At 47.8% G+C, this 230686-nt stretch carries 191 protein-coding genes, 4 pseudogenes and 2 CRISPR repeat arrays (1 of these 197 only partly in view); of the genes and pseudogenes, 133 read left to right on the forward strand and 62 right to left on the reverse strand.

Annotated elements, in window-relative coordinates; genetic code table 11:
• From mutL to KJS69_RS08885, 7 genes are all read left to right on the forward strand, one after another.
• A protein-coding gene (gene mutL / locus KJS69_RS08855; protein ID WP_213583362.1) for a DNA mismatch repair endonuclease MutL crosses the window boundary here: on the forward strand, positions 1-598 show its 3' portion. The gene continues 1613 nt to the left of window position 1, outside the view; 598 of the gene's 2211 nt are visible here — the last part of the coding sequence; its start codon lies off the left edge, out of view; the stop codon is at positions 596-598.
• A gap of 105 nt (positions 599-703) precedes the next feature.
• A complete protein-coding gene (locus KJS69_RS08860; RefSeq protein WP_213583363.1) occupies positions 704-1474 on the forward strand; it encodes a class I SAM-dependent methyltransferase in 771 nt (256 codons plus the stop codon).
• Entirely contained in the window at positions 1468-2442 is a 975-nt protein-coding gene (gene miaA, locus KJS69_RS08865; protein WP_213583364.1) for a tRNA (adenosine(37)-N6)-dimethylallyltransferase MiaA, read from the forward strand. Before KJS69_RS08860 ends, miaA begins: the two co-directional genes overlap by 7 nt.
• 77 nt (positions 2443-2519) lie before the next feature.
• Positions 2520-2762, forward strand: coding sequence for an RNA chaperone Hfq (hfq, locus tag KJS69_RS08870; RefSeq protein WP_213583365.1), 243 nt, complete (start codon positions 2520-2522; stop codon positions 2760-2762).
• A gap of 603 nt (positions 2763-3365) precedes the next feature.
• The gene (locus tag KJS69_RS08875) at positions 3366-5912 is read left to right on the forward strand and encodes a transglycosylase domain-containing protein (RefSeq protein WP_213583366.1); all 2547 of its coding nucleotides are present in this window, start codon (positions 3366-3368) and stop codon (positions 5910-5912) included.
• Positions 5913-6102: 190 nt separating this feature from the next.
• Entirely contained in the window at positions 6103-6753 is a 651-nt protein-coding gene (locus KJS69_RS08880; protein WP_213583629.1) for a peptidylprolyl isomerase, read from the forward strand.
• A 34-nt stretch (positions 6754-6787) separates the two neighbouring features.
• Complete coding sequence (locus tag KJS69_RS08885) at positions 6788-7411, forward strand: YdcF family protein (protein WP_213583367.1); 624 nt, start codon at positions 6788-6790, stop codon at positions 7409-7411.
• An 85-nt stretch (positions 7412-7496) separates the two neighbouring features.
• On the opposite strand, the gene KJS69_RS08890 is transcribed toward KJS69_RS08885, so the two are convergent.
• The gene (locus KJS69_RS08890) at positions 7497-8264 is read right to left on the reverse strand and encodes a GNAT family N-acetyltransferase (protein ID WP_213583368.1); all 768 of its coding nucleotides are present in this window, start codon (positions 8262-8264) and stop codon (positions 7497-7499) included.
• Between the two features lie 640 nt (positions 8265-8904).
• Here KJS69_RS08890 and KJS69_RS08895 point away from each other — a divergent pair.
• Together KJS69_RS08895 and KJS69_RS08900 are read left to right on the forward strand one after the other, a co-directional pair.
• Positions 8905-9468 (forward strand): annotated as a pseudogene (locus KJS69_RS08895) (AAA family ATPase); the annotation flags it as partial.
• Positions 9469-9702: 234 nt separating this feature from the next.
• Positions 9703-10038, forward strand: a complete 336-nt coding sequence (locus KJS69_RS08900) for a recombinase zinc ribbon domain-containing protein (RefSeq protein WP_213583370.1) — start codon at positions 9703-9705, stop codon at positions 10036-10038.
• A gap of 176 nt (positions 10039-10214) precedes the next feature.
• On the opposite strand, the gene KJS69_RS08905 is transcribed toward KJS69_RS08900, so the two are convergent.
• The 27 genes and pseudogenes from KJS69_RS08905 to KJS69_RS09035 form a co-directional block, all read right to left on the reverse strand.
• Positions 10215-10421 carry a cold-shock protein gene (locus tag KJS69_RS08905; protein ID WP_213583371.1) on the reverse strand — a complete coding sequence of 69 codons (207 nt, stop codon included), beginning with the start codon at positions 10419-10421 and terminating at the stop codon, positions 10215-10217.
• A gap of 86 nt (positions 10422-10507) precedes the next feature.
• Positions 10508-11464, reverse strand: a complete 957-nt coding sequence (locus KJS69_RS08910) for an AAA family ATPase (RefSeq protein ID WP_213583372.1) — start codon at positions 11462-11464, stop codon at positions 10508-10510.
• Between the two features lie 198 nt (positions 11465-11662).
• Positions 11663-13450, reverse strand: coding sequence for a DNRLRE domain-containing protein (locus KJS69_RS08915; RefSeq protein ID WP_213583373.1), 1788 nt, complete (start codon positions 13448-13450; stop codon positions 11663-11665).
• Positions 13451-13481: 31 nt separating this feature from the next.
• On the reverse strand, positions 13482-14882 hold the full coding sequence (locus KJS69_RS08920; protein WP_213583374.1) for a hypothetical protein: 1401 nt from the start codon (positions 14880-14882) through the stop codon (positions 13482-13484).
• A 26-nt stretch (positions 14883-14908) separates the two neighbouring features.
• On the reverse strand, positions 14909-16150 hold the full coding sequence (locus KJS69_RS08925) for an SPRY domain-containing protein (RefSeq protein WP_213583375.1): 1242 nt from the start codon (positions 16148-16150) through the stop codon (positions 14909-14911).
• A 53-nt stretch (positions 16151-16203) separates the two neighbouring features.
• Positions 16204-16896 carry a discoidin domain-containing protein gene (locus KJS69_RS08930; RefSeq protein ID WP_213583376.1) on the reverse strand — a complete coding sequence of 231 codons (693 nt, stop codon included), beginning with the start codon at positions 16894-16896 and terminating at the stop codon, positions 16204-16206.
• Between the two features lie 52 nt (positions 16897-16948).
• Entirely contained in the window at positions 16949-17845 is an 897-nt protein-coding gene (locus tag KJS69_RS08935; protein WP_213583377.1) for a hypothetical protein, read from the reverse strand.
• Between the two features lie 2 nt (positions 17846-17847).
• The gene (locus tag KJS69_RS08940; protein WP_213583378.1) at positions 17848-18531 is read right to left on the reverse strand and encodes a hypothetical protein; all 684 of its coding nucleotides are present in this window, start codon (positions 18529-18531) and stop codon (positions 17848-17850) included.
• Positions 18532-18540: 9 nt separating this feature from the next.
• Positions 18541-19557, reverse strand: coding sequence for a discoidin domain-containing protein (locus KJS69_RS08945; protein WP_213583379.1), 1017 nt, complete (start codon positions 19555-19557; stop codon positions 18541-18543).
• Position 19558: 1 nt separating this feature from the next.
• Positions 19559-20155, reverse strand: a complete 597-nt coding sequence (locus tag KJS69_RS08950) for a hypothetical protein (RefSeq protein ID WP_213583380.1) — start codon at positions 20153-20155, stop codon at positions 19559-19561.
• Positions 20156-20282: 127 nt separating this feature from the next.
• Positions 20283-21158, reverse strand: a pseudogene (locus KJS69_RS08955) (IS3 family transposase); the annotation flags it as partial.
• A 14-nt stretch (positions 21159-21172) separates the two neighbouring features.
• Entirely contained in the window at positions 21173-21856 is a 684-nt protein-coding gene (locus KJS69_RS08960; protein ID WP_213583382.1) for a helix-turn-helix domain-containing protein, read from the reverse strand.
• 111 nt (positions 21857-21967) lie between these two features.
• Positions 21968-22432: a hypothetical protein gene (locus KJS69_RS08965; RefSeq protein ID WP_213583383.1), complete on the reverse strand. Its 465-nt coding sequence runs from the start codon at positions 22430-22432 to the stop codon at positions 21968-21970.
• A 12-nt stretch (positions 22433-22444) separates the two neighbouring features.
• Complete coding sequence (locus tag KJS69_RS08970; protein WP_213583384.1) at positions 22445-23626, reverse strand: hypothetical protein; 1182 nt, start codon at positions 23624-23626, stop codon at positions 22445-22447.
• A 28-nt stretch (positions 23627-23654) separates the two neighbouring features.
• The gene (locus tag KJS69_RS08975; protein ID WP_213583385.1) at positions 23655-24143 is read right to left on the reverse strand and encodes a hypothetical protein; all 489 of its coding nucleotides are present in this window, start codon (positions 24141-24143) and stop codon (positions 23655-23657) included.
• 99 nt (positions 24144-24242) lie between these two features.
• Positions 24243-24956 carry a stalk domain-containing protein gene (locus KJS69_RS08980; protein WP_213583386.1) on the reverse strand — a complete coding sequence of 238 codons (714 nt, stop codon included), beginning with the start codon at positions 24954-24956 and terminating at the stop codon, positions 24243-24245.
• Positions 24957-25035: 79 nt separating this feature from the next.
• Complete coding sequence (locus tag KJS69_RS08985) at positions 25036-29310, reverse strand: phage tail spike protein (RefSeq protein ID WP_213583387.1); 4275 nt, start codon at positions 29308-29310, stop codon at positions 25036-25038.
• 16 nt (positions 29311-29326) lie between these two features.
• Positions 29327-29971: a phage tail family protein gene (locus KJS69_RS08990; RefSeq protein ID WP_213583388.1), complete on the reverse strand. Its 645-nt coding sequence runs from the start codon at positions 29969-29971 to the stop codon at positions 29327-29329.
• Between the two features lie 11 nt (positions 29972-29982).
• Positions 29983-30618, reverse strand: coding sequence for a hypothetical protein (locus KJS69_RS08995; protein ID WP_213583389.1), 636 nt, complete (start codon positions 30616-30618; stop codon positions 29983-29985).
• 92 nt (positions 30619-30710) lie between these two features.
• The gene (locus KJS69_RS09000; RefSeq protein ID WP_249730438.1) at positions 30711-31178 is read right to left on the reverse strand and encodes a phage tail family protein; all 468 of its coding nucleotides are present in this window, start codon (positions 31176-31178) and stop codon (positions 30711-30713) included.
• Between the two features lie 117 nt (positions 31179-31295).
• Entirely contained in the window at positions 31296-37001 is a 5706-nt protein-coding gene (locus tag KJS69_RS09005) for a phage tail tape measure protein (RefSeq protein ID WP_213583390.1), read from the reverse strand.
• Between the two features lie 89 nt (positions 37002-37090).
• Entirely contained in the window at positions 37091-37285 is a 195-nt protein-coding gene (locus KJS69_RS09010; RefSeq protein ID WP_213583391.1) for a hypothetical protein, read from the reverse strand.
• 91 nt (positions 37286-37376) lie between these two features.
• Positions 37377-37883: a hypothetical protein gene (locus KJS69_RS09015; RefSeq protein ID WP_213583392.1), complete on the reverse strand. Its 507-nt coding sequence runs from the start codon at positions 37881-37883 to the stop codon at positions 37377-37379.
• Between the two features lie 78 nt (positions 37884-37961).
• Entirely contained in the window at positions 37962-38717 is a 756-nt protein-coding gene (locus KJS69_RS09020; RefSeq protein ID WP_213583393.1) for a hypothetical protein, read from the reverse strand.
• A gap of 41 nt (positions 38718-38758) precedes the next feature.
• A complete protein-coding gene (locus KJS69_RS09025; RefSeq protein WP_213583394.1) occupies positions 38759-39484 on the reverse strand; it encodes a hypothetical protein in 726 nt (241 codons plus the stop codon).
• A gap of 206 nt (positions 39485-39690) precedes the next feature.
• The gene (locus tag KJS69_RS09030) at positions 39691-40566 is read right to left on the reverse strand and encodes a hypothetical protein (protein ID WP_213583395.1); all 876 of its coding nucleotides are present in this window, start codon (positions 40564-40566) and stop codon (positions 39691-39693) included.
• Between the two features lie 78 nt (positions 40567-40644).
• Positions 40645-41049 (reverse strand): hypothetical protein, encoded by a 405-nt coding sequence (locus KJS69_RS09035; RefSeq protein ID WP_213583396.1) that lies wholly within the window; start codon positions 41047-41049, stop codon positions 40645-40647.
• 324 nt (positions 41050-41373) lie between these two features.
• Here KJS69_RS09035 and KJS69_RS09040 point away from each other — a divergent pair, with 324 nt between their 5' ends.
• Both KJS69_RS09040 and KJS69_RS09045 read left to right on the forward strand, forming a co-directional pair.
• Positions 41374-42351, forward strand: coding sequence for a site-specific integrase (locus tag KJS69_RS09040; RefSeq protein ID WP_213583397.1), 978 nt, complete (start codon positions 41374-41376; stop codon positions 42349-42351).
• 190 nt (positions 42352-42541) lie between these two features.
• Positions 42542-42922: a hypothetical protein gene (locus tag KJS69_RS09045; protein WP_213583398.1), complete on the forward strand. Its 381-nt coding sequence runs from the start codon at positions 42542-42544 to the stop codon at positions 42920-42922.
• Positions 42923-42991: 69 nt separating this feature from the next.
• Here the strand turns inward: KJS69_RS09045 and KJS69_RS09050 are convergent, their stop codons facing one another.
• The 6 genes from KJS69_RS09050 to KJS69_RS09075 all read right to left on the reverse strand — a co-directional run bounded on the left by KJS69_RS09050 (position 42992) and on the right by KJS69_RS09075 (position 49553).
• Positions 42992-44107, reverse strand: a complete 1116-nt coding sequence (locus KJS69_RS09050; protein WP_213583399.1) for a GerAB/ArcD/ProY family transporter — start codon at positions 44105-44107, stop codon at positions 42992-42994.
• Between the two features lie 14 nt (positions 44108-44121).
• The gene (locus KJS69_RS09055) at positions 44122-44358 is read right to left on the reverse strand and encodes a hypothetical protein (protein WP_213583400.1); all 237 of its coding nucleotides are present in this window, start codon (positions 44356-44358) and stop codon (positions 44122-44124) included.
• 6 nt (positions 44359-44364) lie between these two features.
• Positions 44365-45567: a Ger(x)C family spore germination protein gene (locus KJS69_RS09060; protein ID WP_213583401.1), complete on the reverse strand. Its 1203-nt coding sequence runs from the start codon at positions 45565-45567 to the stop codon at positions 44365-44367.
• A gap of 53 nt (positions 45568-45620) precedes the next feature.
• Positions 45621-46370 carry a YqjF family protein gene (locus KJS69_RS09065; RefSeq protein WP_213583402.1) on the reverse strand — a complete coding sequence of 250 codons (750 nt, stop codon included), beginning with the start codon at positions 46368-46370 and terminating at the stop codon, positions 45621-45623.
• Positions 46371-46389: 19 nt separating this feature from the next.
• Positions 46390-47922 carry an FMN-binding glutamate synthase family protein gene (locus KJS69_RS09070; RefSeq protein ID WP_213583403.1) on the reverse strand — a complete coding sequence of 511 codons (1533 nt, stop codon included), beginning with the start codon at positions 47920-47922 and terminating at the stop codon, positions 46390-46392.
• 68 nt (positions 47923-47990) lie between these two features.
• Positions 47991-49553 (reverse strand): spore germination protein, encoded by a 1563-nt coding sequence (locus KJS69_RS09075; RefSeq protein WP_249730439.1) that lies wholly within the window; start codon positions 49551-49553, stop codon positions 47991-47993.
• A 205-nt stretch (positions 49554-49758) separates the two neighbouring features.
• Here KJS69_RS09075 and KJS69_RS09080 point away from each other — a divergent pair, with 205 nt between their 5' ends.
• The 10 genes and pseudogenes from KJS69_RS09080 (at position 49759) to KJS69_RS09125 (ending at position 59098) form a co-directional block, all read left to right on the forward strand.
• Complete coding sequence (locus tag KJS69_RS09080) at positions 49759-49992, forward strand: hypothetical protein (protein ID WP_213583405.1); 234 nt, start codon at positions 49759-49761, stop codon at positions 49990-49992.
• Between the two features lie 20 nt (positions 49993-50012).
• Positions 50013-51146, forward strand: a complete 1134-nt coding sequence (locus tag KJS69_RS09085; RefSeq protein WP_213583406.1) for a GerAB/ArcD/ProY family transporter — start codon at positions 50013-50015, stop codon at positions 51144-51146.
• A 103-nt stretch (positions 51147-51249) separates the two neighbouring features.
• On the forward strand, positions 51250-51405 hold the full coding sequence (locus KJS69_RS09090; protein ID WP_213583407.1) for a hypothetical protein: 156 nt from the start codon (positions 51250-51252) through the stop codon (positions 51403-51405).
• A 33-nt stretch (positions 51406-51438) separates the two neighbouring features.
• The gene (locus KJS69_RS09095) at positions 51439-53070 is read left to right on the forward strand and encodes a recombinase family protein (protein ID WP_213583408.1); all 1632 of its coding nucleotides are present in this window, start codon (positions 51439-51441) and stop codon (positions 53068-53070) included.
• Positions 53060-53485 (forward strand): annotated as a pseudogene (locus KJS69_RS09100) (AAA family ATPase); the annotation flags it as partial. The gene KJS69_RS09095 and the pseudogene KJS69_RS09100, both read left to right, overlap by 11 nt.
• Before the next feature lie 12 nt (positions 53486-53497).
• The gene (gene hflX, locus KJS69_RS09105) at positions 53498-54781 is read left to right on the forward strand and encodes a GTPase HflX (RefSeq protein WP_213583410.1); all 1284 of its coding nucleotides are present in this window, start codon (positions 53498-53500) and stop codon (positions 54779-54781) included.
• A gap of 720 nt (positions 54782-55501) precedes the next feature.
• Entirely contained in the window at positions 55502-56758 is a 1257-nt protein-coding gene (locus tag KJS69_RS09110) for a methionine gamma-lyase family protein (protein WP_213583411.1), read from the forward strand.
• A gap of 162 nt (positions 56759-56920) precedes the next feature.
• Positions 56921-57331: a MerR family transcriptional regulator gene (locus KJS69_RS09115; protein ID WP_213583412.1), complete on the forward strand. Its 411-nt coding sequence runs from the start codon at positions 56921-56923 to the stop codon at positions 57329-57331.
• A 36-nt stretch (positions 57332-57367) separates the two neighbouring features.
• Positions 57368-58696, forward strand: a complete 1329-nt coding sequence (gene glnA / locus KJS69_RS09120) for a type I glutamate--ammonia ligase (RefSeq protein WP_213583413.1) — start codon at positions 57368-57370, stop codon at positions 58694-58696.
• Positions 58697-58894: 198 nt separating this feature from the next.
• Complete coding sequence (locus tag KJS69_RS09125) at positions 58895-59098, forward strand: hypothetical protein (protein WP_213583414.1); 204 nt, start codon at positions 58895-58897, stop codon at positions 59096-59098.
• Positions 59099-59727: 629 nt separating this feature from the next.
• Here KJS69_RS09125 and lexA read toward each other — a convergent pair.
• Positions 59728-60348 carry a transcriptional repressor LexA gene (lexA, locus tag KJS69_RS09130; protein ID WP_213583415.1) on the reverse strand — a complete coding sequence of 207 codons (621 nt, stop codon included), beginning with the start codon at positions 60346-60348 and terminating at the stop codon, positions 59728-59730.
• A 164-nt stretch (positions 60349-60512) separates the two neighbouring features.
• Here lexA and KJS69_RS09135 point away from each other — a divergent pair, with 164 nt between their 5' ends.
• From KJS69_RS09135 to KJS69_RS09150, 4 genes are all read left to right on the forward strand, one after another.
• Entirely contained in the window at positions 60513-60836 is a 324-nt protein-coding gene (locus tag KJS69_RS09135; RefSeq protein WP_213583416.1) for a LysM peptidoglycan-binding domain-containing protein, read from the forward strand.
• 212 nt (positions 60837-61048) lie between these two features.
• Positions 61049-61231, forward strand: coding sequence for a DUF896 domain-containing protein (locus KJS69_RS09140; RefSeq protein ID WP_213583417.1), 183 nt, complete (start codon positions 61049-61051; stop codon positions 61229-61231).
• A gap of 24 nt (positions 61232-61255) precedes the next feature.
• Positions 61256-61789, forward strand: coding sequence for a hypothetical protein (locus KJS69_RS09145; RefSeq protein ID WP_213583418.1), 534 nt, complete (start codon positions 61256-61258; stop codon positions 61787-61789).
• A 71-nt stretch (positions 61790-61860) separates the two neighbouring features.
• A complete protein-coding gene (locus KJS69_RS09150) occupies positions 61861-62658 on the forward strand; it encodes an HAD family hydrolase (protein ID WP_213583419.1) in 798 nt (265 codons plus the stop codon).
• Positions 62659-62857: 199 nt separating this feature from the next.
• Here the strand turns inward: KJS69_RS09150 and KJS69_RS09155 are convergent, their stop codons facing one another.
• Positions 62858-63397: a 1,2-dihydroxy-3-keto-5-methylthiopentene dioxygenase gene (locus KJS69_RS09155; RefSeq protein WP_213583420.1), complete on the reverse strand. Its 540-nt coding sequence runs from the start codon at positions 63395-63397 to the stop codon at positions 62858-62860.
• A gap of 330 nt (positions 63398-63727) precedes the next feature.
• Between KJS69_RS09155 and metH the strand changes: the two genes are divergently transcribed.
• Positions 63728-67171, forward strand: coding sequence for a methionine synthase (gene metH, locus KJS69_RS09160; RefSeq protein ID WP_213583421.1), 3444 nt, complete (start codon positions 63728-63730; stop codon positions 67169-67171).
• A gap of 245 nt (positions 67172-67416) precedes the next feature.
• The gene (gene rnz, locus KJS69_RS09165; RefSeq protein WP_213583422.1) at positions 67417-68358 is read left to right on the forward strand and encodes a ribonuclease Z; all 942 of its coding nucleotides are present in this window, start codon (positions 67417-67419) and stop codon (positions 68356-68358) included.
• 125 nt (positions 68359-68483) lie between these two features.
• On the opposite strand, the gene tlp is transcribed toward rnz, so the two are convergent.
• Positions 68484-68711, reverse strand: coding sequence for a small acid-soluble spore protein Tlp (gene tlp, locus KJS69_RS09170; RefSeq protein ID WP_374706619.1), 228 nt, complete (start codon positions 68709-68711; stop codon positions 68484-68486).
• Between the two features lie 257 nt (positions 68712-68968).
• Here tlp and murA point away from each other — a divergent pair, with 257 nt between their 5' ends.
• The gene (gene murA, locus KJS69_RS09175) at positions 68969-70279 is read left to right on the forward strand and encodes a UDP-N-acetylglucosamine 1-carboxyvinyltransferase (RefSeq protein WP_213583423.1); all 1311 of its coding nucleotides are present in this window, start codon (positions 68969-68971) and stop codon (positions 70277-70279) included.
• A 198-nt stretch (positions 70280-70477) separates the two neighbouring features.
• On the opposite strand, the gene KJS69_RS09180 is transcribed toward murA, so the two are convergent.
• A complete protein-coding gene (locus KJS69_RS09180; protein ID WP_249730440.1) occupies positions 70478-71077 on the reverse strand; it encodes a nitroreductase family protein in 600 nt (199 codons plus the stop codon).
• 110 nt (positions 71078-71187) lie between these two features.
• Complete coding sequence (locus KJS69_RS09185) at positions 71188-72762, reverse strand: type 2 periplasmic-binding domain-containing protein (RefSeq protein WP_213583424.1); 1575 nt, start codon at positions 72760-72762, stop codon at positions 71188-71190.
• A gap of 277 nt (positions 72763-73039) precedes the next feature.
• Here KJS69_RS09185 and KJS69_RS09190 point away from each other — a divergent pair, with 277 nt between their 5' ends.
• From KJS69_RS09190 to KJS69_RS09215, 6 genes are all read left to right on the forward strand, one after another.
• Positions 73040-75301 carry a helix-turn-helix domain-containing protein gene (locus tag KJS69_RS09190; RefSeq protein WP_213583425.1) on the forward strand — a complete coding sequence of 754 codons (2262 nt, stop codon included), beginning with the start codon at positions 73040-73042 and terminating at the stop codon, positions 75299-75301.
• A gap of 328 nt (positions 75302-75629) precedes the next feature.
• A complete protein-coding gene (locus KJS69_RS09195) occupies positions 75630-77111 on the forward strand; it encodes an extracellular solute-binding protein (RefSeq protein WP_249730441.1) in 1482 nt (493 codons plus the stop codon).
• 25 nt (positions 77112-77136) lie between these two features.
• Positions 77137-78084, forward strand: a complete 948-nt coding sequence (locus tag KJS69_RS09200) for a carbohydrate ABC transporter permease (RefSeq protein ID WP_249730442.1) — start codon at positions 77137-77139, stop codon at positions 78082-78084.
• 26 nt (positions 78085-78110) lie between these two features.
• Positions 78111-78947: a carbohydrate ABC transporter permease gene (locus KJS69_RS09205; protein WP_213583426.1), complete on the forward strand. Its 837-nt coding sequence runs from the start codon at positions 78111-78113 to the stop codon at positions 78945-78947.
• 481 nt (positions 78948-79428) lie between these two features.
• Positions 79429-79626 (forward strand): hypothetical protein, encoded by a 198-nt coding sequence (locus tag KJS69_RS09210; RefSeq protein ID WP_213583427.1) that lies wholly within the window; start codon positions 79429-79431, stop codon positions 79624-79626.
• A gap of 390 nt (positions 79627-80016) precedes the next feature.
• Positions 80017-80859: a phospholipase D family nuclease gene (locus tag KJS69_RS09215; RefSeq protein WP_213583428.1), complete on the forward strand. Its 843-nt coding sequence runs from the start codon at positions 80017-80019 to the stop codon at positions 80857-80859.
• A 452-nt stretch (positions 80860-81311) separates the two neighbouring features.
• Here KJS69_RS09215 and KJS69_RS09220 read toward each other — a convergent pair whose 3' ends face one another.
• Entirely contained in the window at positions 81312-83120 is a 1809-nt protein-coding gene (locus tag KJS69_RS09220; RefSeq protein WP_213583429.1) for an ABC transporter ATP-binding protein, read from the reverse strand.
• 17 nt (positions 83121-83137) lie between these two features.
• Positions 83138-84928 carry an ABC transporter ATP-binding protein gene (locus tag KJS69_RS09225; RefSeq protein WP_213583430.1) on the reverse strand — a complete coding sequence of 597 codons (1791 nt, stop codon included), beginning with the start codon at positions 84926-84928 and terminating at the stop codon, positions 83138-83140.
• 586 nt (positions 84929-85514) lie between these two features.
• Here KJS69_RS09225 and KJS69_RS09230 point away from each other — a divergent pair.
• From KJS69_RS09230 to KJS69_RS09400, 35 genes are all read left to right on the forward strand, one after another.
• A complete protein-coding gene (locus tag KJS69_RS09230; RefSeq protein WP_213583431.1) occupies positions 85515-87800 on the forward strand; it encodes a DEAD/DEAH box helicase in 2286 nt (761 codons plus the stop codon).
• The gene (locus KJS69_RS09235) at positions 87797-89197 is read left to right on the forward strand and encodes a ribonuclease H-like domain-containing protein (RefSeq protein ID WP_213583432.1); all 1401 of its coding nucleotides are present in this window, start codon (positions 87797-87799) and stop codon (positions 89195-89197) included. The genes KJS69_RS09230 and KJS69_RS09235 overlap by 4 nt, the downstream gene beginning before the upstream one ends.
• Before the next feature lie 125 nt (positions 89198-89322).
• Entirely contained in the window at positions 89323-90132 is an 810-nt protein-coding gene (locus KJS69_RS09240) for an Fpg/Nei family DNA glycosylase (RefSeq protein WP_213583433.1), read from the forward strand.
• Between the two features lie 155 nt (positions 90133-90287).
• Positions 90288-91127, forward strand: a complete 840-nt coding sequence (locus KJS69_RS09245) for a deoxyribonuclease IV (protein WP_213583434.1) — start codon at positions 90288-90290, stop codon at positions 91125-91127.
• A 104-nt stretch (positions 91128-91231) separates the two neighbouring features.
• Positions 91232-92026: an ABC transporter ATP-binding protein gene (locus KJS69_RS09250; protein WP_213583435.1), complete on the forward strand. Its 795-nt coding sequence runs from the start codon at positions 91232-91234 to the stop codon at positions 92024-92026.
• A gap of 228 nt (positions 92027-92254) precedes the next feature.
• A complete protein-coding gene (locus tag KJS69_RS09255; RefSeq protein WP_213583436.1) occupies positions 92255-92647 on the forward strand; it encodes a VOC family protein in 393 nt (130 codons plus the stop codon).
• 912 nt (positions 92648-93559) lie between these two features.
• On the forward strand, positions 93560-93937 hold the full coding sequence (locus KJS69_RS09260) for a GntR family transcriptional regulator (RefSeq protein WP_213583437.1): 378 nt from the start codon (positions 93560-93562) through the stop codon (positions 93935-93937).
• Between the two features lie 56 nt (positions 93938-93993).
• Positions 93994-94773: a hypothetical protein gene (locus KJS69_RS09265; RefSeq protein WP_213583438.1), complete on the forward strand. Its 780-nt coding sequence runs from the start codon at positions 93994-93996 to the stop codon at positions 94771-94773.
• A gap of 17 nt (positions 94774-94790) precedes the next feature.
• Positions 94791-96188: a hypothetical protein gene (locus tag KJS69_RS09270; protein WP_213583439.1), complete on the forward strand. Its 1398-nt coding sequence runs from the start codon at positions 94791-94793 to the stop codon at positions 96186-96188.
• Between the two features lie 144 nt (positions 96189-96332).
• Positions 96333-97049: an ATP-binding cassette domain-containing protein gene (locus tag KJS69_RS09275; RefSeq protein ID WP_213583440.1), complete on the forward strand. Its 717-nt coding sequence runs from the start codon at positions 96333-96335 to the stop codon at positions 97047-97049.
• Positions 97050-97571: 522 nt separating this feature from the next.
• Positions 97572-99299 (forward strand): cache domain-containing sensor histidine kinase, encoded by a 1728-nt coding sequence (locus tag KJS69_RS09280; RefSeq protein WP_213583441.1) that lies wholly within the window; start codon positions 97572-97574, stop codon positions 99297-99299.
• Position 99300: 1 nt separating this feature from the next.
• Positions 99301-100863 carry a response regulator transcription factor gene (locus tag KJS69_RS09285; RefSeq protein ID WP_213583442.1) on the forward strand — a complete coding sequence of 521 codons (1563 nt, stop codon included), beginning with the start codon at positions 99301-99303 and terminating at the stop codon, positions 100861-100863.
• A gap of 172 nt (positions 100864-101035) precedes the next feature.
• Positions 101036-104149, forward strand: a complete 3114-nt coding sequence (locus tag KJS69_RS09290) for a glycoside hydrolase domain-containing protein (protein WP_213583443.1) — start codon at positions 101036-101038, stop codon at positions 104147-104149.
• Positions 104150-104418: 269 nt separating this feature from the next.
• Positions 104419-105768 carry an ABC transporter substrate-binding protein gene (locus tag KJS69_RS09295; protein WP_213583444.1) on the forward strand — a complete coding sequence of 450 codons (1350 nt, stop codon included), beginning with the start codon at positions 104419-104421 and terminating at the stop codon, positions 105766-105768.
• A gap of 89 nt (positions 105769-105857) precedes the next feature.
• Positions 105858-106781 carry a carbohydrate ABC transporter permease gene (locus tag KJS69_RS09300; protein WP_374706623.1) on the forward strand — a complete coding sequence of 308 codons (924 nt, stop codon included), beginning with the start codon at positions 105858-105860 and terminating at the stop codon, positions 106779-106781.
• A 4-nt stretch (positions 106782-106785) separates the two neighbouring features.
• The gene (locus tag KJS69_RS09305; protein WP_213583446.1) at positions 106786-107631 is read left to right on the forward strand and encodes a carbohydrate ABC transporter permease; all 846 of its coding nucleotides are present in this window, start codon (positions 106786-106788) and stop codon (positions 107629-107631) included.
• Positions 107632-107652: 21 nt separating this feature from the next.
• A complete protein-coding gene (locus tag KJS69_RS09310; RefSeq protein WP_213583447.1) occupies positions 107653-108906 on the forward strand; it encodes a Gfo/Idh/MocA family protein in 1254 nt (417 codons plus the stop codon).
• Between the two features lie 84 nt (positions 108907-108990).
• Positions 108991-109728 (forward strand): hypothetical protein, encoded by a 738-nt coding sequence (locus tag KJS69_RS09315; RefSeq protein ID WP_213583448.1) that lies wholly within the window; start codon positions 108991-108993, stop codon positions 109726-109728.
• A gap of 17 nt (positions 109729-109745) precedes the next feature.
• The gene (locus tag KJS69_RS09320; protein ID WP_213583449.1) at positions 109746-110318 is read left to right on the forward strand and encodes an alpha/beta hydrolase family protein; all 573 of its coding nucleotides are present in this window, start codon (positions 109746-109748) and stop codon (positions 110316-110318) included.
• Positions 110319-110338: 20 nt separating this feature from the next.
• Positions 110339-110788, forward strand: coding sequence for an alpha/beta hydrolase family protein (locus KJS69_RS09325; protein ID WP_213583450.1), 450 nt, complete (start codon positions 110339-110341; stop codon positions 110786-110788).
• An 858-nt stretch (positions 110789-111646) separates the two neighbouring features.
• Positions 111647-111988, forward strand: coding sequence for a hypothetical protein (locus KJS69_RS09330; protein WP_213583451.1), 342 nt, complete (start codon positions 111647-111649; stop codon positions 111986-111988).
• A 543-nt stretch (positions 111989-112531) separates the two neighbouring features.
• Complete coding sequence (locus tag KJS69_RS09335; protein ID WP_213583452.1) at positions 112532-113101, forward strand: hypothetical protein; 570 nt, start codon at positions 112532-112534, stop codon at positions 113099-113101.
• A gap of 337 nt (positions 113102-113438) precedes the next feature.
• Complete coding sequence (locus KJS69_RS09340; protein WP_213583453.1) at positions 113439-115079, forward strand: serine/threonine protein kinase; 1641 nt, start codon at positions 113439-113441, stop codon at positions 115077-115079.
• A gap of 259 nt (positions 115080-115338) precedes the next feature.
• Positions 115339-116433 (forward strand): AAA family ATPase, encoded by a 1095-nt coding sequence (locus KJS69_RS09345; protein WP_213583454.1) that lies wholly within the window; start codon positions 115339-115341, stop codon positions 116431-116433.
• A complete protein-coding gene (locus KJS69_RS09350; RefSeq protein WP_374706624.1) occupies positions 116433-117677 on the forward strand; it encodes a TadA family conjugal transfer-associated ATPase in 1245 nt (414 codons plus the stop codon). Before KJS69_RS09345 ends, KJS69_RS09350 begins: the two co-directional genes overlap by 1 nt.
• Before the next feature lie 290 nt (positions 117678-117967).
• Positions 117968-118540, forward strand: coding sequence for a type II secretion system F family protein (locus tag KJS69_RS09355; protein ID WP_249730443.1), 573 nt, complete (start codon positions 117968-117970; stop codon positions 118538-118540).
• A gap of 4 nt (positions 118541-118544) precedes the next feature.
• On the forward strand, positions 118545-119336 hold the full coding sequence (locus tag KJS69_RS09360; protein ID WP_213583455.1) for a type II secretion system F family protein: 792 nt from the start codon (positions 118545-118547) through the stop codon (positions 119334-119336).
• Positions 119337-119384: 48 nt separating this feature from the next.
• Positions 119385-119600, forward strand: coding sequence for a Flp1 family type IVb pilin (locus KJS69_RS09365; protein ID WP_213583456.1), 216 nt, complete (start codon positions 119385-119387; stop codon positions 119598-119600).
• Positions 119601-119605: 5 nt separating this feature from the next.
• A complete protein-coding gene (locus KJS69_RS09370) occupies positions 119606-120619 on the forward strand; it encodes a TadE/TadG family type IV pilus assembly protein (protein WP_213583457.1) in 1014 nt (337 codons plus the stop codon).
• A 15-nt stretch (positions 120620-120634) separates the two neighbouring features.
• A complete protein-coding gene (locus KJS69_RS09375; protein WP_213583458.1) occupies positions 120635-122938 on the forward strand; it encodes a coiled-coil domain-containing protein in 2304 nt (767 codons plus the stop codon).
• Between the two features lie 4 nt (positions 122939-122942).
• Positions 122943-123608, forward strand: coding sequence for a TadE/TadG family type IV pilus assembly protein (locus tag KJS69_RS09380; RefSeq protein WP_213583459.1), 666 nt, complete (start codon positions 122943-122945; stop codon positions 123606-123608).
• Positions 123609-123714: 106 nt separating this feature from the next.
• Entirely contained in the window at positions 123715-124221 is a 507-nt protein-coding gene (locus KJS69_RS29945; protein ID WP_213583460.1) for an A24 family peptidase, read from the forward strand.
• 120 nt (positions 124222-124341) lie between these two features.
• Positions 124342-125940 (forward strand): DUF6382 domain-containing protein, encoded by a 1599-nt coding sequence (locus tag KJS69_RS09390; RefSeq protein WP_213583461.1) that lies wholly within the window; start codon positions 124342-124344, stop codon positions 125938-125940.
• Between the two features lie 95 nt (positions 125941-126035).
• The gene (locus KJS69_RS09395) at positions 126036-127595 is read left to right on the forward strand and encodes an ABC-F family ATP-binding cassette domain-containing protein (protein WP_213583462.1); all 1560 of its coding nucleotides are present in this window, start codon (positions 126036-126038) and stop codon (positions 127593-127595) included.
• A gap of 200 nt (positions 127596-127795) precedes the next feature.
• Positions 127796-128083, forward strand: coding sequence for a Dabb family protein (locus tag KJS69_RS09400; RefSeq protein WP_213583463.1), 288 nt, complete (start codon positions 127796-127798; stop codon positions 128081-128083).
• 179 nt (positions 128084-128262) lie between these two features.
• On the opposite strand, the gene KJS69_RS09405 is transcribed toward KJS69_RS09400, so the two are convergent.
• Both KJS69_RS09405 and KJS69_RS09410 read right to left on the reverse strand, forming a co-directional pair.
• Positions 128263-128694, reverse strand: coding sequence for a hypothetical protein (locus KJS69_RS09405; RefSeq protein ID WP_213583464.1), 432 nt, complete (start codon positions 128692-128694; stop codon positions 128263-128265).
• Positions 128695-128828: 134 nt separating this feature from the next.
• Positions 128829-129161, reverse strand: coding sequence for an ASCH domain-containing protein (locus KJS69_RS09410; protein WP_213583465.1), 333 nt, complete (start codon positions 129159-129161; stop codon positions 128829-128831).
• A 132-nt stretch (positions 129162-129293) separates the two neighbouring features.
• Between KJS69_RS09410 and KJS69_RS09415 the strand changes: the two genes are divergently transcribed.
• From KJS69_RS09415 to KJS69_RS09425, 3 genes are all read left to right on the forward strand, one after another.
• Positions 129294-130340, forward strand: coding sequence for a M42 family metallopeptidase (locus tag KJS69_RS09415; protein WP_213583466.1), 1047 nt, complete (start codon positions 129294-129296; stop codon positions 130338-130340).
• Between the two features lie 4 nt (positions 130341-130344).
• Positions 130345-132282, forward strand: coding sequence for an ABC-F family ATP-binding cassette domain-containing protein (locus KJS69_RS09420; RefSeq protein WP_213583467.1), 1938 nt, complete (start codon positions 130345-130347; stop codon positions 132280-132282).
• A gap of 110 nt (positions 132283-132392) precedes the next feature.
• Entirely contained in the window at positions 132393-134009 is a 1617-nt protein-coding gene (locus KJS69_RS09425; protein WP_213583468.1) for an ABC-F family ATP-binding cassette domain-containing protein, read from the forward strand.
• A 1048-nt stretch (positions 134010-135057) separates the two neighbouring features.
• Here KJS69_RS09425 and KJS69_RS09430 read toward each other — a convergent pair.
• Positions 135058-135291 carry a hypothetical protein gene (locus tag KJS69_RS09430; RefSeq protein ID WP_213583469.1) on the reverse strand — a complete coding sequence of 78 codons (234 nt, stop codon included), beginning with the start codon at positions 135289-135291 and terminating at the stop codon, positions 135058-135060.
• A gap of 441 nt (positions 135292-135732) precedes the next feature.
• Positions 135733-136039: a CRISPR direct-repeat array (repeat unit 32 nt; unit sequence GTCGCATCCTACGTGGATGCGTGGATTGAAAT).
• A gap of 589 nt (positions 136040-136628) precedes the next feature.
• On the opposite strand from KJS69_RS09430, the gene KJS69_RS09435 reads away from it, so the two are divergent.
• The 5 genes from KJS69_RS09435 (at position 136629) to kapB (ending at position 139210) form a co-directional block, all read left to right on the forward strand.
• Positions 136629-137108 carry a glutathione peroxidase gene (locus tag KJS69_RS09435; protein WP_213583470.1) on the forward strand — a complete coding sequence of 160 codons (480 nt, stop codon included), beginning with the start codon at positions 136629-136631 and terminating at the stop codon, positions 137106-137108.
• A gap of 14 nt (positions 137109-137122) precedes the next feature.
• Entirely contained in the window at positions 137123-137638 is a 516-nt protein-coding gene (locus KJS69_RS09440; RefSeq protein ID WP_213583471.1) for a hypothetical protein, read from the forward strand.
• A 90-nt stretch (positions 137639-137728) separates the two neighbouring features.
• Positions 137729-138472, forward strand: a complete 744-nt coding sequence (locus KJS69_RS09445; RefSeq protein WP_213583472.1) for a DUF6483 family protein — start codon at positions 137729-137731, stop codon at positions 138470-138472.
• On the forward strand, positions 138465-138788 hold the full coding sequence (locus tag KJS69_RS09450) for a thioredoxin family protein (RefSeq protein WP_213583473.1): 324 nt from the start codon (positions 138465-138467) through the stop codon (positions 138786-138788). The genes KJS69_RS09445 and KJS69_RS09450 overlap by 8 nt, the downstream gene beginning before the upstream one ends.
• A gap of 26 nt (positions 138789-138814) precedes the next feature.
• A complete protein-coding gene (kapB, locus tag KJS69_RS09455; RefSeq protein ID WP_213583474.1) occupies positions 138815-139210 on the forward strand; it encodes a kinase-associated lipoprotein B in 396 nt (131 codons plus the stop codon).
• A gap of 94 nt (positions 139211-139304) precedes the next feature.
• On the opposite strand, the gene KJS69_RS29650 is transcribed toward kapB, so the two are convergent.
• Entirely contained in the window at positions 139305-140207 is a 903-nt protein-coding gene (locus KJS69_RS29650) for a stalk domain-containing protein (RefSeq protein WP_249730444.1), read from the reverse strand.
• 110 nt (positions 140208-140317) lie between these two features.
• Positions 140318-140932, reverse strand: a complete 615-nt coding sequence (yqeK, locus tag KJS69_RS09465) for a bis(5'-nucleosyl)-tetraphosphatase (symmetrical) YqeK (protein ID WP_213583475.1) — start codon at positions 140930-140932, stop codon at positions 140318-140320.
• 524 nt (positions 140933-141456) lie between these two features.
• Here yqeK and KJS69_RS09470 point away from each other — a divergent pair.
• Together KJS69_RS09470 and KJS69_RS09475 are read left to right on the forward strand one after the other, a co-directional pair.
• The gene (locus KJS69_RS09470; protein ID WP_213583476.1) at positions 141457-143187 is read left to right on the forward strand and encodes a hypothetical protein; all 1731 of its coding nucleotides are present in this window, start codon (positions 141457-141459) and stop codon (positions 143185-143187) included.
• 191 nt (positions 143188-143378) lie between these two features.
• Positions 143379-143684 carry a hypothetical protein gene (locus KJS69_RS09475; protein WP_213583477.1) on the forward strand — a complete coding sequence of 102 codons (306 nt, stop codon included), beginning with the start codon at positions 143379-143381 and terminating at the stop codon, positions 143682-143684.
• Between the two features lie 138 nt (positions 143685-143822).
• Here KJS69_RS09475 and KJS69_RS09480 read toward each other — a convergent pair whose 3' ends face one another.
• Positions 143823-144578 carry a (S)-benzoin forming benzil reductase gene (locus KJS69_RS09480; protein ID WP_213583478.1) on the reverse strand — a complete coding sequence of 252 codons (756 nt, stop codon included), beginning with the start codon at positions 144576-144578 and terminating at the stop codon, positions 143823-143825.
• A 574-nt stretch (positions 144579-145152) separates the two neighbouring features.
• The gene (locus KJS69_RS09485) at positions 145153-145737 is read right to left on the reverse strand and encodes a hypothetical protein (protein WP_213583479.1); all 585 of its coding nucleotides are present in this window, start codon (positions 145735-145737) and stop codon (positions 145153-145155) included.
• A gap of 265 nt (positions 145738-146002) precedes the next feature.
• On the opposite strand from KJS69_RS09485, the gene KJS69_RS09490 reads away from it, so the two are divergent.
• The 5 genes from KJS69_RS09490 to shc all read left to right on the forward strand — a co-directional run bounded on the left by KJS69_RS09490 (position 146003) and on the right by shc (position 150560).
• The gene (locus tag KJS69_RS09490) at positions 146003-146263 is read left to right on the forward strand and encodes a hypothetical protein (RefSeq protein ID WP_213583480.1); all 261 of its coding nucleotides are present in this window, start codon (positions 146003-146005) and stop codon (positions 146261-146263) included.
• A gap of 653 nt (positions 146264-146916) precedes the next feature.
• Positions 146917-147504 (forward strand): GNAT family N-acetyltransferase, encoded by a 588-nt coding sequence (locus KJS69_RS09495; protein ID WP_213583481.1) that lies wholly within the window; start codon positions 146917-146919, stop codon positions 147502-147504.
• Positions 147505-147565: 61 nt separating this feature from the next.
• A complete protein-coding gene (locus KJS69_RS29950) occupies positions 147566-147685 on the forward strand; it encodes a type II toxin-antitoxin system YoeB family toxin (protein WP_283777450.1) in 120 nt (39 codons plus the stop codon).
• Positions 147663-147767: a type II toxin-antitoxin system YoeB family toxin gene (locus KJS69_RS29955; protein ID WP_283777451.1), complete on the forward strand. Its 105-nt coding sequence runs from the start codon at positions 147663-147665 to the stop codon at positions 147765-147767. The genes KJS69_RS29950 and KJS69_RS29955 overlap by 23 nt, the downstream gene beginning before the upstream one ends.
• Positions 147768-148679: 912 nt before the next feature.
• Positions 148680-150560 (forward strand): squalene--hopene cyclase, encoded by a 1881-nt coding sequence (shc, locus tag KJS69_RS09505; RefSeq protein ID WP_374706625.1) that lies wholly within the window; start codon positions 148680-148682, stop codon positions 150558-150560.
• A 247-nt stretch (positions 150561-150807) separates the two neighbouring features.
• Here the strand turns inward: shc and KJS69_RS09510 are convergent, their stop codons facing one another.
• Positions 150808-151533, reverse strand: a complete 726-nt coding sequence (locus tag KJS69_RS09510; RefSeq protein WP_249730445.1) for an SMI1/KNR4 family protein — start codon at positions 151531-151533, stop codon at positions 150808-150810.
• A 544-nt stretch (positions 151534-152077) separates the two neighbouring features.
• Between KJS69_RS09510 and cas3 the strand changes: the two genes are divergently transcribed.
• The 6 genes and pseudogenes from cas3 (at position 152078) to KJS69_RS09540 (ending at position 160885) form a co-directional block, all read left to right on the forward strand.
• Entirely contained in the window at positions 152078-154366 is a 2289-nt protein-coding gene (gene cas3, locus KJS69_RS09515) for a CRISPR-associated helicase Cas3' (RefSeq protein ID WP_306434405.1), read from the forward strand.
• A 131-nt stretch (positions 154367-154497) separates the two neighbouring features.
• Complete coding sequence (cas5c, locus tag KJS69_RS09520; RefSeq protein WP_213583483.1) at positions 154498-155217, forward strand: type I-C CRISPR-associated protein Cas5c; 720 nt, start codon at positions 154498-154500, stop codon at positions 155215-155217.
• Between the two features lie 4 nt (positions 155218-155221).
• Positions 155222-156313: a type I-C CRISPR-associated protein Cas8c/Csd1 gene (locus KJS69_RS09525; RefSeq protein ID WP_213583484.1), complete on the forward strand. Its 1092-nt coding sequence runs from the start codon at positions 155222-155224 to the stop codon at positions 156311-156313.
• Positions 156289-157177: pseudogene (cas1c, locus tag KJS69_RS09530) on the forward strand (type I-C CRISPR-associated endonuclease Cas1c); the annotation flags it as partial. The gene KJS69_RS09525 and the pseudogene cas1c, both read left to right, overlap by 25 nt.
• A 37-nt stretch (positions 157178-157214) precedes the next feature.
• On the forward strand, positions 157215-157505 hold the full coding sequence (gene cas2, locus KJS69_RS09535) for a CRISPR-associated endonuclease Cas2 (RefSeq protein WP_213583486.1): 291 nt from the start codon (positions 157215-157217) through the stop codon (positions 157503-157505).
• 1151 nt (positions 157506-158656) lie between these two features.
• Positions 158657-159095: direct repeats of the CRISPR family, unit length 32 nt; unit sequence GTCGCATCCTACATGGATGCGTGGATTGAAAT.
• Between the two features lie 413 nt (positions 159096-159508).
• The gene (locus KJS69_RS09540; protein ID WP_213583487.1) at positions 159509-160885 is read left to right on the forward strand and encodes a UTP--glucose-1-phosphate uridylyltransferase; all 1377 of its coding nucleotides are present in this window, start codon (positions 159509-159511) and stop codon (positions 160883-160885) included.
• 171 nt (positions 160886-161056) lie between these two features.
• Here KJS69_RS09540 and KJS69_RS09545 read toward each other — a convergent pair whose 3' ends face one another.
• Complete coding sequence (locus tag KJS69_RS09545) at positions 161057-162808, reverse strand: proline--tRNA ligase (RefSeq protein ID WP_213583488.1); 1752 nt, start codon at positions 162806-162808, stop codon at positions 161057-161059.
• Positions 162809-163208: 400 nt separating this feature from the next.
• Here KJS69_RS09545 and KJS69_RS09550 point away from each other — a divergent pair, with 400 nt between their 5' ends.
• Positions 163209-164171, forward strand: a complete 963-nt coding sequence (locus KJS69_RS09550; RefSeq protein ID WP_213583489.1) for a P1 family peptidase — start codon at positions 163209-163211, stop codon at positions 164169-164171.
• A 134-nt stretch (positions 164172-164305) separates the two neighbouring features.
• Here KJS69_RS09550 and KJS69_RS09555 read toward each other — a convergent pair whose 3' ends face one another.
• The 5 genes from KJS69_RS09555 to KJS69_RS09575 form a co-directional block, all read right to left on the reverse strand.
• Positions 164306-165271: an ABC transporter ATP-binding protein gene (locus tag KJS69_RS09555; protein WP_213583490.1), complete on the reverse strand. Its 966-nt coding sequence runs from the start codon at positions 165269-165271 to the stop codon at positions 164306-164308.
• Positions 165264-166250 (reverse strand): ABC transporter ATP-binding protein, encoded by a 987-nt coding sequence (locus tag KJS69_RS09560; protein ID WP_213583491.1) that lies wholly within the window; start codon positions 166248-166250, stop codon positions 165264-165266. Before KJS69_RS09560 ends, KJS69_RS09555 begins: the two co-directional genes overlap by 8 nt.
• An 11-nt stretch (positions 166251-166261) precedes the next feature.
• Entirely contained in the window at positions 166262-167182 is a 921-nt protein-coding gene (gene opp4C, locus KJS69_RS09565) for an oligopeptide ABC transporter permease (RefSeq protein WP_213583492.1), read from the reverse strand.
• A gap of 13 nt (positions 167183-167195) precedes the next feature.
• A complete protein-coding gene (locus KJS69_RS09570) occupies positions 167196-168158 on the reverse strand; it encodes an ABC transporter permease (RefSeq protein ID WP_213583493.1) in 963 nt (320 codons plus the stop codon).
• Between the two features lie 107 nt (positions 168159-168265).
• Entirely contained in the window at positions 168266-170026 is a 1761-nt protein-coding gene (locus tag KJS69_RS09575) for an ABC transporter substrate-binding protein (protein ID WP_213583494.1), read from the reverse strand.
• 418 nt (positions 170027-170444) lie between these two features.
• Between KJS69_RS09575 and KJS69_RS09580 the strand changes: the two genes are divergently transcribed.
• From KJS69_RS09580 to KJS69_RS09625, 10 genes are all read left to right on the forward strand, one after another.
• Entirely contained in the window at positions 170445-171338 is an 894-nt protein-coding gene (locus tag KJS69_RS09580; RefSeq protein ID WP_213583495.1) for a TIGR01777 family oxidoreductase, read from the forward strand.
• A 256-nt stretch (positions 171339-171594) separates the two neighbouring features.
• Positions 171595-172614 carry an NAD-dependent epimerase/dehydratase family protein gene (locus KJS69_RS09585; protein WP_213583496.1) on the forward strand — a complete coding sequence of 340 codons (1020 nt, stop codon included), beginning with the start codon at positions 171595-171597 and terminating at the stop codon, positions 172612-172614.
• Between the two features lie 2 nt (positions 172615-172616).
• Positions 172617-173687 carry a dihydrodipicolinate synthase family protein gene (locus tag KJS69_RS09590; RefSeq protein ID WP_213583497.1) on the forward strand — a complete coding sequence of 357 codons (1071 nt, stop codon included), beginning with the start codon at positions 172617-172619 and terminating at the stop codon, positions 173685-173687.
• Between the two features lie 32 nt (positions 173688-173719).
• Positions 173720-174394, forward strand: a complete 675-nt coding sequence (gene sdaAB / locus KJS69_RS09595) for an L-serine ammonia-lyase, iron-sulfur-dependent subunit beta (RefSeq protein WP_213583498.1) — start codon at positions 173720-173722, stop codon at positions 174392-174394.
• Between the two features lie 2 nt (positions 174395-174396).
• The gene (gene sdaAA, locus KJS69_RS09600; RefSeq protein WP_213583499.1) at positions 174397-175287 is read left to right on the forward strand and encodes an L-serine ammonia-lyase, iron-sulfur-dependent, subunit alpha; all 891 of its coding nucleotides are present in this window, start codon (positions 174397-174399) and stop codon (positions 175285-175287) included.
• On the forward strand, positions 175284-176486 hold the full coding sequence (locus KJS69_RS09605) for a M20 metallopeptidase family protein (RefSeq protein WP_306434401.1): 1203 nt from the start codon (positions 175284-175286) through the stop codon (positions 176484-176486). The genes sdaAA and KJS69_RS09605 overlap by 4 nt, the downstream gene beginning before the upstream one ends.
• Positions 176487-176525: 39 nt before the next feature.
• Positions 176526-177884, forward strand: coding sequence for a helix-turn-helix domain-containing protein (locus KJS69_RS09610; RefSeq protein WP_213583500.1), 1359 nt, complete (start codon positions 176526-176528; stop codon positions 177882-177884).
• A 171-nt stretch (positions 177885-178055) separates the two neighbouring features.
• A complete protein-coding gene (locus tag KJS69_RS09615; RefSeq protein WP_213583501.1) occupies positions 178056-179105 on the forward strand; it encodes an SIS domain-containing protein in 1050 nt (349 codons plus the stop codon).
• A gap of 57 nt (positions 179106-179162) precedes the next feature.
• The gene (locus KJS69_RS09620) at positions 179163-179975 is read left to right on the forward strand and encodes a DeoR/GlpR family DNA-binding transcription regulator (protein ID WP_213583640.1); all 813 of its coding nucleotides are present in this window, start codon (positions 179163-179165) and stop codon (positions 179973-179975) included.
• Entirely contained in the window at positions 179972-180931 is a 960-nt protein-coding gene (locus KJS69_RS09625) for an ROK family protein (protein ID WP_213583502.1), read from the forward strand. Before KJS69_RS09620 ends, KJS69_RS09625 begins: the two co-directional genes overlap by 4 nt.
• 1119 nt (positions 180932-182050) lie before the next feature.
• Here the strand turns inward: KJS69_RS09625 and nagA are convergent.
• Positions 182051-183232, reverse strand: a complete 1182-nt coding sequence (gene nagA / locus KJS69_RS09630) for an N-acetylglucosamine-6-phosphate deacetylase (protein ID WP_213583503.1) — start codon at positions 183230-183232, stop codon at positions 182051-182053.
• Positions 183232-183957 carry a glucosamine-6-phosphate deaminase gene (gene nagB, locus KJS69_RS09635; protein WP_213583504.1) on the reverse strand — a complete coding sequence of 242 codons (726 nt, stop codon included), beginning with the start codon at positions 183955-183957 and terminating at the stop codon, positions 183232-183234. The genes nagA and nagB overlap by 1 nt, the downstream gene beginning before the upstream one ends.
• A 533-nt stretch (positions 183958-184490) precedes the next feature.
• On the opposite strand from nagB, the gene KJS69_RS09640 reads away from it, so the two are divergent.
• Positions 184491-185366, forward strand: a complete 876-nt coding sequence (locus KJS69_RS09640; RefSeq protein WP_213583505.1) for a sugar phosphate isomerase/epimerase family protein — start codon at positions 184491-184493, stop codon at positions 185364-185366.
• 107 nt (positions 185367-185473) lie between these two features.
• Entirely contained in the window at positions 185474-186883 is a 1410-nt protein-coding gene (locus KJS69_RS09645) for an MFS transporter (protein ID WP_213583506.1), read from the forward strand.
• A gap of 18 nt (positions 186884-186901) precedes the next feature.
• Here KJS69_RS09645 and KJS69_RS09650 read toward each other — a convergent pair whose 3' ends face one another.
• A complete protein-coding gene (locus KJS69_RS09650; protein WP_249730446.1) occupies positions 186902-187753 on the reverse strand; it encodes an EcsC family protein in 852 nt (283 codons plus the stop codon).
• Positions 187743-188054, reverse strand: coding sequence for a hypothetical protein (locus tag KJS69_RS09655; RefSeq protein ID WP_213583507.1), 312 nt, complete (start codon positions 188052-188054; stop codon positions 187743-187745). The genes KJS69_RS09650 and KJS69_RS09655 overlap by 11 nt, the downstream gene beginning before the upstream one ends.
• Before the next feature lie 226 nt (positions 188055-188280).
• Between KJS69_RS09655 and KJS69_RS09660 the strand changes: the two genes are divergently transcribed.
• The 5 genes from KJS69_RS09660 (at position 188281) to KJS69_RS09680 (ending at position 194872) form a co-directional block, all read left to right on the forward strand.
• On the forward strand, positions 188281-189237 hold the full coding sequence (locus tag KJS69_RS09660) for an aldo/keto reductase family protein (RefSeq protein ID WP_213583508.1): 957 nt from the start codon (positions 188281-188283) through the stop codon (positions 189235-189237).
• A gap of 323 nt (positions 189238-189560) precedes the next feature.
• Positions 189561-192143: a PAS domain S-box protein gene (locus tag KJS69_RS09665; RefSeq protein ID WP_213583509.1), complete on the forward strand. Its 2583-nt coding sequence runs from the start codon at positions 189561-189563 to the stop codon at positions 192141-192143.
• Positions 192144-192161: 18 nt separating this feature from the next.
• Positions 192162-193022, forward strand: a complete 861-nt coding sequence (locus KJS69_RS09670; protein WP_213583642.1) for a MurR/RpiR family transcriptional regulator — start codon at positions 192162-192164, stop codon at positions 193020-193022.
• Positions 193023-193164: 142 nt separating this feature from the next.
• Entirely contained in the window at positions 193165-193866 is a 702-nt protein-coding gene (locus tag KJS69_RS09675) for an N-acetylmannosamine-6-phosphate 2-epimerase (protein WP_213583510.1), read from the forward strand.
• 52 nt (positions 193867-193918) lie between these two features.
• On the forward strand, positions 193919-194872 hold the full coding sequence (locus tag KJS69_RS09680; RefSeq protein WP_213583511.1) for an ROK family protein: 954 nt from the start codon (positions 193919-193921) through the stop codon (positions 194870-194872).
• Between the two features lie 104 nt (positions 194873-194976).
• Here KJS69_RS09680 and KJS69_RS09685 read toward each other — a convergent pair whose 3' ends face one another.
• Positions 194977-195156 carry a hypothetical protein gene (locus tag KJS69_RS09685; protein ID WP_213583512.1) on the reverse strand — a complete coding sequence of 60 codons (180 nt, stop codon included), beginning with the start codon at positions 195154-195156 and terminating at the stop codon, positions 194977-194979.
• A 612-nt stretch (positions 195157-195768) separates the two neighbouring features.
• Between KJS69_RS09685 and KJS69_RS09690 the strand changes: the two genes are divergently transcribed.
• The 4 genes from KJS69_RS09690 (at position 195769) to KJS69_RS09705 (ending at position 201738) form a co-directional block, all read left to right on the forward strand.
• The gene (locus tag KJS69_RS09690) at positions 195769-198045 is read left to right on the forward strand and encodes a helix-turn-helix domain-containing protein (protein WP_213583513.1); all 2277 of its coding nucleotides are present in this window, start codon (positions 195769-195771) and stop codon (positions 198043-198045) included.
• A gap of 216 nt (positions 198046-198261) precedes the next feature.
• A complete protein-coding gene (locus tag KJS69_RS09695; protein WP_213583514.1) occupies positions 198262-199833 on the forward strand; it encodes an extracellular solute-binding protein in 1572 nt (523 codons plus the stop codon).
• A gap of 123 nt (positions 199834-199956) precedes the next feature.
• Positions 199957-200853 carry an ABC transporter permease gene (locus tag KJS69_RS09700; protein ID WP_213583515.1) on the forward strand — a complete coding sequence of 299 codons (897 nt, stop codon included), beginning with the start codon at positions 199957-199959 and terminating at the stop codon, positions 200851-200853.
• A 12-nt stretch (positions 200854-200865) separates the two neighbouring features.
• On the forward strand, positions 200866-201738 hold the full coding sequence (locus tag KJS69_RS09705; RefSeq protein WP_213583516.1) for a carbohydrate ABC transporter permease: 873 nt from the start codon (positions 200866-200868) through the stop codon (positions 201736-201738).
• A gap of 92 nt (positions 201739-201830) precedes the next feature.
• Here KJS69_RS09705 and trhO read toward each other — a convergent pair whose 3' ends face one another.
• Entirely contained in the window at positions 201831-202733 is a 903-nt protein-coding gene (trhO, locus tag KJS69_RS09710) for an oxygen-dependent tRNA uridine(34) hydroxylase TrhO (protein ID WP_213583517.1), read from the reverse strand.
• A gap of 562 nt (positions 202734-203295) precedes the next feature.
• On the opposite strand from trhO, the gene KJS69_RS09715 reads away from it, so the two are divergent.
• The 20 genes from KJS69_RS09715 to KJS69_RS09805 all read left to right on the forward strand — a co-directional run bounded on the left by KJS69_RS09715 (position 203296) and on the right by KJS69_RS09805 (position 227415).
• Positions 203296-204942, forward strand: coding sequence for a PAS domain-containing sensor histidine kinase (locus tag KJS69_RS09715; protein WP_213583518.1), 1647 nt, complete (start codon positions 203296-203298; stop codon positions 204940-204942).
• Positions 204943-205137: 195 nt separating this feature from the next.
• Positions 205138-205905: an electron transfer flavoprotein subunit beta/FixA family protein gene (locus KJS69_RS09720; protein WP_213583519.1), complete on the forward strand. Its 768-nt coding sequence runs from the start codon at positions 205138-205140 to the stop codon at positions 205903-205905.
• Positions 205906-205948: 43 nt separating this feature from the next.
• A complete protein-coding gene (locus tag KJS69_RS09725) occupies positions 205949-206923 on the forward strand; it encodes an electron transfer flavoprotein subunit alpha/FixB family protein (RefSeq protein WP_213583520.1) in 975 nt (324 codons plus the stop codon).
• Between the two features lie 29 nt (positions 206924-206952).
• A complete protein-coding gene (locus KJS69_RS09730; protein ID WP_213583521.1) occupies positions 206953-208632 on the forward strand; it encodes a long-chain-fatty-acid--CoA ligase in 1680 nt (559 codons plus the stop codon).
• Positions 208633-208701: 69 nt separating this feature from the next.
• Complete coding sequence (locus KJS69_RS09735) at positions 208702-211050, forward strand: 3-hydroxyacyl-CoA dehydrogenase/enoyl-CoA hydratase family protein (RefSeq protein WP_213583522.1); 2349 nt, start codon at positions 208702-208704, stop codon at positions 211048-211050.
• A 42-nt stretch (positions 211051-211092) separates the two neighbouring features.
• On the forward strand, positions 211093-212274 hold the full coding sequence (locus KJS69_RS09740; RefSeq protein WP_213583523.1) for an acetyl-CoA C-acyltransferase: 1182 nt from the start codon (positions 211093-211095) through the stop codon (positions 212272-212274).
• Between the two features lie 509 nt (positions 212275-212783).
• A complete protein-coding gene (locus tag KJS69_RS09745) occupies positions 212784-214568 on the forward strand; it encodes an acyl-CoA dehydrogenase family protein (RefSeq protein ID WP_249730447.1) in 1785 nt (594 codons plus the stop codon).
• Between the two features lie 32 nt (positions 214569-214600).
• Entirely contained in the window at positions 214601-215218 is a 618-nt protein-coding gene (locus KJS69_RS09750; RefSeq protein WP_213583524.1) for a TetR/AcrR family transcriptional regulator, read from the forward strand.
• Positions 215215-215628 (forward strand): PaaI family thioesterase, encoded by a 414-nt coding sequence (locus tag KJS69_RS09755; RefSeq protein ID WP_213583525.1) that lies wholly within the window; start codon positions 215215-215217, stop codon positions 215626-215628. The genes KJS69_RS09750 and KJS69_RS09755 overlap by 4 nt, the downstream gene beginning before the upstream one ends.
• Positions 215629-215647: 19 nt before the next feature.
• Positions 215648-217789 carry a (Fe-S)-binding protein gene (locus tag KJS69_RS09760; RefSeq protein ID WP_213583644.1) on the forward strand — a complete coding sequence of 714 codons (2142 nt, stop codon included), beginning with the start codon at positions 215648-215650 and terminating at the stop codon, positions 217787-217789.
• A gap of 1195 nt (positions 217790-218984) precedes the next feature.
• Positions 218985-219716, forward strand: coding sequence for a phosphonate ABC transporter ATP-binding protein (locus KJS69_RS09765; protein WP_213583526.1), 732 nt, complete (start codon positions 218985-218987; stop codon positions 219714-219716).
• Between the two features lie 415 nt (positions 219717-220131).
• Positions 220132-221340: an acyltransferase gene (locus KJS69_RS09770; RefSeq protein ID WP_213583527.1), complete on the forward strand. Its 1209-nt coding sequence runs from the start codon at positions 220132-220134 to the stop codon at positions 221338-221340.
• A 35-nt stretch (positions 221341-221375) separates the two neighbouring features.
• Positions 221376-222059 (forward strand): metal-dependent hydrolase, encoded by a 684-nt coding sequence (locus KJS69_RS09775; RefSeq protein WP_213583528.1) that lies wholly within the window; start codon positions 221376-221378, stop codon positions 222057-222059.
• Between the two features lie 263 nt (positions 222060-222322).
• Positions 222323-222721, forward strand: coding sequence for a VOC family protein (locus KJS69_RS30225; protein ID WP_374706620.1), 399 nt, complete (start codon positions 222323-222325; stop codon positions 222719-222721).
• Positions 222722-222796: 75 nt separating this feature from the next.
• Positions 222797-223099 (forward strand): hypothetical protein, encoded by a 303-nt coding sequence (locus KJS69_RS09780; protein WP_213583529.1) that lies wholly within the window; start codon positions 222797-222799, stop codon positions 223097-223099.
• Between the two features lie 74 nt (positions 223100-223173).
• Positions 223174-223809, forward strand: a complete 636-nt coding sequence (locus KJS69_RS09785) for a hypothetical protein (protein WP_213583530.1) — start codon at positions 223174-223176, stop codon at positions 223807-223809.
• A gap of 8 nt (positions 223810-223817) precedes the next feature.
• Positions 223818-224270 (forward strand): hypothetical protein, encoded by a 453-nt coding sequence (locus KJS69_RS09790; protein ID WP_213583531.1) that lies wholly within the window; start codon positions 223818-223820, stop codon positions 224268-224270.
• Positions 224271-224501: 231 nt separating this feature from the next.
• Positions 224502-225065, forward strand: coding sequence for a serine hydrolase domain-containing protein (locus KJS69_RS09795; RefSeq protein ID WP_249730448.1), 564 nt, complete (start codon positions 224502-224504; stop codon positions 225063-225065).
• A 263-nt stretch (positions 225066-225328) separates the two neighbouring features.
• A complete protein-coding gene (locus KJS69_RS09800) occupies positions 225329-225682 on the forward strand; it encodes a hypothetical protein (protein WP_213583533.1) in 354 nt (117 codons plus the stop codon).
• Between the two features lie 14 nt (positions 225683-225696).
• Positions 225697-227415: an ABC transporter ATP-binding protein gene (locus KJS69_RS09805; RefSeq protein WP_213583645.1), complete on the forward strand. Its 1719-nt coding sequence runs from the start codon at positions 225697-225699 to the stop codon at positions 227413-227415.
• 33 nt (positions 227416-227448) lie between these two features.
• Here KJS69_RS09805 and KJS69_RS09810 read toward each other — a convergent pair whose 3' ends face one another.
• Positions 227449-227625, reverse strand: a complete 177-nt coding sequence (locus KJS69_RS09810; protein ID WP_213583534.1) for a hypothetical protein — start codon at positions 227623-227625, stop codon at positions 227449-227451.
• 259 nt (positions 227626-227884) lie between these two features.
• On the opposite strand from KJS69_RS09810, the gene KJS69_RS09815 reads away from it, so the two are divergent.
• Positions 227885-230476: a winged helix-turn-helix domain-containing protein gene (locus KJS69_RS09815; RefSeq protein ID WP_213583535.1), complete on the forward strand. Its 2592-nt coding sequence runs from the start codon at positions 227885-227887 to the stop codon at positions 230474-230476.
• Positions 230477-230686 lie beyond the last annotated feature (210 nt).

Below are 230686 nucleotides of genomic sequence, written 5' to 3' on the forward strand. Positions count from 1 at the left end.
CGGGGGCATGCCCGCGTTTCCGCGGCTGACGCCGATCGGGCAGCTGCATGGAACCTACATACTGGCGCAGAATGAAGACGGCCTGTATATGATCGATCAGCATGCCGCTCATGAGCGGATCAATTACGAATATTATTATGAGAAATTCGGTCAGCCCCAGGAGGCGAGCCAGGAGCTGCTTGTGCCGCTTACGCTTGAATTTACTTCGGTGGAGGCCGAGCTGCTTAAGGAGCGGCTCGATTATTTTGAACAGGTCGGCGTTTATTTGGAAAGCTTCGGAGGCAACAGCTTCATCGTTCGTGCCTATCCTCACTGGTTTCCGGAAGGAGAAGAGAAGGAAATTATTGAAGAGATGGCGGAGTGGATATTGGCAGAGAAGAAACAGATCGACGTCGCCAAGCTGAGGGAAGCTTCTTCTACGATGTGTTCCTGCAAAGCTTCCATTAAAGCGAACCAGTCGCTGAGCCGGCCGGAGATCGAAGGATTATTGGAACGGCTGGCCTCCTGCCGGATTCCGTATACATGCCCGCACGGGCGGCCGATCGTCGTCAGCTTCTCCAAATACGAGCTTGAAAAAATGTTTAAAAGGGTCATGTAGCCCTTTTCCATTCCGGCTTCCTGCAAATAGGGAGCCGGATTATACTTTTTGGACAAGATAGAGTATACTTTTGGGGCAAGGAACGAAAATAACTTAGGTGATGGAATGATTGTAACCACTTCATATAACCCTACGGAGGGCGCTGTCGCCCGATCCCGAAGGTTTGCCGAAGAGAACGGCTGGACCTGGGTTCCCCGGGAACGTCATTCTTTACGGCAGCTGGCGCTTAAATATGGGGATGAGCGGATCTGGTCGGTCTCGGATAAGGATTTAAACTATTACGACCATTCGGACACGCCGTTGTTTTTTCATCCCAGCATGGCGCTGGTTCGAATCAAAAGATTGCTGCAAGGCGAAACCGACTCTCTGCTGCTTGCCTCTGGAGTCCGGCAGGGAGACACGGTGCTGGACTGTACGGCGGGTCTGGCTTCGGATTCCATCGTCTTCTCCTACGCGGTGGGAAGCGAAGGGGGTGTGACCGCTTTGGAGAGTGAACAGGCGCTGGCGGTTCTGCTTCAGGAAGGCTTGCAGACATACCGTTCCGGAATTCCGCAGTTGGATGAAGCGATGCGCCGCATTCATGTCATGCATCAGGATCATGCAGCTTATTTAAAAGAACTGCCGGATAACAGCTTTGATCTCGTCTATTTCGATCCGATGTTCCGGATGCCGGTGCAGGAGAGCAGTCATCTGTCTCCTCTGCGGGAGGTGGCTAATACCGCTCCGCTGCAGAATTCTACCATATTAGAGGCCACCAGGGTAGCCCGCAAAGCGGTTGTCCTGAAGGAGCTTCGGGGAAGTCGGGAATTCGAACGGCTGGGGTTTAACGAAAAACGTTCCAGCTCGAAAATCTCTTATGGAGTGATCTCATGGTGACACACGAATCTGCCAAACGGAAGCTGCTCGTTCTCGTAGGCCCGACAGCCGTAGGCAAAACAAGGCTGAGCCTGGAGATCGCCGAATCGTTCGGCTGCGAAATCATTTCCGGCGATTCCATGCAGGTTTACCGGGGGATGGATATTGGCACAGCCAAAGCGACGAAGGACGAACGGAGCCGAATTCTTCATCATATGATCGATATTCATGATCCGGATTATCCGTTTTCCGTTGCGGAATTTCAGGACAGGTCCCGGACGCTGATCGAGCAGATCTCCGAACGGGGAAGGCTTCCTTTTATCGTTGGAGGAACCGGATTGTATATCGAATCGTTATGCTATGGCTTTCAGTTCAGCGATGCGGGCTCGGACGAGGCCTTCCGCGAGGAACAACTGGCTTACCTTAAGAGCAAGGGAGAGCAAGCTTTGCATGATAAGCTTCGTCAGATCGATCCGCCGACTGCGGAGAGGCTGCATCCTAACGATCATCGGAGAGTCATCCGGGCACTCGAAGTCGCCCATTTGACGGGCATCCCGATGTCGCAGCATCTGGCCGGACAGCGTAAAGAATCACCATATGATCTTTGCTTAATAGGCTTGACAATGGACAGGCAGTTACTATATAAACGTATTGAAGACAGAATCGATCAGATGGTCGAGGAGGGCCTCGTTGAAGAAGTGAAGGGGCTTCGCCTTCTCGGATACGGTGATGATCTCGTCTCCATGCAGGGACTCGGCTATAAGGAAATCACCGCTTATCTGCGCGGAGAACTGTCTTGGGAAGATGCAATAGTGCTGCTTAAGCGCAATACGAGACGCTTTGCCAAGCGTCAGCTTTCCTGGTTCAGACATATGAAGGACATCCGTTGGGTCGATGTTTCGGAGACGTCAAATTTTTCTAAACATTTGCTGACAATTAATGATATAATAGCAGGAAAGTTGATTTCCCCTACGGAATATACTTCCTGATACAGAATAATGAACACCTAATGAACAAGATCGTTTAAGTGGCTGTCTGTTCCAACTATTTGAAGGAGGACCAATGGATGAACAAAACAATTAATATTCAGGACAATTTTCTCAACTCGTTGCGTAAAGAAAGCGTGCCCGTCACTGTTTACTTGACCAACGGCTTTCAAATTCGCGGACTGATTAAAGCATTCGATAATTTTACAATTATTATCGATAGCGAAGGCAGACAGCAAATGGTATACAAGCATGCGATTTCGACGTTTACTCCGATGAGATCGGTATCCTTTGCACCCGAAGCGGATTCGGATAGACAGTAGTCTTTCGATTATGATAAGTTTGAGCATACCCTTACACCTGTCCCAGGTTAAGGGTTGTTCTTTTTCTAGCGGAATTTTTCGTCCCGCTTTTGATATACCCTTCCATATAGAGCCGGTGTAACCATTCCCACGCCCTGAATAAGCAAGATAGGCGCAGTCTATTTTAACTATATAAATTGAACTAATGAAGGAATAGCTCATGAAGTGGAGAAAGAAAGATGCTTCCAGGGCGAGTTTTGGCTTTGTATTCCTACCATCCGAAGGCCCATCTATATAGAAGGAATACAAAACAAGATGTTTGAAGCTTCGGAGGCACTTTCCTTCGGAACGGAATGAGAGCTATTCTTTAGTTCAACATATATAGCTTCTTTGCGGAAGTGCTTGGAAAAATTTAGTAATTGATTCAGGAAAGTCGGGAAAGGGTTAATGGATACGGGAGGATTGGCGACCGTCCATATAGGTATGTTAGGCTATTATCTAGGGCGGATGAAACTTTTACCGGTTCATTTTCGTTAATATATTTGAGAAGGTAAGTGAAGGTGGTTAACTAGTACAAAAATAGAGAGAAGTCGAACTTCAGTAAAGAATCAGGGGGAGAGAATCGTGACATCGAAGAAAAAAGCAAAAACTAAACCGAAGAAACGCGTCTTTACCTGGAAGAAAATGACTGCTGTTAGTTTAGTCACCGCCGCTTTAGCGATAGTTGTGGCCTTAGCCGGATATTTAATTATTATTTATATGGGGAAAAATATATTGGATGAGCAGGCCAATAAATTGCAGCTTACCGAAGGATCCGTAGTTCTGGATGCCGATGGTAACGAGGTGGCCAAGCTGTATAATCGAGAAAACCGGGAACTGGTTTCCAAAGATGACATTCCGAAGCTCGTGACCGGTGCTTTTATCGCGACCGAGGACAGAAGGTTTACAGAGCATACCGGAATCGATCTGTGGGCTATTGGCCGGGCCTTGGTGAAGGACGTCATCGCCCGCAAGGCGGTGGAGGGCGGCAGCACGATTACTCAGCAGTTGGCCAAAAATATGTTCCTCAGCGCGGACAAGACGGTGTTCCGGAAAGCTACCGAGGTGTCTATTGCGATAGCTTTGGAGGAGCGCTTCACTAAAGATCAGATAATGGAAATGTACCTCAATCGGATTTATTTTGGCAGCGGAGCGTGGGGGATCAAGCTGGCCTCATACCGCTATTTCGGGATATCGGATTTGAACGACCTGGAGCTATGGCAGATCGCCACTTTGGCTGCCCTGCCGAAAGCGCCGACCACCTATTCTCCCATCAATAATCCGGAGAAGTCCAAGGAGCGGCGGGGAGTCGTCCTGACTCTGATGAACCAGCAGGGACTGATTACAACGGAGCAAATGAATGAGGCCAAGGAGGTTGATTACGACCCGTCCATGGCTAAGGAAATTCAGACGGACAACAAGTTTCCAACGTATATTGATTATGTGCTGCTGGAAGCTAACAAGCTTTATGGGATAGACGAAGAGGAGTTGCTGCTGGGCGGCTATCGGATCCAGACTACGCTGAACGCTAACGCGCAATCGATTATGGAAGAAACGTTCAAGAACGATAATCTGTTCCAGCCCAAAACTGATAAACAAACTCAGGCCATGCAGGGGAGTATGGTTATTCTGGATAATGAGACCGGCGGGATCGTGGCGATGATCGGTGGTCGGGATTATGAGCGCAAAGGATGGAACCGGGCGGTCATCAAGCAGCAGCCGGGCTCTGCGTTCAAGCCGATTATCAGCTTTGCTCCAGCTATCGAGTCCGGCAAGTTCACCCCGTATTCGATGCTGAAGGATGAGAAGATGTCGTTCAACGGCTATTCTCCCAACAACCTGAGCGGTAAATACCGGGGAGAAGTAACGATGTTTGACGCAATCAAGTATTCCTGGAATATGCCAGCCGTTTGGCTGTTGAATGAAGTGGGATTAAAGAATGCGATGAATTTTGCCAGCGGTCTGGGCATCACCTTCGATGAGAAGGACAGGAACCTGGCGATTGCGCTCGGCGGAATGACGTATGGAGTTTCCCCACTGGAGCTGGCGCATGCGTACAGTGCTTTCGCCAATGACGGAATTCAGCACGAGGCACATGCTATTGTCAGCATCAAGGACCGGGCAGGCAAAGAGATAGCCGCCTTCAAAGGGGAGAAAGGCAAACGGGTCATGAAGGAATCGACGGCCCGCGCGATGACGAGTTTGATGCAAAAAGTAGTGGAGCCGGGAGGAACGGGAGCGAAGGCGGCGATGAACCGCCCAGTAGCGGGTAAAACAGGATCCACTCAGCATCCATTCGTCGATAAGCGTGACAAGGATATATGGTTTGCAGGCTACACGCCGGAATGGACGGCTGCGGTCTGGATGGGCTTTGATAAAGCGGACAAAGATCACTATGTGACCATCTCAAGCGGGCAGCCTGCTGCCATATTCAAGGAGGTTATGTCCAAAGCGCTGGACAAGTCGAAATATCCGATCAAACCTTTTCCCAATTCAAAGGTAGAGGAAGAACCGCCGGTTGAGGAGGAAAAGCCGGATGCAGTAACGGATTTTAACGCCCAATATGATGACAAGAGCCGGACGGTCCGGATGTCCTGGCAGCCGCTTGACGGTAATGTAGACTATAAAATTTACCGGAAAGGCTCGAAGGAGGCTGACTTCAGCTTCCTGTTGCAGGTCAAGTCTGCGGAAGCGAACGATATTTCGGCTTTCCCGGGGGAAAGCTATCAATATTATGTGGAAGCTTATAATCCGGAAAAGGATACGGCGGGAGATAAATCGAACGTAGTGGAAGTTCATATCCCGGATGAGAACGGGGAGCAGAGTCCATCCCCAAGCCCGACCCCGGATCCTTCCGAATCACCGGACCCTGGCGATGATAAACATCCAAGCCCAAGTCCAAGTTCCAAACCAAATCCAAGTCCGGGCCATACTCCCGACCCGGGTCACAGTCCGAATCCCAGTGTAACTCCGAGTCCATCACCGACACCCGATCCGGATCAAGGGGCGAATGAGCCCGCCCCTGATCCGTCTTCCCCGGCTTCGACGAAGAAGCCGGAGGAGACCCCGGTGGATGATCCGATTCCGGAGGGGCCAGAGACGGAGGAAGACGGAGAGAACGCGGATAACTAACGCCAAGGGAACATCATCAAGACATACATACTAATGACGAATTACTTTTTGATGCTATTGCATAGAAGTGATTTTTCTAATACTCATTTCAAACACTAATTCCAGCTACTAAATATCAATTCAGAGGTGTACGTAAGTGAACATAATTGGCACAGGTACTAAAATTATTGTGGCCTGCGGGTTGGCAGCAATGCTTCTTGCAGGCTGTGGCAGCAAGCAAGCAGGGGAGACAACGGGCGGAACTCCGCAGACACCGCCGCCGGCCGCTTCCCCTGCCCCGACGGAGTCCAACAATCAAGGCAAGAAATGGTCGCAGCCGCCGGCCATGACCATCGATCCCGATAAAAAGTATCAAGCGGAATTTGACACGAGTAAAGGCTCGTTTACTATTGAATTATTTGCCAAGGAAGCGCCCAATACGGTAAATAACTTCGTGTTTTTGGCTAATGAAGGTTTTTATGAAGGGGTGACTTTTCATAGGATTATTGAGACCTTCATGATCCAGACCGGAGATCCGACCGGAACCGGTACAGGGACTCCTGGTTACTATATCAAGGACGAGCTGGAATCGGGCTACTCCTATGAGCCGGGAATCGTGGCGATGGCCAAGTCGGGAAAAGACCGGAACGGCAGTCAGTTCTTTATTTGCACCGGTGAAGACAGTAAAAGCTTGAATTTGGACCCTGTTTATTCGATATTCGGCAAAGTCATTGATGGGATAGAAACGGTGGAGGACATTGCGGCTACCCCGGTCAAGATGAATCCGGGGGGCATCGACCGGAACCCAAGTCTTCCTACAGAGACCGTGACGATCAACAAAATTGTGATCCACGAAAGCTAAAGTGAAAGCTGATTTTTCGCGCGAGGGGGAAAACATGAGAATGACAAAAAAGCGCCTTTGGCTAACCGCAGCCGGGGCGCTTATCGGACTGCTTGTCCTGTGGACCCTTTACGTGCAGTGGATGATTTTCTCGGCCCAGCATAACCAAAGCGCGGAAAGAGCTGATGCCGCCATCGTCCTCGGGGCCGCTCTGTGGAATGATGCCCCCAGCCCGGGACTTAGGGAAAGACTGGAGGGAGCCATCCAACTGTACGAGCAAGGAACGGTCGGAGCGATCCTAGTGTCCGGAGGACTCGGGGACAATGGATCGACGCTGACGGAGGCGGAAGGGATGAAACGCTATTTATTAGAGCGGGGCATCCCCGAGACAGATATTTGGACGGAGACTGAAGCCAGGAATACGCTGCAAAATTTACAGTACAGCTTGCTAATTATGGAATCGAATGGCTGGAAGCACGCGATTATTGTTACCCATCATTACCACGGTGCGCGGGCGCTGGATATGGCCGGATTTCTCGATTTTGATAAACCGCGGGTATACACCGTCGATTCGAAAGTGATGAATATCCCTTGGCACAAAGCCAGGGAAACGTTGGCGTACGGGAAATGGACGCTGCAAAAATGGCTGATGAAGCTCGGACTGTCCGCTGCTTCATAAACTCGTGTTCTTTTGGAAATTACGTGAGTTTAGTCTTACCGCTGTTATCTAACCTTTTTCTATACAATCCTTATCTAAAGCTTTCTTAGCTGCGGAGAATACGGTAATGGTATTGATATAACGGCTGGTAGCCCGCTTGAGCATAGAGGGCGAGGGCAGGCTTGTTGTTTGCGGCGACCTGCAAGTATAAACGGGAGGCGCCGTTCTGTTCGCTCCATTTGGTGAGACAGCGGATTAGACAGCGGCCCGCCCCTTGCCTGCGGTAGGCGGGGGAGATCACTACGTTCGTGAAACCGGCCCAGCCTCTTTCGACGACGGCCGTTCCAACTCCGATCGTCTTGTTGTCCTTATTTTTGACCGATACAAAACGATGCCGGGGTCTGATTCCGGTAAAGATTTTTTCGTATACCGGTTTTCTGGTTTCAGAGAATTGCTCGAAAGCAATGAAATCATCGATCCATTCCGCAGTCGGAGCGGAATAACCAACCGTCAGTTCGTTTACCGAATCGTTCAGACTGGTCTTCACTTCCTCCGTCGTCGCGATCATGACGGTAGTGACCATTTCTTTGTCATATTGTTTGCTCTCGAGAAGGTAGTCCAGCTCCGCAGGAGAAGCCGGGCTAATATGGTAGCATACCGGAAGACCGCGTTGGCGATAGAAGGATTCAATATCGTCAACCCAGCTTCTCTGAACAGGCATTTCCCCGCAAGTCCAGACGCTGTTTGCTCTGCGGGTCACTCCTTCGGCTGCTCTTAATATCCATGGTCCGTATGATTGCTGAACTATCGGAGGCCATGTATTGGCCGCCAACTCCTCAATGAAAGCAATAAGAGAGCGATCTTGTTCCTGCATTCTTTTCAACTCCCGTCCACCAGATACGTGCTTTACACCAAGCGTTTGAATGATAATACAATAAAATGAATATTTATACAATAGGTAGATTGTGATTTATGAATATTTTGGCTACGATCGTTTAGGTATGCTGGCTTAAAATAGAATTATCTCACGACATGCTAAATGGAATTTCTGTAGTTAGTTTTTGCCTTGTCCGCTATATTGCTTTCGCTAACTGGATAACCTACAGTTAAAAATCAAGGTATGGATGAATTGGCCAGATTTTGCCTGAACTAGCTGGAGTTTTTCCATTTATTTTACAAAATTGTTCTGATTAGATGGAATTACCTGTATAAAATCCAGTTAGTAGTTGACGTATGCGAGTAGGAGGTCAAGCGCTGATCTTGATACTTGAGCCGTTATGGATTCTACAGGCGCTCTCCCGTTGCGCGTTGCGGCGCTAGCATGGGATGGTCAGACCCATGGCGGTTATTTTTTGTTGTTCTATTATAAAGTGGAGCTGCACCAATCTTATAGAAATATCTCTTGCGCTTCTATGAGAAGCTGCAATAGGGCTGCGAGGAATCCGGCTTGTCCCGGCACCCTTTACTGGGCTCCTGCGTATACTGCTTACACCAAATACGCGAGGTGATCCGATATGAGCGGTCGATATACGGCAACCATCCACCGGCGTCCCGCCGACCATTCGCGGCAAATCAGCATTGTGTTAAACCCACCCGAACCGGCTTCCTCCGCAAACGCCGCCCCTTTATCCAAAATCGATAAAGCGCCCACCCGGCAATTCTCAGCCATTCTGACCCAATTGGATAAAATGATTGGGCTCGACAACGTTAAAGAGCTGATTTATGAGATCTACGCGCTGCTGCTGATCAAGCAGTACCGGGCAGAGGCTGGGCTGCATTACGATGCCCACGTCTATCACATGGTGTTCAAAGGCAACCCCGGAACGGGCAAAACAACGGTAGCCCGCATTGTCGCCAAGTTGCTCCATGAGCTGGGAGTGTTGTCCAAAGGTCATCTGATCGAGGTCGATCGGGCGGAATTGGTGGGGGAATACATCGGCCACACAGCACAGAAGACTAAGGAACTGGTCAAAAAATCGTTGGGCGGAGCTCTATTTATTGATGAGGCCTACAGCTTGGCTCGTGGCGGGGACAAAGATTTCGGCAAAGAGGCGATCGACACGCTGGTTAAGGCGATGGTTTAGATTTTCAGGTATGGGGATAGGAGAGTGTTTACAGGGATAAAGCTAGCAGTTCTAATAAAGCAGATAACATGGAGAAAGTATAAAATGGAAAAATGAGGTTAGGGGTTGTCAGCGGGGTGGATAAACATTGACATTCCGCACAATCATTGAAACAATAAAAAACGGATAATAATTAAGGTGCGACCAGATAGTTCTGGAATATTTATACAGAAGCAGCGAGGGAAAGCCGTGAATCATTTTAAAGGATTAATCAAATGCTTAAACTGTGGTAAAAATTATAAATTTAAACAGGAAAGAAAAAAGCCGACTTATCTATGCTCGGGCTTTGCAAATTATGGGAAAGAATTTTGTGCCCGTTTTTCCATCGCGGAGGAAGAGCTTTTTCATACGATAGAAAATCATTGGGCGAGATACGGGAGGGCCATCGAGACGAAGGAAGAGGCGGTATCTACCGTAAAGCTAATTGAAGTCAAAAATCGGGGATACGTCATTACTTATCAGGACGGGACCGAATCGATCATTAATAGCTCGGATAGCGAGTATGGAATCAAAGTAAAATACTGAATACATAAAAAAAAAAGTCCTCCCTCCGGGGAAAAATTGCTCTAGGACGACATTAGGTCCGATCTGCATTCATTGTTGCAGGCGAGAGGGAGGAGGTTAAAGCATGGAGATTGCCGCTTTTTACAGGAATCGTTAGGACGACATCAAGTTAGCTGAAAAGTGGCTTTTTTAATATGTTAAGAACGGACCATTTTATTGCTTAAATTCTCCACAACCGGGAGCATTCGGGCTTCTTTTTCCATCGTGTTCTGGCATAAAGGACAAGCTGGAATGTCCGTAAAGGAAAAATCTTGTCTCATCCAACCATTACATTCCGGGCTGGTGCAGGACCAGACTTCTGTTTCTTTTTGCTCAATTTCCTCAAAAGTTTTGCGTGAATACAAAACAAGCCCTCCTTCAATCCTATAGAACAATATTTTCCATCCACTCTGGTCTTAATATGTGTAGGTTTTACTGGAATTATTCGGTGTCAAAAGCGATCCTGGTTCACGATATCTTCGGCTCGGATGGTTCTAAGCTCCTGCTTGGATAGCCGGTTAAGCTGCGGAGAATAAAACTGCATTAATCGGACAGCCTGGTTTCTAATCGATTTTTCGATGACATTACGGACGAAACGCGCATTGGAGAAATTCATGAGATTTTGTTCTTTTTCCTGAATGAGCTCCGTTATTAATTTATGCTCGGAAGCCTCGGACAGCTCGTATTCTCGTTCCTTGACCATCTGGTGTGCGATGCGGATTAATTCTTCAACGGTATAGTCGGCAAAATCAAGATGTACGGGAAAGCGAGAAGGCAAGCCCGGATTCATGGATAGGAACGTCTCCATCTCCAACGGATATCCGGCCAAAATCAAAATAAAATCGTTACGGTTGTCCTCCATCATTTTGACGAGCGTATCAATCGCTTCTTTGCCAAAATCCTTTTCTCCGCCGCGCGCCAAGGAGTAGGCTTCGTCGATGAACAATACTCCTCCGAGCGACTTTTTGACCAATTCGCGAGTTTTTTGGGCGGTGTGCCCGATATATTCCCCTACGAGATCGCCTCGGTCCGCTTCCACCAAATGTCCTTTGGACAAGACCTCCAGTTTCTGGAATAGCCTAGCCAGAATTCGAGCTACTGTTGTTTTCCCGGTTCCGGGATTGCCGTTGAAAATCATATGATACACCTGCGGGTTCGTCTTCAAGCCGGCTTTTACGCGAAGCTGATTGATTTTAATAAAGGCGAAAATTTCATACACCAATTTCTTGACCTTCTCCAGACCGATCATCTGATGGAGCTCATCCAAAATCTCTTTGTACGGATCGACTTCACTGACACTGCGCTCTTGAAGCTCCTCGGGCTGTCTTTTGTTGAGGACAATGCTGATTTGCCCAGGATTTTTCTTTCTCTTTACCTCCTGAGTGACCACGTCTGCACTTTCCGCCATTGAACTTACCACCTCGCTTATACATTATATTAGCGAAGCGGCCAGAATATTTTTAAATGGTGGAAGTCTCCGACGGCGGCTGGATGAATGTCCTTATTTGTGGGGGGGACGGCCTTAGGAAAAAGGCAAAGGAGTTCCGTGATGGCAACTCCTTTGGATGAAATATTTTTTTAAAATCAATCTGTATATTTTCATTTTCTATAAAATATACACGTATCCACCAGGAACATTATCTCCGCCAACAGTTAGCGTACAGCTCATCTCATCTATCCATTTGACCCTAATCTTGATTCGACCTAATGTATCGTGTGTTTCATATTTGGGGATAGTTATGCTAGATTTCAAGTATCCAGATAGTATTTGAATGCTGGAGGGAATAATACTTGTATGTATGATGTCAATGTTTCCGTTAATGTTAGCTCTCTCAGGAACAGTCAAGATTGAGGGAATTTCATCAATTCTTTTAACCATCAAATTTCCGTTTATAAAACTACTGGAAACAACCTTTATAATTCCATGGATGAATGGCTTGTTAATAAACATACCTGAGTCGATAGAGTCTGATTCGCTTCTAGACACATTGATACCAGAAACTAGTTCACCATGATTTGACTGTTTAATCCGTAAAGATCCATGAATTAATGGTTTTGAAATTCTTACTTTTACAGATAGATGACTCTCTTCATAATCTCTAACCGTAACACTTCCAACAATTCTTGAAATATTCGGAATAGTGATCGTTGCTACCCTGTATTTAGCGTTAACATTTATAATTGATATCAGTGAATCAGTTTTCGCCTGTCTAACTGAAAGATTGGAATCAATAGACGATTTATAAGGAATATTGATTTGTCCTAATCTATTACGAGCATTAACTGATAAATTGGATTTAATCTCGTCAATTCTGCTTATCCGAATTTTGAGGTTTGATAGCATATCCTCTCTTTCGGTCCTTCTAATTGTTAAAGAAGAGTTAGTAAATGTCCTGTTAACTCTAATACAGGATTCCATAAATATAGGATTATATATATGGATATTGGACGATATTGTTGCGCTATCATCAAATTCACGAATATTAATTGTCCCTTTAACGTCTTTATTGCCTACAGCATGAACAAATAGAGTGGATTCAATTTCTGATCGTCCAAAGCTGTATATGGTGTCGTCATAATAGATGATTTCCAAAAAGGGCTTGTTTTCTGGGTTCTCCCTCGTATTAAATTGTTCGAACTGTGCAATATCTTCATTAAGAGCCTTTATGATAAATCCATAATTTTTCTCTTCACCGCTATAAAATAGTTGTATTGTTTCAGTAACATCTACTTCATAATATCCTACAGCATCTCCAATGTCAGATAAGGCCACTAAACTTGAAACATCAGGCTGATTTTCCCATGTTACGCCATATTCTTCCCAATAAGCTTTTGATGTGTAAACTCCAAGTTGTCGCTTGACTCCAAATGGAGAGGTATTATATAACTTTAACGTTGCTCTTTCGATGATTGTATTCTTGGGCAAATCGTCTAGATTAAACTCTAGCAAGGATCGATATTTTTCTTCTAACTTATCATTGTACCCAACAAGCATGGTCTGCTCTTTGCCATAATTTAATGTTCGGACCCCTTCTCGAATGAAGGCATCTTTTACAGGTGCAATTTCGAGCGTTTTTCTTGGGGGCTGAATAATATCAATTATTCCACTCATTTTGTTTTTAGGTGGAATCCTAATATTACCTTGAACTTCTTTACGATAAAAAATTGATATACTGGAGCGTTTTTGATACCCGAATCGTGGTGGATAGGCAATATCTTCGATGACATAGTCACTATAAACATCGACATGACCAGAAACTTCTTGAAATCTCTTAACTGTTAAAGAACCGGTCAGATCTTTTTCACCAACGGCAATTACATTTACCTTACCTGACATTCTGTTTCGTGGAGGAATCCACACATTTCCCGTCATTTCATCGAAATATATTGACAAATATTATCACTTCCATTCCATTGTATTGGAATTAATTTGGATCAGCAGAAACACGAATATCAAAGCTTCCTCCATTTTGAGCAGTTCTGTCCACTGTGAGTCGCACGTAAAATTCCAATATTTCATCAAAATTCAAGCGCTGGTCATAAACCAAGCGCTTTTCAGAGATAAAGGGGTTATTAGTTTTGGATAATTGAATCTCTAGGCCGTCAACATCATGCTCTGCCCATAACTGAATATTTTCAACGTTAAAAGGGTAGGTATTGGTTAGCAATATTTTTATGTCCAGAGAAGTTTGTCCTGCGATCATGGTTCCCATATCAAGGTACTTGAGAATTTCTCCCACAGAAGTGGTATAATATTGTTGATTTGTATCCATAAACATCAGCCCGGAATATTTTTTATCCAACTCGTCATAAATGATTGACAGGGAATGTACTACTGGTGTTTCGATAGTTGCTGTATTAATTGTTGAAAGAGAATTTATTTGAACAACGTCTTCGAAACTATTTTGTTCAAGATAGTAAGCTAAACGTATAGTTCCATTAGGTGATAGCTCATAAAGTTGCTCAACTGTTAAACTATTAATCTCAGTTGGCGACATTCCCTCTCGTTTTATATTTGATAAATCGGTAATGTCTATAGTTTTCCAATTGCCGTTTCTAATAACCTTCCAATTCTTCCCCTGATCATTACTGACAATTAGTTTTACACTGCCTTGCATTGGAGACTCTGGTACGTTGAATGATAATATAATCTTTTTTAGATCTCCTGAAATATCCAAATCTCGCAAGGGGAACACCATTTTAGGATTGGGGAGGGCTGTCAATCGCAACTCTTTCCTATTGCTAACTATTTCGTTTGTCCAAGTAACTAACTCGAAATCACCATCAATCTCATCAAGAGGACTATAATTTGCCGTAATCTCCAATTCGGCGTTAGTCTTAGCAGGGTCGTCAGTGTAATATACAGTATCGAAGCTATCTCCGACCTCATCATAGAATGTAAAGGGTTCCGTCTCTATTGTGATAATAGATTCATCCTGTTCAGGGTTATCAGTGTATTCAATAATCTTAATAGTTTGTTTTTCAAACTCATCAGCTAGAGTAAATGGCTCTGTTTCGACATTAAATTGGACTTCTGTTTTATTAGGATCATCAGTGTACAAACAAATTTCAACGTCTCCACTTAGTTGTCTCCATGCTGATTCGGGTATTGAAGAAACTTCTTCAAGCGTATTTCCTCTAAGATACTCTTCCTCAGTTGGTAATGATGTTGTGATGGTTTCCCAATTAGAATCATAATATCTCATAAATTTATTATTATTTCTTATCAAAGTTCTATATTCAAAATTATATTCGTACATTTTAACACTAGGAGTTGTATTTTTAGTCATATTTGGAATGATATTATCTGTATATTTTATTGTCAACTTACTTCACCCCTTTCCTCAAAATACTAATTAATTTTTACACTTTTAATTGATTTTTTTGATGTATCAGTCATTTTTTTAAATACTTTTCCTTCACCTAATGCAGTTCCAATTTGCTCTATATATACTTTGCATTTAAATTGTGTGGATAAATCCAATTGTATTGATCTATCCATCCCGTGATTAATAAAATTTTGCTCAGTTGCCATTGGAATATATCTATAGGTATAAGGAAAATATTCAGACATTTCTAATTCGCCAATAGACAAATAATTATGCCCATTATTTTTACTCACATTTATTCTATATAATAAATACTCCTTATCATTAAAAAATGTATATTTTCTGCGCTCTTTACTTTGAAAAATTTGGCTATGCTGAGAATCCAACACAATCCAATCAGTGCCATCATTTGATGCCTCAAATGTCCAAGTGTTAGGGGTGAGAGTATTTGCTAAACTTGTAGCATGGGTAATTGTATAACTTGTGATTATTTTCTTAATAGAAAATTTATATCCCAAATATCCTGTAGAGGAGCTGGTTGCCCATCTATCGCTTTGAGCAGTGCTCTTGTCAAAAGCTTTCCATGGATAGTATGTGTCATAATAAGAGCTATATATAACTTCACCCTCTGGAGAAGTATTTGAAGTCATCACTGGAATTGCATTTTCAATTTTTGATTCATCGTATTTGATAGTAATTGTTTCATTATTACTTGTTTGTATTAAAAATCTATCATAACTACTATATTGACTTCCATCATAAGAAAAATACCCCTCTGGCATTTCATAGGTAAAAGGAGTTGAACCAAAATTAGCCGTTACGGTTGAACTAGTATTTTGCCTTACGGTTGCAGCCGCGTATATTTCTTCAAGTCTATTTGCATCTAAATATGCATTTCCTTGAGATACTCCATTCTTCCAAAATTCAATTATTCCTTCATCCAAATCTAGTAATACTGAAATTATGTCATTTCCACCAAACGAACTACCGTAAGGAACTTCGCTGTATCCACTAGATTTCATTCCATTAGTACCATAATACATCGCATTAGAACTACGATACGAATTTCCGGAACCAACAGTGGTTTTGACAATACCTATTTTAATGTACCCTTGTGCCTTTAACTCCCAGTACCATTTTCCAGATTCTTTTGACACTGTTGCTAAAGCTGTACTATTAACGTTACTAATCGTAGCTGTAAGGTTTTCGTTAGATAGATTAACAGATGTCCCTTTATTTATAGAGTCCCACGTAACTAATGTCAATTTTTTTCACCTTCCTATCTAAATAAAACGTTTCATTTATTTTCGATCTGCTCCTAATGAAATGTAATAATATTAACCTTATTTTTATTCAAGTCAATTGTATGCTCATATATTTTTCCGTTTCCTAGCATAAGAGGTTTTTTTTCAATCTTTCTAATTTCATCAATACTAGATATTTTTAAGTTTGACTCATCCATTCCGTATTTAACTATTGAATCATAAATATTCGAATTTATAACTGACATGGTTTGATTCTCATTAACAATAAACTCCAATTCATTAACAATCCATGCCGAATCTGTAGAGGTTGGAGTATTGCTATTTGCTAAAATCCTAAAAAATCGATATTCTTCATGAGCGTTAATAACTATCTCTTCCATTATTCTTTCTCTCAAAAATAAGTTCTGTATATCTCTCCAAGTTACCCCATCATTAGAACCTTGTAGTTTTACATCAGGAAGGTAATAAATACTATTAGAACTTTCACTGCCACCTTGATAAATTTTTATTTTTTCAACCGTGGTCTTTTTTGATAGTTCTACCCCAATCCAAGATACACCTGCATGACCAGATAATTCTTTTGAAGCCCAGAAAGTATCAATGTTTCCATCAAAAGCGAACTCAGCATTCCTACCCTCTGAAAGAAAAGAGTTTGATAAATGTTGCTTGATAATTGTCTCAGATAACGCATAATATTTAGAGTTAGTGTGAATTAAAAATTTGTTTGTAGAGGTAATTTCGGTCATTTTATCACCTTCCTGTCGGTTAAATAACTTATAAAGAAATAGAATATCATACCTACTTCACACTAAGACTAGTTATTTCAATATATTTCTTTAAATCAACCTTTGCTTTAAACAGCTTTCCCTCTTCACCCAATCCGCTACTGTCATTCATATCAAGAACAAATGTAGTTTCTCTTCTATCCAGAACAGATAAATCATCCATTCCCTCATTTATAAAAATGTCTTCCGATGGAAGTGTTGTAGAAATCGTTTCCCATAATGTGTCGTTCCATTTTTTATACTCACCATTAAACAAAATTAAAGATTTATTTATATTGGCGTCCAATAACAGAACTGGTCTAAAGCCTTTTGGAGTGGATACAGTGGTAACATTAGATGGATTATGACCATGCTCAGAAACGCCAGTTATATATCCTCTAACAACTCTATTCGCGGGTGTCCCAGATATTGTTGTTGATGTCCACGTGTTTACACCAACATTCCAGTTCCATACGTCGTTATCTCCAGCTACGATAGTATTGTTTAGAGTAGAATTGACAATATATTTATCCCATTCATTATCTTTATCAGCAGAAGATATACCACCAGTAAGAAGGCGCAACGTGGCACCTTGTGTTAGATTTTCTATCAGGACCCCACTGCCACTTGCAACTCCTCCACTATTCAGTGCATCCCATGAAATACTATGCTGAATATTTCTATCTGCTATTAACTTCCATCTTCCCAAATGATCTTTATCCACGCATATAAAATAGAAATCTCCATCTGGTGTTGCTGAACTTACGGGAGGAAGAAAATCTTTAGTCATTCCACCTAATCCACTTAATGTGCCTATTTGATTAGCTGAAGCTTGGTAGTTACAGCGAATACGTTTTCCAATTTCTAAATCAAGAATATCAGTCACTTCATCTGGATGTAAAATTCGACTACTTTGTCCAATTTCAGTCATAATTACACCTCACTGTACTCAAATACTGGTCTAAATCCAGTATTGGCGTAGCTACTGCTAACAATTATAAAACCGAGAGTCTTAAGATCATTAGAATTCTCCTGTATGCCTCTCCATGTTCTGTGTAGATTTGAAGCCTTCAAGTTAACATTGGGGTGTGACAAATTAATTTTTGGCGTTTCCTGACAGAAAGTTACACCAATGACATTAAACACATCAGCAGATATCTTGCCAGATAGAATTAAATCCTCTGGAAAATTAACAATATATTTGTCCCATTCATTATTTAAAGGCCATCCACCCAAGTCTTGAGTTGTGTCAGAGCCACTTCCATTCTCATCAGCATAGGCCACTCCACCCGTCAATGATCGGATAACACCAGACACATTATCCAAAATGGTTGACTCTCCCTGGATGGCTTTGTTAGAATTTAAGTATTCCCATGTTACAGTATGAATCCAGACTCTATCAGAAATTAATAAGCCTTTTGCCACTTTAACCATGTACCAGAATCCATTACGATGACTCCAATTTCTGTTGTCAAAAGCTAGTCCAGTTGTAGGTAATTCCGGTTTTCCTCCATCTCCGAGATAATAACCATCATTGTCATGCATTTTAATATAATCACCAATTTGCATATCTTGAATCCTGCTTCTTAATGCCCCTGTAGTTGCTGGAATTGGCATAATATCACCTCAATATATTCTGATTTTATCTATTTTCCTAAAATCGGTTTTTCCAATACTCTTCCGAAATATCTCTCCTTTATATTGCCAACTCAAATCTTGATGCATATTATTAACGTAATCCGTTCTCAATCTCAAACTTCCATCAAAAATTAATTGCTCATCCTGTTCAAATTGGCTTGTTTCTGACTCAGTGAATTCATTTTGTACAATTTGTGACTCACTTTGCTTTCCTATAAGCTCAAGTTTTACCTTGATATATCTGCCTTGCGGAGATGTGATCAGTCCCTCCGAATCTACTAAAGAAAACTCTGAAAAATTAATATTATCATTTGATGTAGAAGTGTAAACTTTAACATTTGATCCTTCAGGTAAATTTTTAATACTGGATATGGATTTAATTTCTCTGTAGAATTGTCCGAGATCGATTTTGGGGAATTCCATGGTTCCACTAGACCTATACAAACTTGAGATATTGTCTACCAACAAGTCGAACTCTCCAATACCTGTATAGTTTGAACCATCTCTTACAGTAAGTCTATGGTAACGGAAAGCAGTCTGATTTACTATTTCATAGCTTCGAGTTTCATAATTTGACCATGTTGGCGTACTAATCTTCTCATCTAAAATTGTCCACTCATCAGCATCATTGCTACCTTCCAAAATCCATGATTTTGGAGTGACACTAGAAGTTGGGTTTGCCATAATTTCATATTTTGTGATTATTTGCTCATTGCCAGGTCCAAAGTCATAATATATCCAACCTGAACTTCCTGAAACTCTCCATCCAGTCCCGGCGTTTTTATCAAATGCTTTAAAAGCGTGATGAACATCGTATCTTCCTGATGCGACAGCACGATAAGGAGATGGGACATTATCGGAAGTCATCTGTACAATAACACTTTTATATCCAATTTTTCCATTCCCCACAACTTCCAACTGCAGCTTCCCGTCCACTATTTCTACATTTTTTTTTATTCCATTATTAAAATCCAACTCTTTTTCGCTTCTGATTACCACTGCCATATTAATTTCCCACCGTCCAGTCGATCATTCCTCCAACTCCGGGCTCGAGAGGGGCTTCAATTTCTGCCACAGTAGTACCATTTTTTCTTATCTCCAATATCCCATTAAGTTCCTGATCCGCTACTAACCAAATGCTCAAATATACCTTACCACCGTAAGGAATTTTACATATCGGCTTAAAAATAAAATTAATCCCATCTATAGTCAACTGCTGCTTATATCCAAAACTATATTCTATGATATTAGTTTCGCTGTTTTTACCAGATGTAACGTCCAGTATAGACTCTGCTCTCTTATATTGGATGATATCGTTATACATAATCAAAGGGTGCCCTGTGAGGTAGTAATCTCTTCCATTCAATTTATAAATAACTTCGATCATCTTCCCAGCGATTTTGAAAGTTCCTCCAAGAACTTCATAATACATTCTCATTCCATATCCGCTAATGCCAAATCTAATCAGTTTATTTTTGTCAATAGAATAAAAGTTATTTGACTGTTTCGTAACATAATCATATTCCATGAAAACAGTATCATCATAATATTCAGCAACCCATATAAAATCTTGAAAAGGTACTGGGCTTTGAGTTAGATCCATAATAAACAACCCCCATTGTATTGGAAATAGAAAAAGTCCACCCAGAATGATCTGCTCCCTGTCAAGTAGACAGTGGAAAAACAAAAAAACTTCCGACACCAATCATTGCTTATGGTTGGTGTCTTTTTTACACTGCTAAACCTTTAAGATACTGCCTGTATTCTAAGGGGGCCATGCTGTTCAATCTCTTCTGGTATCGCTTGTTATTGTAATAATTTATGTATTCTTTTACGGCAGCTTCTAATTCCTCGTACGTATGGAATCTATTTAGGTAATACATTTCAGATTTCATCATTCCCCAAAAGGATTCCATCGGCCCGTTGTCGATGCACCTAGACACTCTAGACATACTTTGTGTCATGCCCGCATCATCTAGTTTCTTCTTAAATATTTTGCTCGTGTATTGAAAGCCACGGTCACTATGAAAGGTAGGTTTCGCATTGGGATAGGTCTGATGTGCGATATCAAAGGTTCTAAAAACAAGTTCATTGTTGTTGAATTGCCCAAGTACAAAAGAAACAATACCTTTATCAGATAAATCAAGGATGGCACTAAGATAAGCTTTACTTTGTTGCCCATACTTCATTTCGGTTACGTCAGTAAGCCACTTCTCGCCGAATACATTGGATTCAAATTCTCTATTCAAGATATTCTCAGCTGTAATTTCAGGCGTTGATTTGATGTAGTTTTTGCGCTTCTTACGGCATACCGATTTTAGATTGAGGATGTCCATGAGTCTGTAGATTCGTTTAAGATTCACGTTCAAATCGTGTTCTCGATTTAGTTTAAGAGTCATCTGACGATATCCGAGAATCCCGTTCCTTTCTTCAAAGGCATCTTTAATCAGAGGAAGCAGAGTCTTATTGAATTTCTCATTATCGCTTTCTTTTCGGTTCAGCCATTTATAATATGAAGAGCGCTGAATACCAGCGATTTTACAAAGTTCTATGACGGGATATGAGTTCGTGTCACTCAACTCACGAATCGTAAGATAGATCGTCTCGTATCTTACTTGACTTAGAACCGCCTCCTTTCGATTTCGCCCAGCTTTTTTAAAAAATCAATCTCCATTTGTTTTCTTCGATTCTCAGCTTCAAGTAGCTTATTCTGCGCCCTCAGTTTCTCCAATTCAGACATCTCACCATCGGATTTTCTTTTCCCACGCTTATCCTGAAGCGCATCAACACCATGCTTAGAGTATTTATTCACCCATGAATACACCTGTTGATAAGATACCTGAAACTTCTGTGCAGTTTTGGCAAAATTGTTTTGATGCTCAATGCAGTATTTAACGATTTCAACTCTTTCATCATAAGTCGTGGATCTCCCTTTGGTCATGACTGGCACTCCTCCCGAACCAGAAGTTTTCAGGTTCTCATGACCATTATACTTTACAACCCAGTTCTGCAATTGTGTTTTTGATTTTAAGCCATACTTTTTGCAAATATCCCTGTAAGAACCGCTGCCCGAAAGGTAATCTTCGACTGCCGCTACCTTTAATGATGCAGGGTAGGAGGTGTTCTTTGATAAATTAAGTAATCCAGCAGGCCCTAAAGACTGATAATTATGGAGCCATTGCACTAAAGAGCTTTTGTTGACATTAAGCTGGGATGCTATATGTTTCAGAGAATCTTCCCCACGTAGATATTTTTCAACGGCTGCTATCTTCTCAGCTGTAGATAATTTCGATTTACGGGACATAAAAAAGCTCCTCCTTGTGGTAGACAGTTTTATTATTTCCACTGTCTACCACAAGGGGAGCATATCAGAAAGGGTGGACTAATCATGATATTTTTGTGTTTGGTCTAAATTTTAGGTATAGGTATAAGAAACACGCAGTAGAAAGTTAACATTTCCCGCCGTAGCTGTAACATGCGGTTGAGCATGAAGTGTCACTTGACAAAAGTTGTTTAAAGCATTTGTCTTAGTACCATCGTTTTTTGTCCCCTTGATCGTTCCCGCTGGTGCAGTTCCCCCTGCCTTAATTGTCTTTGTTACTTCGCCACCAACAGGGGTAAAACTATTTTCGTTCATTGAATCTACCCGAACCCTTATCCACTTATTTGAAATAATTTCGCCTTCATTCCCTCCAGACTCATCTTTCGTGGTTATAGTGCAATCCGTCATATCGGCAATGTCTTCTGTGCCTCCACGGTTATTCCAAATCAAAAAAGTTGTATCATCTGAAGTATTTCCTGCATCTACAGTGCCGATTTGCCAGTTTGTAATTTGTGATGTGTTTGAAACGTTATACCAACTTACTTGCGGTTGACCCATATATAATTCCTCCTATATTTCATTTTTTATTTTAATATCAATTTGAACTGTAACTCCCTTGATGTTATTATCTAACTGAATAGCATTGAGTCTAAAATAATCTCCTTTCTTTACTTTTTTTATTTTGAATAATGGTTCACTACCTAGACGTTCGTTTGGGTAGATAAATATATTCCTTGAAAAAATCCCTTCCCATATGTTATTCAAAGTAAATTCCTCTTTGGAGATTTTTTCAACTTGTAGTTCCAATGGTCTGATAAAACCTGGTTTATTGCAAAATGCATAGGCTTTAATTATTTCACCATCAAAAGGAAATTGAATTAAAAAATTTTGCACCCCAGATTCTGGCATAAAGGGGACAACAAATATAACACTTCGGACAACAAAATTAACGTAATCATCTCTTTTTAATAGGCCACTGCTTGTTTCAGAAGCAAAAGGAATGGAATTTCCAGTGTAGTTATCAATCAATCTCCATATATTCCCTTGGATACCATCATACCTGTAAATCTCACCTGTATCTTCGATCATTACTCTCCATCCATTATCTGGATTGGGGTAAAATCTAGTTAAGTCGTCATAGGTCGGAACAGGTTCTTTATAAATCATAATAGTGGAAGCCGCAGCTTCAGCCGCTTCCTGTGTGGCTATTTTAGCATCCTGTGTTGCTTTAGTTGCATTATCCGTGGCCTGATTAGCGTTAATTGTTGCATTCATTGCTTCCTCAATAACTTGAAGTAGATGACTAACCGAATTTTCTGAATCCTTCAACCTTTTGGAAGCCTCTTCAATAATTTCTTGAAGGTTTTTTACGACTTCTGGATTGTTTTGAATCATGGCATATATTCGAGAAGCAGGATACATAATCAGGCCTCTACCTTTGTAGTTGCACAGGAAGGTCTTTCCCTCTTGAGAGGGATGAAATTGAATATTGCCTATTTGATAATTCACCAGAAATTCATGCGGTAAGAGTTCTCTTTTTCTCTCAAAAACCTCTTGGCTTACCTCTGTTAGACCTGAGATGCAAACTTTGTAATGGGATGATGGAATTTCTAGTAGAGTAATCTGGTTATTAATGACGGGTAGAGAATCTACTCGATCTACATAGGGATCGCCTTCTGTTCCGCGCCGAAAATCGATAAATAAAGGATCGTTGTATTGCAAATGAGATGTAATATTATTTATAGAATTCACCCCCTTTCAGATTGTTTTCTTTATTGTTTTATCCAATAAAGACATTGGTGCTACCACCCATAATTTGAGAAATAGTAGCCAGGTGTGTAGTTACCATTGAACCATTAATTGCTACTAGGCTTCCATTAGCAAAAACTTTAGAAGAGTTTCCAAAGGTTACTGAGCCAACTCCGCTCCCAGAGGTACCTGGAGACACACTAACTACTTCTGACTTTAATGGCGTACTAACCCATTTTTCGGAAGTGTTGCTTGAAGTTGTAACAACTAAACTTCCATTTACATATACACCATTTGAGGATGCAATAACACTCCCATTTACGATTGCATCTGCAGAGTCGTTAAAATACCTCCATCCGCCAACCCAATAGCAATCTTCACCTATGGGGTTCCCTTCTTCATCGTAAATCGTGTCACATACTTCTCTAAACCTGTCGTCCCAAACGCGATAAGTGTAGGAAATATATCCAGACGCTATTGATTGTTGAATATTTAAACCATCGTAAGCTATCCCAGACACTCTTAAACACTTCCTTTAAAATACTTCTTTTAATCGAAAAAGAGCCGCAATATGCGACTCTGATTATTATAAAGTACTTCATTAATTTCTTAGTGGTTATTACTCATCATACATTCTCAAACTTCTGAACGTTGAAGATGTTTTATCAGCATAATCTATAGGCATCTTTCCATCAGAATCTTTAATCTTAGTTTTTACTTCAAAGTAGTTAGTTAACTCTCCATAAAAAAAATCATTATTCTCAATGACTGCTATATGAAGCGGCGTCTTTCCTTCTCTATTCGCAAGCTCTGGATCAACACCTCTATATTTCAAAACTTCATATACTGGGAAGTTGTTTTCTTTTATGGCTAATATAAATAAAGAGTCTCCTGTTTCTTCATCTTGGCTATTAACATCAAGAATTCCGTTTTCAATTGCAGTTTTGATCTTTTCGGCATTTAACTTTCCATCTTCCGAATATTTTGTTGCTAAATCCTTTATATATTTCCCCTCAACCACACTCTTTTCCTCCATTAGTTCACCTTTGCCACTATCATCATTTGTCAAATATTTTTTTCCATCATTGGATAGTGAAATAGTACGTGAAACATTTTCATACTGAACTTCATACCCGAGCATCTCACTAATCTCTCTCACTTTCAAATAAGTACTCCCATCTACAACTAACGGTTCCTGCTCAAGAGAAACTTTGTTCCCATTTACCAATACATTAAAATCAGCAAACATACCAGTTATTTGGCTGGCTGCATAGACACTTGTTCCAGTAGCTACCAAAGCACCTACAATTACACCTGCAATAAATTTCTTCAATTAAATAACCTCCCGATTTTACAATAGATATAGGTAAATATACCCATATCTATTGTATCGGATACTTTTATTTTTTTCATTAATTTAAATGTATTTCTGAACCATTGATGTTTACTCTTCCACTTGCTGTAAAATTAATATCTCCATTGATATTAGCCTTTAAGCCTTTGCTGTTCATTTCAAACAAAGAACCATTTGACATTTTCATAACAATTGATCCGTTTTCGGCATAGACTTCATAATCCTTGCCGCTTATTAATACCTCTCCATCTTCAGAATAAATATCAATCCTAGAATCTCTGAATTCTAAACTTCTTTTTTTGGCATAGTTGCTTGAATAGTATGCTTGATTGTAATACCCATTTCCTTTTTCAATATATACCTTTGCTGAATCGTGCTTCCCATCTGTTGAATTATTAACTCCACCATCCCCAGCACCAATGATATCCCTGGGAGTGGCCTGAGCTCCTGAACCCATAAAGCTAATTTCCCGTTTTATTTCCTTGTTATTAATACTATATTCATACATAGGGTAAGCAGTTGCTTGTGTAGTTGCATATTTTTGTTTTGCATCCGTCCAGTACAACAATCTACCATTATAATCTTTTGCCTGAGTTCTTCCATTTATTGCAGCAGTAATCCATCTGATATAGTTGTCCTGTGCCTCAACATAATCGATTTTCCCACCAACGTTTAAGTTTTTTGGCAATGTTTTTAGTCGATTAACCGTCAGATCATTAATTATTGCCTCCCCACTTATTAAATTATTCACAATAATATTTTGGGCATCTAATCTTCCAACTCCTTCAACATCAAAATTATTTAGATATAATTTTCGCTGAGAGGCATCAATGAGCAGAGTATCTTCTGTTGAACCTCCCATAGGATCTGCTGTTATCTTCAGTCGTTTTGCCACGAGGTCAATTGCATGTAAAACTCCATTAGTGTCTGCCCAAAATACATCTTGATTATTTCTTTGAATAAATATGCCTCTTGTTGCATTAAGTCCAGTTTTTACTACTCCATCAGAACGAGTCACTATTATTCCGTTAATGGGATCAATATTTATCCCATTGGTGAGTTTACCATTTAACATATCTACATTTGTGTCAAATATTCGAAGCCCTCTGGCTTCAATCACTCCATCAGTTCCTACTTTGAATTGGTCGATCCATGAGCCACCGTTATTTTTTTGTAATAAAATACCATGAGTAGCATTAAATATTGCCTTGAATTTATTGTCAGACCTTTCAACTAGTAGTCCATTTTGAGCATCCATTGTTACTTTATTATAGGGAACTCCCAACTGCCAAGAGTTGTATTTTAAAACATTTGTAATTTCGTTAATAATCCGTTTAGCCTGATCGTAGTAGCCTTGGAACTTCGCTTTAAATTCATTTCTATCAACAGGAGTGGTAACATTCATATCTGCAAGTAATGGCTCTACGTAATTCCCCAGTTCTTGAAAAGCAGTAACAAAAGGGGGGATATGAATGTGGCTGATGGTGCGCTTATCTCGATCTGAGTATTCATATTGCTCGGCTTGATACTTTAGTTTTTGGTATTCGGTTTGGATCGTTTCCCATTCCTGCTTTAATGTGAGCTTCTCAATAGGGGTCAGTTTCCCGTCTGTAATAATGTGTTCGAATCTTCCGATGTTCAGGTAATGAATGTTCGAATCAAGCATCAAGTCATCCAAATCGTTAACGATTCGAAGGCGTTTGGCAATCAAGTCATGACTATAAAATTGACCATTAAGATCGGCAAAGAACTTTTTGTCCCATCGGTTGTTTTCAAAGCGTTCGATACTAATTCCCTCTGTGGCATTTACTTTAGTTCTTACCGCATTGTCCGATCGAGTAATCATTAAACCGTCTATATTGTCTAGTGTAATTCCGTTATTAAGTGTTCCGGAAGCATAGTCGATTTTTACCCCTTTAAGGTTCATAAACCCATTTGCATCCAGCCACGCTACAGGCTCCAGATCAGCCCCGTTTTTCCGTAATACCTTCATTCCGTCATGGGCATCCATCAGAATGCGGTTTGTAATAGAAGTATTATTACAGTTGTCCTGTTCATACCGATGGATAGAGATTCCAAATTTATCCGGATTCTGCTCATACAAACCAATCTTCATAGCTTCCCGTTCACAACGGTCTGTAATCGTAGTCAACGGGCCATCAGTTAGCCATATCCCATCATCGTCGCCAATTATGACTCTAGTTCCCAGAATAATTTTTCCCATCAGCCTTTCGGCTATAATTCCATCCGGGGTTATCGCTGTTTCGTACTTAAGCCCGCCGCTGCGAGTCAGACCTAGAGCGCCATGCGTGGCTCTGAGAAACCGGTTCGGATCGTTCGGGTCAATAATAGTAATTCCTTTATGATCGATAGTTACAAACTCGTTGTTGGCCATATTAATTTCACGAGTAACTTCGTTCCAGAAATTGTCGAGGATTCGACCTACAACTCCCAAGTCTACCTTGTTCTGATCCCACTTGAATTTCTCCATATCAACTTTCGTGGAAGTATTCAGACCTTTCTCAATATACTTGGCCAGTTTCTTTGATTCGTCGTCGATATTCGTAACATTGGCGATCGTTAGATTAATGTTCATTTCTTCATAGTCAAAGGAGATTTCAATAATTTTAGCGGTTACTTTAACCCCTATTTTTTCATATTCGATAATAACCTCGTCGCCAAGTCTAAGCTTATCCCAATTATGCTGTTCTTCAACAATTTCAAGGAAATTAACGATGTCGATATTTACAGAAGTTTGGGGCTGGCGCAGCTCGTCGAATCTTTCTTTGGCATCCTTGTATAAATCTTTGTCGTGGATGTAGTTTTCATCCGAAAACTCACGTTCAATAACATACGTATTTAATTCCCGGATTAGCTCAAAGGTGAAGTTATTCTCCACAGCCAATGTATGAGTTAAATTCTGGATGTCCTTATCCACTACATCCATTTGACTTTGCAGAAGATCGATTTCCTGCTGCTTAGCAGTAATCTGCATTTGTTTATTGTCCAGGCTATACTTCTCGATGAGTGCTTCTTCATTAGAGCTCTGGGAATATTCGTCGTCTGATATTTTAGCAATTTGTATAAATACTTCTGTATCCTTAGCGGAGCCACTGATCTCATAAGTAGTCAGGTTGGTCAATTGGAGCTTATTCAGCGCCACCCATTGGTTAGCTACAATATTTTTCTTAATCCCGTCCAATCTCACTTCGAGATTATTCTTATTTGCTACTTTACAGAAGACGGCATAACAATAACTGGGATTTAACTGTGTGGTTTCGATGACTCTTTCACCGTCATAAGAGAATTTGCTAAACCACATGGTATTGTCGTATTGCTGCAAAAGGACCGTCTTACTAATAAGTGATTCTTGAATTCGTAATCCGTCCATCTGGCTCTCGAATTCGGATAATTGTTCCTGCATTTTTTCTTTGTCGGACAAGAAGCGTTCAAATTCGCCTTGTTTGCTAGTAATCAAATCATTATAATCCAACAAAGCATGGCATAAAGAATCACTCATATAATGACTTGAAGAGAGGACACGTCCATGATCTCGTTCAAATGGATACATGAAGTAGCTAAAGTCCTCCAAATAGTTTTGTCCTGTTGGATTCACTCTCTCGATGCTTAACCCGTCTTTACCAAATACTTTTAACCGGGTCACCATTTCGTCGGCGTCGGATTCTTTTCCTAATGATTTTAAATAGTGTCCATAAGAAAATTTCAGCCCTTTATTGATTCCCGTATATTCAGGCTTGATAAGCCTTAGAGTCCGCATTATCGTATTCCATTGGATGATGGCATTAAAGGTTTCGGCAATTTTAAATACAGCGTCAAGGACGGTTGTATTGGTAAAATCAAAATCCCTGTAGGTTTTTTCAAAATCAGGGTCCAGATGATCGATCGCCCATAACGTTTCAGACAGCACCTCATTTAGTGATTGCCTCGCATTTTTAGATTCCAGTTTTAACGCTCTGACCAGCTTGTCCTTTAATTCATAACCAAGCGAAAAGGCGCTTACGGACATATGATCCTTTTCTTCATCCATGTTGTCATTAATTTTGTTGATTAAATATAGTTCTTTTTGTGATCCCAGCCAAACTTCTAAGAGGTACCTTTCCTTCAATAGATCGACATTCGGATTTCGCTCTTCCTTATGATAGATATTAACGTAGTAGGGAAGATCGAAGGAGATTTCGTTCAGTGAAGTCAGCTTAATATTTTGTTTAATATTAAAGGCTTCGCTAAGCTTGCTGATGATAGTTCCATCTGGCTTCGATACAAAGATTCGTGGCTTTACCGGTTTCTTGTACGGATCGATATCGCCTAACATAGATTCACCTCTATTCCTAGCCTTGCAGTAATTTGAATTGGTGTCTGAATTGCAGCTTGGCGTTTCCGATGATTCGTAACACATTGATTCCAGAAGGGAATTCCAAGTATTGGTCGTTAAAATTCGAGTATCGATACGTAGCAGCCAAGCTCGTTTCGATCTGCTCCTTCTCGGAATTGACATAGACGGTTTCTCCGTCAATCAAATCAGTAAACTTGAACTGCTCGTTTCCATTGGATGTGTTAATCATCGTAAAATCACCATTGTCCATTTTAGTAATCCATAATTCAGGCTTTAAAGGGACATCTCCTTTGTTGTTAAATTCTAAGACGGGTTCCAAATAAAAAGAGACACTGGATAGTGTGGGAGTCAAACTCTTATCCGTTGTCTCTGCGGTAAACCGATATTTAAGAACAGCATTTTTAAGTGGAGTACCGGATTGGATTTGCGGAACCGGGCCTCCATTGACAGCCTTCATCCAACCGTCCCAATCTCTACCGTCATTGAAGGAAACATTCGTTTCCATCGTTACTGAGGTGCCATGAGGAGTCATCGCATCCCAGGAAATAATGGAAATAGCCCCGTCGCCATCCAAGCGGATGGGAAAATTCGGAGAGGTACGATATCCTTTATATTTTGCTAAATAGGACCATGTTGCCATTGACTCTCACCTCAATCTATTTTTCCAAAAGGTCTGAATGATGCAGCAGGACCTGCTTCTTTCCAAGTTGCGATCCGGTATCCCGTCCATACCACCATTCCGTCATCGACGGTTCCTCCATCCAGGGTAGACCAGGTTGGCTCGGATACCCCAGATATTCCAGCTACTGTACATACGTAAAACCGATTGTTTTCGAGTGAAGGGAGGACCACATGATATAGCTCATACTTTTTGGAAGGTTGCCATGTAGTAGCCCTGTCTATATCTTTAATTGTACTTCCCGCTGATACGGGAAACCGAGGCTCAGTTACTCCGCTTCTCCCTGACTGGGTACATTCATAAACATGTCCATTGTTGCTGGCTGTAACGACCTTGTCACCAACAGTGTAGGATTTCAAGGGGTTCCATTGGGGAGCAGCGCTTCCTTCTCTTAAATTAATCCATCCAATATACCCCTCTGCAGTTGCATTTTTCTTATATATTTTGGCATCTCTTTTCCAGGTTCCGGTAGCAGGTGGAGCTTCCAAGTATAGATCGGAAGCATCGTCAAGAATTTGGAAATTTTTACCCAAGTCTATAATCGTTTGCTGAATTTCGTCAGATAGCGCCGGTTTAATTAATTTCAATTTATCTGTAATTGTTGACATGCTAACCCTCCATTCTAATAGCTATAAGGCAGTGTAGTGAGAGACAGGTCACCCTAAATATGGTCCCTCGCATTGCCGCTGAAATTAACCTCCTACATACTACTCCAGGTTTTGCTTGGAGAAATGTTAATCCATTTTGTTTTATTGGCATCCAGTTGTAAATGCCCTTCGTTATTCATAATTAATTGATCTAAAGAGCCTTGGGAGAAATGATTGTCATTCATTGTAAGGGGGGACTCTCTCCATTCGTATATCCGCGATACCGAGACAGGTGAATAGGAATAAGGATCGCTGCAGCGCATTTGGAGCTGGATATATCCTTGCCTTAGCCCGTTGTGTAAAAGCTGGGAATCGGAGTAAAGCATACAGTAAAAAATTCTTTCCGGATTAGAGGCAGTATAAAACGGGCAATAGTGATCCTTATCCAGCCATCTGGCAACGTCTCTTATTTTGGATTCGTCATAACTATCTTTGAAAGCAAAGGTTAATGAAAAAACAAGAGGGGAACGCTTTATCCCTTGAAAATAAGGGCGGTCGTTCCCCCGAATCGATACTTCCATGACTTCTTTCTCCGCAACGAATGGTTCCGCAAAAAGTCCGGAATCGAGCTGAACATTGATCAGCCCCATATCTACAGAGTAGATTCCGTCGTAATAAAAATCGGTTGCCTCTTTCAGTTAAATCACTCCCTTGGCAGACAAAGTTTTGATAATGATGGAAGATACTTCTTCCGCACCTTTGCGATCTCCCATTACTTTATCAATCTGGATCTGGATATGGTTGGCGGGCTTTTGCATGTCATTCACTCTCATCACAGGCGGAATGAGCTTGGAGAGGCTGAATGAATTTAGGCCGCTGCTGATTTTGCTAGCCAAGTCTGTAATGGGATTGCTCTTGACCACCAGTTCACCGTTTTTCAAGATGGAGAGCCTCTCGTCAGAGCCCAGGTTGAACAGCATATGAAGGCTCTCGACGATAGAAGAACCTTTGCCACCGACAATACCGCCGTCATGAAACAGCGGGAGCCCATTCTTATACCAAGTGCCTTCGGGGGCATTGTAGGTTGCGCCAATCTGCGAACCTATCTTCTGGTTGTCTTGTTGGTATTTCTCTCTATTAATAGGATCCTGGTGCCAGAGCTCGCTATTTTTTTTCATTTCATTAATCCTACTCTGTTCATCAGTTGATGATGGGGAATAGTACCCCGTTGTTTCTTGAGTAGGAGAAGGAGTAATTCTGTTATCGAAATTCATCTTTCCAATGGTTGTAAATTTAGCAATAATATCCTCCAGCTTTTTTATAAGTGTATTGTCTAGATCGCGCGCGATATTAGAAAATTCAGAGTTTAGGTTGTTGGAGGCCAGTGAAAGGTTTTGAGATAGTTTGTTCATAGTATTTAGCATGTTCTCAGAAATGCTGTTGCCAATTTCCTGGCTGTTAGATAGAATGAAGCCCCGAAACTCTCCGAATTTTTCCATAACACTACTGATATTGCCTTTCATAATCTCTTCTCGGAGAAGGGCAAATTTTCGTTCATCGTTCAGTAAGTCTTCATAGTGCTTCTCTGTCTTATCTTTCAGCTGATCCAGACGTTCTTTTTCTTTTTGCAAGGCGGATTCGGCTATTTCTTTTTCTTTATCTGTGCTTTTTTTCTTTTCCTCCAGCTGCCTTTGCAGATGCTTTTTTAGCTCCTCTCGGGAACGTTGCTGCTGAAACTCTTCAATTTGTTCATTTTTTTCATTCAATTGTTTTTGTAATTCTGCAAGCTCGGCCTGTGCTTCCCTGGAGTCATTTAATTTCTTAGTTTCAATTTTGGAATGAAGCTCATTCCGTTCTTTCAATAGTTTATTTAACTCTTTGTTGTAATCTTCCTCGCTTGCTTGATCATCCATAGCCCTTGTCATAGCATTAACTTTTTCCTCGTATTTCTTTGTTTCTTCATCGATCATTTTGATCTTATCGCTATGGGCTCTTTCTAACACTTTTATTTCTTCTTCAATGGCCTTAATAGCCATTTCTTTTTGTTTACGGTACATCTCTTTGTAAAGATGGATGACATCCTCCGCAAGCTTCTCTAATTGACTTTTAATAGTCTTGTTAGTGTCCTTCATAGCTGTAGCAATTTCCATTTGAGCCATAACCGATTGCTTGAGCTGCCCGTTCAGTTCGTTCCAATTATCCTCGGTAAGATGGACATCTTTCATCTGCTCTCTAATGACTTTTTCATGAGCTTCCTCTGCGGCCAGTTTGTCCTTAAGGATGTCTAGTTGTTTGGATAGTTCGTCCGTGTATGACTGGGTTCCTTCCTCAAGGTGCTTCAACCGTTCATTAGAAATTTTTAAAGCTTCGTCGTATTTCCTGACATGATTCGCAGACTCTTCTATTAAGGAATTAATTTTTTTGAAATGGGTGTTTTCTATTGTTTTATTGAAATCCCACCAGGAAGAGGACAATTCTTCAATTCGATCATTTAGCAATTTCTTTTGCTCTATAGTTAATAACTCATCTTGCAATAAAGCCCGAAGCTCTTCCGCTTCCAAATGAACAGCTGCTTGTTTTTGCTTGAGCAAGTCAATTTGCTTCGAAAGCTCATCCCTGTACGTTGCGGAAATGGAAGGGTACTTCTCCATCGTTCGTAAGGATTCATCGAATCCTTTTTTCATCACCTCCAAAGTGCTGCTTGTCGTATCTCTTATATTATTAAGCGTATTAGTAAAAACATTATTGCGGCTGCTTAATCCGTCCTTATGATCGCTTTTCCATTTGTTGGAGAGATCGTCCGCAGCGTTGTTGACTTGCTCTATCATATCTATGTAGTAGTTAAACAGGTCTCTTTCCTGCTTGAGACCCTTCAGCTCCAGTTCCTCTCGGAACTTCTGAATCTCTACCTGAGAAATTTCCGTGAAGCTCCGTCCCTGTCTAAAATCGCTAAATTTCTGATCCAATTCCGGGATGATTTCATTGTCTCTCATAGTGCGCAGCGACTCAGCGACTCCGTGATACTTCTTTTTTCTTTCCTCCAATAAAACGTTCAATTCTTTTTCAAGTGAAATTTTTTCATGCAAGTCCCCATTCAGATCAGCATTCTCCATTAGATACTTCGTTTCGAGGATTTTCCCATCAATGGTCTCTAGTTGTTTTAAAGTATCCTCCATTTGCTGTTTAAATGTGGGCAAGGGCTCTGCTTCCTTCTCTTGGCTTGTAGATGTTTTATTTTGACTGGAGGAACGATGATTAGCTGGAGTACCAAAATTCGGATCAGAAACAACCCGTTCCAATTGTTCTATTTGGTTTTCAATTTCGATGTAGTCTTTTAATTGGCTGCTAATATTTTGCAAGCCCTTTTTGTGAGCATCCAGAATCGGCTCCGGGATCCCGTATTTTTCTGGAAGAGAGGGGTCGTCTAACTCGGCTATTTTACTCTCAATGGCTTCCAGGTTGTCTAGCGCATCTTTTTTTCCTTGCAGTGCTTTAAGCTCTAGTCCATATGCTTTTATTCTCGACATAGAGCTGACAACTGTAGCTAGAGTCATTTTTCTCTCAGAATCTAAATCATCTATCGCTTTTTGGACTTTAGCTTTTCTCAGGTTTTCCAGAGCTTCTTTTTCAATGGTCCAGCCATCTGTTACTTTCTCTATATGGCCCGCCAATTCCGGATATTGAATAATTAAATCGGCTACGGCTTCGCCTGAAAGAGACTGGCCTTCAGATAAATCTCCCATGACTTGATTTAACTTTTTAATTTCGGAGGAGACCTCTTGAAATTTGTCTTGTAATTTCTCTGTTTGATCTGCCGTCTGTTCAAGGCCTCGGTTAAAAGCGTCTGTCTCGTCAGTCATTTGGTTAAAGCTTGTTTGTAAAAGAATATTTTGGAGCGATTCCAGCTCCTCGCCGGTCAGCTTAATGCCCTCTGGCAGATTATTAAATAGGCGATCAACATCATCGATATTTTGAATATCCGCCGTCTGAAAAAGGGTAAACAGCCTTTCCAACTGGAGAGTGTCTAATTTAAGATTGCTTTTGGCGGACACGGAAGCTATTGCGTCAAAGAGTATTCGGGTGCTTTGATTAATCTTCACACCATTTGCTTCCATTCCATCCACATAGTTTTGAAACTCTGCCTTGAGCGCTTTTTCTTTGACTCTAACGGATTCATTGAGCTTGTTGCTTTGTTCTTCCCATTTCTTCTGGGCTTCCGCCAGCTCTTTGGCCAGCTGCTGCCCCATGACTTTCATTGAGGTGGCATGATTTTTATCGTTGGGATCGAGACCGATCACGGAGGTGAGCTTCGTTGTAAAATATCCGCCTTCATTGCTCATGGCCATGTTGTTATCCCGGTTTTCAAGAAATTCGCTATATTTAGCCCTTAGTTCGTCCAGAGATTGCTTGGCTTCTTCAGTTTTGCTCAACTGTTTCTCAATCTGGCTATCCATGGAGGCTTCCTTGCTGCGATAGGCTAAAGAGGCTTTTTCACGTTCCAGATTTATTTCTTCCTGGAGAAAGGTTAGATGCTGTTTAATGGCCGTACTATTCCGCTTGTAAGCGTCCGATTGTTCATCTAATGAGTGGAGTGCTATACCAAATTGAGATTGCAGTTCATTCTCTACATGGGATAATTTAATTTTTTCTTCAGCGGTTTTAGTCGTTTTCTGCGCCAACTCATCGTATTGTTGGGATAATTCTTTTAATCGACTTGCAGAAGCCGTCTGTTCGTTTAAACGGTCTAGTGAAGTTGAAGTTTGCTCCAATTCATCCTGGGTTGCTGCCAGTTTACCTACTAACCATTCGAGCCCCGCACCAATAGCGACTGCAATTAAGCCAATGCCGGTAGAAGCCAAGAAGCCTTTCCACGTAATATTCAGTGTTCTAATGGTAGCAATCAGTCCTCTGAGGCTGGTTGATGCAATCGCTGTGGCCGGTACGATACCTAGAATACTTCGAACTACATTCGCGTTAGCTATGAGGAATAGTTTGAACACGTTCTTCAAGGCGATCGTTGAAATAGCGGCAGCACCAAACACTACAGGAAGAACCCCCACCTTATCCACCAGCCAGGCCAATTGATTGGCTAATGTGGTCGCCACCTGGATCAGGCTGATTAGGGAGTCGGTGACCAAGGCATGGCCAAATGCGATGGAGAGCTCCTGCCAGGCCGTTTGCATGCGCTGGATGCGTGCCTCCAGGGAGTTCATGTACTCGCTGTTATCCCGCATGGCGGAGCCTTGAGAATTCAACGCGGTTTCGGTGGCCCGAAGGCCCGTCTGATAGTTGTTCATGAGCGTCATAAAACGCGAGTATTGATCCTGTCCGGCCAACTGAATAGCCAGATTGCGCTGAGTCTGGTCGGATAACGTGTTCCATTTGCCGGCCAATTCGTCCAGCAGGGCTGTGGCGGACTTCATTTCTCCGTTGGCTGCCGCAATGGAGAGGCCGACGGTGCGTAAGGCATCGGCGGAACCGCTTCTGGTGGTGAGACGGGAATAAATCTCCTTCAAGCTCTCCCCGACGATGCTCCCGCTTTCGCGGGTAACGGATCCTATTGCTGTAATGTGGCCGAGCATTTCTTCCATTGATACGCCCATCGTGCGGGCTGCGCTTCCACTGGCCGTCATCGCCAGGGCCAGATTTTTGGCATCGATCGCGAACTGGTTGTCGACTGCGTTGAGGGCGTCGACGACTTGAATGGATTTGGCCGCCACCATATTAAAATGCGTCATCGCCGACGTTAGCGAGGCGATCGCTTCCTCGCCTGACAATTCGCTCAGATTGGTCATCAGAGTGGCCGCCTTCGTTAAGTCCAGCACCTGATCCTCTTTGTAGCCCTGTCTGGCGAAGCCGGTCATCGTTTCGTTAATCTGGGCTACGCTGCGTCCTAGCTGTGAGGACAGGTCTATACTGCGGCGAAGCATCTGATCGAAATTCGTGTCTTTATCCATGACACGCTTTAATCCGTTCATTTGCTTATCTACTTCAATCAAGGTGCTGACCATGGTTTGAAGCGCGCGCAGCGGGAGATGGACAGCCCAATTCTGAAGCTTCTTCTTGTAGGCGTCCAGAAAGGGGGAAGAGGCGGTTTTCTTCATGGCCTCCTCCTGTTTACTGACGCTTCCGGTCGTGGCGTCGACCGCCTTTTGGAAAGCACGGGTTTCTTTGGTGCTTTCACTAAGTACGGAAGTCCACTGGCTTATACTTATTTGCTCCATAGCTTGCGTGAAGCTGCGAATAGATTGCAGCAAGCTTTGATCTATATTAAATTTTAATTTAATTTTCTGTAAGGAGGATTGCTCTTGAATTGTTTTGATCGCTTTGTTAATATTCCGAATCGACTTCTGAATATCCAATTCAGCCGTCAATATATATTTGAGGTCTTTATTTGCTGCCATTACCGGCCCACTCCTTTCTTTTCCATTAACAAAGAAGCGGCCGATAGGGACGCTCCATTAATCTTTTGCCAACATTATATAATCATTTCTTAAACATTCGTTGTTTTTTCGTTCTGTTCACTGTTATTTTCCATATCGTCTTTATCGTCTGGAAGGGGATGGTTTAGAAGCTGCAGAATTTCGTTATAGGCGGGAACTTCTTTTCCCTTCAGCGGAACCTCTTGAAGGAATAACAACAGGTTCGTTAAAACTTGTTCAGTAAAGATGTACTTGTATTTAGGCATATTATATAACTCCCTTTCTCACAAAATTTATAATTGCTCCAAACAACATGAAGATAGACAGGTTGAAACGGATACGCCTGCTGCTGCCCGGTTACAACTGCGGGTTGGCGGGCTCCTGGTTTGCCGCTTTATCCTGTTCCTGCAGGCTGGCCGCAATGGCCGCTTCTCCGATTTGCTTGCCGAATTCCGCAGAAATCTTGTTTATTTCTTCTTCTAATCTAGCCAATTGATCACTGGGGAAGGCGTCCCAGATTTCCTTGAGAATTCCGGTATCGAGCAATTGGGCGGATACTTTGATCAAGTCGTCGATCCTGGATAGGTCGGGGATCGGCGCGTCGGAAAATTCCTTGACCGCCAGCGTGCTGATCAAGGCTACCGATCTCATAATGGTGCGGTCCGTTATGTTTTTGCGCGATTTCAGCTCCGTAATGATTTTTAAGTAATCCATCGCGACATCCTGGATTTTGCTTAATTTGAAGTAGGTATCGATTTGGACTTCGTATTGTCCCAGCACGGTTATTTTTTTACGTTGATTCAGCTGCGAATCGATTTTATGGAGTACGGTTTTCGTCAGTTTTTTTGATGGTTTTGCCGCCATGCCTGCAGCTCCTCTCAGTTCCTTTAAGGGATGATTTATGTATATAAAAAGGGGCGATGTCTCGCCCCCGCTTCTGGATTAGTCTTCCAGAACGTCGATAATGACCATTGCGGTAGATGCGCTGTCCTTCAGCACTTCGGTTTCAAAGCTGAACGGTTGAGCGTCGCCGCTCGCCGCCATGCCAATGGTGAAATTCGGCTTTACTTTCAATTTCGGAATCGTGAACAAGGCGGGAACGTCTTTCCCGGCTTCATTCCTCCACAGCGTTTCTCCCTCCAGCAGGTAAGTGCCGGGGAATTTGGAGCTGTCGATTACGATCGATTCCGCTTTGGCCGGGGCCTCCACGTAGTAATCGGCAATAACTTGATCTCCGGCCTGAGGCAGGGAATCGCCGCTCAGCTTCACTTGGTTTCCTTCCACCGTTCCGGTTAGCTTGGCGTCCATCGAGGTTCCGTCAGAAGTGGCATAGAAGAAGGAAGGGTAACCGGCCGCGGCTGTTGGCGCCTTAGACAAGGTAATAATCGTCTCGCCGCCGTCTTCTGTAACAGACAGCACTTCTTTCTTATGTACCGGCTTGGCCGTTGCTTTAAATTCATTGCCGACAAGAACGCTTAAAGAAGCTTTGGAGATCAGCGCATCCTCCATGTTCATCACGATTTCCTTATCCGAATCCCAACCGATGAGCTTCGGATTGCCGCGTCCGCCGCGCGCGTAAACGGTCTCTCCGCTCGTCTCCAGACTGGAGGTAGTCAAGCTCTCCAAATAGACAACCGGTTCCTTGGTAGTTACATCCTTAAGAACAACATTACAAATTTCGCGTACACCATATCTCATATATTTTTCCTCCTGTATAGTCTAAATAGTAAAGGGGGGACCTATCCCATTTTAGACATCCAATGTTTTAATTGAATTTGTTTAGAATCTGCGCCGTGAAGCAGCGCCTGTATATTGACCTCATATTCATCCAGCATTTTCATCCGGTTGAATTGATTGTTAAATTGAAACATATTTAGCTCGAAAACATTGTGAATATGAATTCCATTGGCATGGGCACAAACAATCGAGATCAAATCCGAGAAAGTGAGACTTTCTGCTGCATCTCCGGAGCTTTTTTTCAGCTCTTGTATCTTCCTTTTATTGTCGAGCATCTTTTGTTTGATTTTTTGGGCCCGTTCATTAATAGGATTGAAGTCATCATCCTCGGGAGTGAGAAGGCAGTTCTGGATTTTGATGACTTGAATGAGCTGTTCCAGTTCGGCAGGGCTAATCCGTATATCGTTAACGAACAGTCCGTTGTCGTAAACGACCTGATCGGTTTGGAGAAAGAACTTTAATCCGTCAAAGAAAGCGTGTGAGATTTCACGGTCTGGATGAGACGCTATAATCTCTAGGACCCCGATATGGTCGGGAAGCTGATGGACGTAATCGGGATGAATCAAATGTTCTTTGTGCAGCGTTAGAGCCGATAGATACAGATTATATCGGGTATATCCATGCTGGATAATCTCATGCAAGGATAGAGGGGTGATACGAATTCCGGCAATCGCCGTTGGTAAATTAGCCAGTGTTTTTAATTTGATTTCTTCATGATTGATCTTCATATCGGATCAATGGACACTCCCTGCTGATTTTGGCTTTGTCGGCCTGTTTTTTTGATCCCACCTTCCGTGTATGATGGCCTCGTGTCATGGAGCCTTTGTGCTTAACGTCGTGTAATCATAAGGAATGGCTCTGGAGAGCTGGGTAGTCGGCAAGTCACACTCACCTCCTTTCGATAAATAATTATATATTTACTTTTAAAGGGTGATTAAAAATGGCGCTGCTGTATCCATTTCATATCAATAGGTTCTATGTTTTCATCGAAAAAATGATAGTCATTTCCAGTGTAATAGCAGAGAATGGAATCCATCTTGGAGCGGTTGCCCAAAGTTAGCTTGTAGCCTGCGAGCCGGGATGTATTCAACGTGAAGTGGCGACCGTTAAATTGAAAGCCGCCTTCCGTATCGACTATACACCATTCGGCTTTGTATGTTTGTCCCAGCTTGACGATTCCCTGGATGCCTCCGATTTGACAGGGGACGGCGTCGAGAATAGGATGGCCAAAAATATTGGTGGTCGAATAGTCGACGGAAGGAAAGCCGTTAATGGTGATCGGTACTCCTTGCACCTTCTCAATCCGGTAAGTGTTGGTTACAGGTGTCGAGTACAGCTTCGTTATTCGCCAGGCTCTGGTTTGGCAGTATTGGCTTATTTGATTGGCTTTCACCTTGTTCTGCCTGCCAAGCTCATAATCGGTGACTGAATCGAGCCCGTCCATCCATGGGGAGTGGGAAGAGCCGCCTGCTTCATAGTAGGTGCCGCCTGCTTCATCAGAGCCTCGGCCGGCAAACAATAAATCTTCATAATATTTATTGCTGACGGAAGAAAGCGGAAGCTCCCGTTTGGCGATATTTTTGCTTTTGCGGTTAGTTAAGGTAGTCTTGTTATTCGTATCTTTGATCAAATAGTTGGCGCAATCGCTCAGAAAGCGTTGAGCCAGATAAGTATGTTTATTGGCTATGAACCATTCTTCGTAAACATTATATATTTCGTTTTTAAACAGGTTCATTCGATCGCTGTCCGTCATCTCTTTCGTTGTATTCAATAGTTTAACACCATCGGGAGTTCGAAATTTGAATCTCATCGCTTGGCCTCCTCATCGTTATATACTGCACAGACTATCGTTTTTACTGCAATTTTTTGTCCCCGCGGCTAAATGCCGCTATCTGCAAGCTTTGCATATCGATTTAAATCTGCTCGCTTTGGAGGAGTCAGGACTAAAGAATTCGGGATGCATCGGCTTCATCGTCCCGCATCGGGAACACTTCTTGTACTCCCATTGGACCGTAAGATAATTCAGGTAGAGGTAGTCGTACTTCCATTCCTGATCATTTTGTTTTTTTATTTTCTTGCAAATGGTCTCCAGCACCCGATATATTTGCGAGACGTCTTTGTTCCATTTTTGCGCAATCGTTTCTTCGGGCCGGCCGTCCTGCAAAAGGTTAAGAATGTCTTCCTGCAGCTCGTTAAATTTACAGCGGCGAATGAGATGGTCCAGATCAACGTACAGACACAGAATTTCCTGGTTAACATGCTTTATATTTCCGGCTGAATCTGCGTTCATCATGTCAGAAGCTTCTCTGTGGAGGTCCAGCTCATGGCGCAGCTTGATCAACGCTTTAATACATTCGGTATTGCTTAGAGTAACGGCATGAAATCCGAATTCCGATGGGTGTGCGGCTCCGATCGCTCGTATGCTCTTTCTCTCCCTTCAATAAATATTTGCTGGCAAATTCGTCAAAAATGCGGGGATAATTATATTTTTACTTTTAAAAATAAAAACTATGAAATAAAAACAAGAACGACGATGGAAATTTTTGTAGTAGACTTACTTTATCACAATTGTTTTTAAGTGTAAATATATAATATAATGAGGATGAGAGAACGGGGGATGATGATGTCCAACCTTATTTATGAGCAAGGATATTTCAACAAGCAGCATAAGCTCCGGTATTTATCGGGGTTTGCGGCCAGAAGCCAGTCCACTTATGGCCGTGTCTTTCTCAAATCGAGAATGTATGAAGAGCTGTATGCCAAAGATTTATATGATTTCAATGAGGATGAAATCAAGCAGGTTATGTCCTGTCTTAATCCATTAAATCTGCATGCCAGCAGGCAATCGGGCGGGGTTATTCATAATTACATTCAGTGGGCTATGAAGGAAGGGCTGCGGTGTGCGCCGACTAATCCTTTGGACGGAGTGGGCAAGAGCTGGTACGGGCAGTTTATTGACACGTCTAAGGAAATCGTCTTCTCGGAAGCTCAAATCCGGGATATCGTCAGCTCCTTAAACAATTATCAGGATGCTTGTATTATACAGATGCTGTACGAAGGAGTTATGGGGGAGGGCTACAGTGAGCTGTTGAATCTCCGCAAGGTGGATATTGATCAGGATAACAACCTTCTACACCTGAGGAATGATAATGGAAGGGAGAGAAAGCTTAACGTTAGCGATCTGTGCATCAAGCTTGTCTCAGCCGCTCTCGACGAGACGAAATATTTGAAAAATAATGGAGATGTCAAGCCGGGGACCAAATCTCCCTATACTCACTTGGTGGATAACGATTATGTTCTCAAAATATCAGCGACCCGCAATAAAGGCAACGGACGCGGGGACAAGCATCTCGTCCTGAGAAGAATGAAGATGGTATCCACTTATTTTAATCTGGATTATTTAACGGGCACGAATGTAAGGTTTTCCGGGATGCTGTCCATGGCCAGAGATGTCTACGCAGCAGGAAAGAAGCTGGAGCTGGATGAATTGACCGCCATGGTCGATCGATTCGATATCAGTTCCTTAAATAATTTTTATATATATAAGACCAACTTTCTAAATGAAGCAACGATTAAAAAAGTATACGGGTTGTAATAAAGATAGCGTAAGAAGGATCGCCATAATAGGGGGCGGTCCATCTTTGTAACTAAAAAAATACCAATTTGACAACAATATATTGCCAAATTGGATATAAATGCTATATAATGTCATTATATCAAATAACGAACATTTGTTCTATAGTTTTGTCTATTAGATTAATTTTCTTAAGGAGAAGTGAGAGCAGATGATTAATCATTTCTCACAGCGAATTTTTGCGGAGTGGGGGTTGCAAGGGACCTTGCGCTCGATGGTGGAGCTGTTGATCCATACGGAGGAAGATTTCCATTTTTTTATTAACCGAAGCAAAGGGAATTCAGGCCGTTTTTTCTTTACTTTGCATGAAATCCGCAGGAGGAAATTGCGGGGCATGAGCCTGACTTTCGAGGAATTTGAGCGGGTATGCCGGAATAATAAGCGGCAAGCTCTTGAGCGGTTATTTTTGCAGAAAATAACAGACGATGATTTGGATAGGCTAGGCGAACGGACCAGCCAAGAGATCTTTGAGCTTCACAGCCGGCTTCCGCTAGGAACGACCTTCTCGATCTTTGCTCTGTATCTGGATTAGTACCGGCCCGATTACCGATAGCAGGAGGTGTTGAGGGATGCTAGTTTATTGGAGCCGGAATCCGCTTTTTCAAGGACGCCGCAGGCGTTTATCCTTGTTTCTTTTGTTGCGAAGGGCGGATAGGAGCAGCAGCATCAAGGGAAGCACCAGCCCGTAAGTGGATACATACGGAAACCACGTTTCTTTATCGTAGGTATCTGAATGGACGTAATCCGGATGAACAATTAACGATAAGACGACCAGCATCATTCCTAACGGCAAAGTGAGAGAACGATATTCTTTAAAATTCAATATTTGGGCCAGGCCCGTTACAGAAACATAGAAATAAACGGACATTTTATAGTAGATCGTAATAAACCACATAATAGCCATGATCACTTCGATACGCTGTAAAAATTTCCCTACATTGATCAATTTGGCTAATGAATAGCTGGGATAGGCTTGTCTGGCGGTCGTTTCCGCACCAAGAACGATAACGGCCCAAGCAATCATTACCGTCAATACCGTGCCTCCGATGGCGGTTCCAACAATTAAAGCGCGGTTAGCTTTTTTGGGATCGTTAACGGCAGATGGAAAGAACATTAAAAAAAGGATAGAAGGTAGAAAAAAAACACTTGTATAAAAGAGAGAAGCCTGAAAAACGGGCTTAACCCCGTTGTCTAGAACAGGTAATAGATTTTGCAGCTCCATTTGTGGAGAAATGAAAACGATCAGACCGACAAAAAGAACAACAAAAAATGGAAATAAAATTTCGGCCGAGCGGACTAGCGTAACCAGGCCGAAACGGACGGTATAAACGACGAGCAGAACATACGTGATATGTATCGCCTCAATAGGGGTCTCGGGTAGAATTTGGGCTGTTATAAAATCCCCCATAAAATAGACCAACTCGGACGCGGTGACGAACGCAAAGAAAACAAGCGTAAGGGAAAAAGCTTTTCCCAGCCAGGGGCCAAACGCTTCGTTAATCATTTCTATCAAGGTTAGATGGGGATAGCGATTCCCTATAACCGTATATAGCCAGGCCAAGACGACCCCGAATATCGTGCCTAGTATAGCGGCGATCCAAGCGTCTTGCTTGGCCGTTTCCGCCATAATAGCGGGAACGATTAAGATAGTGGTACCGATAGTGAACAATATCAGCAGGATAGCAAGTTGTCGAACGGTTATTTTGTCGCTGTTCAATGGTTAGAACACCTCTAATCGGCCAGCCAAGGATGAAGGGCATCGCTGATGGGCTTGTAAAGCATGATGATCCAATCAAGCGGATTCGGAAGAGGGAGCTTCATCCCCAGTGCCACTCCTAATCCTGTTCCTGCAATAAGCAGAATCCAGAAGACGGCTGCTTCCTTCTTTAAACGATTTTTTTTAAGGTAGGGAATTTCCCGGATGGCAATGGCCAGCCCAACCAGGATAACTCCAACACTGATCAACATTCGGACCTACCCCTTGCTTTTTTTCATGATGGGATTGCCGATGGTGCCGGAATGACGAACCTTGACTTCCACCTTTAACTGAACCGGCATTTTAGCAAATATTTGATTCCAATTATTTTTTACCGTTGCCCAATATTCGGGCTCGGATCGATGGAATTCTTCCCCGAAGCCAAAAACATCCGATTTCATTTTTTGAGCTTGGCGAACGGATGAACGAATCATTTTCTCCAAATGATGTTCCATAAGTCGTTCCAGCTTAGTTAATGTAGAGCGTTGAGTAAGATCAATGGAGCAGGAGACTTCGCTAATATTCGCTTCCACTTTAAGTTCAACATGGATTTGCGGAGCACCGTCCTTAAGCTCTGGTTTAATTTTGGCGTTCGAGCGAGCCACCTCTATATTGATCTCTCCCTCTTTATCCAGACAGGGAAGGACACCGATTGTGTTTTTGACTTTATTGCGGAGGTAAGTGACCCCTTTGCTGTTTTCCTCGTCAAACCAGCCGATCAGTTTATCCTGCTTAAATATGGCCAGCCCTACGTAATGCAAAATGGCCTCTGGCGCAATTTCCTTAACATTCTGTTCGGTTTTCCCCACCTCCAGGTCGCCTTTTAATTCCAAGGCCGTCAATACCGGCTGTCTTCCATCGCTTACGATGTCGTTGATTAATTCATGCAGAGAAATTCCAAGCACGGGAGCCCAATATTTTTCCGATGTTTCCAACGAATTCAGCAACCGGTTCGCCGGTATCTTTTCCAGTGGGGTAATAATTTTTAGAATATTTTCTGCTTTTGTATTTTTCGCTACGACAACGTAGAAATCTGTTCGGAACTCATGGTCCCGGGAGAATAGATCCATCACTTTATTAAGTCCTTCCCGGGCGACCTCCTCGCTGAGGACGATCATTCGCAGATGGGCTCCATAGATGCGGCGCGGGGACGTGGTAGTCATTTTCCGGTAGGTTTCGATCAAGGATCGGCCCGTGGCCGAATAAGTGGTGACGGGAGAACGCGCCCCGCTTGAGTCCTTCTTCGCGACTTCCCCCGGTTCGACAACCTGTGCGGTCAGGTGAAATAAATCATCCGACTTATCAATCCCTACAGCGACCTGAATGGCTAAATCATTTAACTCCCGGCGGCTCCAGCAGCCTGTAAGAAGAAGAGAAAGGAGGATAAATCCAAGCAGGAATCTCCACTGAAGCTTCATCATATCGATCCTTTCCAAGTAGTTGTTAGGAACATTATGCGCTGCGCGAACAGCATTCAATCGAGAGATGAAAGCGGGCTAATAGTCGAGAGACGGGCCTCCACCCCCCTGGAATAATGCATGAATTCCGGAGATTCAGGCAGGGCCATTCCGAGCGGCCCGGTCATCGTATTCTTGGACAGCTCGACCTCGGCTTGACAGAGCATCCAGGGAGGGTGGCACACTTCCCCGCAATACATGGTTTGCTTGAGCTTATGAAAGCAATAAAACAGATAACGTTCCGTCAACCAGTGCTCTATCGTACCTGGTGTTGCCAGATAAGGTCGTGACAAGGGACGGTATTTAGCTGAGAACAAGGCGGGAGAGCCGGATGATGCCCCTGGCCTGTGACTGGATAGCACGATGTGCTCTTCCCGCTGGCGAAATCGCATGTCTGCCTTATGATACGGGAGGCTGTACCACCATTTGGCCATATTCAGCACGAGCCGGTCGGACGCGTCCAAGCTGATGAAATACACTCCCGGCCCCCGAGGATGGGTGACATAGGTGCGAACGTTAATTTCCGGGAAGGCGAACGGATAAGGGATCGGGCAGCCCTTCAGGCGAATTCTGTTCATCCGAAAGGCAACAATTCCGATCCAGGCCTGGCCGGCGAACGTATCGACAGTTAAGGGCTCGGGGATCAGCTTTCTCAAGGACGAAGCAGCAACCGGCCAATGGAGGAACAGCAGCTGTTCCCAGCTCTGTTTCATTATCCAGAGGGGTGGGCTGCCGTCTGCTCCCGGCCGAACAGTATGAATGCGCATAGCATGACACCTACATTTGCTATTTTTTCTTCAAATATTCAAACCAGTTTTTGCCTTTCGGAGCAGGGGCGTCTCTCACAGGGAACTGCGCCGAAGTAGATGCGGTGTCACTGGGACCCGCTCCGTCCGGGTCCCATACAGGTCCGGGATCATAAGGCTCGGAAGCGAGAGGGACGCCGGTCACTTGGCTCGTCCACTTATCGAGCGAGGCCAAGTCGTTCGTATCGACGGCTTGCAGATTATCCTTGCCCATGGCCCGAATCGCCAGCTTGATTTCCTCGACGAAGGAAGTAAAGAAATTTTGCAAATGCTGTGCCGCTTTATTTTCATCAAATTGATCCACCAGGCTGCCTGGATAAAAGGTTAGCTGCGTAGGCGGTTCCCAGGGAATGGCTTTCGTGACTTGGTCGTGTGTCATCGCCCACAGCAGGGAGGTGCCCATATACACCCCGTCCGCTCCCAGAGCAAGGGCTTTTAAACATTCTCCCGGATTGGAGAAGCCTCCCCCGATCAATAGGCTGATCTGCTCCTTGACCCCGCGTTTCTTCAAATAACGGACGGCGCGGGATAAGGCAAAGAGGGTGGGAAGACCGAAGTCGTCCTCCAGAATGGGTGGACCGCCTTTAGTTCCTGCCTGGCTTCCGTCTATGCTTATAAAATCGACGCGGGCTTGAATGGCTACCTCCAGATCCGCTTCCATTCTGGCGCTGGCACAAATTTTTACTCCGATCGGGACTCCCCCTGTAGTGCCGCGCAGCTGTTCTACCAGGGGAGCCAAATCCTGCGGATGGTTAATTTCCTTGTGCCGAGAAGGAATGACTACGAGCTCGCCCGGCTTCACCTTCATAATATCCCGCGCTTTTCCCTGCATAAACTCGGGGGGGATTATGCTCGCAGCACCAACGGTGGCTCCCTGGCCGATATGAATCTCGATTGCATCCGCCTGACGGAGAATGGAAGGCTCCTTGGACCAATGCCCGGAACTGTACTGGATAATAAGGAATTTGGCATGATGGCGATCCTCGGGCAAAAAGCCTCCTTCTCCGGTATTCGTTGCTGTACCGACGGCTGCGGTCCCTTTGGCGAGGGCAATTTTGACCTTCTCGCTTACCCCGATCCCATAGCCGATAGCCCCTGCCAAAATAGGAATATCCAGGGTCAGCGGCTTCTTCGCTTTCGGTCCGATCGTCACTCGCAGCTCCACATCCTCTTCTTCATGAGCAGGCAATACCGCCAGCTGGGCCGGCACAAAGGTAAGCCCGTCAAAGTTCAAAAATTTGCGGGGGCTGCCGAACGGGCGTTCAATAATCGCTCCGGAGGCGGCGCGCAGACTGTTCTCGATCACTTTAATCGGACTGGTTCGCGTCAGGGCAGTAACCATTTCCCATATATTTGCGGGGTAACGCTCAGACATCAATCGTTTCATGAAGAGAGCTAATAGGGATTGAGTGATTGGCTTGAACAGGATGATAATCATCCCTGCAATGAACAGGAAGGCGAGCAGAGCCCCTGCAAAAGAGAGGAGGAATACCCCTGTCAACGATGTCTGCATAAGGAATCTCCTTTATTGGTTTCATCCGGACGGATACAGATCGTAAAGAGAACGATAGGCGGCAGGACTCACTTCATATCGCCATTCGGATTTCCAGCCTGATGGTTCCCGTTCGTACCGGAATCTCCGTTTTGCTGAGGCTCCCCGCCTATCCTCGTTTTGTTGTGACGGACCAACACATCGGGACGGGTATACATTTTCCACCAAGGCACGCGAATTACATTATCCTTCTGGTCGGACTTGCTGAATGGCGCAAAGGGAGACATATACGGAACCCCGAACGATTGGAGGTGGCACAAGTGAAGCACCAATGCAATCATTCCCAGAAACATGCCGTAAAAGCCAAATGAGGCGGCAAGTCCCATAAACCCAAAGCGCAATACCCGGGCCGATATTCCGATATCAAAGCTTGGAAAAATAAACCCGGCTATGGCGGTTATAGAGACGACAATGACCATGGCCGGGGATACCAGACCGGCTTCCACTGCCGATTGTCCCAAGACGAGGGCTCCGACAATGGAGATGGCCGTGCCTATCGCTCTCGGCATCCGAATACTCGCTTCACGCAGCAGCTCGAACGTCACTTCCATAATTAAGGCTTCAATAAAAGCCGGAAAAGGAATACCCTCTCTTTGAGAAGCCAGGCTGATCAATAAGGCCGTCGGCAGCATCTCTTGATGGAAGGTCGTAACGGCAATATAGGTGGAAGGACCGAATAAGGAAATGAGAAAAGCAAGATAGCGAAGCAAGCGCAATAAACCGAAATCAGAACGATGGTAGTAATCTTCGGCGGATTGCAGGAACTGGGTAAAAAGGGCCGGCACCAGCAGCACAAACGGGGTGCCGTCGATCAGAATCGCGACTCTTCCCTCCAATAAAGAAGCAGCGACTACATCGGGCCGTTCCGAATTGTTGATCGTCGGAAATACGGTGAAGGTCTTGTCCTGAATGAACTCCTCGATGTAATTGCTCTCCAATATTCCATCTATGTCAATTCTTTGGAGGCGTGAACGAACTTCCTGCAAGGTCGATTCTTTAACCAGACCATTCATATACATGATCGCGACCTTGGTCTTTGTAATCCTCCCAATAGGATTTACTTCCATCCACAGGTTCGGATCCTTAATTTTTCTACGGATAAGAGCTACGTTCGTCTGCAAAGTTTCCGTGAAGCCTTCCTGCGGACCCCGTACCACGGTTTGCGAGATCGGTTCGGTTACGTTGCGATGTTCAAAGCCGACCGTATCGACGGAAATCGCTTGGTTCTCCCGATCGGTGAAGATGACCGTTTCACCGGAAAGAATCGATTCCTGAATCGCTTCAAAATCGGTCTGCGTCCGGATATCCCCGATCGTAATGCGCGACAGGCTGAGAACATCGGTGGACGTGGTCCAACCTTCCTGAACAGCTTGATTGGAGATCGATTCTATCAGACGGTACACAGAAGTTCGGTCGGCCATCCCGTCAAGGTATACGAAGGCCATATGAACTTCGGGCGTATCGCCGAAGGTCAATTCCCGGACTATCAAATCGCCGCTGTTACCAAAAATGTGCTGAAGTTGATCGATGTTGTCTTGAAGTGCAAGATTTAATCTCATGGCGCTGACCTCGGTTACCGATTTTGCTTTCATTATTGACATAACGCCGGTTGCATAAACCTGAGGTCATAAGAGGTCATTTTTTCATTCCGGGAGATCTTTCGAGGAGATCCTTCAAGGGAAGGAAAAGCGGGACGAAGACAAGGGGGCGGAGCATAGCTGTCTGGCGATTCGTGATTAACGCCCCCCAATTATGTCAATAATGGACAAATCAAGATGCGACGAGGAGGAGAACGGAGTGCTGGCTGTTATTATCGTAGTGTTAGCAGGGGTAGTCGGCGCATGGATAGACCTCCCGGCCTTATGGCAAAGCAAGCAAGTCAAAGAGCTTGTCTGGTTTATGGCGACTCTCATAATGGGAGTCGCTATCGGGATCATTAAAGGATTGCAGCTTCCGTTCCCCAACCTGATCGACGCAGTGATGGCGGTCTTGAAACCAATCACCGATGGGCTTATGCAGCGGCTTGATTGAACGGCGGAGGAAATGAGGATATGAACGATTCGAAAATAACGTCGCGACAGTTCTTTGTGCTGGTGTTTCTATTTACGGTCGGAAGCTCTATTCTGTTCGTGCCCTCTCAGGTGGCCGATGCGGCCAAGCATGATACCTGGCTGGCGATATTGATCGGGTTCGTCATCAACTTGCTTGTAGTCGGTCTATACCTGCTTCTGTCCCGTTGCTATCCTGATACAACGCTTTATGAATTAATGGAAAAGCTGCTCGGAAAATGGATCGGTTACCTCGCCACAGCCCTCACCTTTTTATTTGCGTTTATCGTTTGTCTATCCAGCTTGTTTTATTATGTCGGCTATTTTCTGAACACTCAAATCTTTCCTGATACCCCGGTGGTTGTCTTGAACGGATTATTTGCCATCATTGCCATTCTGGGGGTGCGATTAGGAAGGGCTACCTTTTCACGCGCCAGCGAGGTTCTTGTCGGGCTCTTTCTTTTTTTGTATGTGTTTCTGATCTTCACGGTTGCTCCGGAAATAGAGATGGAGAATCTGAAGCCGGCGCTGACTACACCCGTTACCTCCTTGCTGGACGGAGCTTTAGGGTATGTCAGCTTCTCCACGTTTCCGTTAATCTTCTTCTTGACCCTCTATCCGGCTCATGTGCTTAATCCTCGTCAGGCGGCCAAAAACTTCATGTGGGGAACTTTAACGGGCGGAGCAGTCCTGTGGATCATTTCCGTTGTCAGCATTGCCGTGTTCGGCCCAGAGGTCACAAAGGCATATACTTTTCCGAGCTATGTGCTGGCGCAGCGCATTAATATCGGAACCTTTCTAACCCGTGTGGAAGTGATCATGCCTACGATATGGTTGATCTCCTTGTTTTTTAAATGCTTGATTTATTTTTATGCATCCGTGGAAGGATTGGCCCGATTAACCCGGGTCCGATCGTCTCAATTGTATACGATTCCGATTGGGTTAGCCGCGTGGGCGCTATCCGTCGATCTGTATACCGACTCCGCTCATTTGTATGTATGGAGCAAAAAGACGCTGCCGGTCATCACCTTTATATTTGGAGTCCTTCTGCCCTTGATCCTTCTCGGTCTGGCTTTACTGAAGCGAGGACGCGAGAGCAGCAGGGGAAGGACGGCGGCTCCTATGGAGGAGAAGTAGTTTCCCGCTCTGAATCGGTTATCACAAAAATAATACGAATCGGACAAATTCGTTATCGAATAACGTATACAAAGAGCAGAAAGGAGGGGTAGCCGGCAGGAGGATGAACAAGGAGCTGTCGATTGTTTTGACGTTCAAAAAAGATGGCGATAGCGGATACAAATCTGAGGAACGGGTTACAAACGAATTGGCCGGCTGGGTGGCCGTAATCTTAAGCAAACCTGCAAAGAAGGAGGTTCAACAAGCTCATTCCGGCTGAAAGGCCGGTTCAGACAGCAAGGTGGTGCCCATCATGATTGTCAGAGAAGCTCACCTGTTCCGCAGGGAGCAGCTGAATGCCTTGGTCGGACAGATCAAGGCTCTTGTTTATGCCCGGGTGTCTACAGACGATCAGGCCAGACACGGCTTCTCGCTGGAATCGCAAATCGAACGCTGTGTCAATTTCTCCAGATCGAAATACAACTATGCAGAGAATCAACTGCTGGTTCTGGTGGAAGCCGGTGAACACGGCGACAATCCGGATCGCCCGATGCTGAAATATTTAATGTTTTTGGTTGAACAAGGCATTGGCTCCAAAGTGTTTTTTCTCCATCCGGACCGAATGAGCCGCTATTTGCAGCTGCAAATCGAGCTGTCCTCCCGCTTGTGGGATTTGGGCTGCGATATTGAATTTGTCGAATTCGACCTGGATAAGGACAGTCCCGAATCGATGCTGATGTTTAATGTGCAGGGCAGCATTGCCCAGTACAACAAAGCTAAAATATTGGCGAATACGAAACGGGGAAGAAGGACGAAGGCATTAAAAGGAGAGGTCGTCGGCCTCCGCAGAATTTACGGCTATTCCTTCGATAAAGAAAACGACCGGCTTGTGGAGAACGACGAAGAGAAGCGAGTTTACTTGATGTTGGTCGATATGCTGCTGAATAAAGGCTATTCCTGCTCGCGTATGGCCAGAGAGCTTTCTGCCCGGGGGATTCAAGCGCCGAGCGGAACGGTATGGTACCAGGCGACGATCAGTCGAATTCTGAAAAACGAGTCCTACACAGGCACTTATTATTATGGAAAAACAGAGGTCGTCCAGAGCAAAGGAAAAGGCCGCACGATCCGCAAACCCCGGGAGGAGTGGATTCCGATCCCGATTCCGGCGTACATCGACAGAGCTACTTATAACAAGATGCAGGCGCAGCTGGCTAAGCTGGCCAAAACGAGCAGCGGAAGGCCATCGGAGCCCTGCCTGCTCAAAGGATTGGCGAGATGCGGCCGATGCGGGGCGGCGGTGACCGCAGGCGTTACAAGCCGTACGGCCAACGGTCTGATTAAATATTATGCGTGTACAGGAAAAACGAAAAAAGGATACAGGGTTGGAACTGACGAACCTTCCCATTCTTTATGCCGGGGGAGAAACTGGAGAGCCGATCAGGTGGATCGTATAGTATGGACGGAGCTGGCGGCAGTTCTGAAGTCCCCCGAGGAGTATATTAAGAGGTATGTGAAAAAGCTGGACGATACAGAAACGATCTTGAAGCTGCAGGCGAAAAGAGAGGAACTGCTCTGTGCGGTGGCGGATAAAACTAAAGCCAGAGATAAGTATGTCGATTTATACGCATCGGGATGGATTGAAACGAAGGCGGCTCTGGAATCTAAATTACGGACTCTGGATCGTCAGCTGGCGGTACTCCGGGATGACCTGATCCAAGCAGAAGATTCGCTCCGCTTGGCAGAGACAAATGTTAATTATTCGTGCCTTGTGTTAAAATATGTGCGACAACTGAAAGGGTTGGTTGCCGCGGATCGCTTGTCCGCTGCAGATCAACGCGACTTGGTCGCGCTATTGGTGGATCAGGCGGTGCTGCATGAAGAGGGGCGGATTGAGCTGGTTCTTTGTTGCAGCGAGCACGTGTACCGAAACCTAATCCATGGTTAAGGCGATGGAAGATTATAAATATCAGTTCGTTCTCATTCTGGCCGGCTATCCGGACGAAATGGACGATTTTATGCGGACCAATCCGGGATTGCCTTCGCGCTTTCCGATTCAGGTGGATTTCCCGGATTATACGGTCCAGCAGTTGATGCAAATCGCTCATCTGATGATTAAGGAGCGGGAATATTCGTTTCACCCTCAGACAGAAGTGAAGCTGAAGCAGCATCTGGTGCGGGAGCTTGAGGCCAGCTTCGGAACGTTCAGCAACGCCCGTCTCGTGCGCAATCTGATCGAGAAGGCGATGAGGCATCAAGCGGTCCGCCTGCTGCAGCAGCATAGGCAGCATCCGTCCAAACAGGAGCTGATGACGCTGCGTCCCGAGGATTTGCGGCTCGATCGGCCCAAAACTATACCGTAAAGGAGATGTTGTATGAAGCCAACGACTCATGATGTGATTGGCGAGGCAGGGGATCGCGCAATTCTGGTCAGCCTGCTTACCCACGAGAAGAAAAGGCAGGAGGATTTAGCCGCTTTTTCTCTGGAGGAATTGGTCCGTCTGGCCGAGACGGCCGGAGTAGCGGTGCTGGATACGATCGTTCAAAGCCGGGAAGCGGCGGATTCCAAATGGTTCATCGGCAAGGGAAAGGTGGAAGAGCTGAAGGAGAGGGTGATGGAGCTCGCGGCCAACACCGCCATCTTCGACCAGGAGCTGTCCGGGGCCCAGGTAAGGAACCTGGAGGAATCGCTGGATGTCAAAATAATCGATCGGACGCAGCTCATCCTCGATATTTTTGCCCAGCGGGCTCGTACCCGGGAAGGGATTCTTCAGGTGGAGCTTGCGCAGCTGACCTATTTGCTTCCCCGCTTGTCCGGGCACGGCAAGAATCTGTCCCGGCTGGGGGGAGGAATCGGGACGAGAGGGCCCGGCGAGAGCAAGCTCGAAACCGACCGCCGGCACATCCGCCGCCGGATCAGCGATTTGAAGCGGCAGCTTGCCGAAGTTACGCGGCACCGCTCCCTGTATCGGGCCCGGCGCAAGAAAATCGGCGTCTATCAAGCCGCGTTGGTCGGATACACGAACGCCGGCAAATCGACGCTGCTGAAGCAGCTGACCGATGCGGATGTTTACGTGGAGAATCAACTGTTCGCCACGCTGGATCCGACCTCGCGGAATTTGCGGCTGCCGAGCGGCAAGGAAATCGTCCTGACCGATACGGTCGGTTTCATACAGCAGCTGCCTCACGATCTGGTCGCCGCCTTCCGGGCGACGCTGGAGGAGGTGCTGGAGGCCGATCTTATTCTGCACGTCGTCGATAGCTCCTCCCCGATGAGGGATGGGCAGATTCAGGTCGTAAATCAGGTGCTGGAGGAGTTGGGAGCCCATGGCAAAGACCAGTTGACGCTGTTCAACAAAGTCGATCTGTGCTCCCCTGCCGACCGGGAGTGGCTGACAGCGCCCGGGGACTATATGCGGCTCTCCGCTTATGAACCGAAAGATTTGGACAGGCTCAAGGAGCGGATCCAAGACCGATTGAGCGGAATCCGCATCGAATACCGGATTCCCGCGAGCCGCGGCGATCTGCTGGCGAAGATTTACCGGCTGGGAGAAGTGATGTCCTCGGAGGTGGACGGTGAAGAGCTGGCGCTGATCGTTCAGGCGGGCCGCTCGGAGTACGAGGTTCGTGGCCATCTGCTGAAGGAGTACGAGGTTTGAGGATTATTTTAAAGTTGTTTGAGGGCTGTGGCGTGTTACTGGAACGCAATTGTGGGGAGGGCAGGTTAATAAGTGCCTTTATCCACAAATGCATGATAGAGCATAAGCGAATGAAGGCGTTTTGTACGAAAAATCGTACAAATGGGTGCGCTAGTTCCGTGAAAGGGTCGTCTTTGTACGAAATATCGTACAAGTATCGATAGATCTGATTGCGAATGAGCCCGGTTTGTACGAAAAATCGGACAATCAGCCGTGTGTATGCCGCGAAGGTCCCGTTTTTGTATGAACAATCGTATAAATGGGCGCACTAGTTCCGTGAAAGGATCGTCTTTGCACGAAATATCGTACAAGGACGCATTAGTTCCGAGTGCAATGAAATAAATGTAAAAAAATAGAGTACATTGCTTAATGTTACTATATAAATTGAACTAATGAAGGAATAGCTCATGAAGTGGAGAAAGAAAGATGCTTCCAGGGCGAGTTTTGGCTTTGTATTCCTACCATCCAAAGGCCCATCCCATAGAAGGAATACAAAACAAGATGTTTGAAGCTTCGGAGGCACTTTCCTTCGGAACGGAATGAGAGCTATTCTTTAGTTCAACATATATAGTTCCCGCCAATTGGACTTTTTCGGGAGCTATTTCGTTGAGTGCTCTTTATAGTTTTGAGCCGAATATACAATATAAATTTGTCGTGAATGAGATAAGGGAGAGAAGAAACATGCAAGTGAACGACGCCATACGTCCGTATATAGAGAGAACGGAACAGGAGATTCAAGCCCGGCTGCAAGAGGTGGACCGCTTGGTCGACCATAATCAATGGAAGGTGATTCAGGCCTTTCAGAAGCATCAGGTGAGCGATTACCATTTTGCTTCTTCCACCGGTTACGGCTATAACGACAGAGGGCGGGAAGTGTTGGATCTGGTCTATGCCGATGTGTTTGGAGCGGAGGCGGCGCTGGTTCGCCCGCATTTTGTCTCGGGAACCCATACGATTTCCACCGCCTTGTTTGGCGTGCTGCGCCCTGGAGACGATCTGCTGTACATTACGGGCCGCCCGTATGATACCCTTCATAAAGTGATTGGCACCCCTGGGGATGGCAAGGGCTCTCTTCAGGACTGGGGCATCGGCTATGACCATGTCGATTTGCACGAGGACGGAGCCCCCGATTGGGAAGCCATTCGCACGAAGCTGACACCGTGTACGAAAGTGATCGGCATTCAACGGTCCCGCGGGTATGATTGGAGGCGGGCCTTTACGATAGAGCAAATCCGCGAAATGGTCAGACGGGTGAAGGAGCTTAGGCCGGACGTCATTATTTTTGTAGACAATTGCTATGGCGAATTTACTGAAGAAATAGAGCCGACCGAGGCAGGGGTCGATTTGATGGCCGGCTCGCTGATCAAAAATCCGGGAGGCGGCATAGCCGCTACGGGAGGCTACATCGCCGGAAAGCGGCGCTATGTCGAGCAGGCGGCTTATCGTCTGACCGCTCCGGGAATCGGCGGCGAAGTCGGAGCGATGCTGGAGACGACGAGAAGCATCTATCAAGGGCTGTTTCTCGCGCCGCATTTGGTCGGACAAGCGGTGAAAGGGAGCATCTTTGCCGCTTCCTTGTTCGATCAGTTGGGCTTTGAGACGAGCCCGCGCTGGAATGAGAAGAGAACCGATCTGATCCAAGCGATCCGTTTCACCGGCCCGGATCATCTGATCACCTTCGTGCAAGGAATCCAAAAAGCGGCGGCCGTTGATGCCTATGTCGTTCCGGAGCCGTCGGAAATGCCCGGCTATGAGCATCCGGTCATTATGGCTGCGGGAACGTTCATCCAAGGGGGGAGTCTGGAGCTTTCGGCAGATGCTCCCATTCGCGAGCCTTACATAGCCTACCTGCAAGGCGGACTTACCTATTCCCATGCCAAGCTGGGGGCTATTATCGCTTTGGAGCATTTATGGCGGCAAGGCTTGCTGGATCAATAGCGGAAAGAGTATTTTTTTGTTAGGCCGGGTCATTAAAAAAGAGTGTGCTTGTGCAGCTTGTTTGGCGGTCATTACCAGCTTTCGGAACGGTAATTTTCTTGACGGGATTATAGCCAGAAAGTTACAATCAGGAGAGATTACCACTCATAGGAGTGACTGCCGATGAGCGACGCTATTCGCAGAAATATGGCTCTGTTTCCGATTCGAATCGTCATGAAGCTGACGGAGTTGTCCGCACGGCAAATCCGTTATTATGAGCAGCATGAATTGGTGAAGCCCGCCCGCACAGATGGCAATCAAAGGCTTTTTTCGTTCAATGATGTAGAGCGTTTGCTGGAAATTAAGAAATATATTGAAAAAGGCGCCAATATGGCGGGGATCAAGCAAATGCTTCAGCCTAAGACGACAGGTGAGGAAGAAGCGACCTTGATCAACGAGCTCTCCCGGGTCAAGCGCAAGGAGTTGACCGATTCACAGCTGCGCAGGTTGTTGAAGCAGCAACTGATCGGAGGCCGTCGGCCGGATCAGGTCTCCTTAATTCAAGGGGACATTTCCAAGTTTTTTAATCCATAGTCAATCCCTGTCTCGAATCGGTTAGGAGGACGTAGTATGAGCTACACGAAGGAAGACATCTTGAAGATTGCCAAGGAAGAGAACGTTCGATTTATCCGGCTGCAATTTACAGATTTGCTCGGCACAATCAAGAACGTGGAGATCCCGCTCAGCCAACTGCCTAAAGCATTAGACAATAAAATGATGTTCGACGGATCCTCCATCGAAGGGTATGTGCGAATCGAAGAGTCGGATATGTATCTGTATCCGGATTTGAATACATGGGTTATTTTTCCGTGGGTAGCGGAAGATCGTGTGGCTCGCTTGATTTGTGACATCTATTTGCCCAATGGACAGCCCTTTCCCGGAGACCCGCGCGGAATCTTGAAACGGGCCCTTAAGGAAGCCGATAACATGGGGTACAGCTCAATGAACGTCGGACCTGAACCGGAATTTTTCTTGTTCCGCACGGATGACAAAGGGAATCCGACCCTGGAGTTGAACGACCAGGGCGGTTATTTCGACCTGGCGCCAACCGATCTCGGCGAGAACTGCCGTCGGCAAATTGTGTTAACGCTGGAGGAGATGGGCTTCGAGATTGAAGCTTCGCATCATGAAGTAGCGCCTGGTCAACACGAAATCGATTTTAAATACGCCGATGCGGTGAAGGCGGCGGACCAAATACAGACGTTCAAGGTGGTGGTCAAGACTATCGCCAGACAACATGGACTGCATGCGACCTTCATGCCCAAGCCTCTGTTCGGGGTGAACGGGTCCGGGATGCACTGTCATCAATCGTTGTTTACCGGAAGCACCAACGCCTTCTATGACGAAGCGGACAGGCTGTGCCTCAGCCAGGCGGCCAGGCAGTATATGGCCGGAATTATGCGGCATGCCCGGGCGATGGCGGCCATTACTAATCCGACCGTCAATTCATACAAGCGGCTTGTTCCGGGCTACGAAGCCCCGTGCTATGTGGCCTGGTCGGCCAGCAACCGCAGTCCGATGATCAGAATACCGGCTTCCCGCGGCCTGAGCACGAGAGTCGAAGTGCGAAACCCGGATCCTGCGGCGAATCCGTATCTTGCCCTAGCGGTCATGTTAAGAGCCGGGCTGGATGGTATCCAAAAGAAGCTGCAGCTTCCGCCTCCAACGGACCGTAACATCTATGTCATGTCAGATGAAGAAAGACTGATTGAGGGCATTCCCAGTCTGCCGGCTGACTTGCATGAAGCGCTATTGGAAATGGTCGGCAGCGACCTCATCCGAGACGCGCTAGGGGAGCATGCCTTAACCCATTTCTATGAGCTGAAGGAAATCGAATGGAACATGTATCGAACCCAAGTTCATGCCTGGGAACGAGACCAATATTTGACCTTGTATTGATTTATTAGTCTGGCCTTTCTGAGCGATTGGGCTTCACATCTATCGATCTACTGCAATAATAGTCGTAAACTGACGGAACGAGAGAATGGACGAGTCCCATGCGGCCCCTGTGAACAAGCAGGGGCTTTTTTCCTGTTGCATACAGAACATTCGTTTGCATATAATACAAACAAATGTTCTTGCTGGAGGCGAGGGAGGATGGAAGTAAGCAGATATATAGGGCGAACAGTGGAGATCATTTACCTTGATCGGCATAATCGGTTCAGTCAGCGCACGGTGGTCATCAAATCTGCCGAAGGGCAGCGGGTCCATGCCTACTGCTTGGAGCAAAGGGGGCCGCGTACATTTATTATCGGGAATATTATGGCGGTCTGTCCGATACGAGTGGGGGAAGTGGTTTGAGACACCCCGCTTCACAACTGAGGCATCGGAGTGAGGTAAGCCAGATAATGGGATAATGGGGGGGGAAAACTACTGATCTGATCTTCTTTCCTGCTTTTATGATGATTTCTTGGATCCAATCGAGTAGCCTGCATGCAGGACGATAGCCCGGTTGAGTGTGCCGACTTGATCATGCAGCAAATAGAACAATCTGCCACGTGGCGTCCCGACAGGGGCATAATAGTGGTATAGATGGCTAATTGGATTTCATACAGCTAGTTTGCTTCTCAAGGGCGAAAAACGAAAGCTAAGTGGAAAAACTGCAGCTACTTTCTGCTAAAAAGGCGATAACAGTCAAAAGTCTCGATACTGACTGCAGTTTTTCCATCTAGTTTAGTTGCTTGCTGCCATTCGCTAGAATTTACCTACACAAACTACAGTTAGGCCCCCATTCCGCTGACGCGGCAACAGCGTAGCCAGTCGCATCGAACCTTGAAGCGGATTCCGCTCTGCGAAAGTTGAGCTAAGAAGATGAAGACGCAGCTACAGTATTCGATGTGCCACAGCACTATAGAATACAACTAACCTCCTGCCGAACGATCCGTGGCGCAGGAGGTTAGTTGATGTGGCGTATAAAGATTGGCAGCCGATTAATGAATATCGCGAAAAATTCCGATCACTCGCCCAAGAATGGTGACATTATTCAACCGGATCGGCTCCAGGCTGGAGTTCTCCGGCTGGAGTCGGATGTGATCCTTCTCCTTGTAGAATGTTTTAACCGTCGCTTCATCGTCTTCCGTCATAGCTACTACAATATCTCCGTTATCAGCGGTCGGCTGTTGTCTTACAATGACATAATCGCCGTTGTGAATGCCGGCCTCGATCATGCTATCTCCCATAACGCTTAGCATGAATACATTATGATCACCGACGTAATGGCTCGGAAGCGGGAAGTAGTCTTCAATATTCTCTGTCGCGGTGATCGGCATTCCGGCCGTTACTTTACCGATCAACGGGACTCTTGCAATGGACGATGGCAGCAAGCTGACGGATTCGTCGCCATCAAGAATCTCGATCGCTCTTGGCTTGGTCGGGTCTCTGCGGATCAAGCCTTTCTTCTCGAGCCGTTCGAGATGTCCGTGTACGGTGGAACTGGAGGCAAGTCCCACAGCTTCGCCTATTTCACGAACGGAGGGGGGATAGCCCTTGTCGCGAACTTCGTTCTTGATAAACTCCAAGATCGCCTGCTGACGGTTGGACAATTTGGTCAATGTGATCACTCCAATTGGAAATAATTAAATAAAGTATATCACAGAACCGGAGTTCGTACAAACATGGGTTCGAATAATCTATTAAATAATGATGCAGAGACATTGACACAAACATTTGTTCGTGATATTCTACTAACAGAACAAGTGTTTGGGGGTATTCATTTATGAAAGCATCCATCGTGCTTGAACGCCGGCCTATTCTCTCAAGTAAGATCATTATTCGTATTTTGCTATTATCTGTCCTTGTTTTTGGCTTCATTTCTGCATCTTATCAATTTATTTTTCCTGCTTATGCCGTTGACGAAAGGACAGAAGCCATGGCCATCAGGAAAGAAATAGATGTGGCCCCGGGCGATACCCTGTGGTCTATCGCGAATAAACATGCGCCGGAAGGTGAAGATGTGCGTGCTTATTTATCCAAGATTAAGAAGATGAATCAATTAAAGAGCGTCGTCTTGCACGAAGGACAGCTTCTATATTTGCCTTAATAGATGTACTCATAGATCTTTAATACACTCCTATCTTTTAAGATAGGTCAGCCTGATTTCCTGATGCTCAGCTTGAGCGAACAACTCTATGATGACCAGCTCCGCAATGGGGCTGGTCAACTTGACATTTTACAGGCAGAATGGCAAAGTAGAAACAGCGTGGAGTCTGCTTTTCATGGAGGAACAGACGGCTGAGACAGGAGGTTGAAACTATGTCCATGGAGGAAACGATTAAACGGATTAATGAGCTGGCCCGAAAGGCTAAAGCGGAAGGTTTGACCGATGAAGAATTGGAAGAACGAAATGAACTCCGCAAGGAATATATCCATGCTTTCAAAAGGTCATTAAAATCTCAACTGGACAACATTAAATATGTAGAGGACGAACCAAAGTAGACTTCGCTTCAAGGGGGAACGGTCATGTCCCGTAAATGGGAAAGAATGGTGGAAAAAAACCGGAAACAAACGGATAAGATCAGGAAAAAGCAGGGCAAGCCTGCCGTTTCATATGCTCAATCGGAGCCATATAAGAGATTTCTCGGAAGAAACTGGATGCTTCCGTTTTTTTTAGTTGCTTTTTCTAGCGTCTTCACACTTCTATTCTATGATATTTATCAGAATGACGCTTCTTATTGGTTTATAGCTATCAGTTATTTTGTTCTTGGACTGATCATTTTCTTCCTGCGGCGTCCGATGCTGGGAGTGGGGAAGACCGAGCTGACATCGCGTCGATTCGGCGGGGACAAAACGGTCCCGGCGGAAGATATTGAAGAGATTACCTTTATGCCTGGCTATGTGGTCATCCAATTTAAGACGAAGAGAATGAGATGGGTTTACTCTAGATTTATGCACCGCATGGATATAGCGGCCATTAAAGAAGAGCTGAAGCCATTCGCCGAGAAGAATAAAGTAAAGTGGGCGGATTCTTCTGTTCCTGGTGAACAGCAAGCTTAAGGTTTTGAGAAGTGATTTTTATTGCCTGCCTACATTAATTAATCGCAACGGATAAAGAGGGGAAGAGGGTTATGGCGATCAAAGCCGTTTTATTTGATTTGGATGATACGCTGCTGTGGGATGATCGCAGTGTTCAGGAAGCGTTCAAGGCGACCTGCCGCAGAGCCGGAGAAGTCTATCCCCGGCTGGATGTCCAGAAGCTGGAGCCGTGTGTGCGGGCAGCCGCTCGTTCCTTATATGAATCATATGAAACGTATCCATTTACCAAGGAGATAGGAATCAATCCTTTTGAAGGGCTATGGGGACGGTTTGAAGAGGGGCATCAACTGGAAGGGTTTAGAAAGCTGAATACGCTAGCTCCTAAGTATCGCAAAGATGCCTGGACCGCGGGACTGAAGGCGGCCGGTATCGATGACGAGGGGCTGGGGGCGGAACTGGCAGAGCGCTTCCCTGCGGAGCGCCGGGCAAGGGCCTATGTATATGAAGAGACCTTCGAAGTACTCGCCAAGCTGAAGGCAAGCTATTCTTTGCTGCTGCTTACGAACGGCTCTCCGGATTTGCAGCAGGAGAAGCTGGATGGAGTTCCACAGCTGCCAACTTATTTTGATCATATTGTCATTTCGGGATCCTTTGGCAAAGGCAAGCCGGACGCGTCCATTTTTCAGCATGCAATGAAGCTATTGGGGATCGGGCCTTCCGAAGGCTTGATGGTCGGGGACAAGCTGACGACCGATATATTGGGGGCTAACTCAGTGGGAATGAAGTCAGTCTGGATTAATCGTCATGAGCTGACAAGAACGGACGATATTGTTCCCGGCTATGAAATTAGCAGCTTAACCGAAATTCAGGGCATCCTTGATTCTCTCTAATACTTCATGGGCCAAGCAAGTCAGAATAATGAGATAAACTCCTGTCGGAGTATTTTGACGATGAGCGGCCGCGTTTTAGTTGATGTTTTTATCGCCAAATAGAATTTGATGTTATTCAGGAAGCAGAGACCTATAGATTCTATTGTATAAAATAACCACACCCTCGATCATTAGAAGGTGTGGTTATTTGCAAGCCGATTTACTTGACGAATGCTGGGTCCTCGAACGGATGAGCGATCCATCCTTCTGTTTCTATAAACAAGCGGACGGCAACAATTTGACGGTCATCCATTAGGGTGAAGAAATGAGGCTTCTCCTCCGGTACAGAGATCACATCGCCGGCTGTAAGCTCTACGTCGAAATAGCCCACATCATCACTTCCTTTAATAATAAAGATTCCGTTCCCCGCAGTAATGGCACGCACTTCATCCTCGGTATGAGTGTGCACCTGTTCAAATTTTTTAAGCAATTCATCCAGATTGGGAGTCGCATCGGATAGGGCAATGATATCCCAGGTTAAATATCCGCGTCTGGAGGCGAGGTCACGAATTTCCGAATCGAAGGTGCTAAGAATCTCTGCCTTCTCTTCATCGCTCAGTATAAATTTATTACGCAGCGACTCCGGAAGCTTATTCGCATCCCAATGCTCATAGAGCACTCCCTGCTTATCGAGAAACTCCTTGACCTTCTCTTCTCCGCTTATTCGTTCATCGGTATTTCTTATTCTAATTTGCGCCATAGGGCTCCCTCCACTAAACAGTATAATAACGGGTTGTTGAGAAAGCTTGGAGTAATCGCGCGAATTACAAGCTCGTGCAAGCGTGTATAAACCCCTTATAGGCCACGAAGAAGTTACGTGGAGCACTCTCTCAACAGTCTCATACTAAAGATTATAAATCAAGGATTCGCTGATGTCGATGCTTTACCTGAAATTTTCCAAAGTTATCTGATGAAAATAGTATGAATTAATCTCTTTGCTAAATCCGAAAATTTTGGTACACTTAAAGATAAATCATTCGTACTATAGGATCACTGGAATCTGGACTGACATTGGGGAGGAAGAGATCGATTGCAAAAACCTACTATTCAAGAACAAATGGCTAAAAAAATTCTTATTCTTGACGGCGCCATGGGCACGATGATTCAACAAGAGCCGTTAACTGCAGACGATTTCGGCGGCGAAGAATTGGACGGATGCAATGAAATGCTGGTATTAACCCGCCCGGATGTCATTTCCCGCATTCATGAAGATTATTTGGCAGCGGGCGCTGATATTATAGAGACTAATACTTTCGGAGCGACGAGTGTCGTTCTGGCAGAATACGACCTTCAGGACCGCTCTGTAGAAATTAATAAAGCGGCGGCCAAGCTCGCCGTAGATGCCGTCCGTAAATTTTCCACACCCGAATGGCCACGTTATGTGGCGGGAGCGTTGGGGCCGACTACCAAAACCTTATCGGTCACGGGTGGAGTGACCTTCGATGAGCTGACGGACAGCTATTATGAGCAGGCCCGCGCTTTGATCGATGCCGAGGTCGATACGCTACTGCTGGAGACCTCCCAGGATACGCTGAATGTTAAAGCCGCGAGCATAGGAATCCGCCGGGCGTTCGAAGATCTTGGCGTCAAGCTTCCGATTATGATTTCCGGTACGATTGAGCCGATGGGAACGACGCTGGCCGGACAATCGATTGAAGCGTTCTACGTCTCGCTGGAGCATTTGGAGCCGATTTCCGTAGGATTGAACTGCGCGACAGGACCGGAGTTCATGAGAGATCATATCCGCTCCTTGTCCGATGTGGCCAAGACAGCCATCAGCTGCTATCCGAATGCGGGGCTTCCGGATGAGAACGGACACTATCATGAGTCCCCGGAATCATTGGCACGCAAAATGGCCGGCTTTGCCGAGCAAGGCTGGCTTAATATTGCCGGCGGCTGTTGTGGAACGACACCGGAGCATATTCGCGCGCTGGTGGACGCGCTTAAAGATTACGCACCGCGCGCAGCCACAGGAATGCATCCTGCCGCCGTCTCTGGAATAGAGACCGTATATATTGAAGACAGCAATCGCCCGATCATGGTCGGAGAGAGAACTAACGTGATTGGTTCGCGTAAATTCAAGCGGCTTATTTTTGAAAAGAAATATGAGGAAGCTTCGGAAATCGCCCGCCAACAGGTTAAGAACGGGGCGCATGTCATTGACATCAACCTCCAGGATACGGAATTAAATGAGCCGGAAGTGATGGCTTCCTTCATGCAGCATGTCGTGAAGAAGATTAAAGCGCCGATCATGCTCGATTCAACCGACCATAATGTCATCGAAGTCGGCTTGAAGCACTGTCAGGGCAAGGCGATTATTAACTCCATCAATCTGGAAGACGGCTTGGAGCGGTTTAATAATGTAGTTCCGCTCATTCATCGATACGGGGCGGCTGTCGTTACCGGCCTGATCGACGAGAAGGGAATGGCCGTCTGGGCTGAGGATAAATTGCGAGTAGCCAAGCGGTCGTACGATTTGCTGGTTAACGACTATCATGTCCGGCCTGAGGATATTATTTTTGACCCGAACGTGTTTCCAGTCGGTTCTGGAGATCCACAGTATATCGGCTCTGCCAAGGCAACCATCGACGGAATCCGGCTGATTAAAGAGGCGCTTCCGGAGTGTAAGACGGTTCTTGGAATAAGCAACGTCAGCTTTGGGCTGCCGCCGGCCGGACGCGAAGTATTGAACTCCGTCTATTTGTATCACTGCACGAAAGCGGGTCTCGATTACGCGATTGTGAATACCGAGAAGCTGGAACGATACGCTTCCATTTCTGAGGAAGAGCGGAGATTGGCTGAGAATTTGATCTTCGATACCAGTGATGAGACGCTGGCGGAGTTTGTCGCATTTTTCCGGGTGAAGAAGGTAGATAAGAAGGAGAAGGTTTCCAATCTGACTCTGGAAGAACGCTTAGCCTCGTATGTCGTCGAGGGGACGAAGGAAGGGCTGATTCCAGACCTGCAGGAAGCCCTCAAGAAATATGCTCCTCTGGATATTATTAACGGCCCGCTGATGGCGGGGATGGAGGAAGTAGGCCGGCTGTTTAACAATAACGAGTTGATCGTGGCTGAGGTGCTCCAGAGCGCCGAAGTGATGAAGGCGTCGGTCGCTTTTCTGGAAACGTTCATGGAAAAGAAGGAATCGGCGGTCAAAGGGAAAATATTGCTCGCCACCGTTAAAGGCGACGTTCATGATATTGGAAAAAACCTGGTGGAAATCATTCTGTCCAACAACGGCTACCAAATCATCAACCTTGGCATCAAGGTTCCGCCGGAGCAGTTAATTGAAGCGTTCCGTAAGGAGAAGCCGGATGCGATAGGATTATCGGGGCTGCTGGTCAAGTCGGCACAGCAAATGGTCATCACGGCTCAAGATCTGAAAACCGCCGGTATCGATGTCCCGATTCTTGTCGGGGGGGCCGCTTTAACGAGGAAATTTACCAAGACCAGAATTGCTCCTGAATATGATGGAATGGTCCTATATGCGAAGGATGCCATGGATGGGCTTGATATTGCCAATAAATTAAGCGATCCCGAGCAGAAGAAGCTGTTAATTGAGCAATTAAGAGAAGCTAAAGAATCCGTCGTTCAGGAAGCGGGCAAGAAGGAAAAAGAGCTCCCCGCTCCATCCAGAGCACGAAGCTCCAAAATCAATCCGGATGCCCCCGTCTACATTCCTCCGGACCTGGATAGACATATTATGAGAAATTACCCTATCAACCATCTGATTCCTTATGTGAATTTTGAGATGCTGATGGGCAAGCATCTTGGGTTGCGGGGCGGGGTAGATAAGCTCCTGCAGAATAAAGACCCCAAGGCACTTCAATTGAAAGAAGTTGTCGATGGTATTTTCGAGGAAGTCAACCGTAACGGAATATTGCAGGCTCATGGAATGTATCGGTTCTTTCCCGCTCAATCGGATGGCAACGATATTATCATCTATGACCCGAACGATCACTCCAAAGTGTTGAAAACCTTCAGCTTTCCGCGTCAGGCGGTAGAACCGCATTTATGTCTCGCAGATTTCTTGAATTCCGTAGACAGCGGAACGATGGATTATGTCGGATTCCTGGTCGTTACCGCAGGACATGGCGTCCGGGAATTATCGAGCCGTTGGAAGGACCAGGGCGATTATTTGCGCTCTCACGCTCTGCAGTCCACCGCACTAGAGGTGGCCGAGGCGTTCGCCGAGCGGATTCATCACATTATGCGAGATGTGTGGGGCTTCCCCGATTCGCCGGAAATGACGATGAAACAGCGGCTAGGGGCGAGATATCAGGGCATCCGGGTGTCGTTCGGTTACCCCGCCTGTCCCAATCTGGAGGATCAGGAACCGCTATTTGAATTGATGCAGCCGGAGGATATCGGGGTGAATTTGACCGAGGGCTGCATGATGGACCCGGAGGCCTCTGTGTCCGCGATGGTTTTTGCGCATCCGCAGGCCCAATATTTCAACGTGGACAAAGTATAGGCCGATTCTTGAACCGGGTTCCTCCTGCATCAGGAAGAGGTCTCGCTAGTCCGTAAAAAGATAGAAGCAAAGAAATTAGGCTTTGTTCAGGAAAAATTTAATAAAATAGAGTGCGGATGACTGAATCGTTCGCACTCTATTCTTTATATACATAGTATAATAATTGATTATGACGGCAGCGTTTAGCCTAGACTATATATTAGATAATGATCGTATTCTTTGTCGCAGATGGGAGGGGCCGGTATATGAGGGTCGTCTTTCTAGGAACGGGAGCAGGGATGCCGTCCAGGCGCCGTAATGTAAGCTCCGTCGCGTTAGACTTAACCGAGGAGAATGAAGGCATATGGTTGTTTGATTGCGGGGAAGGGACACAACACCAATTATTGAAATCTCCCCTAAAAACGGGTAAAATAAATAGGCTGTTTGTTACACATTTACATGGCGACCATATTTATGGAATTCCCGGATTGTTAACGAGCCGGGGATATGTCGGAGGCACCACTCCCCTTGTCGTCTATGGCCCCAAAGGCATTAAACCGTTTATTACTTCGGTTCTGGATATAAGTGATGCTCGACTTGCGTATGACTGTGAAATTATTGAAATAGAAGAAGGTATGCTTTTTTCGGAAGGCGATTACACAGTCTCTGTTAAAAAGCTGGAGCACCGAATTGATTCTTACGGCTTTCGCATTGAGGAAAAAGATCGGATCGGAAGTCTCGACGCCGATAAGCTCCGGCAACTAGGAGTCCCGCCAGGCCCTCTGTATGGACGATTAAAGCTGGGACACCCTGTTGAGCTTCCGGACGGGACGGTCCTGCACGGACGGGACTTCATTGGACCGGGCTGTCAAGGAAGGAATCTGGCTATTCTGGGCGATACCCGTTATTGTAGGGCAGCCATAGAATTGGCCGAAGGAGTCGATTTATTGGTACATGAGGCAACGTTTTCCGGAGAATTGGCTGATCTGGCCTACCAGTATTACCATGCGACTTCCAGGCAAGCGGCCCAAATAGCGAAGGAAGCGGGTGTGCGTACACTCGTCTTAACTCATATCAGCCAAAGATATCAAGATGATGCGGAACAACTGCAGACGGAAGCCAGGGAAATCTTTAGACGTACCTATTTGGCGGAGGATTTGTGGAGTATAGAAATTCCATGGTCGGCTAAAGCAGAGACGGAGGAGTAAGTAATAAGACGAGGATAATCTGCTTAATTAAGCAGGCAAGCCGGCTTTGAAGGAGCCGGCCTCCGGATTAACAACAACCGGAAGCCAGACCGGCCGGCTTGCTTGTCCCCTTGGATTCGACAGGGTCAGGATTCTTCTTGAAATTCCGCTTCGTCTTCGATTTCTTCACGTAATCCGGAAATGCTTTCCCGGCGATTTTCATTTTTTTGCTTAATTTGTTGGAGCTCCTGGGATGATATTTCGCCAGCAAACTCGTTCACGTATTCTTCCGCTTCGTTCAAGTTTTCTATTGTATTTTTCACATTGTTCTGCAGCTTTTTGAGATTGTCGGAACGGTCGTCCGGTTTGGCCATAATTATTACCTCCAAAAATATTTTTGGGGAAATCTCCCTCAAAATTAAAGTTCCTTACGAAGGTTATAATTATACGTGCATTAATTTTGTCACAATTCCATTGATTTGCTCTCCTCTAAAGAGGTTAAACTATAGATATTGTCGGTCATCAACCATAAGGAAAAATTTGGCTGTCCGAAACGGGTAAGAATAGAGAGAGTTTAAATCGACACTTGCTTTATAAAGACGAACCAGAATGTTGGAAGGGGGATTCCGAATTGAGATGGATTGAGGTGGAACCTTCGGGACCGTTATCCGGAAGTGTGAAAATTCCCGGATCAAAGAACAGTTCTTTGGCATTGCTGGCTGCTGCCTGTATGGCGGAGGAGCCCGTTACTCTGCAAGGGATTCCAAATATATTAGACATCCGCGTCATTGAAGGCATTGCCAAGGAAATCGGTATTTCTATTCAACGGACCGAAGCGGGGGAAATTGTTGTCGATTCCAGTCGACTGCAGTCCACCGATCTGAGCTTGGAGAAGACGTCCGCTTTCCGTTCCTCTTATTATTTTGTGGGAGCTTTATTGGCGCGTACCGGTAAAGTGAAGATAGGCTATCCGGGAGGGGATGATTTCGTATCCCGACCTATTGATCAGCATCATAAAGTTATGACCGCATTAGGGGCAAAAGTTCACTTGCACGAAAGCTATTATGTCGTCGAAGCGAACAAACTGACCGGCAATACGATCTTTTTTGATACGATCACATGTGGAGCGACTATCAATGCGATTCTGGCTGCTGTGCTTGCAGAAGGAACGACCATTCTGTACAACGCGGCCCGCGATCCGGAAGTGGTAGATACGGCTAACCTGCTTAACCAGATGGGAGCGGTCATTCGGGGAGCCGGGACGGACAAGATTCGGATTGAAGGGGTTAAGCGGCTGAGCGGGTGTCATTATATGGTCATTCCGGATCGCCTGGTAGCCGGGGCTTTTTTAATGGCCGCGGGGATGACTGGAGGAGTTGTTACGGTGGACGAGGTCATTCCGGAGCACCTTGCTTCATGTCTTGCCAAGTTAAAAGAAATCGGCTTGATTATCGAGACGAAGGAAAAGTCCATTACGGCCTATGGGGACGTCCGGTTAAGGCCCACCCGAATACGGACCGGAATGTATCCTTCATTTGCGACCGATTTGCAGCAGCCTCTTACTTCCTTGCTCCTGTTAGCTACGGGAAGGAGCATTGTAGCGGATCGGATCTATCCTGAGAGGTTCAATCATGTTCCTCAGCTAAGAAGAATGGGAGCTCATATTGAGCTTAAGAAAGGCAGCGCCTTTATCCAGGGGGGAGCTCCGCTTCAAGGCAATCTGGTCCATGCTTCGGATGTTAGAGCAGGCACTTCTCTCATCTTGGCCGGGCTAGCCGCAGAAGGCATTACGACCATTACCGGAATAGAGCATATCGAGCGAGGGAATGAAGATATCGTAGGATTGTTCAATGGTCTGGGAGCTCGCTTAACCCTTCATGAAGGCGTGGCTCTTCATCATTTGGACGGTGCTTCGGAAGAAAGCTTCGGAGCTCAAGCCTAGAACTTGCTTGGAGGCCTGTGATCTGGAGCAAGTACATATGGATCAGTCCAGCCAATCTTGTTGTATTCACAATAGTGCGGGTTTGGCCTGCCAGGCAATAGGTGGCTAAATAGCAGCGGGCAGCCGGCCATGAATGGGGCTGCCCGCTTTGGATTGAATTGCATACGACGTGAATCCCGATCCTGCTACCGGGTTAATCTATGGGGTGGAAAAGCGGCCTTCCATAACGAGCTCCGCTAAAGGCATGCGCGTATTAGGAGTTTCCCGGATGCGATTTCTTTCCGCTAATTGCTCTTCATCTCCACGGTAACCCAAGGCGATAACAACCTGAGGTGCGTAGTCGGCCGACACCTGCAGCTTGGCCATGGCCTCCTCCTTATTAAATCCTCCCATCGCATGGGACGATAATCCTCTGCGAGTGGCTTCCAGGGCCAAATACCCCCAAGCGGTTCCGGCATCGAAAGCGTGAGAGCCCACCGTTTTTCCTTCTTCCGTCACTTGTTTGGAAATTAGCAGCAGCAGAACAGGAGCGGCATGACACCATTCCCGGTTAAACGGGTTGATAAAAGACAGGAAGAGCTCGCGCTGCTCCGGAGTCTTCGCCACGATAAATCTCCAGGGCTGCTCATTGCTCCCGGAAGGAGCCCAGCGAGCTGCCTCCAGCACCCCATATAAATCAGAATCCTCCACTGGGCGGTTAGCAAAAGCGCGGGGAGACCAGCGGTTCAAAAAGACGGGGTCAATCTCGTAATCTGCTTCCCGTTGAGCCGCCACCTCTGGCAGCAGTTTGTCCATCATTTAGTTCGATTCCTCCTAATGTTCAGATGAAAAAGGCTATTTCTGCTCTTCATCCTAGTTTCTTTTCTATACTATATTACCTGATGGCGGTATTCATTTCATCTCTCGACTTATCTCCGGCGGGCTGCTCTGATTTTATCCATGTAATGCTTTAGTATTTCTTCTCCTCTGTAACTGTCGCTGGCCATAATCTGTTGGCGGTATTCCGGCCATCGCTCACCGGATTTATCGGTGAAGAGCATTCGCACCTGGTACTCATTTTGCTTGGCCCGCATGTTCTCGACATTCACATTGAGCGGAGGAGTCAAGGTCGTGCCGAGTCCTTCATAGATCGGGATCCCGGTGACCGTATCATAGATCCACTGGTCCCGGCTGGTCAGCCGATCATCGATGACCGTTAAGCCGAATACTTGCGGCGTCTCCGGGGTGAAGAAGCTCCAGGCTGCCCAATAACTATCCTGGTTATCCTTATTGTCCGAATTAATCAAAGTAATGGTGCTGCCATCCCTGGTGTAATGGATCCCTTCGAGACCATAATGGGTCAGCAGGAAACCTTCCTCTCCTGCAAGCCAGTCGAGGATTTCGGCCGTTTTTTTGAGCTTTTCCGGATATAGTCCTGCGGTATTGTTGGAGAACAAAAACGGATACTGAGGCGATGGAGCGATTCTTAACGGTTGTTGGCCAAAAGGGTTGAAGGGAACCCAGTCCGCTTGAGGGTCTCTGGCCCTGCTGCGGGTTTGCAGGCTGTCAGGGTTGGAATCATAAGCGAAATCTTTCGTCTCACCCAGGACGATCCCTACTTTTCCTTGCACGGCTTTATCGACATAATCCGCTCCCTTGTTCAAAAACCAGTCCGGTTCAATCAAGCCGCTCTGAATGACTTTCAGAATGTCTGTGACGACATCAGCGATCCGTAAATCCGTCTGCATATCAATTAACTGGCCGTCCTTGAAGTAAGCCGGATATAACAGCCCGTGTTTAACATACTCCGGCCAATCCGTCGATATTTCCGAACCGTTGCCGGAGGTGGTAAAGCCATACGTATCGTTCAGGCCATTGCCGTTCGGGTCATTATATGTGAACGCTTCCAATGCCTTGTAATATTCATCGTAGGCGGATGGGATTTCCAGACCGAGCCGATCCAGCCAGTCTTTGCGGATGTAATACGCGCGGTAGCTGTTTTTGTCGTAGGGGATAGGGGCGCGCATAAATTTGTTGTGAAATTGATATTCCTTCAGCTCCTTTTCGTCGATCCAATAGTTGAAGTAATTGGGCATGGTCGTCGGGGAGATGAACAGCGTCATATCCGCAAGAGCATTATCGAGCGCATACTGAGCTCCGCCATCCGGGCCGATCCCAAGCCACATATCGGGCGGATCGTTAGCAATCAGCAGGGCGGTCAGCTTATGATCATAATCGTATCCCGGCTCCATCACCGTCATCGTTAGCTTGACATGGAATCGGCTTTCTATAATCTTCCCTATGAAATCGTCCTCCGGTTTGGTCAGCGCATCGGGCGAGGAACTGCTGATAAAAAAATGCAGCGGCATGATTTCTTCTGCAGAATAAGCCTCTGGAGATAAATTCCGTTCCCCTGATAAAGCTCCTCGTTGAATCCAGGCAAAACCACTCCACGCGATACAGATCGCAGCTAGTGCAAGCCATCCCGCTTTAATTAATTTCACCCTGATTTACTCCTTTTTCCTGATTATCCTGTATATTGCTTGGTGATATCATTTTACATAACGATAGCGTTTTTTGCTAGAAGGACGGATGAATTAATCGTCGCTGCCGGCTAAGTTTTGGATAAAGTCCAGACCAAGTTCGGTGAAAAGGATAAAAATTTCGCTTATTCTCAACTATGATACCGGACTGCCAGGACGGCAAAGAAGCAAGGACTCGTTCTTTACAAGGAATGGTCCTTCAAGTAGTATTTTTAATAATATTGGAGTGGGGGGGAGAATGATGCGCAAAAACTGGTTTAATCGGCTTCTGCTGTCATACTTGCCGGTTTTTTTTGTGATTAGTTTGAGCCTCCTGCTAATTACCTACTTAACTCTAAACGAGATGTCCAAGCGGTCCGCGATACGAGCGAATGAATTGCTCTCGCAGAGCATTATGCAGCTAATAGATAATACATTGCTGGACCTCGACACTTTGATGCAGCAGCAGCTAATGCATAATGATAAGATCAAGCTGTTTTTTCAAACCGTGGCTCCCGCCGATCGGCAGCAGGCCGACTATGAGGCGGCGGCCGCTCTTAATGATCTGATGAGCAAAAATCCGATGATAGGGTCCGTCTATTTATTCAGAACGGAGGATCAGGTTGTCTTAACCCCGGCCACTCGGACAACAGTTGAAAAGTTTGGCGACAAGTATTTCATCGGCAAATATGTGAAAAGCCTGCGTCCCTTCCGCTGGCTGGACAAGCGCGAGTACCAGGAGCATGAGGAGAATCCTCCCCGCCAGGTCGTCAGTTTAATCAAATTCGGCAAAATCTCCGACGGCAGCTTAATGGTTGTCAACGTAAATACGGACAGCCTCAGCGGCATTATTCGCGGGATGTCCGAATCGAATCTCAACTTTGTAGATCTGATCGATACCCAGGGAAAAGTGTTAGCTACTAAGGAGTTCACTCAGACTTCCGACGGGCTGAAGGTGCAAGACACAGACCCAAGCAAGGGGCCGGAGCTGTCTTACGCTCGTTCCTCCTATACGGGATGGACGATTCGCAGCGGAATATACAGCGGGAATATTCTTGAATGGGTTTCTTCATTGTTTTATGTATGGATTGTCGTAGGCTTTCTGGTCATTCTCGCCGGAATTGTTTGGCTTGTATTTGTAACCCGCCGCAATTATAAGCCTATTCAGGTCATGATGAGACGGATATCGGACTATGCCGGGCCCTCTATGAAGCATTCGGAGCTAAAGGATCGTGTCGATGAATTGCAATATATCGGTATCACCCTGGACGATCTGATGGACAAGTCTCATACGCTGCAAGAGCAAAATAAAGAAAATCTGGCCTATCGTAAAAAACAGTTGTTCCTAAATATAATGGAAGGGGTCTCTTTGGATCAGAATTGGGAACAGGAGCTGAAGGAGCTCGGCTTTGACGAGCACCACGGCTGCTTCATCGTTGTCCTGACGGAAATAGATGGAATTCACTCGTTCTGCAGCCGATATAATCATCGCGACCAGCATCTGCTCAAGCACATCGTTCGTTCCGTGACGGCGGAGCTGGCCTCTACTAGGCAAACCCGGGTTTGGTCGGAGTGGGTTCACGATAACCGCCTTGGCGCGCTCTATTTCTTTGAGGAGCCGGGGATTGCAGAGGAGGAAATGATGCCGCTCGCTGAGAAGCTCCGGCATTGGGTGCAGAATCTGCTGGCCTTCACCGTAACGATCGGCGTGGGGCCCCTCGTTCTTCAGCCGGAGCAAATTTCCGCATCTTATCAAGCGTCGTTGCAGGCTCTGGAATACAAGGCCTCTTTTGGCAATAATCGTCTAATCAGTCTGGCGGATCTATCTTCCCGAGCGAAGGGAGAAGTATACAAGCATCTGCAAGAAACCCGTCAACTGAGCCAATCGTACCGATCAGGAGATGCGGATTGGGAGGATCAGTTTAACGATCTGTACCGTTCGCTTCAGTCGAGATTATATACAAGGGAGGATTTAATCAGTCTTCATAACCATCTTCTGTATACGTTGACTAAGGAAGTGGCGGCATTACCCGCTGAGCTGCAGCAACGATGGAAGGACGAAGCAGACGGGCAGTTGAAGCTTATTCTGGAGCAAGCCGAGACGATGGAGGAGCTTCATGACGGATTTTACCGGGTTCTGCTGCAGGCTTATACGGAAATGCAGGAGTATAGGGAAAGGAACAATAACCATCAACTCATCCAGAGCGTAAAGCAGTATATTAGCCATAATTACTCCAATCCCGATTTGTCTCTCATGCATTTAAGCAATGAGTTCGGGCTGGGCTCCAGCTATTTAAGCCGGCTGTTTAAAGAAGCCTTCGGCGTCAAATTTATCGATTATGTGGTGCAAGTGAGAATAGAGAAGGCTACGGAGCTGCTGCAGCAGACTGAAGAGACCATTCAGGATATTGCGGCCACTGTCGGCTACCCCCGTTCGTTAACCTTTATCCGGGCATTCAAAAAGCATATGGGAATCACTCCGGGGAACTATCGGAAAAGTTATTGGGAAGCTGCTCCATAGGAGAGGTCGTTGATAAAAAAAGCTATCGTAAAAAAACAGCTATCGGCTGTTTTTTTCGCTTTCTATCCCTGTTCTTTGAAAAAGTCTATCGGTCAAAAAAGAGATATTTACATCGTTTATCCGTGGATGATAGGGTGGAGGAGAAAGCTGAGGGCACAAAATCAATAGAGGGGAGGGAGAAAGATTTCTGTCTTATCGATCAGCCCATAAGCATTGCCCATAAACAATAGACCAGCAAACATTAACTCAACCAGCGTTAGCTTCAAGCGATGGACTGTTCTTGTTTCCATGTAAATATAGAAGAATAACAGAGGGGAATGAATGAACAATGAAATTGAAAACGATTACAATTCTGTTGCTTTGCTTCCTTGTTTCCATTACGGTTCTGGCCTGCGCGAAAAAATACGAAGGCGGGGAAAGCTCGCCAACTCCAGCTCCTTCTGCCGATGCATCTGATAATACTAAAGATAAGGATACCGCGGAAGAGGAGGTTTATCCCGAGAACGGCTTGCCGAAAAATGAAAAGGTGACCTTGAAGATGGGCTTTTTCGAAGCGGGAATGGGCCGGGAATATATCGACTATGCCTTGGATACCTTCAAGCAGAAATTCCCTAACGTCAGTTTTGAAGTGACCTACTCGCCAACGGTTCAAACGGTCGTGAATACGAAAATATCGGCTGGCAACGATGAAGACATGTTCGATATGTTCAACTCCAGCTTGCCGGGAGGCACACCGGCCATCACCGCCCTTGTAGAAAACGGCAAGCTGGTCGATCAAGAGGATTTATGGGATCACAAGCTCTATGATGGCAATGGGAAGACGGTCAGAGAGCTGATGATGGAAGGGACGTTCGAAACAGCCGGCCGTATTTTGGGAAAGACTTATGCGCTGCCTAATACCGGTACGGGGGCGGGATTATTTTATGACAAGAAGCTGTTTGAAGAGCATGGCTGGAACCAGAATCCGAAAACCTGGTCCGAGTTTATGGAGCTGCTGGAGACGATCAAGCAAGCCGGTATTATTCCGATTACGTACACCGGGGTACACGTAACCTATATCAATAATGCATTCGGGACATGGAAGCTGTTCGAGTTAGCGGAGAATAGCGGCAACCTGGAAAAATTCGAGGATGACTTCCGTAACTACAAGCTGCCGCAATACTTGGCCCCTGAGTATGTAGATCTCTGGAACCGCCTTTATGAAATGGGCAAAAAAGGATACTTCCCGGAAGGGGTGGCGGCTCTGGATCACACCCAGTCGCAAATGCAAGTTCTGCAGCATAAGGCAGCTATGGTCTCGACCGGCAGCTGGGTGGAGAATGAGATGAAGGATTCTACGCCGGAAGGGTTCGAGTGGGGCTATATGGTGGTGCCCATGGGAGAGGACCCTGCCGCTACGAAGTGGACTCGCTTAACATCCGGGAACGGCTTCTATATTTGGGAGGGCAAGCCGGAATTGAATAAGAAATGGGCCAAGGAATTCAACGTCTGGATGTTAAACCTGGACGTTCAGGAAGTACTCGGTGAGAAAGCGGGCGCCATTCCTCTGCGCAAGGACTTTGCCGATGATCCGGCACGGGCGGATAAGCTGCAAACCTTGACGAAATCGATTCTGGAGTACAACAAGAACAACAATACAAGAGGAGAAAGCGGCTACCGCAACGTAACCTTGACCGATCCCGCCTTCGCGCAAGCTTCTAAAGTCATGAATGAAGCGATTACAGCCATCACCTCGGGCAAGCAGGATCCCCAGCCGATCCTGGAAGAAGCGGAGAAGCTGTTAGAGAAAGCTATCCAGGCCCAGAAATGATAGCTCGGCAAAGGAGAGCATGGTATTGAACCAACCTGTATCGAATCCAACGGAACGGTTCCCTGTCCCTAAGAGACGGCTGAGAAGAATGCCAATGGACAAAATGCTATTTCTCCTATTGGCCATTGTTCCGGCCTTCGGAGGATACTTGTTATTTACGCTGTATCCCAATCTATTGTCCGCTTACTATTCCTTGCTGAATTGGGATGGGATCGGGGAACCGATATTTGTCGGTCTGCAAAACTTCGTGACTCTGTTTCAGGATAAATATGTGTGGCGCGCACTGGGCCATAATTTGATCTTTATCCTAACCGTTCCTTGGCTTGTTATTTTTATCTCGATCGTCTTGGCGTATCTTATTTCCAGTAAGGGATACAGAGGGATGTCCTTTTTCAAAGTGCTCTTTTTCTTCCCCAATGTGTTATCGACGGTTGTCATCGCCTTGCTGTGGATGTTCGTCTACAACGGCAGCTACGGATTATTAAACTCTCTTATTCGTGCCGTCGGAATTCCGATAAGAGACCTGTATTGGCTGGGAGAGCCCCAGACGGCGATTTGGGCGATTATCCCCCCGTGGGTGTGGGGAGGCGTCGGCACCTACCTGATCATTTTTATTAACGCGATGATTTCAATTCCCAAGTCTCTGTATGAGTCTGCGATATTGGAGGGGGCTTCCCACATGCAGCGGCTGTTCCGAATTACGGTTCCGTTAATGATGCCTATCATTCGGGTAAGCGCGTTGTTCTTGGTGCTGGGGGTGTTTCGCAGCGTGGAAAATATATTGATCCTGACCAATGGAGGACCTTCAGGATCAACAGACGTCATCGGTTTGTATATGTTTAATCTCGCATTCGGTGAAGAATATCATAACTATGGCTACGCTTCGGCTATCGGAATGTTTCTGTTCGTTATTCTCATTGGAGCGAAATTAATTATTGACAAGTACACAGCGAACAAAGGAGTCGAGTATTAATTTCAAGGTGAGAAGGTGTTGTATTCGTGAAAGAAAAACGTACATTTATAGATGTTATTTGGTGGATTGTATTAATAGTATGGTCTTTCACGATCCTATTTCCAATTATTTGGATCCTGTATCAGTCGGTGAAGACAAATCGGGAATTTTTTCAGGATGTATGGGCGCTGTCCGAAACGATTAATTGGACGAATTACAGGAATGCCTGGACGAACTATGGCATCGGTAAAGCGATGCTGAATACGCTGTATTACGTAGGGGCCAGCCTGCTTATCGGCACCTTTCTGACGACGATGAATGCTTACGCGTTAACTCGAATGGAGTTTAAAGGAAGAAAACTGATTTGGGCGGCTATTATGCTGTCCTTATTTCTGCCGGGGATCAATGCCCTTATTCCGCAGTACGTCCTGATGCGGGACCTTAATTTAACCAATAGTCTGACGGGGCTGGTCATCTTGGACAGCTTGGGAGAAAGCGTGTTTTTCTTAATGCTCCTTGGCGGATTTATGCAGTCCTTGCCCAAAGAATTGGAAGAGAGCGCATTCATGGATGGAGCCTCCATCTTTCAGACCTTCTTCCGAATTATTGTCCCTTTATCTACACCGGGCATTGTCACTATAGCTATTTTTAAATTTCTTGCGCTCTACAACAATTTTTTAGGACCCTTTATTTACTTGAGCGATGAAAAAAAATATACGATCGGGGTGGCCATGTATCAGGCCAATAAGCTCATGCAGTATAAATCGGATTGGGTAACCCTGTTTGCCGGCGTAATGATTGCGATGATCCCCTCGGTACTTATGTATATGTTCTTCCAGCGCTGGATCATGGAAGGCGCGACACTCGGAGCGGTTAAGGGATGAATTGCGAGAGTGAATATATCCTTATCGGAGATGGAGTCGCTCCACAATCTCTGAATAGCGCTCTGTGCTCTGGATAATGATGACAATTTTTAGTTATCCGATTATTATAAAAAAGAAGTATGCCCCTATTCCCGATCGGTGATGGGGGCATGTTTATTGGGGATGAAACTAACGATAGAGCAATTGGCGAAAACCGTGCGCAAGAATATATACTCGGCTATTGTCATCTGTGACTGAATAATTAAAAATTGCCACGAATCTTGCTGTATCATCACAAATCTTCCCGCATCATAGAATTAAGTAGCGGATTTATGTTAATATTTGGTTGTACAATTTTTTCAGGGTAAAAGTCGTCTCATATCCCCCGTTAACCGGATGGGGGCAAGATTATGGATCCTTCATCCCCGAGAAGGAGAACTGCAGCCAAAGGGACGATGGAATAGGGAACAGTCAGAGACAATTTGTTAAGGGGTGGGTTGAATTGGAACGTGTGAGAAACTTTGTACTGGTCGTCTTGAATTTAATTGGGGAGCTGTGGATCGGTGGGTTTAGAAGAAATCCCGATTATTACGATCGATATACTGAGATTAAGACCAAGGCCGGGTATGCTGCTTTCGTTGCCTTAGCGACGATTGTAGCGCTGGGAATTGTAACTTGGCTTTATTTGAAGCTGCACTAACAGGGAGTGCAAAAAGAAGTACATAACGAGTGAGCAGAGGTGCGGCGGGATACGAAGCGAAAGGTGCTTGCTTTTAATATTATGGCAAGTGGCTTGGAGTTAGGTAGGAAAACAAAAATAAGGTCAATTGTACACCCCAATTCTATCGTCCTAGCCATTTTTGAGATCAAGGTGTAATAATGCGCTCTATATTCCACGATTTTAAAAAAAACGAGGATTTCTCCCATTTAGTGGGTACTTTTGCACCTCAATGCCCATTTCGGGAAAATGGTTGGATTTAAGAGGTATTTTTGCACTTCAATCCTCCTCATTTGGCTAGAAGGAGATTGGGTGTCATCCATGTAATTTCTACGAGGCTGCGTTTTTTCTAGAACATCCAGGAGGACAACCATGAAATTATTTAAAGTATTATGCAGTACGGTATGGATCGCTTTACTAGTTGGCTGCTCGGCTATTGCGAATAGCGACGCTGCCCCCTCGTTCTCGAATAACGAGGCCAAGATCGAATGGGCTTTTACACAGGAAAATCAGCACCCGGAAAAATTGCTTGTAGAGGTGATAGAGTCTGCAACGGACTCTTTGGACATTGCTATCTACAGTCTGACGCATCCCGAAATTGTCCAGGCTATCAAGGAAGCACAGAAGCGGGGAGTTGCCGTTCGGGTGATTACGGATAAAATTCAATCCGGGGGAAAGTCTCAGAATGAAGCGCTAAAAATAGTCGGAAGCGCCGGCGTTCCCCTGAAAGTAAATAGTCACAGCGGCCTGATGCATCACAAAATGACGATCGTTGACAAAAAGGTGGTCACTACCGGTTCTTATAATTACTCGAAGGCGGCCAGCACAAGAAATGATGAGATCTTAATGGTGATCCGCGATGAAGAGATCGCCCAATCGTTTGCGGATGAGTTTGAAAAGATGTGGAATGATTCTTCGCGATTTGATACGGTGGAAAAACGGATTGCGATGGAGGAAGAGCCGGAAAATAACACGAATTCCAAGAAGCCCGCTAATTCCGAGACTGAGAACACTAATAAGAAAGTGGCGGCAAACCTGCCAGTCCCGGCCGCTCCATCTGAGAACTGCGAGGACCCCTTGATCAAAGGGAATAAAAATTCCATGGTGTACCATGTGCCAGGTGGACAATCCTACGAAAAGACAAACGCGAATGTCGAGATGTTCTGTACGACTGAAGAAGCGGAAGCTGCCGGTTATCGTGCAGCTAAACAATAGTAGTACAGAAAAAGTACGGAAACAATAGGATGGAAACTAAAGCAGGAAATCAACATTTCCTGGGAAAGCGCAGAATGTGACAAGATATGGACCGAAAATGGCCGCTTAATATTGCAACATATTCCAAATCTCGACGGAAACAGGCTGAATAAGAAACGAAATGACATTCCTTGCGACAAAAAAGCTTATCGTAAGGGGCAAATTTTTTAATTCTATTTCCCGAGCCAAGACATCTCTCTACGACACAAAGGCATTCAATCATAACATTATTAGTCCTTCTGAGACCGTCATATACGAATACAAACATCCCGAGCCGTTAAACAACGATTCGGGATGTTCTGGTTCAAGCAGGAGCAGAGCTTTAGTCAAAAGCAATCCTGTCTACGCCGCGCAATGGCTAGGTTTTGAGCGTTGAATAAGCACTTCTAGGATTGAACCCGAAGGGGAGAGGCTTAGGTTCCGCTCGCCTTTTGCGCCAAGCTCTGCTGCATCAGGAACTGGTTGTAATACAGATTGGCATAAATGCCTTGCTGGCCAAGCAGTTCATCGTGCGAGCCGCTCTCGGCGATCCGTCCTTGCTCAATGACCAGAATGACATCGGCATCGCGGATGGTCGATAACCGGTGTGCAATGATAAAGGCTGTTCTGCCTTCCAGCAGCGTAGTCAGCGCCTCCTGAATATGCTGCTCGGTTTCCGTATCAACGCTGGAGGTCGCTTCGTCCAATATCAATATTTTTGGATCAGCCAGCAGAACTCTGCCGAAAGCGAGGAGCTGCCGCTGTCCGACAGACAGCATAGAGCCGCGTTCCTCCACCTGGGTCTGATAGCCATTCGGGAATTTCTCCACCAGCCGGTCAATCCGCACGCTTCTTGCCGCCCTCTCGATTTCTTCCAGGGTGGCGTCTTTTTTGCCATAGCGTAAATTTTCTTCTATCGTGCCTGAGAAAATGAAGGAGTCCTGCAAAACAATGCCGATCTGACTGCGCAAAGAAGCTAAAGAGACTTCCTTAATGTCGTGGCCGTCAATAAGAACCTTGCCCGAGGTCGGATCATAGAAGCGCATCAGCATGTTGACGATTGTACTTTTGCCCGCTCCGGTGGGCCCGACTATCGCTATCCTCTGACCCGGCTTGGTGTCCAATTGGATAGTGCGGAGCACCTCTGGCTTATCGGGCGCGTAGCGGAAGGAAACCTGGTCAAAGACAACTCTTCCCCGGATCGGAGGGAGAGGCTTGGCGTTGGGCGCATCCTTGACCTCGGGCTTCGTATCGAGTATTTCGAAGATACGATCTGCGGAAGCCATAGCCGACAGCAGTTGACTGTATACTTTGGACAAGGAGCTGAGCGGCCCCCAAAATCTCCACAAGTAGTTGATAAAGGCAACGATAAATCCGACGGTTAAATCTCCATTGAGCACGCGAATAGCACCGTACCAGACGACCAGACACGTTCCGATCATACCGATCAGTTCTACCAGCGGCCAAACAAAGGATTCCAGCGATACGGCTTTCATGAAAGCTTTCCGGTTCTTGGAGTTGATCTCATGAAAGCGGCGGTTGTTCGTCTCCTGCCGGGAGAAGGCCTGAATAACACGAATGCCTTGAATGGTTTCGTTCACGTTCCCGTTAATAGCTGAGATCGTCCTCCGGGAGCGCAGCCACGAGGATTCGATCTTCGGGCGAAATCTCGATACGAGTAAATAAAGAAACGGCAATACGGTAAAAGCCATCAACGCCAGCTTCCAATCCCAGTACAGTAGGATGACGACAATCCCGACCAGGTGGGTCGTTTCCATTAACAGCGTAATTAAACCGCCGTTGATCAGTTCTCCGATGGCGTTCGTGTCATTCGTAATCCGCGACATGATTTTACCGGCCGGCCGTCCGTCAAAAAATCGGAAGGACAGCGATTGCAGATGGTTGAACAACTGCTGTCTTAACTCGAACAAAATTCGCTGGCCGGTGAAGTTAACGAGCCGGATCTGCAGAACGCCAAGCAGCCAGCCCGCCAGTCGAAGCGCCAGCAGGCCGATTCCGACCAGATGGATCACCGTCAGGTTCTTGGCGACCATCCCTTCGTCGATAGCGTAGCGGATTAAGATAGGCTCCGCGAGACTGAGCAGCATATTGATGACGACGATAATGGAGACGAAGATCATCGTTCTCTTATGCGGCTTCAAATAACCGAACATGCGGGCCAGATATTGTTTGTTAAACGGTTTATCCTGTTCTTCCTCGGAATCCCATTCGTATGAGCTCATCCGTTATCACCGTCCTTTCATCCGTTCACAGGCAGCTTGGAGGGCGAGGGCACAGCCTCAGGCAGGGCCCCGGCTTCCATCTGCAGCCGGAACAGCTTGCGGAAGAAGCCATCGCTCTCCATCAGCTCCCGATGCGTGCCCTGCTCGACGATTCTCCCTTCTTCCAGCACGATGATTCGATCGGCGCGCTGAATGGACGAGAGCCTCTGGGCAACGATGAATGTTGTCCGTCCTTCCATTACCTCTTCGAGCGCTTCGTGAATCGCAGACTCGGTCGCCGTATCGACACTGGCTGTCGCTTCATCGAGAATGAGGATCGGCGGGTCCATCAGAATCGCTCTCGCCAAAGCGACCCGTTGTCTCTGGCCTCCGGACAAGCCGACTCCCCGTTCGCCAATCATAGTATCGTATCCATCCGGCATCGTCAGAATGAAATCGTGAATTTGCGCCTTGCGGGCGGCCCATTCGATCTGCTCCTGGGCAGCCTCGGTATGCCCGAACGCAATATTGTCGCGAATCGTCGCCGAGAACAGGAATGTTTCCTGAGGGACAATGCCGATTCTGGTTCGCAGCTCCTGCAGATTATATTCCTGAATTGCCCGCCCATCCAGGCGGACTTGCCCGGAAGTGACGTCATAGAATCGGGCCATAAGCTGGATCAGGCTGCTTTTGCCGGAGCCGGTCGGTCCGAGAATAGCTATCGCCTGCCCCGGGCGTACGCTGAAGTTGAGCTGCTCCAGTACAGGCCGTGATTCATGCTGGGCATCTCCCGGAAACCGGAAGGTAACGTTATCAAAATCAACATACCCTTGAAGGGAGCCGGCACTGATTCCGCCCCCGGGCGGGGATTCAATATCGACGGGCGTATCGAGAATTTCGAACACCCGCGGCGCCGCCTTAATCGCTTGCTGCATAATGTTAACCAGCCAGCCGAGCATGTTCAGCGGCCATATAATTCCCCAGGCATACCATTGAAAAGCGGTCAGTTCCCCAATGGTCATCTCCCCCTTATAGACATAAAGACCGCCTACCCAAATCATGAGAAGAAAAATGATGCCGCCGTAAAAATTCATTAGCGGAAACGAGCGCGATTCGATTTTGGCCCGGTTCATGTTGGAATCAAAATTGGTTTCATTACGGTTGCCGAATTTGGACTTTTCCAGCTTCTCCTGAGCAAACGCTTTAACTACGCGGATCCCCGAAATGTTTTCCTGCAGAGTGGTGGTCAGTCTGCCCATTTGCTCGCGAATGTCGCTCCAGGCCGGCCCCACCTTCCTATTGAATTGCCAGAGGGCCAGAATGAGGAGGGGGACAGTCACCATGCTGATCAAGGTGACCTTCCATTGGATAAGCAGCATGACGGCAATCGTCCCGATAAAGGTGATCATGCCCGTGACAATTTGCATGGCGCCGAATCCGACGAAATTTTTGACCGCTTCGATATCTCCCGTCATCCGCGACATGATTTGGCCAGTCTGCGCTTTATCGTAGTAACCAAACGATAATCGTTGCAAATGGCTGTAAAGCTGCCGTCTAATGTCAAAAATGACGTTCTGCCCGACCTTTTCCTGAGAGTATCCCTGCATGTACATCGCTGCGCTTTTGACCAGCTGTCCGAAGGCGAGCAGAAGCGAGTACAGAATGATGGCCTGCATGTTCCTCTCGGCAATACCGACGTCAATGGTCTTCATCAATAACCAGGGAGCGAGCAGATCGAAGCCTATCCCGAAGATCATCGTCAAGGTCGCCAGCGTCACCCAACCTTTGTAAGGAAGAATGTAGTTGAACAGTCTGATAAAAACACGCAAAAGGGATCCCTCCTTGTTCTGATTTGCAACCTAGGTCAAAGGCTCATTCAACATAATAAAAGACCAGAGTCCATTCGAGACTGCGGTCTTCGATTTGGAAAATATATCCTGATATTATCATCGCCCCGGACAATTCGGCAATAGGGAATTATCGTTATATTTAATTTTTAGCAAAAAGCTCAAAAGGGCTGGAATTAAGCGTAATTCATGGGATGGAAAAGGGCCCTGTCTAACACGATGGTGACTGGAGGGCAGGAAGGAAAGCCCAGGCGTTGCCGGACTAAGCAAAGTTAAATTATGAAGGAATATAAAGTGGAACAAAGTCATTGTAACACGAACGTATATTCTGTACAATAGAATCATGGCAAAACATCGCGAAATAACCCCGCAAAGTGAGGTTGGCCTTCGAAGCGTATTCCGTCCGCCCCTGACAGGGTCGGCGTTTAAACTTTCCACTAAACGCGGTCGCACTTCCTGCTTTGCATCGAAAAAGGTTTATACATTACTTTGCGGGGAGCCCCGAAACTTATAAATTCTATAATGTAGAACAAAGACCGGAAGAAACCGAAACAAAGGAGAACTATAGATGAATCAATTGACGGGAAAGCTTTCCTCCATAGCGGAAATGATCGACTGGCTTCGCCAAAGTCCGGAATTTATGGAGCACGTTTCTTACTGGCACACGATTCCGCCAAGGGAGGCTCAATACTCCCCGTTCCCGGAGGAGCTTCTGACAGATATTCAGGATGCGCTGAGAGAACGGGGAATTTTCCAGCTGTACAGCCATCAGGCCGCTTCTTTCCAGGCCGTCCGCCAAGGCCGGCATACCGTTACAGTGACGCCTACCGCCTCCGGCAAAACCTTATGCTACAATTTGCCGGTCCTTCAGAGAATATTGGAGGACGACAGCTCCCGCGCCCTTTATTTGTTTCCGACCAAAGCGTTGGCGCAGGATCAGGTTGCGGAGCTGAAGGAAATTGTGGATGCGATGGGCGCGGACATTAAGACCCATACCTATGACGGTGACACGCCTCCGACGGTCAGGCAGGCGATCCGCAATGCCGGGCATATTGTCGTGACGAACCCGGATATGCTCCATTCCGCCATTCTTCCTCATCATACGAAGTGGGTGAAGCTGTTTGAGAATATTCAATATATTGTTATTGATGAGGTGCATTCCTATCGCGGAGTCTTCGGAAGCCATGTGGCCAATGTCATCCGGAGGTTAAAGCGGATTTGCAAGTTTTATGGCTCTTCCCCGCAGTTCCTGTGTGCTTCCGCGACGATCGACAACCCGCGGGAGCATGCCGAGAGATTGATCGGGGAGCCGGTCGAGCTGATCGATAACAACGGGGCTCCGGCCGGGGAGAAGCATTTTGTCTTCTACAATCCGCCGGTCGTCAACCGTCAGCTGGGCATTCGCAGAAGCAGTGTGCTCGAGACGAGAAAAATCGCCGGCAGTCTGCTGAAGAACGGCATTCAGACGATCGTGTTCGCCCGCAGCCGGGTGAGGGTCGAGATTTTGCTGACGTATTTGCAGGATACGGTGCGGCACGAGCTCGGGACGAAATCGATTCGCGGGTATCGGGGCGGTTACTTGCCCAAGCTGCGGCGGGAGATCGAGAGAGGGCTCCGCAGCGGTGAAATCCGCGGCGTCGTCAGCACGAACGCGCTCGAGCTGGGCATCGACATCGGGCAGCTTCAGGCCTGCGTGCTGAACGGGTATCCCGGCACGATCGCCAGCACGTGGCAGCAGTCCGGGCGGGCGGGAAGGCGCCAGGAAAGCTCGGTCACGGTTATGGTGGCGAGCAGCAACCCGCTCGATCAATATGTGATCCAGAATCCGGCGTATTTCTTCGAGAAGCCGCCGGAAAGAGCGCTGATCCATCCGGAGAATCTGATCATCCTTGTCGATCATATTAAATGCGCCGCCTACGAGCTGCCGTTCGAGGAAGGGGAATCCTTCGGAGGCGAATCGCTCGCTGACATATTGGAATTTCTGACGGAGGAGCATATTCTGCATCGGGTTCAGAACCGATGGTACTGGATGGAGCAGTCCTTTCCCGCTCATGATATATCGCTGCGCTCCGCTGCTCAGGAGAACTTTGTCATTATCGACATCACCTCCGGCAGCCGCGTCATCGGGGAGGTGGACCGCTTCAGCGCTCCGACCTTGATCCATGAGGAGGCTATTTATATTCACGAAGGAGTGCAGTACCAGGTCGAGAAGCTGGATTGGGAGGAGAAGAAAGCTTACGTCCGCGAGGTTAACGTCGATTATTTCACGGACGCATCCTTGGCGGTCCAGCTTAAGGTGCTGCATCTGCATAAGGAAGAGACGCTGCCGGGCATCGTCAGGCAGTTCGGAGAAGTAACCGTTAATGCCAAGCCAACGATATTTAAAAAAATAAAGCTGCGCACTCATGAGAATATTGGCTCCGGGCCCATTCATTTGCCCGAAGAGGAATTACATACTAGCTCGTACTGGTTTACGATTGACGACGAGCTGGCTAGCACGATGTCCGTTAACGATATGCAATATGCTCTGCTTGGGCTGGCCAATGTGCTCATCCACATCGCTCCTTTGCATTTGATGTGCGATCCGCTGGATATCCGCGTTGTTCCGCAGGTCAAGGCTGTCCACAACAAAAAGCCGACCGTATTTTTCTATGACCGCTATCCCGGAGGTGTCGGCTTAAGCGAGCGGCTTTATGATGTGCATGGGGAACTGCTGCGTCAAGCGGCGGATTTGATTACCCGCTGTACCTGTTTAAGCGGATGCCCCGCCTGTGTCGGACCGATAGAGGAAGTGGGGCTGACCGGCAAGCAATTGGCGATGGGACTGCTGACAAGGATGGTGAGTGACCGATGAGCTTATTGAGGGAACGGCTTAACCGTTTAAAAAAGACACAAGCGACCAAGCCCGTGGCGCCTTCACCCGACAAACCATCTGAGGCCGCAGAGATCTCCCAAAGGATGGCTCCGCCTGAAGGGAGCGATCCTAAACCTGCTTCGGCTGAAGCTCCCCCCGAAGAAGCTGCTCCGGCAGCAGGCTGGGAGCGGTTGGGGGCGCGGTTTGAAAGCAACGAATGGGGAGGCTTTCTCATTCGGAAGCACAGCTATCCGGCCGGCCATCGGCATGGCCGTTATCCGCTTGGCAAGCTGTCCGAGGTCTGCAGCGAGCTGGCAGAATTGGCCGGCAAGGCGGATCTGCAGCCTGAGGAGCTATTGTTCTTTGATACGGAGACGACTGGGCTCGGCATCGGCGCGGGCAACGTGCCGTTCATGCTCGGCATTGGCTACTATCGGTCCGGACAGTTCATCGTTGAACAGATGCTCATCCGGAATCCTGCGGAAGAGATCGCGATGCTCGCCTATTTTAATCGGCTGTTGGCTGGGTTTTCCTGTCTCGTTACTTACAACGGCCGTACTTTCGACTGGCCGATCATCAAAAATCGCTACATTTTAAACCGGATGGAGCTGGATCAAGAGCCGCTCACCCAGCTCGATTTTTTGTACGCCTCACGCAGCCTCTGGCGCAATACGCTGCCTGCTTGCCGGCTGGGGATTGTGGAAGAAAGCCGTCTCGGCCATATTCGTGTGGATGATGTTCCCGGTTCGCTTGCTCCGACGCTGTATTTCCGGTACTTGGCAGAAGGAGATCCGTCCATACTGGAAGGAGTGCTGGATCATAACGAGCAGGATGTGCTATCGCTGGCAGGTCTGGCCATCCATTTTGGCAAAGCGCTGCGCGGTGAACTGGAACTGACCGGGATGGAGGCAGAGGAGCTGTACCGGCTTGGCAAGTGGCTGCATCAATGGGGACGTCCGGAACAGGCCGATCGGGCATTCGAACGGCTTCTTCTCTCCGAATCCCGGGACGCGGACGAATTCCGCCTCGAGTTGGCGGCTCTGTATAAGAAGAAGGGAAAGTATGATTTGGCCCTCCCGATCTGGAAGGGATTGGTGTCTCGTCCTCCGTGCGCCTCTCAACTGACGGCCATTGAGCCGTATATCGAGCTGGCGAAATATTATGAGCATAAGGAGAAGAATTATGGCGATGCTCTTGCTTATGCCGAAGAGGCCTATCATATTGCCTGGAGGAGAGAATCGCTTCTTCGCCGTGGCGCGAAGCATCAGCCTCTGTTGGAGGAAATCCGCAAGCGGGTGGATCGGCTGAAAACGAAGGAAATGCGCAAAGCGCTGGAGGAGCTTCATGACATGCGTACAGAATACTCGCAACTGGAGTTACGTGTTGAGGATGCGTGAGCCAACGGGATCAGCCCGCGGATTAACGTTTATTCTTCCATTAAAGGGGACATAGCTTAATATATTGCAGGCGATAAGGAATTCGCCGTATGCATAATATTGACATGAGCTAGGAGGGCTGCCGCATGCCCGAATTACCGGAAATGGAAACTTACCGAATGCTATTAACGAAGCTGGTCGTAGGCAAGCCTATTACGGATGTCCGTGTAGGCAGACCGAAATCGATCAATGTGCTCCCGGATCGGTTTCATGGAGAATTGGTCGGCCGGACCATTATGGAAATCCAACGCCGCGCCAAATATTTAATTTTCCGTTTGGACTCCGGAAGCAGCTTGCTTCTTCACTTGATGCTCGGAGGATGGATGCATTTTGGCACGGAAGCGGATAAGCCGGATCGCAACACGCAGGTCGAAATCGACTTTGGCGCAGGCACGCTGTATTTTATCGGACTGAGACTGGGCTTTCTGCATCTCCTTACAGAGCCGCAATTAAGCGAGAGATTGGGAGAGCTTGGACCCGAGCCGTTAGCGCTGGACTTCAGCGAAGCGACATTCCGCGAGCGGCTGCAAAGCAAGAAAGGTGCACTGAAGCCGTTATTGACCAACCAACAGTGGATTGCCGGAATTGGAAACTGCTATTCCGACGAAATCTGTTTTGAAGCAGGACTGCTGCCCACCCATAACAGCGGAGAGATCGGTCCGGATGTGGCATCCGCGCTCTTTCGCTCGATGCGAACCGTGCTGCAACGAGCCATACATAAAGGCGGATATATGGAGAATCCGCTTTATTGCGGGGACGGGTTGACCGGGGGCTACAACGATGCCTATCTTGTATATGACAGGGGCGGGGAAGCGTGCTACCGCTGCGGCCATTCAATCGTCTCGGATCACCTCTCTTCACGCAAAGTGTTTTACTGCTCCAACTGCCAGCGGTAAAAAAGCAACGCCACCAATGGTCTGATGTAAATAGTAACACCAACGGCTCGTGGTAAATAGCTGACGACAGCGGTAGATAGGATCTGTAACGGTAGTGGTAATTAGAACGCAAAGGTCAGGGATAGAGCAAGAATGTCTGCGAAAGGAGAATTCCCATGCGCTTGGGCAGCCATATCAGCATACGCCGCGGTTATTTGCAAGCGGCCAGAACAGCTACCGCTATCGGCGCGAGCTGCTTTCAATATTTCCCCAAAAATCCGAGAGGATTAAGCCTCAAATCATTCGATGCAGCGGATGGTGCCGCCTGTGCTCAATATTGCCGGGAACAGGATTTGATCTCGGTCGGGCATTCTCCTTATCCGGCTAATCTCGCTCTGGAGCCTTCTCCCTTGCGGGAGGCGGTTATCGCCTCCTTGATCAATGATCTGGAAATAGCGGAGTGCTGCGGCTCCGCAGGGATCGTTGTCCATTTTGGCAAATTCAAGTCTAAAGATCCGCTGCAAGGGTATCGCTTTATTATTGATACGCTGAATGCTGTCCTTAAGGATTGGACGGGGAAGGCCAAGCTGCTTATCGAGAATCAGGCAGGGGAAGGAGCGGCCATGGGAACGACCCTGGAGGAGCTTGTCCAAATCCGCAAGCTGGCGGACCATCCGGATAAGATCGGATTCTGCTTGGATACGTGCCACGCCTTTGCCAGCGGGCTATGGAACGGGCGCAACTGGCCGGAGCTTGTCGAGAGAGGAGGAGAGCTTGGCTATTTTGACCAATTGCAGGTCGTGCATTTGAATGATTCCGTCTATCCGAGCGGATCGAGGAAGGACCGGCACGCCAACTTTGGCCAAGGGAAAATCGGGGAAGACCATTTGCTAGAATTTTTACTGTCCCCTCCTATCCGGACGGTTCCTGTCATTTTGGAGACCGCTGCAGGATCTGATCATACCCATAGGGAAGAAATAAAGTACATTATAGAGGCTGTTCAAAGAGCACTCTAAACCCGTTCAGTTATCCATTCCCAGGAAAGGTCTGGTCATCAGACGAGTTCCAAGCTACAATAAAAGGGTAGGTGCCGGAAAAACACAGATAAGTTGGTGAACTGATGATTGAATTGAAATCGATTTATTTTAAAAGAGAAGAGAGACAAATCCTTAATGACGTTAATTTAGAGATCCGCGAAGGGGAGCACTGGGTGCTTCTGGGTAAAAACGGGTCCGGCAAGACGACGATTCTCGAGTTAATTAACGGCTACCTTTTTCCAAGCTCGGGTTCGGTTCGTGTGCTGGGCCACCCTTATGGTCAATGTGATGTGCGCGAAGTGCGCAAGCAAATCGGCTATATCAGCCAATCCTTGTTCGAGAAGCTGACTCCCGGAGATCCGGTATGGGAAGCGGTGGCGGCGGCCGAGTACGGATATTTGCGGTTCTATGAAGAAATCCCTCAGGAAGCGATAGATAAAGCCCGGGTCATGATCGATAAAGTAGAGCTGGGTCATGTTGCGGACCAGCCGCTCGGCACACTATCCCAAGGGGAACGCAAAAAGATCTTACTCGCTCGAGCCCTGATGACCGACCCGGCAGTCCTCGTAATGGATGAGCCTTGCTCCGGATTAGACCTGTACGAGCGGGAGAAGCTGCTTCAATCGATCAATGATCTTCAAAACACTGGAGTATCGATACTCTATGTAACTCATCATATCGAAGAAATCATGCCTATTTTTACTCATATCGCTCTTATTAGTGAAGGCAAAATCGTGGCGGCGGGGCCAAAGAAAGAAGTGCTGACCGAACAAAATTTACGGAATGCTTACGATGTTCCCGTTACGCTCGAATGGAATGGCGACCGTCCATGGATTCAGGTCGTTCCTAACGGTTCAGCCGCTCCCGCCTCTATATAGAACAGGACAGCACGCTGCCCTAGGACCAGCTTCTCCCAGGAGGAAGCTGGTTTTTCAGTTTAGGGTGGCCGATCATCCTCAAAGGGTTCCAATGGAAGGTTTCGGCCAGCGGCTATCTGGACCGGCCATCTTTACACCATCTTGACGAATTAATAGTTTTCGCATAGGCTTAATTATATTAACCTCTGGTGTAAGGAAGAGGATGACTAGAGTAAAGGATGGGGAACGATGGCACGTACGAAGATTGAGCATGTGGGTGTTATGGTGGCGGATATGGAGAAGTCGATCGCTTTCTATGAAGAAGTGATCGGTCTGCAGTTGAAAGATAAGATCACTCATTCCAATGGTGTCTTGAAGCTAGCATTTCTCGGGTTTGACGTGGACGGAGAGACGGAGATTGAGCTGATCGAAGGCTATAACGACCAACTGCCGCAGGAAGGCAAAGTTCATCATCTGGCTATTACTGTAGATAATGTGGAAGAGGAATGGACTAGAATCAAGAGTCTGGAACATGTGAAGTTAATCGATCAGGAAATCGTAGTTCTGCCGAACGGCTCCAAATATTTTTTCTTCCATGGTCCCGATGGAGAATGGATCGAATTTTTTGAGTCTACCCGCTAAATTGCATCTTGCCGTCCACTTGCCAATTGGCATGTGGACGGTTTTTTACTTATTAGAAATTATAACTCCACTTTCGGTGCGACCAAGCCTAGGTCGTGAAGTTTAACAGGTGGAAAACCCTGCTTGGAAAGGCTAATGCCAAGCTTGGAACCTTGCAATGACTGGAGAGGGAAGAGATCAGGCACCTTGCTTTTTTTCGCCTGGGAGAAGGGTAGCGTCTAACTGTATTTTATGTAGGTAAATTGAAGCGAATGGGGCAAATGGACTAGACTAGATGGAAAAACTGCATTTAAAATGGAGTATTTTTGCTGATATCCCTCTTTTTGCACAAAATAGATGGAGGTTTTCCACTTAGATTTCGTTTTTAACCTCAACGGAGCAAACTAGCTGCATGAAATCCATTTAGTTGTCCTATTTTGCGAGCATTTTGCCATCTATGTTGAGTTATAAGTTTCGGGGCTCCCCGCAAAGTAATGTATAAACCTTTTTCGATGCAAAGCAGGAAGTGCGACCGCGTTTAGTGGAAGGTTTAGACGCCGACCCTGTCGGGGGCGGACGGAATAGGCTTCGAAGGCATACGTCACTTTGTGGGGTATGTTACAGGGCTCCCCGCAAAGTAATGTATAAACCTTTTTTGATGCAAAGCAGGAAGTGCGACTGCGTTTAGTGGAAGGTTTAGACGCCGACCCTGTCAGGGGCGGACGGAATAGGCTTCGAAGGCCACACGTCACTTTGCGGGGTTATTTTAAATTATAAGGATCTATAAGAATCACACTTATAATCATGCTTATAATTCACCGCGAAACGCCAATCTGTCGTAAAGGACGGCGATAGCCGTTTACGCTTGCTTATTGACAATCTATGTGTACTACTGCAATAATACATACAAGGAAGAAGGCAGGTGAAGCTTGTGTGCTGAATTTTTACGAGTTAAAGCTCAATAATAAAGAGCCCGTCTATATACAGACCGCCATGTATGTTAAACGGCAGATTCTGTTGAAGAGGGCGGTCTCGGGAGATAAGTTGCCTTCCCGACGTGAAATAGCGGCGCAGTTGAATATTAATCCTAACACGGTTCAGAAGGCTTTTAAGCTGATGGAGGAGGAAGGGTATGTACACACAAGCGGCAATCAGGGGAGTGTCATTTTCGTGGATGAAGCGATTCTGACCCGCATCGAAGAAGAGCTTACTCAAGAAATGGTCAAGGAGTTCATCGACTCGGCCAAGGAAATTAATTTATCGTTCAAGAAAGTAGTCGATTTAATAAGCGAGCTCTGGGAGCAAGATTAATTTTTTTGTCCATAGTGTATTAGTCGTATAGTACAAGGAGGGGAACAAAAGTCAAAATGAAACTAAAAGGATTTTACCGGTTATTGAATTATGAATTCTCCTTGATGCTCCGGGCCGTCCTGCTTCTTAGCCTCGGAGCGATCCTTTCGCCGTTAATGTTTCTAAATGTGGCGATGAAAGACTACACGATGTACTCGGTTCATGAACGTTTTGAAGATCTATACGTATCATCGGGCTGTGTCATTGTCTTTCTTATTTATTTTGCCTCGTTGTGCGCTTTCTTCGTGAAAACCTTCTATGCCGGCTACTGGGGGAGCAAAAGCATCTATACTTTCTTAACCTTGCCAGTCAAAAGGGAAGTGGTCTATTTTAGCAAGCTATCCGCCTTTGCGATAGGTGTCATGGTGCTGCTTGCGGCTCAGCTCATTAGTGTGTGGCTCGGCTATGAAATGGTGGCGGCCAAGGTCGGAGAGTGGGAGGGAGGAAAATTTGTAATGGCGAACGGTCTGTTTTTGGCCTTTATTCGTTCCGCATTTTTACGGATGGTGCTTCCTCTGAATATTAACGGATTTCTATCGTCTGTCAGCATTCTGTTGACGATGATTACCGGTTTTTATTACGGGGTTCTATGTGAGCGGAGCAAGCGCTATTGGGGATTTATTTTTATTGTGGCTGCAGTTGTTCTATTAATTAATGTCATTAGTTACCGGATGACTCCGCCTGCTTATTATGTTGTCTATAAAAATTTGTATTTGACGTCCGGCATGCTTTTCCTGTTAAGCGGATTTTTCATGTGGCATAGCATCCGGCTCATTAAACGAGGAGCGATCGCCTAGGAAAGGGGGAGGCTGAAGTGGATTATTTGAAAAGACATCTGGCCATTCCGATGCTTATGGCCGCTTTGGTTATTGCAGCAATCGTATTTATGAGAATTTATACGGCCAAGGAAGCGGGAACCTTTGAATTGCGAGACCTTTCCGGTGACCGCTCTGCCCTTGAGGACGTAACGATTAGCGGGGACTTGCGGGATGGGTACCACCGCACTCATTTTTCCATTCAAGGAAGTCTGGTGGAAACAGCTACCGAAATTTATGACAACGTTGCGGGAAGATTCTCCAATCGCTATTCACCGGGAGCCCCGAAAATCATTGATGGGATTCAGCATGAGGCAAGACCCTCATTTGTGGGAACGTTCGATTTCGATATAACGTATGAGGATAGAAGGAATCTTAAAAATATAACTTCCGGCACGGGCTATGTCAAAACAGGTTTGACCTATCATGATCCAAGGAAGAGCGAAAATATTGGCATGATTACGGACAATATGGATACCTCTATCATTACAGGGACGAATACGAATAGCGGGTCTGGAACGAGTACGGAAGATTCGTCCAGGCAGTACTTCTTCATGAATCACCTGAATTACGGGATTACGAGGATCGGTGATAAAGTTTATTTTACGGTGCCCACGACAAGCGATTATACGGGAACGAATGGGATATACGAGATTACGGATTTTACTGTCGGAGGGTTTAGTCGTCCCAGTGAAAAAGCCGCTAAGGAACTGGTAACTATCGATCTGGATAACAACAGAAAAGAAGGGGCACCCAAGATTGAAGTGCTTGGATTGGAGGCGGTTGGCGATAAATTGGCACTGATTCTAGCGGAAGATAACAAACTGACGCTTCGGAGGTTCGACAGCCGTAGCGGAGCGGAGCTTGGCAAAGTCACTATGGATGATATCGCAATCCAGGATAATGCAAGTTTTCCCGCTGATTCCAAGGAAGAGACGCATTATGCGGCCTATGAGGCGCATATCGATCACGATGTGCAAGTGATAAATTTGATCCTGAGCAGGGGGCCTTCGGAGCCCGATGATGTTAAGACTACGATGCTGAGCTTTGATTTGAGCAATGGCATCAAGTGGATCGATACTGTTAAGGAGAGCTATCCGAGAGAAGAAATAGACCGCTTTTACGACACTACTCTGATCAGCCACCGCCAAGGCAAGCTTTATGTTGTTAAAACGTTGATAGAAAGTGAAGAAGAGAGCCAAGTTCCTTATGATATTGTACGTCCTAAACATCTTATGATCTATGTTTATGAGAATGCGAAGCTGGTTTATAAGGGTGAACTGGTGACGGATATGAATGATGATATCATCCGGGTGATGAATTTACCGCCTTCGACCGGGGGCTTCGGGTATGACGAGTTCGATTACCGTCATTTCGATAACCTAAAGATCGAGTAGTTATGTCCGAGTGAGCGGGTTGGAGAAAAACAGGATGATGGAAGACGAGTAAGATGGAAGATACGCAGGATGCAGGATGGAATCAACAATAGGTGGAGTGGAGAGTATCCATAGCTTGCCCAAAAAGGATAGCGGGGGAGAACGATGATTGAGCTCAAATTTGTGACCAAAAAATATGCCGGGGGCCATTACGGGATGTACTGGGAGAACCTGACGATTCCTGGCGGGGAAATCGTCGGTATTCTGGGGGAGAACGGAAGCGGGAAAACAACGATGCTCAAGGCGATCATGGGGATAGGGGATCTCCAGAACGGCGAAATTAGGATAGACGGCAGGCCGGTCACCGAGCAGTATGAGAACATGGCTTTTATTACGGAGGAGGGAAGCTTCCTGCCCGATCGGACTCCTTATGAGTATGCAGATTTTTTAGAAGATTTTTTTCCGAATTTTGATAGGAAGCGGTATGATAAGCTGTTAAAGTTTTTTAAGCTGGAGCGGCATGTGGCGATCAAGAAATTTTCCAAAGGGGAGAAGTCCAAACTGGAAATTTGCGCTGGGTTTTCTAAAGGCGCCAAGTATATCTTGATGGATGAACCGTTTCTGGGCAAGGATATGTTTACTCGACGAGACTTTTTGAAGCTGATGGTCTCCAGTCTGAAAGGCGATGAAACGATTCTGATCACTACCCATATTATAGATGAGATCGAAAATGTGCTGGACCGGGCGGTTATCCTGCGCTATGGGCGAGTGAAGGCCGACTTGTATATCGATGACCTTCGGGAGCAAGGCCGAAGCTTGGCAGACGTTATGGCCGAAATATCAGGCTATGAGGAAAATAAATATAAGGAGATCTTTGAGTAGGGGACCTTCCCGATGTTCCGTAACATCCGTAGCTTGTAAAAAAGCTCCGTGCGACGCAAAATGCCTGCGAAACTACAGTTTTATTTATCGAAATCGGTTGCATGGAGCAAAAGCCTGCAAAACTACAGGAATTTCAATTAATATGGCTTGTAAGTACACATCCGAGTAAAAATTCATGTATTTTCGCAGGAATTTTCTTTGGCTGGCCCACGCACAGCTAGAATGGATGTAAAATTGCAGTTTTATATGATTCCGTTCTTTATCAGGCGCTGGCTTCTTTACTACGTACATGGGGTCAATTCCATGTTTGGAGGTGAAGTTAAATGACCCCATTGGAGTTGGCGCAGCGACAGGAAAAAACTGAAGTCATCGAAATGATTGAGGAAAAACTCGGTGAGTCTTCTTGATTTACGAAAGCTTACGGTTTTTTAAACAAAAAGGTCGGATATTTAATGTTTTTTTCTGTTTTTGCCCTTTATACTGGAGATAATTTCTATAGTAAGATTTGCGGGGAGGCCAGGAATGTGGGGGAAGCCAAGATATTTGAAAATTAAGCATAAACTATTCCTAATATTATTTCTCGGTGCTTTCATGGTCAGTACACTTAGCTGGATTGCGGTTAACTTATCTTTTAAAATTTATGATGGTCAGATTTATCGCGAAGCCGCTGAGAAATCTTATTTATATATGCGCGATATCGAAGAAAAATTAAAAAAAATCGAGCAGTTGTCGTTCACGATCTCTTCCGACCCTGCTATCCAACAATACCTCAAATTAATTAAACAGATTCCAGATTCCTATGATTCCATCAAAGCTGCTAAAAATTTGCAGGAAAAGCTGATGGTATACCCCTTTTATCAAGATTATATCACTTCCATCGAACTGATCGATACTTTCGATAGACAGCATGGAACGGGGAGAAAGCCTTATCAATTCAATTCGGACAGGCTGCAGGAAATCAAACAAATCGCTTCCCGCAATGAGGGCGCCAATATATGGGGAGAACCTATGGAACCCGTGGAAGGTGTGCTATCGATTAGAGAAATTCGGGAAATTTCCAATTTGAGCCTGGACCCGTTAGGAGTGCTGGTTATTCGCTTGAATCCGGATAAATTGAGCTCCTTTGCTGAATACGGCGAAGAGTCGGAAATATTATTGTTATCCGGAAGCCATTTGCTTTTTTCAAGGAAAAAGCATGGAAAGTCGTTGGACTTCCTGCCCCTAGAAGGGAGGCAGGGCTACAAGATTGAAAATGTGGACGGTAATAACTATTTAATTGCCTATGCAACTTTTGATTATACAGGCTGGACCTTTGTCAATCTAATTGCATACGACAGTATATTTCGAAAAATTTCGATCATGAAATCTATCATGATTTTCTTTTTTATCATCATTTTTTTATCGATTCTTTTCATTACTATGAAGTTTGCCAAAAGTATTACAAGACCGATAGAAAATTTACAGAAAAAAATTAAAATAGTCGAACAGGGTCAATTTGTTGTTGACGCTCAGGAGGAAGTGAACAGCAGAGATGAAATCGGACATTTTAGCCGCAATTTCGACAAAATGATAGGCAAGATCGATAGCCTGATCAAGGAAAATTATGTTAAACAATTAATGTTGAAGGAAGCGGAGTACGAGGCGCTAAGAGCGAAGATGAATCCCCACTTTCTGTACAATACGCTTGATTCTATCAACTGGCTTGCTAAGAGAAAGGGAGATATGGAGATCTCCAGAATTGTTAAAGCATTGGGGGACTTGCTGCGAAGCACATTGCAGAATAAAGAGTTCATCACGATAGATGAGGAGATTTCTTTGTTGGAAAACTACATTTCTATCCAGAAGTTCAGATACGAGGAGCGGCTGGAATGCCACATTCGTGTGCAGGAACAAATGGGGTCATTCCTGATTCCAAGTCTCATTCTTCAACCTATAGTAGAAAATGCGATTCGTTATGGTGTGGAAGGAGGGGATGGCCGATGCAGGATTGTCATAACCGCAGAAGAAATAAACGGTCTCCTTATTATTTCCGTTAGCGATACTGGACCAGGCATGGATCCGGATTATCTGATCAAACTCAGTATGGGCGAAATAAATCCGCGAGGTTCGGGGATAGGTTTGAGAAACATTAATGATCGAATCCAAATGATCTATGGGCACCATTACGGAATTCAAATTGATAGCGGATCGGATGGCGGGACCGTTATCCAAGTTCATCTCCCTATAGGGAAAACGGAGGTAATTAGCTGATATGTATACGATCATGCTTGCGGACGATGAAAGGAACATTCGAGAAGGAATAGAGAATGCCATCGAATGGGGGGAATTGGGATTATCCTTCATCGGATCGGCTAGAGATGGCCGGGAAGCTTACGATAAAATCCGAAGAAGTCCTCCGGATATTCTCATTACCGATATAAAAATGCCGGGACTTGACGGATTGGAGCTGATTGAAAGATCGTTGGAGGAGTATCCGAAGATGAAGGTAGTCCTTCTGTCCGGTTACGGGGAATTCCATTTCGCCAGTAAAGCCATGCAACTCGGCGTCAGGCACTACCTGTTGAAGCCATGTGATGAAAACGAGATTACAACGGTGCTTCAAGAGATCGTTGGGGAATTGCAGGAAATGGAAAAAAAGGACCATTTCATCAAAAACATCAAGCATCAGGTCAATACGATGCTTCCGCATGTGAAAGAGCAATTTTTCCGGGATTTGGTGTTAAGTCGGTCATATTCCCGCGATGAATGGGATTATTATAAAAAATTACTAATGTTGAATGTCGAGAGGATGCGGCTCATCCTTTTTCAACCCGATGGGGCTTTCGATTATCTGGAATCATTCGCTTTAAAAAATATAACGGAAGATATATTTGATAAACCAAGCGTGGTTCTGAGTACGATCATTGGTAACCAGTTTCTCGCACTTGTCCGCCATATGAGTGATGACGATCTTGTCCGGCTCATTGGCGAAGTGAAGGAAACGTTCGGCAAATATTACAAAATCAGTCTGACCGTATCCTATACCGAATCGGAACGAGTAGAACAAATTCCTTATCTTTACAAAGAAGCGCTGGATTGTTTGAAACATCGTTTCTACTTGGGTGAGGGATGTATTATCGCCGCTAAGGATGTGCAAGCGAGCCATGGCGTCGTCTTACGAAATATGGAATTTCACAACGAAAAAATAGCTTCGGCTGTAAAAATCGGCAATTGGGCCGATGCGGAAAAGGAGATTGTCCATTTTTTCGAGACGCTTACCGCCGCTCATGTTGAGATCGGCAACGCTCTCTCCTATTGTCTTGAACTGCTTGTTACCATTTCGCGTCAGGCGCATCTGGATAGAATCAGCGACTACATCAATAGGACGGCTCTTGTATTTAATATGAGCCGATTGGACGAAATTTTGGCCCATACTTTGAAGGTAGCCCAGGAAATTGCGCAAAACAACTACGCCAACAATACGAAGAAATATAGTATGCTGGTGGATAAGATGATCCGTCTCGTTCATGATAATATCGCCAACGACGAGCTGTCTCTCTCCTGGTTGGCCCAAAATTATTTGTTTATGAATGTGGATTATTTAGGAAAATTGTTTAAAAAAGAAACAGAGGAGAATTTTTCCCAGTATTTGATGCGAGTTCGTATCGAAAAGGCAAAACAGATGATCGAATCCTCCGAAGATTATAAAATATACGAAATTGCCGAACAGACCGGTTTTGGCAGCAATCCTCAATATTTCAGCCAAGTGTTCAAAAAACAGTCGGGTTCTACACCGTCCGAATACAAACGAAGGACAGAGATGACGCAGGAATAGGGCGCATCTCTGTTTTTTTGACAAGTTCCTCTGATTTTTAAATGTTCAACTGCCGGATTCGACCTTATAATGGGCAATAGTCCGGACGGCATATTTATGAAATGGACATTGCGGAAGCGATGGCGGCTATTGGTTGCAGAGGTATTGAATAAAGCAGAGGGGAGTTTGGACATTGAAAATTTCAGCAAAAAAGGTATTGTCGCTTTTATTGGCTGCAAGCATCATCGTGTCCTTGCTGCCGTACGGTAACGTTCTTGCCGCTGAGGTTGAGGTGTGGACGGAAAGTTCGTTAAAAAATGTATTCAAAGATGATGCCAAACCGGAAAAAGCCAATACCAGCATTGAATGGATCGCTGCCAAAAACGAATACGAATCGGCACAAATTGTGCTTAGAAGCAATGAGCCCTTTGATATCCATTCGGTACAATTTTCCGATTTGGTAAGTGGGTCGGAGGCAATTGGTACGCAACACCTGAAATATAATTTTGTTGACTACGTTTATATTAGCGGCAACAGCAAGATTGATCCCTCTTCTATGGTCAGATCGGGGGCGGGAGACTATCCAGATCCGTTGCTGAATGCTGCCTCGATAAAGGTGCCCGCCCGCACAACTCAGCCGATATGGGTCACCGTGTATGTGCCAGAAACCGCCGCAGCGGGCAGTTATATCGGTACGGCGGCAGTGAATACTTCGCTGGGAACGATAGAAGTCCCTATTTATCTCGAAGTGGCGGATGTGGAAATACCCGATTCCAAAGACGGAGCTTTTCATATTACGAATTGGGCCTGGACCGCTGGAAGGCTGTACAGCAACGATGCGGATGACGCTGTTTTTAAACAGTACGGTTATCCGCGATACAGTCAGCAATGGTGGAACCTGATGGATATATTCGCGGAAAGCATGAAGGAGCATCGAATCAACACGCTTCTGGTACCGACATATAACCTTTTAAAAGATGGACCGGGTACACGGATTGACGAAAATGGGGGCTATATCTTTGATTGGAGCAAATTTGACGAATACGTTCAATTCTTTATTGATAAAGGCGTGATCAAAAGGTTGGAGGGTGCTCATCTCGCCTACCAATCAAGTGTTTATAAACAGTTCCGAATCGTAACGTTGGTGGAAGATAAGCGAGTAAGACTGGTCGATCAAAGCGGCAAGGGCGGTCTGGATCCGAATAATAAATATATTGCTTTAAAAAAGACGTTCCCTGGCGAAAACAAGAAGTTGACATTGCAGTTTAGGTTCATGGAACCGCAAAGCGGAAAATGGCCGAAATTTCAAGTGTTGAACGGCGATTCCATTCTTGTTGATCTTTCCACGGGATCTTATGCGGGCGGACCCATTTCCATAGTTCATAGATTAAATAACAATAATGAATGGCAGGAAATCGAAACAATTCAATCCAATTCCTGGTATGCGGTTAAGATTGAAGTAGACTTATCGCAGCGGAAATACGATGTTTCCATTAACGGAATTTTAAAAGTAAGTCAAGCTGATCTGCTTTCTCCAGTTGCATCGGTCAATGGAATCATGCTGGGTACAGGGGGGAGTTCGATTGGCGAATTATATTTGGACGAGGTCAGAATTGACGATGCAAAAGGAAATATTGTTTACGATACATTTGACACTGAGGATGATGAAGCGGCCCAAGCGTCCAATTTTGAACTCATCGAGTATGAAAATACGAGTTTCCATATTGAAAATACCCATCAGACAACTTATGTACAGCAGGCTATAGGAAGTCCCGGTGAGATAAAATGGAGTTCCCGGTTTTTGCCGGAACTTCAAGCCCATCTAGCCGAAAAAGGGTGGGATCAAATATGGATTCAGCACGTTGCCGATGAACCTTATGATAGTGGCAACACTTACCCGATTGAAGAATGGGAGCAGGCTTATGAAAGAATCGCTCAATATGCACCTGGGATGAAAACGCTCGATGCGGTCACCTTTCAATCGGTAAATGAAGGGCTCGTCGGAAAGCTGGATATTTGGGTGCCACATGAAAATATACTGGACAGTTCCCCATCATTTTATGACGACAGGCAGGTGTTAGGCGAAGAAGTGTGGTTTTATACAAGTCTGTTGCCCAGAGAAAAGTATTTGAATCGCTTTGTCGATCAACCCGTCTATTACGGCCGGCTTATGAATTGGTTCGCATACGGAAGAAATGCGACGGGATTCCTTCACTGGGCTTGGAATCACTGGAACAGCCCGCTTGACGGCGTCCACGTGAAGGGCGATACGCATATCGTTTATCCCGATCCTGACAACGCCTCATTAAAAAATTCCATGCGCCAAGATGCGATGCGGGATGGAGCCGAGGACTACGAGTTGTTTAAAATTCTCGAAGCGAAAAATCCGTCACGGGCGAAAGAATTGGTGCAAAGCGTCGTGCCGGATGCGATAAATTATTCTAGAGATATCGACTATATTCTCAGCAAGAGGAAAGTGCTGGTGCGGGATGCGGCCGGAGGTTATGACGCCACCCTCCGCGAACTGACGGTGGATGGCCAGGCATTAGAGGACTTTTCTCCGGAGCAAGACGAATATGTAATTACGCTGCCGGAAGCTGCACAGCAAGTTCCCGTTGTGGATGCCGTTGCGAATGATCCAAGGGCTGAAGTCGTCATACAGCAGGCGGATGCCATTCCCGGGACGGCCATCATTATTGTAACCGCTTACGATAAGGAGGCGGTCGCATCGTACCGGATTCGTTTTGAGCAGTCGGGGACGGAGCCGGTACAGCCGCCGGCTGCGCCGACCGGATTGACGGCGAAAGCCGGGGATGGAGCGGTCACGCTCAACTGGACTGCCAACGCAGAAGCCGACCTGGCTGGCTACAGTATTTACCAGGATGGAAACCGCGTTGCCTCGAACATAAAGGAAACGGTATACACGGTCCATTCATTGATGAACGGCAAGGAATATACGTTTGCCATCAGTGCAGTAAATGAGGAGGGAACGGAATCAGTGCTCTCGCAGGCGGTGAAGGTGACACCATTTGCCGCGCCTTCAAGCATAGCATCCTTAATCAGTTTACTTGATCGGTATAAAGCAAGTGGAGATTTGAGCGGTCCGCTCGCCAACCAATTGACGAATAGTGCGAAACAAGCGGCCCATCATTTGAGCAATGGATCCAAGGATCAGGCAGCCAAATTTATGCATGATTTCCTGAAGCATTTAAATAAAGATCCGATGCAAGACAAGGTGACCCAAGCAGCTAAGGATGCCCTGACGGCAGAAGCTCAAGCGATAATCATCGACTTGACGAATAAATGAGCAGAATTGGTCCTGTTTGGGCACAAGATACAGACAGCGGTCCAACATAAATTCGTGCAAGGACGGTGAGACAACCGGTTTGCTCCACAGGAAAGAGCTGAGCGCGCCGAGGTTGTTGTCCGTTTGTTGCGGGCATTGAGCGCGATCGGGAAGGGATAACAACATCTGTTTTTTGCACATTGTCACCTGTTTTTTAGATTATCTATCCTGTTGGCGAGGATTATAATGAACGTGATTAACAATAATGATTCAAGAAGGGGACAGGTTGCATGAACAGAAAGATGCTATGGACGATTGCTATCATCATGGTTGCTGCCATCTCGTTGGCCGGTTGCGGCGGCACGACAGCGAAGCCGCCGGATGCGGGGAAGACCAATGTGAAGCCGCCGGAAAATGATAACCATACGGAAGGAAAGAAGCCGGATGACGACAAGCAAGTTACGTTGCGGATGACTTATTGGGCCGGGTCGCAGACGACAACGGATAAAACGAATAAAGTCATCGAATTGTTTCAAGAAAAGTACCCGAATATTAAAATCGAATCCGAATTCACCGGCTGGAACGGCTATTATGAGAAGTTGAATGTACAGGCTGCCGGCAACAGTCTTCCGGATTTGGTCCGGCACGATTATTCCTACATCGCGCAATTCGCCGGCAAAGACCTGCTGCTTGACCTGAGCGAACGGATCGACTCCGGCCAAATCAACCTGAAGGACGTTGACGAAGCGTACTTGTCCGGCGGAATGATCGACGGGAAAATGTATGGCGTTAATATCGCCAACAATGCTCTCTCTGTCATCTACGATCCTGAAGCGTTCGAAAAAGCCGGCGTCCCTGCCCCCACTCCGAATTGGACTTGGGAAGAGTATGAACAGCATATGCTGCAGATTAAAAATAATTTGGGCATTTACGGAGATAAACATCAAGAGCTCGCCTTTCCGCTCTACTTAAGGCAGCATGGCGCCAGTCTGTACAATAAAGAAGGAACTGCCTTGGGCTATACGGACGATCAACTGTTTATCGACTTCTACGAAATGCAGTTGCGGCTGCAAAAGCAAGGAGCCATTTCCACCATTGCGGAGGAGTTGGAGGCGAAAGGGATAGAAGACACTCCGTTTGGCAGCGGCAAAGCGGCAATGGTGATTGCCTGGAGCAATAATCTGCCCACTTATGAAGATGCATTAAAGAAACCGCTTGCTCTCGCACTGCCTCCGGGATCCGGTGAGGGGAAGGGAATGTATGTGAAGCCGTCGCAATTTATGACGATCTCCAAATCGTCCAAACATCCGGAAGAAGCGGCCAAATTTATCGACTTCTGGATCAACGATATCGAAGCGAACAAAGTGCTGAACGGTTTTGGCGGAATGCCGGTTTCCGCGAACATCATGCAAGCGATGGAACCGGATTTTGACGAGGCGCAGAGGAAAATGACCGCATACATTGCCGAAGCGGCCAAATATTCCAGCCAGATCGATCCCGCCGATCCAAGTGGGGCGGGGGAAGTTAGCAAGCTTTTGTCCAATATCGGCCAGGAAATCTTCTTCGAGAAAATAAGCGCGCAGGATGGCGCAGAAAAATTCAGAAGGCAAGCAAATGAAATACTGGGTAAAAATAAGTAATATTTGATAGCTTATTGAGTGGCAGATCCCAGATGCGGCTGACGGTCGGGGATCTGTCGTTTTTTAACCCGGGTGCACGTCATACCAAGATAAAGGGCTGGGGATGTATGAAGGCAAGAACAGGAAAGTTGACAGGTTCCGATCATTTGGCGGGATACCTGTTCATTTCACCATGGTTGATCGGATTTGCTGGTTTTACCCTTGTGCCACTGCTCGTTTCTTTGTATCTATCCTTTACGAAATATGATGTACTTTCTTCGCCGGTATGGGTGGGGTGGGACAATTACAGAACGATGTTTACGAATGACGAAAGATATTGGAAGGCCGTCAAAGCGACGTTGATCTATGTTTTTACCGCGGTACCGCTGAAACTGGCTTTTGCTCTACTGGTCGCCATGCTGTTGAATGCAAGAATGAAAATGATCGGGTTTTACCGGACGGTATACTATTTACCCTCGGTGATTGGCGGCAGCGTAGCGGTCGCGGTCATGTGGCGGCAATTGTTCGGAGTGAACGGGGCTTTGAATTCTTTGCTGGCTGCACTCGGGGTCGAAGGCAAAATATCGTGGATTATGGATCCGCGTACGGCCATTTGGACCTTGATCTTGCTTGGAACCTGGCAATTTGGCGCCTCGATGCTCATCTTTCTGGCAGGACTTAAACAGATTCCGAGCGGATTGTACGAAGCTGCCTTGATCGACGGAGCCGGAGCTTTGCAACGGTTTCGCAAAATTACGCTGCCGCTGCTTACGCCCGTCATTTTTTTTAATCTGATCATGCAAATTATTGCCGGTTTTAAATCGTTTACGGAAAGCCTGCTTGTAACGGGCGGAGGGCCATTTGATTCCACGCTTTTCTACGGTTTGTATTTATACGAGAAATCTTTCAAATATTTCGATATGGGGTATGGTGCCGCGATGGCTTGGGTCTTATTGCTGATTACTGCCCTATTCACCGCGATTATATTCAAATCGTCGACCCAATGGGTGCACTATGAATCAAAGGGGAAATAAGCGGATGATATATAGAAAAATACGGACGAAAAGCGTTTTATACCATATATGCGTGCTGCTCCTCGCCCTTGTGATGATTTATCCTGTATTGTGGATGGTCTCCAGTTCGTTGAAGGACAGCTCCGAAGTTTTTGTCAATTCCCATAAATTGATTCCGAGCGTATGGAAGTTTGAAAATTATGTTCAAGGTTGGAAAGGTTTCGGAGGGCATACGTTCGCTGTATTCTTCAAAAATTCTTTGCTGATTACGATAGTTGCTACGATCGGGGGCGTCGTTACCTCCACCCTGGTGGCTTACGGCTTCTCAAGGGTCAAGTTTGCCGGAGCCGGGTTCTGGTTTACCTGCATGCTGGTCTCCATGATGCTGCCGGGACAGGTGATGATTATTCCCCAGTATATCTTTTTTCAGAAGATGGACTGGATCAATACTTTTTATCCCATCATTGTGCCATCTTTCTTCGGAATGCCGTTTCTTATTTTTATGATCATGCAATTTATAAGAGGCTTGCCCGTCGAATTGGACGAATCTGCAAAAATCGACGGTTGCGGCAAATATGCGATCTTTTTCCGGATCATCGTCCCCTTGATCGTTCCGGCCGTAGTTACCGCAACGATTTTCAAGTTTTACTGGATGTGGGATGAATTTTTCGGACCGCTCATCTACTTGAACAAGCCGGAGTTGTATCCATTGTCGCTGGCGCTGAAGATGTTCTCGGATCCGGATACGACGACAGATTGGGGGGCGATGTTTGCCATGTCGGTCCTATCGTTGATTCCGGTCGTCATCGTATTTATCCTGTCTCAGAAACAATTGGTGGAAGGAATCAGCACAACCGGGTTAAAAGCCTGACAGATTTGGGAGTGATACGAATTGAAGCTGACAGCGTTATTGATTGGCGCGGGCGGGCGGGGATATTACGCCTATGCGCCGTACGCTAAAAATTATCCCCATGAATTGGAATTTGTAGCCGTGGCAGAACCGGACCCGGTGAGAAGGCAGCTATTTGCCGACTGTTATGGCATTGGGCAGCAGAATGTTTTTGCCGATTGGCAGGAAGCTCTATCCCGTTCGAAAATGGCCGATGTGGTGTTCATCTGTACACAGGATCGGATGCACTTTGACCCGACGATGATGGCACTCCAGCAGGGCTATCATGTGCTGCTTGAAAAACCGATCTCTCCTGAGGCTGGCGAATGTTTGCTAATGGAACAGGAAGCCGCATTGCGACAAAGAATATTGACTGTTTGCCACGTGCTAAGGTTCACGCCATTCTGGTCACAAGTAAAAGCGGTATTGCAAGAAGGGGCGATTGGCGAGATCGTATCCGTTCAATTAAATGAAAACGTCGGTTATTTCCATATGGCGCATAGTTTCGTCAGAGGCAATTGGCGGCATGCGGCACAGTCCAGTCCGATGATTCTGGCCAAGTCATGTCATGATATGGATCTGCTGTCATGGCTTGTTGATCAGGAGTGCACGCGAATCAGTTCTTTCGGTTCGTTGATGCACTTCAGGCCGGAACACGCGCCCCAGAATTCCGCTCAGCGTTGCACGGACGGGTGTTTGGCGGAGTCCGCCTGTCCTTATGCGGCCCCGCGGTTTTATTTGGGCGATGGCAGGGAATGGGCAAAGTTTATAACCGCTGACTTATCCAATTCCGGCATTATTCATGCGCTTCAGGAGGGGCCGTACGGAAGGTGCGTTTACCGTTGCGATAATGATGTGGTAGACCACCAGGTGGTAAATGCCGAGTTTGCAGGCGGAGCGACAGCTTTATTCAATATGTGCGGATTTACCCGAGATTCATCCAGACATATACAAATTATGGGAACGAAAGGGGAAATTCGCGGGTTTATGGAACAGAGCAGGTTTGTCGTATTCGATTTCCTTACTCATCGCGAGACCGAAGTGAAGGTTCATGCGCCAGGTACAGGGCATCATGGCGGCGATGAAGGTCTCGTCCGCAGCTTTTTGCGAGAAGTGCGGGAATTGGAAGGCGCGGGCGGGACTTATCATGTTAAATCCGTCATACAGGGACATATGATGTGCTTTGCGGCCGAAGAATCCCGAGTGAACGGCGGGAAGACAGTAGTGATGAGCGATTACAGGAAGAACTTTGGCTAGTTGGACAACACGTTTGATTGACAGCCTGCGACGTCTTCCTATGGCTGGAAGTCGCCGCAGGTTGTTCGCAGTTATCATCCATATGTGTTGCTTAATGGATACGGAAGCACATGGGAAGAGTTTCGCAAACAGGATTGGAAGTGGCAAGAAGATCTACTGCAAAGTCCGGACAGAGCTTATTTGGTGACCGAATTCGCAGTGACCGGCGATCCTAATTGGAAGCTTCAGGAAGGTCATAGTCATCCTTGGCATCATCTCGAGTCATATGAAAAGCCGTACGAGGATGGAAGCATCGGCCGTCGGCTAACGGTTGAAGAGTGGCGGGAATCCCAGGCATTTCAGGGCTTCGCTGCCTTTCATGCAGTGAAAAAAATGCGAATACTGGGGGTTGACGGCTTGTTCTGGTGCTGTTTGTCAGAGGGGGCCAACAGCGTAACTTACAGGAAGCCGCCGATTGATTTTTTTGGACACGCCAAATTGGGATTCAACGGTTTGCAAATGGGCTACCAGGATGTGATGGCTTGCCATGGAAACTCGGATGTTGTGTTGGGAAAGGATGATGCCATACATCCGGTTATTTTGCACGACTCGTGTAACCGGCGCGTATCGCTCCATATAAAAATGTTGGACCCAAATGGAAAACTGCTGGAGGAAAAAAAGTATGGGCCACTTGAACTCGCTTCAATCCATGCAACATATCACGAGGGGAGCCGCTCGCCGAATGATCTGCGGCAAACTTGGCTTCCGTCTTTTCATCCTGCCATGCCGCATTCAGGATACTATACGTTTGTGTTGAATTATATGAGCATCATTAGATTGTAGGGGAGGGCGATTCCGGAATGATCTTTATTAATGATAAAAAGATGACGGAACGGTTGCTGAAGGAAACGGAGAGAGTTTTTTCTTTTGATAATATAGGAAATTATAGGGATTTGTCTGAGTGGCAGGAACAATTTCGAAGGCAATTGGGCATTCAACTTGGGTTGGATTCCATTCGTCAACATTCCAAAAATACTGAATTGAATCCCAGAATCATAGGGGTGGACAAACGGCCTGATTATGTTCTGGAGAAAGGGTACATTCGGTCGGAACCTGGTGTTGAAATTCCGTTTTTCTTCTTGCTTCCGGGTGATGGACAGAACGGGCCTTATCCTCTGGCATTGACTCCTCACGGTCATAATCGAAGGGGGAAGGAAGTATATGTGGGGAATTATGAGAATGAAGAGGAAGCCGAAGAAGCTATGAAGGGAGAGCGTAATATTGCAGTTCAGGCGGTGGCTGCCGGGTACGCCGTGTTGGCGCCAGATGTGCGAGGCTTCTGGGAGATGGGAAGGGAGGAAGAATACCAGCAGGGAAAAACAACTCCTGCTATGAACTGCAACGTCGCGCATTATTGTTTGGCCGTACGTTGATTGGTGAACGCGTACATGATATGGGACGATTGATAGATTACGCTGCAATGCGACCGGAAGTAGATACAAAGACTGTGGTGATCACCGGGAATTCAGGTGGCGGAACCGTTAGTTTATTTACAGCTGCACTGGATACCCGTATTACCGCCGCTGCACCAGGTAGTTATTTCAATACGTTTGAGCATTCCATTCTATCCGTTGAACACTGTCCTTGCAATATCGTTCCTGGAATGATGAAAATGGGGGAAATGTATGATGTAGCTGGACTGATTGCTCCCCGACCAGTGCTGATGATCAACGGACAACTTGACTCCATTTTTCCGATTGATGCAGCCCGGTTGGCTTTTGCGAAATTGCAGGAGATTTATTCAGCCTTTGGAGTTCCCGGGAATTGCGAATTATATATAGGAGAAGCAGGTCATCGCTATTACAAGGAACGTACGTGGGAATTTTTTCGGGAGCATCGTTAACGTAGTTTTATTAAATGCAGAGTGGCATTAGTCATGATATTTAGGGATATATTATCAAGGCACAATTTAGACAAAGAAAAATAAAATCAAGTGACAACACATTTTGATTGTAGTACAGTATAGTGGAATCAGGCCTAACACGATTAGTTACTACGACCAACCAAAAAGATGGTATGGGAGTGGTAAGCGTGAACAATAAAAGTAATAAGAAGAGCAGCAATAAGTATGAAAACATCAAGATTATTATCGTACGTGTTGTTAAATGCCTCCTTCTTGTTCTTATTTTTTCATTACTTAAAATGTCGTAATGTCTTGCACCCAGACAACGAATATCATGTGATTTGCAAAATGTTGTAGATAAACTAATCGTGGTGAGCCATTCAAGTGAATGGCTCACCACGATTAAAGTAAAATAATAAAAAAAGGGGCTCAAAACCGCAGCCTGTGCTTGACGAAACGGCCCTCTGAAATCGGTGATTCTGCATAGCAACTTTGCCTATACCAGACTGGGATATGGTGCAAAGATGCACCCCATTTTTTGAGATTGCATCCATTTTTAAGATTAAGGTGCGAAAATGCTCTCTATTCACAACATTTTTTGTAAACTAACGATTTCGTCGAATTTAAAGGGTACTTTTGCACTTCAATGCCCATTTCGGGAAAAAGGTTGGTTTTAAGAGGTACTTTTGCACTTTATCGCTACCATCAAGACCCACCAAGCCTCTAATCCCTCAATCCCCTAATTTAGTTTGGCGGAAATGGAAAGCCAAGCACTCATTATGGTTTTGATCGAAAAAAGAACCTTCAATTTCAATTTCGAAAGTTCTTTTTTTGATTTTCCAAGGAGGTAATGGAATATTGAAGAAAGTGATTGCTTTTCTCATAGTTGGTATGATCATCGCGGGACTATTATTGGCTATAGAAAACTCTTTCGTTAACATGAACAGGGCGATAAACGAATTCTCATCAGGAGTGTTGGCGGAGCGGCTGAAAATAGTTCTGTATAGTATTGGCTTAGGGATCGTGTTTGAATGGAAAAAGGTGGTGAAGATGGGGAAGGGGGGATACAGCATCCATTCCTCCTACATATTACCCTTAGTACTCTGTCTTGTTTTTGCTATAATTCCTCCATTCTTCGTCATCAGTTATGGTTTTCCTCTCCGCTCGTCCTCCTTCTTCTTCGTCTGCATACCCAAGTAATATTCGGAATATTGAGCGGCCTTTTACTAGTTAGAATGTTTGCCAAGAATGATTGTTGAGCTGCGTGGAATTATCGTTATCCGCTCGCTTCTTTTATTATCTCCCTTTCGAATTTTTATAAGACTGCGCTAATTTATAAACGTACCACAGAAAAAACGAAGAGAGCGCGGTTAATACAATGTTTATGCACCCGAAAATAATTAATATGGTTTTAACTTGAGGATACAACGAAAAGGCCAGAATAAACTGAAGAATGGCTGGAATTAAAAACAGCAGCCAACCAAAAAAGAGGAACTTGTCTTTAATACACATTAGCCCAAAAGTGGCCAAGGATAATAAGAGCAGTGGCCAGGTAGCTGTTATTTTCAAAAAATCCAACATTATAACTCATCTCCGATTATATGTGTATGGATTGGTTATTTTTTCTATACCAAATGTAGCGGTGTCTTTCTATTTTTGCAAATGAGCAATCAAGCGTTTTAAGATGATAGGCACTATGATATGATGAACAAATTAGAAGAAAGAAGAGGGAAGGGATCATGATTGAAAATTGGATTGCATCTGCTTATCCTGTTGGTGCTAGTGATTTCCGTTGGTTGTGGAAAAAGCGCAGGGAGCTTTGAGGCCGATACTTTTTCGGACAAAGACATGTGTATCAGGAAAAAGGAAGACCTGAATGCTGTGATCTGCTATGGGATGTCCCGCGCCAAAGCAGAGGAGGTTGCAGGGAGTGAAACAGGCAGCAATATGGGTATCGCCGACTATCCCGACGGAGTGAGAATTTTCTATAGAGATGACACCGTTGCAGGAATGGCACTGTTCGAAGGATCTCAAGGAATCTACCAGACAGCACGCGGTGCGGAGCTGGGTATGCTGCTAGATGACATTAAGAAGTTGTACGGCGAGAAGTATAAGTTGGACACGGGTGAACGCAATTTGGACTATGCTTATGATACAGCGACCCAAAAGTTTTTAAGCACAGCCGAAGCAGGCATGAAGACTCAGGGAGAGAGCCAGTCTATTTATCTCTTTTCCGGTCTTTTTAAAGGTGAGGATCACACGGCGGAAAGCCTGTTTCTGGTTGATCGCAAAATGGCGATTTTTATGAATTAAACGCCGGAAGGTTAATTTTTCAAGCCATTATATAAAAATAAACCTATATTAAAGCTCGGACTGCCAGAGGAACGAATTCAGAGCGCTCGGAGTCAAGCTTCGGCTGCAAAATGGAAATAGCGTTGACCAAGTGTGCAAACATCAAGTAAACAACCAGATGAGGTTGACATTAATTTCCGTTTCTTTTATAGTAAAAAGCAACCTATTATTATTAAGCTATATAATTTGAAATAAAACGATAGGCTCATTTCGAGGCGGAAGAACCGTCCTTATGCTGCAAGCTATGCATAGGGGCGGTTTTTGTATTTTGACAGGTTGGCAGAAAGGAGGAGGGAAGATGGATACTCGCGGGGCCTTGGCGGTTGGACATTTACTGGCGGAACGCTATCATATCCTTTCCGTTATTGGAAGGGGCGGGATGAGCACCGTTTATTTGGCGGAGGACCGGAAGCTTCCGGGGAAGCAATGGGCGGTGAAGGAATCACGGAAGCATTCCGGACATAAGGAGATGTTTTATGAGGAAGCGGCTCTGCTGATTCGGCTGGATCATCCGTTTCTGCCGAAAATTATTGATTTTTTTCCGCCGAATGAGGAAGGATTCAGCTATTTGGTTATGGATTACATTCAGGGGGAGACGCTCCAGCAAAGGTTTATACGGAAGCAGTATCTGCCTTGCTCCGATGTGGTGAAGCATTCGATTCAGCTATGCGAGCTGTTCGATTATTTACATAATTTCAAGCCTCGGCCGATTATTTATCGCGATCTGAAGCCCAGCAACGTCATGATAGACGAGCAGAATAACGTGCGATTGATCGACTTTGGCATCGCCCGCAACTATAATGAGGAACGGACAGCCGATACGGTTCAGCTTGGGACGGTCGGTTTTGCCGCTCCCGAACAGTTTTTGAACCGGCAGACGGATGAACGTACCGACCTCTATACGCTTGGTGCCATGATGTACTATTTACTGAGCGGGGGGAAGCATTATGGAATCGCAAGCGGGGATCGGCCCGTCGAAGAATTGGCGGAGGATCTTCCTGTTGCTGTACGGAAGGTGATCTTCCAGCTTCTTGCTGAACAGCCGGAGGACCGAATTCAGAGTGCTCGGGAAGTCAAGCTTCGACTACAAGAGGGAGCCGGTGAGCCCGTCGCCTTTCGCTCTACGGAGGAGAGATCACATGGGAGTCAACCGGACAGACATTCCGGGAAGCGGAGGCTGATCGTGCTTGGAGGGCTTTATCCGGGAGCCGGGGCCACGTTCATCGCTATTGCTCTGGCTCGTCTGCTGAACGATGCCGATATTCCGCATGCCCTCATAGAGCATGCCGGTAATTCTCCGGAGCTTCATTCGCTATTGTTCGGGGAGAGGCACGCTCCTGTGGAATACCGTTATTATACGGATCCGGATTTTCTGCCTGAACGCCCGGTTGACTTGCGCTGGAAGGACGGCCGTACCGAATGGCTGCCGCTTCCTCCCGACAGGAAGCTGGAGGGGGAGTGGACCGCGGATCATTACTACAGACTGCTCTACTTGCTGGACTACCCGGTCGCGATTTTGGATATATCCAATCGCTGGTGCGATCCGGCTGTTCAACAAATGTGCAAGGAAGCGGAACTCATCTTGATGATAGCAGACCCTTATCCTTCCAAATTTAATGGGCCGGATACGCAAGAATCACTCCATTTCGTTGAGGGGTTGAGCAATAAGGCGATTTATTGGATTGCGAATAGGGATGAAGCGTTCTCAGGCAGAAAAGAGTGGCTGAGCACGCTGCCTCAACCGCCCCTTTGTTTGATTCCTTCCTTTGCCGGCAAAAGTCTGCTGGACGCTCAATGGAAAGGGAGAATTGCCCAGGATGATCCGGAAATTCTCGATACACTCCGTCATGTATGCGAGCCGCTGCTTAGCCTTATTGCGGCCACCGCTGAAAGAGGCGGCAGGAAACGAAGTGCTTGGCTGGCCAAATGGTTTAAATGATTTTTTGCAATTATATTGAAAAAATGATATTTTATGGTATAATTTAGTGTAGTTATCTATTCATGCGGAAGCACCGCAGAGCGAATCGATTGTCGATTTGCCCTGCGGTGCTCCTTTTTTTGGGAAGGAGGGGGTGGATATAAGAAAAGAACTTCGAGCTGCGGTAGGGGTTGCGGTATTGTCGCTGTTGTTAATTGCCGGCGGGGCTCTGCAGATGGCTGGTTACTTGCCATAGCATTATAGGAGGTGATGAGGGACGATGGAGAAGTGGCTGATAGCGATATTGGATGACGACCAGATGTATGTGAATATATTGCTCAATTATGTGCGTACCTCGGAATACCGGAGCAAGGTCATTGTCAAGTCTTTCACGGAACCTGGAATGTTGGAGCAGGCAGATGACAGCTTCGATCTCATCCTGATTAATCCGGAATTGTCTGCTTCAGGCTTGCCTTCGACTATCCCTGTAGCCAAGCTTGTCGACGAAATAACGGTGCCCGATGATTCCGCGCTTGAAGTATACAGGTACCAGCCGTTGAACCAATTATTCTCACGATTAATTGCTTACATGCTGGATAAACCTGCACCGGGAAGGTTGACCGGAAATGAGAATGGAAGGACTAGAGTCCTTTCTGTCTATTCTGCTGTAGGAGGCTGCGGCAAAACAGTATTGGCCGCTAATTTGGCGACGATGCTTGCCTTTCGCGGCGCCAAAGTGTTTTACCTGAGTCTGGAGGCTGCCCGCTCGGCACCAATTTTTCCGACGGATCGGGAGAAGCGTCCATTCGAGCGGCTGCTTTATTATTTGCAGGCAGATTCTCCCTATGCTCGATCCAAGCTGGAGCAATATAAGAGCATAGACCCTGAGAGCAAGGTGGAATACGTTGATCCGTGCGAGAGTTTACAAGAAATGGAGGAGATGACAGAAGAAGATGCGAGGAAGCTGCTTTCTCTGCTCAGACAGTCAGACTACGATTATGTCATTGTGGATTGTGATTCGGAGAGGCATGCAAGAATATGGGCGGCTTTGGCCGCAAGTGATCGGATTCTGTGGCTCGTTGAGGATGACTTGAATCATTTAACGAAGACTAAGGCTATTTACAACCATTTCTGCGAGAAGATAGGTCCGCTAGCTGTAGACGTTTCGTTTGTCCTCAACAAGTATACAGGAAGCATTGTTAATGACATTGGCAGTTTTGGATATGTCTTATTCGGACAATTACCGTTCGTATTCGATTGGCAGAATGTCCATTCCGCATCCCAGTTATTGTCTGACAGCACCTATCGGGCTCAGCTGATGAGATGGTTCAGGAAGCTGGAGCCCGAGGTTAGAGAGGAGGCGGTCTCCTGCTGATCGAGGAGGAGCTTATCCGGGAGATTCGCCACAGAATCGCCGAGCAATTGGATTATTCAGAGGCCAAATCGGACGAAGAATTGGTGGAAATGATCGAGGAGGAGGTATTCTCCTCCGATAGCGCAATAGGTTGGACCGCCCGCGAGAAAGCGTATGCGATAAGACGGCTCTATCATTCGTTTCGCGGTCTGGATGTGCTGCAGCCCCTTATAGATGACAAGACCATCTCGGAGATTATGATTAACAGTCATCGTGAGATTTTTATTGAAAAGGCGGGACAGGTCACTTCTTGTCCGACGGTATTCGAGGATTCTCAAAAGCTGGAGGACATCATCCAGTCGATTGTTTCGAAGGTCAACCGAGTCGTGAACGAATCGTCACCCATTGTGGATGCGAGATTGCCCGATGGGTCCAGAGTGAATGTTGTGCTTCCGCCGATCGCCTTGAAAGGCCCGACGATGACGATTCGTAAATTTCCCGACAAGCCGATGACGATGGACGATCTGGTGGATAGAGGCGCGCTGACCGAAGAGGCCGCTGAGCTGCTGGCTATGCTTGTCAAGGCAAAGTACAACATTTTTATCGGCGGAGGGACCGGTTCCGGCAAGACGACCTTCTTGAACGCGCTGTCTGATTTTATTCCGCCTGATGAACGAATCATTACGATAGAGGATTCGGCAGAGCTGCAAATCAAGACCGTTCCCAACCTGGTGAGTTTGGAAACGAGAAATGCGAACACCGAAGGCAAGGGCGAGATTGGCATCCGGGATTTGATCCGAACCTCCCTGCGGATGAGACCTAACCGAATTATCGTGGGGGAGGTGCGGGGGGCTGAAGCTTTGGATATGCTGCAGGCGATGAACACCGGGCACGAGGGCTCGATTTCGACAGGCCACTCCAACTCATCTTCGGATATGATCAGCCGCCTGGAGACGATGGTGCTCAGCGGGGCGGATTTGCCGCTAGATGTAGTTCGCAAGCAAATCGCTTCGGCTATTGACATTATGGTTCATTTGACAAGATTGCGCGATAAATCAAGAAGAGTAACGGAAATATCGGAGGTGACCGGAATGCGGGGAGGTGAGGTGCAGCTAAAACCGTTGTTTCTATTTCGCGAAGAAGGCTCGGAGAAAGGGAGCGTGACAGGAACGCTGCAGCCGACCGGAAACAGAATTAGCCGTACCGGCAAATGGTATTCGGCCGGATTTTCAGATGTCAGGTGGTGTGAGCCATCGTCATCATAGTTACAGCCGCAGCCATTGGGCTGCTCGTCTGGGGAGTCCTGTATTGGCAGGATCGCTCGCGTAAATCCAGGAAGCCCGTATCCGCACGACCAAGCGCGAAGTCAGGAAGAATCGAAGAAGTTGTCGATTATTCGGTGTACCGGCTTTCCGGCAAAGAAAGAGCGTTATCGATCCTTGTTGCCAGCGCCATATTATTCGCTATCGGGTATCTTTTTTACAATCAACTCATATTGGCTCTACTGATATCGGTCCTTGGACTACTTTATCCGAAATGGACAGCCAGGAAAAAGATGCATAAACGAAAAGCGGAGTTGAACGATCAGTTTCGACAGGCCTTATTTTCATTATCCTCTTCTCTTACGGCTGGCAAATCGGTGGAAAGCGGTTGGGCGGAGACGATACGTGATCTTAAAACGCTGTATTCAAATCCGAATACCTATATTATTGTTGAGTTCGAACGAATGAATCGAAAAATTCAAAATGGCGAGACGATTGAATCGGCGTTGATCGAATTTGGCGGCAGAGCCGGCTCGGAGGACATTGATAATTTCGTCGACGTCTTCGTTACCTGCAAAAGGTCCGGCGGGAATTTAATTGACGTTATTCGCAGAACGGCCAACATGATCGGGGAAAAAATTGAGATTCAGCAGGAAATATCCGTTGTGATCGCTCAGAAAAAATTTGAGTCCAACATATTAACTGTGGCTCCCCTGGCAGTTATAGGATTGCTCAGCTTTAGTTCACCGGATTATATGGCCCCCCTGTACTCGGGTATGGCTGGTCCGACGGTCATGACGGTCTGTCTGCTCTTGCTGCTTGGCTGCTTTTGGATTGTCAAAAAAATAATGGATATCAAAGTGTAAGGTGATGAATGTGCAAGAAGAGCAGAAAATTTCACTGCCGTACAGACTTCTAATGCCCGTCTCGATGGTTCTGGTCAATCGAACGGGATTGATGGAAAAGATGCCCGCTTACATCACCAAGCTGCATTTGATGATTGTCGCCTGTTACGGGCGCAAGGCTACGATGGAACTGACGAAGCTATTTATTGCCCGGATGATTTCCACTTGTATTTTAGTGCTGGTGTTCATGCTGCTGCTGGCGGCAGTAACAGGAGAGTGGTTATCGGTTCTGCTTTGCGGATTGCTTCTGATCATGCTGGTGCCGCTTATGGAGGTTCGCGGCTTGAACAAACGAATTCGGCTGCATAAGAGAAGCATGCTGATCGAACTGCCGGAATTTCTGAACAAGCTCACCCTGCTGGTCAATGCCGGGGAGACGGTTCAGGCGGCCATTATCCGCTGTGTCGAATCGAATCGGTCAGAAACCAAGTCTCCATTGTACCAGGAGCTGGCGATCATGTCTAACGAATTGAAGAATAATAGATCCTTCGCCAGAGCGATGGAGGAGTTGAGCAAAAGATGTGCCCTGCCTGAAATCTCATTGTTCACGACAACGGTGCTGCTCAATTATCGCAGAGGCGGGGATGACTTCGTCTTCGCGCTTAGAGAACTGACGCGAACCCTCTGGGAAAAACGCAAAGCGTTGGCCCGAACGATGGGGGAGGAGGCTTCGTCCAAACTCGTATTTCCGATGGTCATCACCTTCGGAATTGTGATGATTATCGTGGCCACGCCCGCTATTTTGATCATGCGATAGGGTCGGATGAATACCTGGTCATTAAATTATAAGAGTTGGAGGATAAAGATGAATAAATTCAAACAGGAAGTTATTCAATTTTGGCACGATGAGGATGGAATTGGAACGTTAGAAATTCTATTAATTCTGGCAGTCATCGTTATTATCGCAGTAGCTTTCAGAAAGTGGATTTTTCAATGGGTGGAAGGTCTCTTTACTAAGGCGGACAGTGAGATCGAGACGCACAATAACGATACGGGCAATATTATGCCTCCCGGCAAATAACATCCATGAGGAGCCAATGGACTACCAAGAGGAGGCTTCGGCATTTTTGCCGCAGCGAAGCCGGGAGCTTTACCGTTGAAGCATCGCTGGTGCTTCCGGTCATTTTTTTATGCACGGTTGCTATTCTGTTCTTCTGTTTGTTTATGTATCAGAAAGCAGCGCTGTTTCATTCGGCTGCGGTCAGTGCGGATCGAACGGCTGCTCATTGGGACAATTCCTATAAGGACCCGATATCCGGTGCGTATCCGCTAGACAAGAATGATGGATTATATTGGAGAGTATTTAACGATCAGGCCTCCGATTTGTTGGGTCTGCTCGGACTCGGTAATCCGGCTGTTGTGGCCCTTCCGGCGGAAGCGTCTGCGAAAGGATCGGGACCGGTCAGGAAGCTGACGCAAGCTGCCCAGTGGCTCCCGGAAACGCTGGAGGGCGAGCTTAGCTATTCGAATCGCGGCTTGGATCGAACGGTTCAGGTCAAGCTGGGTCATGCGTTAAAGATTCCTTCCATCGTCCAAAATTGGTTTGCGATGGAGCGTGCGGCTGGAGCTTCGTCAGCTCAGGTTACAGATCCGGTGGAATGGATTCGCGCTATAGATTTGACGCGCTCTTATCTGGGCAGGATCAAGGGGAAAATCTCCACAGAAGACGTGAAGAAGTCGTGGCCGGAGAGCGTTCCCGATCCTCCCAAACTCGACTTCAACAGCGAGAAGGAAGCAAGTGAATACTTGCGTGAACTGGTGAACGGGAAATCGGTCAGGATCGACACTAACACAGTGGGAAAATATAGAATAATAGATGCGCTGGATCGCGACGGTGTGGCGCATGAAGTGAAATACAACGTAAATTATAAAGATGCCAAAGACCAGATTAAAAAAGATGTTGAGTTAATGGAGAGAGGGGAAGTGAAAGGGGTCGTCTGGCATTTTTTTCGGATTAACAAGAAGGGGAGGAACGATCTGACCCCGGCGCTCCGAAAGGAACTTGAACAGAACGGAATCGTCGTCATTATTCATAATTAGGGACGGAGGCTTGGGATGAAACGATTTTTATACGCCCGGGATGGGTCTGTGTCCGTCTATTTAATTGTCATTATAGTGCCTATTTTTTTATTTCATGCGGTGTTGATAGATTTCATCCGAGTGAAGCTGGTAGAAAGAGAGACAGAGGCGGCTCATCAAGCCGCCATCCGCTCGGTCTTATCCCGGTTTGACCGGGAGCTGCAGAATTACGGCTTGTTCGGAATAGCGGGCAGTGAAGAGGAGAACAGACAATTGTTTCAATCCGTCCTGGATTATAATTTAACGACTTCGGAGGATGACTCGGTCTTCCGATATTTGGACACCCGGTCCGAGCCGGACGATATTCGCTTGCGTCCGCTGTTTACTCTGGCCAATCACGTCGTTTTTCGCCAGCAGATGCTGGAAGATATGAAGTACAAAGCGCCGATTGAATTTACGGTGGAGCTGTTGGACCGCTTTAAAAAATCCGGAATTGCCGGTCAATTGCAGCAGTCAGCCAAATTCTACGAGCATGCGAATGAAATAGAGCAAAAGATCCGGCCATGGAATGATGCCTTGGAGGAGGCCTGGGAAACAGCCCAATCCTACATCGCTTTGGCAAATCGGTTCTATTCGAAGTATAATGCAACACTTGGTGAACTGAAAGAGCTGGCCGATCGCATCGGCTTAAACACGGCTGATAGTGTCAGGCAATCGATTAGAGAGGTCGAGAGCAGTATTGAGAGGGCGGAGGAAACGTTGGAGTCTTTAAGAAGCTCTGCGCAATCTCTGAGCGGAACTCTCGCGGAATTGCAGAAGAATGCCGAGGCCAATGCAGGGGCCATTCAGAGCTTATTTGAATCGCTGCGCGCGACGAATGAATCGATTTCAGAAACGAATCGCCAAATTTCTGAGTATGTACAGACCAAATATGAGCTCGAACAGCTGTTAAAAGATATATTAGCCTATACCGCTCTTCTCCTGGGATCGCAATCGTCGTTCGAGAATGATTTTGCTGAGCTGGATTTACTAAATGAAGAATTGCAGCAAAAGATAGAGAAGGCAAGAGTGCTTAATGAGGAGCTGCGTCAGGAAAAGGAGAAACTGAAGAACAGTCTGGACAACGATGCGTTTCAAAGCTACGAAGTACTGGATCGAATTCCGGTCTATTCTCTGGAATACTTCTCAGTGTATAAGACAGATTCGGGTAAAATTTTAGCCAAGTTCAGCTGGCTGAGAAGCAAATGGCAGGCCACTACTTTATTTATCGGGGAAGATTACAGTGAGATTTCGGGGCAATTAGAACAAATGCGTCAACAAATCAGCAGCTTTGAGAGCGAGCAGGGCGCAAAGGAACGGGAACGGCATGAACGAATGGAGCAGTTGGAAACAAGCGATAAGGAGCAGAAGGAAAAGCTCGGCAATGCGCTTAAAGAATTAAACTCTGTCATAGGAAATTGCGGATTATGGGGCGAGCAGGATCCATTTACATCCTTGTATAGGAAGCTGGAGGGAGAATCGGAGGAAAATCCGGGTCTATATGCTAAATATTATCAATACAACTCCGATCTTCCGGCAGAACCTGATGAGGTGTACACACCGGATCAGCCGGGACAAACGGTAAAACAAGTCGTCAGCTTCTCGGAACGGATATCCGGACTGCTTACCGGAATTCGCGATGAGATATATATGAACGAATACGCCCTGACGAGATTCAATTATCGGACGGCCAAGCTGGAAACGGGTAAAAACGGCGTTCCGCCGGCGACTCATGAGACGTCCAAGCCGTTGGATCATCCGCTTGCGGATCAGGAAGCAGAGTACATTCTATATGGAATGAATTCATGCTCCGGAAACTATTCGGCCGCTTACGGTGAAATGTTCTTATTTTTTCTAGCTATTCGTACGATAGAAGGTTTGCTGGAGCCGAAGAATGCCGTCTTGAATATCGGATCTCCTCTCCTCGTATTTATGGCTGCTGCTGCTCAAGGCGCCTTCGAGGCGGTGCGGGATATGCAGAAACTGGTAAAAGGAGAAGCCGTTCCGCTTCTAAAAAAACTTAAAGCAGTTACAGTCCATTATAAAGATTTATTAAGGCTGTTTATGTTGCTTCACAGCAACGACCGTAAAGTGATGTCCCGTATGCAGGCGCTGATTGAATTGAATACCGGAGTAGATTTGACTCAAAGAACAACCTATATGCAGACTACGGCCTCCGCAACGGTCCGGGTGTGGTTTATGCCGGCCGCGATGAGATTAATGGACGGCTTGGGCTTGTTGAACTGCGGCAATAAAGACAACCGATGCCAAATAACTAAGACAGCGGTGATGTCCTATTAAACGTTTGATTCGTCGGTTCCTAGGCAGGCAGGAAGGTGGAATTACATTAGAAGCGGCTTTGATCATGCCGTTTTTCCTCGCCTTCGCATTGGCCTTGAACACGATTGTTCAGTTGTCTATCGTAGAGCTTTCATTGAAAACGACCGTGATGGAATCGACCAAGCAAATGGCTGCGTATATGTATCCGGTCGAGCTGCTATATACAGAAGCAATGAAATCGGAAACCGGGTCTAAGCTCGGAGCCGTATGGCGCGGTATAGTCGACAAGGTCGGGGAGGCGAGAGATAAGCTTATCCAAGCGGAAGAATGGGTGGACGACTATGCTGCCTTTTTGCCCGAATCCATCGTGAAATGGATGCAGTGGGAGCAGACTTTCCGCGAGCAAGGGGAGCAACTGGGACAGGACGCTTACCGTCAGTATTACAATGAAACCTTGGCTCCGCTAATCTATGACGCCTTCAAGCCGATCGTTCTGCGTCATGCGGATAACCATATTATTCGTCCTGAACAATTCCGGATAACCGATATGACTTTCCCGACATTGGGCAATCCGAGCAAGGCTTATTTTGGGATTGAAGCGGAAGTAGCCTTCAAGCTGCCGATTCCCTTCATCAATAAAACGGTTTACTTGCGCAAAAGAGCTTACGAACGAATATGGACAGGAGCCTGATATTTGAAGCTTCGGGGGCACTTTCTTTCGGAGCGGAATGACAGCTTTGTTTAGTGCTACATATATGCGAATTTTCCAAAATTATATCGAAGAAAAGAGGGTGACCATGCCCTGGATTGTCGCTTCCGTCTTAATGGTCGCTTCCTTGTATACGGATGCGACCCGGCACAAAATACCCAACACTTTTGTTTTAATCGGTGCAGCTGCAGGATTAGGCTACTATAGCTGGACCGGGGGATGGTCTGGATTCGTCTACTCAGTGACAGGTCTGATCGCCGGATTTTCCTTCATGTTTATCATGTATCTGTTCAAGGCGCTGGGAGCGGGCGACGTCAAGCTATTGGCAGCTGTAGGCGCTTTGACAGGAGTCGAATTTGTGTCTTACTGCATTTTCTATTCTCTATTTTACGCTGGAATTATTGGAGTGGTCATTCTCGTTGTCAGAAAGCAATTTGTCGCCAAAACAGCGGGATTAGGCTACCGTCTGTTTGACTTGATTGTGTTGAAGAATCGCAGGGCGCTCGGCTTTTCCGGCAAGGACGTTATCCGCTATCCATTTCTGTATGCTGCTTTTCCCGCCTATCTAACGGCCGTTTACGAGATGTTCATTTAGGGGCCGAAGCCCACGAACGGCCATCATTATTAGGAGTGGTGGAACCGAGAACAGATGTGCCACTTATATAGAGACTAATCACTTTGTTTATCACTCTTTATTATAGAAAGGAAGTGAATCATGACCACGTTGTTGTATGGTTTAAAATGTGAAACTGTAAGGCAGCACGGAAGTTATTTGGTATTATCCAGCGATCCGCCGTTAACCCGTGAAGATCTTGTGCCGTTGGAGTATAAAATGCTGGAAACCTATACGGTTCCGCGGCAGCTTCCAATAGAATTCGAGGAAAGAGACCGAACGATCCAATTCAGGTATGATACGACCTCCCTTACGACGCTTACGGAGGTCATTAAGAGGACGAAATTGTCCGAGGAACAGTTCTATACCTTTATTTATACGATTGTAACGATCCTGGACGACAGCAAAATTTATATGCTCAATGAAGAACGGTATGTGCTCAAGGAAGAGTACATCTATATCGGACAGCAGCTTGCGGATATCCAACTGCTCTATTTGCCGCTCCATCCATTATCCGGGAAAGGCAACGCGCAGCAAGATTTGATAAGGCTTGCCGATTACTTAGCGAAACATACGGCCGTATCGGGAAGCGAGCGTTGGCGAAAGCTGCAGACGCTTTTAAGCGGAGGCCAGTTCAGTCTAATCGAATTAAAAGCGGTCCTGCTGGATGGTCTGGGAGAGACGGCACAGCCCTCTCCGGACACGATGGAAGCAGCCGCAGAATACGTTCCGCGAGCCTCGATAAACGAAAAAACAGAAGAGCCGGCCGTTGAATTTAACATTCCGGAGGACCGGCCATTAGTTCCTAAGCTGCTAGTACTCTTTAGCGCGGCACTGCTTGTAGGCGTCTGGTATTATTACGGGACCCATCCATCGGAGGGACTGCTATATATTTGTTTAGGCGTGAGCTTATTGATAGCGGACGGTTTATTTGTTCTGCACAAGATTGGAAAGCTGCCCTTGACCTTCCATACGAAGAATATGAAGCCGGAGAGGGCTGCAGTCGGACCTGTCCCCGTCCAAGAAAAGTACGATGCTGGCCCATCCTTTCGTTTGAGCAGGGAGGCGGCGCCTGAGCGGCGAATCCCAAGGATGCCTGAGGAGACAAGGCGGGGGCTTGGAGCATCCTGGGTCAGCGGGGCGGATTCACAGGCGGCGCCGACAAGGCTGGAAATGATGCATCCCTCTCCAGACCCAGATCTGGATTCATTCCCGGCTTCGGAGCAAAATCCAGTCGTAAATCCGGATTCAGATCTTGCCCGAGCCCCAAATTCAGTCTCAGCTCCGGACCTGGCTCCTCATTCGACCTTGACCGAGCGGACGACACTGCTCATTCCACAGGATGAGACGGTACTGTTGACGCCGGACGGGGTACAAGCCATGATCGGTTCGCTCCGGCCTTTTCTCGAGGTGCAAAGAGAAGACGATATTGAAAAGGTGCCCGTGGCAGAGGATAGCTTCCGAATCGGAAGAAGTCAGGAAGCGGTTCACTATGTAGAGGATACGGTCGGTGTATCGAGAGTTCATCTGGAAATAGGCCGCAGCAAAGAGCAGGAAGGGTATTATGTTAAAGATTTAGGCTCCAAAAATGGCAGCTATCTAAATGAGGAGCGTCTGATTCCTTACCGGGAATACGCACTGCAAGGAGAAGACCGGATTACGATTGCCACTGTCGATATGATTTTTAAAAATCCGTTATAAGAAGAATTGTCTTCTTTCCTGTCCAAACCAGTTAATGATATAATAATACGGTATTTAAAGATGAATTGGATTAGACAGGAGACATTGGAAAGAACATGAGCCTTTTGACGGTAGAAGAATTAAGTCATAGCTTCGGGGACCGCATGCTGTTTAAGAACGTGTCGTTCCGTTTATTGGCGGGAGAGCATGTCGGACTGGTCGGAGCGAACGGAGTAGGCAAATCTACCCTGATGAATATATTAACCGGACAGTTGTTGAAGGATACGGGCAAGGTCGAATGGACCCCGAATGTCCGATATGGATATTTGGATCAGCATACGAATCTGTCGCCCGGCAAGACAGTGCGGGATGTGCTGAAGGAAGCTTTTTTGCCCCTGTATGAATTGGAAAAAGATCTGATGGCCATTACCGATAAGATGGCCGAAGCGACTCCCGAGGAGCTGGAAACCTTGCTGGAGCAAATGGGGGAAATCCAGGAACGGCTGGATCACAGCGGCTTTTATATGCTGGATGTGAAAATTGAGGAAACGGCCAACGGACTCGGCTTGGATGCGATTGGACTGGACCGCGATGTTGCCAGCTTGAGCGGAGGGCAAAGAACGAAGGTTCTTCTGGCCAAGCTTCTTCTGGAGCAGCCGACGGTTCTGCTGCTGGATGAGCCGACCAACTATTTGGATGTAAGCCATATCGAATGGCTGACCTCCTATTTGCAAGAATATCCTTACGCTTTTATACTCATCTCTCATGACACCGAGTTCATGAATAAGGTTGTTAGTGTCATCTATCATTTGGAATTTGCTAAATTAACCCGTTATTCGGCCAACTATGAGAAGTTTCTGACGATGGCGGATATTAACAAATCCCAGCATATAGACGCCTACGAGAAGCAGCAGGAGTTTATCAAGCGCCAGGAGGATTTTATTCAGAGAAACAAGGCGCGATATTCTACTTCAGGCCGGGCCAAGAGCAGGCAGAAGCAGTTGGAACGGCTCGATCGCATCGATCGTCCGGAGGAAGCGGCGAAGCCGGTATTTATTATTAAGGAATCCAGGGCGAGCGGCCGTATCGTTTTCGAAGCGGCGGATATGGAAATCGGGTACACCGATCCACTGCTGCCGAAGCTGAATATGACGATCGAGCGCGGGGACAAAATCGCCATTGTCGGCCACAACGGAGTCGGTAAATCTACCTTGCTGAAGACGATCCTTGGCAAAATCAATCCGCTGTCCGGGCGTACCTTTACCGGAGATTTTCTATATCCGTCCTATTTCGAGCAGGAAATGAAGGCAAAGAATATAACTCCGATTGACGACGTATGGAGCGAGTTCTCCCATATGAATCAGCATGAGGTCCGAGCGGCTTTGGCCCGTTGCGGATTGAAGAACGAGCACATTACGCGCCCGTTGAATATGTTGAGCGGGGGAGAGCAGGCCAAGGTCCGCTTATGTAAGCTGTTTATGCGGGAAAGCAACTGGATTTTGTTTGACGAGCCGACGAATCACCTGGATGTGATTGCCAAGGCCGAACTGAAACGGGCGCTTAAGGAATTTAAAGGAACGGTTCTGCTTGTCTGTCACGAACCGGATTTTTATGAAGATTGGGTGACCAAGGTTTGGGACGTGGAGGAATGGTCCACTCATCGGGTCAATACCTAGAACCGCATTAGGGATCGGTTAATACGATTAACAAGGTTGAAGGCTGCTAAAGGCGGGCGGGTTGCCGGCTAGCGAACCGGCCAAGAACCTAGGATTGAAGCTGCTTCGGAGGGATGACTTGATTAGGTACGACAGTCCCTCTCCAAATCGGGTATTTTTCGTATTTCCATATACTACCAATCTCAAAAGGAGTCGTTGTCATGATTACTCACATCGTATTTTTCAAGTTAAAAGAAAGAACAGAAGCTGTCGTAGCTGAAACCGTCCAGGTTTTAAAGAACATGGAAGGAAAAATCCCTCAGCTTCGTTATATTGAGGTCGGAGCCGACGTTCTCCATACTGAACGCTCTTATGACATCGCTCTGGTGACCAAATTCGATTCCCTTGAAGATTTGGATGCTTACCAGGTCCACCCCGTCCACCAGGAAGTTATTAAATATATGTCCACCGTCAGAGAATCCTCGGTGGCAGTCGATTACGAGAGCTGATTCTTCTCGATTGGAGCTGCTGGATACAGGATGGTAAAAGATAAGGGAGTCCGTCTCACTAAGAGCGACTCCCTTTTTCAGCTTTACTTCTGACTCAACCTTGAATCCGGTTTGACTGATTTGACTTCCAATCTCCGTTCAAACTAACTGGATTTATGTAGGAGCTTGATTCTGTATCGCTACCATAGCTCCGGTTTGGCGACCATGAACCACATCATGAGCAGCATGAGGACAAGGTACAGGATCAGGTTCATCCGCAGTTTGGCAACCAATGCCTCTTTGTCCGCTTCCGGCTCCATCAGCTTACGCAAGGTCGGAGAGAAAGCGCGTGCAATGAAGAACAAGGAGCCGAACATGACGATTAGGGTCATGATTACCCAGGAGGTCAGCCACGTCCAATGAGTAATCCAAATGAGCAGAGCTCCGGAAATGACAAGAACATGCCCGGCATGCTTGCTAAGCCGTACTGCATATTTGAACATCGGCACATGGTAGGAAAGGCTGTCGTGGGAAGCACGGCGCATTTTGGGAAGAAGCGGAAACAGGATCAAGAACGGGCCGATCGATGCGACGGCGCTTAATATATGTACATATAGCAAGAATGAATACATTCGGTTCTCCTCCGGCTCGATTGAAAAAAACAATAAAACAGTGTAGTATCCTTTATGATACTACACTGTATTGATAAACGGGGGAAGCTTGCAGCCGGGCCTGCCCGGTTCAGCACCAAGGATGGCAGCAAATCTTATGGAACGGGCCGGAATTCATGCACCCAAACTTTCATCTCCGGCATCCAGGACATCCCTTTATGCATAGATAAAATGTATTGCTTATAAGCTTCGACATTTTCGAAGCCTTCCGCTTGCGCTTCGGCATCGGTCAGATCCCCTAAGCTTTGCCGATATATATTATAGACTTCATAGGATCGGCCGTCCAGCTCCATGATTTCTCCGGGGTCTGCGTAGCGTCCGTTTCGCCTTTGTGCGGATTTGTTTCCGCTCAGAACTTTCTGAATATCTTCCTTGACTGTCACTAACCTCTCGACGGAGCAAGTTTTAGGGGGCAGTGTCATCGACATAGTCATCGTCCTCCTTCCAGATGTTAACTGCAGTCGGATGATAAATCCGAACGCACTTTTCATTTTACCATACTTAGCTTAGGTTGCTTTGGCTGAATTTTATCCGTTTTTAGAACATTTAGGAGGGATTTCATGATCGATCAGATTAACCGGGCTTACGTGCTCAACCTATTGCAAAGGCTGCTATCGATTCCTAGTCCGAGCGGATACTGCCGCCAAGCGATGAATTTACTTGAACAAGAAGCAGGCAAGCTGGGCGTCTCATTCGAGTCTCTGCCCAAAGGAGGCGGCGTCTTGACGTTGCCCGGACAAAGCGACGAGCCGATTGGTTTGACCGCTCATGTCGATACATTGGGCGCCATGGTTCGCTCGATTAAAGCTTCCGGCCGTATCCGTCTCTCCTCCATAGGCGGATTTGCGATGAATTCGATTGAAGGGGAATATTGCACCGTGCACACTAGGGAGGGCCGAGAATATTCGGGCACCATTCTGACGACGAGTCCCTCCGTTCATGTCTATCCGGATGCCCGGGATTTGAAACGGGAAGAGGCCAACATGGAAATCCGGCTGGATGAGAAAGTCGGCAGCAAGGCAGAGACGGAAGCACTAGGGATTCGACCCGGAGACTATATTTCCTTTGATCCTCGTACCCGTTTTCTCCCTAACGGATGGATCAAATCGCGGCATTTGGATGACAAGGCGGGGGTCGCCTGTCTGTTCGGGCTGCTGGAATGGTTGTCTGTGAATCAGAAGCTCCCGCCGAGAACGGTCAAAATCATCCTCTCTGTTTATGAGGAGGTAGGGCACGGCTCGTCTTATATCCCGGAAGATATCCGCGAATTCATCGCTGTCGATATGGGGGCCATCGGGGACGATCTAACCTGTACGGAGCAGGACGTATCGATCTGCGCGAAAGATTCGACCGGCCCGTATGATTACGACATGACTACGAAATTGATCCGTTTAGCGGAGCGTGAACGACTGAATTTTGCCGTCGATTTATACCCGTTCTACGGCTCCGATGCTTCGGCGGCTCTGCGCGGCGGCAGCAACATCAAGGCGGCTCTGATCGGGCCCGGCGTTCAGGCTTCTCATGCCGTGGAGCGGACTCATGAGAAAGCGCTGTGGAACACGATTGCCTTACTGGCCGCTTATATCATGGAACAACCCGGGAGCTGAAACGATGAACATATTAACGGCGGAACATTTATCCAAAAGCTATGGCGATAAAATACTATTTAACAAGATTGGCTTTACGATATCGGAGAAACAGCGAATAGGCTTGATAGGAGTAAATGGAACCGGAAAATCCACCCTGCTCAAAATCGTATCGGGCCTGGAGGCCGCCGATGAGGGAGAAGTGATCCACGCGCGGCAGTTTCGCGTCGAGTACCTGCCTCAGAATCCGGAATTCGACGAAGAAATCACGGTTCTGGATTACCTGTATAAAGGCGACAATCCTATTATGCAGGCGGTTAGAGATTATGAAGGCGCTCTTTACGAGCTGGAGCAGAACCCTGAGGCGGAAGCAAGTCAGAAGCGTTTGTTTCAGGCCCAGGCCCGCATGGACTCGACTAATGCGTGGGAGGCCGGGACGCAAGCGAAGACGATTTTGACCCGGCTAGGCATTTCCGAATTTCATAAGCCGGCTTCCCTGCTGTCTGGCGGACAGCGTAAAAGGGTCGCTCTCGCTGCGGCGTTAATCCAGCCGGCCGACCTGCTCATTCTTGACGAGCCGACGAACCATATCGACAATGAAACGGTGGAGTGGCTGGAGGAGTATTTAACGAAATATAGGGGAGCTCTGCTGCTCGTAACCCATGACCGATACTTTCTGGACCGGGTGACCGATACGATCTTTGAAATCAGTCAAGGCAAATTATATAGCTACGAGGGCAATTATGCCGTCTATTTGGAAAAAAAGGCGGACAGGCAGGAGCAGGAGGCCTCCTCGGAGGCGAAGAGGCAAAATTTGCTCCGCCGGGAGCTGGCTTGGCTGAGAAGAGGAGCAAGGGCGAGAACAACCAAACAGAAAGCGCGTATCCAAAGGGTAGAGGAGCTCAAGGAACAAGGCCCCGGAGGGCAAGCCGAGCGGCTGGATCTGTCGGTTTCGGCTTCCAGATTAGGCAAGAAAATTGTGGAGATTGAACAGCTGTCGAAGTCGTTCGATGGACGGACCGTTATTCGAGATTTCAATTATATTGCATTACCGAACGATCGGATTGGCATCATCGGCAGGAATGGCAGCGGGAAAACAACCTTGTTAAATCTGCTGGCCGGCCGTCTCCAGCCTGACGATGGGCGGATCGAGCTCGGACAGACCGTCAAGCTCGCGTATTATACGCAGGAAAGTCAGGAAATGGACGAACAAATGCGCGTCATCGAATATATTAAAGAAGGCGCAGAGATGATTCGCACTCAGGACGGGCAGACGATTTCCGCCGCGCAAATGCTGGAGCGATTTCTTTTCTCTCCATCCGCCCAATGGACGCCGATCGGCAAGCTGTCGGGAGGGGAGCGCAGGCGGTTGTATTTGCTGCGAACTCTGATGGGGGAACCGAATGTGCTGCTGTTGGATGAGCCGACCAACGATCTGGACATAGAAACATTGACCGTGCTGGAAGATTATCTGGATAGCTTCCCCGGAGTGGTCATTACCGTTTCTCATGACCGCTATTTTCTGGATCGGACCGCCGATAGGTTGTTTTCCTTCGAAGACGCGGAAGGCCGGGTTCGCGTTTATGAAGGCAGTTATTCCGATTATCTTGCGGCCCGACGGAACGAGCCGGTGGTAGAGGAAGCGGATAAAAAGTCGAAGACAGCGGGCCCGGATACTTCTACCGATCCGCGGGATGCAGACACTTCTTCTTCCAAACGTCCGCGCAAGCTTTCTTATAAGGAGCAGAAGGAGTGGGACGAGATCGAGCAGGTCATCGCCGGGCTGGAAGAGCGGGCCGAACGGCTGCAAGCCCAAATAGCCGAGGCCGGCAGCGATGTAGAGCAGGTTCAGTCTCTTTATGAAGAGCAGCGGACCGTTGCCGAAGAGCTGGACCGGGCGATGGATCGCTGGGCCGAGCTGTCAGAGCTTGTAGAACAAATCGAGCAGGAAAAAAGAAAGTAAGCGGAACCGGCTCGGTTATGTTATGATAGAAGTTGCGGCCTGCGGCCCTTCTGGGCATTCAAGGGTCATCACGATACATTTTTTTCCTTATTGAAGGGGGTTTCCAATAGATGATTAGTACCAGTAATATTAGCTTGCGGTACGGAAGTCGAGCACTCTTTGAAGATGTGAATATTAAGTTTACGCCGGGCAACTGTTACGGGTTGATCGGCGCGAACGGAGCGGGCAAATCGACGTTTCTTAAAATTTTATCCGGGGAAATCGAGCCGGGCAGCGGAGAAGTTCATGTGACACCGGGTGAACGTGTCGCTGTTTTGAAGCAGAACCATTTTGAATACGATGAATTTGAAGTGTTAAAGACAGTCATTATGGGGCATACCCGGCTATATGAAATTATGGAAGAGAAGGACGCGCTGTACGCGAAGCCTGATTTTTCCGATGAAGACGGAATGAAAGCGGCCGAGCTGGAAGGCGAATTCCAGGAGCTGAACGGCTGGGAAGCGGAGTCGGATGCGGCAGAAATGCTGATGGGACTTGGCATACCCAAGGAGCTCCACGATCAGAAAATGAAGGAGCTGAGCGGGAACGAGAAGGTTCGAGTGCTTCTGGCGCAGGCTTTGTTCGGCCATCCGCAGATCTTACTTCTGGATGAGCCCACCAACCACTTGGATCTGGAATCGATTCGCTGGCTGCAGAAGTTTCTGGACGGATACGAAGGCACCGTCATTGTTGTCTCTCACGACAGACATTTTCTAAATGAAGTTTGTACTCACATTGCCGACATTGATTTCGGCAAAATTCAAATGTACGTCGGTAACTATGACTTTTGGTATGAGTCCAGTCAATTGGCGTTGAGGCTGGCTAGAGAGGCGAACAAGAAGGTGGAGGAAAAGCGGAAGGAACTGGAAGCCTTCATTCAGCGCTTTAGCGCCAACGCTTCGAAATCGAAGCAGGCAACCTCCAGAAAGAAGCTGCTGGAGAAGCTGACGCTGGAGGACATCAGGCCTTCTTCGCGGAAATATCCATACATTCATTTCAAACCGGAGCGGGAAGCGGGCAAGCAGCTGCTAATGGTGGAAGATCTCTCCAAGAAGGTTGAAGGCGAGCTTGTGCTGAACAAGGTGAACTTTGTTGTAAACAAAGGGGATAAAATCGCTTTGGTCGGACCTTACGGCAATGCCAAGACGGCATTGTTCCAGATATTGATGGGAGAAGTCGAGGCGGATGAAGGCAGCTACACTTGGGGAGTAACGACTTCACAGGCCTATTTCCCCAAGGAAAACTCGAGCTATTTCGAGAACGATCTGACCTTGGTAGACTGGCTTAGACAGTTCTCCAAGGAGCAGGACGAATCTTTCATTCGTGGATTCCTCGGAAGGATGCTCTTCTCCGGAGAAGAAGCGATGAAGAAATCGAGCGTCTTGTCCGGTGGCGAGAAGGTTCGCTGTATGTTCTCCAAGATGATGCTGTCGGGCTCGAACGTCCTGCTGATGGACGAACCGACGAACCATCTCGATCTGGAGTCGATTACCGCACTGAATAACGGTCTGATTGATTTTGAAGGAACGCTGATCTTTGTCTCTCATGACCATCAGTTTATCCAAACGATCGCGAACCGGATTATTGAAATTACCCCTAACGGCATCATCGACAAGCAGATGTCATATGAGGAGTATTTGGATCATCCGGACGTGAAAAAGCAGCGGGAACAGCTGCTCGGCAGTTAATCCCGCTACCAGGGCGGTTCAACCACCCCGGGAGTATGAGGGGCTGTCCCATGAGGACAGCAAAGGATGAACCAGTCCCAGAATAAAAAAGAAAAGCCTCCAAAACCACCTAGGAAGTGGGGATGGGGGCTTCTGTTTAGATTGAGCTTCTGCCAGAAGTGGGGGCTTTGAAAATCATAAACTGACTTTTGGGACATTTTTGTGTAAGAAATCCCCTCCGGTTCGAAAGGGGGTTCTGGCAAGCTTATAGCTATGAGCAGTCATCCCTTGAATTGAACCCGATGATAAGATGAAGCTGGTCTGCCACCGCTCACACGAAACAAGGAGGACAGGGGGCGGATAAGAGAAAGTGCCGTCATGGAGCAGGTTCTGCTCCCTTTACGACAGTTCGCCTGCAAATGTGCAGTCGATGAGAAACCTTTACGCCTTTTTGGCTAGATCTACTGCAAATGTGCAGTAGATTCTTCCATTTAGGCCGAAAAAGGGATGAACCTAAAGATTTGACTGTACAATCGCAGTCGATGGATGGAAAAGGGCGATTTCCGCTCAAAACGACTGCACTATTGCAGTCGATTGTCAGCAGAGAGTCTAATCTGCGATGGAGCATGTTCTGAATCTATGACGTACGAAGTGCTTTCACTGCGCCAACCTTCGGTTGTAGTCCTGCAGCGCATTCCATTATACCGAACCTGCATGGCAGCACACTTCATCATCGCATCCCACTTAGGCAGTATCTCACCTATGGTTTACGTTTGTCCATCATTCATTCATAAAGACTCTGTCAGAATAATCGTTATCGGTCAATTTCGACGGCAAACGCAGGCTTTCTTGATCAGAGATCAAGGACGCCGCAGGCGTTTATCCTTACATTATAGGATTTAGGAATACACTTCAAAGGCCACACGTCAGCTTTGTGGGATTATTATAATGATCCATGGATTCATTGAACCTTCGCCGGGAGCCCGTGGCATGGTTAGAAGATGAACAGGACGTGACCGTTAAGACTCAATCACGTCATACGCTGTTCCGGGCAGATAGAAGCATCGCCCTAGCTTCCACCTGTCCGGCGCCGCTGGTTATTTACTTTTTTGGTCATCTGACTTTTCATTTTTTGATTGGAATTCGGACCGAAGTCTTTATTTTTGTTTTGGTCCTGGGCTTGCTTTTTTTGTGCCAGCTTGTTGCGTACGGCTTCCGCCAGGCTCATTTTTTTCGGCTCCGCGCTGGAGCCTGCAGCGTCTTGGGAGCTTTCCTGGTTTGGGGAATTAGTCGAGTCGGTCATGGTTTATTACCTTCCTTGTTAATTCGTCATTATAATACTTCTCGAAATTATTGTAATCATTTTACGCTTAACGATCAACCATTAGATTCGCTGGATAGGTATTGATATAATAGGATGGAGTGGACCTTTAGTCATACAGGAAAGAATAAGGATTTGTCATGCCTTCACGTGGTGCTGTTTACTATACGGACATGTCGCACTCCAAGTGGATACGAGGATTGAAACCACTATCCCGGGCTACATGATTTCATGGCGTTTTCCATACGCGAGGGAAGTGCGAACCTCAAGCTCCCATGAAAATCCCGGGAGATTCGCACCGGCGTAACGACGCGGGTTTCGGGGATTTTACGGAATAAAATGACCAGATACAGCGCTTGAAAATGGGGATTCGCACTTTTGAGCTTGCGAGCCCTTGTGGTATGCTGGGTTTGAGACCCCGCAGTCGCATCCTACGTGGATGCGTGGATTGAAATCTCAGGTAAAGTTAAACAGCGCTCGGTATTTATAAGAGTCGCATCCTACGTGGATGCGTGGATTGAAATCAATCCGTGCTTTCAGCGCCTCAAGCAGCTTATCTTGGTCGCATCCTACGTGGATGCGTGGATTGAAATTATCATGAAATATGAAATGGAGAACTTACCTTGGGTCGCATCCTACGTGGATGCGTGGATTGAAATCTTCTTTGTCCAGTGTTTTCCGCCGCCTTTTTTACCAAGTCGCATCCTACGTGGATGCGTGGATTGAAATGTAGACGATCCGCAGTTTGAAATGGATCTGATGCAGGAGTCGCACTCCATGTGAGTGTTGATTGAAAATCAGCATGGGATTTATGATTTTATGGCGTTTTCCATACGCAAGGAAAGTGCGAACCTCAAGCTCCCATGAAAATCCCGGGAGATTCGCACCTGCGTAACCGTGCGGGTTTTAAGCATTCTTCTGGAAAAAGTCACCTGAAAAGATGCACGAAAATTGGGATTCGCACTTTTGAGCTTGCGAACCCTTGTGGTATGCTAGGTTTGAGACCCCGCTGTCGCATCCTATGTGGATGCGTGGATTGAAATATAAAACCGACATGCTTTTGTGCAGCTCCACGTAAGTCAGTCGCATCCTATGTGGATGCGTGGATTGAAATCGATCATATGGTATCCAGTGATTACATGGAAAAGTCGCATCCTATGTGTATGCGTGGATTGAAACGCAGGAATAGGGCTGCTGAATTGTCGGCATTAAAGATATAAAGCTCATGGAAAGCCTTCGGAGGCACTTTCCTTTGGACGAACGACAGCTTTCTTTAGTGCCCTATATACATAGTAATCAAATTTTAGGAGGAACCTTAAATGGAAAAGTCTATTTTTGATTTAGTTGTCAACGGTGCAGACGGACAGCCGATTTCAATGGACAAGTATAAAGGACGGGTGCTGCTCATCGTCAACGTCGCCTCTCAATGCGGATTTACACCACAATACGAAGCGCTGGAGAAGCTGCACCGTGCCTACAAGGAACGGGGATTGACCGTGCTGGCGTTTCCTTCCAATGATTTCGGCGGACAGGAGCCGGGGTCGATGGATGAAATTGTGCAGTTCTGCCGGACCAAGTATGATGTAACCTTCGATGTAATGGAGAAAGTGCATGCGATAGGGGACCAGAAGCATCCGCTGTTCCAATGGCTGACGGCCCATTCAGATTCGCAAGAGGAAGTTCAATGGAATTTTGAGAAATTCCTTATTTCGCGGGACGGCCAGTTGATCGCCCGTTACGGCAGCCGGACAAGTCCGGATGACGCGGACCTTGTATCCGATGTGGAAGCAGCCCTGTAAAGAGGTAGAGGCCATTGTTCGATCCGACTATCTATGAAAATATAAAGGTCGTTCTTGAAGGCACGGTCTATGATTATGATTTATCCGGACGAATGACGGTCATTGGGCGCAGTGACCGGGTAGATCTGTCGTTAATGTCCCGGACGTATGGGGTGAGATTTGCGCAGAGTGGCGGCGGTGAGGACGAGTTCGCCGAAATGGAGCTGCACGCCGGTACGGCTGATCTGGCCGCGGAAATTATGGAGCTGGAAAACATCAAGCCAGGCTGCGGGATTATCCTCCGATTTTATAAAAGGGTGAGGAATCCTGATGAGGTTTGCCAGCAAATCAAGCATCGGCTGGAGGAACTGTGGGGAATAGAGTACCCGGTGACCCAAACGCTCTCCTATGTTCATGGAGAGGTTCCCAAGACCTATTGGAATGAGATCAAGATAGATTTTGCCCGAAAATTCGGGGAGGAAGTGGCGGAGGACATTCCTCGATTAGTAGAGAACACTCTGCTTACTCTCCGCAGCTTGCAAGAGCTTTGATGATTTACGGTGTGGAACAATGATAAAGCAAAGATGAAGCCGTGATGAAGGAACAGTCCGGTAAGGAAGACCGATGAAGGAGGGCCGAACGTGTACCACAGAGATTATTTAATGCGTCTCATCGGTCAGATGACCCAGATGCTTGGCCGGTTGGCGGGCTTAAGAAAAGAGCAGAAGGCCGATCAGGCCGAGGCCATTATGGAGGAGTGGCTGGGCCGCTCTCTCGGTATAAGCCTAAAGCTGATTCGTGCGTTGTCCTACCAGGACCTGATCAAGCTGTTGACCAGCGGCAACGGCGTGGATACAGACAAGCTGCTGATTGTCGCTCGGCTCGTACGGGAGGATGGCGAGTTGACCGAATCGGTTCAAGGGCGGGACGCTGCCTATCCTATGTACGTCAAGTCGCTTATGTTGTTGTTTGCGGCCCGCGGACTCGGGATTACCCAAACCGATTACATGGATCTGGTTGCAGAAACCGATGGGCTGCTGGACAAGCTGGCTCCCTATTCATTGGAAAAGGATTGCTTGCATGAAATCTGCCGGTACTGCCTGCAGATGGAGCGATATTCGGACGCCGAGGACTGGCTGTTCGAATGGATTGGTCAGGATGCGCACGGCGAGGCGATTCAATTTGGTCACAAGATGTATGAACGGCTTCTGCAGCTATCGGACGCAGAGCTCCAGCAAGGACGCTTGCCGAGGGAAGAAATACGGGAGGCGCAGCAGGAGCTTAAGGCTCTGGAGGAACAACAGCCCGCAGAGGGCAGGAGAAGCTCTGGTGCGGAAGCATCCGGCCTTTCGCAGATTGACCATGGGGAGCGTAACCGTGATTGAATTGACAGAGGAAGACCTGATTAGAAAGGTAGGAGAGCGAGAAGGGGAATTTGCTGTTCTGGTGTATACTCCACTATGCGGGACGTGCAAGCTGGCTCTTAGAATGTTCGGCATCGTCTCCGAAGCTATACCGGGGATGGCTGTCTACCAATGCAATATTAACTTTGCTCCCATGGCCGTACGCACCTGGAATTTGACGACCGTACCGAGCGTATTGTTGTTTAACGAGGGTCAATTAATCGACCGGCTTAACCGGATTCAATCGGTGGATGCCCTGTTCCGATTTTTTAAACGAGAAACCAACGGGGACACTTAATATTGTCATGAAAGGGGCAAAATCGCATGTCGGATACTTATCAAGTAGGAGAGATTGTGCAGGCGGAGTATAAGACGGGGAAATACGTCGGCAAGATAGTGGAATGGAATCCGAATGGCTCCAAGGCGGCGGTTCAAGTGCTGGCCGTGCTTAATCATCCGATGCAGGGCAACCTGCATCATCCGATGAATCCCGATGTCTCATACTTTCATCAAAGACGGGCTCTGGCGAATCAAGAAATTGCCTTGATGCCGCTCGAGACTTTACAAGCCTATTCCGGGCCTATTCCCGAGTATGAGGCCTCTTTGAAGGAAGCGTTACGAGCGGATATAGAAGCGTTAACCAAATCTATTCGTTTTTCCGAAAAATGTTTGTCAGAGCTACATGCTCTGCAAAAAGAATATTTTCCCGAACAAGCCTAGGCTATCATTAGCCGCCAAAACCTGGAGCCGAGAATCGTTGCGATTCCCAGCTTCGGGCTTTGTTCCTATCGTATTTGAATTACTTCATGAAGGCTTAGTCCGTAAACATTTGAGTCCAGAAGACGTTGGAGCCTTCAATGTAGCCGACTCCGATATATGCAAAATTTTCCGAGACAATATTAGACAGATGACCAGGGCTGTGTTCCCACCCTGTGACTACTTCTTCCGGAGTCGGGTAGCCCATAGCGATATTTTCCCCGGCCGCATTGAAGGAGATTCCGAAGGACTTCATCATGTCAAACGGGCTGCCGTAGGTAGGCGAGGAATGGTCGAAATAATCTTTATCGCTCATATCCTTGGATTTCTCGCGGGCTACTTGGCTCAATTCGACATGAAGACCTAGAGGGATTCCGGCTTTATGCCTTTCTCTGACGCTGTTCGTCAGGAAAAAAGCGTCAAGCTCTTCTTCGTGAAGCTGCTTAATATCCCCTTGTAAAGGGTAATGGGGAAAGGAAAGCGCTGGCTCCGAAGATGGGCCTCCCGATTTCAAGTCGGCGGTCAAGGTCGCTTCATCCCAGCTTACGGAGAAGCCTAACAACTCTCCGCTGGCCCGCAGCGGAATCATCGTCCGCCCCTCCAGAAGGATCGCCGGGATATCCAGCTGTACTACTTGCGAAGAGTCCGTTCCGTTCGAAGCTTGAATATATCTGGAATCCAGCATGATTTCGACAGTGCTTTGATTCAGAGTGGCTACAGCGGATTGGCTCTTATTATTCCACTTCACTTCTGCCCCCATAGCTTCCAGCACCTGCCTGAGGGGGACAAGTACTCTGCCCTCCACGCGAGTCGGCTGCATGTCAGGGAAGGACACGGATTGACCGTTGACATTAATCGTTATTTTGTCTGCTGCGGCTGCGGCCGTATTTCCTGTAACAAATAGCGCAGCCATAAGCCATAAGGCTAACCAGCCATGGAATTTGGATATAAATAGTTTCATGCTGTCCTCCTCCTTCATCTGTCACTAAGATTGTCCTAAACCGTTTCGATTAAGCTATCCTTATGACTGTGTCTAGTTAACCTTATTGTGAAGAGGAGATTACACTTGCCTTAGTCTAACTCCGCCAACAGTTCCTTGTAGGCCGCCTCCGCCCATGGATGTAGGACCTTCAAGGTGTCTCTCCTGTCCCAGAGAAACTCCAGGTAAACAAGAGCCGCATGAGAGGGTGATCGGTCCAACTGCTTGAGCAGATGATCGAGATAGGGAGGCGTTCCGCTCTGGTCCCATTCGATCTTGTCGGCTACGAATACGATTCGATCCAGCAGCGAGGAGCTCTTTTTCAAGGTGGTATGACATTCCACTGCGCTAAGAATCGGTTCGGCTGTAATCCGGAATAACTCCCTGGCCATGACTCGCGATATTTTCTGATGAATGATCATAGGGAATTTCTCTTCTTCCGGAAGCACCTCGATCCCCAACTGTCTTGAAACCTCAATCCGTTCATCATTAGGGAAGATAGCGCTTACATCATGAAGATAGCCAGCCGCTTCCGCTTGATCTGCGTCAGCTCCGAATCTGATCGCGAGCTCCCTTGCTTTTTTACCGACACGAATCGAGTGCTCTGCAGTTATGGGCCGCTGATGACGGGTTAGAAAAAGAGATACATCCTCCTCAAGACAGCCGGAAAGCTCTACATCGTCATACGGTTTAAGGACAGGGTTCATCACTTTCCTCCTAGTCATTGATAATATAGTGGGTGGTCCTTATTCAGAAATGTTTGTTAATCCCCCCTCTTTCTCTATTAAATTTGTTTGAAAATGGTAGAACAACTCAAGCGAATATGGAAATGAATGGTTCGCTCTTACCCTTATCTTATCACGATCCTCGGTCTGTGGGTGTAAAAACTATTTTTAGTTACAAGTTTTTTTACTTTTTGGAACCATTACTAGCATGATTCATTCTACATGTATAAATTTCCATGTTTGTCATTTCTGAAAGTTTGCTATTTTTCAACAAAAATGCTGTAAAGCGAGATATAGAGATTTTTGCAGCCTTAACGAGACTTTATTAGCGAGGGAAAAGGAATCTGTGGAAGGATGTGAAAACAGAAAGGGAATCCAAAGAAGCTCGCGAGCAATATATCCCCAATATATTCCATGTGGATTAGTTTGCTGAACGGAATATTAGAACGGCTGTCGGCGGGCTGTAAGAAGCAAGCGGCCGTAACAGGCCCGAAGGAGGAATCAGAATGTCTTCCAGCGTCAGTTGGACGAAAGTCCATGCTTCGATGAAGCAGGTATTATCCGACTTTGTCCCGGTTATTCGCTCCTGGACGGTAACAGAATATAATCAACTGCTTGATCCGTTCGAAACGCATTACAGCGAAAATTATGCTCCGGCCAATGCGGCGGTCATTTTATCTGCTGTCTATCGGAATGAGCGCCAACCGGAACTGTTGGAGCAGTGCCTCGCTATGGTGAGGAGATCGGTCGAATTACTGCGGGACCGTGAAGGGGTATCGCCTTTTTGCCGGGTTTTTCTGTATCATTACAGTCTGATGGCACTGTTGCAGCTTCCTGAATCAGAGCGCCAATCATGCCAACTGGAGTTCGGCAACTTCTATGCGGAGTATGCAGACGATTGCATGCAGGTCAATACGAATTGCGCCGCTCTGCAATGGGGAATGGAATTATTCACCGACAGCCTTGGCTACCGGCCAGCGGATTCCGCCAAGCTGGATAACCTGCTCTCGATGGTCGAGCTCGCTCAGCTCCCGAGTCATTTTATCAATGATGAATTGACTCATGAACGAACCTCGCTTGACGGGATGCCCATTGCCTATCATCTGTTTACGGTATTTATTCTGGCGGGTACGCTGATTACGATAGAGCGGTGGAAGCCGGAGCATAATCATTTCAGAGAGCGGGCCGAGACGATCATCCGTCGCGGGATGCAATGGATCCTTCGGACGCTGGCTGCTGACGGAACCTTGGCGATGACAGAACGAAGCAGCTATCAAATGTTCACCTGGGGAGCAGGGGTGGCGCTGCTTGGCATCACTAATCTGAAGGAAAGCTCTATTTTTGGCAAAAGTTGGGATTTTTGGTTAAAATACAAGAAGGAAGACGGAAGCTACAGCTGCACTCCTAACTATTTGCCCCACGGACTGAGAACCGGCTTCGAATCCTATACCCACGTCAACATGTACAACAATCTGGCGATGACAGGGATCGCATTGGCCGATGTCTGGCTTTCCCGGGGAGGAGGGGGACTCACCCCAGAATTGAGCTGCTTGGAGGTTCCGGAAGAGGACCAGTTCCTGGACGCCGACAGCGGCTATGCCTTCATTAAGCGCCGCGGACAGTTTATGGGCTGCACACTTCGTATGCACAATCGGAAATATGTGCCGGCCATGCAAGGATTTCATTACCGGCTTGACGGAGTGATGCTTCCGCTAGCCGAACCCAGATTGCTGGGCTACCAAGCCAAGGATCAGAGATATCTCAGTGACGGCTTATGGGAGGGGCTCATGCTCGAGGACGAGCAAGGGCAGTACGTTTATCCGGATACGCAGCAGAATGTGGAAGCGGAGCTGCTGGAGAACGGAATCCGGTTAATATGGGAAACGGAGTCATTGGCCTGCGAGAAGGAACTCCTCATGCGAGACAGAGAATTCGCATGGAAATATAAGCTTCGATTGAAGCGTTCGTTCGTCTCCTGCCAGCAAATGCTCCCTTTGCTTATTCATGATGGGAAGAACGAGCTAAGAATACAGCCGGTATCGGACCAGCAATTGTCGCTTTCCTTCGGGGGACAGCAATCCAGGCTCACCTGCGAAGGAGCTGTTCAAATCGGGATCAGCCTAACGAGAAGCTTGATGTCAGTCTCTGGGGCAGCCGCTCTAGCCTATGTCACCATACCGGGCCCTTATACGGCGGATTCGGAGATTGAATGGGAGACTCGGCTTATCGCGAACTAGCCATCCGTACATTAACATGATGGTCAAGATGACCCGGGAATCTGTCCAACAACTGAACATTTAGTGAATCTTTTGCTATAATCATTGACATTGGAAAGAGTGGAGGCGGACAATGGGATAGTGTGTTAAGGGTTGGTAAGATTTGCTGATTTAAACTTCATATGAGGTGACTGAATTTGAGAAGTAAATCCATGCTTGTAATTTTAGCGATTGTAGTAGTGGCTCTCTGCCTAACCCTTATTAAGATCGAAGTATCTCCGCCTGCCAAAACCAGAGTAATATTAGAGCATACTTATAAGACTTACATTGCTCCAGTTTGTTTTGAACAGGCGAAGGTAACGAATAATTTGGGGGATTCCACCTTGGGCAAAGCTCTCGAGTTGAAATATCAACCGGAGTCGGCTTGTACGGAGGAAGCACTGAGCAAGGATAAAATGAAGCTGCTTGACGCGCTGCTCGTCAAAGCCGGACTGAAGACCAGCAAGTGGAGCTGGTAAGCTCGCGGTCTGTCAGGTCCGGAAGGGGCTGTCCCACAAGTTTCTTTGCTGTGGGACAGCCCCTTCATTTGCGCTAAAAGCTGCAGGCTCTTTACCCTATCGAGAACCGTATCGTTCACTCATGAAGCGCCAGATGAATTAGTCCATGTCACGCACATCGAGGACTTGTCCGTTAGGGAAGGAATCTCCCTTAAGCACCTTTAACAGCTTGGCGGCCGCCACCTCAGGGGAAAACAGCAGTCCTTGCTCTTTAAAATCGATAAATCGCTGACGCTGCTTGAAATCTTCCTCCTTGGAAGCACGAATTTCCGCCTGCATGTCCGTGTCTACGACTCCGGGAGCAACCGAAACAATTTGGACACCATGCTCCAACTCCTCCTGCTCGGCCCCGACACATCTTGTAAAATGATCCAATCCCGCTTTAGAGGTACAATATCCGCTCCAGCCATAATAGGCTTTTTTGCCAGCTCCGGATGAAATGTTCAACACTCGCTTTTCCGCTTTGAGATGACGGGTCGCCCTAATGAAGCTGGACGTAATAATCATCGGCGCGATCAAGTTGATGCGAATGTTACTTGCGATCAGAGTGCTATCATTATTTTCCACAGGACCAACCGGCTGAAGAACTCCCGCATTGTTAATCAAATACAGCGAATCCATCTTGCTGAGATCTATCGATTTGAATAGAGTTTCCAGCCGTTCCTCCAACCGGTCGACTTCATTGAGATCGATCTCCACCCAATCGAGCTTGGCTTGCTTCTCTATAGCTTCGGTGGTCAACGCCTCGTTACGGCCTCTGGACAAGCAGATCAGATGATGGTGCGGCTCCAGCAATTGGCGGGCCAAAGCTTCTCCCAACCCTCTGGAAGCTCCCGTAATCATAATGGCTTTCAACGCAAGTCCCCCTATCAGTTGTAATGTATTACCAGTGTATCAAATTCCCGCGGGCAGGGCTATGGAAGGGATAATGAAGGAACAACGGCAGATGGGTCTGACCATTCCCATGCCAGCGCCGCAACGCGCGCAGGGAGAGGCGCCCGTAGAAAAGTGGGAGGCATGCGAAGCTATATAAATTGAACTTATGATTGAATAGCTCATAAAGTGGAGAAAGAAAGATGCTTCCAGGGCGAGTTTTGGCTTTGTATTCCTACCATCCGAAGGCCCATCAAATAGATAAGGAGCTCGGTTTGGTTTGGGGTCCCCGAAAAGTAACTGGAATCGCTTCGAAGCTTATCCTCACTTTTTGGGGAAATAGTTTAGATGTTTGAAGCTTCGGAGGCACTTTTCTTCGGAACGGAATGAGAGCTATTCTTTAGTTCAACATATATAGTCAGGGACAGGCTAGGGTATGAGCAGAGAGATATGAGATATCTGATTGCACGTGTTGGGGATAATCGAAGATATCCGGGAGATCTGAACAAAGATATGTAAGACAGAAGCGCCATTGTAACGCCTCTGTTCTTGCCCATTAGTCAAATTCAAACCGGTAGAGCTCGTTATAATATAGATAAGGAACTTTACGGAATTTAAAAGCCATCATAATTCCGGATTCATCCACTTGTACCGAATGTAAGGCTTTGGATGGAATGAGGCTGCGAACTAGAACATTCAGCAACTTATTATCGTTGCGGTGGATGGCTTGCACAATCTTTGCTGCAAAGCAGCGATTTTTGGCGATTTCCCGATATAGAGGAAGAACGGCTTTCGCGATTGCTCTGTGAACGGGGGTGCTGAAGGTAAACTGGACATGCCCCGGTCGGATTGAAGTGGAATTGACATATTCGTAAATAGGAGCTTTGACATTGAACCCTACCATATAGCCGATACCGTTGGTGGAGAGAGAAGCTGTTTTTCTTGTAACAGGAGTCGCTTTATGGAACATTATATCCAAGCGGTCCAGATCGGCTTTGCGTACAGCCGCGGACCAGCGTTTGGCAAAACAACGGTCGGTAACAATTTTACAATAAAAAGGGATCATGCTGGCGGTAACCCTTCTCAGAAGCGGAACGGTGACATACCGATTCCGTCTAGAGCTGAGTTTACGTCGTCTCATAGTCGGACCTCCCTGTACTTGTGACATACACCGCTTCTACAGCATATGTCGGCCAAGGTCATCAGCACACGGTACTTGCCCAGGCTGATGGTTAACAAACCATTTTTTACGCGGGAAGTTCTTCTTCTTTTCGCTTATGTGCATTGGGAGAGTTTACGACATAATAGAAGTTTTTTTAGCGTGTAAATAAAAGCGGGGAGGGGATCAGCCAGCTTTGTCAGATCCGTGAATGCAGGGAAAAGCCGACTAGTTTGGGGGTTTTATTGTGATCAGTATGGTCAAACTTGAAAAGCATTGCGCGCAGTTTCCTTGCAGCCGTGACGTTGCGGCCATTGACATGCAAGAAAGCATGTCAGTGGCCGAGAAACCGGTAAACATCGCGGAAGACGTGCAAAAATGCATGTCAATCGCCAAGAAACCGGTAAATATCGTAGAAGACATGCAAAAATACATGTCGTTCCCCACCAAAACTGGAAAATCGGTCAAATCGCTAAATTCAAATGCATATTTGCTTGTCCTTCGTTGAAATCAACTAAATTCCACCCAAAGACCTGCATTTTTGCATGCTCCCGTCACAAAGTAAAGCAGGAGACTATACCCCAGGTGCGCACCCCAAGCTCAAATGAAAACCCCGGGAGATTCGCACCGACCTATCGACGCGGTTTCGGGGATTTTACGGAAAAAATCGACCTGATACCGCACTCGAAAATGGGGATTCGCACTTCCAGACTCGCGAGCCCTTGTGGTATGCTAGGTTTGAGACCCCGCAGTCGCATCCTACATGGATGCGTGGATTGAAATACCAAGCCCACATTAGGCCAATAAAAAAATAAATTGGGTCGCATCCTACATGGATGCGTGGATTGAAATCACGCGATACGTATGGTTTTGTATCCGGGTCGCATCCCACGTGGATGCGTTGATTGAAATACACCGAACACTGTAACCTTCGCTGGGCTGAAGCATGTCGCTCCTCACACCGCCTTGTCTTAACGAGCCATCCGCTCATTGTCGCTTCTTACGTAGGAGCGCGGATAAGCAATTTCAATTGCGGCAGCCCCCTCTAAGTTCTCTTTTTACATATAAAAGTGGTACAGAAAAAGTGATCGATATTGGTACTTATCATTGTCCCATCGCCATGGTAATTTACTAGTACAACCATGGATTGGAGAGATTGAAATGTTATCCGATATCATATTAACAGGCTCCAGAGTTAAGCTGATGCCTCTCGATTTATCGCATGTGGCCCCGTTGTTTTCAGCCGGACAAGATCCGAATATATGGACTTACCTCCCACATAATGTAAGAACACTTAATGATATGGAAGTGCTAGTACAAGAAGCTCTCAAGGAGAAAGAATCTGGGATTCAATACCCTTTTACAGTGATCGATTTACAAAGCAACCGAATCATCGGCAGTACCCGATTGTTGAATCTATCGGAGAGCAATAGGAATGTTGAAATTGGCTGGACCTGGTACTCCTCCGCTGTATGGAGAACCTGCGTAAATACGGAGTGCAAGTATTTGCTGCTTCAGTACTGTTTTGAGGAACTTAATCTGGTTAGAGTGCAATTTAAAGCCGACGTACGAAATGAGAGATCGAATAAAGCGATTAACAGAATTGGAGCCGTTCATGAAGGGACGATGAGGCTGGACCGGATTCTTCCAGACGGGTATATACGAAGTTCGAATCTTTACAGCATTATTAATACGGAATGGAACAGCATCAAACACAAATTTGAAAAAGAGTTATTAAGAGGAATTTAATGGGTTCACATAGAATTAAGTGTATAATATCTTCTAACAAACTGGCGAGGATCGAAAAACAGTGAAACGGATCAATCAGTTAATTAAAGACATCGAGCGTAATGGGTATGAGGGGATAGGGAAGCCTGAACCGCTATGGGGGGATTTTTATCCGGCTATTGTATTGGAGTCGGCGCATTGATGAAACCAACTGGCTAGTCTACCGCTTGGGAAACGGAACCATCGAATTTTATGCTTTTCGTACCCATTATGGCGATAAATAAATCCCTGCAGCCTGCACCGATCTCCTCTGGCCGTCTGATTGTGTCGATAAGACGAACACAAGTGAACGCCGCAAATCCCTGTCATGGGCCGCGGGGCTTATTCTCGCTCCATATGATATTTCTCAAATTTCAAACCAATGGAAGAGCACAGCGGCACTGAGCATTCCTGTAAGTTCTATTTCCTATACTCAATTTCTAATACTGCATCTTTCAATGGCTACAAAACCTCAGGCTCGCACATGCTGGTGTAAAAAACAGATTTCAAATTAGGCACATGACGAGCCCCCTCTACACTGTACACATCAAAAACATCTTCACCATCCTAATCCAGCTGGATCAAATGAATTGCCTGCAAGAATAATGGTTTCTTGCTTACATCTCCTTGCCGTGCCATACCGAAACGAATTGGAGAGCCTGACAGGATACGCAGGTTGAAAACCAGTGGCCTTTGGCTGCATCTATAATTTCACGGTCGCTCTCCGGTACGTAAGCGTTAAAGTGCGAACCTCAAGCTCCCATGAAAATCCCGAGACATTCGCACCTGCGTAACCGTGCGGGTTTTAAGCATTTCACTGGAAAAATCGACCTGAAAAGATGCTCGAAAATGGGGATTCGCACTTTCAGGCTCGCGAGCCCTTGTGGTATCTAGGATTGGAGACCCCGTAGTCGCATCCTACGTGGATGCGTGGATTGAAATGACGGGATGGATCAAGTCAAGAAGAAATGGATGTCCCAAAGTCGCATCCTACATGGATGCGTGGATCGAAATGGATAAGGCGCTCTTTTTATGAGGGCGTCATCTTTGTTGCATCCTACGTGGATTGAAACTGGGAATGAACAGATTAGCATGGCATTGACACCGACAATCATATAATGGTGAAAATGGTTTAAGGGGGCAGCAAGGAAGTGGGCATTCTAAGCGATATAGATGAGCAAATCCATCGTCTGACCACTACCCTTTTTCAACGACAAGAGTCAAACGGGTCTTGGCATTTTTGCTTTGAGAATGGAATGACGATTGATGCATATGTGATCATTCTTCTCCGAACGTTGAATATTCAGAACGAAGCTCTTATTCGCCGACTGCATGATCGCATCCTCGCAGAGCAGCAGCCCGAAGGCTGTTGGAAATTGTTTCGAGATGAAGAAGAGGGTAACTTGTCTGCATCGGTTGAAGCCTACTATGCCTTGCTTTATTCCGGGTATAGCCGGTTAACGGATGAACCTGTTCGGCGAGCCAAGCTTTTTATACAGTCCAAGGGTGGTTTGCAAAAAGTGAATAGCCTCTTGACCCAAGTCATTCTTGCAGCTACTGGACAAAGTAAATGGCCTGACTCCATCGTAGCGATTCCGCTGGAGGTATTGCTTCTCCCTACCTTTTTTCCAATTAACTTCTTTGAGTTTTCAGGGTATTCAAGAGTTCACTTGGCGCCAGTCTTGATTATGGCCGATCGGAATTTTTCTATAAAGACAGTTCATACTCCCGAACTATATGATCTTAACGTCCATCGAATGGACACCGACGAACGGCCTTCCAGGACTTTTCAAGAGATGCTCGATAGTATACAGTCCGGAATTAATAAACTTCTAGGTACTCCTCAATATATCCATCAAGTCGCAACAACTAAGGCGGAACAGTTCATTGTGCAGCGGATTGAATCGGACGGAACTCTATACAGCTATGCCAGCAGTACTATCCTGATGATCTTTGCCCTTCTTGCCCTCGGGTATCCTAAGCAGCATCCTCTCATTACTCATGCCGTTCAAGGCATAATAGCTATGCGCTGCAGCTCAAGCCGCAAAACGACAATTCAAAATTCACCCTCTACCGTTTGGGATACTGCATTGCTGGCCTACGCGCTGCAGGAGGCCGGGGTTGCTAATAACCATTTGGCGATTCGTAAAGCATCCGCTTACCTGCTATCTAGACAGCATCATAAACCAGGAGATTGGATCATCCATAATCCCAATACGGTCCCGGGGGGATGGGGATTTTCAGAAACCAATACGATCAATCCGGACGTAGATGACACAACTGCAGCTTTGCGTGTGATCCAAGGCATATCCCGCACCGATTCATCCTACAAGGAAGCGCGGAATCGTGGGCTCAATTGGGTTCTATCCATGCAAAATAATGACGGGGGCTGGCCGGCCTTCGAAAAAAATACAAACAATGAAATGCTCACCTGGCTTGCCATAGACGGCGCCAAATCTGCAGCTATTGACCCCTCCGAGGCCGATCTGACCGGACGCACGTTGGAGTATCTCGGGAATTTTGCAGGGCTTCGGACCCGGCACGAATTCATCAAAAGCGCGACCTACTGGCTCATTAATCATCAGGAGCAGGATGGTTCGTGGTACGGCAGATGGGGAATCTGCTACATTTATGGTACGTGGGCTGCTTTGACGGGTTTGAAGGCCGTTGGCCTCTCCACCCAGCATGAAACGATACAAAAAGGAGCCAGATGGCTCTTAAGTATCCAAAACCCTGACGGAGGCTGGGGGGAATCCTGCAGAAGTGACCGGCTTCTAGTCTATGTGCCTCTAGGAGAAAGCACACCTTCCCAAACCGCCTGGGCATTGGATGCACTCATCGCTGTTCATTCGCAGCCAACCGTTGCAATGAATAGAGGGGTCTACAGACTTATCGCTTCGCTGCAAGAAGACAAGTGGACGACCTCTTATCCGACTGGTGCCGGTCTCCCGGGCAACTTTTATGTCCACTACCACAGCTATCGGTACATCTGGCCGCTCCTTGCGCTTGGTCACTACAGAAAAAAATATGGAAATTGAACCACTAAAGCTACAAATTCAATTTACTCCTTTAAAAAGGCGGAGGGTACGGTGGGTAGCTCGAGATTACTAGACACGGCAGACCCGCTAAAGTTTCGAACTCATAAGGTTTTCAGATCAATTAGTATTGAAATCAACGTCTAAAATGTTTTACGAGGAGAGAAATCTCGAAGGTTGGGAGAAGCCAGATTAGTTCAGATGCAGGCAATCGCTTGAGCATGAACAAATGCGCAAAATGATGCCAGGCTTAGGCGTGTAATTGACAATTGTGCTGTTGAAGAAACAGGGAAATCTCTTCATACAGCGTCGACCTATCCTCTTCATAAAAAACAGCGATTTCCATGCCATAGGCATAATTGAACCGCATGTATCCGCCCAACGCCTGTAAAAAAATTTGGCAGGTATGCTCATTCTCAAAAACCAGGTCCGGTTGAAAACGTTCCTTGCACAGCCGGGCCAGAGCGGGCATGGACAAACCGCCCTCCCGGTAAGTGAACAGGAAGAAGGCGTGCCTCCTCGTATCATTCCACGGTTCGAAAAACGCTGGAGCGAAATGGTTCTGTTTATACTCTTCACGATAAATGCGATCCAGGGTATGCGTAAACAGGTCCTCTCCGCATGGTTTTAGCGTGATCTTCTCGGCATGTCTCGGAAACCAAAGAACACCCTCTATTTGGGGATGAACAGCTAGAAAATCACCGTCTATCGAAGTGCCGATGCTCACGCATTGTCTGATTTGAGCCTGTGTAACGGGACACTCCTCATCATGCAGCCAGAAATCATATTCGGCAAATGGCTGCAAAACCTCCGAATCGGGCCGCGTAACGTTAACCCAGCCGCAATAAGTCCCCTCGCCATATTGGGTCAAAAAGAATCTATAGGATGGGGGAAGTTGCGTCCCCGTCTCTCTCTGAATAACGTCAAGCTCAATAGCAGGCACCTGAATCCTCTTATCCGATACGATGTACATCATGATCCACCTCTTTATGTTCAGCATTCCGCTTCGTTGTCCACACATTTAAAGATGTTTCTTTATTGTTTCTACTCCAATTTCGATTTTGTTGTTGAAGCCTTCCAGGGCTAGAGTTTCTGCTCGAAGATTCATACTACTGATTCGCCGTTCCCCTTGCTTTTCCTGTCCACAAATATGGCGATCTGTTGAAATGTCCAGTCCTGATGCATGAATCATTAGTGAAAGTATGGAGAATCTGTAATATTTAGGTATTAAATGAAGGATAAAGGAGAAATTTGGAGAATTATCCTAGGAATAGGGTCTCTTGGCCTATTTTATATCATGCTGAAATCCTGTTTTTATCTAGTATAGGCTGCGGGTCTAAGGAACTGTTCTGGTATGTTAAAAGGAGGAAGACCGTGAGTTATATTGCACATATTCGTGAAAGAGATGGAGCAATTCAGACGGTACAAGAACATTTGGATGAGGTATCGAAGCTAAGCGCAAGGCTTGGGGACAAGATAGGTGTACGACATTTGGCAGGACTTGCCGGTTGTTACATGATTTGGGCAAGAACAGCGAAGCTTTTAAAAATTACATCCAGGAAGCTGTTGCTAATCCGAATAATCCGCCCCGAAGGGGGAGCGTGGATCATTCAACTGCAGGAGGCAAACTCATCTATCAATTATTTCACGAAGGGGATAGCTCTGCGCTTGATCAACTGACAGCGGAGTGGATCAGCATGTGTATTCTTTCGCATCATGGCGGATTAAGGGATTTTATTTCCCCCGATATAGCCTCACCTTATTTAGAACGCGTTAAGTTTAAGGAAATTCCGGAATTTGAGCATGCTGTAGCGACTTTTTTCAAGCAACAGATCGGGTGGGATGAACTGGAGAACTATTTTAATCAGGCTGCGCGTGAGGTGGAAGCGATTGTAACGCAGAGGCAGCAGCAGAAGCTGCAAGTCATTACGTTCTCTTTTATCCTAAAGTACATATTTAGCTGTTTAATCGATGCGGATCGAACCAATACTCGAATATTCGAGGAGGAAAATGAGGAACCGCCGGAGTCTCCTATGAACAGCACTGTTTTATTCAAGAAATGTTATGCTGCATTAATGGATAAGATAGATTCCTATCGTACCGGGGAGGATGCCCATCACCCGATAAACCTTCTTCGCAGCAAGATGTCGGATCAATGTGAAGCAGCGGCTTATAAGCCGCCGGGAATGTACACTCTGTCTATCCCGACCGGGGGCGGCAAAACTTTGGCGAGTTTACGATATGCTCTCAAGCACGCCATTGAATATGGGAAAGAACGAATTATCTACATCGTTCCGTACACAACGATAATTGAACAAAATGCAGAAGATATCAGAAAGATCCTCGGAAACGAAATTCATATTCTGGAGCATCATTCGAACGTAATTGAAGAGCAAGAAGAAGAGGAAGAAGCATACGATCAGAACAAGAAGAAACTAAAATTGGCCAAAGATAATTGGGACAATCCTATTATTTTTACGACTATGGTGCAATTCCTGAACGTATTCTTCGCAAGAGGGACCCGAAATGTACGGCGATTACATAATCTCGCTAACTCGGTTCTCATATTTGATGAAGTTCAGTCGGTTCCTGTCCAATGCATTTCCTTATTTAATGAAGCGCTCAACTTCCTTAGTCATTACGGCCGCTCGAGCATTGTGCTATGTACAGCTACCCAGCCGGCGCTGGACTTTGTGGAGAATAAACTGAAAATTCCAACCGACGCGGAAATCATTCAAGACCTGGAGCTCGTCACGGATTGTTTTAAAAGAGTAAAGATTGTGGATAACACCACTCCTGACGGATATAATGCGAATGAATTGAAAGCGCTCATCCTGACGGAAATGGAGAAGGTTGACAGTCTGCTGGTAATTCTCAATACGAAACAGGCAGTGCGCAAACTGTACACGCAATTAAATGACAAAGCTGAACGGGAACATCATCGGTATGAAATGTTTCATCTAAGTACGGGCATGTGCCCGGCCCATCGGAAGGAGATTCTCGAAGAAGTACGGAAAAATCTTGCAACGGGGGGCAGAAGAGTTATTTGTGTAAGCACGCAATTGATTGAGGCGGGTGTGGACATTAGCTTTCAATGTGTGGTTCGTTCGTTGGCGGGGCTGGATTCAATTGCCCAGGCGGCTGGAAGGTGTAATCGGCATGGCAAGGATGAGATCCGTAACGTCTATGTCATTAAGTCTGCGGATGAACAGTTGTCCAAACTGAAGGAAATAAGAATAGGGGCTGAGAAATCAGCGCGCATTTTGGATGAGTTTGAGCGCAAGCCGGATGAATTTGGCAACGACTTATTATCCCCTGAAGCGATGACGAAGTACTTCGAGTACTATTATACAGAAATTAAATATGACCTGAATTACCGGCTACCGGTCATTAATCAAGAGGCGTTTAAATTGCTTAGTTTAAATGAAGATAATGTCACTGCGCTGCAGCGTAAATCCGGAATGAACACACGGCTTATTAGCAAACAGTCCTTTGCTGCTGTGGAGAGATATTTTGAGGTTATTGATCAGCCGACAACTTCGGTACTCGTCCCATTCAACGATGAGGCGAATGAGATCATAGCCGACTTAAATGGAGAATTGGATAGCGAGCAGCTTACTTCTTTACTTAGAAGAGCCCAACAATATGTCATTAATATTTATACCCATGAACTCAAGCAATTGGATCAAGATAATAATATTAAATTACTGCTCCATGGCAATGTTTATGCATTGAAGGAAGTAGCGTATTCGAAAGAGATGGGGCTTGATCTCGAGGGGGAAGCCGGTTGGTCGTTGGAAATCATGTGATAAAAAACGGACCCAATAGAAATGGTATAATTTTCAATCTATGCTTAAAGCGATGATTTTAATTAAGCATATTAATCTATTTAAATAAAAAGATACTAACATATGGACTTTCTTTTACAGGAGGTGTTCCTTTGCGAAATCAGATTGAATTTGAAGTTTACGGAAACTATGCGCTATTTACCGACCCCTTGACCAAGATTGGCGGGGAGAAGATGTCCTACCAGATTCCAACCTACCAGAGCTTGAAAGGGATTGTAGAATCCATTTACTGGAAACCCACACTTATATGGTATATTGATGAAATTCGAGTTATGAACCCGATCCAAACCGAGTCGAAAGGAATTCGCCCGATTGAATACAGTGGAGGAAACACGTTAGCGTATTACACTTATTTACGCAATGTTCGCTATCAGGTAAGGGCTCATTTCGAGTTTAATCTTAATCGTGAAGAATTAGAATACGATCGGAACGAACACAAGCATCATAACATTGCCAAAAGAGCTGTGGCTGCTGGAGGAAGAAGAGATATCTTTCTAGGGGCGAGGGAATGTCAAGGATACGTTGATCCTGCTGTTTATGGCGAAGGAGAGGGCTTCTACGATCATTATGAGGGAGAAATCAGCTTCGGCGTTATGGTGCATGGTTTAAATTATCCCGATGAAACGGGGAAGAACATGCTGGAAACTCGCTTATGGCAGCCGGTGATGAGGCAGGGCGTCATTCAATTTATTCGTCCCGAGGAATGTACGTTAGTCCGTCCGATTGGGGAAATGTCGCCGAAAGCATTCGATTCATCTAATCTACAGTCTGTTCACGTGTTACATCAAGAGATGTTTGCGGAAAAGGGGTGATTAAGTGACTTGGCTGCGGCAACTATATCGAACGTATGAGAATAACGCTGAAGTGATCGGTGCATTTGAGAAAAAACATAACGATCAGGAATTTGCCCTTATTCCCGTGTCCCACACAACCCAACAAGCCCAGATTGAAGTTTTTTTGGACTCGGTCGGGAACTTCCTTTCTGCGAAGGTGGTGGACAAGAACGAGGCAAGCACCATAATCCCTTGTACAGAGGCTTCAAGCAGTCGAACGAGTGCACCTGTACCTCATCCGCTGCATGATAAGTTGATGTATGTAGCAGATGATTATTTTTTTAGCGGTACTATCAAGAAGACCAATCCCCACGAAGACTACCTAATACAGCTGAAAGCCTGGTGTGATTCGGAGTATGCTCACCCTAAAGTCAAGAGCGTATATGCCTATCTTAGCAAAGGGCGACTGGTTAAAGACCTGGTCGAGGCTAAAGTCTTGCATGTGGATGAGCAGAATCAATTCATCGAGAAATGCACCAAGGAACTGGAGGAACAGCATGGCTCTAGACCCGATATCTACAAAGCAGTGACATCCAATCAAAGCGATGCCTTTGTCCGGTTTGCCGTAAATGTTATCGGAGAACCAGAATCGAGACTTTGGCGAGACAAAACCGTGCATGAATCATTCATTCGATATTATGAAAGCACACTGCATACCAAAGATTTATGCTACATCTCGGGGGAGGAACGTCCGTCTACCGAAAGGCATGCATCGCGAATCAGGCACGCGGCAGATATGGCCAAATTAATCTCCGCCAACGATACGGGCGGCTTTACGTTTCGCGGCCGTTTTAAACAAAGCAAAGATGCAGCCTCGATCAGCTATGAAGTATCTCAAAAGGCGCATAATGCTCTCAAATGGCTTGTGGACAAGCAAGGATATACGATTGACGGCAAGGTTTTCCTCGTATGGGGAACCGACAATCTGGAAGTTCCTGATCCGCACCTAGATACGACATCCCTTCTTATTTACGATGAAGCCGAACAAGCGGTGGTCGGGGACCGGGCTCACCAAGCTTATGCCCATCAAGTCAGTCTGGCGATTGCGCCTACACGGGAGCAAGTCCGGCATTGATGGGGTGCTTGTGCCAAAAGAAATATTGCCCTGACTTTTATGACGAGAAATGGAAATTACTTGGCGAGAGAGAGTGGTGAAACAAGAGGAAATGTCGTTCTAAGAAAGGAACAATTCCGCATCTCTGATGATGAACAGAGAAGTGCAGCAACTGCAAGGAATTTCATTCTCGGTAAAATATACAACAGCAAGTGGATCCTAGAACGCGCGACAAGAGATCATCCGCTTCGAGTCGATGTGCCTAAGATGAAGTCGGTTTCCACGTCGTTGTCCGAAACTATGTTGATGGTTCGAGATGTAGACGATTTGGAGCGGTTGAGAGGGTTGGAGGGGAATGCGGCAGCGCAGTATTACTCTGTATTTAACGATCTCATTCTTCAGCAAACCGATCATTTCATTTTTAAAGGCAGAAATAAGCGGCCACCGCTAGATAATGTGAATGCTTTATTATCTTTTGCATATACATTGCTCGCAAATGATTTAAAATCCGCGTTAGAAAATATCGGATTGGATCCATATGTAGGATTTCTGCATCGAGATCGCCCGGGAAGAGCCTCACTTGCTCTAGACATTATGGAGGAGTTACGGAGCGTTTATGCGGATCGTTTTGTTCTGTCTCTAATTAATAAGAAAACGATAAATCATAAAGGGTTCTATCGGAAGGAAAACGGTGCGGTCATCATGGATGATGATACGAGAAGAAGCGTCTTGGCTGCATGGCAAGAAAGAAAGCAGGAGAACATTCATCACCCCTACTTAAATCAGAAAATGGCTTGGGGACTTGTCCCGCATGCCCAGGCCTTGCTGCTCGCGAGGTATATTAGAGGGGATTTGGATGAGTATCCTCCTTTCTTATGGAAATAAGTTCGTTGAATGAAACCATATGGAGGTAGGTGACAAGTTGCTCGTTATCATTACTTATGATGTGAACACCACTACCAGCGAGGGCAGAAGAAGACTAAGACAGGTTTCGAAAAAATGCTTAGATTATGCACAAAGGGTTCAAAACTCTGTATTTGAGTGCATCGTAGACTCAACGCAGTTCAGGAAGTTAAAATACGAATTAGAAGCATTAATCGATCCAAAGAAGGATAGCTTACGCTTCTATCAACTAGGTGACAATTATAAGCGAAAAGTTGAGCATGTCGGAACTAAAGAATCTTTTGATGTAGAAGGAACACTGATTCTATAGGTGCGAATGGGAAGCTCACATAAAATCCCTAGGGGATTCGCACCGGCGTAACGACGCGGGTTTCGGGATTTTACGAAGAAAAATGACCAGTTACAGTGCTTGAAAAATGGTGGTTCGCACTTTTGAGCTTGCGAACCCTTGTGGTATGCTGGGTTTAAGAACCCGCAGTCGCACTCTACGTGAGTGCGTGGATTGAAATATCCGAAATTCGAGAAGAAAGAATTACACATGCTAGGTCGCACTCTACGTGAGTGCGTGGATTGAAATACTATAAGAGAATATAACATGTATTATAAAAAAAAGCGTCGCACTCTACGTGAGTGCGTGGATTGAAATCAAACACTTAAAGCAAAGCCAATTGCTGTAATGTTCATGTCGCACTCTACGTGAGTGCGTGGATTGAAACTCGGGTAGCATTTATGATATTTCCATACGTGAGGATTATAATGCGAACCCCAAGCTCACATGAAAACCCCGGGAGATTCGCACTGGCGTAACGACGCGAGTATCAGCGATTTTACGAAAAAAATGACCAGATACAGAGCTTGAAATTGGAGGTTCGCACTTTTGAGCCTGTGAGCCTTTGTGGTAAGCTGGGTTTAAGAACCCGCAGTCGCTCCTTATGTAGGAGCGTGGATTGAAATCTCCAATTATATTATGTTCTATCTAATAATCAGTGCTTGATTTTCTTCGCCGCCAAACAGACTGGATTTTATACAGCTAAATAAGTCAGATCAGACGATTTTTGGCAATCCAACTGGAAATCATACAGCTAATTTGGTCCCAATCTACCCATTCCCTCTTTATCCCTATTTCTAACGGTAGGTTTTACATTTAGTCCGGAAATCTAGCGAGCTTTAGCGAGAATTAACTGCATCAATTACATTTAGTCGGACAAGGATTATTTGGAGGGCCCGTCTGTGCGTGGATTGAAAAACAGCATGGGATTTATAATTTCATGGCGTTTTCCACAACGCGAGGGAAGTGCGAACCCCAAGCTAACATGAAACCCCCGGGAGATTCGCACCGCCCTAATGACGCGGGTTTTCGGGTTTTTAAAGGAAAAAACGACCTAATATGGCACTCGAAAATGGCGATTCGCACTTTCGGGCTCGTGAGCCCTTGTGGTATGCTGGGTTCGAGACCCCGCAGTCGCATCCTACATGGATGCGTGGATTGAAATAGATTTCGATCGATGGTAACGTCGAAGAATGGACTCCGTCGCATCCTACATGGATGCGTGGATTGAAATCGACACCGTTTCATGAGGGGTCACGAAATCTATATCGTCGCATCCTACATGGATGCGTGGATTGAAATTTTAGCTAACTGAATAGCTTACTCCGAGTATATTGTCGCATCCTACATGGATGCGTGGATTGAAATTGTACAGCGTGATTGCTGTGACCAGTTCGACTAACGTCGCATCCTACATGGATGCGTGGATTGAAATTGTACAGCGTGATTGCTGTGACCAGTTCGACTAACGTCGCATCCTACATGGATGCGTGGATTGAAATTTCAATTGGTTGTTGAACTTCCGAGGCCCTACAGGCTCGTCGCATCCTACATGGATGCGTGGATTGAATTGGGGTCTGCCACCAGTTGGGTCCCGATTTGTAGTCGCTCCATATGTGGTAGCGAGGATTGAAATCTGGAAATTAACGAAGGGTTGGACTAGATTTTGTGCCGCCCCTTACGTGCGAGGATACGGAACGATATTCATTTACGATAAATCATCGATACTTGGGACACTTTCGGTCATGAGTATCCTGGTGTATGCTGGATTTGGGTCTTACTGTAGCTATCCGTGTGAGTGTGCGGACTGCAACAATTGGGACTTAAGGGATGGATTCCCACTTCTACCCATTGTGATACAATAAATAAGCTGAGGTTCACTAAACTATCCTGAACCTGGCGGTAAAGGCCAGCTAGAGTTGGGAGGGGATAGAAGATTCGAGAATTAAACAGAAATCCACTATCCACTAGGAGAGGAGATAAAGATGAAGTCTACAAGGGAACAAGCAGAAGCATTTTTACAGCAGCATGATCAGCAGCATCTACTTAAATTTTACGATCAATTGACTCCCGAATCCCAAGAGCAGTTATTGGATCAAATCCTCTCTCTCGATTTGGATAAGGTGGTCTCGCTATTCGAGAGCACGACTGCCCTTCAAGAACAGGTAGAAGATGATCTTGTTCCGATAGAAGCCGGGGACTGGGAATCTTTCAGCGAAGAAGAGAAACACCGCTATGAAGAGCTTGGTTGGGAGGCGCTTCGTTCGGGTCGGGTAGGCGCCATTGTCGTTGCCGGTGGGCAGGGCAGCCGGCTGGGTCATCCCGGGCCCAAAGGGACCTATAATATAGGACTTCCTTCCGGCAAATCCTTATTTCAACTGCAGGCCGAAAGACTGATCAATTTGAGCGGCAGAGCGGGTCGGACTATTCCATGGTACATTATGACGAGTCCGGAGAACCATGCGGAAACCGTGGAGGCTTTTCAACGGGCAGCTTACTTTGGCTATCCGCTGGACCACCTATATTTCTTCGAGCAGAGTGTTCTGCCTGCGATAGATTCAGAGGGCAAAATATTGCTGGCCGAGCCCGGTCGGATCAGCCTGGCCCCTGCAGGAAATGGCGATTGCTTTGCGGCCATTAAGCGCTCCGGAGCTTTGGATGATATGAAAGCAAGACAGATCGAGTGGTTATTTTACTATAACGTCGATAATGCCCTTGTGAAGGTAGCCGATCCGAAATTTATCGGTTACACGATGGACAGTCAAGCCCCGGCCGCCTGCAAAGTCGTGCCCAAATCTCACCCGGAAGAGAAGGTAGGGATTGTATGTCTTAACCGGGGGCGTCCTGCCGTCATCGAATATTCCGACCTGCCGCGAGAGTTGATGCTGGCGAAGAACGAGCAAGGCAATCTTCTATATGATCAAGCAAATATTTCAATGCATTTATTCCATATGGATTTCGTGGAAAAAGGCGCGGAACTCCCACTGCCTTATCATGCTGCTCATAAAAAGGTGGCGGCCATCGACGAGCAAGGTCATCCGGTTACGCCTTCAGAGCCTAACGCGTATAAGTTTGAACGCTTCATTTTTGATTTGTTTCCTTTGGCGGATAAGCTTGCCGTACTGCAGGTCAACCGGTCCGAAGAGTTCGCTCCTGTCAAGAACAAGGAGGGGGAGGACAGTCCGGAGACGGCGAGAAGTCTTGTGTTGGAGCTGCATCGCAAGTGGCTGCTTGAGGCTGGAGTGGGGGAGGAACGGATTGCGAACCGAACGGTGGAAATTTCTCCGCTCACTTCCTATTCAGGAGAAGGTCTGCATGCGGAACAGGTACCTGATCCAACGGAGAAGACCTTGATTCTGTAGCTTAGTACGGCCGTAAGAGAAGAAGACAGGTAAGAAATGCCGGGCTCCCAGAGACATCTGAGAGCCTTTTTTACATTTGATTATGGATGGGGGAAATGGAGAAGGCGGCAGAGCGAATCCCCCGATTGTTCTATTCGAGACGGATAAGTCTGATTGTACCGCCAAGCCTGGTTAAATGATCTCTCTGTCGGAAGTGTTTGCTTTGACAAGCTCCTGAATACGTGACAAAGCTTCCTCGATGGTTAGGACTTGCTGCACGGTGCTTTTACGTTCTTTAAATTCGATCAGCCCTTCGCTCGCCTGCTTGCCAATAACGATGCGAACCGGAATTCCAATCAGGTCCGAATCTTTGAATTTCACTCCGGGGCGTTCTTCCCGATCATCGATCAGCACTTCGACTCCAGCAGCGCTTAGGCGTTGATAGAGTTCTTCCGCCAGCTTGCACTGGACCGGATCCTGAACGGAAACCGGGATCAAATGCACTTGATAAGGGGCTATGGAGAACGGCCAGACAATCCCGTCCCCGTCATGGTTTTGTTCTATTACAGCCGACAGAACTCGCGATAAGCCAATTCCGTAGCAGCCCATGACCATCGTTTGCTGCTGTCCCGCCTTGTCCAAGTAGCTGGCCTCGAGCGGTTCGCTGTACTTGGTTCCGAGCTTGAATACGTGGCCTACTTCGATCCCGCGATAGAATTTCAATTCTCCATAGCAATAGGGGCAGCATTCTCCTTCTTTAACATTACGCAAATCGCCAACACGATCCAGTGAAAAATCTCGTCCCGGATGAACATTGTGCAGATGATAGTCTTGTTCATTGGCTCCGGCAATGCCGGATCGGACAGAAGCCGCTTCCTGATCCACCCATAGGGGGACATTCAGCCCGACGGGTCCGGCAAATCCAACGGGAGCCCCCGTTATGGAGCGGGTTGTCTCCTCATCCGCTAATTCGACATGATTGGCTTGCAGGGCATTTTTCAGCTTCGCCTCGTTCACTTCATGGTCGCCTCGGATGACTACAGCTACCGGCTGGCCGTCTGCCGAATAGATTAATGTTTTCAGCAGCTGATCGGGCTTGATTCCGAAGAAATCGGTCAATTGCCGGATCGTCCTGATTTCGGGTGTGTGAATCTTTTCGGGCTTCGGGACAGGCGCAGCCATTTCTCTACTCGAAGCATCGGTCGAGGCTGCAACCTTGGGTGGTCTGGAGGAGGCTTTCTCCAGGTTAGCGGAATAATGACATTCCGTACAAGTGACGACCGTGTCTTCACCAATGTCAGCCAGCGCCATGAATTCATGGGTGTCGCCTTCCCCGCCGATAGCCCCCGCATCCGCTTCTACAGCCCGAAAGGTAAGACCGCAGCGTGTAAAAATCCGTTCGTAAGCTTCATACATTTGCCAATAGGTCCGGTCCAGGCTTTCCCAATCCGTATTGAAAGAATAGGCATCCTTCATCATAAATTCCCTGGCCCGAATGAGCCCGTAGCGAGGGCGCCGTTCGTCCCGGAATTTGGTTTGGATTTGATACACAAGCAGCGGCAGTTTCCGGTAGGAACTGACTTCGTCGCGAATCAGAGAAGTAATGACTTCTTCATGAGTAGGACCAAGAGCGAATTCTCGATGATGGCGATCGCGGAGACGCATAAGCTCCGGTCCGTATACGGAGTAGCGGCCGGATTGCTCCCATAGCTCTGCAGGCTGCATGGCAGGCATTAATATTTCCTGAGCCTCGGTTTTATCCAATTCTTCCCGGACAATGGCGGCCACTTTGTGCAGAACGCGCCGCCCCAGCGCTAAATAAGTGTAGATGCCGGATGCCACCGGCCTTATTAAACCTGCTCTCAGCATGTATTGGTGACTAATGGCAATGGCATCGGACGGCGCCTCCCGCATAGTGGGCAATAACAATTTGCTTTGATGCATTTTTATACCCTCCCCTGGCTCTTTTATAATGATTTGGACAATTGAAATCAGACGACAAAAAACACATCCGTCAGGGACGAATGTGCTCGTGGTACCACCCTAATTTAACCGTCATTCCTTGAATGACGATCCTTGACCGAATAACGGACGGGTTCCGGTAACGGTTACTGTTTATTTCTCCGCTACAGCTCGCAAGGCGGGAAGAATCAACCGTGTCGGGAAATCTTTCAGCCGCTGGATTTCCTCTCTGAACGAACCGATATTGAATCTCATTTCCTTGGTCAGAGCTATTCCTGTATAATAAAACCAATTAATTTCAATTAACTTACATCATTATTAAGCTGCAGTCAAGAGGAAGAAGCTAAAGGAAGAAGCTAAATGCTAGTGAAGGAGGCTGGACATGCTCAATAATATTACGGATGTTCCGGGAATCAGGGTAGGGAATGCAGAAGATCCGACAGGGATGACGGGATGTACGGTTGTTCTTGCGGGCGAAGGAATGGTCTGTGGAGCAGACATTCGAGGAGGGGCTCCGGGGACAAGAGAGACGGATCTTCTCAATCCTCTGAATTTGGTGGACAAGGTTCACGGCATATGTTTAACGGGGGGCAGCGCCTATGGCTTGGATGCGGCAGGAGGAGTCATGCAATATTTAGAGCAGCAGGGAACGGGGCTTAATGTTGGAGTAGGGGTCGTTCCGATTGTCCCGGCCGCTGTCTTATTTGACTTGGCAGTCGGGGACCCGCGCTGCCGTCCTTCTCAAGATATGGGGTATCGGGCTGCCTCCCAAGCGGTATCGGGAGAGCTGCGGCAGGGGAATGTAGGAGCCGGCTGCGGAGCGACCGTAGGCAAATTAGCGGGGATGGAGCGAGCGATGAAGGGCGGTCTGGGCTCGGCTTCGCGAAGATTGGACTGCGGGCTCGTCGTGGGAGCCATCGTAGCGGTTAACGCCTTGGGAGAAATCCGTCATCCCGAGCAAGGGCGTGTTCTCGCCGGGGTTAGAAGCGACGACGGGTCGCTGCTTGACAGCTTGCAATGCCTGGAGGCCGCAGTGACGTCTGCTTTGCCGGGAACTAACACAACGATAGGAGTGGTTGCGTGTAACGCCAAGCTGACCAAGGCCCAAGCATGCAAAATAGCCTCTACGGCTCACGACGGACTGGCCCGGACGATCTATCCGGTTCACACGATGGCCGACGGCGACACTCTGTTCGCGCTAGGCTCGGGTGAATTGGACGTAAGCATTGACTTGATTGCCGCAGTAGCTGCCGAAACGGTAGCGATGGCGGTAATGAACGCGATCCTTCATGCCGACGGAATTCCCGGGTTTCCTTCCTGCCGTGATCTTGGGCTGCAGGAGTAAGCCGGATAGCGCGAACTCTACGAATCATCGGAATTAGCAGAGTATTCATCGATTTATTCACCGGACTTCCTGAAGTCCGGTGAATATTTGAGGCACGGGCTTCAATCAACCTTTATCCCCGAACTAGTCTCGTCTTACACAAGATGGCAAGCGACATGGTGGCCGGGGGCGGCTTCGCGGTACGCCGGCACCTCGGACCTGCATTGGTCCACCGCCATAGGGCAACGGGTGTGGAATTTGCAGCCCGACGGAGGATTGGCTGGGCTCGGAATATCGCCCTTCAGCACGATCCTTTCTCTTCTCATGACGGGATCAGGGATCGGGATCGCCGATAGGAGAGCCTTCGTATATGGATGCAGCGGATTTCTAAAGAGCTCTTCCCGAGAAGCTTGTTCCACCATCGAGCCGAGATACATGACAGCCACTTGCGTACAAAGATGTTCCACGACGCTAAGGTCATGGGAGATAAACAAATAGGTGAGTCCCTTCGTTTCCTGAAGATCACTAAGCAGATTGATAATCTGGGCCTGGATGGAAACATCCAGAGCCGACACCGGTTCATCCGCTACGATGAAGTCAGGATTCAGGATAAGCGCCCGGGCAATTCCGATCCGCTGCCGCTGCCCGCCGGAAAATTCATGCGGAAAACGATCAATATGATACGGAGCGAGTCCACAGATGTGCAAAACCTCCAGCACCTGCTCCCGAACTTCCTTCCGATTGGAGATTCCGTGATCGATCAGCGCTTCGCCGATGGCTTCTCCAATTTTCATGCGCGGGTTCAAGGAGCTGTAGGGGTCCTGGAACACCAGCTGCATTTTTGGGCGCAGCACCCTCAGCTCTTTTCTGGGAAGCTCATGGATATCCGTTCCCTGGAACAACACCTGTCCTTCGGTTTTATCATGCAGGCGGAGAATGGTGCGGCCGACCGTGCTTTTTCCGCAGCCTGACTCTCCAACGAGTCCGAGAGTTTCTCCCTTCTTTAGAGTAAAGGAAATGTCGTCCACCGCTTTAACCTGACCGACCGTTTTTTGAAAAATTCCTCCACGGATCGGAAAATATTTTTTGAGCCGATGGACCTTTAATAATACCTCACCCATGAGCGGCGCCCCCCTCATAAAGCCAGCAGGCTACTTTATGTTCTTTATTTTCAACGGCTAAATCGGGCTGGGCTTCTTTGCAAATCGGCATGCAGCGATCACAGCGTTCACTGAAATAGCAGTGATCTCCCAACGAGATCGGATTAGGCACCTGCCCGGGAATGGAATAAAGCCGTTTTTGCTTCTTATACAAAATAGGCTTCGCTTTCAGCAGCCCTTGGGTATAAGGATGCTTCGGATTGTGAAAAAGCTCGACAACAGGCGCTTCCTCGATCACTTTGCCGGCGTACATGACGACGACATAATCGGCCATTTCAGCGACCACCCCGAGATCATGGGTAATCAGCATAAGAGAGGTGTTCAGCTGCTCCTTGATTTTTCTCATCAAATCAAGAATTTGGGCCTGGATCGTCACGTCCAGCGCTGTCGTCGGCTCGTCTGCGATCAGCAGCTTTGGATCGCAGCTTAGCGCAATGGCGATCATAATTCTTTGCCGCATTCCGCCACTCAGCTCATGTGGATAGGAGTCTATGATCTGCTCCGCTCTGGGGATGCCGACCAGTTGGATCATTTCTATCGCTTTTTGGCGGGCCGCTTTTTTGGACAGCAGCTTATGCTCCATCAGCGGCTCCATGATTTGCTCGCCAATCTTCAGGACCGGGTTCAAGGACGACATGGGCTCTTGAAAAATCATGGCGATCTCATTCCCGCGCAAAGCTCTCATTTGATGCTCCTTCAGCTTGAGCAAATTCTGCCCCCGGAACAGAATTTCGCCGCTCTCGATCTTGCCGGGCGGTGAAGCGATGAGTCTCATCAAAGACATCGCGGTGACGCTTTTGCCGCACCCGGATTCGCCAACAACGCACAAGGTTTCTCCTTCTTTGATTTTAAAACTGACATCATTGACCGCCTGGACGACACCGGCCTCGGTATAGAAGGAGGTTTTTAAATTGCGGAATTCCACCAAATTGTCTGCCATATTCGTTTCTCCTATCTTTTCATTTTAGGGTCTAAGGCGTCTCGCAATCCGTCCCCGATCAGATTGATGGAGATGACGGTGACAAAGATGCTGATTCCGGGTGGAATCCAGAGCCAGGGCCGTAATTGAAAATCGACAAGATTATTAGCCGCCTGGATCATATTTCCCCATGACGGTGTAGGGGGAATGACACCAATTCCAAGCCAGCTCAAGGCGGATTCAGCCAGAATGGCCGAGGCAACCGTCAAAGTAGCCGACACAATAATAATCGGGACCGTGTTGGGCAGCAGATGCCGGAAAATTTTACGATAATCTCTTAATCCGAGCACCTCGGCAGCCTGCATAAATTCCTGCTCCCTAAGGCTTAGGACCTGACTTCGGACCAGACGGGACAGAGTAGCCCAACCGATCAAGCCGAGAATGAACATGACATAATAGATTCGCGCCCCGGGCGCAATCTTGAGATCGGAAAGAACGGCTCCCAATAAAATGAGCAAGGGCAAGCTGGGGATGGAATACATAATGTCGGCCAGTCTCATGATGAGTGATTCGGCCCAGCCGCGGTAATAGCCGGCAATGGCCCCCAACAGCCCCCCGATCAGGACGGAAACGACCATGGCCGCAATACCGACGGTCAGCGAAATCCGCCCGGCAAGCATCGTTCGTGTCAGCACATCTCTGCCCAGCTTATCCGTTCCCAGCCAATGAGTGGAGTTAGGAGCTTTATTGCCGTTAGCTACACTGACCTTCTCTGTCAGGTGGGCGGAGAAGAGAGGGCCGATGAAACAGAATAAAACCATGATGGCAAGCACGGTCAGTCCAATCATTGCCATCCGGTTTTTGCGCAATCGCCGAATGGCAAGCCTCCAGGGAGAAGAAGGGCGGGATCGTTTGTTAACGCTTACTTGAGTTGTTGAAGGTACCGTTTTCATGTCCATCCTCCTCCTATTTCAGACGTATTCTGGGATCGGCCGTTCCGTATAACAAGTCAGCCAGGAAGTTTCCGAGAACGGTCAGGAGCGCCAGAAACATCGTAAAGCCCATCAGAAACGGGTAATCCCTCAGGCCCACGGCTTCCAGATTGATTCGGCCGATACCGGGCCAGTTATAGATTTTCTCGAGAATAATGGCTCCGGCGAATAATCCGGGGAGCTCTAGTCCGAACAAAGTAATCGCGGGAAGCAAGGCGTTCCTCAAGGCATGCTTGTAGATGACTACTTTTTCCTTCAAACCTTTTGCCCTGGCGGTGCGAATATAATCTTGCCTGATGACCTCCAGCATACTGGTCCGGATATACCGGGTCAGTGATCCGGCGTGAAGCATCGTAAGCACCATTACGGGAAGAAACATGTGTTTAGCCAAATCCCAGAGCCGGGCGAATCCGCTGAAATTGCTTCCGGTTGTAAACATTCCTCCTACGGGGAAAATTTTGAAGTCCACGGCAAATATTTTGATTAACAAGAGTCCAATAAAGAAAGACGGGAGTGACATGGCGGCAAAAATGAAAAAAGTGGCGCCCGCATCGAACAGGGAATATTGCCGGGTGGCTGAGATGATGCCGACAATAACCGCAATGATCCAGTATAGGACGAGAGCGACGACAGCCAGCAGGAAGGAGTTCCACATATAATCGTTCAAGACTTTGGTTACCGGTTGCTTATACATCAGGGAATCCCCCAACTCGCCTTTTAGCACATGGCCTATCCAGACGAAATAGCGCTCCATTAAAGGCTTGTCTAGGCCGTAGATTTCCCGAAGTTCTTGAGCTCTCTCTGCAGTCAGATTCGGGTTGGAATTAGCATCGACGAAATCGCCAGGGGCGAGGGAGAAGACGAAAAAAATAAGGAGAGAGATTCCAATTAAGGTGGGAATCATGTTGAACAACCTGCGAATGACATACTGCTTCATTCCGTTCCTCCTCGTAGTTAGTCCATATGCCCAGCCTGGGAGGCTGAGCATATGGATTTTCGGGTAATGTGGAGCCAACCATTCTTCTGTTTGATCAAACCGTATATTTAATTGATTGAGACTTGGTAAAGGCTGAACGGAAATCTCTTGAAGGATGACAGATCCCAGCCTTGCACCCTAGCGTTGACGGGCAGTATATCTGTTCTCTGGTACATGAAAATATAAGGAGGATCTTCGTTCAATTCTTTGTACAGCTCATGATAAATCGGCTTCCTTTTCTCGATATCCAGTTCCTGAATCCCCTTCAGCAGCAATTCATCCACCTTCGGATTGGAATATCCGATTTCATTCTGCGAGCCGTTCGTTCCGAATACGTTGGTGGAATCCGGGTCTTCCGTCAATTGCCACGCCAGGAAGAACATGTCAAACTCGCCTTTTTTCTGTTTTTCTTTAACCGCATTGAAATCCAGCATATCCGGCTCGAACAGGATTCCCAGGTCTCCATAGTTCTCTTGTGCAACAGGGATGATGGCTTCGTTCACCGGATTGGGGGTGGTAGCGAGGAAATGGATTTTAAACTTCACCCCATCCTTCTCGCGGATACCGTCGGCTCCGACCTTCCAGCCGGCTTCGTCAAGCAATTGAGCGGCTTTTTCCAGGTTGAATTCGTAATTTTTAATGTCATCCGTATAAGCCCAGGATACATTGGATTGCGGAATATTAATGACCTTCGCATTGCCTTGATATACGGCCTGGACAATCTCTTCCCGGTTCAAGCCGTAGGTTAACGCCTGACGGACTCGTTTATCCTTAAATTTCTCATCTTTATGATTAAAGCCGATGTATCCATACCCGTTCGTCGGGAACAAGTAAATATCCAGAAATCCTAGAGATTTAAGCAGCTCAAGATTGTCTGTGCTGACCGACACTTGAGCTTCTGCATCCGTCTCACCGGCTTGCAGCGACTGGATATTCGTATCGGTTGTAGTTACTTTGAAGATCAGCTTGGGGATCTTCGGTTTACCTTTAAAGTAATTCTCATTTGCGACAAAACGAACCTCTTGGCCGGGAATGTATGTCTCCATAATATACGGGCCAGAGCCCAGCGGCTTTTGATGAAGATTTTTCATATAGTCCAGACTGCCCTGTTTATAATCTGCGCCATAATAGTGCTTAGGAATAATGAAATCGCCTACGTTAGGCAAAGTGGATGCGCTTACTTCTGTGGTCGTGATTTCAATCGTATGCTCATTGATGATTTTAATGCCTTCAATTTCAGAGGCTGTCCCATCCTTGTATTCTTTACCGCCCTTGATCTTGGCCTTCATAATGTCTGAAGGGCCGTCATAGGACTTGTCATGCTTAACGGTCAAGGTAAAGGCAACGTCTTCAGCAGTCAAAGGTGTTCCGTCGGTAAATTTTACGTCATCTCGTAAATAAAAGGTATAGACTAGCTTATCATCGGAGACCTCCCATTTCTCAGCAACACTAGGTTCATAAGTCCCGTCCTTCTGGACGTTGACAAGTTTGTCGAAAAGCGTATTGTTCACATAATTGTCATAAACCGTTTCGCCGTAGATCCCGTTAAATAGACCTTTGAAGTCTTCCATCCCAATGATGAGCGTGTCGGTTCGATTAGTTGCAGCAGCGGGACTTTTGGATTTGTCCGAAGCGGGAATAAATCCGTCACTAGCATTAGTCTGTTCAGGAGTTGGTGCGGCAGATGGTTCTGAAGATGGAGCGACGCTTGCGCTCGGTTCAGGACTGGCGGAATTCTCCGGCGGTTCTGCAGAGTCAGAGCCGCATGCTGCCAGAACTAGCGTCCCGGCCAATAATACACTTAGTACAGAAGAAAACTTCCTTGACATTTAGCAGCCTCCCTTTAAGTTATATTTTTGACACTATCTCTAAATTATCAGAATAGCCTGCAAAAGTTTGTCGAATTATGTAGTCTCCAGGAAATAATTTTTTCAGATATTCATAATCAAGGAGAAACTTTATTACTTTAAAGCGTAACATCCAAAAAGTGGAATTTATAGCATGGCCTTTCCATAAGCATATTTTTCAGTGTTTTTCTAAGAGGGGAGATTGCATGCGAGTGGCTGGATTAATAAGAAGAGAATGAGAAGGAAATATGGTAAGATTAAGGAAAAAGAAAGTCTTATGAGTCCAGCTTCTAAGGAGAATCCTGGTTTTTTAGTTCTAAGTGCCTATGATCTCGATAAATAGTATTCGGAGAGCAAGCTGACGTACATGAACTCTCACTAAAAACATGGAGGGTTGAATATGAAAATCGCAATCACGGGAGGAACCGGCTTTATCGGCAAGCATTTAATTCGATATTTGGCTGATCAAGGAGATGAAATCATCGTCATCTCCAGGTCTTCCAGTTCAAATGTACCGGGGGCGGAGGTGCTCTCTTGGGGAGAATTGGAAGCGGTGCCCGGACGGTTAGAGGGAGTAGACGCCATCGTTAATCTGGCGGGAGAGACTATTAACCAGAGATGGAGTCCTGCGGCCAAGGAACGAATTCTTCAATCGCGGCTTGACGCGGCAGCAGCCATAGCTCGGGCCGTAGCAAGCATGGAGCGGAAGCCGGAAGTGGTGGTGAACGGGTCGGGAATGTCAATCTATGGAATCTCGGATGAGGAGACGTTCGACGAACGGAGCCCGGCCCGATTGACCGACTTTTTGGCAGGAGTTGTGGACCGATGGGAACAGGCAGCCGAGGAGATTCAAGACACCCGGCTGGTAAAGCTGCGTGTCGGGCTTGTGCTTGGAGCCGACGGAGGAGCTTTTCCCCGAATGAAGCTTCCTTACAAATTAGGAGTAGGCGGACGGTTAGGCAGCGGGAAGCAATGGATGTCCTGGATACATATTGAGGATATGGTACGGCTGATCGATTTTTGTATCCGCCATCGGCAAGTAACAGGACCGATCAACGCAACGGCCCCTCATCCGGTCATGAATGATGAATTTGGCCGGACATTGGGACGTGTCATGGGAAGGGGACACTACTTCCCGGTTCCGTCTATTGTGTTCAAGCTGCTCTTCGGAGAATTATCCATCCTGCTGCTGGAAGGACAGAAAGTCCTTCCTTCTAAGGCTCTGCAGTACGGTTTTGATTATCGCTCCCCCGAATTGCAGCCGGCGTTGGCCAACCTGACCGCTTCTCGTTGACAATGAGGTTAGTATTTATCCCGATTTTTGTATTATCGGGTTAAGACCCCCACCTCTATAGGCGGGCTCTAAATCAGGTGGAGTAGAGTCTCCATCTGATTACTCGATGTTCAGCTAAGCTGAACGAGTTCACTTTCACCCGTAAATACTATACCGTACTATGTGCTGAATTAAGGACCACTTAAAGACTTGTCTTTATATAGAGCGGTACACTAAAATGAAGATATTACTAATGATTTGCGAAGGGAGAACTCTTATGAAAACGGTACAAGAACTGGAAGCAAAGCTGGCCGAGCCATCCGCGGCTTTAGTTAAAGAAATCGCTGAGCTGGACGGCGATATTATGCTGCTGGGTGTCGGCGGTAAAATGGGACCGAGTCTGGCTCGATTGGCTATGAACGCTATTAAGGAAGCTGGAGTGAGCAAAAAGGTCATCGGAGCCTCCCGTTTCTCGTCGGGTACGCTTAAAGAGGAATTAGAAGCGGACGGAGTGGAAACGATTACGGTCGACCTGCTGAACGATGACCAACTGCAAGCTTTGCCGGATGTGAAAAACATTATTTATATGGCGGGAAATAAGTTTGGAACGAAGGGGAATGAGCATTTTACCTGGGCTATGAACGCTTACCTGCCTGGCCGTGTAGCGGAGAAATATAAAAACTCGCGGATTGTCGCATTCTCCACCGGCAACATCTATCCTTTGACCAGGGTGATCGATGGCGGTGCTACGGAAGCGGGCACTTCTCCGAATCCTAATGGGGAGTACGGACAGTCCAGCCTGGGACGCGAGCGGGTATTTGAATATTTTTCACATAAATATGGGACACCGCTATCTATTTTCCGTTTGAATTATGCCATAGACTTAAGGTATGGCGTCCTGCTTGAAATTGCCCGGGCTGTCAAGGAAGGAAGAGAAGTAGACGTAACGATGGGCCACGCCAATGTAATCTGGCAAGGGGATGCCAATGAGATGGCTATTCGTTCGTTGACCGTGGCAAGCAATCCTCCCAACGTGCTTAACGTAACCGGTCCGGAGACGATTTCTCTCCGCTGGGTGGCGAAGGAGTTCGCGAGCCGGTTCGGGCTTGAAGCCAAAATTGTAGGGCAAGAAGCGGACACCGCTCTCCTCAGCAACTCTACTAAAGCAATGAAGACCTTCGGCTATCCGAGAGTGTCCTTGATGCAAATGATCGATTGGATCGCCGAATGGGTCGAAGCAGACGGCGCAACCTGGGATAAGCCGACTCATTTCCAAGAAAGAGAGGGGAATTACTAATCATGGCCCAACGCAAAGAATTAACTCCAGATCAGTTGAAAGCCTTGCATGAAGGCTTGGCCATTCCTGCTCATCCGCTCGCTTTGGATGAGAACCGGAAATTCGACGAGCGCCGTCAAAGAGCGCTTACCCGATATTATATCGCGTCGGGGGCCGGCGGTGTAGCCGTAGGCGTCCATTCCACCCAATTTGAAATCCGGGATAAGGATGTCAATTTGTTGGAACCGGTCTTGCGGCTCGCTGCGGAGGAAGTAGATCGGGCGAAGCTGGATCGTCCCTTCCTGAAAATTGCGGGGATTTGCGGCCCTACGGAGCAAGCCATTGCTGAAGCCGAGCTGGCCGTTAGCCTTGGCTATGACATGGGACTGCTAAGCATGGGAGGTCTGCAGGATTGGACGGAGGAGCAAATTCTCGAGAGAACTCGCGCGATTGCCGAGTTGATCCCGGTATTCGGCTTCTACCTGCAACCTTCAGTCGGCGGCCGGATCTTCAGCTTCCGCTTCTGGGAGCAGTTTGCCAACATTCCCGGAGTGGCGGCGATCAAAATGGCCCCGTTCAATCGCTATCAAACGATTGACGTCGTAAGAGCGGTATGTTACTCCGATCGGCGCGACGAAATTGCGCTGTATACCGGAAATGATGACAATATCGTCACCGATCTGCTGACATCTTATCGTTTCCAGGTGGACGGTCAGACGGTAGAGAAGAAGATTGTCGGCGGGCTGCTCGGGCATTGGGCCGTGTGGACCAAGAATGCGGTGGAATTGCTGGAAGAAATCAAGCAGGTTCGGGATAATGAACAGCTATCGGCGGACTGGTTGACGCGGAATATCGAAGTGACGGAAGCCAATGCCGCGTTCTTCGATCCGGCGCATCACTTTGCCGGCTGTATTCCCGGCATTCACGAGGTGCTGAGACGCCAAGGACTCCTCGAGGGCCGCTGGTGTCTTAACCCGGAAGAGGAATTGTCTCCGGGACAAATGGAAGAAATCGACCGGGTGTACCGAGATTACCCACATTTGAACGACGACGAGTTCGTGAAGCGTCATTTGAACGAATGGCTGGCGCAATAAGGTAACGCCCACCAAGAGCGGAGGGGTATTCCATGCGGTTTAAAGATGTGTTTTCTATAATCGGGCCGGCTATGATCGGTCCCTCCAGCTCGCATACGGCAGGGGCTATTCGTCTTGGACGGGTAGCCCGTCAGCTGTTTGGCGAGCTTCCTGAGAAAGCAGAGATTACTTTGTATGGTTCTTTTGCGGAAACCTATCAAGGGCATGGGACGGATCTGGCCCTTGTCGGCGGCCTGCTGGGTTATGAAACCGATGACGAGCTAATTCCTCATTCATTGGAAGATGCGGAGCAAGCCGGGATGGAAGTCGTCTTTATCCCCAGCAACAACCCGGCCATTCATCCCAATACGGCCAAGATTACTTTGTCCGGGAACAGTAAAGAGCTTACGGTTGTCGGCTCGTCGATAGGCGGAGGAAACATTGAGATTGTTAATGTTAACCAGTTCGATGTCAAATTCACCGGGATTTATCCTACCTTGGTCATTGCCCATCAGGACCGGCCCGGTCTTATAGCCGATATTACGGCTATACTCCGAACGGAACATGTGAATATTGGATATATGGATCTGGATCGGAAATCCCGTAACGGTGAGGCTATGACGGTGATTGAGGTGGACTCGCCGATCTCCGACAGACTGATCGAGCGGATTCGCAGTGTCGATTTGATTCATACAGTGGGGATCATTGATCTCACGGAAAGAGGATGAAGATGAGATTTCGAACGCTGAAACAATTGGCTGCTTTATGCGAGCAGGAAGGGCTCTCGATTGGAAAACTCATGGTCGAGGAGCAGGCGAAGGAGTCCGGGAGAACTCCGGAACAGGAATTTAGCAAGATGAAAAGCTATTACGAGGTCATGAAGGAAGCGGTGCGCAAAGGGCTGACCGAGGATACGACCTCGCGCAGCGGATTGACCGGACGAGACGCCCAGCGGGTCATGAGCTTCATGAACGACCATGAAGCTTCGGCGGGAAAAGAAGCCGGCCTTGCGATGGCCTATGCCCTTGCGGTTTCTGAAGTGAACGCTTCCATGGGAAGAATCATCGCCACGCCGACCGCAGGCTCCTGCGGCATTATTCCCGGTGTGTTCGTCAGCAGTCAGGAACGCTTCGGCTGGAGCGACGATCATATGGTTGAAGGGCTGTTCTGCGCCGGGGCTATCGGCTACATTATCGCCAACAACTCTTTCGTCTCCGGGGCGGAAGGCGGCTGTCAGGCCGAAGTTGGCTCGGCCATTGGAATGGCAGCCGGAGCGATGACGGAGCTGCGTGGAGGATCGCCTTCCCAGGCGGTGCATGCCGTCGGTCTCGCGCTTAAGAATACCCTCGGGCTCATATGCGATCCGGTTGGCGGGCTGGTCGAGATCCCTTGTATCGTTCGCAACGGCTTCGGAGCCGTCAATGCGCTTGCCGCCGCGGATATGGCCTTGGCCGGAGTACGGAGTGTGATTCCTTCCGATGAGGTCGTGAGCGTCATGTATGAAGTCGGCAGCGCGATGCCGGAGAAGCACCGGGAGACGGCCAAGGGCGGATTAGCGCAGACTCCGACGGGCAAACAAATTATGAGCGAGCTGAACTTGCGAAGGAGGAAGAAGCCGTGAGCACTCGAATAGCCGAACAGGAACTGCTGGATATGGGGAAGCAAATAGAGGCGCAATTGATCGAATTCCGCCGCGACTTGCATCGCCATCCCGAGCTTAGCCTGCAGGAGGCGCGTACCGCAGGGAAGGTGGCGGAGGCGCTGAGCGGGCTGGGTCTTAACGTGCGCTCAGGAGTGGGAGGCCACGGTCTTGTCGCTGATTTGACCGGCACTGCTCCGGGGCCGGTCATTGCCCTGCGCGCGGATATGGACGCTTTGCCGATCGAGGAGGAAAGCGGGGTGCCGTTCGCTTCCGAGGTGAAGGGCGTTATGCACGCCTGCGGCCATGACGCTCATACGGCGATCTTGCTCGGAGCGGCGCGTATCCTATCTTCCCGCCGGGAGAGCTTTAGCGGTACCGTTCGCTTCCTGTTCCAGGCGGCCGAGGAGATCAATGCCGGAGCGAAGGCGATGATCCAAGACGGTGCCCTCGAAGGAGTGGATGAAATATACGGGCTGCACAATTTACCTACTCTGTCCGCAGGTAAAGTCGCTACCCGTTACGGCTCCCTGATGGGCTCGGTGGACCGGCTGGAGATTATGCTGGAGGGCCGCGGAGGCCACGGCGCAATCCCCGATAAGAGCATCGATCCGGTTGTCGCCGCCTCGGCTATCGTTATGGGACTTCAGACGGCGGTCAGCCGGGAGGTGTCTCCCTTTGAGCCGGTAGTGGTCACTATTGGAAGCATCCATGCAGGGGAAGCGAACAATGTCATCCCTCACCGGGCGGTAATGACCGGAACGGTCAGAACTTTTTCCCCGGCGGTACAGAGTGGAATGAAAGATCGTCTGGAGCGGATCACGAAGCAGATTGCAGAAGGATACCGCTGTCAAGCGACCGTTAATTATATCGAACAGACACCGGTGCTGGTTAGTACAGAGGAATGTGTGGAGCATGTGGAAGGAACAGTAGATCGGCTGATCGGACGGGAAAATCGGGTAGAGGCCGCGCCTACGATGGCCGGAGAAGACTTCTCCGTCTACCTGAAGCATGTGCCGGGCTGCTTCTTCTGGCTAGGCTCCGGTCCGGAGAAGGATGCAGAACAAGCATATGGGCTGCATCATCCTCAATTTTCAATCAATGAACAATGCATAGCTTTGGGTGCATCATTGCTGTCAGCCATTGCAACGGATCGGCTGATCAGGCAAAATGAGAGATAACGACTATTCCTTTATCTCAAAGTTGGAGGCACGTAGCTGATGATTTCTAATTGGAATAATAATGTATTGGACAGTATTAAAATCGGTGTCATCGGTTCGGAAGTGGTTGTCAAAAAAATTAGTAAGGTGCTGAAGGGCTTCCCATCCTTTCAGCCCATTTACTCTGAGTTCACAAATGAAAACGAAGTACCGGCATTGGCCCAAGAATTGATGGACGAGGTGGAAGTCCTTCTTTTTTCAGGGCCTCTTCCTTATCAAAGGGCCAAGGACAAGCTTAAATTCACCGTCCCGGTTCACTATTTGCCGCTGACGGGGACCGGACTGTACCGGGCGCTCTTTCGATCCCACAAGCGCTTCGCCGCATCTACACTTTCGGTCGATACCTTAAAGATGCAAATGATCGAACCTCCGCTCAACGAGCTGGGCGAGGTTGGTTTTGAAACTGTCGTCTATAATGGAAAGGATCCGTATTCCAAGGAAGAGCTTATCCGCTTTCACCGGAAAATCTATGAGGAGTCCGATGGCAAGGCGTGTGCCTTGACTGGGTTGAAATCGGTTGCAGATGAACTGACGGCATTGAAAATCCCGAACGAATGGGTCGTTCCGACAGAGCAGGATATTATTGTGACGCTGGAACGAGCGCTGTTATCGACCGAAACCCGCAGAAGCAAGGAGTCTCAGATCGTTCTCGGATTAATTGTTATTGACGATTCGGGCAAGCTCTATGCAACGAAAGCGACCGAGCATGAAGTTCAGAAGCTTAAGCTGGACGTTCATCGCATGCTGCTAGGTTATGTTGAATCATTGGATGGGCATTTGACGCATCTGGGCGGGGATGAATATTTATTCATCACAACGCGTGGTATTTTTGAACGGGAAACCGGAGGCTATAAATATATTCCTCTTGCACACGAAGCAGAGAAGTCGTTCGGCTTCACCCTCAGCATGGGTGTAGGCTTTGGACAGTCTGCCGGCGAAGCCGGCACTCATGCGCGAATCGCTCTTCGCCAGGCTCGGGAAGCGGGAGGGAATATCAGCTTTATCGTCAGGGAGGACCGGAGTGTTATCGGTCCGCTGGAGATGTCGCAGCCGTTGGAAGTGAATCTGTCGCTGATTGATTCCAATCTGATCAAGAAGGCGGAGAATAGCGGGATGACGCTGGCCTATTTAAGCAAGCTGGCTGCGCAGGTCGCGCGCAAAGGACAAACGGATTACACCGCCAAGGAGCTCGCGGCCATTCTGGGAGTAACCATTCGCAGCGTTCATCGCTTTCTGTTACAATGGACAGATAATGGTCTCGTAGACATCGTCGGAGAGCAGCGCAATCCATCTAAAGGAAGACCGAAGCAAATCTATCGCCTCCTGTTTATTGACAATCAGCAGGAAAATGAGCCATAAAACAGACTATAGGATAGACATTTTAAAAGAAGGTGCAAAGTCACGACCAAGAAAACGACCGATAACAATGACCATTTTGATTGAATTGATAATAATTATGATTGAATCTTTCAAAAATAAGACTTATAATTTCATTATAATCTTATTTTTGTTAAAAGGAGCGATTTAATCATGGAATTCGGTAAATTCACTTACCCTGAAATTTCTGCTCAGCATGAAGCGATTCGTGCAGCCTTGGTCAAGGCGGAGCAAAGCAAGGCCTGGATCGATAAGTACATTGCCAACCAACAATTTGACGAGGTCATTTTTATCGGCTCGGGCTCTTCTTTCTATCAGGCCCAAACGATGGCCGCCACATTCCGCAAGTGGATGGGAAGAGATGCATCCGCATGGCCGTCTTCGGAAATTTTCTTGTTTAGAGATCAGGCGGCTGCAGCCGGACGTCAGTATTTGCTCGTAGGGGTTTCCCGTTCGGGAGAGTCAACGGAAGTTATTGTTGCGCTGGATTCTGTTAAGGATTTATCGAACTGGACCATCTGCGGAATTACATGCTACGCCGACAGCAAGCTGGGACAAATGGCGGAAAGTCTCGTATCTGAGCTCGGCCAGGAGAAGAGCACCGTCATGACGAAATCTTTCAGCAGCATGACTTATATGATGCAAGCGGCTATCGCCATCGGTTCCGGCAAGGCGGAGCTGCTGGACGAGATTCGCAAGGTGGCGGAATTGGACGAGCAGGTGGTCCAGGCGGCGGATGGAACGGCTAAAGCGGTAGCTCCGACGAAATTCAGCAAATATGTTTATTTGGGAATGGGAGCTTATTTTGGCCTCGCCCAGGAAGCTTGTCTGAAAATTAAAGAGATGTCTTATGTTTGGACCGAAAGCTTCGGAACATTGGAATTCCGCCATGGCCCGAAATCGATCGTCGATCAGAATACATTCCTGTGCGTCCTCGTGTCCGAGCAAGCAAGAAGCTACGAATTGAAAGTAGCTGAGGAAATGAAAGCCTACGGCGCACATGTTATGTTGATCACAGCCAGCAAAGGTGAGGATACCGCGTTCGCGGATACCGTCTTCGAGGTAGGCGGCCGGGAGCTATCCGATGAAGCCAGAAGTGTGCTATATTTGCCAGTCCTGCAATATCTTGGTTATTACACGGCTCTGAATCTGGGAGTAGATCCGGACAGTCCTCGTAACTTGACCCAGGTAGTCAAGCTCTAAATGTCTGGCGTAGAGTGAACAGGCTCTAAAAAAGTCTAGTATGGAGTGAACGAAATGATGGCTGGATCCAGCTCTTCCAAAGGAAAGCAAAGGCGCGACAGTATTCTGAATATGCTAAAACAGAATGGGCGATTGACGGTGCAAGAAATTGTCGAGGCCTTCGCTTGCTCTGAAGCGACCGCACGCCGTGATCTGGATATGCTGGAGAAGACGGAGCCGATCATCCGCACGATAGGCGGGGCTTTATATGATGGGTTTAGCGCCACAAGGGAAATTTCGTTCACCGAGCGCAAGCATTATGCCTGGATCGAGAAGGAACTGATTGCCGAGAAGGCGGCTTCGCTGATCGAGGAAGGTGATGTTATCGGGTTGTCCGGCGGGACGACTACTTATTTGATCGCCAAGGCGTTGAAGATGCGGCGAGGGATTACGGTTGTGACCAATGCTGTTAACATTGCTGTGGAGCTGGCAGATAACGACGAGATCCAGATTGTTGTGATCGGCGGCATTATGCGCAACAAGAGCTTCGAGCTATGTGGGCCGCTGGCAGAGAAAATGGTCGAGAACTTGAATATCGGCAAAATGTTTCTCGGGATCGACGGCATCTCCTCGCAAGGCGTGTCCACTTATTCGGAATCCGAGGCGCAAATCGCCAAAGCGCTGATCAAAAGGTCGGGACAAACCTATGCGGTGTTCGATCAATCCAAGGTCGATAAAAATTCGTTATTCTCCATTGCGCCGTTATCTTCCATTTATGCCTGTATAACGGATGCCCGGAACATCGGCGAAGAACTTGGTCAGGAGTTGGAAAATATTGGCGTGAAGCAATATTTAGTTCAATCGAGTGGAAAAAGAGAGGGAAACGTATGAAGTATTATGCCGGTGTCGATTTAGGCGGTACCAATATCGTTTGCGGACTCCTGGATGAACAATTTCAACTGCTCCGCAAGCTCAAGCTTCCAACGGAAGCAGCCAAGGGCGGAGATCACGTCGTGGCAAAAATTGCCGGAATGATCGATGAACTGATCTCTCAACATAACATCACCCGTGAGGATGTACAGGCGATCGGTGCCGGAATTCCGGGCTTGATTAACCCTGTCGACGGAATTTGCAATTTCTCGGCCAATCTATCCTGGAAAGATTTCAGAGTTAGCGAGAAGCTGAATCAATTGTTGGGTATTCCCGTGTACATTGATAACGATGTTCGTATGTATGTTTTGGGTGAAGCAGCCAGAGGAAGCGGTCAGGGCTATCCTGTTGTGTTAGGCATCACGATTGGTACCGGAGTCGCGGCCGCTTTGGTAGAGAACGGCAGGCTGTACTATGGAGGTTCCTTCATTGCCGGTGAAATCGGTCATATTCGGATGGACGGGGAGGAGGCCGTATGCGGCTGCGGTTTAACCGGTTGTCTGGAGACGGTTGCCTCTGCAACCGGTCTGGCCAGGCAGGCGCGTGAAGCGGTGAAGAGCGGGGTTCCCACCATTATGTCTTCCATGGTGCCCGATCCGTCGGCTTTAACGGCTACCCATCTATCCCAGGCATATGACCGCGGTGACCAGGCCGCCATCGACATTATGACTCATACCGGTAAATTGCTTGGCAAAGGGCTATCCTATGCCGTAACGCTGCTTAATCCGGACGTCATCGTCATCGGGGGCGGCGGCGCCAATGCCGGAGAAAGGCTGCTCGGTCCCATGAAGCAGGAGCTGCAGCGGCTGGTGCTGCCCATGTACTGGAATCACCTGGAGATCAAAACAGCCGAGCTGCTGGATGATGCCGGAGTGATTGGGAGCGCCGTTAACGCCTGCAACCGGGTGCAGCAATAACGTTAATGCAAGGCCCCAGGCCAGACCAGACCTGACCAGACCAGACTGCTATACTGCCGCAAGACAGCCGGTTTGGCTTATAATGGCTTTAATGTTGCTTATATATGGGCCGCTGGCCGGGATTAATCCATTGCGCATATATTAATTAATTGCGCTGGACTTATTTTTTGTAATTATCAGGATAACTTATGTACGTTTCATTAAACCGCAGATTGCGGCAGGCTCCCAAATCAACGGGCATCTGGATAAGGATAGCCTGAAATACAAGAACCGTCTGGATTTGACAGACGGTTCTTTTTTTCTCTAACATCATATGAAAGATTCGCAATTATAACTTTGCTGATCTTTCACCGCGAAACGTTATTCCGCCATTAAAGGACCGGTATAGCCGGTTACACCTGCCATCTACAGAATGAAAAAGTTCTCGCGGCCATTCTTGTAATAAGGGCGAATATCGGTGCTATTAAAATGATCGGGATAAGTTATCGAGGGGGGAAAGTGGTTCGCTTCCAAATGTAGGAAGGAATGCAAATGTGCAGTCAATGGACGACTTTTGTCCTTATTTCGACGAATCTACTGCAAATGTGCAGTAGATTCGTCCATTTCGGCCCGAAAACGGGCGGATCTAAAGATTTGACTGTAGAAATGCAGGCGATGGTTTGAAAAGAGCGGATTCCTGCCAAAAGGATTGCACAATTGCAGTCGATTGTCAGCGGGGGCCGTGTCGCGGCACGCGCAATTCGCCAGCGCCTATACGCCCCGCCAGCGCCCCGCCTGTCCCTGTGCCCCGCCAGTGCCCCGCCAGCGTCTGCACCCCGCCAGCGTCTGCACCCCGCCAGCGCCTGCACCCCGCCAGCGCCTACGCCTGCACCCCGCCAGTGCCTACGCCTGCGTCTGTACAGCGCCTGCGCCTAATCTGCTTAGCACCTACAGTTTACGGTTATCTATCCTCAAGACGCTGTCAGGCGTTTCCATCGATTGCGGCCTGTAAGTCCTCCTGATGGAAAAATGGATGTATTGGCACAGCGATTTTCATCGGCAGGCCCGCCGTCCCCTAAAGGATGTCCCTTTGCGGGTAGGGATCCCACTTTCACGTAGTGTACTTAGAATATGGGAGATTTACACCGTTTGTTTGCCTTTGATCCACATGCCGCCGATTTCCAGCTCGGGAGTCAGCAGCAGGACGTCAGCCTGTTTGCCTGCGGCGATACTGCCGATCGTATCGTACATTCCGAGCATCCGCGCCGGATTGCCGCTGGCGAGCACACTGGCTTCCGGTACGGTCAGACCGACTTTATCGATGACAAAGCGGAAGGCGGATATCATCGTCAGCGTACTTCCGGCCAGACTGTTGCCCTCCGTTAGAGTGGCGACGCCGTCCTTCACGGTAACAGGCAGCCCGCCAAGGCTGTATTGTCCGTTGCCCAGGCCGGCTGCGGACATCGCATCGGTAATCAGCATCAGATTATGATTCACCTTGGCGCGAGTCAGCAGCTTGATTCCGGCGGGATGGACATGGAACCCGTCAGCGATAATTTCCGCGCTGATCCGATCATCGGTCAATACCGCGCCGACGGTTCCCGGCTTCCGATGATGAAGGCCAGTCATCGCATTAAAGGTATGGACGGCATGGCTCAGTCCATGCTCTACCGCTTCTTCTACGATATCGTAAGAGGCGTCGGTATGGCCGGCCGCGGCCACAACCCCGTTAGACTTCAGCCATTGAATTAATTCATAGGCTCCTTCCGTCTCGGGGGCCAGAGTCAGCATTTTGATCAAGCCCGGATATTGCTCTGACCACTCTTGGAGCCATTGCTTCTGTGGAGGTACGATAAATGCCGGATTTTGGGCGCCGGGCCATTTATGACTGATGAAGGGCCCTTCCAGATGGACCCCGATTAGCTGGGCATAAGGCATTTCCTGACTCGTATAGTCGCTTACTGCCGATAATACGTTGACAATGGCTTCGTGAGATGCCGTAACTGTAGTGGCCAGCATAGAGGTCGTACCGTGCTGGCTATGGAAGCGGGTTATGCCATCCAGGCATTCCTTGGTAGCGTCCATGAAGTCGTGGCCGTAGCCCCCATGGACATGGATATCGATAAAGCCGGGCACAATCCAGCCTTGCTTAGCGTCGATTCGCGTGCCAGCGAACGATTCCGTCAGCTCCGGATGGCTTCCCCGAAGGCCAATCCAACTAATTTGATCTCCTTCGAGCAGGATTTCACCGTCCGTCAGGACGGAATCTTCCATAACAATCGAAGCGTTAGTAATTAGAGTCTGAGAAGGATGAGAAGCCATTATAGCAGCCTCCCAGCTTCAGAATCCGTCATGACGATCAGCTGGGGATGCAGCTGCAGGAACGAGGCGGGACATTGCGGGTCTATCGGACCGCGCAGCGCCCGGCGCATAATTTCAGCCTTATCGGATCCTCGGGCTAGAAGCAGGATCGATTTGGATTTCATGATCGTTCCTAAGCCGACTGTAATCGCCTTTGTCGGAACTTCGTCAATGGATGCGAAGAAACGGGCGTTTGCTTTCCGGGTTTCCTCGTGAAGCTCGATCAAGTGGGTTGCGCTTTGCAGCGTATCGCCCGGTTCGTTAAATCCGATGTGACCGTTATGGCCGATTCCGAGGATTTGCACATCGATTCCACCGGCTTGCCCGATCATCCGGTCGTATCGCTCGCATTCTTGCTGCGGGTCATCGGCATGACCGTCAGGAATATGGGCATTGGCCTCAGGAAGATCGATATGCTGGAACAGACGGGTGTTCATAAAGGTGTAGTAGCTTTCCGCATGGTCACGGGGCAGTCCTACATATTCGTCAAGATTGAAGGTGGTGGCAGATTGGAAGCTGACCCTTCCTTTTTTATAGAATTCCACCAGCTTCTCATAAACTCCAATAGGAGTGGATCCGGTAGCCAGACCAAGCACAGCATTTGCTTTCTGGTGCAGGGTGGCTGTTAATAATCCAGCTGCGGCCTCATTTAATTCTTCATTGGATGGAAAAGTGAGCACATTCATTCTTTATCTAACCTCCGGATTGTTGTGCGGACGAAAGAAAGTTCTGTCCGCCTTGTAAATGAAAATAGAAGCCCGGCGTATAGTGTCATCGGCTGCTTAGTAAAATGTAATACAGGGTATTGGTAGCCAACAGTCCTCTGCCGTAAACAGAGCCCATTGAACCGCTATGATCTATCGTAAGCGGTTAGCCGTATTCCGCTTGTCCCAAACGGGATCACTATCCGGAACTCCTATCTAACTCATAATAGTCCTAATTTAACTGTAAAGTTTCTGCGAGTGTATGTCAATAAACAAGAAGGCTTATAACGATCATAATTGTAATTGTGATCAATTTTATGATTGTAAACGTCATTTTTATTGCTAATAACGCAAATAAGTTATTTTCAGGCGTGAGCGCCTGGAGGTGCGATATGGAGCCGGATCGACCGTAAAAATCTTTATTGCTAATATATAGCCGGAAAACATTGACTAGCTACAGGACGGCTTATAAACTATAGGGGGAATTATTAAAATTACGGGATAGGAGTGTAGACATGAAGCTTGCGAATAAAATCGGAGTCATTGTCGACAGCTTTGGAATCGGTGTTAGGGAAGGGCTGAAGAAAGCTAAGGAAGTTGGGGCGGAAGGGGTGCAAATCTATGCCGTCAAAGGAGAAATGGACCCTGCTAATCTGAATGCGGCACAGCGCAAAGAACTGAAAGACTATATCGACTCATTAGGATTGGAGATATCGGCATTATGCGGAGATCTGGGCGGTCACGGTTTCCAGGACACATCTGAAAATCCGGCTAAAATCGAAAAATCAAAGCAGATTCTCGATCTGGCTATGGATCTTGGAACGAATGTGGTTACTACTCATATCGGTATTGTACCGGATGATCGCAATAGCGCAGTTTATGATGCGATGCAGAAAGCCTGCGAAGAGCTGAGCCAATATGCCAACAGCATGAACGCTTTCTTTGCTATAGAAACAGGTCCGGAAACGGCCGAGCATTTGAAATCCTTCCTGGATACATTAAGCTCCAAGGGAGTTTCGGTTAACTTCGATCCCGCGAATATGGTTATGGTTACAGGAGATGATCCGGTTCAGGGAGTCATCACGCTGAAGGACTATATCGTACATACCCACGTTAAGGACGGTATTCGCTATAAAGAAGTGGATCCGCGTGAAATTTATGGAGCGCTGGGCTATGAGCCGATGGATCACGGCAAAATTGCACAAATGGTGGCGTCTGGAGAAATTTTCAAAGAGGTTCCGCTGGGTGAAGGAAAAGTGGACTTTGACGCTTATTTCGCCGCTCTGCAACAAATCGGCTATGAAGGCTATCTGACGATCGAGCGGGAAGTGGGCGATCAGCCGGAAGTGGACATCCGTAAAGCGGTTCAGTTTATTAAGCGTTACCGGTAAGCTTGATTAAGGCTCTTGAACGGGTGGGCCGTCCGTTTGGGAGCCTTTCTTTTCTGGAGAAATTCCGCTCTGCTGCCAGGATTCCAGGACAAAGAAGGTGCCGTCATATGGATTTGATTAAAAATCGTTGGAAAATTCTCCAAATCGTCAACATGGGAACGTTTATGTCCACCTTGGATGTAGGGATCGTCAATGTCGTCCTGCCGACGATGGCCGCTCAATTTTCGGTCACTCTTGCGCAGGTTCAGTGGGTCGTCACCTCTTACCTGCTGACCATGGTTGCTTTTCTGCCTATTTTGGGCAAATGGTCGGATCGGATGGATCGCAGCAAAATCTACAGCTACGGCTTCCTGGTGTTCGCTGGAGGCTCGTTAATTGCCGCTCTCTCTACTACTTTAACGGCGATTATTATAGCCAGAATCATCCAAGGGGTCGGAGCCTCGATGATTATGTCCAACAGCCAGGCCATGGTTCGTAAATTGTTCCCCAACCATGAAATCGGCAAAGCACTGGCGATGAATGCCGTCGTCATCTCGGTCGGAACCTTGTCCGGACCAGCCGTCGGCGGGTTATTAATGGAGATTGCGGATTGGTCATTTCTGTTTGTCATTAACGTTCCTCTTGGTCTGATCGCCTTGATTTGCGGGATCCAATGGTTTCCTCGCGATGAGAAGAGAGGGGTTCAGCCGCTCGATGCCATCGGATCAACGATGCTTGCGGTCAGCACCGCGCTGCTGCTGCTGGGGGCGGTGCGGGGAGAGACCGAGGGATTTAACGGAACGATCCTTGCCTTGTATGGTGCCGGGGGGCTGCTGCTTGTGCTGCTTTTCATCTATGAGCGAAGAATTCCTCATGGGGTAATCGACAAAGTGCTGTATACCAACCGGGCGATGGCTGTAGGAAATTCCACCTCGCTGCTGTTGAATGTTGCCCAAATGTCAACCATCATTCCGATAACGTTCTATATGCAGCAGGTGCTGGAATATCCGACGCGCACCGTAGGGCTGATGCTCGCACTGCAGCCGATTTTTCTCGGAATCACCTCCCCGGTCTCCGGATGGTACAGAGATAAATACGGGGCCTACTTTCCGACGATTGCGGGGGCTGCGATCTGCGGAATCTCCATGCTGTTTGTGGCCATGGGCAGCGGAATCCATCCGTGGGGAATCGCCCTTCACCTGTCGTTGTTCGGCGTAGGCACGGGGCTGTTTCACGCTATCAACAACGCTGAAATCATGTCTGAGGCGCCCTCAGACAAAATCAGTCTCATAGGGAGCATGCTGGCGTTAATCCGCTATTTCGGAATGATCGTCGGAATTGGCATGGCGGTTCTGCTGGCAGGAGGAATGGGAGCCACTGCGGTTGCCTCGGTGGAGCATACTGCAAAGATTAAGGGGTTGTTCGGAGTAGGCTTCTTCATTTGCTTGGCGACCGTGCTTATTTGTCTGCTGCGTCCCCGACAGAAGCCGCAGTCCGCGCTTGCCGAAGGTTCGGCTAAAGTGAACAAATCGATCTAAGCTTGTGTAACCAGGCGCCTATTTTTTGGGCTGCAGAATCCGCATTCGGTAACTGTTTTGGGCAGCCGCATGGAGCTCCTCAAGCAGACCATAGTTGGCCCAAGCGCCTACAACGGCTCCAACCCCCGGGAGCAATTGGAGCAATTTACGGAGATCGAGAGAGTCGCGGTATTCCCGCTGAAGCTTGAGCCAGTCAATTTCATCGGGATGGGAGGGGAGCTGGGATAAAGCAGCGGAATGCGGTTCGTCCCACTTCTTCATCCGCTCGAACACAGTAAGCCGGTGCTCTCTGCTGGAGAAAGCCAGCTGAAAAATGGACAAAATATATAGCCTTTCTCTTAGGTCGGATGTGTCAAAGCCATAAATATGGGCCATTTCGAATAAAAATTTCATCTTAATCGCGATCAGCGCCGGAAAATCGACAGCTCCAAGCAGCAATCCACCGGCTCCGGTTCCGGCCCCTTCCGCGGCGGCTACTTTCTTATAAGTATTCGTGACCTGTCCCGCTACACGGTCGCGCTCCTCAAGCGGCCACCCGTAAGCAACCGGCCGTTTGGGGGTAAATCTTGCCCCCGCTAGCGAGGCTTGCACGATCCCTTTGACTGCCGCGGTTAGCGCGGTATGGAACTTCTCCGGGAGAATGTCGTTGATTTTATTGCTCACCGCTTTCGAGGCCGATTCAAGCATCCCCTGTTTTTTGCTCAAATTTCTTTCCCACAAGTGAAGCTCCATCATGACTCTTTTTTCATAATCCATCGTATTATTCGCTCCTGATTTTAGTTGCATGGCCATCTGCAGATCGGACTGTGTAATTCCAACCGCCTGCTTGAATAGATTCCTTGCGTTTGCCAACGATTGTTCAATTATCAAAGGCGTCCTCCACCCGGGATTGCCCCTCGACAATTAATTCCAGCTCAGTTTCCATGTTCAAATAAAGAGGTGCGGGAAGTGATTCGATCATCCTGGCGATTTCCGGCAGCTTCAATGCTTCATCCAATGTTCGCGGTCTGCGCTTCATTCCTTCAATCCAGTCCCGGATTAAATCGATCAGCTCATAAAAACTGTGTTGGAACCGCTCTGCATCCGCTTCGGCCTGCTCCGGCGCGCTTGCGCTCATTTGATTCCAATGGCCCAGCATTTCTTTAAACGCTTTATCGAGTATCGGACCCATCCCGTTCTCCCCCTTTTATGCAATTCATTAGGCCGTATGGCGCGGCCTCTCCTTCATTGTAACGGAATTTCACAATCCGGTAAAATTAAAATTGCATTAGGAAATCAGGGAACCGCATATTTCTCCCAAACATTTTATCCATTTTCCCCCAATTCCCTCTTTCTTTAAAGTATAATATTAATAACCATTGAAACTGTAACCATAGAATGAGAGGAGCAGAAGAAAAATGAACTATCGTCAACTGGGGTCATCCGGATTAAGGGTTAGCGAAATCAGTCTGGGCAGTTGGTTAACGTACGGAGAAGGGGGGTACGTGGATTCGGGCAAAGCTCGTGAAACGATTGACAAGGCTTATGAGTTGGGTGTTAATTTCTTTGATACCGCCAATACTTATATGCGCGGAGAAGCAGAGAAGGTTGTTGGCCAAGCCCTGAGTTCATACCCACGGGAATCCTATGTCCTCGCTACCAAAGTGTGGGGGGGCATGGGGGATGGTCCCAATGACAGAGGGCTGTCCAGAAAACATATTATGGAGCAGTGCCATGCGAGCTTGAAACGGCTGAACAAGGATTATATTGACTTATATTATTGTCATCATTTCGATCCGACGACACCGATGGACGAAACGTTAAGGGCGATGGACGATCTTATATCCCAGGGAAAAGTGCTATATCTTGGAGTGAGCAACTGGACCGCGGCGCAGATTACGGAAGCGGTTCATCTGGCTGATCAGAAGCTGCTGAACCGGATAGTGGCCAGTCAGCCTCCGTATAATATGTTCCGAAGAGAGATTGAACATGAGCTTATCCCCGCATGCACTAGATTTGGCATTGGCCAGGTGGTCTATTCGCCGTTGGCTCAAGGGGTGTTAGCAGGCAAGTACAAGGATACGGAAGACGCGCCTGCGGGAAGCCGGGCCACTCATTCGGCCGGCGGGAAGTCGATCCGCCAGTATATGTTGGAAGAGAATCTTGCCAAAGTCGCCCAGCTTCGCGACGTAGCTGCAGAATTGGAGCTGACCTTGTCTCAATTGGCGATCGCCTGGATCTTGCGGCAGCCTAATGTCTCCAGTGCGTTGATAGGCGCCAGTCAGGCCAGTCAAATAGAGGAAAACTTGGCTGCCTCCGGGGTGACGCTGACACCGGAAGCATTGGATCGGGTGGAAAAGATATTAAATAGTTGACAGAAACTGCTCCGGGTCCTATTCTCCCAAGTAATTTTTCTCCTGTCCAGCTATATTCCACTCTCCTCCCCAATATAGAGACCATTGTAAGGAACGCCTTCCATGATAAAGCTAATTTTGGTTTGTAGAATAAGAGTGGGGGTGGAATAATGGCTTGATAAGAAGCTGGAGAAACCGTATATGTTTCAGGTAACCGATTTAAGTTTAATACTATGTTTGTCATGAAAAAGTTTCCAAGATATAAACGGGAACGATTTTCTTGAAAAATAAAAATCGGACTAGGGTGAGGACAAATGATAAGGCTTCATTCAAGAGGAAGAAAGATGACTGGAAACGTTCGTGTGGGAAAGCGCTTTCGGCTATCGAAGCGGGTTTACGAGTGGAGAGAGGAAGATATGCTTAACCTGCTAGGTTCATCCCGCAAGCCTGTATTTGTTCATGCTGATCATCAAATTCTGTATGTTAATCCAGCCATGACTGAGCTGTTGGGCTTGACTGGAGAGGTCATGATGGGCCAGCCGCTCCATTCGCTAGTTTTTCCTTCTGGCAGTAAGGCTGAATCGGCAGGAACGGACGGGGCTACAGTGGAACGGATCTGGAGACACGGGCAGCTGATGGAAATGAAAGCGGTCAACCTCCCTTTTAATTATAAAGGGAAGCCTTCACGGCTTGTCATGCTGGAAGAAGATGTGCAGGAGGGGGGAATGGAGACGGGGGCCGGAGGCAAGAAGGTGGAACAACAGCACTATGAATCATTGGTAGAACATAATCCGGCCGCTATTTCCTCCCTTGATCTTCAGGGAGTGATTCGAACGGCTAATCCGGCAATGGAGGCAATGAGCGGCTTTACGGCAAAGGAGTTAATAGGGACACATTTGCTTCAAATGATTGACCCGGCGGATGTGGCCCATACGAAATTATGTCTGGAGCAGACTATTCAGGGAAAGCCCGCTAATTGTGAAATGGTCTTTTACCAAAAGGACGGCACGGCCATCGATATAGGTGTTAAATTTGTGCCGATTATTGTGAATGGTGTAATATCCGGGATTTATTATATCGGTAAAAATATTACGCATCGGAAAAAAGCCGAGCAAGAGCTGAGGCATACGAAAGTGCAGCTGGAATCGCTGTTTACAAATACATCCGACGCTATCATGATTTTTGACCGTGCCGCTAAAGTTCTGAAGGTCAATCCAGCATTCGAGAAAATGTACGGCTGGACTGCGGAGCAAGTACTGGGTCAGCAAGTCCCGCTGCTTCCCCCTGATAAATGGCAGGAGATAGAACGGGCATGTGATCATGTCGTCCGGCATGGTTCGCTAAACGGAATAGAGATGGAGTTTATTAGAAAGGATGGCGCCAGGGTACAAACAAGCGTTACGTTGTCTCCCATCGAGGATGGCAACGGGAATATTGTTGCTTTCGCGGCCATGTCCAGAGATGTCAGCGAACGGATCCGGATGGAGAAATCTTTACGGGAGAGCGAAGCCAAGTACAGATTGATCGCTGAAAACATGTCCGATCTGATAGCCATCTACGATCGGGAAGGAAGAATAACCTATGCGTCGCCATCTTTCAAATACATATTGGGTGAAGAACCGGATTTGAAGCAGAAGGTCCGAATTGAACAATGGGTTCACGCTCATGATCGCAAACGAATAAGAGAGACCTTCGACAAGATGGTCGATACCCAGCAGGCGGCCCGCTTCGAATACCGCTATACGACTTCAAGAAAGCAGAATATATACTTAGAGGCCAGTGGAATTCCGGTTATGGGAGAATCCCGTCAGGTCGATGGAGTCGTTGTCGTCTCCCGGGATATTACGACACGCAAGAAGACGGAAGCCGCACTTCAAGAGGCTGAGGAGAAGTACCGGAGCCTTGTGGAAGAAGCATTAGTTGGAGTATATTTGATCCAGGACTGGGAAATTACTTATGTTAACCCTCGTTGTGCGGAAATGCTCGGATATACCCGGGAAGATATGTTTAATAAAAGCGTTCATAATTATATTTATCCCGATGATATTGGCAAATTAACAAAGAAGATCCGCCAGCGGAAAGGCAAGAGCGTTCACTTTTTTTTCCGGGCCTTACACAAGGATGGCCGGGCGGTCGATGTCGAATTGCACGGAACGATGACGACATACAAGGAGAAACCTGCCATTATTGGTACCGTAATGGACATTACGGAGCGAATAAAAACAGAGGAGCTGCTTCGTAAATCGGACAAGCTGTCTGTGGTCGGGCAGTTGGCTGCAGGGGTCGCTCATGAAATCCGCAATCCGTTAACCTCTCTTAAAGGCTTTGTCCAGCTGCTCAAAGCGAAGAAGCAGGGGCAGGAGCAATACTTGGACATTATGCTGTCCGAGCTGGACCGAATCAACTACATAGTCAGCGAATTTATGGTTATAGCGAAGCCGCAGGTTATTAATTTTCGGCCTAAGGACGTCAACCGCATTCTGTGGGATGTTATTCCGCTTCTGGATACGCAGGCGATCATGAATAACGTTCAGATTCAGATGAAAGCCGAGAAGAATCTCCCCCATATTCATTGTGATGAAAACCAATTGAAGCAAGTGTTCATCAATATACTGAAGAATGCCATCGAATCGATGCCGACCGGTGGAAAAATCCGGATCAAGGTGAAGGGTGATTTGAAGGGCAAGCTGCAAGTGCGTATAATAGATCAAGGATCAGGGATTGCCCCTGACCGGCTGCCGCAATTAGGAGAGCCTTTCTATACAACCAAGGAAAAAGGCACTGGTCTCGGATTGATGGTTTGCTATAAAATTATAGAAATGCATCGGGGAACGATTAAAATTAAAAGCAAGCTGAATCAGGGGACGACTGTGGACATTACTCTGCCCGCATTCTTTCCTCCCGATCCGAATTCATGTCAGGAATAAAGGATTGAATATATGAAAATGAACAAGATGTCGGAATTAAACAATTCATTGCTCATGATCAACAGCATCTATTCCTCGCTGACCAAATCGGAAAAGAAGGTGGCGGATACCGTTCTTAAAGATCCGGAGGCTGCCGTTTTCTTCACGATTACCGATCTCGCGGAAAAAGCCGATGTGGGCGAAACCTCTGTCATTAGGCTCTGTCGTAAGCTTGGCTTTAAGGGGTATCAGGAGTTCAAGCTGTCCATCGTTCAGGACCTCGCTACGCCGGCTGAGCAAATTCATGGAGAGATCGAAGAGAACGATAATACGGAAACCGTCGCCAAAAAAATAACGTCCCAGAACACACAAGCGCTGAACAATGCGCTGTCCTTGCTGAACGAGCAGCATTTGGTCAAGATTGTGGATGCTATGATTGCCGCTGACAGCATCTTTTTCTACGGGGTCGGCTCCTCCGGAGTGACAGCGATGGATGCCAAATACCGGTTTATGCGTCTGGGCTTTCAAGTCGACGCCATTATGGATTCTCATATGATGGCGATGAATGCGTCCCTTGCAGGCAAGAATGATGTCGTCGGCGTCATCTCCACCAGCGGGAGCACGAAGGATGTCGTGGATGCCGTCACTATCGCCAAGGCTAGCGGGGCGTTCATTTTCTGTATTACCAATCATGCCAAATCGCCTGTGACTCAGCAGGCGGATGCGGTTTTGTTAGGCACGTCGAGAGAAACTCCTCTTCAAGGCGGCGCCTTCTCCTCCAAGCTGTCGCAAATTCATCTGTTGGACATTTTATCCACGGTCATTGCGCTCCGTCAGAAGGATAAAACGTATGCCGCTTTGGAAAAAACAGCGAAAGCGGTGTCCGATAAATTATATTGACCGGTTAAATGCTATTGAGATCCTAATTATATGGAGTAAAATTCCCCTTTTTTATAAGTTTGCGGAGAAAAAATCTTTCCTTATTTCGGAATGAACGTTATACTAGTATAGTAAATGACCGAAAAGGAAAGTGAAGAACATAATGGGGAACTCTATCATCTCATCCTTTTATAATGGATGTATTGTGTCATGTCAGGCTCTGGAAGGCGAGTCATTATACGGCTCGAACATAATGGCCGCGATGGCCCAGGCGGCCGAACGGGGAGGAGCGGTCGGGATTCGCGCGAATACTCCCGAAGATATCAAGGCGATCAAAGAGGTCTGCTCTTTGCCGGTTATCGGATTATACAAGCAGGATTATCCGGACTCCGCTGTCTATATTACCCCCACCTTTAAAGAAGTGTCCGAAATTATTGAAGCCGGGGCAGAGATTGTAGCGATGGATGCCACGAAGCAGCCCCGTCCGAATGGGGAAACACTGGCTGGATTGATTTCCCAAATCCGTGAACATTATCCGCAGACGCTTATTTTGGCTGATGTCTCCACCTACGAGGAAGGGGTTCAAGCTATGGAGCTTGGCGTCGATCTGGTATCGACTACGCTCTCCGGCTATACACCGTACAGCTTGCAGCAGGAGGAGCCCGATATCGAGCTGGTCGGCAAGCTGGCCGGGCTGAAGCGGACTCCGGTGTTGGCCGAAGGACGAATCTGGACAGTGGAGCAATGTCAGGAATGCTTCCGCCAAGGAGCCTATGCCGTCATTATTGGAACGGCCATTACAAGACCGACAGAAATTACCAAGCGGTTTGTCCGTTCGATCGGATTAGTCACGGAAGCCAAGTGATAATGATGGGATCGGGTCTGGGATCCGATGGGGGAGAAACGGAGGAAGCACAATGAATGATTTGGCCATAGGCGTCGATCTCGGCGGAACCAAAATCCATTTTGCCGCTATGGATCGCTCCGGTCATACGGTGGTGCAGTCGATTGTGCCGACCGAAGCCAAACAGGGCGCTGCCGCTGTACTGGACAAAATAATGAACGGCATTACCGATACTCTTGGGCAGTTGAAGGAGAAGGGAAGAGAGCAGGACGTGGTCGGAATCGGGATAGGCAGCGCCGGACAGATCGATTTCTCCAGCGGCACGGTCGCTTTCGCTGTCGATACGCTGCCAGGCTGGACCGGAACGCCGATCCGTGACAAGGTCTTCGAACGATTTCAGCTCCCGGTATATGTCGATAATGACGTGAATGTCATTGCGATAGCGGAGAAAAACTTCGGAGCTGCACGGCCCTATAACAGCTTCGTCTGTATAGCTCTGGGGACCGGATTAGGCGGCGCCGTCGTGGAAGCAGGCAAGTTAGTCCGCGGAGCCTATGGCGGGGCCGGAGAACTCGGCCATATTTCCGTAGATTTCAACGGACCCCGCTGCAGTTGCGGTAATTATGGCTGCATCGAATTATACGCCTCCGGTACGGGGATCGCCAGAGTGGCTGCAGAGATGGCCGCAGCTAATGGATGGCAGACCGGGTGGAGAGCCGATTCCCGGGAAGTCATCGCCGCCTGGAATGCCGGGGATGTCCATGCGTCTCAAGTGATGGATGTCGTTATTCGCGCTTTAAGCACTCATATTAGCAGCGTTATTTATACTTTGAATCCGCAAGCCATTATTATTGGCGGCGGAGTGTCCGAAGCCGGCCCGGCTTTCTTTGACGCTCTGAGGAAGGAAACCGAGCTCAGGACGGCGCCTTCGATGTGGAAGGCAACAACCGTGCTGCCTGCCGAAATCGGGACGGGGGCCGGAGTCATCGGAGCCGCCGCCCAGGTATGGCATTACGAGATAGCTTAAACATAACATACAGGCCGCTTATGCGGCCTTTTTACGTTAATAGACATACCATGCCGCTGGGACGCATATCAAATTTCAAGTACTCTGACAGCGGTTTTCTCACTTTACGATCTTAATTTATATTTCCCGCTTGATGTGATCTTCACCTTCACCTTCACCTTGATGCTTCTCAAACTATCAGGTTCGATAATGAGCCGCTCGCCTCCCCGTAATTGCTCCCAGGCCGATAAATGATCACGATAAACCACTTCCGCGAAACGAAACACATCGGTATTAGTTACCATATCCATCAATCTCATACCTAGTCAAGTTATGGTTATTATGTCTAGAGATCCGAAATCTATGCCAAAGGGGCCGATTTCCTTGTCCATATGTAGGGAAGTAGGACTAGAGAATTATTTATGGTTCAACCTAAAAATCAGTGCTTGATTTTCTTTCCGCCACCAAACAGACTGGATTTTATACAGCTAAATAAGCCAGATCAGACAATTTTTTGGCAATCTAACTGGAAATCATACAGCTAATTCGGTCCCAATCTATCCAATCCCTCTTTAACCCCATTTCTAACGGTAGGTTTTACATTTAGTCCGAAGATCTAGCGAGATTTAGCGAGAATTAACTACATCAATTACATTTAATCGGACCATCTGGAGGGCCAATCTATCAAGTGAAATTCTAATAAGATAAATCTGTCAAGGATGGCCTGTTAAAGTCAAGGACTGATTATGGTTTTGAGCCTTATTTATTTTGTCAAAATTTCTTTATTTTCCACCCGATATGCCGATAAATCTTTTAATGCTTCTATCGTTGAATAACAAGAAGAGATCGAATAGACTAATAGAAGTGGAAGATTATCCGTCAGTAAACAACCTCTACCTAATAACCGGGGTGTAGTTATGAAGAAAATGTTTGCTTTTTTAGCTGCGATTTCGTTCAAGAGAAAGCTGGTCGTTTATTCCCTGCTCATTAGCATTCTACCGGTATTTCTGATCGGCTTGACCTCCTCCTATCTAGTTTCTGCAACGATTCAGGAGGAAGTGGACCACAATCAACAGATTGTGTTAAAGCAAATTCAAAATCAACTTAATGATTTTATTATTAATCTGAATATTTCTTCGATCAGCCTGGCTTCCAATCTTTTGTTAGAAAAAACAGTTACCGAAGGAACGACGGTCGATAATCTTAATCAAATGCTGGAAATGATCGAAACGATTCGCAAGCAGAAGAGCTTCTCGCCGATTCACTTCGATGTATCCGTTATAAGTAAGCGCTATCATAACGTTTATACGGATTCAGAAGGGACTGCTTTTGAGTTTTATAACCAAATGATTACGAATGAGCGGCCCCAATATAATTCGTCATTTATCGTCACCCCGCGTACTTATCCCAATCAGGATGATTTGCTGCTGTTCCGACCGACTCCTCTGCATACCTACTATACCGATGGGGTTGTCATCCTGCATGTAAGTATAAGGGAGTTGCTTCGCTTTGTGGAAAATTTGAATCTGGGCGACAATCGCAGCCTCTACATCATCGATCCCGCTGGCAAAATTATTATTAGCCAGAATGAAGAGGAAATCGGGACAACGGTAACGCGGTCCGCCGGATTGTACGAATGGTGGAAGCAGCCTTCCGATGGTGCGGAGTTTGTTCTGGAAGGGGAGACCTATCAAGTATCCTCCCAGAAATCGAACCTGAATAACTGGACCTATATCTCGTTGATCAAGAAAGCGGAATTGACCCGAAAAGCCGATTCGATCCGGAGAATGACCTGGATAACGATGGGCGTTATGGTACTGCTATCGATTCTCGTAGCGCTGGTCGGCTCCCGCAAGCTGTACCGTCCGATCGGGAAGCTGATGGATAAAATATCGAATGAGGAAAAATGGGAGACGGAGCATAAGGACGAGCTCCAGGCTCTCGATTCCTTCATGCTGCATATGGTAAGAACGAATGGGGAATTGCAGGACAAGCTGAAGAGGCAAATTCCCGATTTGAAGGCGGGGGTGTTCCAGCAGCTATTATGGGGAGACATGAGCGAGGCCGAGATGCGGGCCAAGGTCGAGCCATTGGACCTTCCCTTGAAGGGACCTCTGTTTTACGTATGTATCGCCGCTGTAGATGAATATAAAGAGTGGATCAGCATGTATCGGGACAAGGAGCTTTCGTTGATCCAATACGCGCTCAAAAAAGTAACCGAAGAGACCTTCCATGACAGGCTGCCCTGCATTGCGTTCACTCCGTCCCAGGGACAGGTCGTTATCGTCATTGGGACGGATAAGGCCGGCGAGGACAAGGATGCGATCATCCGCGAGCGGGCCGATCAAGTGCGCCATAACGTCACTCTTTACTTCCCGTTCTCGGTCAGTGTTACCATAAGCCGTTCCCGCAAAGATTATTCCAGCATTACGAGAAGCTATCAGGAAGCTTTGTCTCTATTGAACTATCGCTTGCTGCTCGGCAACAATGTAACGATTTCCGACAATCAAATCGAGCCTTCTCTCCGGACGTCCAGCCGTCATATCTTTCATCTCCAGAAGCAGATCGTTCATGCGGTTGTGCAGAGCGATCTGGAAGGAGCCAAACGCGAGCTGCGCCAATTAGTTGAAGCGATTCCGCAATATGCGCAGACGTCGGAAACGGTGCTGGGCTTGTTTTCCTACTTGCTGGGAGAGCTGTATTATGTCCTTCATGAGATAAGGGACGATTTGCAGGAGATTTTCAACGATCAGTTGTACAATTCACTCTATGGTTTAACGACTCTTGCTGAGGTGGAGGAGTGGCTTGACAGCCATGTATTTCCTTCCATCGTTCAGTTAATGGAAAGTCAGACCGTATCGAAGCAGAAAAAAATTGTGCAGCAGGTTCTGCTGTTCATTCATGAATCATTCGACAGCGATTTGTCTCTGCAGCAGGCAGCCGACACGTTCCAGCTGTCCTCCTCTCAATTGAGCCGCATCTTTAAGGAGGAGACAGGCTGTAATTTCAGCGAGTATTTGATCGGGTATCGAATGAAGAAAGCGAGTGAATGGTTGGAGTACAGCGATATGTCCATCAAAGAGATCGCAGACCGGTTGAGGTATACGAATGTGCAAAATTTTTCGCGGACCTTTAAGCAAATTATCGGTGTGCCTCCAGGGGAGTTCCGCAAGCAGGCCCGATCCGTTGGTTGACCTTCAGTACTAACGGACCGGCTCCCAATAGCCCGAAATCCAGACATTTCGGGCTTTTATCATTATTTGCGGCGTTTTATCATCCTTTTCAGCCCTTTGTAAAAAGTGATTATTGTCAAACTAAAGCGACTCGCGGTAAATTAACGACACGGCAAAGACTTGAACAGATGGAGACGGTCAGACGAAAACATTTTACAAAATGAAAGGGGTTACAATATGGGGCGATCCAAAAGCAAGTGGCTGGCCATGTCGCTGAGTATGGTCGTAGCTTCAAGTACGATAATGAGCGCATGCGCCGGCAAGACGGAGAATGGAGGGGCCGCGGGCGGGCAAGCAGAGAATAAAGACATCCATATTCTATTGTCCCACTCCAACGCCAAATATGCGATGCAGCTCAAGGACAACGATGATTATGTAAAGGAATTGTCCAAGCAGTCAGGCTATAACCTGAAATTCGAATTTCTTGGACATGGCAACGATTACATTCAGCAGTTGACTGTTCGCTTTGCTTCGGGAGACTTGCCCGATCTGATCCGGACGGATTCGATCGATTCGACGATGCATCCCGGGGCACTGCAGCAGGGCGTCTTTCACGAGCTGGGGCCGCTCATCGATCAATACGGCCCTAATATTAAGAAGAAAATACCACAAGAAGCCTGGGAAAGCACCCGAGTAAGCAGTGATGGGAAAATCTACGGAATTCCCGCCTTATCCGCCTTGCCCGCTTCTCGAGTGATGTACATCCGCCAGGACTGGCTGGATCAGCTAGGAATGAAGCAGCCCGAGACGCTGGATGAGTTTTTGGAATTTTTTGAAGCTGTCAAAAACAATGACTTGAACGGGAATGGTGATCCCAATGATGAATACGGCTTCTATGTAAGAGAAAACCTGCAATTTTCAGACGTATTCTTCAGGGAGTTCGGAGCTTCTCCCAATCAATGGTATTACCGCGATGATCAATTAGTACCGGGCATGATTCTACCGGAGATGAAGGAAGCGCTGAAGTTTTGGAAGGACCTGTACGATAAGGGCTACATCAATCCTAATCTGTTCACCAACAAGAGCGCGGATTGGGAAGCTGGGATTAAACAAGGCAAAGCCGGGCTATGGATGCATGATATCATCAACTACATGTCTAATTGGCAGCTTGGAAATTTTGTCAATCAGCCTAACGTCAAGCTGAGTGTCATCAATCCTCCACAGGGTCCCTCAGGCGGAGGCATTACGGCCCAAAGCGACCAGATTTATTTTGTCTGGGTGATTCCTTCCAAAGTGAAAAATCCCGAGGAGATCATCAAGTTTCTCGATTGGACCTGGTCCGACGAAGCCGAAACCTTCTTCTCCCTGGGCATTAAAGACGTAAACTATACCGAGGAGAACGGGGGATTCAAGTGGGATCCGAAGGCTCCAGCCAACTCGGATAACGATGCCAGCATTTTCTATCAGCTGTCGATTAACCCGCGCGGTGACGGACGTATGCTGCCGACGGTAATTGATGCTCACCCGGATGCCGAGTTTTTGAAAAAAGGGGTGGAGATCGCCAAGAACGGCAACGTTCCGAATGACGGCCTGCATATGCCTGTCCTGGAATCGTTGAAGACCCATCCCGAGCTCGCGGTCGGCACCAACTCCGGAACGCTGTTCCTGGATATGTTCGCAAAGGTCATAACCGGGAAGGAAGACCTCGATGCATCGTTCGATAATTTCGTCAGCGAGTGGAAAAGGCGCGGAGGCGATGCGGCGATCCAAGAGGCAACCGATTGGTACAAAAGCTTTCACAACAAATGATGTCGAGCAAATAAACGGATCCTCAAGGCGGTGTTAATTGTTCGGACTGATTCATCGTGCGGCCCATTCGCTAGCCGAACTGGCCGCTTCTCCATACAACGAGAACATAAAGGAGACGGCTTAATGTTCAAAAAAATGACGGGCGATAAAATCGCTCTCCTCATCATCGCACTGCCGGGTATTCTTCATTTTCTTATTTTTAAATACATCCCTTTGGCAGGGAATTGGATAGCTTTTCAAGACTTTAATCTGTTTAAGGGCATTTTTGGAAGTGAATTTGTCGGTTTGAAGCATTTTGTGACCATGTTTACTTATGAAGAGTTTTTTAATATTTTACGCAATACTATATTGCTCAGTTTTTACGCGATTCTATTCGGTTTTCCGGCTCCGCTGCTGCTCGCCTTGCTGTTAAACGAGGTAAGAAAAATGTGGTTTAAACGTCCCATTCAAACGCTGTTGTATTTACCGCATTTTCTGTCTTGGGTTATCGTTGGGGGGATTTTCATCAATTTGTTGGATCTGCAAGGAATCGTCAACCGGGTGATTGGCATGTTCGGAGCAGGCCCCATTGATTTTCTGGGACAACCGGATTATTTCAGACCTCTGATTATTACGATTTCCATCTGGAAGGAGGTCGGATGGGGAACGATCATTTATTTGGCTGCTTTATCCGGAATCAATCCGCATCTCTATGAAGCGGCCATGGTGGACGGTGCGGGAAGATGGCGGCAGATGTGGTCTATTACTATCCCTTCCATCATGCCGGCGATTATTATTCTGTTCCTGCTCAGGGTCGGGAACGTCCTGGAAGCTAACGTCGAGCAAGTGCTTATTTTTCTAAATCCGCTTAACCGGGAAGTGGGGGAAGTGATCGATACTTACGTCTACCGGGTCGGTCTGTTGAGTGCGCAATTCAGCTTCTCGACCGCTATTGGCTTGTTCCAATCCATTATCGGGCTTAGCCTCGTTATGTTTCTGAATCAGTTGAGCAGGAGAACGACAGGAGAAAGTATTTACTAAAGGGGGATCGCCATGCCGACATATAAATCCGACCGGGTCTTTCAATGGGTTAACGGCCTGTTCCTGATCTTGGCCTGCTTAACGATGATTGCCCCGCTAATCCATCTAGCCGCGATCTCTTTAAGTTCGCCGGTATATGCCAATGCCAAGCTGGTTTACTTGTGGCCCAAAGGCTTTAATCTTACGGTATATGAACAAATATTTGGCATGGATACATTGTGGCGCGCGCTCGGTGTCAGTGTATACATGTGTATTATGGGAATCCTGGTCTTCTTAATCCTGACCACCAGTATCTCTTATTCTCTGTCCCGTCCCATCATGCCCGGACGCAGACTGGTGCTAAGGGCGATTCTCGTCACCTTCGTATTCACTTCGCCTCTGATTCCCAATTACTTGGTAATCAAATCGTTAGGGATGGAGAACACCCTGTGGGCTTTGATCGTCCCCGGAGCATTGGGTGCCTATTCTGTTATTATTATGAAAACCTTCTTGCAGGGGATTTCTTCGGAGCTCTTCGACGCGGCCAAAATTGACGGCTGCAGTGAGTACGGAATTTACGCCAGAATTGCGCTTCCTTTGTCCAAGCCGGTCATCGCGACGTTGTCACTCTTCCATGTGGTCGGATTGTGGAACGCTTACTTCGGTGCGTTGATCTATATACGTGACAAAAAATTATACCCGTTGCAGCTCGTGCTTCGCAGTTTGATTCTGGAGCAGGATACATCGGGAACGACAACGATATCTACAGAGGTGGCGATGGAAGCCACACCGGAAATGATGAAAGCGGGTGTCATCTTGTTTACTACGATTCCAATTCTGATGGTCTATCCGTTTTTGCAAAAATATTTTGTCAAGGGAGCCCTTCTAGGGTCGCTAAAAGAATAGAGAGCCATAGAAAAAAGGCACCCATACCCATAAGATCAGGTGCCTTTTTCCCCATCTTTCGCTCAAAACGCGCTGTCATAAAGCGAATGCTCTTATGCTTCGCAGCGGATCATTTCTTGTTCCTCGCATTGAACGGAACAGAACGAGTTATGGATTTCTTCACATTCTTCACAGCAAATGTGCTGGGAGTGACATAAATCATTGGCGCAGTTAATGTAACGGTCTTCAGGCTTGCCGCAATGATGGCAGCGTCCGACAATAATGTCTTCTTCCGTGCGATTGATCGGAACGGAAATTCTTTCGTCGAATACGTAGCACTTGCCGTCGAATAATCTGCCTTTAACTTGTGGATCCTGACCGTAGGTGACGATGCCGCCATCCAATTGGTAGACTTCCTTGAATCCTTCCTCTATCATGAATCCGGTCAGCTTCTCGCAGCGAATCCCGCCCGTGCAATAGGTGAGAATCGGTTTATCCTTGTATTGGGACATATTCTTGCGGATCCATTCAGGAAACTCGCGAAACGCTTCTACGTCCGGACGGATGGCGTTGCGAAAATGACCGATATCGAACTCATAATTATTTCTTCCGTCCAGCACGATGACATCCTCTTGTTGAAGCTTCTCGTGAAATTCTGCAGGCGATAGCCGTTTGCCGGTAATCTCATTCGGATCCAGATGCTTGTCCAGGCGGAAGGTAACCAGCTCTGCTCTGGGACGGACGAATATTTTTTTGAAAGCGTGGCCTTCGGCCTCGTCGATTTTGAACACCATATCGTGAAACAGAGGATTATTATGCATGTCCCGCATATATTGTTCCGTCTGGGCAATCGTGCCGGATACGGTGCCGTTGATGCCTTCTTTGGCTACAAGGATTCTTCCTTTAACCCCCAGCTCTTTGCAGTATCGCAAGTGTTCGGCGGCAAATTGCTCGTAGTCGGGAAGGGAGACGTATTTATAATATAGCAGGATGCGATAGGCTAAATCCTTACTCATCGTTTGCACCACCTTCATAATACTTTTCCTCAGATTGACTTGCGCATATATTCTAACCCAAATATTGTATTATACACCTTCCTGACAAGTCAAGTAAACAGAATATGTAATATCGAACCCAAAATCGGCAGTAATCGGAAAATATTTGGGGAAAGTTGGAAGTCGGTCTTGCTTCTTACAGCTTTCAACTCTAAACTAAGTAGAGAAGATAAACTTGTATACAAGTATACGTGTTACTATCCATAGCATTCAATCATCATCAGTCAGACTGGCGCTGTCCTTCTTAAAATGAGAGTTCAAAAAGTCAACTTTTCAGCACCGAGAAGATTGTGCGAAGCTGAAGAAGGAGGAGCGGAGTGTAGGCAGACCTACATGAGCACCTGAAATGTTTCCGGAGGAAACATATCTTCGTAAGCCTAAGCTTTTCGAGGGTGAGTGCAAGGTTCGATGTCGACTTCGCTTCTTGGGTACTCTTCGTGATCAAAAGGGGATCTTTTTGAACAACCTCATAAACTTATTCCGTTATGGATGGCAAGGATTCCATTAGTTCGGAGGAATAGCTTTGAATAAGAAAACTAGTCTGAAAAGCCTGGTAGTATACGAACCGAATAAGAGCCCATCCGAGATCAGGGATGGAGAGCAAGCGTCTTTGTGGTCCAATAGCAGAGGATTTCGTCACTTATTTTATTATTCTCCCATCGGCATGGGGCTGGTGGACCTGTCTAATCGGTGGTTGGCGATCAATCCTGCTCTAAGCTCCTTGCTGGGAGTAAGCGAATCTGACGTTAGGGCCTCGAAAATCAAAGTCCACTTCCTTCCAGAGGAATGGTGCGTGTTGAAGAAACAGCTGCCCAAATTACTTAGCGGTGAGAAGGTAGAATTGAAGGTGACTCTGAGCGTGATTCTGGCGAATCAGCATCGGATGAGAATGTCATTGCATCTGTCGCTACTCCGTTCTTCTGCCGGGGAAGCGCTGCATTATTTATTGCAATTTATTCCAGGCAGCGACAGTGTCAGCTCTTCTGGAAGGAAGGATATGGACACGGAAGAACGCCATCCTGACACTCCTTCAGTAAAATTGAGAAGGCACAAGAGCTTGATGCTGTATCGTGGAGGGAGAGTGCAATACAAGCCACGGTCAGCCCCTCATGTCAAACGTTCTAAAATCAATACATCCTTATCGGAGGGGGCAGCGGAATCCGGGAAGCTTTACCGAAAGCTGGTGGAGGAAGCTCATATTGGAGTTTATATGTATCAGAAAGACAAGCTGATCTACGTCAACCCTCGTTTTGCAGAAATGTTCGGGTATTCCCGCAGCGAATTGCTCGGACGCGATTGGAAGGATCTGCTTCAACCGAATGACCATCCTCACTGGATCGGCTGCGGGGAGGAAGAAGCGGTCCACTACCAATGTCGCGGGAAAAAGAACGGAGGGGCTTTAATCGAGCTGGAGGGTCATGGAGCGTGTATTATGCATCGGGGCTCGCCTGCTCTGATCGGGACAGTAGCGGACATCACAGAACGGAAAAAAACAGAAGAGCTGCTGAGAAAATCCGAGAAATTATCGGTCGCCGGGCAGCTTGCGGCCGGAGTCGCCCATGAAATTCGCAATCCCCTTACTTCTCTGAAAGGTTTCCTGCAATTAATGCAGAATAAAAAGAGTGAGAACCCGATGTACCTCGATATTATGCAGTCGGAGCTGGACAAAATTAATTTTATCGTTAATGAATTTTTGCTGCTGGCCAAGCCGCAATCTGTACAGTTTCGCCAGAAGCACCTGTATCCTATGCTGTGGGAAGCGATCGACCAACTGGAGTCTCAGGCTGTTCTCAATAAGGTCAGGCTGGTGACGGAAATAGCGCCGGACCTTCCTCCGATCCATTGTGAAGCCGACCAGTTAATTCAGGCCTTTGTCAATATAATCAAGAATGGAATAGAAGCCATGCCTAGTGGAGGGACACTGGAGATTTCCGCCTGGATGAATCGGCCGGATCGGGTGGCCATCCGCTTCAAGGACCAGGGGAGCGGCATTCCTGTGGAACGGCTGGCGAAGCTGGGAGAGCCCTACTATTTGACTTGGGAAAAAGGAACAGGCTTCGGCTTGATGATGAGCTACAAAATTATCGAAGCACATAATGGAATGGTTGATATTCGCAGTGTGATCGACAAAGGGACTGTAGTCGATGTCATTTTGCCGATCAAGGCTTAGCAATCTACTCTACATACTTTAGTAAAATACGTCCGTTAGGCATGACAGGAACGCAGCTGTCTGCCAAGCGGGCGTTTTTTGTTGGAAAAGAACGGGAAATGGCGGAATTTCAGCCAAGCTGTCGCCCATAGGATTTAAAGGGGACTCCATGACGGGTTCCGGGTAGGCCGCCAAACAGGTGAGAAAGGAGGAGTTATGAAAATAATTGTCTGTCTTAAACAAACCTTCGATACAGAAGAGAAGATCGTATGGGAGGATGGAGCCATCTCGGAGAAAGGGGTCAAATTTGTAATCAATCCTTATGATGAATATGCCATCGAGGAAGCGGTCCGATTAAAAGAGCAATTCGGCGGTGAGGTGACGGTGGTCAGTCTCGGACCCGACCGGGTGGAGTCTGCCCTGCGTACCGCATTGGCGATGGGAGCGGATCGGGGCGTCCATATCCGGGACAGCAGCGCTGGCTGGGACGAATGGCAAATAGCCCGGAGGCTGGCGGCGGTCATCCGGACAATGGACTATGAACTCATCCTGTGCGGACAAATGGCCGTGGATTCCGGGGCCTCACAAGGAGGACCAAGATTGGCGGAAGAGCTGGGAATAGCTCATGTGGCGACTGCGGTACAGCTTCAGATCGAGGACGGCAAGGCGGTCGTGGACCGGGATGTAGAGGGCGACCTTGAAATCGTCGAAGCGGCTCTGCCCTTGTTGGTTACCGCCCAGCAAGGATTGAACGAGCCCAGATATCCATCCTTGCCCGGCATAATGAAGGCGAAGAAAAAGCCGATCGACGTCATCGAAGCGAAGGAGCTCGAGCAGGGAACGGACGAGGAGGAGGCCAGAACCGTCCTCGTCGAGCGGAGGCCGCCTCCGGTCAAGCCGCCCGGGCAGATTCTGCAAGGATCGATAGACGACCAAGTGAGGCAATTGGCCGACCTGCTGCGGAAGGACGCCAAGGTGATATAAGGATCGCAAACAATTTATAGCTGCTTAAGGAAGGAGGTATGGAATGGAACGGTCCGTTTTGGTGCTCGCCGAGGCTAAGGAAGGCAAGCTGCGGCACGTTACTTTTGAAGCCCTCGCGGCGGCCAGGCGGTTATCGGAAGGCGGGCGAATCCGCACAGCTCTGTTCGGACAGGATTTACGGCCATTGATTCCCGACCTGGCTTTGCACGGCTCGGATCAGGTGTATCTGGTCGAGCATGAGTGTCTGAACCGGTATACTCCGGACGGCTATACCCAGGCTCTGGCGGAGCTGATTGCTCACGATGATCCTGACGTCATTCTGGTGCCGCATACTGCGATCGGCAAGGATTTGGCGCCGCGTACGGCCGCGCGGCTCGGCTGCGGACTTATAAGCGACTGTACGGACGTTGAATGCGAGGACGGGGAGATCGTGTTTACCCGCCCGATCTATGCCGGCAAAGCCTTCGAGAAACGAAAATTTGTCAGTGGCAAAGTGTTTGCCACCCTTAGGCCGAACAACATTCCGGCAGAGGAAATGGAGACTTCACGCGAATGTGAGGAGATTCCTTATTCTGTTGAAATCAAAGATTTGCGGACGATCGTCAAGGAGGTGGTCACCCGATCCTTGACCGGAGTTGATCTGAGTGAAGCCAAAATTGTCGTCTCCGGAGGACGTGGAGTAAAGAGTGCGGAAGGCTTTCAACCGTTGAGGGAGCTCGCTGACGTGCTGGGCGCGGCGGTAGGAGCTTCGCGGGGCGCATGTGATGCCGGCTATTGTGATTATTCTCTGCAAATCGGGCAGACCGGCAAGGTCATAACTCCTGATTTATACATTGCTTGCGGAATTTCCGGAGCTATTCAGCATTTGGCCGGCATGTCTAATTCCAAAGTAATTGTCGCAATTAATAAAGACCCGGAGGCGCCCATCTTCCAAATAGCGGATTACGGGATTGTCGGCGATTTATTTGAAGTCGTCCCTCTTCTCACGGAGCGCTTTAAAGAAATGCTTGCAGAGTAAAGTGATCAACCGGAGGCAGGTGTTGAAACATGACGATCCCGCCATGGATTTCTTCTTATGAACCGGAGATCAAGCCGCGGCTTGATTATCCATCCGTTGCCTTAACCGATTTATTACAACAGGCGGCCGAGCAATTTCCGGACCGGGACGCCTTGTTTTTTATGGGAAAAAGACTGTCTTACCAGAAACTGCTGGACGCCGCTTACCGATTTGCCAATGCCCTGATCCGGCTTGGAGTCGGACGGGGAGATCGCGTGGCGCTGAGTCTTCCGAATGTGCCGCAATATGTTATTTGTTATTACGGTGTATTGTTCATGGGAGGGATAGTGGTCCAGACCAATCCGTTGTACACGGAAAGAGAGCTGGTCAGGCAACTGACCGATTCCGGAGCCAAAACGATCGTCTGTCTCGATCTCGTATATCCCCGAGTCAAGAAAGCTTGCCGAACCGTCACCTTAAACAATGTGATCGTAACCGGGATCCAGGATTACTTGCCTTTTCCCAAAAATGTGCTGTACCCCCTCGTCCAGAAAAAGAAAGGCGCGGTCAGCCGCACCGATGACTCCTCGTCTGATTATTTCATCTCTCTTAAGAAGCTGTTGGCTCGCTCTTCTCCCGAGCCGGTGCGGACAGACATCGATTTGTCCGAGGATATCGCCGTTCTTCAGTACACCGGCGGAACGACGGGAACGGCCAAGGGAGTGATGCTGACACACGCGAATCTGGTAGCCAATGTCATCCAATGTGCGGCCTGGATTCACCGGGTTCGCAAAGGGGAGGAGACCATGCTTGCGGCGGTCCCGCTTTTTCATGTATACGGAATGACCGTTTGTATGAACCTCGGCATTTATTTGGCTGCAAGAATACTGCTGGTTCCGAAATTCGATGCGGATCAGCTGCTCAAGCTGATTCATGGGGAAAAGCCGACCCTGTTTCCCGGTGCGCCCACCATGTACATCGCCATCATTCATCATCCGCGGCTCGACAGCTACAACCTTTCTTCGATTAATTACTGTATTAGCGGCTCGGCTCCGCTGCCTTTAAAGGTTCAGCAAACATTCGAGAAGCTGACCGGAGGCAAGCTGGTCGAAGGATACGGACTGTCGGAGGCCGCTCCCGTCACTCACGCCAACCCGATATGGGGACGGCGAGTGGAGGGAAGCATCGGAATCCCGTGGCCGGATACGGAGGCATTGATCATGCAGGAGAATGGAGAAGCCGCTGCTCCCGGACAGATCGGAGAGCTTCTGGTCAAAGGGCCGCAGGTGATGAAAGGGTATTGGAATCAGCCGGCGGAAACGGAAGCCGTCCTGAAGGAAGGCTGGCTGGCTACCGGAGATATGGGTTACATGGACACGGACGGCTATTTCTATATTGTGGATCGCAAGAAGGAGATGATCAATGCCAGCGGATTAAAGGTCTATCCGCGTGAGGTGGAGGAGGTGCTGTATCAGCATCCCGCCGTTCAAGAAGCTGCAGTCATCGGTATTCCTGACGAATACCGCGGAGAAACCGTCAAAGCGTTCGTCGTCCTGCGCGGCGACCAGCAAGTGAGTGATCAGCAATTGGACCAGTTCTGTCGAGAGCGGCTGGCCTCTTATAAAGTCCCCCGGGCCTACGAATATCGTTCGGAGCTGCCCAAGACAATGGTCGGCAAGGTGCTCCGGCGAGCCTTGGCAGAGGAGGAGAGAAATAAGCAGGGCACCTGATCCAGGTGCGAGCGGATTCAACTGACTGGTCAAATCAACTATTTATCGCAAAAGGAGGTTAGGTTGCCCATGGAGCGGACTTTACAAAAAGCGGTCGTGCTCGGTTCAGGGGTGATGGGTGCGGCAATAGCGGCCCATCTGGCCAACGCTGGACTATCTGTCGTCCTGCTGGACCGTAAAATAGGCGAGCAAAGGCTTGCACAAGCCGCCTTGGAGCAGCTTCCGCGGCAGAAGCCGAGTCCGTTGTACTCGCCACGCGTTCGGGAACGGATTCAGGCGGGCAGCTTTGAGGAGGATCTGGCGGTGATCCGCGAGGCCGATTGGGTGATTGAGGCGATTGTGGAGCAATTGGAGCCAAAGCTCAAGCTGCTGGAGCAATTGGAGCCGTATTGGAAGCCGGGAACGATTGTGAGCAGCAATACGTCCGGCCTATCCATTGCCGCTATGTCCCAACATAGGAGCGACAGCTTCAGGCGTCATTTTATCGGCACTCATTTCTTCAACCCGCCCCGCTACATGAAGCTCGTTGAATTGATTCCTACGGAGGACACCGACCCGGAAGTTGTGGCCCGAATTCAGCAGTTCTGTGAGAAGCGGCTCGGTAAAAGTGTCGTTATCGCCAAAGATACGCCGAATTTTATCGCTAATCGGATCGGAACCTACGGCTTGCTTGTCACGATACAAGAAATGGCGAAGCACGGCCTGTCGGTATCGGCGGTGGACGCGTTAACGGGTCCGCTCTTAGGCAGACCTAAAAGCGCCACGTTCCGCACGCTGGATATGGTCGGGCTCGACACCTTCGTCCATGTGGCCGGCAATGTTCATCGGCAAGCGGCCGATTCGGAGGAAAAAGCGATGTTTGAGGTTCCTCCGTTCCTGAAGGCAATGATAGAGAGCGGCCAAGTTGGGGAGAAGGCGGGACGCGGGTTTTATCAGGTGCGACAAAACAATGGGGAGAAGGTTATCGAGCAGTGGGATATGGCCGCCCAGGCTTACGTGGCCCGAGATAAGCCGCGCTACCCTTCATTGGAGGCAGCGCGAAATGCGAAATCGCTGAACGGAAAAATCAGTGCCTTGATTGCCGCAGACGATCCGGCGGGGCATTTTGTTTGGTCCATGCTGAAGAGGGTGCTGCTGTATTCAGCCGCCAAAATCCCGGAGATCGCCGATGATCCGCTGGCAGTGGACCAGGCGATGAGGTGGGGCTTCAGCTGGGAGCAGGGGCCCTTCGAAACTTGGGATAGCCTCGGAGTGAAACCGACCGTTGAACGGATGAAGGCCGAGGGAGAATCCATCCCGGCCTGGGTGGAGGAGATGCTGGCCTCCGGCCGAACCTCCTTCTACGAGAACACAGCGGATCGGATCTTGTTTGCCCTGCCCGCAGGCGGGGCGAAGGAATGGCAGGAGCCTCCGGAGAAGCTGTCCCTTCGTTTGCTGAAGGAAAGGCAGGGCACGGTTCTCAGCAACTCGGGCGCGAGTCTGGTCGACCTGGGGGATGGTGTAGCCTGCCTGGAGTTTCATTCTGCGAACAACGCCGTCGGTCCTGACATCCTGCAGATGCTGTTTCAGTCGCTGGAGGAGGTTCGCAGCCGTTACCGCGGTCTCGTCATTGCGAATGAAGGAAGGCATTTTTGCGTCGGAGCGAACTTGATGCTGCTGCTCATGGAGGCTCAGGACGATAACTGGATGGAAATCGAGCGGATGATCCGCCAATTCCAGAATGCCTCGATGGCCATCAAGTATTTTGAGATGCCGATTGTATCGGCGCCGTTCGGCATGACGTTGGGAGGCGGAGTGGAGCTGGCCATCCCGGCGGCATGCGTTCAGGCTTCGGCGGAGACGTACATGGGGCTGGTCGAAACCGGCGTCGGGCTTATTCCCGCGGGGGGCGGAACGAAGGAGCTGCTGCTGCGGTTTACGCGGGCGGTTGATTATGACGGCAAGCTGGATCTGCAGCCGTTCGTGAATCGCGCCTTCGAAATGATCGGCTTGGCGAAGGTATCCACCAGCGGCCAGGAGGCGAAGGAGCTGGGGTATTTACGTCCGACTGACCGGATTTCGGTTAACCGGGATTACCAGCTCTATGACGCCAAGCGCATGGTCCTGGCACTTGCGGATGCCGGGTACTCCCCGCCGGAGAGGGAAAGCTGCCGAGTCGTCGGAGAGCCGGGTCGGGCTGTCCTGCACATGGGGCTGTACCAGATGAAGGGCAGCGGGCACATATCGGCTCATGACGAGCTGATCGGCCGCAAACTGGCGCATATCTTAACAGGCGGGCAGATGCCGGCAGGCACGGTCGTGACGGAGCAGTATTTGCTTGATTTGGAGCGGGAGGCCTTCCTCAGCTTGTGTGGAGAACCTAAAAGCCAGGCGCGGATGCAGCACATGCTGCTTAAGGGAAAGCCGCTGCGAAATTAGGAAGGCCTGCGCCGGCAGGCAGAACGAACAGGAGGCGAAGCGATGCAGGAGGCAGTCATAGTTACCGCCGTTCGGACGGCGGTAGGCAAAGCACATAAAGGATCGCTCCGGCAGTTTCGGCCGGAGGATTTGGGCGCGGTTGCCGTGCAAGAGGCGGTGGAGCGAACGCCAGGCATGACAGCCGGGGAGATCGACGATGTTATTGTCGGCTGCGCTATGCCCGAAGGGGAGCAAGGCCTTAATCTCGGGCGGGTGATAGCGGTAAGGGCCGGTCTGCCCGATGCGGTTCCGGGGCAGACGGTCAATCGGTTCTGCGCCTCCGGATTGCAGGCGATAGCAACGGCTGCAGAAAGAATTATGTGCGGCTTCGCGGACGTGATTATCGCCGGCGGAGCCGAGAGTATGAGCCATGTGCCGATGAGCGGCTACAAGCCGATGCCGAATCCTTATCTGGTCGAGCATCGGCCGGAGATGTACATGTCGATGGGGCATACGGCGGAGGAAGTCGCTGCCCGCTACGGCGTCTCGCGCGAGGAGCAGGACCGGTTCGCCGTGTCGAGCCATCGTAAAGCCGCCGCAGCGCTGGCCGCGGGCCGGTTCCGGGACGAGATCGTTCCGGTGACGGTGGAGGAGGCGATCGTGACAGACAGCGGCGAGCCTGCGCGGCGAACCTTCGTCTTCACGGAGGACGAGGGCGTGCGGCCGGATACGTCCACGGAAGCGCTGGCCAAGCTGAAGCCGGCTTTCCGCCTCGGCGGAACCGTGACGGCCGGCAATGCGTCGCAAATGAGCGACGGGGCGGCGGCTGTCGTCGTCATGTCCGGCGAGCGGGCGGCGAGGCTGGGCTTGCGGCCGCTGGCGATCTTCCGCTCCTTCGCGGTGAGGGGCGTCGCGCCGGAGGTGATGGGCATCGGCCCCGTCGCGGCGATTCCCGAGGCGCTCCGGCTGGCCGGCCTGACCCTCGAACAGATCGATCTGTTCGAGATCAACGAAGCGTTCGCCTCGCAGTGCCTCTACGTCGTTCGTGAGCTGGGGCTGGAGGAAGCGAAGGTGAACGTCAACGGTGGAGCGATCGCGTTGGGACATCCGCTGGGCTGCACCGGAACGAAGCTGACGACAACACTGCTGCATGAAGGCAGGCGGCGGCAAAGCCGTTACGGAATCGTTAGCATGTGCGTCGGCGGTGGCATGGGGGCGGCCGGGGTGTTTGAATTTGTAAACTGATGGCGAGTGCGGAGTCCTCTCCGGTTCAATTTGAAATCGAGGTGCAGAAATGCACCTTATTTCTACAGTTTTTGTTTAATTTGAGATTAAGGTGCAGAAATACACTTTATTCTCGGTAGATTTCCGAAAATCGACGATTTTGTCAGATTAAGAGGCACTTCTGCACTTCGTTTGCTCGAAAAGGGAAGAAGCAGAAATTAAGAGGCACTTCTGCACTTCGTTTGCTCAAAATGGGAAAATGCAGAAATTAAGGGGGACTTCTTTACTCTAACTGTATTGGCGGCTTGGGTGCCCAAGTTGGTGTAAGCGAGCAGCCTTTATATACGAACGATAGAGATGCGGATGGAGCGGTTTGTCTGTCTTAGCTGGGATGGATAGGGATGAATTTCGCGCTCAGGCCATAGTGCGAAAACTATAGTGCGGTGCGAACGTGTCTGTTTAGCAACGGGGAAAGGTTGACGATTGATTGGCAGTTTATAAGTTTCCCATCGAGAAGGGAGAGGAAGCGGTTGAATAAGCTGGCGAATCGGGGCGGCGGCTTCTTGCTTGCTCCGCCGGAGGCGAACGATGTTTTTACGCCGGAGGATTTGACAGAGGAACAGAGAATGATCGCCGATTTGGCGGAGGATTTCATTGAGGGAGAGGTCGTTCCCTATGAAGATCAGATTGAACGGCAGGACTTGAGCCTGACCGTCAAGCTGCTCAAGAAGGCCGGGGAGCTGGGGTTGCTGGCTGCGGACGTGCCCGAAGAGTATGGCGGAACGGATTTGGATAAAATCAGCTCGACGCTCATTACAGAAAAGCTTGTCCGGGGAGGATCGTTCGCCCTGTCTCACGGAGCGCATGTCGGAATCGGCAGTCTGCCGATCATCCTGTTTGGCAGCGAGGAACAGAAGCAACGTTACCTGCCGGCGCTGGCCAGCGGGGAAAAGCTGGCCGCCTATTGCTTGACGGAGGCTTCCTCGGGATCGGATGCGCTCGGAGCCAAGACGACCGCTGTGCTGAGCGAAGACGGCAAGCATTACATTATGAATGGCTCCAAGCAGTTTATTACGAACGCGGGCTTCGCCGATGTGTTCATCGTATACGCGAAGGTTGACGGCGATAAATTCACGGCCTTCATTGTCGAGAGGGATTATCCCGGGGTCTCGACCGGTCCGGAGGAGCATAAGATGGGCATCAAGGGCTCATCCACCCGGCCGCTTATTCTCGAGGATGTTCCCGTACCGGCCGAGAATGTGCTTGGGGAGATCGGCCGCGGGCATGTCATTGCCTTCAATATTCTTAATATTGGACGATATAAACTGGCCGCGGGTTGCCTGGGTTCCGCCAAATGGGCGATCAGGCTGTCGGTGGACTACGGCAAGCAGCGCAAGCAGTTCAATAAAGCGTTGGTGCAGTTCCCGCTGATCCGCCAGAAGCTGGCTGATATGGCCATCCGGACTTATGTTATGGAAAGTATGGTCTACCGGACCGGAGGATTGATTGACGCGAGCATGCGCCGGCTCGACAAATCGTCGCCCGATTATAGCCGCAAGGCGGCCAAAGCGATTGAAGAATACGCGATCGAATGCTCGATTAATAAAGTATTTGCTTCCGAAGCGCTGGATTTCGCCGCCGACGAAGGAGTACAAATTCACGGAGGCTACGGATATATTCAAGAATATAAAATCGAACAGCTTTATCGCGATTCGCGAATTAACCGGATTTTTGAAGGGACGAATGAAATCAATCGGCTGTTGATTCCCGCGGCTCTGCTCCGCAAGGCAATGAAAGGCGAGCTGCCTCTGATGGATGTGACCCGGCAGCTTCAGCAGGAGCTGATTTCTTATCTGCCCCCGATGATGGGCACGGAGGCGAACGAACCTCTCGCCCGGGAGTCGGCAATGATCGAAGCGGCCAAAAAAATCTTCCTGATGCTCGGCGGCACCGCCGTCGAGAAGTACAGATTCGAGCTGGAGCAGGAGCAGGAAATTGTCGAATGTCTGGCCGACGTCATCATCGAAATCTACGCCATGGAATCGGCGGTGCTGCGTGCGACAAAAACGGGGCAGTACAAGGGCGGACAGCTTGCAGCTCAGCAAGCGGAAATGGCGGCCGTTTATGTGGAAGAGGCGTTCGGACGCATCGAAAGGCGGGCCAAAACAGCGGTGCTCGCTATGGAGGACGGGGACCTCCGGCAAGTCCAGTTATCCATCCTCAAGAAGCTGAGCCGGTGGAATCCGCTTGATGTGATCGGGATCAAACGGCGTATCGCTTCCCGCATAATAGACGCCGGAGGTTATGTCACGTAACAGGGCGGCGAGTCGAGAGGGAGAGCTGAAGGATGGCTGCTAAGAAGGAACAAATCTATGAAGGGGCGCTGACCGCTTTTTCCAGGCAGGAGTTCAGCGAAACAACGATGGACTCCATCGCCGAGTTGGCGAGCGTATCCAAAGGAACGCTGTATTATTATTTTCCGACGAAAGAGGATTTGTTTCTGGATGTGATTGAGAAAGGGATAGTACGGCTGCTCGGTCAGATCCGGCCGGTGCTTGAGAGCGGCCTTTCCCGCGAGGAAATGCTTGTTAAGCTGTTGAAGGTGCATTTGAAATTTTTTGACCGGGAAAAAAGGCTCTGTCAGCTGCTTATGAGCAAAGTGTGGGGGACCCAGACGCTTCATCACGGGATACAGGAACGGATTAGTCATTATTTTTCAACGATGGAAGGATTCTTCGGGCAGCTTCAGAAGGAAGGCTGGATCGACCCGGCGATCAGCATCCCGACCTTGACGAGCGCTTTGTTCGGGATGGTCGGATTCACCGCTTTGAGAAGAATGGAGATGGGGCTTGCGGTGTACACGCAGGAAACGAAGCTAAGCTTGATTGCCTTATGCAGCGGAGCGCTTCGCGCGGAGGGTATCGTTCCGCGATCCAACGAAAGAGCGATGGGGGAACGAAAATGAACATGCCATTGGATTGGGAAGCCTACGCCCAAAAGCTGGAGCAAAGTGTGCGGGGAACGTTCTGGGAGGAGCTGGGGGCGAAGCTGGTGAGCCTCTCGGAAGACAAGGTTATGATTTCGCTGGAGGCCGAGGATCGGCATTTGAACCATATCGGGATTCTGCACGGCGGGGTCCATGCCTCTCTCTTGGACAATGTCATGGGCCTGGCCGCCATGATAGCGAGGCCGAACGACAGGATCGTCACGACTAATCTGAACGTACATTATGTCGCCCCGCTTAAGAAGGGAACGAATTATGCGGTAGGAGAGGTTCTGCACCTCTCCCGCAAAATCGTAACGACCCAGGGAAGATTGTACAGCGAAGAAGGAGGAGTGGGATCGTTCGGCACCGGATCGTACCGGTTGATTTAGGGGAAGGCAGGTGAAACTTGTGACCGGATGGGCATGGCTTCACTGGATCGGGTTTGCGGCCGCGGTCGGCTATGCCGTTTACTTGTTCTCTCATGTCGTCTACAGCCGATATTCGTATATCCGGTTAGGAAGAGCAGAGAATTCTAAGGCGACAACCCGGGAACGGCTTCGGAATTTGACGGTGCAAATGCTGGGCCATCAAACGCTCATGAAGGATAAGCGGAGCGGATGGATGCATCTGGTCATGTTCTACGGGTTTATCGTGCTCCAATTCGGCGCTGTCGACCTGATCGTACGAGGGCTGGCGCCGGAGCATCATCTGCCGCTGGGCAGCGGGTACCGCTATTTCGTCCTGGTTCAGGAGACGACGATTGTTCTGATTCTGCTGGCCGTCGGCTATGCCTTCTACCGCAGATATATTGAGAAGCTGAAACGGTTAAAACGCGGCTGGAAGCCGGCTGTTGTGCTGATCTTCATTGCCGGATTAATGCTGTCCTTGCTGTTGACGGAAAGTATGCGGGCGATTTGGAAGGGAGAGTCATTCTCCGCCTATGCTCCTGTTTCTTCGCTTATTGCAGGCGGCGCGGGCGGAATCGGAGCGGGACTCGCGGAAGGGTTGTTTTATTTGTTTTGGTGGCTTCATCTGTTGATTCTGCTGGCGTTTCTTGTGTATGTCCCTCAATCGAAGCATGCTCATCTACTGTTCGCTCCGTTCAATCTGTGGATGAGAACGGCGGGACCGCCCGGCAAGCTTCAGCCGATTGACCTGGAGGATGAAACGGCGGAGGAATTCGGTGTCGGACGCATCGAGCAATTTACGCGGAATCAACTGCTCGATCTATACTCTTGCGTGGAATGCGGCCGCTGCACGAATGTATGCCCGGCGTCTGCTACGGGGAAACGGCTGTCCCCGATGGATTTGATCGTCCAATTGCGCGATCATTTGACGCACCGGGGGGCGGCAGTCACCTCCCGGACGCCCTGGATGCCCGCATTCGCGTTCGCGGGTTCGGAAGCTAACCGGGCGGCTCTGGCCTCCCGTGCTTTCGGAGCCGGAAGCGGGGATGCAGCGGAAGCGGATGCGGGAGCCGGAACCGGGGCGGGTGCGGGGACCGTAACGCAAGGGGCCGCAGCGGCCCGCCTCATTGGCGACGTTGTGACCGAGGAGGAACTGTGGGCCTGCACGACCTGCCGGAACTGCGAGGATCAATGCCCGGTGGCCAATGAGCATGTCAGCATGATCGTCGATATGCGCCGCTACCTTGCGTTAACGGAAGGCAAGTTTCCGGCGGAGGCGGGCCGAGCGCTGAACCATATTGAGCGGCAGGGCAATCCGTGGGGGCTGTCTCGAAGGGACAGGAACGGCTGGATGAGCGGCTTGACGGAAAGAGACCGAGCTCCGACAGTGGAGGAAGCCGGGGAATTTGATTATTTGTTTTTTGTCGGTTCCATGGGTTCGTATGATAAAAGGAGCATGCGGATCACGTATGCGATGATCCGGATTATGAATGAGGCCCGAATTTCCTTCGCTGTACTGGGCAACGAGGAGGGCAATTCCGGAGATACCGCCAGGCGTCTTGGTAACGAATATTTGTTCCAGGAGCTGGCACGCAGCAATATCGAGCTTTTTCACCAATATGGTGTGACTAAAATCATTACGATCGATCCTCACGCTTACCATTCATTCAAGAACGAATATCCCGATCTGGGCTTGGCTTCCGGGATCGAGGTTTACCACCATACCGAGCTGCTTGCGCGCTGGATTGCCGAGGGCCGGATTGTCCCTCGCAAGGAGTTGAAGGAAAGGGTGACGTATCACGACTCCTGTTATATGGGCAGGTATAACGGAGTCTATGACGCTCCGCGCTTGATTCTATCGGCCATACCGGGAGTAGAACTGGTGGAGATGGAGCGCAGCGGAAGCAACAGTATGTGCTGCGGGGCCGGTGGCGGTTTGATGTGGCTGGAGGAGAAGGTAGGCGAGAGAGTGAATGTCGAGAGGACCAGGCAAGCGCTGGCGGTCCGTCCGTCGATTATCGGCAGCGCCTGCCCTTATTGCTTGACGATGCTGGGTGATGGTGCGAAGGCGCTCGGCAAGGAGGAAGAGATCGACACCTATGATGTGGCCGAATTGTTGCAAATGTCACTGGAGGGCAATTGAGACTCCCACGGCTAAAGCAGCAAGCTGATACCTTCGGTATCATTGGGATTCTTGGGTGGTAGTCGGCAGTGCATTTCTGCTAACCGTAGTTCCCCCAAGTTCAGGGCTGTCTCATCAGCCCATCCTAAGACAGTGCATTTAGCATCTTAGGCTGACAGACTGTTACCATCTGCCACAGGTTTGCTCTGAAAATGTTTTAGCGTCTTCGTCTTGACGACTTCATACATTTTACGCTCAAGAAGATTCGCTTGAGCAACCTCATATGTATGCTGTTTTCAAAGAGCGAGTATCGTTTTAACGTCTTTTGCTTGACGGCACAAAGGGCATACCCTAATTATACCAAATCAGGTTTGCCCTGCCCATCCCATGAAGGGATGTTCTGGCAAAGCCGTCTTTCATCCCACGATTAAAACCGTGGGCTTTCAGTCGGAAATTCTTGTAAGTTAACCTCCGGGTCTGACCCTTCCCATGCCAGCCCGCAGTGCGTGCCGGGAGAAGGGTGCGTTAAGCTAAGATCAGTAGGAAGCGAGGAAGGATGTAGGGGCAGGGTAGGTGATTATTGGCAGTGTAGAAGAGTGTGGACCGTTTCGTCTGAGCTCACACTACGTCTGGCTGATGATAGCCCGCCCGCCCCTTCGCTGTGATCGCATCAGGCAGAAATTGAAATTCGAAGAAGAATGGTCAATATCGTGGAAGCTCTAGGATTATGGATGGGATAATGGTAAAATCTTTATAAATGCCTGAACAAGATGTTACAGGTATAGTTCGTTGCTATAAAGTGAAAGAATCGATGGATAAAGTAAGCCTCACGTGTGGTGAAATAGTGTTAGACTCAGGCTGTTGAAAAAAGTCATTGTCATTTTCTATAAATGCCGTAACATTCGGCAAGCGTTGTCATATTCCGGTCTGATGATCATTTTTGCACTCAATCGTCGAAATAGGCTGATTTTTATCACAATAAATCGATACGTTGAGATACAGTAGAGGGTTCGGATTGGGATGGGAAGGGGCAGCGGTCTCAGGCCTTTCGTAAGAAAGCTTCGTGAGCATTGGCTGGTTTGTTAGCGGGTCAATTTTTGTAAGGGGTTAATTTAGATTAGACGATCTGGGGATAACAGCGATTGGAGGCCCCTGACGTATTTCGTAACTGTATAAATCACTATATTATAATCACTATAGAAAAAGGAGCTCGCGAATGATTATCGTACGCAATCTTACCAAACGGTTCGACTCCGAGCGGGAAGTGCTTTCTAAAATTAGCTTTCAAGCCGATAAAGGTGATTTTATCGCTATTCTGGGCGGCAGCGGCAGCGGTAAAACGACCCTGCTTCGCTGTTTGTCCTTACAAGAGTCCTGGAGCGAAGGACAGTTTATTTATGAAGGGAATGACATTACGTCATTCAACTTTATAGAGAAGATGAAAATTAAGCGCAAATGGGCCATGATTGAAGAACAGCCGTATTTGAATCTCAATATGACAGCTATCCAAAATGTATTGAGCGGCCGCTATAAGAAAACCTCCCTTCTCCGCTTTGTCACCCGAGTGTCTGCCAAGAACGACCACCTGGAGGCTATGGATTTGCTGGAGCATGTCGAGCTGCTGGACAAGGCGAGGGAAAAGACGGCTAAATTGAGCGGAGGAGAAAGGCAGCGGGTAGCTATTGCTCAAGCTCTCGTACAGGGGACGGAAATTTTGTTTGCGGACGAGCCGGTCATTGGTCTGCCCCCCGAATCTGCCAACCGGGTAATGGAGGATTTGAGGAACATCAGCCGCAAGAAAAAGGTGACGATTATTTGTACGGTTAATAATGTCGAGCTGGCTGAGCGTTTTTCCAGCAGAATCTGGGGGCTGGCGGGTGGTCGAATCGTGCTGGATATCGCGGCGCGAAAGCTGACTTTGCGGGAAAGAGATCTTATTTTCAAGTAACCTTAAATGCTGCTTGTTAGCGTGGCGTTAGAATAAAGGTTTCAATGCTCCATTATATGGAAGTCGTTTTTTCGCAGTGGTGATTAAGCAGTTTAAGCAGCTTAATGGATCAAAAGCCTGAAATTCTGTAGAGTTGCGGGCTTTCTGCGGATGAAAGGGTTATTGCACTTAATGCTATCCCGGTCGAGCGGTTTGGCTAGATGAGATAAGCCGACGCGGAGGTAGGGGAGACGCGAAAGAAAAGGGAATGGTTAGAAGTTCGTTCTAAAATTAGGCATAAAGTCCTAATTTTTCCGTGATTACAGTTTTTTCGATCTAATTTCTATATAATGAGTACTTGTAATATTAAGTTTTTTGTATCGGAGCCTTGTAGATTTGCATCCGCCAAGACTAACGCAGAGGAGGATTGGTCGGTTTGGGTCATCTGAGAACGAGGGAGAAAGAACAACTCCATACGATTTATATCGTTCGAGCGTTGGCCATTCTAGGAGTCATACTCGTTCATGTTTCATCCATTCCTGTTGGAGCCGTCATTGATAAGCATTCTTCTATGTACCAGCTCTTTAACTTTGTTAACGTTTTTAACCGTTTTGGAACGCCGACTTTCATTTTTTTGAGCGCTTTCGTTCTGTTCTACAGCTATTATGATCGGCCTATGAACAAAAAAATGATTGGCACTTTTTATAAGCGAAGATTTTTATACATATTGGTTCCTTATTTTATTTGTACTACATATTATTTTGCGATTCAGATGTATTATTCGTATAATCAGTCGTGGGAGCAGTTCTTTCAGAACGTAGCTTTCTCTGATTTCTTTACTGCGGTCGCGATGGGAAAAGGGTTTTACCACTTATATTTTGTTTTTATCAGTATTCAATTTTACCTTTTGTTTCCTGTTTTGTTATGGCTGCTGCAACGCTTTAAGCGGGTGACCAAGCATTTGGTATGGATAGGGCTGGTCCTGCAGTGGGCTTTTGTATTGTTTGATTTTTATTACTTACACTATCCGGATAAGGGGCATCTGGCGACCAGTTACCTGTCCAATTATTTGCTCGGGGCCTTCTTTGGAATCTATTACCTGTCCATCAAGGATTGGATCAGGGTGACCTGGCGCAAGCTGCAGACCCGCTGGGCGGTTCTGTGGGTTCCCTTGTGGGCTATATGGATAGGCGCCAGTCTCGGCCATGTTTATTTATGGTATCAGACGAGAGCGAACGATGTGTTTGCGCATGGCCTTGTCTATGAAGCATTATGGTTCTTACATAGTTATTCTTCTGCCCTGATTTTGCTTCAGGTATCGGATGGGCTGGCCCGGATACTTAACTACAGATGGGTAAATCTGTTGTATCATCTGGGATCGGCTTCCTTCGGAATCTATATTATTCATGCGGCTGTTCTGTTCTATTATTCATTAATTCCTGCGAGCTTCAACCCGAAGCTGTACTATGCTTACATCGCTGGAGGATTTGTGGTTACGCTAACGGTCTCATGGGGGATCGTTGCTCTGGTTCATAGGTATATGAAGCATTCCTGGCTGCTTTTCGGATCTATGCCTAAATCCAAACCACATCTCCCCGGAAAGGCCGTAACGTTCCAGGGGCAATCGAAGACGGAGGCGGGCTAGTTAGGCAATTGACTATAGAAGAGGAGGATCATAGCATGAAAATTACATTTTACGGTCATTCTTGTCTGTTGGTTGAGCATGGAGGCAAACGGGTCATTATCGACCCTTTCTTATCCGGCAACCCTTCTTCGGGCGTTGATCCGTCAGATATTCGAGTCGACGCCGTGCTGCTTACTCATGGGCATGACGATCATTTGGGCGACTCCGTGGAGATTGCCAAGAACAATGATTGTCCGATTGTAGCCAACTTTGAGCTGGCAGGCTACTGTGAGCAGCAAGGGGCCAACGTTCATGCGATGAATACCGGGGGTGCCTATTCATTCGATGGCTTCAAGGTGAAGTTTACGCTCGCTTTTCACGGTTCCTCCATTCGCAAAGGGGATCAGTTCCTCTATGCCGGACAGCCGGCGGGGATCTTGCTGACCATGGGGGGCAAGACACTGTATCATGCCGGGGATACCGCTTTATTCGGAGATATGAAGATCATTGGAGAGCTGAACACGATTGATGTGGCCGCTCTGCCGATCGGAGATAACTTTACGATGGGTCCGGAGGATGCCGTCATTGCCGCACAGTGGGTGCGTGCTAAGCGGGTCATTCCCCTACACTACAACACGTTTCCGGTTATTGAGCAAGACCCCGAACGATTTGTCGCCAGCTTGAAAGAGGCGGGCATCGAGGGAACGGCCCTTGCTGCCGGAGAGAGTATCGAACTATAGGATCGGATAGCTATTAGATCCTTCCTCCTGTCCAGACGATGGATATGGAGGCTTTTTTTTGTTTCAAGACTTCGGATGGCTCTGGTGAACCTTGGCACTGCTCACAATAGACAGAGGCATCCTTTTGCTTATGTATGGCAACGCAAAAAATTAATGGCTCAGCCGCATGCCAAGCCGTGCACCGATAGCATGAAGAGGTAACGAGGTCTTATCACTTTGTTGCCTCTTTTTTATCTCATTATCATTACCTAAAATTAGTTAAAATGGTACAATATTTTAAATTAGTTCAAAGCGGAAGGAAATGTAAAATTGTAAAAACAGGAGGAATTAGATGGAGCCTTATTTTACAACGCATTGATACGGTCTGCGTAAAGGATTTAGAAAGCTCGTTAGAGTGGTATACTACTAAACTTGGGTTGAAGTTGCGCTGGATTATGCGAGAGTATGCAGCGTTGGATATTGGGAACGGTGAACCCTGTATAATTGTGATCATGGCCAAGAAAATCATCGTTAAGCTGAAAAGACATGCAGAAGTACACGTCAATTTGCGAAAATCCATAATATATAAAAATGACGTGCAAAAGTGCATGTCTATCCCTGATAAAAGGGGAAAAGCGGCAAATAACTTAATCACACCTGCATATTTGCATGTCATTTGTTGATTCTAACTAAAATTTTATTAGAGACCTGCACTTATGCCGGTTGTTCACAGAAAAGATGGTCGGGGGGTGACGATTATGAGGAGCGATGAAGCTCTAGAATTATGGAATTCTCTTAAACTGTTGTCTATGGAAGATAAGGAATCCATTCTCGAGGCACTTGAAAATTATTTTGGTAAACAATTAGAGCTTTCATTTCGAAATTTATCCAGGATGGACAGAGAAGAATTTCAAATAATTCAATCGGTAGTAAATGGATTAATACTCACGCAAAAGTATATACCAGATATTCAATTAGCCTATGAAGAAGTAAAGAACAAAAAATTGCCATCCACCATATCTTTTGGATGCATCAGTCAGGAAAAGAAAGAAAAAAATTAGAGTAGAATCATGAACTGCGGAGTTATTTTTAGCTAAATGCTTGGATAAGTTTTGTACGGAGAGGGGGATGAAGATTGACAAGCTATCGCCGAACTACTTCATCTATGGTCATGTTCTTGCTCATGCCGCTTATTATGTTCGGTTGCAGTAATGAACCGCAGGGAGCGGAGAAGATAGCCTATCTATCCGCCAATGATAATTCATCTTATGCCACCACCTTTAGCGATCTGCACCTCGGAAATATACTTGATTACCATTTAAAGCTGACTAAAGCTGATCAAAGCTGGGTTACCATCTGGGTAGAGGGTTATATCGATGGTGAGAAAGCGGAACCCTTCCGTCTGACAGAGCTTTTGTATGGGTTAAACCCAAATGATGAATTAGTAGAGGGGTCGATGGGGTTTGGTATAATTGATCGCTTTAAAGACGTTTCTTTCTTCTTGTATTCACACGGAGTCTCTACGACATCTAAAGCGATAGATATTATTTTAAAGCGCGAAGGGGTAGGGATAAGCGGTTGGGACTATGCAATTGGCAAGGAAAAAGTGAGTTTAGAATCAGGGGAAACCAAGGTGCTGGGGGTTTACCGGGAGGCGAAGGATTCCATGAGAACGTATGATTATCAAGATGAGGAGGCTATCCATCAAATGATTAAAGAGGATATGACCGTACTGCTACTTAAAATCAAAGTGGAAAAAGATCATCCATGAGTGCCCATATGAGATTATTGCTATCTATGGTAATAATTTATTTCTCTGTAGTGTCAACGTTGGATGCATCCTGGGCTTATAGCTTCGTGGTTTACAATGGAAACATATATGTTATTACTCAAGAGGAAGTTGAAGAGGACCAGCTAAAAAGAAAAATTGGTCAAGTCACTTCTTACACAGATAGAGAGGGGACATATAGAGGGAACTTTTCTAATACCTTTCCTAAAGGAACACAATATTACGAAATAAATGGTGTAGATGTTTCGGAAGCCATTGCAGTAAAGACGGAGAAGGCTGTCTACATAAAAGCTTATTATGAAGGTGAATATGCGGGCAAAGATGTGCTTGCTTCAGTGTTTTCTAATAATAAAGCATCGCCATGGGTCCTATTATCTGCAACGGTACTTATAGCACTCATATTGACGAGTTACAAAAAGCGGAAAAAAAGAAAAAACTTATAATTTGGGCATCAATCGGTCGCTTTTTGGTCATTTGGGTAGTTTTATCGGAGGGTTTATCTTTAGCTTCATCCTATTTCTGGTAGATGGATTAAGTTCGAGAATGAAAGCTAGAAATCAAATAAGCAAGTAACAAAGTAGGCACTTAACGACATAGCAAGAAACCATTTGAGGTGAAGCTAATGTGTGAATTAGAGGTAGTAGTGGATCAGTATGATCAGGATCATTATTGAAATGAGCAAGTTAAATGTGGAACAGCGCAGTTTTCTTACTTATTTGGCTGAGCAGGATCAATTGTTTACACCGGGAGAACAATGGAGCTACAGCAGTACCGGATTTTTAATTTGCGGTTACATTCTCGAGCAAGTCTCGGGAATAACATTGGACAGCTTATTAAATCAGCTTTTTTTCACACCTCTGAACATGCAAAATACCGGGCCTGACAACCCTCGCACAATCAATTATGGACGGGCGTACGGTCATTCAAAGGAGAGTGGGAAATATATTAATGCAGACAACGATAAGCTAAGCGAGGTAGAGGCCCCTCGTGAACTCTTTTCTACCGTTTGGGATTTGAATAAATGGTGTGAAGCATTATTAAACGGTAATATCTTATCTCAAGAATCGATGCAAAAGATGTTCAAGCCCTATCTTAGCGTAAGCTTTGATCCATCGCTTAAATATGGTTATGGATGGTTTCTAGGTCATCATTATCGTTTGATTGGCGGTGGAACTCCAGGCTTTCGGTCGGAAATCTGGCAATACCCGGAGCTGTTAGGATGCCGATACTGTGTTTAGAAGGAGCAAGCGCGGTAGGAAAGAGTACGACCTGTAAAGCATTCATCGAAAAATATGATGGTTATGTTGTGCCGGAGACGGCTTTTTTGTTTGAATCGCCCGGTTTAACAGCGAGGATGGGATGAAATGGCTACTCCACCGACAAGTGGATAGGTGGAAGATAAGCACAAAATTTTCCTGACGGCTATTGACATGACAGTGGGTTTCGTATACATTTGTATACAAAACTAATGTATGCATTTGTATACGAAAGGAGTTGCGAGATGAGAGGTGGATATCGCGAACGCGGCGAAGGCAGGCAGCGTACCGAAAGTAGAGAGGGGCAGGAGTATCGTGCGGACCGTCATGGACGACATGGTTCCCGCCATGGAATGCATGGCGCCCAGACCTTCAGAAGAGGGCGAATTCTGGCTTTTCTTGAGCATTTGCAGGCACGGCGAACCATTTTAGCCAGACAGCTTGGCGAGTCTGAATACGAAGCGATCAAACCGGTCTTGACCGGAGAGCTCAAGGCGCTCGATCATGTCATAGAAGACTATATCCGCTTATTCGATCTTCAGGAAGTGGATACCCAACCGGAAAATGGCGATACCTCAGATGTCAGAGAGGGGAAATAACAGCAATGTGGCAATTGATGCGAAGGTTTTTCTCATATTACCGGCCTTATAAAGGCTTGTTTATGCTGGATTTTGGCTGCGCGGTCATTGCGGGTCTCCTGGAGCTTGCGTTCCCGCTTGCGGTTAGCAAATTTATCGATAATCTGCTGCCGGAAGGGAACTGGGGGATGATCGTGATGGCTTCTGTAGGATTGTTATGCGTCTATGCGCTTAATACCGTTTTGAACTATATCGTTACCTATTGGGGGCATATGCTAGGCATTAATATCGAGACGGATATGCGGCGGAAAATGTTCGAGCACATTCAGAAGCTGTCGTTCCGGTTTTTCGATAATCACAAGACGGGCCATCTGGTCGGCAGGGTAACCAACGATCTGAACGAAATCGGAGAGCTCGCCCACCACGGACCCGAAGACGTGTTTATCGCCGTTATGACGCTCGCGGGCTCGTTTACGCTGATGGCTTACATTAATCTGGAGCTGGCCTTGTTGACCTTCATCATCATCCCAATCATGGCTTGGTTAATTATCTTGTTCGGGGGAAGAATGACCAGCACTTACCGCCGGTTGTTCGCCAACGTCGGCAACTTTAACGCTCGGATCGAGGAAAATGTCGGCGGGATCCGCGTCGTGCAATCGTTCGCTAACGAAAAGCATGAGAAGGAGTTATTCGCGGTCGATAACCAAAACTTTCGGGAGACGAAGCTGATGGCTTATAAGACAATGGCCAAAAGTATTTCGGTCAGCTACATGTTGATGCGATTGATCACCATATTCGTGATGGTGTGCGGAGCCTGGTTTTTTATCAAAGGCAAGATCGAACTGGGAGAATTCATGGCTTTCCTGCTGCTGTCGAATATATTTTTCCGTCCGATTGAGAAAATCAACGCGGTGATCGAGAGCTATCCGAAAGGAATCGCGGGGTTCAAGAGGTATGTGGAGATCATCGACACCGAACCGGATATTGCCGATGCGAAGGACGCCGTTGCCGTTGACTCGTTGCGGGGCGATATTCGCTTCGAGAACGTCACGTTCGGCTATGAGCCTGGCCGGAATATTCTTGACGGAATCGATCTGTCGATTCGAGCAGGAGAAACCGTTGCGTTCGTAGGTCCTTCCGGCGCCGGAAAAACAACAATATGCAGCTTGCTACCAAGGTTCTACGATGTTAATGGAGGCCGGATCACAGTGGATGGCATGGATATCCGAAACATGACGCTGCAATCTCTGCGCAAAAATATCGGCATCGTTCAACAAGACGTATTCCTCTTCTCGGGAACGATCCGGGAAAACATCGCGTACGGAGATCTGAAGGCTACGGAGGAGCAAATCTGGGAGGCGGTGAGGCGGGCATCTCTGGAAGAAATGATACGCCAATTGCCGGAAGGGATGGAAACGATCATCGGGGAACGAGGCGTGAAGCTGTCTGGAGGGCAGAAGCAACGAATGGCGATTGCCAGGATGTTCCTGAAAAATCCTCCGATCCTGATTCTGGACGAGGCGACGTCGGCTCTGGACACCGAGACCGAAGCGGCGATTCAACAATCGCTGTCCGAGCTGTCTGTTGGCCGGACGACACTGGTCATTGCGCACCGGCTGGCGACCATCAAGAACGCAGACCGGATCATCGTCGTCGACGAAAGCGGCATCGCAGAACAGGGTCGGCATTCCGAGCTTGTCGCTTCCGGCGGCATCTACAGCAGGCTGCATCAGGCGCAATATCTGCACGCGTGAACGTAAGCCCCCGATTCGGGGGCTTACACTTGTTTACGAAAACGTTTGGAGAATATTTCTATAATCAGCGGTGATCATGCGCAGTAGAATATTTACTTTTGAATCCAAATCTTGACTTCCCCACTGGACATTTTCTGTCATTAAACCGGATATGACGGATAGATAGACTTCGAGCAGTTCCTCCGTATCCCCCTGAATTATTTCTCCCATTCTCTGCCCTTCCTTCTGCAACAGAACGATCAGCTCCTATAAAATCCTGGGGTGAATTTGACCTGATCTCCTCACAAAGTAATATCGGCTAATGGAAACAGACGAGAAGCTCTACAGTTGAGCTTCCTGTTTATTTACGGAAATAGAAGAATGGTTTAGACTTGAAAGAGACAAGACGATCGAAGGGTAGGCGATCTTTATTTCTGACCGACATTCTTCCTCTGAAAAAAATTCTGTACGGCAACACTGGCTGGACTTCATGATCGTTCCTTCGAAGTTCCAGCTTTCCCCCGTTCCCGAAGGGTACGTGAAGCGTCCGCGCCTCGATACGAAGCTTCAGGGAGTGTTCAAACGCCCCCTGACATGGATCGTTGCTCCTCCCGGCGCGGGCAAGACGACGCTGGTCAGCGGCTGGAAGGAGCAAATCTCCGTCCCGGTTGCGTGCATCGCCCTCGAAGAAGCGGACAACCATCTGCTGCGGTTCTGGCTCCATGTCATCGCAGCGATCGAGCATGTCTCGCCCGGCTTTGACGACGGGCTGACCAACCGTTTCATCGAGCAATTCATGCAGCAGCCGGGAAGAGCCTTGGCCGATTTGAACCGCTCATGCTCGCTGCTGCCTTCGCCGGTTGCGCTGGTACTGGACGACTACCATGCTATTGAAATTCCGGAAATTCATGGCATGCTGTCCGATTGGATCAAGAACATGCCTGCCAATATTCATATGGTCGTGATTAGTCGTACCGAAGCTCCGTTGAAGCTGCCCAAGAGCAAGTCGTACCGGATCGGCTGGCGTGACCTGGCCTTCACTGACGGCGAAGCGAAGCGATTTTACCGCAATGCGCTGAATCTTCAGGTCTCCGACCGTCAGTTGCGGGAATGGCAGGAACAGACGGAGGGCTGGGTACTTGGCATGAGAATGCTCGGGGCAACCAAACTTCATGAATGGCAAGGGGACATAGGGAAGGGGCGGGAACCCAGAGCGACGAATAACGATGCAGCGGGACAAGGAGCTGTCCGCGAACGGCTGATGGGGGATTTATTGTCCAAGCAGTCTCCGGAAACGATCCGCTTCCTGCTTCACATGTCCATTCCTGAGCGCTTCAATGAGGCATTATGCATCGAACTGGCGGGAAATGCAGAGGCGCAAAGCGTGCTGGTCTCTTTGGAGAAAGAGAATCTTTTTATTCAGCGTCTGCGCGACGGCACCGGGATTTGGTACCGGTATCACCCGCTCATCGCCCAAATGCTGCGGGATAGGCTGCGGCGGAAGGATCAGGCGCTGTGGCAATCCCTCCAGTGGAAAACGGGCCGCTGGCTGGAGAGCAGCGGTTATCCTATGGAAGCGATGGAGCACTATGTGAGAGGCTCTCATTACGAAGAAGCCTGCCGGCTGCTCGAACGGTTGTTTAATCAGTTTATTTTGAAGGAAGCCTGGACGCTGCGGCGCTTCTTCGCCATGATTCCGGAGGAAATGATCCAGGCCAGGCCGAAGCTGTATTTGTCTTGTTTGTTTTTTGCCGCGGGGCGGCAGGACCCGGACCTTACGATGGAGCAGCTGAATGCCATAGAGCGTAGGGTGGCATCCGACAATGTGGAACTTGCGGCTGAAATGCGCGAATATTGCATGCGCGTTATCGTGGTCATGCGGGCGTATGTATGCATCTTTAAGCGGGACTTGAAGGGACTCGCTCGCTATTTGTGTGATTACTTGGACCGGGGGTATCCGCCGAATGACGAGATTTTTGCGTATATCGACTATGAGGTGCACCATTGCTCGCGCTTGAGGAGCTTCCCGGGAGTCACCGGGCATTTGCGCCAAGCGCAAATTTGCTTCGAGCCGATCGTTGACAGGTGGCGCTCCCTCCGTTCCTATAACACCGCTTATTATGCGATTGGCTACGCTGAGCTGCTGTATGAATGGAACCGGCTTCGCGAAGCGGAGACATACGCAGAGCTTGCCCGCTCCATCGGAGACGAGCTGAACAAAGCCGCGTTGATCGTACCGGCGGCGATTATTCAGGCACGTCTTGCCTTCGGCAGAAACGAGTTTCAGCAAGCCTTTCAATGTTTGTGTGAAGTGCGTTCCCGGCTAAGCGACGAAGAAATCCGATACTGGACACCTATTTTGGATGCTTGCGAAACGAAGCTCCACTTGCTATCGCCTGAAGGCGATCCTGAAGCGGCATTACGCTATCTGGATGCTTATTCCGGCATTGTTGCAGAAGACAGTGGCTGCAACGAGCTGGTGTGTGCGCTTGTGTATGCCAGAGCGCTTATAGCCATCGGCAGCTATACGGAAGCGAGTTCCCGGCTGACAAGAATACAGAAGATTGCCGCGGAGCGCGGCCTGCTATCGGAACAGCTCGAAGCTTATATTCTGCAGGCGGTCATGTATGAGAAGCAGGACAAGTGGAGTCGCGCGGCCAGAGCATTCGGGAAAGCCGCTCATCTGTCCTCGGCGGACGGCCATATCGGGGTGTATTTAGAGGAAGGAGAGCCGTTACGCAAGATTGTGAACCATTACCGCGAGCTTAGACAAGCCTATAGGGTGAAGGAAAGACAGGTTTCCATCCGCTATGTCAACCAGATTTTATTCGCTTTCGAAGCGCAAGCATCGGCAGGGACCGCCGTTTCGGTCCAAGGGAATAATCCGCTCAGCGCGATGGAGAAGCAGGTTCTGCTGGGCTTGTCCAAAAGCTGCACCAGCAAAGAGATTGCGGCGAATATGGGAGTCAGCGTCGGAACTGTGCACACTTACATTCGGAGAATATTCGCCAAGCTGCAGGTAAACAAGCGCAAGGAAGCGGTATTGAAAGCATGCCGGCTAGGGTGGCTAATAATTGAATAACGGGAAAAAAAGCCTTAATTATGAGCCGTACAACAATAAAGCAAAGACTATTCCAGTCCAGGAGTAACTAATGGCGCGGGAGGGCGAATCTATCCCATCCATCCGTTGATTTTGCATGTGGCGTAGTTTAAACTTCATAGTGAGCGACCTCTTAGATGGGCATGTTTTAGTAGGGCTTCGGCCCCGTTCAACACCCCCGTCATTCGGAGG

The organism is Paenibacillus sp. J2TS4 (genome assembly GCF_018403245.1).
Taxonomy (GTDB): Bacteria; Bacillota; Bacilli; order Paenibacillales; family NBRC-103111; genus Paenibacillus_L.

What these genes read in the sequence shown, in the direction of transcription:
- KJS69_RS08860 (WP_213583363.1), top strand. Translation starts at nt 704, where the DNA reads ATGATTGTAACCACTTCATATAACCCTACGGAGGGCGCTGTCGCCCGA.
- miaA (WP_213583364.1), top strand. Translation starts at nt 1,468, where the DNA reads ATGGTGACACACGAATCTGCCAAACGGAAGCTGCTCGTTCTCGTAGGC.
- hfq (WP_213583365.1), top strand. Translation starts at nt 2,520, where the DNA reads ATGAACAAAACAATTAATATTCAGGACAATTTTCTCAACTCGTTGCGT.
- KJS69_RS08880 (WP_213583629.1), top strand. Translation starts at nt 6,103, where the DNA reads ATGCTTCTTGCAGGCTGTGGCAGCAAGCAAGCAGGGGAGACAACGGGC.
- KJS69_RS08885 (WP_213583367.1), top strand. Translation starts at nt 6,788, where the DNA reads ATGAGAATGACAAAAAAGCGCCTTTGGCTAACCGCAGCCGGGGCGCTT.
- KJS69_RS08890 (WP_213583368.1), bottom strand. Translation starts at nt 8,264, where the DNA reads ATGCAGGAACAAGATCGCTCTCTTATTGCTTTCATTGAGGAGTTGGCG.
- KJS69_RS08910 (WP_213583372.1), bottom strand. Translation starts at nt 11,464, where the DNA reads ATGGCGGAAAGTGCAGACGTGGTCACTCAGGAGGTAAAGAGAAAGAAA.
- KJS69_RS08930 (WP_213583376.1), bottom strand. Translation starts at nt 16,896, where the DNA reads ATGACCGAAATTACCTCTACAAACAAATTTTTAATTCACACTAACTCT.
- KJS69_RS08935 (WP_213583377.1), bottom strand. Translation starts at nt 17,845, where the DNA reads ATGACTGAAATTGGACAAAGTAGTCGAATTTTACATCCAGATGAAGTG.
- KJS69_RS08940 (WP_213583378.1), bottom strand. Translation starts at nt 18,531, where the DNA reads ATGCCAATTCCAGCAACTACAGGGGCATTAAGAAGCAGGATTCAAGAT.
- KJS69_RS08945 (WP_213583379.1), bottom strand. Translation starts at nt 19,557, where the DNA reads ATGGCAGTGGTAATCAGAAGCGAAAAAGAGTTGGATTTTAATAATGGA.
- KJS69_RS08950 (WP_213583380.1), bottom strand. Translation starts at nt 20,155, where the DNA reads ATGGATCTAACTCAAAGCCCAGTACCTTTTCAAGATTTTATATGGGTT.
- KJS69_RS08960 (WP_213583382.1), bottom strand. Translation starts at nt 21,856, where the DNA reads ATGTCCCGTAAATCGAAATTATCTACAGCTGAGAAGATAGCAGCCGTT.
- KJS69_RS08965 (WP_213583383.1), bottom strand. Translation starts at nt 22,432, where the DNA reads ATGGGTCAACCGCAAGTAAGTTGGTATAACGTTTCAAACACATCACAA.
- KJS69_RS08985 (WP_213583387.1), bottom strand. Translation starts at nt 29,310, where the DNA reads ATGTTAGGCGATATCGATCCGTACAAGAAACCGGTAAAGCCACGAATC.
- KJS69_RS08990 (WP_213583388.1), bottom strand. Translation starts at nt 29,971, where the DNA reads ATGGCAACATGGTCCTATTTAGCAAAATATAAAGGATATCGTACCTCT.
- KJS69_RS08995 (WP_213583389.1), bottom strand. Translation starts at nt 30,618, where the DNA reads ATGTCAACAATTACAGATAAATTGAAATTAATTAAACCGGCGCTATCT.
- KJS69_RS09000 (WP_249730438.1), bottom strand. Translation starts at nt 31,178, where the DNA reads ATGGAAGTATCGATTCGGGGGAACGACCGCCCTTATTTTCAAGGGATA.
- KJS69_RS09005 (WP_213583390.1), bottom strand. Translation starts at nt 37,001, where the DNA reads ATGGCAGCAAATAAAGACCTCAAATATATATTGACGGCTGAATTGGAT.
- KJS69_RS09010 (WP_213583391.1), bottom strand. Translation starts at nt 37,285, where the DNA reads ATGCCTAAATACAAGTACATCTTTACTGAACAAGTTTTAACGAACCTG.
- KJS69_RS09015 (WP_213583392.1), bottom strand. Translation starts at nt 37,883, where the DNA reads ATGGCGGCAAAACCATCAAAAAAACTGACGAAAACCGTACTCCATAAA.
- KJS69_RS09020 (WP_213583393.1), bottom strand. Translation starts at nt 38,717, where the DNA reads ATGAGATATGGTGTACGCGAAATTTGTAATGTTGTTCTTAAGGATGTA.
- KJS69_RS09025 (WP_213583394.1), bottom strand. Translation starts at nt 39,484, where the DNA reads ATGAAGATCAATCATGAAGAAATCAAATTAAAAACACTGGCTAATTTA.
- KJS69_RS09030 (WP_213583395.1), bottom strand. Translation starts at nt 40,566, where the DNA reads ATGAGATTCAAATTTCGAACTCCCGATGGTGTTAAACTATTGAATACA.
- KJS69_RS09035 (WP_213583396.1), bottom strand. Translation starts at nt 41,049, where the DNA reads ATGATGAACGCAGATTCAGCCGGAAATATAAAGCATGTTAACCAGGAA.
- KJS69_RS09040 (WP_213583397.1), top strand. Translation starts at nt 41,374, where the DNA reads ATGATGATGTCCAACCTTATTTATGAGCAAGGATATTTCAACAAGCAG.
- KJS69_RS09045 (WP_213583398.1), top strand. Translation starts at nt 42,542, where the DNA reads ATGATTAATCATTTCTCACAGCGAATTTTTGCGGAGTGGGGGTTGCAA.
- KJS69_RS09055 (WP_213583400.1), bottom strand. Translation starts at nt 44,358, where the DNA reads ATGTTGATCAGTGTTGGAGTTATCCTGGTTGGGCTGGCCATTGCCATC.
- KJS69_RS09060 (WP_213583401.1), bottom strand. Translation starts at nt 45,567, where the DNA reads ATGATGAAGCTTCAGTGGAGATTCCTGCTTGGATTTATCCTCCTTTCT.
- KJS69_RS09065 (WP_213583402.1), bottom strand. Translation starts at nt 46,370, where the DNA reads ATGCGCATTCATACTGTTCGGCCGGGAGCAGACGGCAGCCCACCCCTC.
- KJS69_RS09070 (WP_213583403.1), bottom strand. Translation starts at nt 47,922, where the DNA reads ATGCAGACATCGTTGACAGGGGTATTCCTCCTCTCTTTTGCAGGGGCT.
- KJS69_RS09075 (WP_249730439.1), bottom strand. Translation starts at nt 49,553, where the DNA reads ATGAAAGCAAAATCGGTAACCGAGGTCAGCGCCATGAGATTAAATCTT.
- KJS69_RS09085 (WP_213583406.1), top strand. Translation starts at nt 50,013, where the DNA reads ATGAACGATTCGAAAATAACGTCGCGACAGTTCTTTGTGCTGGTGTTT.
- KJS69_RS09090 (WP_213583407.1), top strand. Translation starts at nt 51,250, where the DNA reads ATGAACAAGGAGCTGTCGATTGTTTTGACGTTCAAAAAAGATGGCGAT.
- KJS69_RS09095 (WP_213583408.1), top strand. Translation starts at nt 51,439, where the DNA reads ATGATTGTCAGAGAAGCTCACCTGTTCCGCAGGGAGCAGCTGAATGCC.
- hflX (WP_213583410.1), top strand. Translation starts at nt 53,498, where the DNA reads ATGAAGCCAACGACTCATGATGTGATTGGCGAGGCAGGGGATCGCGCA.
- KJS69_RS09110 (WP_213583411.1), top strand. Translation starts at nt 55,502, where the DNA reads ATGCAAGTGAACGACGCCATACGTCCGTATATAGAGAGAACGGAACAG.
- KJS69_RS09115 (WP_213583412.1), top strand. Translation starts at nt 56,921, where the DNA reads ATGAGCGACGCTATTCGCAGAAATATGGCTCTGTTTCCGATTCGAATC.
- glnA (WP_213583413.1), top strand. Translation starts at nt 57,368, where the DNA reads ATGAGCTACACGAAGGAAGACATCTTGAAGATTGCCAAGGAAGAGAAC.
- KJS69_RS09125 (WP_213583414.1), top strand. Translation starts at nt 58,895, where the DNA reads ATGGAAGTAAGCAGATATATAGGGCGAACAGTGGAGATCATTTACCTT.
- KJS69_RS09135 (WP_213583416.1), top strand. Translation starts at nt 60,513, where the DNA reads ATGAAAGCATCCATCGTGCTTGAACGCCGGCCTATTCTCTCAAGTAAG.
- KJS69_RS09140 (WP_213583417.1), top strand. Translation starts at nt 61,049, where the DNA reads ATGTCCATGGAGGAAACGATTAAACGGATTAATGAGCTGGCCCGAAAG.
- KJS69_RS09145 (WP_213583418.1), top strand. Translation starts at nt 61,256, where the DNA reads ATGTCCCGTAAATGGGAAAGAATGGTGGAAAAAAACCGGAAACAAACG.
- KJS69_RS09150 (WP_213583419.1), top strand. Translation starts at nt 61,861, where the DNA reads ATGGCGATCAAAGCCGTTTTATTTGATTTGGATGATACGCTGCTGTGG.
- KJS69_RS09155 (WP_213583420.1), bottom strand. Translation starts at nt 63,397, where the DNA reads ATGGCGCAAATTAGAATAAGAAATACCGATGAACGAATAAGCGGAGAA.
- rnz (WP_213583422.1), top strand. Translation starts at nt 67,417, where the DNA reads ATGAGGGTCGTCTTTCTAGGAACGGGAGCAGGGATGCCGTCCAGGCGC.
- tlp (WP_374706619.1), bottom strand. Translation starts at nt 68,711, where the DNA reads ATGGCCAAACCGGACGACCGTTCCGACAATCTCAAAAAGCTGCAGAAC.
- KJS69_RS09180 (WP_249730440.1), bottom strand. Translation starts at nt 71,077, where the DNA reads ATGATGGACAAACTGCTGCCAGAGGTGGCGGCTCAACGGGAAGCAGAT.
- KJS69_RS09190 (WP_213583425.1), top strand. Translation starts at nt 73,040, where the DNA reads ATGATGCGCAAAAACTGGTTTAATCGGCTTCTGCTGTCATACTTGCCG.
- KJS69_RS09195 (WP_249730441.1), top strand. Translation starts at nt 75,630, where the DNA reads ATGAAATTGAAAACGATTACAATTCTGTTGCTTTGCTTCCTTGTTTCC.
- KJS69_RS09215 (WP_213583428.1), top strand. Translation starts at nt 80,017, where the DNA reads ATGAAATTATTTAAAGTATTATGCAGTACGGTATGGATCGCTTTACTA.
- KJS69_RS09220 (WP_213583429.1), bottom strand. Translation starts at nt 83,120, where the DNA reads ATGAGCTCATACGAATGGGATTCCGAGGAAGAACAGGATAAACCGTTT.
- KJS69_RS09230 (WP_213583431.1), top strand. Translation starts at nt 85,515, where the DNA reads ATGAATCAATTGACGGGAAAGCTTTCCTCCATAGCGGAAATGATCGAC.
- KJS69_RS09235 (WP_213583432.1), top strand. Translation starts at nt 87,797, where the DNA reads ATGAGCTTATTGAGGGAACGGCTTAACCGTTTAAAAAAGACACAAGCG.
- KJS69_RS09240 (WP_213583433.1), top strand. Translation starts at nt 89,323, where the DNA reads ATGCCCGAATTACCGGAAATGGAAACTTACCGAATGCTATTAACGAAG.
- KJS69_RS09245 (WP_213583434.1), top strand. Translation starts at nt 90,288, where the DNA reads ATGCGCTTGGGCAGCCATATCAGCATACGCCGCGGTTATTTGCAAGCG.
- KJS69_RS09250 (WP_213583435.1), top strand. Translation starts at nt 91,232, where the DNA reads ATGATTGAATTGAAATCGATTTATTTTAAAAGAGAAGAGAGACAAATC.
- KJS69_RS09255 (WP_213583436.1), top strand. Translation starts at nt 92,255, where the DNA reads ATGGCACGTACGAAGATTGAGCATGTGGGTGTTATGGTGGCGGATATG.
- KJS69_RS09265 (WP_213583438.1), top strand. Translation starts at nt 93,994, where the DNA reads ATGAAACTAAAAGGATTTTACCGGTTATTGAATTATGAATTCTCCTTG.
- KJS69_RS09275 (WP_213583440.1), top strand. Translation starts at nt 96,333, where the DNA reads ATGATTGAGCTCAAATTTGTGACCAAAAAATATGCCGGGGGCCATTAC.
- KJS69_RS09280 (WP_213583441.1), top strand. Translation starts at nt 97,572, where the DNA reads ATGTGGGGGAAGCCAAGATATTTGAAAATTAAGCATAAACTATTCCTA.
- KJS69_RS09285 (WP_213583442.1), top strand. Translation starts at nt 99,301, where the DNA reads ATGTATACGATCATGCTTGCGGACGATGAAAGGAACATTCGAGAAGGA.
- KJS69_RS09295 (WP_213583444.1), top strand. Translation starts at nt 104,419, where the DNA reads ATGAACAGAAAGATGCTATGGACGATTGCTATCATCATGGTTGCTGCC.
- KJS69_RS09305 (WP_213583446.1), top strand. Translation starts at nt 106,786, where the DNA reads ATGATATATAGAAAAATACGGACGAAAAGCGTTTTATACCATATATGC.
- KJS69_RS09320 (WP_213583449.1), top strand. Translation starts at nt 109,746, where the DNA reads ATGATCTTTATTAATGATAAAAAGATGACGGAACGGTTGCTGAAGGAA.
- KJS69_RS09325 (WP_213583450.1), top strand. Translation starts at nt 110,339, where the DNA reads ATGGGACGATTGATAGATTACGCTGCAATGCGACCGGAAGTAGATACA.
- KJS69_RS09340 (WP_213583453.1), top strand. Translation starts at nt 113,439, where the DNA reads ATGGATACTCGCGGGGCCTTGGCGGTTGGACATTTACTGGCGGAACGC.
- KJS69_RS09345 (WP_213583454.1), top strand. Translation starts at nt 115,339, where the DNA reads ATGGAGAAGTGGCTGATAGCGATATTGGATGACGACCAGATGTATGTG.
- KJS69_RS09355 (WP_249730443.1), top strand. Translation starts at nt 117,968, where the DNA reads ATGCATAAACGAAAAGCGGAGTTGAACGATCAGTTTCGACAGGCCTTA.
- KJS69_RS09360 (WP_213583455.1), top strand. Translation starts at nt 118,545, where the DNA reads ATGAATGTGCAAGAAGAGCAGAAAATTTCACTGCCGTACAGACTTCTA.
- KJS69_RS09365 (WP_213583456.1), top strand. Translation starts at nt 119,385, where the DNA reads ATGAATAAATTCAAACAGGAAGTTATTCAATTTTGGCACGATGAGGAT.
- KJS69_RS09370 (WP_213583457.1), top strand. Translation starts at nt 119,606, where the DNA reads ATGAGGAGCCAATGGACTACCAAGAGGAGGCTTCGGCATTTTTGCCGC.
- KJS69_RS09375 (WP_213583458.1), top strand. Translation starts at nt 120,635, where the DNA reads ATGAAACGATTTTTATACGCCCGGGATGGGTCTGTGTCCGTCTATTTA.
- KJS69_RS29945 (WP_213583460.1), top strand. Translation starts at nt 123,715, where the DNA reads ATGCCCTGGATTGTCGCTTCCGTCTTAATGGTCGCTTCCTTGTATACG.
- KJS69_RS09390 (WP_213583461.1), top strand. Translation starts at nt 124,342, where the DNA reads ATGACCACGTTGTTGTATGGTTTAAAATGTGAAACTGTAAGGCAGCAC.
- KJS69_RS09395 (WP_213583462.1), top strand. Translation starts at nt 126,036, where the DNA reads ATGAGCCTTTTGACGGTAGAAGAATTAAGTCATAGCTTCGGGGACCGC.
- KJS69_RS09400 (WP_213583463.1), top strand. Translation starts at nt 127,796, where the DNA reads ATGATTACTCACATCGTATTTTTCAAGTTAAAAGAAAGAACAGAAGCT.
- KJS69_RS09405 (WP_213583464.1), bottom strand. Translation starts at nt 128,694, where the DNA reads ATGTATTCATTCTTGCTATATGTACATATATTAAGCGCCGTCGCATCG.
- KJS69_RS09410 (WP_213583465.1), bottom strand. Translation starts at nt 129,161, where the DNA reads ATGTCGATGACACTGCCCCCTAAAACTTGCTCCGTCGAGAGGTTAGTG.
- KJS69_RS09415 (WP_213583466.1), top strand. Translation starts at nt 129,294, where the DNA reads ATGATCGATCAGATTAACCGGGCTTACGTGCTCAACCTATTGCAAAGG.
- KJS69_RS09420 (WP_213583467.1), top strand. Translation starts at nt 130,345, where the DNA reads ATGAACATATTAACGGCGGAACATTTATCCAAAAGCTATGGCGATAAA.
- KJS69_RS09425 (WP_213583468.1), top strand. Translation starts at nt 132,393, where the DNA reads ATGATTAGTACCAGTAATATTAGCTTGCGGTACGGAAGTCGAGCACTC.
- KJS69_RS09430 (WP_213583469.1), bottom strand. Translation starts at nt 135,291, where the DNA reads ATGACCGACTCGACTAATTCCCCAAACCAGGAAAGCTCCCAAGACGCT.
- KJS69_RS09435 (WP_213583470.1), top strand. Translation starts at nt 136,629, where the DNA reads ATGGAAAAGTCTATTTTTGATTTAGTTGTCAACGGTGCAGACGGACAG.
- kapB (WP_213583474.1), top strand. Translation starts at nt 138,815, where the DNA reads ATGTCGGATACTTATCAAGTAGGAGAGATTGTGCAGGCGGAGTATAAG.
- KJS69_RS29650 (WP_249730444.1), bottom strand. Translation starts at nt 140,207, where the DNA reads ATGAAACTATTTATATCCAAATTCCATGGCTGGTTAGCCTTATGGCTT.
- yqeK (WP_213583475.1), bottom strand. Translation starts at nt 140,932, where the DNA reads ATGAACCCTGTCCTTAAACCGTATGACGATGTAGAGCTTTCCGGCTGT.
- KJS69_RS09470 (WP_213583476.1), top strand. Translation starts at nt 141,457, where the DNA reads ATGTCTTCCAGCGTCAGTTGGACGAAAGTCCATGCTTCGATGAAGCAG.
- KJS69_RS09475 (WP_213583477.1), top strand. Translation starts at nt 143,379, where the DNA reads ATGCTTGTAATTTTAGCGATTGTAGTAGTGGCTCTCTGCCTAACCCTT.
- KJS69_RS09485 (WP_213583479.1), bottom strand. Translation starts at nt 145,737, where the DNA reads ATGAGACGACGTAAACTCAGCTCTAGACGGAATCGGTATGTCACCGTT.
- KJS69_RS09495 (WP_213583481.1), top strand. Translation starts at nt 146,917, where the DNA reads ATGTTATCCGATATCATATTAACAGGCTCCAGAGTTAAGCTGATGCCT.
- KJS69_RS09510 (WP_249730445.1), bottom strand. Translation starts at nt 151,533, where the DNA reads ATGATGTACATCGTATCGGATAAGAGGATTCAGGTGCCTGCTATTGAG.
- KJS69_RS09540 (WP_213583487.1), top strand. Translation starts at nt 159,509, where the DNA reads ATGAAGTCTACAAGGGAACAAGCAGAAGCATTTTTACAGCAGCATGAT.
- KJS69_RS09545 (WP_213583488.1), bottom strand. Translation starts at nt 162,808, where the DNA reads ATGCATCAAAGCAAATTGTTATTGCCCACTATGCGGGAGGCGCCGTCC.
- KJS69_RS09550 (WP_213583489.1), top strand. Translation starts at nt 163,209, where the DNA reads ATGCTCAATAATATTACGGATGTTCCGGGAATCAGGGTAGGGAATGCA.
- KJS69_RS09555 (WP_213583490.1), bottom strand. Translation starts at nt 165,271, where the DNA reads ATGGGTGAGGTATTATTAAAGGTCCATCGGCTCAAAAAATATTTTCCG.
- KJS69_RS09560 (WP_213583491.1), bottom strand. Translation starts at nt 166,250, where the DNA reads ATGGCAGACAATTTGGTGGAATTCCGCAATTTAAAAACCTCCTTCTAT.
- opp4C (WP_213583492.1), bottom strand. Translation starts at nt 167,182, where the DNA reads ATGAAAACGGTACCTTCAACAACTCAAGTAAGCGTTAACAAACGATCC.
- KJS69_RS09570 (WP_213583493.1), bottom strand. Translation starts at nt 168,158, where the DNA reads ATGAAGCAGTATGTCATTCGCAGGTTGTTCAACATGATTCCCACCTTA.
- KJS69_RS09575 (WP_213583494.1), bottom strand. Translation starts at nt 170,026, where the DNA reads ATGTCAAGGAAGTTTTCTTCTGTACTAAGTGTATTATTGGCCGGGACG.
- KJS69_RS09580 (WP_213583495.1), top strand. Translation starts at nt 170,445, where the DNA reads ATGAAAATCGCAATCACGGGAGGAACCGGCTTTATCGGCAAGCATTTA.
- KJS69_RS09585 (WP_213583496.1), top strand. Translation starts at nt 171,595, where the DNA reads ATGAAAACGGTACAAGAACTGGAAGCAAAGCTGGCCGAGCCATCCGCG.
- KJS69_RS09590 (WP_213583497.1), top strand. Translation starts at nt 172,617, where the DNA reads ATGGCCCAACGCAAAGAATTAACTCCAGATCAGTTGAAAGCCTTGCAT.
- sdaAB (WP_213583498.1), top strand. Translation starts at nt 173,720, where the DNA reads ATGCGGTTTAAAGATGTGTTTTCTATAATCGGGCCGGCTATGATCGGT.
- sdaAA (WP_213583499.1), top strand. Translation starts at nt 174,397, where the DNA reads ATGAGATTTCGAACGCTGAAACAATTGGCTGCTTTATGCGAGCAGGAA.
- KJS69_RS09610 (WP_213583500.1), top strand. Translation starts at nt 176,526, where the DNA reads ATGATTTCTAATTGGAATAATAATGTATTGGACAGTATTAAAATCGGT.
- KJS69_RS09615 (WP_213583501.1), top strand. Translation starts at nt 178,056, where the DNA reads ATGGAATTCGGTAAATTCACTTACCCTGAAATTTCTGCTCAGCATGAA.
- KJS69_RS09620 (WP_213583640.1), top strand. Translation starts at nt 179,163, where the DNA reads ATGGCTGGATCCAGCTCTTCCAAAGGAAAGCAAAGGCGCGACAGTATT.
- KJS69_RS09625 (WP_213583502.1), top strand. Translation starts at nt 179,972, where the DNA reads ATGAAGTATTATGCCGGTGTCGATTTAGGCGGTACCAATATCGTTTGC.
- nagA (WP_213583503.1), bottom strand. Translation starts at nt 183,232, where the DNA reads ATGGCTTCTCATCCTTCTCAGACTCTAATTACTAACGCTTCGATTGTT.
- nagB (WP_213583504.1), bottom strand. Translation starts at nt 183,957, where the DNA reads ATGAATGTGCTCACTTTTCCATCCAATGAAGAATTAAATGAGGCCGCA.
- KJS69_RS09640 (WP_213583505.1), top strand. Translation starts at nt 184,491, where the DNA reads ATGAAGCTTGCGAATAAAATCGGAGTCATTGTCGACAGCTTTGGAATC.
- KJS69_RS09645 (WP_213583506.1), top strand. Translation starts at nt 185,474, where the DNA reads ATGGATTTGATTAAAAATCGTTGGAAAATTCTCCAAATCGTCAACATG.
- KJS69_RS09655 (WP_213583507.1), bottom strand. Translation starts at nt 188,054, where the DNA reads ATGGGTCCGATACTCGATAAAGCGTTTAAAGAAATGCTGGGCCATTGG.
- KJS69_RS09660 (WP_213583508.1), top strand. Translation starts at nt 188,281, where the DNA reads ATGAACTATCGTCAACTGGGGTCATCCGGATTAAGGGTTAGCGAAATC.
- KJS69_RS09665 (WP_213583509.1), top strand. Translation starts at nt 189,561, where the DNA reads ATGACTGGAAACGTTCGTGTGGGAAAGCGCTTTCGGCTATCGAAGCGG.
- KJS69_RS09670 (WP_213583642.1), top strand. Translation starts at nt 192,162, where the DNA reads ATGAACAAGATGTCGGAATTAAACAATTCATTGCTCATGATCAACAGC.
- KJS69_RS09675 (WP_213583510.1), top strand. Translation starts at nt 193,165, where the DNA reads ATGGGGAACTCTATCATCTCATCCTTTTATAATGGATGTATTGTGTCA.
- KJS69_RS09680 (WP_213583511.1), top strand. Translation starts at nt 193,919, where the DNA reads ATGAATGATTTGGCCATAGGCGTCGATCTCGGCGGAACCAAAATCCAT.
- KJS69_RS09685 (WP_213583512.1), bottom strand. Translation starts at nt 195,156, where the DNA reads ATGGTAACTAATACCGATGTGTTTCGTTTCGCGGAAGTGGTTTATCGT.
- KJS69_RS09690 (WP_213583513.1), top strand. Translation starts at nt 195,769, where the DNA reads ATGAAGAAAATGTTTGCTTTTTTAGCTGCGATTTCGTTCAAGAGAAAG.
- KJS69_RS09695 (WP_213583514.1), top strand. Translation starts at nt 198,262, where the DNA reads ATGGGGCGATCCAAAAGCAAGTGGCTGGCCATGTCGCTGAGTATGGTC.
- KJS69_RS09700 (WP_213583515.1), top strand. Translation starts at nt 199,957, where the DNA reads ATGTTCAAAAAAATGACGGGCGATAAAATCGCTCTCCTCATCATCGCA.
- KJS69_RS09705 (WP_213583516.1), top strand. Translation starts at nt 200,866, where the DNA reads ATGCCGACATATAAATCCGACCGGGTCTTTCAATGGGTTAACGGCCTG.
- trhO (WP_213583517.1), bottom strand. Translation starts at nt 202,733, where the DNA reads ATGAGTAAGGATTTAGCCTATCGCATCCTGCTATATTATAAATACGTC.
- KJS69_RS09720 (WP_213583519.1), top strand. Translation starts at nt 205,138, where the DNA reads ATGAAAATAATTGTCTGTCTTAAACAAACCTTCGATACAGAAGAGAAG.
- KJS69_RS09725 (WP_213583520.1), top strand. Translation starts at nt 205,949, where the DNA reads ATGGAACGGTCCGTTTTGGTGCTCGCCGAGGCTAAGGAAGGCAAGCTG.
- KJS69_RS09730 (WP_213583521.1), top strand. Translation starts at nt 206,953, where the DNA reads ATGACGATCCCGCCATGGATTTCTTCTTATGAACCGGAGATCAAGCCG.
- KJS69_RS09735 (WP_213583522.1), top strand. Translation starts at nt 208,702, where the DNA reads ATGGAGCGGACTTTACAAAAAGCGGTCGTGCTCGGTTCAGGGGTGATG.
- KJS69_RS09740 (WP_213583523.1), top strand. Translation starts at nt 211,093, where the DNA reads ATGCAGGAGGCAGTCATAGTTACCGCCGTTCGGACGGCGGTAGGCAAA.
- KJS69_RS09750 (WP_213583524.1), top strand. Translation starts at nt 214,601, where the DNA reads ATGGCTGCTAAGAAGGAACAAATCTATGAAGGGGCGCTGACCGCTTTT.
- KJS69_RS09755 (WP_213583525.1), top strand. Translation starts at nt 215,215, where the DNA reads ATGAACATGCCATTGGATTGGGAAGCCTACGCCCAAAAGCTGGAGCAA.
- KJS69_RS09765 (WP_213583526.1), top strand. Translation starts at nt 218,985, where the DNA reads ATGATTATCGTACGCAATCTTACCAAACGGTTCGACTCCGAGCGGGAA.
- KJS69_RS09775 (WP_213583528.1), top strand. Translation starts at nt 221,376, where the DNA reads ATGAAAATTACATTTTACGGTCATTCTTGTCTGTTGGTTGAGCATGGA.
- KJS69_RS30225 (WP_374706620.1), top strand. Translation starts at nt 222,323, where the DNA reads ATGGTACAATATTTTAAATTAGTTCAAAGCGGAAGGAAATGTAAAATT.
- KJS69_RS09780 (WP_213583529.1), top strand. Translation starts at nt 222,797, where the DNA reads ATGAGGAGCGATGAAGCTCTAGAATTATGGAATTCTCTTAAACTGTTG.
- KJS69_RS09790 (WP_213583531.1), top strand. Translation starts at nt 223,818, where the DNA reads ATGAGATTATTGCTATCTATGGTAATAATTTATTTCTCTGTAGTGTCA.
- KJS69_RS09795 (WP_249730448.1), top strand. Translation starts at nt 224,502, where the DNA reads ATGAGCAAGTTAAATGTGGAACAGCGCAGTTTTCTTACTTATTTGGCT.
- KJS69_RS09800 (WP_213583533.1), top strand. Translation starts at nt 225,329, where the DNA reads ATGAGAGGTGGATATCGCGAACGCGGCGAAGGCAGGCAGCGTACCGAA.
- KJS69_RS09810 (WP_213583534.1), bottom strand. Translation starts at nt 227,625, where the DNA reads ATGGGAGAAATAATTCAGGGGGATACGGAGGAACTGCTCGAAGTCTAT.
- KJS69_RS09815 (WP_213583535.1), top strand. Translation starts at nt 227,885, where the DNA reads ATGATCGTTCCTTCGAAGTTCCAGCTTTCCCCCGTTCCCGAAGGGTAC.